This window comes from Pseudomonas sp. B21-021 (assembly GCF_024749205.1).
Taxonomy (GTDB): Bacteria; Pseudomonadota; Gammaproteobacteria; order Pseudomonadales; family Pseudomonadaceae; genus Aquipseudomonas; species Aquipseudomonas paraglycinae.
Window position 1 is genome coordinate 5,196,931 of the sequence record NZ_CP087192.1, and the last position, 230,686, is coordinate 5,427,616.

Annotated in this window: 211 protein-coding genes, 2 tRNA genes, 1 other RNA gene, 2 pseudogenes and 1 riboswitch (1 of these 217 cut by a window edge); of the genes and pseudogenes, 95 read left to right on the forward strand and 121 right to left on the reverse strand. The window is 60.5% G+C overall.

The features are described from left to right. Positions 1–230: 230 nt before the first annotated feature. From glpD to LOY31_RS23340, 8 genes are all read left to right on the forward strand, one after another. Entirely contained in the window at positions 231–1,769 is a 1,539-nt protein-coding gene (gene glpD, locus LOY31_RS23305; RefSeq protein WP_085745277.1) for a glycerol-3-phosphate dehydrogenase, read from the forward strand. Between the two features lie 339 nt (positions 1,770–2,108). Further along, positions 2,109–3,023, forward strand: a complete 915-nt coding sequence (locus LOY31_RS23310; protein WP_011335750.1) for a glutamate/aspartate ABC transporter substrate-binding protein — start codon at positions 2,109–2,111, stop codon at positions 3,021–3,023. Positions 3,024–3,217: 194 nt separating this feature from the next. Next, entirely contained in the window at positions 3,218–3,964 is a 747-nt protein-coding gene (locus LOY31_RS23315; protein ID WP_007953174.1) for an amino acid ABC transporter permease, read from the forward strand. Next, complete coding sequence (locus tag LOY31_RS23320; RefSeq protein ID WP_007953172.1) at positions 3,964–4,635, forward strand: amino acid ABC transporter permease; 672 nt, start codon at positions 3,964–3,966, stop codon at positions 4,633–4,635. Before LOY31_RS23315 ends, LOY31_RS23320 begins: the two co-directional genes overlap by 1 nt. Continuing rightward, on the forward strand, positions 4,632–5,366 hold the full coding sequence (locus LOY31_RS23325; RefSeq protein ID WP_007953170.1) for an amino acid ABC transporter ATP-binding protein: 735 nt from the start codon (positions 4,632–4,634) through the stop codon (positions 5,364–5,366). The genes LOY31_RS23320 and LOY31_RS23325 overlap by 4 nt, the downstream gene beginning before the upstream one ends. Positions 5,367–5,430: 64 nt before the next feature. After that, positions 5,431–7,344, forward strand: coding sequence for a sensor histidine kinase (locus LOY31_RS23330; RefSeq protein WP_258712261.1), 1,914 nt, complete (start codon positions 5,431–5,433; stop codon positions 7,342–7,344). Further along, positions 7,341–8,669, forward strand: coding sequence for a sigma-54 dependent transcriptional regulator (locus LOY31_RS23335; protein WP_085606770.1), 1,329 nt, complete (start codon positions 7,341–7,343; stop codon positions 8,667–8,669). Before LOY31_RS23330 ends, LOY31_RS23335 begins: the two co-directional genes overlap by 4 nt. A 20-nt stretch (positions 8,670–8,689) precedes the next feature. Then, positions 8,690–9,019 (forward strand): GlpM family protein, encoded by a 330-nt coding sequence (locus LOY31_RS23340; RefSeq protein WP_162831789.1) that lies wholly within the window; start codon positions 8,690–8,692, stop codon positions 9,017–9,019. Position 9,020: 1 nt separating this feature from the next. Here the strand turns inward: LOY31_RS23340 and LOY31_RS23345 are convergent, their stop codons facing one another. Continuing rightward, positions 9,021–10,055 carry an alpha/beta fold hydrolase gene (locus tag LOY31_RS23345; RefSeq protein ID WP_085606772.1) on the reverse strand — a complete coding sequence of 345 codons (1,035 nt, stop codon included), beginning with the start codon at positions 10,053–10,055 and terminating at the stop codon, positions 9,021–9,023. A gap of 246 nt (positions 10,056–10,301) precedes the next feature. On the opposite strand from LOY31_RS23345, the gene LOY31_RS23350 reads away from it, so the two are divergent. Next, positions 10,302–10,802, forward strand: coding sequence for a hypothetical protein (locus LOY31_RS23350; protein WP_085606774.1), 501 nt, complete (start codon positions 10,302–10,304; stop codon positions 10,800–10,802). 64 nt (positions 10,803–10,866) lie between these two features. On the opposite strand, the gene metE is transcribed toward LOY31_RS23350, so the two are convergent. Continuing rightward, positions 10,867–13,179, reverse strand: a complete 2,313-nt coding sequence (gene metE, locus LOY31_RS23355) for a 5-methyltetrahydropteroyltriglutamate--homocysteine S-methyltransferase (protein ID WP_258712262.1) — start codon at positions 13,177–13,179, stop codon at positions 10,867–10,869. A gap of 111 nt (positions 13,180–13,290) precedes the next feature. Between metE and metR the strand changes: the two genes are divergently transcribed. Then, positions 13,291–14,208, forward strand: coding sequence for a transcriptional regulator MetR (gene metR / locus LOY31_RS23360; RefSeq protein WP_007953158.1), 918 nt, complete (start codon positions 13,291–13,293; stop codon positions 14,206–14,208). Here metR and LOY31_RS23365 read toward each other — a convergent pair. The 5 genes from LOY31_RS23365 to LOY31_RS23385 all read right to left on the reverse strand — a co-directional run bounded on the left by LOY31_RS23365 (position 14,192) and on the right by LOY31_RS23385 (position 18,233). Further along, a complete protein-coding gene (locus tag LOY31_RS23365) occupies positions 14,192–14,722 on the reverse strand; it encodes a GNAT family N-acetyltransferase (protein ID WP_221533544.1) in 531 nt (176 codons plus the stop codon). The two genes, metR and LOY31_RS23365, sit on opposite strands and share 17 nt — an antisense overlap. Position 14,723: 1 nt before the next feature. Next, complete coding sequence (locus LOY31_RS23370) at positions 14,724–15,362, reverse strand: LysE family translocator (RefSeq protein ID WP_007953155.1); 639 nt, start codon at positions 15,360–15,362, stop codon at positions 14,724–14,726. 23 nt (positions 15,363–15,385) lie between these two features. Next, a complete protein-coding gene (locus LOY31_RS23375; protein ID WP_221533543.1) occupies positions 15,386–15,811 on the reverse strand; it encodes an NUDIX domain-containing protein in 426 nt (141 codons plus the stop codon). A gap of 76 nt (positions 15,812–15,887) precedes the next feature. After that, on the reverse strand, positions 15,888–17,213 hold the full coding sequence (locus LOY31_RS23380) for an APC family permease (protein WP_221533542.1): 1,326 nt from the start codon (positions 17,211–17,213) through the stop codon (positions 15,888–15,890). Between the two features lie 204 nt (positions 17,214–17,417). Next, positions 17,418–18,233 (reverse strand): carbon-nitrogen hydrolase family protein, encoded by an 816-nt coding sequence (locus LOY31_RS23385; RefSeq protein ID WP_221533541.1) that lies wholly within the window; start codon positions 18,231–18,233, stop codon positions 17,418–17,420. 125 nt (positions 18,234–18,358) lie between these two features. Here LOY31_RS23385 and LOY31_RS23390 point away from each other — a divergent pair, with 125 nt between their 5' ends. Next, positions 18,359–19,159, forward strand: coding sequence for a LuxR C-terminal-related transcriptional regulator (locus tag LOY31_RS23390; protein WP_011335770.1), 801 nt, complete (start codon positions 18,359–18,361; stop codon positions 19,157–19,159). 36 nt (positions 19,160–19,195) lie between these two features. After that, on the forward strand, positions 19,196–20,815 hold the full coding sequence (locus tag LOY31_RS23395; RefSeq protein WP_258712263.1) for an FMN-binding glutamate synthase family protein: 1,620 nt from the start codon (positions 19,196–19,198) through the stop codon (positions 20,813–20,815). A gap of 11 nt (positions 20,816–20,826) precedes the next feature. Here LOY31_RS23395 and LOY31_RS23400 read toward each other — a convergent pair whose 3' ends face one another. Continuing rightward, entirely contained in the window at positions 20,827–22,332 is a 1,506-nt protein-coding gene (locus LOY31_RS23400; RefSeq protein ID WP_221533540.1) for a glucosyltransferase domain-containing protein, read from the reverse strand. 170 nt (positions 22,333–22,502) lie between these two features. Beyond that, positions 22,503–23,924 carry an amino acid permease gene (locus LOY31_RS23405; RefSeq protein ID WP_115079077.1) on the reverse strand — a complete coding sequence of 474 codons (1,422 nt, stop codon included), beginning with the start codon at positions 23,922–23,924 and terminating at the stop codon, positions 22,503–22,505. 498 nt (positions 23,925–24,422) lie between these two features. Between LOY31_RS23405 and LOY31_RS23410 the strand changes: the two genes are divergently transcribed. Beyond that, complete coding sequence (locus LOY31_RS23410; RefSeq protein WP_221533539.1) at positions 24,423–27,548, forward strand: transglycosylase domain-containing protein; 3,126 nt, start codon at positions 24,423–24,425, stop codon at positions 27,546–27,548. A gap of 106 nt (positions 27,549–27,654) precedes the next feature. Beyond that, positions 27,655–32,751, forward strand: a complete 5,097-nt coding sequence (locus tag LOY31_RS23415; protein WP_309475624.1) for an NEL-type E3 ubiquitin ligase domain-containing protein — start codon at positions 27,655–27,657, stop codon at positions 32,749–32,751. A gap of 62 nt (positions 32,752–32,813) precedes the next feature. Here the strand turns inward: LOY31_RS23415 and LOY31_RS23420 are convergent, their stop codons facing one another. The 7 genes from LOY31_RS23420 to LOY31_RS23450 form a co-directional block, all read right to left on the reverse strand. Further along, on the reverse strand, positions 32,814–34,064 hold the full coding sequence (locus LOY31_RS23420; RefSeq protein WP_221533537.1) for a hypothetical protein: 1,251 nt from the start codon (positions 34,062–34,064) through the stop codon (positions 32,814–32,816). Between the two features lie 51 nt (positions 34,065–34,115). Continuing rightward, on the reverse strand, positions 34,116–34,619 hold the full coding sequence (locus LOY31_RS23425) for a fimbrial protein (protein WP_258712264.1): 504 nt from the start codon (positions 34,617–34,619) through the stop codon (positions 34,116–34,118). 32 nt (positions 34,620–34,651) lie between these two features. After that, positions 34,652–35,152, reverse strand: coding sequence for a CS1 type fimbrial major subunit (locus LOY31_RS23430; protein ID WP_085606800.1), 501 nt, complete (start codon positions 35,150–35,152; stop codon positions 34,652–34,654). A 32-nt stretch (positions 35,153–35,184) separates the two neighbouring features. After that, on the reverse strand, positions 35,185–35,928 hold the full coding sequence (locus tag LOY31_RS23435) for a pilus assembly protein (RefSeq protein ID WP_085606802.1): 744 nt from the start codon (positions 35,926–35,928) through the stop codon (positions 35,185–35,187). Positions 35,929–35,972: 44 nt separating this feature from the next. Continuing rightward, a complete protein-coding gene (locus LOY31_RS23440) occupies positions 35,973–37,190 on the reverse strand; it encodes a hypothetical protein (RefSeq protein ID WP_309475625.1) in 1,218 nt (405 codons plus the stop codon). Positions 37,191–37,192: 2 nt separating this feature from the next. Then, a complete protein-coding gene (locus LOY31_RS23445; RefSeq protein ID WP_258712265.1) occupies positions 37,193–39,715 on the reverse strand; it encodes a CS1-pili formation C-terminal domain-containing protein in 2,523 nt (840 codons plus the stop codon). A gap of 109 nt (positions 39,716–39,824) precedes the next feature. Next, the gene (locus LOY31_RS23450) at positions 39,825–40,319 is read right to left on the reverse strand and encodes a CS1 type fimbrial major subunit (RefSeq protein WP_127799732.1); all 495 of its coding nucleotides are present in this window, start codon (positions 40,317–40,319) and stop codon (positions 39,825–39,827) included. A 492-nt stretch (positions 40,320–40,811) separates the two neighbouring features. On the opposite strand from LOY31_RS23450, the gene LOY31_RS23455 reads away from it, so the two are divergent. Next, positions 40,812–41,387 carry a PadR family transcriptional regulator gene (locus tag LOY31_RS23455; protein ID WP_011335784.1) on the forward strand — a complete coding sequence of 192 codons (576 nt, stop codon included), beginning with the start codon at positions 40,812–40,814 and terminating at the stop codon, positions 41,385–41,387. Next, positions 41,384–42,169, forward strand: coding sequence for a siderophore-interacting protein (locus LOY31_RS23460; protein WP_221533534.1), 786 nt, complete (start codon positions 41,384–41,386; stop codon positions 42,167–42,169). Before LOY31_RS23455 ends, LOY31_RS23460 begins: the two co-directional genes overlap by 4 nt. A 17-nt stretch (positions 42,170–42,186) precedes the next feature. Here LOY31_RS23460 and LOY31_RS23465 read toward each other — a convergent pair whose 3' ends face one another. Beyond that, positions 42,187–42,825 (reverse strand): Pr6Pr family membrane protein, encoded by a 639-nt coding sequence (locus LOY31_RS23465; RefSeq protein ID WP_085606810.1) that lies wholly within the window; start codon positions 42,823–42,825, stop codon positions 42,187–42,189. A gap of 1 nt (position 42,826) precedes the next feature. Then, positions 42,827–43,057, reverse strand: a complete 231-nt coding sequence (locus LOY31_RS23470) for a VF530 family DNA-binding protein (protein ID WP_007956650.1) — start codon at positions 43,055–43,057, stop codon at positions 42,827–42,829. A 300-nt stretch (positions 43,058–43,357) separates the two neighbouring features. Here LOY31_RS23470 and LOY31_RS23475 point away from each other — a divergent pair, with 300 nt between their 5' ends. From LOY31_RS23475 to cmoB, 9 genes are all read left to right on the forward strand, one after another. Next, positions 43,358–44,719, forward strand: coding sequence for a carbohydrate porin (locus LOY31_RS23475; protein ID WP_258712266.1), 1,362 nt, complete (start codon positions 43,358–43,360; stop codon positions 44,717–44,719). A gap of 136 nt (positions 44,720–44,855) precedes the next feature. Further along, positions 44,856–47,267 (forward strand): glucose/quinate/shikimate family membrane-bound PQQ-dependent dehydrogenase, encoded by a 2,412-nt coding sequence (locus LOY31_RS23480; protein ID WP_258712267.1) that lies wholly within the window; start codon positions 44,856–44,858, stop codon positions 47,265–47,267. A 394-nt stretch (positions 47,268–47,661) separates the two neighbouring features. Next, positions 47,662–48,036, forward strand: a complete 375-nt coding sequence (locus tag LOY31_RS23485; protein ID WP_258712268.1) for a DUF6124 family protein — start codon at positions 47,662–47,664, stop codon at positions 48,034–48,036. A gap of 781 nt (positions 48,037–48,817) precedes the next feature. Next, positions 48,818–51,241, forward strand: a complete 2,424-nt coding sequence (gene lon, locus LOY31_RS23490) for an endopeptidase La (protein WP_258712269.1) — start codon at positions 48,818–48,820, stop codon at positions 51,239–51,241. Between the two features lie 220 nt (positions 51,242–51,461). After that, the gene (locus LOY31_RS23495) at positions 51,462–51,854 is read left to right on the forward strand and encodes a protease inhibitor I42 family protein (RefSeq protein ID WP_258712270.1); all 393 of its coding nucleotides are present in this window, start codon (positions 51,462–51,464) and stop codon (positions 51,852–51,854) included. Between the two features lie 2 nt (positions 51,855–51,856). After that, positions 51,857–52,504 carry a lysoplasmalogenase gene (locus tag LOY31_RS23500; protein ID WP_258712271.1) on the forward strand — a complete coding sequence of 216 codons (648 nt, stop codon included), beginning with the start codon at positions 51,857–51,859 and terminating at the stop codon, positions 52,502–52,504. A gap of 131 nt (positions 52,505–52,635) precedes the next feature. Then, positions 52,636–53,043, forward strand: a complete 408-nt coding sequence (locus tag LOY31_RS23505) for a hypothetical protein (RefSeq protein ID WP_258712272.1) — start codon at positions 52,636–52,638, stop codon at positions 53,041–53,043. A 128-nt stretch (positions 53,044–53,171) separates the two neighbouring features. After that, positions 53,172–53,879 (forward strand): carboxy-S-adenosyl-L-methionine synthase CmoA, encoded by a 708-nt coding sequence (gene cmoA / locus LOY31_RS23510; RefSeq protein WP_218888027.1) that lies wholly within the window; start codon positions 53,172–53,174, stop codon positions 53,877–53,879. Further along, positions 53,876–54,832, forward strand: a complete 957-nt coding sequence (gene cmoB / locus LOY31_RS23515) for a tRNA 5-methoxyuridine(34)/uridine 5-oxyacetic acid(34) synthase CmoB (protein ID WP_007956659.1) — start codon at positions 53,876–53,878, stop codon at positions 54,830–54,832. Before cmoA ends, cmoB begins: the two co-directional genes overlap by 4 nt. Positions 54,833–54,954: 122 nt before the next feature. On the opposite strand, the gene tadA is transcribed toward cmoB, so the two are convergent. The 3 genes from tadA to LOY31_RS23530 all read right to left on the reverse strand — a co-directional run bounded on the left by tadA (position 54,955) and on the right by LOY31_RS23530 (position 59,700). Beyond that, positions 54,955–55,452, reverse strand: coding sequence for a tRNA adenosine(34) deaminase TadA (gene tadA, locus LOY31_RS23520; RefSeq protein ID WP_258712273.1), 498 nt, complete (start codon positions 55,450–55,452; stop codon positions 54,955–54,957). After that, positions 55,452–56,828 carry a multicopper oxidase family protein gene (locus LOY31_RS23525; RefSeq protein WP_258712274.1) on the reverse strand — a complete coding sequence of 459 codons (1,377 nt, stop codon included), beginning with the start codon at positions 56,826–56,828 and terminating at the stop codon, positions 55,452–55,454. The genes tadA and LOY31_RS23525 overlap by 1 nt, the downstream gene beginning before the upstream one ends. Before the next feature lie 148 nt (positions 56,829–56,976). Beyond that, positions 56,977–59,700: an AAA domain-containing protein gene (locus LOY31_RS23530; protein WP_258712275.1), complete on the reverse strand. Its 2,724-nt coding sequence runs from the start codon at positions 59,698–59,700 to the stop codon at positions 56,977–56,979. A gap of 525 nt (positions 59,701–60,225) precedes the next feature. Here LOY31_RS23530 and LOY31_RS23535 point away from each other — a divergent pair. Continuing rightward, the gene (locus tag LOY31_RS23535; RefSeq protein ID WP_258712276.1) at positions 60,226–62,298 is read left to right on the forward strand and encodes a TerD family protein; all 2,073 of its coding nucleotides are present in this window, start codon (positions 60,226–60,228) and stop codon (positions 62,296–62,298) included. 129 nt (positions 62,299–62,427) lie between these two features. Here the strand turns inward: LOY31_RS23535 and guaA are convergent, their stop codons facing one another. The 4 genes from guaA to LOY31_RS23555 all read right to left on the reverse strand — a co-directional run bounded on the left by guaA (position 62,428) and on the right by LOY31_RS23555 (position 67,170). Continuing rightward, a complete protein-coding gene (guaA, locus tag LOY31_RS23540; RefSeq protein ID WP_108590389.1) occupies positions 62,428–64,005 on the reverse strand; it encodes a glutamine-hydrolyzing GMP synthase in 1,578 nt (525 codons plus the stop codon). 100 nt (positions 64,006–64,105) lie between these two features. Beyond that, positions 64,106–65,575: an IMP dehydrogenase gene (gene guaB / locus LOY31_RS23545; protein ID WP_011335798.1), complete on the reverse strand. Its 1,470-nt coding sequence runs from the start codon at positions 65,573–65,575 to the stop codon at positions 64,106–64,108. A gap of 115 nt (positions 65,576–65,690) precedes the next feature. Further along, positions 65,691–66,239: a sugar ABC transporter ATPase gene (locus LOY31_RS23550; RefSeq protein WP_085606832.1), complete on the reverse strand. Its 549-nt coding sequence runs from the start codon at positions 66,237–66,239 to the stop codon at positions 65,691–65,693. A 163-nt stretch (positions 66,240–66,402) separates the two neighbouring features. Further along, a complete protein-coding gene (locus LOY31_RS23555) occupies positions 66,403–67,170 on the reverse strand; it encodes a sulfite exporter TauE/SafE family protein (RefSeq protein ID WP_258712277.1) in 768 nt (255 codons plus the stop codon). A gap of 100 nt (positions 67,171–67,270) precedes the next feature. Here LOY31_RS23555 and LOY31_RS23560 point away from each other — a divergent pair, with 100 nt between their 5' ends. From LOY31_RS23560 to leuA, 4 genes are all read left to right on the forward strand, one after another. Next, positions 67,271–68,158: a LysR family transcriptional regulator gene (locus LOY31_RS23560; RefSeq protein WP_258712278.1), complete on the forward strand. Its 888-nt coding sequence runs from the start codon at positions 67,271–67,273 to the stop codon at positions 68,156–68,158. 10 nt (positions 68,159–68,168) lie between these two features. After that, positions 68,169–69,548 (forward strand): exodeoxyribonuclease VII large subunit, encoded by a 1,380-nt coding sequence (gene xseA / locus LOY31_RS23565; protein WP_007956669.1) that lies wholly within the window; start codon positions 68,169–68,171, stop codon positions 69,546–69,548. 3 nt (positions 69,549–69,551) lie between these two features. Then, a complete protein-coding gene (locus LOY31_RS23570; RefSeq protein WP_039765736.1) occupies positions 69,552–70,373 on the forward strand; it encodes a peptidoglycan DD-metalloendopeptidase family protein in 822 nt (273 codons plus the stop codon). A gap of 367 nt (positions 70,374–70,740) precedes the next feature. Beyond that, complete coding sequence (gene leuA, locus LOY31_RS23575; protein WP_258712279.1) at positions 70,741–72,420, forward strand: 2-isopropylmalate synthase; 1,680 nt, start codon at positions 70,741–70,743, stop codon at positions 72,418–72,420. A gap of 181 nt (positions 72,421–72,601) precedes the next feature. Here leuA and LOY31_RS23580 read toward each other — a convergent pair whose 3' ends face one another. From LOY31_RS23580 to trmJ, 21 genes are all read right to left on the reverse strand, one after another. Next, on the reverse strand, positions 72,602–73,393 hold the full coding sequence (locus tag LOY31_RS23580) for an amidohydrolase (RefSeq protein WP_007956673.1): 792 nt from the start codon (positions 73,391–73,393) through the stop codon (positions 72,602–72,604). Next, positions 73,381–74,529, reverse strand: coding sequence for a pyridoxal phosphate-dependent aminotransferase (locus LOY31_RS23585; RefSeq protein ID WP_074691028.1), 1,149 nt, complete (start codon positions 74,527–74,529; stop codon positions 73,381–73,383). The genes LOY31_RS23580 and LOY31_RS23585 overlap by 13 nt, the downstream gene beginning before the upstream one ends. A gap of 119 nt (positions 74,530–74,648) precedes the next feature. Next, the gene (der, locus tag LOY31_RS23590; RefSeq protein ID WP_007956675.1) at positions 74,649–76,121 is read right to left on the reverse strand and encodes a ribosome biogenesis GTPase Der; all 1,473 of its coding nucleotides are present in this window, start codon (positions 76,119–76,121) and stop codon (positions 74,649–74,651) included. A 136-nt stretch (positions 76,122–76,257) separates the two neighbouring features. Further along, positions 76,258–77,409: an outer membrane protein assembly factor BamB gene (gene bamB, locus LOY31_RS23595; RefSeq protein WP_039765728.1), complete on the reverse strand. Its 1,152-nt coding sequence runs from the start codon at positions 77,407–77,409 to the stop codon at positions 76,258–76,260. After that, positions 77,402–78,043 carry a tetratricopeptide repeat protein gene (locus LOY31_RS23600; RefSeq protein WP_007956678.1) on the reverse strand — a complete coding sequence of 214 codons (642 nt, stop codon included), beginning with the start codon at positions 78,041–78,043 and terminating at the stop codon, positions 77,402–77,404. The genes bamB and LOY31_RS23600 overlap by 8 nt, the downstream gene beginning before the upstream one ends. 41 nt (positions 78,044–78,084) lie before the next feature. After that, positions 78,085–79,374, reverse strand: a complete 1,290-nt coding sequence (gene hisS / locus LOY31_RS23605) for a histidine--tRNA ligase (RefSeq protein ID WP_085606838.1) — start codon at positions 79,372–79,374, stop codon at positions 78,085–78,087. A gap of 22 nt (positions 79,375–79,396) precedes the next feature. After that, positions 79,397–80,506, reverse strand: coding sequence for a flavodoxin-dependent (E)-4-hydroxy-3-methylbut-2-enyl-diphosphate synthase (ispG, locus tag LOY31_RS23610; RefSeq protein WP_007956680.1), 1,110 nt, complete (start codon positions 80,504–80,506; stop codon positions 79,397–79,399). Positions 80,507–80,509: 3 nt separating this feature from the next. Further along, complete coding sequence (locus LOY31_RS23615; RefSeq protein WP_085606840.1) at positions 80,510–81,568, reverse strand: RodZ domain-containing protein; 1,059 nt, start codon at positions 81,566–81,568, stop codon at positions 80,510–80,512. Further along, positions 81,568–82,326: a type IV pilus biogenesis/stability protein PilW gene (pilW, locus tag LOY31_RS23620; protein ID WP_007956682.1), complete on the reverse strand. Its 759-nt coding sequence runs from the start codon at positions 82,324–82,326 to the stop codon at positions 81,568–81,570. Before pilW ends, LOY31_RS23615 begins: the two co-directional genes overlap by 1 nt. Positions 82,327–82,338: 12 nt before the next feature. Next, on the reverse strand, positions 82,339–83,487 hold the full coding sequence (gene rlmN / locus LOY31_RS23625) for a 23S rRNA (adenine(2503)-C(2))-methyltransferase RlmN (protein WP_007956683.1): 1,149 nt from the start codon (positions 83,485–83,487) through the stop codon (positions 82,339–82,341). A gap of 28 nt (positions 83,488–83,515) precedes the next feature. Continuing rightward, positions 83,516–83,941 carry a nucleoside-diphosphate kinase gene (gene ndk, locus LOY31_RS23630; RefSeq protein WP_007916882.1) on the reverse strand — a complete coding sequence of 142 codons (426 nt, stop codon included), beginning with the start codon at positions 83,939–83,941 and terminating at the stop codon, positions 83,516–83,518. Positions 83,942–84,029: 88 nt separating this feature from the next. Next, a complete protein-coding gene (gene iscX / locus LOY31_RS23635) occupies positions 84,030–84,230 on the reverse strand; it encodes a Fe-S cluster assembly protein IscX (protein ID WP_027619659.1) in 201 nt (66 codons plus the stop codon). A 14-nt stretch (positions 84,231–84,244) separates the two neighbouring features. Continuing rightward, positions 84,245–84,586: an ISC system 2Fe-2S type ferredoxin gene (gene fdx, locus LOY31_RS23640; RefSeq protein ID WP_007956685.1), complete on the reverse strand. Its 342-nt coding sequence runs from the start codon at positions 84,584–84,586 to the stop codon at positions 84,245–84,247. Further along, entirely contained in the window at positions 84,586–86,451 is a 1,866-nt protein-coding gene (hscA, locus tag LOY31_RS23645; protein WP_085606842.1) for a Fe-S protein assembly chaperone HscA, read from the reverse strand. The genes fdx and hscA overlap by 1 nt, the downstream gene beginning before the upstream one ends. A 51-nt stretch (positions 86,452–86,502) precedes the next feature. Further along, the gene (hscB, locus tag LOY31_RS23650) at positions 86,503–87,024 is read right to left on the reverse strand and encodes a co-chaperone HscB (protein ID WP_007956687.1); all 522 of its coding nucleotides are present in this window, start codon (positions 87,022–87,024) and stop codon (positions 86,503–86,505) included. 8 nt (positions 87,025–87,032) lie between these two features. Continuing rightward, positions 87,033–87,356 carry an iron-sulfur cluster assembly protein IscA gene (iscA, locus tag LOY31_RS23655; protein WP_003227904.1) on the reverse strand — a complete coding sequence of 108 codons (324 nt, stop codon included), beginning with the start codon at positions 87,354–87,356 and terminating at the stop codon, positions 87,033–87,035. Between the two features lie 28 nt (positions 87,357–87,384). Beyond that, on the reverse strand, positions 87,385–87,771 hold the full coding sequence (iscU, locus tag LOY31_RS23660) for a Fe-S cluster assembly scaffold IscU (RefSeq protein ID WP_003227907.1): 387 nt from the start codon (positions 87,769–87,771) through the stop codon (positions 87,385–87,387). Between the two features lie 101 nt (positions 87,772–87,872). Continuing rightward, a complete protein-coding gene (locus tag LOY31_RS23665) occupies positions 87,873–89,087 on the reverse strand; it encodes an IscS subfamily cysteine desulfurase (RefSeq protein WP_007956689.1) in 1,215 nt (404 codons plus the stop codon). A 50-nt stretch (positions 89,088–89,137) separates the two neighbouring features. Beyond that, entirely contained in the window at positions 89,138–89,629 is a 492-nt protein-coding gene (gene iscR, locus LOY31_RS23670) for a Fe-S cluster assembly transcriptional regulator IscR (RefSeq protein ID WP_007956690.1), read from the reverse strand. 168 nt (positions 89,630–89,797) lie between these two features. After that, the gene (gene cysE / locus LOY31_RS23675) at positions 89,798–90,574 is read right to left on the reverse strand and encodes a serine O-acetyltransferase (RefSeq protein ID WP_007956691.1); all 777 of its coding nucleotides are present in this window, start codon (positions 90,572–90,574) and stop codon (positions 89,798–89,800) included. Between the two features lie 2 nt (positions 90,575–90,576). Then, positions 90,577–91,347, reverse strand: a complete 771-nt coding sequence (gene trmJ, locus LOY31_RS23680) for a tRNA (cytosine(32)/uridine(32)-2'-O)-methyltransferase TrmJ (RefSeq protein ID WP_007956692.1) — start codon at positions 91,345–91,347, stop codon at positions 90,577–90,579. A gap of 145 nt (positions 91,348–91,492) precedes the next feature. Between trmJ and suhB the strand changes: the two genes are divergently transcribed. Next, positions 91,493–92,311 (forward strand): inositol-phosphate phosphatase, encoded by an 819-nt coding sequence (suhB, locus tag LOY31_RS23685; RefSeq protein ID WP_007941397.1) that lies wholly within the window; start codon positions 91,493–91,495, stop codon positions 92,309–92,311. A gap of 97 nt (positions 92,312–92,408) precedes the next feature. Here suhB and LOY31_RS23690 read toward each other — a convergent pair whose 3' ends face one another. The 6 genes from LOY31_RS23690 to queA form a co-directional block, all read right to left on the reverse strand. Continuing rightward, positions 92,409–92,957, reverse strand: coding sequence for a glycine zipper 2TM domain-containing protein (locus LOY31_RS23690; RefSeq protein WP_007956693.1), 549 nt, complete (start codon positions 92,955–92,957; stop codon positions 92,409–92,411). A gap of 120 nt (positions 92,958–93,077) precedes the next feature. Further along, complete coding sequence (secF, locus tag LOY31_RS23695) at positions 93,078–93,992, reverse strand: protein translocase subunit SecF (protein WP_007956694.1); 915 nt, start codon at positions 93,990–93,992, stop codon at positions 93,078–93,080. A 9-nt stretch (positions 93,993–94,001) separates the two neighbouring features. After that, positions 94,002–95,870 (reverse strand): protein translocase subunit SecD, encoded by a 1,869-nt coding sequence (gene secD, locus LOY31_RS23700; RefSeq protein WP_039765691.1) that lies wholly within the window; start codon positions 95,868–95,870, stop codon positions 94,002–94,004. A 64-nt stretch (positions 95,871–95,934) separates the two neighbouring features. Further along, a complete protein-coding gene (gene yajC / locus LOY31_RS23705) occupies positions 95,935–96,270 on the reverse strand; it encodes a preprotein translocase subunit YajC (protein ID WP_007956696.1) in 336 nt (111 codons plus the stop codon). Between the two features lie 43 nt (positions 96,271–96,313). Then, positions 96,314–97,429 (reverse strand): tRNA guanosine(34) transglycosylase Tgt, encoded by a 1,116-nt coding sequence (gene tgt, locus LOY31_RS23710; protein ID WP_161794909.1) that lies wholly within the window; start codon positions 97,427–97,429, stop codon positions 96,314–96,316. Positions 97,430–97,443: 14 nt separating this feature from the next. Then, positions 97,444–98,493, reverse strand: coding sequence for a tRNA preQ1(34) S-adenosylmethionine ribosyltransferase-isomerase QueA (queA, locus tag LOY31_RS23715; protein WP_258712280.1), 1,050 nt, complete (start codon positions 98,491–98,493; stop codon positions 97,444–97,446). A 108-nt stretch (positions 98,494–98,601) separates the two neighbouring features. On the opposite strand from queA, the gene LOY31_RS23720 reads away from it, so the two are divergent. The 3 genes from LOY31_RS23720 (at position 98,602) to LOY31_RS23730 (ending at position 99,584) form a co-directional block, all read left to right on the forward strand. After that, positions 98,602–98,686: transfer RNA gene (locus LOY31_RS23720), tRNA-Leu, on the forward strand. Positions 98,687–98,779: 93 nt separating this feature from the next. Continuing rightward, a complete protein-coding gene (locus tag LOY31_RS23725) occupies positions 98,780–99,109 on the forward strand; it encodes a hypothetical protein (protein WP_007956700.1) in 330 nt (109 codons plus the stop codon). A 109-nt stretch (positions 99,110–99,218) separates the two neighbouring features. Further along, complete coding sequence (locus LOY31_RS23730) at positions 99,219–99,584, forward strand: hypothetical protein (RefSeq protein ID WP_085606877.1); 366 nt, start codon at positions 99,219–99,221, stop codon at positions 99,582–99,584. A 24-nt stretch (positions 99,585–99,608) separates the two neighbouring features. On the opposite strand, the gene LOY31_RS23735 is transcribed toward LOY31_RS23730, so the two are convergent. Beyond that, positions 99,609–100,355 (reverse strand): hypothetical protein, encoded by a 747-nt coding sequence (locus tag LOY31_RS23735; RefSeq protein WP_258712281.1) that lies wholly within the window; start codon positions 100,353–100,355, stop codon positions 99,609–99,611. A 119-nt stretch (positions 100,356–100,474) separates the two neighbouring features. Here LOY31_RS23735 and LOY31_RS23740 point away from each other — a divergent pair, with 119 nt between their 5' ends. The 3 genes from LOY31_RS23740 (at position 100,475) to LOY31_RS23750 (ending at position 103,686) form a co-directional block, all read left to right on the forward strand. Then, positions 100,475–100,828, forward strand: coding sequence for a hypothetical protein (locus LOY31_RS23740; RefSeq protein WP_221535347.1), 354 nt, complete (start codon positions 100,475–100,477; stop codon positions 100,826–100,828). Positions 100,829–100,948: 120 nt separating this feature from the next. After that, complete coding sequence (locus LOY31_RS23745) at positions 100,949–101,695, forward strand: hypothetical protein (protein ID WP_258712282.1); 747 nt, start codon at positions 100,949–100,951, stop codon at positions 101,693–101,695. 71 nt (positions 101,696–101,766) lie between these two features. Continuing rightward, a complete protein-coding gene (locus tag LOY31_RS23750; protein WP_258712283.1) occupies positions 101,767–103,686 on the forward strand; it encodes an alkaline phosphatase D family protein in 1,920 nt (639 codons plus the stop codon). Positions 103,687–103,738: 52 nt separating this feature from the next. On the opposite strand, the gene LOY31_RS23755 is transcribed toward LOY31_RS23750, so the two are convergent. Next, a complete protein-coding gene (locus LOY31_RS23755) occupies positions 103,739–104,911 on the reverse strand; it encodes an aspartate aminotransferase family protein (protein WP_221535350.1) in 1,173 nt (390 codons plus the stop codon). Positions 104,912–105,013: 102 nt separating this feature from the next. Between LOY31_RS23755 and LOY31_RS23760 the strand changes: the two genes are divergently transcribed. The 4 genes from LOY31_RS23760 (at position 105,014) to LOY31_RS23775 (ending at position 107,836) form a co-directional block, all read left to right on the forward strand. Further along, the gene (locus LOY31_RS23760) at positions 105,014–105,919 is read left to right on the forward strand and encodes a LysR family transcriptional regulator (RefSeq protein WP_221535351.1); all 906 of its coding nucleotides are present in this window, start codon (positions 105,014–105,016) and stop codon (positions 105,917–105,919) included. Between the two features lie 45 nt (positions 105,920–105,964). Next, positions 105,965–106,369 carry a GNAT family N-acetyltransferase gene (locus tag LOY31_RS23765; protein ID WP_221535352.1) on the forward strand — a complete coding sequence of 135 codons (405 nt, stop codon included), beginning with the start codon at positions 105,965–105,967 and terminating at the stop codon, positions 106,367–106,369. A 64-nt stretch (positions 106,370–106,433) separates the two neighbouring features. Continuing rightward, the gene (locus LOY31_RS23770; protein WP_221535353.1) at positions 106,434–106,958 is read left to right on the forward strand and encodes a DUF6622 family protein; all 525 of its coding nucleotides are present in this window, start codon (positions 106,434–106,436) and stop codon (positions 106,956–106,958) included. A 173-nt stretch (positions 106,959–107,131) separates the two neighbouring features. Next, positions 107,132–107,836 carry a hypothetical protein gene (locus LOY31_RS23775; protein WP_127799796.1) on the forward strand — a complete coding sequence of 235 codons (705 nt, stop codon included), beginning with the start codon at positions 107,132–107,134 and terminating at the stop codon, positions 107,834–107,836. Between the two features lie 69 nt (positions 107,837–107,905). On the opposite strand, the gene LOY31_RS23780 is transcribed toward LOY31_RS23775, so the two are convergent. The 9 genes from LOY31_RS23780 to hmpA form a co-directional block, all read right to left on the reverse strand. Beyond that, positions 107,906–108,397 (reverse strand): RidA family protein, encoded by a 492-nt coding sequence (locus tag LOY31_RS23780; protein ID WP_007956714.1) that lies wholly within the window; start codon positions 108,395–108,397, stop codon positions 107,906–107,908. A gap of 230 nt (positions 108,398–108,627) precedes the next feature. Then, on the reverse strand, positions 108,628–109,515 hold the full coding sequence (cyoE, locus tag LOY31_RS23785; RefSeq protein ID WP_007956716.1) for a heme o synthase: 888 nt from the start codon (positions 109,513–109,515) through the stop codon (positions 108,628–108,630). 10 nt (positions 109,516–109,525) lie between these two features. Then, entirely contained in the window at positions 109,526–109,861 is a 336-nt protein-coding gene (cyoD, locus tag LOY31_RS23790) for a cytochrome o ubiquinol oxidase subunit IV (protein WP_007956718.1), read from the reverse strand. Beyond that, complete coding sequence (locus LOY31_RS23795; RefSeq protein ID WP_007956720.1) at positions 109,861–110,487, reverse strand: cytochrome o ubiquinol oxidase subunit III; 627 nt, start codon at positions 110,485–110,487, stop codon at positions 109,861–109,863. Before LOY31_RS23795 ends, cyoD begins: the two co-directional genes overlap by 1 nt. A 3-nt stretch (positions 110,488–110,490) precedes the next feature. Further along, entirely contained in the window at positions 110,491–112,521 is a 2,031-nt protein-coding gene (gene cyoB, locus LOY31_RS23800) for a cytochrome o ubiquinol oxidase subunit I (protein ID WP_007956721.1), read from the reverse strand. 3 nt (positions 112,522–112,524) lie between these two features. Further along, positions 112,525–113,466, reverse strand: coding sequence for a ubiquinol oxidase subunit II (cyoA, locus tag LOY31_RS23805; protein WP_085606895.1), 942 nt, complete (start codon positions 113,464–113,466; stop codon positions 112,525–112,527). An 824-nt stretch (positions 113,467–114,290) separates the two neighbouring features. After that, positions 114,291–114,800, reverse strand: a complete 510-nt coding sequence (locus LOY31_RS23810; RefSeq protein ID WP_085606897.1) for a disulfide bond formation protein B — start codon at positions 114,798–114,800, stop codon at positions 114,291–114,293. Between the two features lie 25 nt (positions 114,801–114,825). Continuing rightward, on the reverse strand, positions 114,826–115,386 hold the full coding sequence (locus LOY31_RS23815; protein WP_011335845.1) for an ester cyclase: 561 nt from the start codon (positions 115,384–115,386) through the stop codon (positions 114,826–114,828). A 223-nt stretch (positions 115,387–115,609) separates the two neighbouring features. Beyond that, positions 115,610–116,791 (reverse strand): NO-inducible flavohemoprotein, encoded by a 1,182-nt coding sequence (gene hmpA, locus LOY31_RS23820; protein WP_007956728.1) that lies wholly within the window; start codon positions 116,789–116,791, stop codon positions 115,610–115,612. A 163-nt stretch (positions 116,792–116,954) separates the two neighbouring features. Between hmpA and norR the strand changes: the two genes are divergently transcribed. From norR to LOY31_RS23845, 5 genes are all read left to right on the forward strand, one after another. After that, the gene (gene norR / locus LOY31_RS23825; RefSeq protein ID WP_258712284.1) at positions 116,955–118,508 is read left to right on the forward strand and encodes a nitric oxide reductase transcriptional regulator NorR; all 1,554 of its coding nucleotides are present in this window, start codon (positions 116,955–116,957) and stop codon (positions 118,506–118,508) included. 124 nt (positions 118,509–118,632) lie between these two features. Further along, the gene (locus LOY31_RS23830; RefSeq protein ID WP_007956731.1) at positions 118,633–119,535 is read left to right on the forward strand and encodes a chemotaxis protein CheV; all 903 of its coding nucleotides are present in this window, start codon (positions 118,633–118,635) and stop codon (positions 119,533–119,535) included. 27 nt (positions 119,536–119,562) lie between these two features. Next, a complete protein-coding gene (locus LOY31_RS23835; protein ID WP_085606903.1) occupies positions 119,563–120,021 on the forward strand; it encodes a GNAT family N-acetyltransferase in 459 nt (152 codons plus the stop codon). A 62-nt stretch (positions 120,022–120,083) separates the two neighbouring features. Then, positions 120,084–120,401: a hypothetical protein gene (locus LOY31_RS23840; RefSeq protein ID WP_007956738.1), complete on the forward strand. Its 318-nt coding sequence runs from the start codon at positions 120,084–120,086 to the stop codon at positions 120,399–120,401. Positions 120,402–120,488: 87 nt separating this feature from the next. Continuing rightward, the gene (locus LOY31_RS23845; protein WP_221535356.1) at positions 120,489–121,238 is read left to right on the forward strand and encodes a YkgJ family cysteine cluster protein; all 750 of its coding nucleotides are present in this window, start codon (positions 120,489–120,491) and stop codon (positions 121,236–121,238) included. On the opposite strand, the gene LOY31_RS23850 is transcribed toward LOY31_RS23845, so the two are convergent. The 3 genes and pseudogenes from LOY31_RS23850 to LOY31_RS23855 form a co-directional block, all read right to left on the reverse strand. Beyond that, positions 121,235–122,299, reverse strand: coding sequence for a methyl-accepting chemotaxis protein (locus LOY31_RS23850; RefSeq protein WP_408980480.1), 1,065 nt, complete (start codon positions 122,297–122,299; stop codon positions 121,235–121,237). The genes LOY31_RS23845 and LOY31_RS23850 overlap by 4 nt on opposite strands. Positions 122,300–122,542: 243 nt before the next feature. Beyond that, a pseudogene (locus LOY31_RS29565) lies at positions 122,543–122,824 on the reverse strand (PAS domain-containing protein); the annotation flags it as partial. A gap of 147 nt (positions 122,825–122,971) precedes the next feature. After that, positions 122,972–123,199 carry a hypothetical protein gene (locus LOY31_RS23855; protein WP_039765632.1) on the reverse strand — a complete coding sequence of 76 codons (228 nt, stop codon included), beginning with the start codon at positions 123,197–123,199 and terminating at the stop codon, positions 122,972–122,974. Positions 123,200–123,973: 774 nt separating this feature from the next. On the opposite strand from LOY31_RS23855, the gene LOY31_RS23860 reads away from it, so the two are divergent. From LOY31_RS23860 to LOY31_RS23895, 8 genes are all read left to right on the forward strand, one after another. Next, complete coding sequence (locus LOY31_RS23860) at positions 123,974–125,134, forward strand: efflux RND transporter periplasmic adaptor subunit (protein WP_085606909.1); 1,161 nt, start codon at positions 123,974–123,976, stop codon at positions 125,132–125,134. After that, positions 125,131–128,232 carry a multidrug efflux RND transporter permease subunit gene (locus LOY31_RS23865; RefSeq protein WP_258712286.1) on the forward strand — a complete coding sequence of 1,034 codons (3,102 nt, stop codon included), beginning with the start codon at positions 125,131–125,133 and terminating at the stop codon, positions 128,230–128,232. The genes LOY31_RS23860 and LOY31_RS23865 overlap by 4 nt, the downstream gene beginning before the upstream one ends. A gap of 8 nt (positions 128,233–128,240) precedes the next feature. Continuing rightward, positions 128,241–128,918, forward strand: coding sequence for a heavy metal response regulator transcription factor (locus tag LOY31_RS23870; RefSeq protein ID WP_003228008.1), 678 nt, complete (start codon positions 128,241–128,243; stop codon positions 128,916–128,918). Beyond that, positions 128,908–130,272, forward strand: coding sequence for a heavy metal sensor histidine kinase (locus LOY31_RS23875; RefSeq protein ID WP_007956745.1), 1,365 nt, complete (start codon positions 128,908–128,910; stop codon positions 130,270–130,272). The genes LOY31_RS23870 and LOY31_RS23875 overlap by 11 nt, the downstream gene beginning before the upstream one ends. Positions 130,273–130,430: 158 nt before the next feature. Further along, complete coding sequence (locus LOY31_RS23880; RefSeq protein WP_221535359.1) at positions 130,431–130,901, forward strand: hypothetical protein; 471 nt, start codon at positions 130,431–130,433, stop codon at positions 130,899–130,901. Positions 130,902–131,086: 185 nt separating this feature from the next. After that, complete coding sequence (locus tag LOY31_RS23885; RefSeq protein WP_085607035.1) at positions 131,087–131,308, forward strand: hypothetical protein; 222 nt, start codon at positions 131,087–131,089, stop codon at positions 131,306–131,308. Between the two features lie 197 nt (positions 131,309–131,505). Beyond that, positions 131,506–132,822 carry an OprD family porin gene (locus LOY31_RS23890; protein WP_258712287.1) on the forward strand — a complete coding sequence of 439 codons (1,317 nt, stop codon included), beginning with the start codon at positions 131,506–131,508 and terminating at the stop codon, positions 132,820–132,822. A gap of 108 nt (positions 132,823–132,930) precedes the next feature. Beyond that, on the forward strand, positions 132,931–134,436 hold the full coding sequence (locus LOY31_RS23895) for a sensor domain-containing diguanylate cyclase (RefSeq protein WP_258712288.1): 1,506 nt from the start codon (positions 132,931–132,933) through the stop codon (positions 134,434–134,436). Positions 134,437–134,497: 61 nt separating this feature from the next. Here the strand turns inward: LOY31_RS23895 and lpxC are convergent, their stop codons facing one another. The 18 genes from lpxC to rsmI form a co-directional block, all read right to left on the reverse strand. Continuing rightward, the gene (gene lpxC / locus LOY31_RS23900) at positions 134,498–135,409 is read right to left on the reverse strand and encodes a UDP-3-O-acyl-N-acetylglucosamine deacetylase (protein ID WP_007956752.1); all 912 of its coding nucleotides are present in this window, start codon (positions 135,407–135,409) and stop codon (positions 134,498–134,500) included. 112 nt (positions 135,410–135,521) lie between these two features. After that, positions 135,522–136,718 carry a cell division protein FtsZ gene (gene ftsZ / locus LOY31_RS23905; RefSeq protein ID WP_085606919.1) on the reverse strand — a complete coding sequence of 399 codons (1,197 nt, stop codon included), beginning with the start codon at positions 136,716–136,718 and terminating at the stop codon, positions 135,522–135,524. 67 nt (positions 136,719–136,785) lie between these two features. Beyond that, the gene (gene ftsA / locus LOY31_RS23910; protein WP_007956755.1) at positions 136,786–138,045 is read right to left on the reverse strand and encodes a cell division protein FtsA; all 1,260 of its coding nucleotides are present in this window, start codon (positions 138,043–138,045) and stop codon (positions 136,786–136,788) included. Between the two features lie 15 nt (positions 138,046–138,060). Continuing rightward, the gene (locus LOY31_RS23915; RefSeq protein WP_007956757.1) at positions 138,061–138,927 is read right to left on the reverse strand and encodes a cell division protein FtsQ/DivIB; all 867 of its coding nucleotides are present in this window, start codon (positions 138,925–138,927) and stop codon (positions 138,061–138,063) included. 4 nt (positions 138,928–138,931) lie between these two features. After that, positions 138,932–139,906 carry a D-alanine--D-alanine ligase gene (locus LOY31_RS23920; protein ID WP_039766243.1) on the reverse strand — a complete coding sequence of 325 codons (975 nt, stop codon included), beginning with the start codon at positions 139,904–139,906 and terminating at the stop codon, positions 138,932–138,934. Next, positions 139,903–141,363: a UDP-N-acetylmuramate--L-alanine ligase gene (gene murC, locus LOY31_RS23925; RefSeq protein ID WP_221534738.1), complete on the reverse strand. Its 1,461-nt coding sequence runs from the start codon at positions 141,361–141,363 to the stop codon at positions 139,903–139,905. The genes LOY31_RS23920 and murC overlap by 4 nt, the downstream gene beginning before the upstream one ends. Beyond that, positions 141,356–142,426, reverse strand: a complete 1,071-nt coding sequence (gene murG, locus LOY31_RS23930) for an undecaprenyldiphospho-muramoylpentapeptide beta-N-acetylglucosaminyltransferase (RefSeq protein WP_011335863.1) — start codon at positions 142,424–142,426, stop codon at positions 141,356–141,358. Before murG ends, murC begins: the two co-directional genes overlap by 8 nt. After that, entirely contained in the window at positions 142,416–143,633 is a 1,218-nt protein-coding gene (ftsW, locus tag LOY31_RS23935) for a putative lipid II flippase FtsW (RefSeq protein WP_039766247.1), read from the reverse strand. The genes murG and ftsW overlap by 11 nt, the downstream gene beginning before the upstream one ends. Next, complete coding sequence (gene murD / locus LOY31_RS23940) at positions 143,630–144,976, reverse strand: UDP-N-acetylmuramoyl-L-alanine--D-glutamate ligase (RefSeq protein ID WP_258712289.1); 1,347 nt, start codon at positions 144,974–144,976, stop codon at positions 143,630–143,632. The genes ftsW and murD overlap by 4 nt, the downstream gene beginning before the upstream one ends. A 5-nt stretch (positions 144,977–144,981) precedes the next feature. Further along, complete coding sequence (gene mraY, locus LOY31_RS23945) at positions 144,982–146,064, reverse strand: phospho-N-acetylmuramoyl-pentapeptide-transferase (protein WP_007956769.1); 1,083 nt, start codon at positions 146,062–146,064, stop codon at positions 144,982–144,984. Further along, positions 146,064–147,431, reverse strand: coding sequence for a UDP-N-acetylmuramoyl-tripeptide--D-alanyl-D-alanine ligase (gene murF, locus LOY31_RS23950; RefSeq protein ID WP_007956771.1), 1,368 nt, complete (start codon positions 147,429–147,431; stop codon positions 146,064–146,066). Before murF ends, mraY begins: the two co-directional genes overlap by 1 nt. Next, positions 147,424–148,887 (reverse strand): UDP-N-acetylmuramoyl-L-alanyl-D-glutamate--2,6-diaminopimelate ligase, encoded by a 1,464-nt coding sequence (locus LOY31_RS23955; protein WP_258712290.1) that lies wholly within the window; start codon positions 148,885–148,887, stop codon positions 147,424–147,426. Before LOY31_RS23955 ends, murF begins: the two co-directional genes overlap by 8 nt. Further along, positions 148,887–150,626: a penicillin-binding protein 2 gene (locus tag LOY31_RS23960; protein WP_170929382.1), complete on the reverse strand. Its 1,740-nt coding sequence runs from the start codon at positions 150,624–150,626 to the stop codon at positions 148,887–148,889. Before LOY31_RS23960 ends, LOY31_RS23955 begins: the two co-directional genes overlap by 1 nt. Beyond that, complete coding sequence (gene ftsL, locus LOY31_RS23965) at positions 150,626–150,919, reverse strand: cell division protein FtsL (RefSeq protein WP_007956777.1); 294 nt, start codon at positions 150,917–150,919, stop codon at positions 150,626–150,628. Before ftsL ends, LOY31_RS23960 begins: the two co-directional genes overlap by 1 nt. Further along, positions 150,916–151,863, reverse strand: a complete 948-nt coding sequence (rsmH, locus tag LOY31_RS23970) for a 16S rRNA (cytosine(1402)-N(4))-methyltransferase RsmH (protein WP_039766256.1) — start codon at positions 151,861–151,863, stop codon at positions 150,916–150,918. Before rsmH ends, ftsL begins: the two co-directional genes overlap by 4 nt. Next, on the reverse strand, positions 151,860–152,315 hold the full coding sequence (mraZ, locus tag LOY31_RS23975) for a division/cell wall cluster transcriptional repressor MraZ (RefSeq protein ID WP_007917012.1): 456 nt from the start codon (positions 152,313–152,315) through the stop codon (positions 151,860–151,862). Before mraZ ends, rsmH begins: the two co-directional genes overlap by 4 nt. 403 nt (positions 152,316–152,718) lie before the next feature. Beyond that, positions 152,719–153,072: RNase P RNA component class A (gene rnpB, locus LOY31_RS23980), an RNA gene on the reverse strand. 73 nt (positions 153,073–153,145) lie between these two features. Next, a complete protein-coding gene (gene rsmI, locus LOY31_RS23985) occupies positions 153,146–154,051 on the reverse strand; it encodes a 16S rRNA (cytidine(1402)-2'-O)-methyltransferase (protein ID WP_074690999.1) in 906 nt (301 codons plus the stop codon). A gap of 177 nt (positions 154,052–154,228) precedes the next feature. Here rsmI and LOY31_RS23990 point away from each other — a divergent pair, with 177 nt between their 5' ends. The 4 genes from LOY31_RS23990 (at position 154,229) to LOY31_RS24005 (ending at position 157,673) form a co-directional block, all read left to right on the forward strand. Further along, entirely contained in the window at positions 154,229–156,040 is a 1,812-nt protein-coding gene (locus LOY31_RS23990) for a penicillin-binding protein activator (RefSeq protein WP_258712291.1), read from the forward strand. Then, a complete protein-coding gene (locus tag LOY31_RS23995; RefSeq protein ID WP_007956783.1) occupies positions 156,040–156,402 on the forward strand; it encodes a YraN family protein in 363 nt (120 codons plus the stop codon). Before LOY31_RS23990 ends, LOY31_RS23995 begins: the two co-directional genes overlap by 1 nt. Before the next feature lie 102 nt (positions 156,403–156,504). Further along, positions 156,505–157,098 carry a phosphoheptose isomerase gene (locus LOY31_RS24000; protein WP_007928463.1) on the forward strand — a complete coding sequence of 198 codons (594 nt, stop codon included), beginning with the start codon at positions 156,505–156,507 and terminating at the stop codon, positions 157,096–157,098. After that, positions 157,095–157,673 carry a BON domain-containing protein gene (locus tag LOY31_RS24005; RefSeq protein ID WP_085606924.1) on the forward strand — a complete coding sequence of 193 codons (579 nt, stop codon included), beginning with the start codon at positions 157,095–157,097 and terminating at the stop codon, positions 157,671–157,673. Before LOY31_RS24000 ends, LOY31_RS24005 begins: the two co-directional genes overlap by 4 nt. A 51-nt stretch (positions 157,674–157,724) precedes the next feature. Here the strand turns inward: LOY31_RS24005 and LOY31_RS24010 are convergent, their stop codons facing one another. The 7 genes from LOY31_RS24010 to rplM form a co-directional block, all read right to left on the reverse strand. Beyond that, positions 157,725–158,138 carry a ClpXP protease specificity-enhancing factor gene (locus LOY31_RS24010; protein ID WP_007956787.1) on the reverse strand — a complete coding sequence of 138 codons (414 nt, stop codon included), beginning with the start codon at positions 158,136–158,138 and terminating at the stop codon, positions 157,725–157,727. A 16-nt stretch (positions 158,139–158,154) separates the two neighbouring features. Next, positions 158,155–158,772 (reverse strand): glutathione S-transferase N-terminal domain-containing protein, encoded by a 618-nt coding sequence (locus LOY31_RS24015; protein WP_011335872.1) that lies wholly within the window; start codon positions 158,770–158,772, stop codon positions 158,155–158,157. Positions 158,773–158,920: 148 nt separating this feature from the next. Next, complete coding sequence (locus tag LOY31_RS24020) at positions 158,921–159,703, reverse strand: cytochrome c1 (RefSeq protein WP_007956790.1); 783 nt, start codon at positions 159,701–159,703, stop codon at positions 158,921–158,923. Next, complete coding sequence (locus tag LOY31_RS24025) at positions 159,703–160,914, reverse strand: cytochrome bc complex cytochrome b subunit (RefSeq protein WP_007956792.1); 1,212 nt, start codon at positions 160,912–160,914, stop codon at positions 159,703–159,705. Before LOY31_RS24025 ends, LOY31_RS24020 begins: the two co-directional genes overlap by 1 nt. Further along, positions 160,914–161,507 (reverse strand): ubiquinol-cytochrome c reductase iron-sulfur subunit, encoded by a 594-nt coding sequence (petA, locus tag LOY31_RS24030; protein WP_007917031.1) that lies wholly within the window; start codon positions 161,505–161,507, stop codon positions 160,914–160,916. The genes LOY31_RS24025 and petA overlap by 1 nt, the downstream gene beginning before the upstream one ends. A gap of 268 nt (positions 161,508–161,775) precedes the next feature. Further along, complete coding sequence (gene rpsI / locus LOY31_RS24035; protein ID WP_007956794.1) at positions 161,776–162,168, reverse strand: 30S ribosomal protein S9; 393 nt, start codon at positions 162,166–162,168, stop codon at positions 161,776–161,778. 14 nt (positions 162,169–162,182) lie between these two features. Then, positions 162,183–162,611, reverse strand: a complete 429-nt coding sequence (gene rplM / locus LOY31_RS24040) for a 50S ribosomal protein L13 (protein WP_003228062.1) — start codon at positions 162,609–162,611, stop codon at positions 162,183–162,185. A gap of 244 nt (positions 162,612–162,855) precedes the next feature. Here rplM and LOY31_RS24045 point away from each other — a divergent pair, with 244 nt between their 5' ends. Continuing rightward, entirely contained in the window at positions 162,856–163,896 is a 1,041-nt protein-coding gene (locus LOY31_RS24045) for an NADP(H)-dependent aldo-keto reductase (protein WP_085606928.1), read from the forward strand. A gap of 122 nt (positions 163,897–164,018) precedes the next feature. Here the strand turns inward: LOY31_RS24045 and LOY31_RS24050 are convergent, their stop codons facing one another. Next, positions 164,019–165,155 (reverse strand): acyl-CoA dehydrogenase family protein, encoded by a 1,137-nt coding sequence (locus LOY31_RS24050; protein ID WP_085606930.1) that lies wholly within the window; start codon positions 165,153–165,155, stop codon positions 164,019–164,021. A gap of 246 nt (positions 165,156–165,401) precedes the next feature. On the opposite strand from LOY31_RS24050, the gene LOY31_RS24055 reads away from it, so the two are divergent. Next, the gene (locus LOY31_RS24055; protein WP_170929381.1) at positions 165,402–166,298 is read left to right on the forward strand and encodes a GlxA family transcriptional regulator; all 897 of its coding nucleotides are present in this window, start codon (positions 165,402–165,404) and stop codon (positions 166,296–166,298) included. A 62-nt stretch (positions 166,299–166,360) separates the two neighbouring features. Here LOY31_RS24055 and zapE read toward each other — a convergent pair whose 3' ends face one another. The 3 genes from zapE to LOY31_RS24070 form a co-directional block, all read right to left on the reverse strand. Next, the gene (zapE, locus tag LOY31_RS24060; RefSeq protein ID WP_085606932.1) at positions 166,361–167,455 is read right to left on the reverse strand and encodes a cell division protein ZapE; all 1,095 of its coding nucleotides are present in this window, start codon (positions 167,453–167,455) and stop codon (positions 166,361–166,363) included. 90 nt (positions 167,456–167,545) lie between these two features. After that, entirely contained in the window at positions 167,546–168,901 is a 1,356-nt protein-coding gene (locus tag LOY31_RS24065) for a tryptophan--tRNA ligase (protein WP_258712293.1), read from the reverse strand. A gap of 24 nt (positions 168,902–168,925) precedes the next feature. Beyond that, positions 168,926–169,555 carry an alpha/beta hydrolase gene (locus tag LOY31_RS24070; RefSeq protein WP_085607037.1) on the reverse strand — a complete coding sequence of 210 codons (630 nt, stop codon included), beginning with the start codon at positions 169,553–169,555 and terminating at the stop codon, positions 168,926–168,928. Between the two features lie 144 nt (positions 169,556–169,699). On the opposite strand from LOY31_RS24070, the gene LOY31_RS24075 reads away from it, so the two are divergent. Beyond that, entirely contained in the window at positions 169,700–170,134 is a 435-nt protein-coding gene (locus LOY31_RS24075) for a YhcB family protein (protein WP_007956803.1), read from the forward strand. 67 nt (positions 170,135–170,201) lie between these two features. Here the strand turns inward: LOY31_RS24075 and LOY31_RS24080 are convergent, their stop codons facing one another. Together LOY31_RS24080 and LOY31_RS24085 are read right to left on the reverse strand one after the other, a co-directional pair. Then, on the reverse strand, positions 170,202–170,933 hold the full coding sequence (locus LOY31_RS24080; protein ID WP_007956806.1) for an OmpA family lipoprotein: 732 nt from the start codon (positions 170,931–170,933) through the stop codon (positions 170,202–170,204). Between the two features lie 114 nt (positions 170,934–171,047). Continuing rightward, positions 171,048–171,689: an MBL fold metallo-hydrolase gene (locus LOY31_RS24085; protein ID WP_221534747.1), complete on the reverse strand. Its 642-nt coding sequence runs from the start codon at positions 171,687–171,689 to the stop codon at positions 171,048–171,050. A 200-nt stretch (positions 171,690–171,889) separates the two neighbouring features. On the opposite strand from LOY31_RS24085, the gene LOY31_RS24090 reads away from it, so the two are divergent. Further along, positions 171,890–176,707 (forward strand): M10 family metallopeptidase C-terminal domain-containing protein, encoded by a 4,818-nt coding sequence (locus LOY31_RS24090; protein WP_258712294.1) that lies wholly within the window; start codon positions 171,890–171,892, stop codon positions 176,705–176,707. 107 nt (positions 176,708–176,814) lie between these two features. On the opposite strand, the gene LOY31_RS24095 is transcribed toward LOY31_RS24090, so the two are convergent. The 5 genes from LOY31_RS24095 to LOY31_RS24115 all read right to left on the reverse strand — a co-directional run bounded on the left by LOY31_RS24095 (position 176,815) and on the right by LOY31_RS24115 (position 186,371). Beyond that, entirely contained in the window at positions 176,815–179,550 is a 2,736-nt protein-coding gene (locus LOY31_RS24095) for a LuxR C-terminal-related transcriptional regulator (RefSeq protein WP_085606940.1), read from the reverse strand. A 187-nt stretch (positions 179,551–179,737) separates the two neighbouring features. Then, entirely contained in the window at positions 179,738–181,102 is a 1,365-nt protein-coding gene (locus tag LOY31_RS24100; protein ID WP_221534753.1) for a DUF1329 domain-containing protein, read from the reverse strand. Positions 181,103–181,130: 28 nt separating this feature from the next. Then, positions 181,131–183,020: a DUF1302 domain-containing protein gene (locus LOY31_RS24105; RefSeq protein WP_221534755.1), complete on the reverse strand. Its 1,890-nt coding sequence runs from the start codon at positions 183,018–183,020 to the stop codon at positions 181,131–181,133. Between the two features lie 336 nt (positions 183,021–183,356). After that, positions 183,357–185,039 (reverse strand): fatty acid--CoA ligase, encoded by a 1,683-nt coding sequence (locus tag LOY31_RS24110; protein ID WP_221534757.1) that lies wholly within the window; start codon positions 185,037–185,039, stop codon positions 183,357–183,359. Positions 185,040–185,186: 147 nt separating this feature from the next. Further along, positions 185,187–186,371 (reverse strand): MFS transporter, encoded by a 1,185-nt coding sequence (locus LOY31_RS24115; RefSeq protein ID WP_221534758.1) that lies wholly within the window; start codon positions 186,369–186,371, stop codon positions 185,187–185,189. A gap of 84 nt (positions 186,372–186,455) precedes the next feature. On the opposite strand from LOY31_RS24115, the gene LOY31_RS24120 reads away from it, so the two are divergent. Beyond that, positions 186,456–187,229 carry a helix-turn-helix domain-containing protein gene (locus LOY31_RS24120; RefSeq protein ID WP_221534760.1) on the forward strand — a complete coding sequence of 258 codons (774 nt, stop codon included), beginning with the start codon at positions 186,456–186,458 and terminating at the stop codon, positions 187,227–187,229. Here LOY31_RS24120 and LOY31_RS24125 read toward each other — a convergent pair. Next, the gene (locus LOY31_RS24125; RefSeq protein ID WP_007956831.1) at positions 187,213–187,842 is read right to left on the reverse strand and encodes a LysE family translocator; all 630 of its coding nucleotides are present in this window, start codon (positions 187,840–187,842) and stop codon (positions 187,213–187,215) included. The two genes, LOY31_RS24120 and LOY31_RS24125, sit on opposite strands and share 17 nt — an antisense overlap. Positions 187,843–187,933: 91 nt before the next feature. On the opposite strand from LOY31_RS24125, the gene LOY31_RS24130 reads away from it, so the two are divergent. The 3 genes from LOY31_RS24130 to LOY31_RS24140 all read left to right on the forward strand — a co-directional run bounded on the left by LOY31_RS24130 (position 187,934) and on the right by LOY31_RS24140 (position 190,767). Beyond that, positions 187,934–188,899 (forward strand): 2-hydroxyacid dehydrogenase, encoded by a 966-nt coding sequence (locus LOY31_RS24130; protein ID WP_258712295.1) that lies wholly within the window; start codon positions 187,934–187,936, stop codon positions 188,897–188,899. 33 nt (positions 188,900–188,932) lie between these two features. Next, positions 188,933–189,931 carry a class I SAM-dependent methyltransferase gene (locus LOY31_RS24135; protein WP_127799861.1) on the forward strand — a complete coding sequence of 333 codons (999 nt, stop codon included), beginning with the start codon at positions 188,933–188,935 and terminating at the stop codon, positions 189,929–189,931. A gap of 40 nt (positions 189,932–189,971) precedes the next feature. Further along, positions 189,972–190,094: riboswitch (yybP-ykoY riboswitch) on the forward strand. An 88-nt stretch (positions 190,095–190,182) separates the two neighbouring features. Then, positions 190,183–190,767, forward strand: coding sequence for a TMEM165/GDT1 family protein (locus LOY31_RS24140; RefSeq protein ID WP_007956837.1), 585 nt, complete (start codon positions 190,183–190,185; stop codon positions 190,765–190,767). Positions 190,768–190,811: 44 nt separating this feature from the next. Here LOY31_RS24140 and LOY31_RS24145 read toward each other — a convergent pair whose 3' ends face one another. Next, positions 190,812–191,630: a M48 family metallopeptidase gene (locus tag LOY31_RS24145; protein ID WP_258712296.1), complete on the reverse strand. Its 819-nt coding sequence runs from the start codon at positions 191,628–191,630 to the stop codon at positions 190,812–190,814. Positions 191,631–192,982: 1,352 nt separating this feature from the next. On the opposite strand from LOY31_RS24145, the pseudogene LOY31_RS29570 reads away from it, so the two are divergent. Further along, positions 192,983–193,177 (forward strand): annotated as a pseudogene (locus LOY31_RS29570) (HAMP domain-containing protein); the annotation flags it as partial. 114 nt (positions 193,178–193,291) lie between these two features. Then, on the forward strand, positions 193,292–194,035 hold the full coding sequence (locus LOY31_RS29575) for a methyl-accepting chemotaxis protein (protein ID WP_371857322.1): 744 nt from the start codon (positions 193,292–193,294) through the stop codon (positions 194,033–194,035). A 4-nt stretch (positions 194,036–194,039) separates the two neighbouring features. Here LOY31_RS29575 and LOY31_RS24155 read toward each other — a convergent pair whose 3' ends face one another. From LOY31_RS24155 to LOY31_RS24165, 3 genes are read right to left on the reverse strand one after another with little or no spacing between them, the layout of a single operon-like run. Further along, on the reverse strand, positions 194,040–194,663 hold the full coding sequence (locus LOY31_RS24155) for an SOS response-associated peptidase (RefSeq protein WP_085606958.1): 624 nt from the start codon (positions 194,661–194,663) through the stop codon (positions 194,040–194,042). A gap of 36 nt (positions 194,664–194,699) precedes the next feature. Next, positions 194,700–194,960, reverse strand: coding sequence for a putative signal transducing protein (locus LOY31_RS24160; protein WP_011335895.1), 261 nt, complete (start codon positions 194,958–194,960; stop codon positions 194,700–194,702). Positions 194,961–194,969: 9 nt separating this feature from the next. Next, positions 194,970–195,152 (reverse strand): CPXCG motif-containing cysteine-rich protein, encoded by a 183-nt coding sequence (locus LOY31_RS24165; RefSeq protein ID WP_011335896.1) that lies wholly within the window; start codon positions 195,150–195,152, stop codon positions 194,970–194,972. Positions 195,153–195,294: 142 nt separating this feature from the next. Between LOY31_RS24165 and LOY31_RS24170 the strand changes: the two genes are divergently transcribed. Further along, positions 195,295–196,458 (forward strand): 1-acyl-sn-glycerol-3-phosphate acyltransferase, encoded by a 1,164-nt coding sequence (locus tag LOY31_RS24170; RefSeq protein WP_007951672.1) that lies wholly within the window; start codon positions 195,295–195,297, stop codon positions 196,456–196,458. 49 nt (positions 196,459–196,507) lie between these two features. On the opposite strand, the gene LOY31_RS24175 is transcribed toward LOY31_RS24170, so the two are convergent. Continuing rightward, entirely contained in the window at positions 196,508–196,786 is a 279-nt protein-coding gene (locus LOY31_RS24175) for a hypothetical protein (RefSeq protein WP_007951673.1), read from the reverse strand. A 194-nt stretch (positions 196,787–196,980) separates the two neighbouring features. Here LOY31_RS24175 and LOY31_RS24180 point away from each other — a divergent pair, with 194 nt between their 5' ends. Then, positions 196,981–197,187, forward strand: coding sequence for a hypothetical protein (locus tag LOY31_RS24180; RefSeq protein ID WP_085606961.1), 207 nt, complete (start codon positions 196,981–196,983; stop codon positions 197,185–197,187). Positions 197,188–197,243: 56 nt separating this feature from the next. Here the strand turns inward: LOY31_RS24180 and LOY31_RS24185 are convergent, their stop codons facing one another. Continuing rightward, positions 197,244–197,828 (reverse strand): YajG family lipoprotein, encoded by a 585-nt coding sequence (locus LOY31_RS24185; protein ID WP_007951676.1) that lies wholly within the window; start codon positions 197,826–197,828, stop codon positions 197,244–197,246. Between the two features lie 189 nt (positions 197,829–198,017). On the opposite strand from LOY31_RS24185, the gene LOY31_RS24190 reads away from it, so the two are divergent. Further along, entirely contained in the window at positions 198,018–198,251 is a 234-nt protein-coding gene (locus LOY31_RS24190; protein ID WP_007951677.1) for a hypothetical protein, read from the forward strand. A gap of 701 nt (positions 198,252–198,952) precedes the next feature. Further along, the gene (gene mqo, locus LOY31_RS24195; RefSeq protein WP_221534767.1) at positions 198,953–200,461 is read left to right on the forward strand and encodes a malate dehydrogenase (quinone); all 1,509 of its coding nucleotides are present in this window, start codon (positions 198,953–198,955) and stop codon (positions 200,459–200,461) included. A 75-nt stretch (positions 200,462–200,536) separates the two neighbouring features. Here the strand turns inward: mqo and LOY31_RS24200 are convergent, their stop codons facing one another. The 3 genes from LOY31_RS24200 to LOY31_RS24210 all read right to left on the reverse strand — a co-directional run bounded on the left by LOY31_RS24200 (position 200,537) and on the right by LOY31_RS24210 (position 202,012). Next, positions 200,537–200,824: a PA4642 family protein gene (locus tag LOY31_RS24200; protein WP_007951679.1), complete on the reverse strand. Its 288-nt coding sequence runs from the start codon at positions 200,822–200,824 to the stop codon at positions 200,537–200,539. Between the two features lie 63 nt (positions 200,825–200,887). After that, a complete protein-coding gene (locus LOY31_RS24205; RefSeq protein ID WP_007951680.1) occupies positions 200,888–201,367 on the reverse strand; it encodes a hypothetical protein in 480 nt (159 codons plus the stop codon). A gap of 87 nt (positions 201,368–201,454) precedes the next feature. After that, positions 201,455–202,012 (reverse strand): hypoxanthine-guanine phosphoribosyltransferase, encoded by a 558-nt coding sequence (locus LOY31_RS24210; RefSeq protein WP_007951681.1) that lies wholly within the window; start codon positions 202,010–202,012, stop codon positions 201,455–201,457. 165 nt (positions 202,013–202,177) lie between these two features. On the opposite strand from LOY31_RS24210, the gene upp reads away from it, so the two are divergent. Beyond that, a complete protein-coding gene (upp, locus tag LOY31_RS24215) occupies positions 202,178–202,816 on the forward strand; it encodes a uracil phosphoribosyltransferase (RefSeq protein ID WP_007951682.1) in 639 nt (212 codons plus the stop codon). Between the two features lie 2 nt (positions 202,817–202,818). Then, positions 202,819–204,093: a uracil-xanthine permease family protein gene (locus LOY31_RS24220; protein WP_007951684.1), complete on the forward strand. Its 1,275-nt coding sequence runs from the start codon at positions 202,819–202,821 to the stop codon at positions 204,091–204,093. Between the two features lie 88 nt (positions 204,094–204,181). Here LOY31_RS24220 and hemH read toward each other — a convergent pair whose 3' ends face one another. Together hemH and LOY31_RS24230 are read right to left on the reverse strand one after the other, a co-directional pair. Continuing rightward, a complete protein-coding gene (gene hemH / locus LOY31_RS24225) occupies positions 204,182–205,207 on the reverse strand; it encodes a ferrochelatase (protein WP_127799869.1) in 1,026 nt (341 codons plus the stop codon). Between the two features lie 13 nt (positions 205,208–205,220). Further along, on the reverse strand, positions 205,221–206,123 hold the full coding sequence (locus LOY31_RS24230) for a TIGR01777 family oxidoreductase (RefSeq protein ID WP_258712297.1): 903 nt from the start codon (positions 206,121–206,123) through the stop codon (positions 205,221–205,223). Between the two features lie 197 nt (positions 206,124–206,320). Between LOY31_RS24230 and LOY31_RS24235 the strand changes: the two genes are divergently transcribed. From LOY31_RS24235 to LOY31_RS24290, 12 genes are all read left to right on the forward strand, one after another. Further along, complete coding sequence (locus LOY31_RS24235) at positions 206,321–207,307, forward strand: NAD(P)/FAD-dependent oxidoreductase (RefSeq protein ID WP_007951687.1); 987 nt, start codon at positions 206,321–206,323, stop codon at positions 207,305–207,307. Next, positions 207,304–207,519 (forward strand): TIGR02450 family Trp-rich protein, encoded by a 216-nt coding sequence (locus LOY31_RS24240; protein WP_127799873.1) that lies wholly within the window; start codon positions 207,304–207,306, stop codon positions 207,517–207,519. Before LOY31_RS24235 ends, LOY31_RS24240 begins: the two co-directional genes overlap by 4 nt. Before the next feature lie 111 nt (positions 207,520–207,630). Further along, entirely contained in the window at positions 207,631–208,593 is a 963-nt protein-coding gene (locus LOY31_RS24245) for a DUF523 and DUF1722 domain-containing protein (protein ID WP_258712298.1), read from the forward strand. Then, entirely contained in the window at positions 208,593–209,534 is a 942-nt protein-coding gene (locus LOY31_RS24250; protein ID WP_258712299.1) for a MerR family transcriptional regulator, read from the forward strand. Before LOY31_RS24245 ends, LOY31_RS24250 begins: the two co-directional genes overlap by 1 nt. 20 nt (positions 209,535–209,554) lie before the next feature. After that, positions 209,555–211,000, forward strand: coding sequence for a deoxyribodipyrimidine photo-lyase (phrB, locus tag LOY31_RS24255; RefSeq protein ID WP_258712301.1), 1,446 nt, complete (start codon positions 209,555–209,557; stop codon positions 210,998–211,000). Then, a complete protein-coding gene (locus LOY31_RS24260; protein WP_258712302.1) occupies positions 210,993–211,415 on the forward strand; it encodes a nuclear transport factor 2 family protein in 423 nt (140 codons plus the stop codon). Before phrB ends, LOY31_RS24260 begins: the two co-directional genes overlap by 8 nt. Further along, positions 211,412–212,194 (forward strand): SDR family oxidoreductase, encoded by a 783-nt coding sequence (locus LOY31_RS24265; RefSeq protein ID WP_085606979.1) that lies wholly within the window; start codon positions 211,412–211,414, stop codon positions 212,192–212,194. Before LOY31_RS24260 ends, LOY31_RS24265 begins: the two co-directional genes overlap by 4 nt. Continuing rightward, positions 212,191–213,438, forward strand: coding sequence for an NAD(P)/FAD-dependent oxidoreductase (locus tag LOY31_RS24270; protein ID WP_258712303.1), 1,248 nt, complete (start codon positions 212,191–212,193; stop codon positions 213,436–213,438). Before LOY31_RS24265 ends, LOY31_RS24270 begins: the two co-directional genes overlap by 4 nt. Continuing rightward, positions 213,435–214,250 (forward strand): DUF1365 domain-containing protein, encoded by an 816-nt coding sequence (locus LOY31_RS24275; protein WP_221534779.1) that lies wholly within the window; start codon positions 213,435–213,437, stop codon positions 214,248–214,250. The genes LOY31_RS24270 and LOY31_RS24275 overlap by 4 nt, the downstream gene beginning before the upstream one ends. Further along, positions 214,237–215,508 (forward strand): cyclopropane-fatty-acyl-phospholipid synthase family protein, encoded by a 1,272-nt coding sequence (locus LOY31_RS24280; RefSeq protein ID WP_258712304.1) that lies wholly within the window; start codon positions 214,237–214,239, stop codon positions 215,506–215,508. The genes LOY31_RS24275 and LOY31_RS24280 overlap by 14 nt, the downstream gene beginning before the upstream one ends. Continuing rightward, positions 215,501–215,992 (forward strand): DUF2878 domain-containing protein, encoded by a 492-nt coding sequence (locus tag LOY31_RS24285; protein ID WP_258712305.1) that lies wholly within the window; start codon positions 215,501–215,503, stop codon positions 215,990–215,992. Before LOY31_RS24280 ends, LOY31_RS24285 begins: the two co-directional genes overlap by 8 nt. 52 nt (positions 215,993–216,044) lie before the next feature. Beyond that, entirely contained in the window at positions 216,045–216,350 is a 306-nt protein-coding gene (locus tag LOY31_RS24290) for a YkgJ family cysteine cluster protein (RefSeq protein ID WP_007951707.1), read from the forward strand. Positions 216,351–216,404: 54 nt separating this feature from the next. Here LOY31_RS24290 and LOY31_RS24295 read toward each other — a convergent pair whose 3' ends face one another. From LOY31_RS24295 to hemA, 6 genes are all read right to left on the reverse strand, one after another. Then, positions 216,405–216,923, reverse strand: coding sequence for an acyloxyacyl hydrolase (locus LOY31_RS24295; protein ID WP_039766327.1), 519 nt, complete (start codon positions 216,921–216,923; stop codon positions 216,405–216,407). A 113-nt stretch (positions 216,924–217,036) separates the two neighbouring features. Continuing rightward, on the reverse strand, positions 217,037–217,828 hold the full coding sequence (gene murI, locus LOY31_RS24300; RefSeq protein WP_085606991.1) for a glutamate racemase: 792 nt from the start codon (positions 217,826–217,828) through the stop codon (positions 217,037–217,039). Then, a complete protein-coding gene (locus LOY31_RS24305) occupies positions 217,821–218,576 on the reverse strand; it encodes a molybdopterin-synthase adenylyltransferase MoeB (protein WP_258712306.1) in 756 nt (251 codons plus the stop codon). Before LOY31_RS24305 ends, murI begins: the two co-directional genes overlap by 8 nt. Then, positions 218,570–219,400, reverse strand: coding sequence for a peptide chain release factor N(5)-glutamine methyltransferase (gene prmC / locus LOY31_RS24310; RefSeq protein ID WP_007951712.1), 831 nt, complete (start codon positions 219,398–219,400; stop codon positions 218,570–218,572). The genes LOY31_RS24305 and prmC overlap by 7 nt, the downstream gene beginning before the upstream one ends. Then, positions 219,401–220,483 (reverse strand): peptide chain release factor 1, encoded by a 1,083-nt coding sequence (gene prfA, locus LOY31_RS24315; protein ID WP_007951714.1) that lies wholly within the window; start codon positions 220,481–220,483, stop codon positions 219,401–219,403. Next, positions 220,480–221,766 carry a glutamyl-tRNA reductase gene (gene hemA / locus LOY31_RS24320; protein WP_007951716.1) on the reverse strand — a complete coding sequence of 429 codons (1,287 nt, stop codon included), beginning with the start codon at positions 221,764–221,766 and terminating at the stop codon, positions 220,480–220,482. The genes prfA and hemA overlap by 4 nt, the downstream gene beginning before the upstream one ends. A 182-nt stretch (positions 221,767–221,948) precedes the next feature. Between hemA and LOY31_RS24325 the strand changes: the two genes are divergently transcribed. The 8 genes from LOY31_RS24325 to ychF all read left to right on the forward strand — a co-directional run bounded on the left by LOY31_RS24325 (position 221,949) and on the right by ychF (position 228,873). Continuing rightward, positions 221,949–223,673: a tetratricopeptide repeat protein gene (locus LOY31_RS24325; RefSeq protein ID WP_085606997.1), complete on the forward strand. Its 1,725-nt coding sequence runs from the start codon at positions 221,949–221,951 to the stop codon at positions 223,671–223,673. A gap of 3 nt (positions 223,674–223,676) precedes the next feature. Further along, the gene (gene lolB, locus LOY31_RS24330; RefSeq protein WP_007951721.1) at positions 223,677–224,294 is read left to right on the forward strand and encodes a lipoprotein insertase outer membrane protein LolB; all 618 of its coding nucleotides are present in this window, start codon (positions 223,677–223,679) and stop codon (positions 224,292–224,294) included. Positions 224,295–224,297: 3 nt separating this feature from the next. Further along, on the forward strand, positions 224,298–225,149 hold the full coding sequence (gene ispE / locus LOY31_RS24335; protein ID WP_258712307.1) for a 4-(cytidine 5'-diphospho)-2-C-methyl-D-erythritol kinase: 852 nt from the start codon (positions 224,298–224,300) through the stop codon (positions 225,147–225,149). Between the two features lie 37 nt (positions 225,150–225,186). Beyond that, a tRNA-Gln gene (locus LOY31_RS24340) sits at positions 225,187–225,261 on the forward strand. 47 nt (positions 225,262–225,308) lie between these two features. Further along, positions 225,309–226,250 carry a ribose-phosphate pyrophosphokinase gene (locus LOY31_RS24345; RefSeq protein WP_003171603.1) on the forward strand — a complete coding sequence of 314 codons (942 nt, stop codon included), beginning with the start codon at positions 225,309–225,311 and terminating at the stop codon, positions 226,248–226,250. A 141-nt stretch (positions 226,251–226,391) separates the two neighbouring features. Next, the gene (locus tag LOY31_RS24350; protein ID WP_007951725.1) at positions 226,392–226,994 is read left to right on the forward strand and encodes a 50S ribosomal protein L25/general stress protein Ctc; all 603 of its coding nucleotides are present in this window, start codon (positions 226,392–226,394) and stop codon (positions 226,992–226,994) included. A 171-nt stretch (positions 226,995–227,165) separates the two neighbouring features. Next, positions 227,166–227,750 carry an aminoacyl-tRNA hydrolase gene (pth, locus tag LOY31_RS24355; RefSeq protein WP_007951726.1) on the forward strand — a complete coding sequence of 195 codons (585 nt, stop codon included), beginning with the start codon at positions 227,166–227,168 and terminating at the stop codon, positions 227,748–227,750. A gap of 22 nt (positions 227,751–227,772) precedes the next feature. Continuing rightward, on the forward strand, positions 227,773–228,873 hold the full coding sequence (gene ychF, locus LOY31_RS24360; protein WP_085607001.1) for a redox-regulated ATPase YchF: 1,101 nt from the start codon (positions 227,773–227,775) through the stop codon (positions 228,871–228,873). Between the two features lie 63 nt (positions 228,874–228,936). On the opposite strand, the gene LOY31_RS24365 is transcribed toward ychF, so the two are convergent. After that, complete coding sequence (locus tag LOY31_RS24365) at positions 228,937–230,154, reverse strand: MFS transporter (protein WP_221534783.1); 1,218 nt, start codon at positions 230,152–230,154, stop codon at positions 228,937–228,939. A 333-nt stretch (positions 230,155–230,487) separates the two neighbouring features. On the opposite strand from LOY31_RS24365, the gene LOY31_RS24370 reads away from it, so the two are divergent. Further along, positions 230,488–230,686 carry the 5' portion of a methyl-accepting chemotaxis protein gene (locus LOY31_RS24370; RefSeq protein ID WP_258712308.1) on the forward strand. The gene runs 1,859 nt beyond the window's last position, so the window shows 199 of its 2,058 coding nt (coding positions 1–199); the start codon lies at positions 230,488–230,490; its stop codon lies beyond the right edge, outside the window.

A 230,686-nucleotide genomic window follows, 5' to 3' on the forward strand; every position in this document is an offset into this window, starting at 1 on the left:
TGAGTTCTCGTTCCCACGCTCTGCGTGGGAACGATCAGTCCGCTCTGCGTGCAACGATCAGTGCTCTAACGCGCATCTTATGTTCGAAAATTTTCTTTTACCCGTCCTTCGATGAGTTTTTTCAATCGAAGTCGACTGGCTGCGCGCGTCTTTATGGGCTACCATTTTCGCAAATGAACATTCATGTTCGATTTCCAAGACAGAAAATCAAAAGAGCCCGAGGCCAGCCGATGTCCACATCTACCTTGCGTACGCCCCCTATCTCCGAGATCTACGACATCGCCGTCATCGGCGGCGGGATCAATGGCGTGGGGATCGCAGCGGATGCCGCCGGTCGCGGTCTTTCGGTGTTCCTTTGCGAAAAGGACGACCTGGCCAGCCACACCTCGTCGGCCAGCAGCAAGCTGATCCACGGTGGCCTGCGCTACCTCGAACATTACGAATTCCGTCTGGTGCGCGAAGCCCTGGCCGAACGCGAAGTGCTGCTGGCCAAGGCCCCGCACATCGTCAAACCAATGCGCTTCGTGCTGCCGCACCGTCCGCACCTGCGTCCGGCGTGGATGATCCGTGCAGGCCTGTTCCTTTATGACCACCTCGGCAAGCGCGAAAAACTCGCAGGCTCGAAAAGCCTGAAGTTCGGCGCCGACAGCGCACTGAAAAGCGAAATCAGCAAAGGCTTCGAATACTCCGATTGCTGGGTCGACGACGCCCGCCTCGTGGTTCTGAACGCCATGGCCGCCCGTGAAAAAGGCGCGCACATCCACACCCAGACCCGTTGTGTCAGCGCCCGCCGCGCCAAGGGCTTGTGGCACCTGAACCTGGAACGCGCCGACGGCAGCCTGTTTTCGATCACCGCCAAAGCGCTGGTGAACGCCGCTGGCCCGTGGGTTGCCAAGTTCATTCGTGACGACCTGAAGATGGAATCGCCGTACGGCATCCGTCTGATCCAGGGCAGCCACATCATCGTGCCGAAGCTGTACGAAGGCGATCACGCGCACATCCTGCAAAACGAAGATCAGCGCATCGTTTTCACCATTCCGTACCTGAACAACCTGACCCTGATCGGCACCACCGACCGCGAGTACACCGGCGATCCGGCCAAAGTGGCGATCACCGACGGCGAAACCGATTACCTGCTGAAAGTGGTCAACGCCCACTTCAAGAAGCAGATCAGCCGTGACGACATCCTGCACACCTACTCGGGCGTACGTCCGCTGTGCAACGACGAGTCCGACAACCCTTCGGCCGTGACCCGCGACTACACCCTGGCGCTGTCCGGCAGCACCGAAGAAGCCCCGCTGCTGTCGGTGTTCGGCGGCAAGCTGACCACCTATCGCAAGCTCGCCGAGTCAGCGATGGCGCAGCTGATGCCGTACTTCACCCAGATGCGCCCGAGCTGGACGGCCACTGCCACCCTGCCCGGCGGCGAGGACATGACCACGCCACAGGCCCTGAGCGCGCTGATCCGCGACAAGTTTGACTTCGTGCCGACCGAAATTGCACGCCGCTGGGCCACCACCTACGGCAGCCGCACCTGGCGCATGCTCGAAGGCGTCGACACCCTGGCCGACATGGGCGAACACATCGGTGGCGGGCTCTACACCCGTGAAGTCGATTACCTGTGCACTGAAGAGTGGGCCACCACCGCGCATGACATCCTGTGGCGTCGCAGCAAACTGGGCCTGTTCACCACGTCGAACGAGCAAGAGCGACTGGCGGCATACCTGAACAAGGTCGAGCAGAACCGCAGCAAGATCGAAGCGGCCTGATCCGTTCGTCGCCGAATAAAAAGCCCCTGAATCGAAAGATTCAGGGGCTTTTTGCATTCAGGCTGAAACAAGGCGCAATGAGGACGTTCGGTTTTCCGAACGCGACCTGACGGTCAATTCGGTTAACCGGATCAGATTCACGGAAAAAAACCATCACAAATCTTTAATAACGTTATAAATCAATGAATTAACCTGTACTGACTGGTCTGGCACGACTCATGCTCTACACTCCTTCGACGAATGCCTGTTGCGCCAACACAACAGGAGCCGTCAGGCATTCGAAGTACAAAGGGCCCGCTCAACCGGCTCCATAAAAAAAACAATGTCGAGGAAAATTTGATGCGCATCGTTCCCCATATCCTGGGCGCAGCCATTGCTGCCGCTCTGATCAGCACACCAGTTTTCGCTGCCGAACTCACCGGCACCCTTAAGAAGATCAAAGAGTCCGGCGTCATCACCCTGGGCCACCGTGACGCTTCCATTCCTTTCTCCTACATCGCTGACGCTTCCGGCAAGCCGGTCGGCTACTCCCACGATATCCAGCTGGCCATCGTCGAAGCGATCAAGAAAGACCTGGACCTGCCAAACCTGCAGGTCAAATACAACCTCGTGACTTCGCAAACCCGTATCCCGCTGGTGCAGAACGGCACCGTGGACGTCGAGTGCGGCTCCACCACCAACAACGTCGAGCGTCAGCAACAGGTCGACTTCTCCGTCGGCATCTTCGAAATCGGTACCCGTCTGCTGTCCAAGGCTGACTCCAAGTACAAGGATTTCGACGATCTGAAAGGCAAGAACGTCGTGACCACCGCCGGCACCACTTCCGAGCGCATCCTCAAGGCGATGAACGCCGACAAGCAGATGGGCATGAACGTGATCTCCGCCAAGGACCACGGTGAATCCTTCCAGATGCTGGAATCGGGTCGTGCCGTTGCGTTCATGATGGACGACGCCCTGCTGGCCGGCGAAGCCGCCAAAGCCAAGAAAGCCTCTGACTGGGCCGTGACCGGCACTCCGCAGTCGTACGAAATCTATGGCTGCATGATGCGCAAAGGCGACGAGCCGTTCAAAAAGGCTGTCGACGACGCCATCAAGGCGACCTACGCCTCGGGTGAGATCAACAAGATCTACGAAAAATGGTTCATGCAGCCGATTCCGCCAAAAGGCCTGAACCTGAACTTCCCGATGAGCGACGAGCTCAAGGCCCTGATCGCCAATCCGACCGACAAAGCGGCTGACGACAAGAAATCCTGATTTCTGACTAACCTTATCCCCTGAGGAGGCGCCTGCCTTTTCAGGGGATGGTCACTCCCTGCTGGCATTTTCTGGAAACACTCGAACCGGTGGCTGTCGAGCCGATCGCGTGTGCCTGATTTTCACAATCAGGGTGGGAACGGAGCTTCCCCAGGCGGGCACTTGTACATCGATCGAATCGAGGGGAGACCCTAATGAATTACAACTGGGACTGGGGCGTGTTCTTCAAGTCCACCGGCGTGGGCAGCGAGACGTATCTCGACTGGTTCATTTCCGGTCTGGGCTGGACCATCGCCATCGCCATCGTGGCCTGGATCATCGCCCTGCTGCTCGGCTCGCTGCTGGGCATCATGCGCACCGTGCCAAACCGCATCGTGTCGGGCATCGCGACCTGCTACGTCGAACTGTTCCGTAACGTGCCGCTGCTGGTTCAGCTGTTCATCTGGTACTTCCTGGTGCCCGATCTGCTGCCGCCGGATCTGCAGGAGTGGTACAAGCAGGACCTGAACCCGACCACCTCGGCTTACCTGAGCGTCGTCGTGTGCCTGGGCCTGTTCACCGCCGCCCGTGTCTGCGAACAGGTTCGCACCGGTATCCAGGCGCTGCCACGCGGCCAGGAATCCGCCGCTCGCGCCATGGGTTTCAAGCTGCCGCAGATCTACTGGAACGTGCTGCTGCCCCAGGCCTACCGGATCATCATTCCGCCGCTCACCTCGGAATTCCTGAACGTGTTCAAGAACTCCTCCGTGGCGTCCCTGATCGGTCTGATGGAGCTGCTGGCGCAAACCAAACAGACCGCCGAATTCTCGGCCAACCTGTTTGAAGCCTTCACCCTGGCGACCCTGATCTATTTCACCCTGAACATGAGCCTGATGCTGCTGATGCGCATGGTCGAGAAGAAAGTCGCCGTGCCCGGCCTGATCTCCGTGGGGGGTAAATAATGGAATTCGATTTCAGTGGCATCGTTCCGGCCATTCCCGGCCTGTGGAACGGCATGCTGATGACTCTCAAGCTGATGGCGCTGGGCGTGGTCGGCGGGATCATCCTCGGCACCATCCTCGCGCTGATGCGCCTGTCCCACAGCAAACTGCTGTCGAGCATCGCCGGCGCGTACGTCAACTATTTCCGTTCGATCCCGTTGCTGCTTGTGATCACCTGGTTCTACCTGGCAGTGCCGTTCGTGCTGCGCTGGATCACCGGCGAAGACACCCCGATCGGCGCGTTCACCTCGTGCATCGTGGCGTTCATGATGTTCGAAGCGGCGTACTTCTGCGAAATCGTCCGGGCCGGCGTGCAGTCGATCCCCAAAGGCCAGATGGGCGCGGCGCAGGCACTGGGCATGACCTACGGCCAGATGATGCGCCTGATCATCCTGCCTCAGGCGTTCCGCAAGATGACCCCGCTGCTCCTGCAGCAGAGCATCATCCTGTTCCAGGACACCTCGCTGGTCTACACCGTGGGTCTGGTGGACTTCCTCAACGCCTCGCGCGCCAGTGGCGACATCATTGGCCGCTCGAATGAGTTCCTGATCTTCGCAGGTCTCGTGTACTTCACCATCAGCTTTGCCGCCTCGGTGCTGGTCAAGCGTCTGCAAAAAAGGTTCGCCGTATGATCTCTATCAAGAACATCAACAAGTGGTATGGGGACTTCCAGGTGCTGACCGATTGCAGCACCGAGGTCAAAAAGGGTGAAGTGATCGTGGTCTGCGGTCCGTCCGGTTCGGGCAAGTCGACCCTGATCAAGTGCGTCAACGCGCTGGAGCCGTTCCAGAAAGGCGACATCGTGGTCGACGGCACGTCGATTGCCGATCCGAAGACCAACCTGCCGAAACTGCGCTCGCGCGTCGGCATGGTGTTCCAGCATTTCGAACTGTTCCCGCACCTGACCATCACCGAAAACCTGACCATCGCGCAGATCAAGGTGCTGGGCCGCAGCAAGGAAGAGGCGACCAAGAAGGGCCTGCAACTGCTCGAGCGCGTCGGCCTGTCGGCTCATGCCCACAAACATCCGGGCCAGTTGTCCGGCGGTCAGCAACAGCGTGTGGCGATCGCCCGAGCGCTGGCGATGGACCCGATCGTCATGCTGTTCGACGAACCGACCTCGGCGCTGGACCCGGAAATGGTCAACGAAGTGCTCGACGTGATGGTGCAACTGGCCCACGAAGGCATGACCATGATGTGCGTGACCCACGAAATGGGCTTCGCCCGTAAAGTGGCCGACCGTGTGATCTTCATGGACGCCGGCAAGATCATCGAAGACTGCAAGAAAGAAGAGTTCTTTGGCGACATCAGCCAACGCTCCGAACGCGCGCAGCATTTCCTCGAGAAAATCCTGCAGCACTAAAAACGGCTGCATTCCCCGACATCCTCTGTCGGGGAATGCAGGTGGTTGACCCAAGGCATCTGTGATGAAATGCGACCCCACTCTCTATCGCGCCACGCCGCCATCACTTGCCGTGAAACCCCGTCTGATCCGCCACCTGTTCCTGCCGCCGCTGGTCATCGCCCTGATGATCGGACTGGGTTACATCGGCTTCTGGACCAGCGAACATTTCGGCATCCGCAGCCTCGGCGAAAACGGCCAGCGCCAGCTGGAACTGCACGCCCGCGCGGTCGAAAGCGAGATCAGCAAATACACCTACCTGCCCAGCCTGCTGGAACTCGAATCGAGCGTTTCGCAGTTGCTGGACGACCCTACTCCGGAACACCGGCAAACGGTCAACGATTACCTTGAAGGCCTGAACCGACGCAGTCGCAGTCGGGCCATCTACGTCATGGACACCACCGGCCGCGTCATGGCCACCAGCAACTGGCGCGACGTCGACAGCTACCTCGGTGAAGACCTGTCGTTCCGCGCCTACTTCCAGAATGCCATTCGCGGCCAGCCCGGACGTTTCTACGGGATCGGCAGCACCAACGGCGAACCCGGTTATTACCTGGCCCACGGCCTCGAAGAACACGGCAAGATCATCGGCGTCGCGGTGGTCAAGGTGCGCCTGGAAGCCTTGGAAGAACGCTGGCAACGGGCGCGCCTCGAAGCCTTCGTCAGCGATGAAAACGGCATCATCATTCTCTCCAGCGATCCGGCCCGGCGCCTGAAATCGGTGATACCGCTGAGCGACGAGACCAAGGAAAAACTCGCCCGCAGCCTGCAGTACTACTGGTTCCCGTTGAACGAGCTGCAACCGCTGGCCCGCGAAACCCTGTCCGAAGGCGTGGAAAAACTCACTTTCCCGGCCAACAGCGAAGTGCCGAGCCAACAGGATGGCGATGAGGAAAACATCAGCTATCTGGCGCAAACCCGACCGCTGAGCGATACCCCGTGGAATTTCACTCTGCTCACGCCGTTGCAGGATCTGCGGCGCGAGGCGATCAATCAGGGAATTCTGGTGGCAGTCGCCTTTGCGCTCGTGGCATTCCTGCTGATCGCCTGGAACGAACGGCGCAAGGTCATCGCCACCCGCCTCGCCGCCCGTGAAGCCCTGCAGGAAGCCAACAACCAGCTGGAGCGTCGGATTACCGAACGCACCGCCGACCTGCGCGCCAGCAACGACCGGCTCAAGAGCCAGATCCGCGAACGGCGTCAGGCCGAAGAGACCTTGCGCCGCGCCCAGGACGAACTGGTGCAGGCCGGCAAACTCGCGGCCATCGGCCAGATGTCCACCAGCATCGCCCACGAATTGAACCAGCCGCTGGCGGCGATGCGCACGCTGTCGGGCAACACCATTCGCTTCCTTGAGCGAGGCCAGCTGGATGTCGCCAGCACCAATCTCAAGACCATCAACGACCTGATCGACCGCATGGGCCGGATCACCGCCAGCCTGCGCTCCTTCGCCCGGCGCGGCGACGACAAGGGCCGCGCCAGCCTCGGCAAAGCGGTGGATGCCGCGCTGCAAGTACTCGGCGCCCGTGTCGAAAGTGCCTCCCTGCAACTGCATCGCCAGTTCGACGATGTGCAGGTGCAGATCGACCAGACGCGCCTGGAACAGATTCTGGTCAACCTGATCGGCAACGCCCTCGACGCCATGCAGGCGCAACCGCTGCCGGAGCTGTGGCTGGAGGGCGAAGAATTCAACGGCAAATATCGCCTGCGAGTGCGCGACAACGGGCACGGCATCGACGCCGAAGCGCGCAAGCACCTGTTCGAACCGTTCTTCACCACCAAGCCCGGCGAACAGGGCCTGGGCCTCGGCCTGACCCTGTCGGCCAGCCTCGCCGCCGCCACCGGCGGCCATTTGGGTGTCGAGCACCCGGCCAGCGGTGGTACCACCTTCGTCCTCAGTTTACCGTTGGTAAGCCCTATTCCTGCCGAGCCAATATGAACAACGACCTTAGTGTGCTGATCGTCGAAGACGATCCCCATGTGCTGCTCGGCTGCCAGCAGGCGCTGACCCTCGAAGACATCCCGTGCATCGGTGTGGGCAGTGCCGAAGAGGCGCTGGAACAGGTCGGCGACAACTTCGCCGGAATCGTCATCAGCGACATTCGCCTGCCCGGCATCGACGGTCTGGAACTGCTGACCCGGCTCAAGCAACGCGACCGCAGCCTGCCGGTGGTGCTGATCACCGGACACGGCGACATCTCCATGGCCGTCGGCGCGATGCAGAAAGGCGCCTACGACTTCATGGAAAAACCGTTCTCCCCCGAACGCCTGGTCGATGTGGCCCGCCGCGCGCTGGAGCAACGCAGCCTGAATCGCGAAGTCTCGTCCCTGCGCCGGCAACTGGCCGAACGCGATTCCCTTGAAGGACGGATCATCGGCCGTTCGCCGGCCATGCAGAACCTGCGCGAGCTGATCGCCAATGTCGCCGACACCTCGGCCAACGTGCTGATCGAAGGCGAGACCGGCACTGGCAAGGAACTGGTCGCCCGCTGCCTGCACGATTTCAGCCGCCGCCACACCAAACAGTTCGTTGCGCTGAACTGCGGCGGTCTGCCGGAAAACCTGTTCGAAAGCGAAATCTTCGGTCACGAAGCCAACGCCTTCACCGGCGCCGGCAAGCGGCGGATCGGCAAGATCGAACACGCCGACGGCGGCACGCTGTTCCTCGACGAAGTGGAAAGCATGCCGCTGCCATTGCAGATCAAACTGCTGCGGGTATTGCAGGAACGCACCCTCGAACGCCTCGGCTCGAACCAGAGCGTGGCGGTGGATTGCCGGGTGATCGCGGCGACCAAATCCGACCTCGACGAATCGAGCAAGGCCGGTGAATTCCGCAGCGACTTGTACTACCGCCTCAACGTGGTGACGCTGGAACTGCCGCCGCTGCGCGAACGCCGCGAAGACATCCTGCAACTGTTCGAACACTTCACCCAGCAATCGGCCCTGCGTTTCGACCGCGCGCTGCCGGAGCTGGACAACCAGACCCTGTCGAGCCTGATGAGCCACGACTGGCCGGGCAACGTGCGCGAACTGCGCAACGTCGCCGAACGTTTTGCCCTCGGTCTGCCGGCGTTCAAGAAAACCGGCGCGGGTAGTGCAGGCCAGGGCCTGGCCTTCGCCGAAGCGGTGGAAGCGTTCGAACGCAACCTGCTCAGCGACGCCCTGCAACGCAGCGGCGGCAACCTGACTCAGGCCAGCCTGGAACTGGGCATGGCCAAGACCACGCTGTTCGACAAAGTGAAAAAATACGGCCTGAGCCATTAAGCGAGAACGACGTGGATCTGATTTTCAAGGCAATGCTCGGTGCGGCAGTGGTGGTGATCCTCGCCATGCTGGCCAAGACCAAAAACTACTACATCGCAGGTCTGGTGCCGCTGTTCCCGACCTTCGCCCTGATTGCCCATTACATCGTCGGCAAGGGCCGTTCGATCGACGACCTGAAGACCACTATCGTTTTCGGCATGTGGTCAATCATTCCGTACTTCGTTTATCTGGCGACGCTGTACGTGATGGTCGACCGCATGCGCCTCGAAGCTTCGCTGGCGGTCGCGGCAGTTGCGTGGCTGATGGCCGCGACGGTGCTGGTGTCGGTGTGGGTGCGGCTTCACGCCTGAGTCAGAGCAGGTTGTGTTCCGCCACCGGTTCGATCTGCGCCCAGTGCGACGTGTCTTCGCGATGCTCGCGCAGGTACGGCAACACCGCCGCCAGCAACGGCTCCTTGAATGCCTCCTGAAAGCGGTGCGCCAGCCCCGGAATCAGCCGCAGCTGACTGCCGCGAATGTGCGCCGCCAGGTGCACGCCGTGCATCACCGGCAATAACGGATCGGCCGTGCCATGCACCACCAGCGTCGGGACGCGCAGTTGATTGAGCAACGCCACCCGGCTCGGTTCGGCGAGGATCGCCATGATCTGGCGCTTCACGCCTTCGGGATTGAACGCCCGGTCATAGGACAGCGCCGCTTGATGCAGCAATGCCTGCCGATCATCGCTGACTGAAGGGCTGCCCAACGCTGCAAGCAGATCAGCCTGTTGCTCCAGCGCGATCTGGCGATTGGGAGCGCCACGCCGTGACAACAATTGCACCAACGCCGCACTCGGCGCCGGCAGGCCTTCGGCGCCGGAGCTGGTCATGATCAGCGTCAGGCTCTCGACCCGTTGCGGCGCCATCGCCGCCATGTGCTGGGCGATCATCCCGCCCATGCTCGCGCCGAGCACGTGGAATTGCTCGACGTGCAACGCGTCCATCAGGCCCAGCGCATCGTCGGCCATGTCGGTCAGGCTGTAAGGCGCCGCCACCGGCAGGCCGAGTTTGTAGCGCAGCACCTCAAAGGTCAGGTTGGCTTCCACCGGCGTCTGGCGCCAGGTCGACAGACCGACATCGCGGTTGTCATAACGGATCACCCGAAAACCCTGCTGACACAGCGCAACCACCACTTCGTCCGGCCAGTGGATCAACTGCCCGCCCAGGCCCATCACCAGCAACAGCGCCGGATCCGACGCACGGCCGATGCTCTGGTACGCCAGGCTCACCTGCTCCAGATCGACCCGCTCGGTCGGTACATTGACGTCGCAACGCGACGCCGCATAAGACGCCGGAACGAAAAAAACCGCGGCCAACAGCGCCGCGATTGCAAAAAATCCCTTGAACATGAAAAACACCGAAACGCAGAACCCCAGTAGAGCGCGAGTCTGATGAAGTTTGTTCAAGCGCGCTGCCACAGTTCGATGACAGTTTGATGAAGAGTGCCGAGCGGTCGAATCGGCGAAAGTACAGCAGTTGCTTGCGCCACCTGCCATTTGTCGGGACTGTCAGATCTGACAGTCGTTAAAAAGCTGCCTTCAGCACAGCATGCATTGACGGCCGACAGGCGGCCATCAATGCATCAGGGAGGCAATATGAGCACTAACCTCGTGCCAAACGGCGATTTCGAATCAGGTAAATTTGCGCCATGGATCGCACAGACTCTTCAGGGCAAAGCCAACGTAGTCAATCACAACTTCAGTTTCCAGGCGCAACTGCAGCCTGGAGTGGATAACGGCATCTTGCTCTATACCCAGTTCAATGCTCCCTCCGGGTCATTTGTCCTGAGTTTCACTGCGTCCGCTCCCACCGCTCAGTACTTCCTGCCTCCATTTGATTACGTTACGCACGCGTTTTTTGTTTTCATCATCTCGGGCTTCGACAATGGCGGCGAAATAGTCCAGACGGATTTTGGTCTGGCGCCACTGCAACCCACGGAGAAAGTCTTTAACTACAGCGGCAACATGCCGGCCAGCACTGCAAGGGTCGAAGTTCGATTCTCGGGCCCCTCCGATCCTTACAAGAACAAGGGTTCGCTTTACATCGACAATGTGAATTACGCACCGGGGCAGACTCTCCCCCAACGCTGGAGTTGAACGAAAAAAACCGCTGAATGCAGAGCCTCAGCGGTTTTTTCGGTGTATGCCGGTTTTCGACGTATTACGCCAACTGACTGCGCAACTGCCGCGCCGCCGCGACCATGTTCACCAGCGCCGCCTCGGTCTCCGGCCACGCGCGGGTCTTCAGGCCGCAATCGGGGTTGACCCACAGGCGCTGCGCCGGGATGCGCTTCACGGCTTTGCTCATCAACTTGACCATCTCGGCGGTGTCCGGCACGCGCGGCGAGTGGATGTCGTAGACGCCCGGGCCGATGTCGTTCGGGTAGTCGAACGCTTCGAAGGCTTCGAGCAATTCCATGTCCGAGCGCGAGGTTTCGATGGTGATGACGTCGGCGTCCATGTCGGCGATCGCCTTGATCACGTCATTGAATTCGCTGTAGCACATGTGGGTGTGGATCTGGGTTTCATCTTTCACGCCCGAGGCTGTCAGGCGGAACGCTTCCACCGCCCAGTCGAGGTATTCCTGCCATTGTTCACGGCGCAATGGCAGGCCTTCGCGGAACGCCGCCTCGTCGATCTGCACGATCTTGATTCCGGCGTTTTCCAGATCCACCACTTCGTCACGCAGGGCCAGCGCCAGTTGTTGCGCCTGGACTTTGCGCGACACGTCTTCACGGGGGAACGACCACATCAGCATGGTCACCGGACCGGTCAGCATGCCTTTCATGACCTTGTCGGTCAGGCTCTGAGCGTAGGTGATCCAGTCCACGGTCATGGCGTTCGGACGGGACAGATCGCCATAAATCACCGCCGGTTTCACGCAGCGGGAGCCGTAGCTCTGCACCCAGCCGAAACGGGTAAACAGATAACCGTCGAGCTGTTCGGCGAAGTACTCGACCATGTCGTTGCGCTCGGCTTCACCGTGCACCAGCACATCGAGGCCCAGACGTTCCTGGACTTGCACCGCGTGGCGGATTTCGCTGCGCATGGCGTCGTGGTAATCGTTGGCCGACAGTTTGCCCTGCTTGAACGCCTGACGGGCCAGACGAATCGAGCCGGTCTGCGGGAACGAACCGATGGTGGTGGTCGGGAACGTCGGCAATTTCAGACGCGCCTGCTGTGCGGCGATGCGTTTGGCGAACGGCGAATGGCGCTGGCTGTCGCTGGCGTTGATCGCCTCGATCCGCGCCTGCACCTCGGCTTTGTGAATGCGTGGCGAACGAGTGCGGCTCTCTTGAATCGCGCGGCTTTCGGCCAGTGCGCTTTGCACTTTTGGCGCTTGCGGATCGTTCAGCGCATCACGCAGCACGGAGATTTCGGCACACTTCTGCACGGCGAATGCCAGCCAGCTTTTCAGTTCCGGATCGAGCTTGTCTTCACGCTCGACATCCACCGGGCTGTGCAGCAACGAGCAGGAACTGCTGACCCACAGGTTGTCGCCAAAACGCTCCTGGGCCGGTTGCAGTTGTGCCAGCGCCTGCTCCAGTTCGCAGCGCCAGACATTGCGCCCGTTGACCAGACCGACCGACAGAATCTTGTAGGTCGGCAAGCGATCAAGTACCTGACCGAGCTGATCCGGCGCACGCACCGCATCGATGTGCAGGCCTTGCACCGGCAGGCCGACGGCCAGACCGAGGTTATCTTGCAGACCGCTGAAATAGGTCGCCACCAGTTTCTTCAGCGGCGAGTACTGAAGGATGTGATAGGCGCGTTCGAAGGCGCTTTTCCAGGCTTGCGGGAGGTCGAGGGTGAGGATCGGTTCGTCGATCTGCACCCACTCCACACCCTGTGCGGCGAGGCGACCAAGGATTTCGTTGTACACCGGCAGCAGGCGCTCAAGCAGATCAAGCTTGTCGAAGTCGTTGCCTTTCGCCTTGCCCAGCCACAGGTAAGTCAGCGGGCCGATGATCACCGGTTTGACGTTGTGACCGAGGGCTTTGGCTTCTTCGACTTCATCGAACAACTGCTCCCAGCTCAGCTTGAATTGCTGGTCTGCGCTGAATTCCGGGACCAGGTAGTGGTAGTTGGTATCGAACCACTTGGTCAGCTCTTGTGCGTACTGAGTCTTGCCGTGCTCGCCGCCACAGCAGGACGACGTGGCGCCACGGGCCATGGCGAACAGGGTGTCGAGGGTCGGCAGGCCGCGCTCGTCACGCACACCGTCGAAGCGCTCGGGGATCACACCGAAGGTCAGCGAGTGGGTCAGCACCTGGTCGTACCAGGCGAAGTCGCCGACCGGCAGCAGGTCGATGCCGGCATCCTTCTGCAGTTGCCAGTGCTTGGCGCGCAGCTCGCGGCCGACCTGATTCAGAGCGGCCTGATCGAGATCGCCTTTCCAACAGGCTTCGAGGGCTTTTTTCAGTTCACGGTCGGCGCCGATGCGCGGGAAACCAAGGGTGTGGGCCACGGCCATGTCGAGTGTTCTCCATTGCGTAAAAGATGGCGCCATTGTCGACAGCCAGGGCAACATGAGACAAACTCAACCTTTTCGTGTTGATCACAAATTTTCCTCATGGAGCCTGCAGTGCTTGAAATCCGTCACCTGAAAACCCTGCATGCCCTGCGCGAAGCCGACAGCCTGGTCGATGCAGCCGACCGCCTGCATCTGACCCAGTCGGCGCTGTCCCACCAGTTCAAGGAACTGGAAGAGCGCATGGGCATGCCGTTGTTCGTGCGCAAGACCAAACCGGTGCGCTTCACCAGCGCCGGCCTGCGCCTGCTGCAACTGGCCGACGCGACCCTGCCGCTGCTGCGCGCCGCCGAGCGTGATATCGGGCGTCTGGCCGGTGGCACCGCCGGGCGTCTGCACATGGCCATCGAATGCCACAGCTGCTTCCAGTGGCTGATGCCGACCATCGACCAATTCCGCGATGCGTGGCCGGAAGTCGAACTCGACCTCGCTTCGGGTTTCTCGTTTGCCCCGCTGCCGGCGCTGGCCCGGGGTGATCTGGATCTGGTGGTGACGTCCGACCCGCTGGAAATCGCCGGCATCACCTACGTGCCGCTGTTCACCTACGAAGCCATGCTCGCGGTCGCCAATCAGCACGCGCTGGCAAGCAAACCGTACATCGTTCCCGAAGACCTGCTGACCGAAACCCTGATCACCTACCCGGTCGAACGCGATCGGCTGGACATCTTCACCCGCTTCCTCGAACCGGCCGACATCGAACCGGCGCAGGTACGCACCTCAGAGCTGACGGTGATGATGATGCAACTGGTGGCCAGCGGCCGTGGCGTGTGCGGCATGCCGCACTGGGCGCTGCATGAATACAGCTCGCGCGGTTACGTGAAGGGCAAGCGGCTGGGTGAGAAAGGTCTGTTTGCGACGCTGTACGCGGCAATCCGCGCCGACATGCTGGACGCGCCGTACATGCGCGACTTCCTGCTGACGGCCAAGGACACTTCGTTCTCGACGCTGGATGGGGTCAGCGCGGTTCGTTGAGGCTGGCGGTTGGCACGAAAGGCGGGCACCACATATGGATCTTGTCGAAATAGTCCTCGCCGACCCGCACCGCCATCGGCTCCAGGCCGAACTGAATGAAGCCGCAGCGCTGGTACAGATGAAACGCCGCGTCATTGCCGGCGGTGACGGTCAATTGAATGACTTTCAGCGCCGGATGCTGCTGCGCTTCACCCAGCACCGCCTCCATCAATTTCAGCCCCAGCCCGCGCTGGCGAAACTCCGCCGACACATACATGCCGAATACCGTTGCCTTGTGCTGGGCCTTTTCCCGAGGCTCGAACGCCAGGCCGACGATGCCCGCCAGCCGGCCGTCTTCGAACGCGCCGAACACCGCGTCGAGCTTGCTGGTCAGGCGTGACTCCCACCAGCTCAGCGGCATCACTGCGCGCTCGCGCACGCTGGAGGTGAACGCCTGCGGATGCCGGTCATAGGCTTCCAGCATCAATTCGCGATAGGCCAGCGCATGACTGGCGTCCAGCCGTTCGATCCACATGTCAGGCAGCCTTGCGTTGTTCAAGCATCAGCCGCACGGCCAGACCGCCCAGCACGAAGCCCATGAAATAACGCTGCGCTGCCAGCCAGGTGGGGTTGTTGACGAACCACGACGCGATGCCAGCGGCGAACAGCGCGATCAACAGGTTGACGCAGAAGCTGACGCTGATCTGGGTCAGGCCCAGGATGATGCTCTGGGTGAACACCGAGCCGTGCTCTGGCGAAATGAATTGCGGAAATACCGAGAGGTAAAACACCGCGATTTTCGGGTTCAGCGCGCTGGTGAGAAAACCCATGGTGACCAGTTTGCGCGAAGAATCCGCCGGCAATTGTTGCGCCTCGAACGGCGAACGGGCGCCGGGTTTCACCGCCTGCCAGGCCAGCCAGAGCAGGTACAGCGCACCGGCCCACTTCAACACTTCATAGGCCATCGGCACCGCGAGAAACACCGCGGTCAAACCGGCGGCCGCCGCGAACAGGTGCACGAAGAACCCCGCCACCACGCCGAGCAGCGAGGTCACCCCGGCGCGGCGTCCCTGGCAGATCGACCGCGAGATCAGGTAGATCATGTTCGGCCCCGGCGTCAGCACCATCAGCAGTGCGGCGGCGGCAAAAATCAGCAGGTCTGGAAGCGGGATCATGACGAAGTCCTTTGCACGAATGATCAGGCGAACGCGGTCAGCGAGGCTCGATAAAACGGCAGGATCAGGTCGCGTGTCAATGGGGCGAGAACCACATCGCCGTCGGTAGCCGGGTCGATCCAGATCACCTCCTCGATCTCGGCAGCCGGGGATACTTCGGTGTCGATGGTCAGCTGAAAGATCTCGGCCTGCACGACGAATCCCGGCTCGTTGGCGGCGGGTGCCGAGAACTGGCCGAGAAAGCTCGCCTGCGCCGGATCGATCACCAGCCCCAGCTCTTCTTCCAGCTCACGGGCCAATGCATGCACCGGCAGTTCATGAGGTTCGATCTTGCCGCCCGGTTGCATGAACGCCGTAGTGCCGCGCTTGCGCACCAGCAGGGTCTGGCCGTCGGGGTTGAGCAGCAGCGCGGCGGCGATGCGGATCGTGGAGTTATTTGCGGTCGACATGAACGGAAAGCCTTTGACTCAAAAAACGGCAAGCATCACACGCCTGCCATTTGTGAGCAAAGACTCTGCCGGAACCTCAGGTCGCTTCCTGGAAATCCATCTCCGGCGGCTGCCGGCGGAAACCACCCGTGAGCACCGCCAGGTACACCACGCCAATCGCCAGCCAGCTCAGGCCCAGATACACCGCCAGGTGATCGAGGCTGACCATCAGCCACAAGTCCGCTGCCAGGCCGATGAACGGAAAGATCAGGAACAGGATCAACTCGCGCAGGCCCTTTTTCTCGCCGCCGATCCAGTAGTGAAAAATCACCGACAGGTTGACCAGGCTGAACGCCAGGAATGCGCCGAAGTTGATGAACGAGGTCGAGGTGGTCACGTCGAGTTTCAGCGCCAGCAAAGCCACCACTGCACACAGCAGGATGCTGTTGACCGGCGTACCGAAGCGCTCGTGCAAGGTGCCGAAAAACGACTTGGGCAGCACACCGTCACGGCCCATCGCAAACAACAGCCGCGAACCGCTGGCCTGCGCCGACAGGCCCGAGGCGAACTGACCGACGATCAGGCCGATCAGGAAGATCGACACGAACAGATCGCCGCCGATGTTGCGCGCAATTTCGTAGGCCGCCGAATCGACGCTGTCGAACTGGAACGACGGATGGGCGATCTGCACGAAGTACGAGACACCGACAAAAATCAGCCCGCCGATCAGGGTGATCAGCATGATTGCCCGAGGGATGGTGCGACGTGGATCGCGGGTTTCTTCGGTGAGGGTGCTGACCGCATCGAAACCGAGGAACGAGTAGCAGGCAATCGCGGCGCCGCTCATGATCAGCGGCATCTGCATGTCGCCGTTGAAGAACGGTTTGATCGACCACAACGGCGTGCTGGCGTCACCGCCAACGTAATGCACGCACAGTGCGACGAAGGCGATCAGCACCAGAAACTGCACCAGCATCAGCAAGGCGTTGATGCCGTTGGCCAGTTTCAGGCCGATGATGTTGATCGCGCTGGTGATACCGATGAACGCCAGCACCCAGATCCACTGCGGGATCGACGGGAAGGCCGAAGCCAGATACGCGGCGCCGATCAGCCAGATCGCCATCGGCAGAAACAGATAATCGAGCAGCACCGCCCAACCGGCGATGAAGCCAAGTTTCGGGCTGATGGCCTTGCGCACGTAGCTGTAGGCCGAGCCGGCTACCGGGAACGCGGCGGCCATGCGCCCGTAGCTCATGGCGGTGAAGAACATCGCCACCAATGCCGCCAGATACGCGGCGGGCACCATGCCGGCGGTGGACTGGGCGAGGATGCCGAACGTGCCGAGGACAATGATCGGCGTCATGTAGGCGATGCCGAACAGCACCACCGACCCTAGCGAAAGGGTGCGTTGCAAACGAGCCATGGGCGACTTACTCCGGATTTTATTGGATTTATGGCAGAGGCCGAGTTCGGCGAATGTTTCGGGTGTTGCTGATCGTTCCCACGTCGAGGCGTCGAACCGTCCGCGTGGGAATGCCTCAATGGACGCTCTGCGTCCGCTCTTGGGACGCAGAGCGTCCCGGGCTGCATTCCCACGCAGAGCGTGGGAACGATCGGGTACAACGGGTCAAGGGATCAGCAGCTCACGTACTCCCGAGGCGTGTTCAACCACCTCCCCCGGCAACCTCAACCGCTGATCATCCAGATACCGATAATCCTTGCGCGCCAGCTCCAGCTGAGCGAAATCCAGCTCGACGCTGAACCGTCCTTCCTCACGCCCGGCCTCGAACAGCACCGTGCCCAGCGGATCCACCAGCGCACTGCCACCGGCAAACATCAACCCGTCATCCCCGGCTTCCACACGGTTGACCATCAGCGCAAACGCCTGGTTTTCCTGGGCCCGGGCCATGATCGCGGTGCGGTGGGTCGGCCCGTACGGGTCCATGTTGCCGTTGGTGACGATCAGCAATTCAGCACCCAGTTGCGCCAGGGCGCGGGCCGATTCCGGGAACTCGATGTCGTAGCAGATCAGCAGACCGACCCGCACACCGTTCCACAAACAGGTGGCGTAACGGTCACCGGCCTCGAACACACCGCGATCCGAGGCCCAGAGATGGGTCTTGCGGTATTTCAGGGCGATGCCTTCGGGAGTGATCAGTAGCGTGGTGTTGTAGAAGCGGCCGTTGTCGTTCTCGGCCATGCCGATCACCACGGCGAGGTTGCGTTCGCGGGCGGCGGCCTGCACGGCGCTGACGGTGGGGCCGTCCAGCGGTTCGGCGATCTGCGCCACGGTGTCGGCGGTCGGGAAGCCCATCAGGTGGGTCTCGGGGAACACGATCAATTGCGTGTCGGCGGCGCAGGCCGCAATCGCCGCGAGGGCGCGTTCGAGGTTGTACGCCGTGTCTTTGTCACGGCCCGCCAGTTGGGCGAGTTCGACTTTCATGGGTATTCCTTGTTATGAGCACCGGGCGCCGAAAGATTGCCCGGCGGCTGTCTGTGGGCCAGTATGCTTCGCATTCGACCGGCCAGGGAATTACGCGGCCGGGGTAACCCAATAGGGGTAGAGGCATGACTCTTTCGTTTGACGACATCACCTGGCACCGCGCCGTCGGCCAGTTGATCGACGCCCTCGACAAGCCGAATTTCTGGGCGCAACTGGTGCGCCTGCTCGACCAGTACGTGCCGTTCGATAGCTGGGTGGCGTTGCTGTTCAGCGCCGACCGCCACCCGCAGGTGTTCGCCGAATGCCCCGGCGCCGACGGCAGTCCCGATCAGCTGTTTCAGGATTATCTGCGCGGTCTGTACCTGCTCGACCCGTTCTATATCGCCTGCCGCGAGCAGTCGCGCACCGGGTTGTATCGCCTGTCGGAGGTCGCGCCGGAGCACTTCGAACTGACCGAGTATTACCAGCGATACTTTCGTCTGAATGTGGTGGCCGACGAAATCCAGTTCAATTGCCAGCTCGAAGGCGACCGCACGCTGTGCCTGTCGCTGGGCAGCCAGCAACGCTTCACCGGCGAGCAGATTGCCCTGCTGTCGCTGATCCAGCCGTGGGTGCTCGGCCTGTTGCGCCAGCGCCTGCCCTATGAAATCAACGAAACCGTGGCCCTCGCCCCGGCGCCTGCGCAACCGGACTGGCGGGTGCAGCTCGAAGCGTCGGTGCAGCAGCTCAAGGGCGCACAACTGACCGCCCGGGAACTGGACGTCGGGCGCCTGATGCTCAGCGGTTGCTCCAGTAAAGAAATCGCCCGTAAGCTGGAAATCTCTGTTGAAACCGTGAAAGTCCATAAGAAACACATGTACAGCAAGCTGGGGATCAAATCCCAGTCGGAGCTGTTTTCGATCTTTCTGCAGGCGCAGAACGCCTGACTGCCGCAAAAAAACCGTCCGAACCAAGGAAACCGTATGAGCCTGTCACTCCTGAGCCGCTACGCCTTCTTTGCCGTCTGCGTGATTTTCACCCTCGCCAGCCTGCCCTTTCTCGAACACGACTGGCTGTGGCCGATCACCGCCGTTACCGGCGTATTGAGCCTGATCGGCCTGTTCGACCTGATGCAGAGCCCGCACGCGGTGCGTCGCAATTATCCGATCCTGGGCAACATCCGTTATCTGGTGGAGGGCATCCGCCCGGAAATCCGCCAGTACCTGCTGGAATCCGACAGCGACGCCCTGCCCTTCTCCCGCGCTCAGCGTTCGCTGGTGTACTCGCGGGCCAAGAACGAAACCGCCGACAAGCCGTTCGGCACCCTGATCGACGTCTATCAATCCGGCTTCGAATTCATCGGCCACTCGATGCGCCCGGCGCCGCTAAGCGACCCGAACAGTTTTCGTGTCACCGTCGGTGGCCCGCAGTGCACCCAGCCGTATTCGGCGTCGGTGTTCAACATCTCGGCCATGAGTTTTGGCTCGCTCAGCGCCAACGCGATCCGCGCACTCAACCAGGGCGCCAAACTCGGCAACTTCGCCCACGACACCGGCGAAGGCAGCATCAGCCCCTATCACCGCGAACACGGCGGCGACCTGACCTGGGAACTGGGCAGCGGCTATTTCGGCTGCCGCACCAGCGACGGCCGTTTCGACCCGGAACGCTTCGCCGCCCAGGCGCAGACCCCGCAAGTGCGGATGATCGAAATCAAGATGAGCCAGGGCGCCAAACCCGGCCACGGCGGGATTCTGCCCAAGCACAAGGTCACCCAGGAAATCGCCGATACGCGTGGAATTCTGATGGGCGAAGACTGCATCTCGCCGTCGCGCCACAGCGCGTTCTCCACGCCGATCGAGATGATGCATTTCATCCAGCAACTGCGTGAACTGTCCGGCGGCAAACCGGTGGGCTTCAAGTTCTGCCTCGGCCATCCGTGGGAGTTCATGGGCATCGCCAAGGCCATGCTGGAAACCGGCATCCTGCCGGACTTCATCGTGGTTGACGGCAAGGAAGGCGGGACCGGCGCCGCACCGGTGGAGTTCACCGACCACATCGGCGTGCCGATGCGCGAAGGTCTGCTGTTCGTGCACAACACCCTGGTCGGCCTGAATCTGCGGGACAAGATCAAGCTCGGCGCCAGCGGCAAGATCGTCAGCGCTTTCGACATCGCCAGCGTGCTGGCCATCGGCGCCGACTGGGCCAACTCGGCGCGCGGCTTCATGTTCGCCATCGGCTGCATCCAGTCGCAAAGCTGCCACACCAACAAATGCCCGACCGGCGTCGCCACCCAGGACACCCTGCGCCAGCGCGCGCTGGTGGTGCCGGACAAGGCCCAGCGGGTCTACAACTTCCAGCGCAATACGCTCAAGGCCCTGGCGGAAATGCTCGCCGCCGCCGGCCTCGATCATCCGTCGCAACTGTCGGCCAAGCATCTGGTGCGGCGCATGTCGGCGACCGAGATCAAACTGTTCTCGCAGTTGCACGTGTTCCTGAAGCCAGGGGAATTGCTCACCGGGGAAGTGAACGGCGAGTTCTATTCGCGGATGTGGCAGATGGCGAGGGCGGACAGTTTCGAGCCGCAGGAAATCGCGGCGGCCTAGACTCTGAACGGTCACCATTGCAGCAAGCGACCGTGGGGCGGCTCCTTCATCACGATGAAGCCGTAGTCGCCAATTAGGTAGAGGCGGTAATAGAGGCTGTCCACCAAGGGTGGATAGCCCATCAGACCGACATGGGTCGCGTTGCGCCGTTCGCGCTCGGCGACCACGTTGGTGATGCCGGCCGAGGGCAGATTTTCGGCGAGCATGAAGTAATCGATGTTGAGTAGATATTGCAGCACCGGCAACTGCTTGAACGTACCCACCGCCCCCGCCAGCCAGCGGTCGGAGTACGTCACCGAGATATAAATCCGTTTGGCTTCGCGCAGTTCGCGATGAGATGAAATGTCGTGGCTCAGGCTGTAGAGCGCATTGCTGGCGAAGGTTTTTTCCATCGTCAGCACCCGGCCATAAGCGAAGGACAACGACAGCGTGGCCAGAAGCGGAATCGCCAACACCAAAGGCAACCGTTGATGCAGCGGCATCAACCCCAACCAGGCCAGATAGAACAGCAACATCAGCAGTACGCCGAACCCCATCAGGGTGCGCGCGCCTTCGTTGAAATCGCGAAACAGCAGCGTCATGCCCGGCACCAGCAGCACAATCAGCGGCAATGCCAGCAGGCTGGTGAAGCTCAGGAGCAAGCCCTTGGCGCGGGACATTTTGCGCTCGCGAATCTGCCGCCCCAATTGCACGGCGCCGAACACGGCGCACAGCACCAAAACAATAAAAACCATCGTGTAGCCGCCGTGAAACAGCAGCGCAACCTTCTCCATCACCCGACCGATATTGATGCCGATCTGCAGCAACGGATCAGCGCTTGCATTCAGCAATTGCGTGCGCCCGTGGTCAGTGAACGGATAGGCCGTGACGCTGTAAATCAGCACCGCCAGCAGCAGTTGCGCCAGCCGCCAGCCTGACAGGTGCCAGAGTTCCTCCCACGGTACTCGCCGATGAACATTCCTGAGCAATTCAAGGCAACACAGCCCGAGAAACACATTGAGGCTGATCTGATACAGCCCGATCGCCAGCGCCAGCAACACCGACGGCACCAGCCATCGCTGAATGCGTGAAGCGCCGCAAAAAGTGATCGCGTAAATCACTGCGACCAGACTCAGGGCCATGCCGGCCCCGTCGTATTGATAGGACAGGTTCTGCAGCAGAAACGGGTTGTACCAGAGCGGCAACACCACCAGACAACAGGCCAGCGTCGGTTCGGGAAAATAGTGGAAGGTCAGCCGGGTCAACGCGAACGACATGGCCACCGTGGCGAGTAACAGCGGCAGTGGGAAAATATTCGGCGCAGCGCCGGTGAAGGTCAGCGCCTGATACAGCCAGTCCATGAACAATCGCCCCTGCCCGGCCCAGGCGTTGCCGGCGGCCAGCGTGCGCCAGTTGTCGTCGATGTAGGGGAAGTCGGCGAGGATCAGCGGCAGGATATACAGCAGCGTGGCGAGCAGGAAGAACAGCACGACCTGACGACGGCCGAGTTCTTGTACGAGAAAATCGCTGGTCCTCATACCTGCGCCTCTGTTCACGGCTGCGCTGGAAACAACGTAGATAAACCTTCGAACATGACTCTGAATCAGAAGTCGATTTTTGCGGCGCTTTCAGACCAGCGGCATCAACCTCGCACCCACGAAAAAGCCCCGGACTTTCGACCGGGGCTTCAGGTTTCAGCGACAACGAATTACGAAGCCGAACGCACCGCGCCCTGGGACGCATCGCTTGGTTGCAGCTTGAACACGTAGAACAACACGGTCAGCAGCACCAGGAACGCCGGGCCTACATAAAGGGCCACGCGAGTGTCCGGGAAGTACGCCATCAGGCCGACCACCAGCACCAGGAACGCCAGCGCCAGATACGAGCTGACCGGGAACAGCCACATCTTGTATTTCAGGCCGGCCCGCTCGCTGGCGCTCAGGCCTTTGCGGAATTTCAGCTGGGCCAGCAGGATCATCACCCAGGTCCAGATCGCGCCGAAGGTGGCAATCGAGGTCACCCAGACGAAGACTTTTTCCGGCACCAGATAGTTGAGCAGCACGCCCAGCAGCAGCGCGAAGATCGACAGCAGCAATGCGCGACGCGGTACGCCGTTGCTCGACGTGCGAGCGAAACCGGCCGGCGCCTGGCCGTTCTGCGCCAGGCTGTAAAGCATGCGCCCGGTGCTGAAGATGCCACCGTTGCACGACGACAGCGCCGCAGTGATCACCACGAAGTTGATGATGCCGGCGGCGGTCTTGATGCCCAGACGTTCAAAGGTCATCACGAACGGGCTGCCCTGAGTGCCGATTTCATTCCACGGGTAGATCGACAGGATCACGAACAGCGCGCCGACGTAAAACAGCAGGATCCGCCAGAACACCGAGCCGATCGCATTCGGGATGGTCTTCTGCGGGTTCTTCGCTTCACCGGCGGTCAGGCCGATCATTTCCACGCCGAGGTAGGCGAACATCACCATTTGCAGGGACATGAGCACGCCCGTCACACCGTTGGGCATGAAGCCGCCGTGGGCCCACAGGTTGGAAATCCCCAGTGCCACACCGTCGTTGCCGAAACCGAAGGCGATGATGCCGATGCCGCCGAGCACCATGGCGATGATGGTGACGATCTTGATCAGGGCGAACCAGAACTCGAATTCACCGAACGCCTTCACCGCGATCAGGTTGATCGAGCCCATGCTGACCAGCGCCGCCAGCGCCCAGATCCAGCGCGGGACATCGGGGAACCAGATGCCCATGTACACCGCCACCGCCGTGATTTCGGCGACGCAGGTCACCAGCCACAGGAACCAGTAGTTCCAGCCGGTCAGAAAGCCCGCCAGCGGGCCGAGGTAATCCTGTGCATAACGGCTGAAGGAGCCGGCGACCGGGTTGTGTACGGCCATTTCGCCGAGGGCGCGCATGATCACCAGGATCGCCAGACCGCCGATGATGTAAGACAGCATGATCGCCGGGCCGGCCATTTCGATGGCCTTGGCCGAACCGAGAAACAGACCGACACCGATGCAGGCGCCGAGCGCCATCAGGCGAATATGCCGTTCACCGAGTTCGCGTTTGAGCGGACCGCCTTGAGCGGTTTCGCCATGGGGCGGGTGATTGCCGACTGGCATGGGGGACTTCCTCGTCTTGTTATTGGATGTGACCACCGAGTGTTCAAGCGTCGGCCGATAAGCCTGCGCCTGGGTAAAACCGGCCCTGCTTCGTGGGCAGGACCGTCGCGCAGAAGCAACCTGCGGGATCAGCGGGGCATGCAGTATAAAAAGCTTGCGACAGGTTTTTTCACTCTATAAGGCATCTGATTCAGACGTAAACCTCGCCAATCACAAGGTTTACGAGACAAACCATCCTGCATTTCGAGGATTATTCACCGCACAAATGGGCGCCGAGTATTGCACAGCAATGGTGCAACGTCATGCCGCGACCAAAGTCGCAGCGGCCTGAAGACCTCTCTGTTCCGGCCTTTTCAGGCTTTCGATCACTTGCCGGAAGGCAGCAGCCAGATTTGCAGATTTGTTCAGGGTCCCGCCTTCACAATTTTTTCACCCGCGCCAACCACCGACTAAGCTTCAGTCAAGTCCGATCAATCTGCGTGAATGGATCAATCGACTATGGGCGCTTTGTGGCAAACCGATTCGAGTGAAAAAGTGGTTCCGACTGAACGTGTGGATGAAGCGCCTGTACCTGAAAAACCCCGTCGTAACCGGCATGGGTGGAAGGCTTTCTGGCTCCTGTTGGTGATCATTGCGATTGTCGTGGGCCTGGCTGCGATGAAGGAAATGCGCACCTCGCGTTTTCAGTCCCGCGAGGTCAGCCAGTACGCCGCCAAGCTCAAGTACGAGTTGCAACCGGGACCCAGTGAAGCGATCCGCTATCCAGGCAACGGGCCGTTCGATCTGCGTCTGGGCTACAGCTCGCTGGACGAGTTCCTGCCGCGGCTGATCAAGCGCAATTATGTGATCACCGAGCAGACGCGCTTCTCCCCGGCGCTGCTCAACTACACCGACAAGGGCCTGTTCGTGCCCTACTCCGAAAAGATCCAGGCCGGGCTGTCGATCACAGATTGCCGTGCCGCGCCGCTGTATCAGTACAACTATCCGCAGCAGCTGTACGCGAGTTTCGACTCGATCCCACCGGTGGTGGTCAACAGCCTGCTGTTCATCGAAAACCGCTTTTTGCTCGACCCCAAGCAACCGATGGCCAACCCGGCGGTGGACTGGCCCCGCTTCGGCATGGCCGCGTGGTCGCAGGTCGCCAAGCTGCTGCACTTGCCGGGGCAGTCGGCCGGTGGCAGTACTTTGGCCACCCAGCTTGAGAAATACCGCCACTCGCCCGACGGGCTGACGGTGTCCGGCGCGGAGAAAATCCGCCAGATGATTTCCGCCAGCGTGCGCGCCTATCAGGGCGGCCCGGACACCTTGCCGGCGCGGCAGAACATCATTCGTGACTACCTCAACAGCGTGCCGCTGTCGGCGGTGCCGGGGCATGGCGAAGTGCACGGCATGGCCGAGGGGCTGCGGGTCTGGTATGGCGCCGATTTCAACGAGGCCAACCGCAAGCTCGCGAGTACCGCCACCGATCCGAAGACCATGGCGGACAAAGGCCTGGCCCTGCGCGAAATGCTTTCGCTGATGATCGCCCAGCGCCGTCCTTCGCATTACCTGACCAAGGGCCGCGAAGAACTGGTCGAACTGACCAACAGCCACCTGCGCCTGCTGAAACAGAACGGTGTGATCGACGCCGCCCTGGCCGATGCCGCGCTGGCCAGCACCATCAGCTATCGCGACTGGCAGACCCAACCGACCATTCAGCCGATCGAAACCAACAAGGGCATCAGTGTCGCCCGCAGCCGGTTGGCATCGATGCTCAACCGTCCGCTGTACGACCTCGACCGCCTCGACCTGTCCGCCACCAGCACCTTGCAGGGCGAGCTGCAAACCCAGGCCACCGCCTACCTGAAAAAACTGGCCGACCCGGCCTACGCGACCGAAGTCGGCCTGATGGGCGAACGCCTGCTGACGCCCACCAGCACCACTCAGGTGCGCTACAGCTTCACCTTGTTCGAGCTGACCCCGGACGGTTCGCGCGTGCGGGTGCAGACCGACAGCACCGATCAGCCGTTCGACATCAACGAAGGCAGCAAGCTGGAACTGGGCTCCACGGCGAAGATGCGGGTGCTGACCACCTACCTGCAAATCATCGCGGAGCTGCATGACAAGTACGGCGCCATGACCGTGCCGGAACTGAAGAAAGTCGACGTGCCGGATCAGGATCGCCTGAGCCAGTGGGTGATCGATTACCTGATCCAGAACAAGGATCACGACCTGTCGAAAATGCTCTCCGCCGCCCTCGACCGCAAATACTCGGCCAGCCCCGGCGAGGCGTTTTTCACCGGTGGCGGCCTGCATGTGTTCCATAACTTTCGCAAGGAAGACAACGGCCGCCTGCCGACCCTGCGCGATGCCCTGCGCGAGTCGATCAACCTGCCGTTCATTCGCCTGATGCGCGATCTGGTGCGCTACACCACCTACTCAGGCCCGAACAACAGCGCCGAGCTGCTCAAGGACGACCGCGACCCGCGCCGTCAGGAATACCTCGCCTCGTTCGCCGACCGCGAAGGCACCTCGTTCCTGCTCAAGTTCTGGAAGAAGTACCGGAACAAGGACACCCAGGCCCGGCTCGATACCTTCCTCGACAGCATGCGCCCGACCCCGATCCGCATGGCCGCCGTGCACCGTTACCTGCTGCCCAACGCCAGTCAGGAAGACTTCAATACCTTTGTGCGCTCGCACCTCAAGGGCGTAAAAATCACCGAAAAACTCACCGACGAACGCCTGGAGCGGCTCTATCTGGCCTACGGCCCCGGCACCTACGACCTGCCGGATCAGGGTTTCATCGCCAAGGTTCACCCGCTGGACCTGTGGATGATCGGCTACCTGCTCAACCACCCCGACGCGACCTTCAAGGACATCGTCAAGGCCAGCCAGTTCGAGCGTCAGGAAGTCTACAGCTGGCTGTTCAAGAGCAAGCACAAGGGCGCCCGCGACAGCCGCATTCGCACGATGCTGGAGATCGAGGCATTCCTGGAGATCCATCAGCGCTGGCAGAAAGTCGGCTATCCGTTCGATCACCTGGTGCCCTCGCTGGCCACCGCCATCGGCAGTTCCGGCGACCGCCCCGCCGCGCTGGCCGAGTTGATCGGCACCATCCTCAACGACGGTGTGCGCATGCCGACCCTGCGTATCGACAGCCTGCACTTCGCCGCCGGCACGCCTTACGAAACCAAACTGGTCAATGACCCTCACGTCGGCAAACGGGTGATGCCGTCCGAAGTCGCCACGGCGATGCGCGAAGCACTGTCGCAAGTGGTGGACTCGGGGACGGCGAAACGTGTTTCCGGCAGTTTCAAACTGAACGATGGAACACCGCTGACCATGGGCGGCAAGACCGGTACCGGCGACAACCGGATCGAGGCGATCGGCTCCGGCGGACGGATTCTCAGCTCGAAGTCGATCAACCGCACGGCGACTTTCGTGTTCTACATCGGCGACCACCATTTCGGCACGCTCACCGCGTTCGTGCCGGGGCGCTCGGCGGAGAACTTCAAGTTCACTTCCGCCCTGCCGGTACAGGTGCTCAAAGGCATGGCGCCGATTCTGATGCCGTACCTGCAACCGGGCAGTGATTCGCAGTGTCTGGCGCCGCAAGTGGCGACGGTGGCATCCGCAGCGGACTGAATTGATCCGAGGTAGTAGTTATGTGTTTTATGCATTCCAATATTCAATAAATCAGGTATTAACCCGACACTTCGGCAGCAGGCTTTTAAACTAATTAATCCGCTCATTGAACGTTAGGCTGAGAATTCTTTACTTATTCAAGGCCTGCACCATGACTGCAACATCCATATATAAAGGGCAACATTACGACTTAATTAAATCGCGCATTGATCCGGTGTTCAGCGATATGCAGTTACATCGGGCCCAGGCGCTGAGCAACACGCCTCTGCAGCTTGAATCATGGATGATCGAGACTTCGGCCAACGAGCTGGAACGAATGTCCGCCGATAACCGAAAGGCGTGGGGCGCACAGAACCGTATCGATCGCCTGCTCGGACGACTTCAGGATGTGTACGCATTCGCCGAACCCTTGCTCAAGGCAAAGCTGCTCGAACAGTTCCAGATCGATATCGACGTCAAGAACACCTACCTGAGACTGTATGCCTCGGCTCAAACGCCCTGGTATGTCCACAACTTCAGCAAAGGCTCCAAGGCCAGAACCGTTTCGATGCTTGATGCGGCATTGCATAACTTCGCACGCGACGAGCGCTATCAACACTATTCGACCTTCATTATCAAAACCGATGTCGCACGCGACTTGTTCGACCCCTCGCCGATCAACCAGAAAATAAGCGTGAGCCAGTTTCAAGCGTTGTGCCGGGAGCTGGACATTGGCGCGCTCTACAAGCGCCATCTCGAGAGCATTCTGCTGGACAAGGAACCGGTGGCCGAAACGTACCTGCGCACCCGGGTCGAGCAAAGCCTGCAAGCGACGCTCAAGGCTGCCGCGCAAATGGCCCGGCTCAAAAAAGACATTGGTCACAGTGCCCATGGGCTGATCCGCGAAGTGCTGCTTGGCCGTCAGAATCTGCTGCTGGACGGCCAGGCGATGCGGGTCTGCGACCTGGGCATGATGGACCTGACGTTCACCGGCATCCTGATCATTCGGCCGGATCCGGAACAGCCGCAACACTCGCAAAAAATGATTGCCTATGTCCCCCATGACCCGGAGCACCCGCTCAAGGAATACGCCTCGACCCTGGACTTCATGCAAGAGCTGACCCGCCAGCTGCGGACCAACCAGACATCACCTTCCTCCGGACTCAGCTACCGGCAATTCTTCAGTCAGTTTGTCGATCATGAACAGCGCGGGCATTTTTTCGCCGGGCTCGAACAACGCCTGAGCTACGTGAAATGGTATCCGCGGGAACGGGGAGATTCGCGTCCCTCCTGGCGGGAAACACCGGTGGAGAAACCGCAACTGCAATTCAGCGCACCGCCGATCAGCTCGCCGCTGTGGACGTACCTTTTTCAGCAACGACTCAACAAGATCCTCAATGACGCCCGCCAGATTGCGGTGCCGACCGCCGACGCCGACGACAATGCGCGCTGGGCGTGGTGGGAAAACGTTCTGAAGATTGCCGGCGACATTTTCAACGCCGCGTTGTTCGTCGTGATGCCGTTCGTGCCGTATGTCGGTGTTGTGATGCTGGTCTACACGGCTTTTCAGCTGACCAATGAAGTCGTCGAAGGCGCAGTGGAGCTTGGTTATAAACACTGGACCGAGGCTGCGCAGCATGTCGTCGGTGTCGTCAACGATGTGGTGCAACTGGCGGCATTTGTCGTCGGTGGCCTGGCCGCGCAAAAAATCCTCAAACTGTCGCCACGGGTCGAAAGCATGAAACCGGTGACGGGACACGACGGAAAAATCCGCTTGTGGCACACCGACCTCACGCCCTACGCACAAACAGACATTGCCCCACCGCCCGCATCGAAACCGTCCGCATCCGGGCTGTATCGCCACGCGGACAAAGTGCTGCTGCCCCTCGACGGTCGGTACTACGCGGTGAAATATGACCGCAGCAACGGTCGCCATCGTGTCCAGCATCCGACCCGCCCACAAGCTTACTCGCCACAATTGCGCCACAACGGACAGGGTGCGTGGGTGCACGAGGGGGAAACACCGCAGGACTGGCAGGGCTCGATCCTGATGCGCCGGTTGGGCCCCGGCGTTGACGGCTACAACGATAGCGAACTGGAACACCTGCGCAGCATCAGCGGCACCGCGCCAGAATCACTGCGCCGGATGTACGTGGAAAACACGCCACCCCCGGCGCTCCTGTCCGATACCCTGACGCGTTTCCGGATCTGGGACGAAACCCGCAACGTGGGCCAGTTGATTCGTTCCGGACAACCGCTGGCCCCGACTGCCTACTGGTTCAGCCGAATGGTGCCGGACATGCCCGGCTGGCCTGCCGACAAGGCGCTGAAAGTATTTGAAACCGCTGATTCGAGCGACAACTTTCACCTGTACGGCAATCCACAAGCGACAGCCGAACAGACGATGAGCATCGGCATTCCTGACCTGTTGGCCGGCGAGCTGCCGGAACGGCTGGTGGACTTTCTCGACGATGCAGACATGCAGTCCCTGCTCGGCCATCAATACCCCAAAAGCCAGCGGGCACAGGTGTTGCGCAACCAGCTGGGGGATATCGTGGAAACCCGTACGCCCGACATTTTCGATTACCAGTATCGGGCCGCAGATCATAGTGGCGATGCCCAGGTGCAACTGCTGCAACAGCAATTTCCACCATTGCCTTCACGGGTCGCCGAGGCGCTGCTGAAGAAAGCGACGCCGGCCGAACAGACCATCATCCGCGAAGAACAGCGCATCCCCCTGCGCCTGAAAGATCAGGCCCGGGAAAGCGCCTTTGAAATCAGTGCGGCGCGTGCCATTGAAGGTTTGTATGAACCGGCATTGCGACTGCCCGATACCGAGCGCTTGATTCTCAACGTCCTGAGACAACGCACCGATACCTTCGCCGATCTGCGCATTGAAGTACGCGAGCACTTCTATGACGGCGCGCTTCGCTGCAGTGTGGGCGACGAGCAGGCCAGTATCGTGCGCGTGCTGGTCCGGGATCAGCGTGGCCGCTATGAAGTGCGCGATGAGCGCAACGACAGTCTGCATCCTGCCGCAGACTTGTATGAAGCCATCCTGCTGGCCATGCCCGCCGATAAGCGTACCGCGCTGGGTTACCGCGCCGGCCAGGGACAATTGTTCAGACAATGGGTGCTGGTCATGACCGAGCGCCCCGCCGAGCGCAGGACGCTGCTTGCGCGTCCACCGATTCGCGCGCAGGTTCCGTTGCAAACCGAACTGCTGCTGCGCGGGCCGGGGCAATCGAAAAAAGCGTTGAGCGTGGAAGAGAAAGTCCAGAACCTCTACCCGCATTTCGACCAGGCCGAGGCGTTGGCTTTCAGTCGATCCCTGCAAGCGAACGGTGCCCCTCACTCACAGATCAAGATGCTTGAGCAGGAGATTCAACAGCTCAAGCAGACCCTGGAAACCTGGCGTCAGCGCTACCTGGCTGATTGGGATCCTGAAAACCCGGACAGCAACGTGCCACGTGCCTATTGGGACTACCAGCAAAAGGGCGGGCAGTTTCTCGCCGAACGCTTGCTGGACTGTTTCGAACGCAAGTCCGAGGTGTTCGGCGAGCGCAGTCTCAGCGTGCAGGAAGGCTATCGACTGGACCTGTCCAGCGAGTGGTTGCCCAAGGACATCGAGCGTTGGTGGCGGCAGTTGCCGGAAGAGCTGAAGCCCTGGATCGATCAGGTCACAACCCTGAACCTGGACGGATCGGTATTTTCTCAATCGCCGAACGGCCTGTTGAAAGACCTTCCCCACCTGCGCCATTTCAGCGCCCGCAACTGCGGGCTGACAGTTCTGCCGGAGCCTGTCGGCAAGATGCATTTGCTGGAAACCCTGCGCCTGAACGACAACCAGATCCGCCTGACGCCGACCACTGTCGAGCAACTGCGCAACATGACGCGCATGGAAACTCTCAGGCTCGATCACAACCCGTTGAGCCTTGCGCCGAATGTCGAACGCATGCCACGGCTCAAGGTGTTGAGCCTGATCGGCACCGGCCTCGAGAGCTGGCCACCGGGATTGTTCGAAAAATCCCGGCCACGCGGCTTCTTTCTTGATCTGGGCGCGAATGCGCTCAAGCGCATCCCGGATGTGCCGCCGGGCTCCGATAACGCGCGGCTGATCGCCCGTACCCGGGTCTACGCCAACAGGCTCTCGGACCCGGTTCGGGTCAAGTACGAACATTACCGGACTTCGGTGGGGATCCATCCACGCCTGACGTATAACAGGGCGGCGGAAGATCTGCTCGAGCGCTGGCCCGCATTCGTCGACACCTCGCTGCGCAACGAAACGGCCGGGCTCGGCACCTATCGCCCCGAGGCCTGGCACGACCTTGCCGGGGAGCCAAACGCCGACGGTTTCTTCTCGGTGATCGAAGACTTGACCCATTCGGCCGATTACATCGCTGGCGGCAAAGCCAATGATCAACTGACCGACCGCGTCTGGCGGATGATTGGCGCCATGGACATCGACACGCCGCTGCGCGAGGAGCTGTTTTTGATGTCGACCGATCCTGAAGGTTGCGAGGATGCCGGCGCGCAACTGTTCAACAACATGGGGGTCAAGGTGCTGGCTTCGGAAGCCTACTCGTACTCGACCAACCAGGCCGAGCTTGAGCGCAAGCTGGTGACACTGGCCAAAGGATCGGCGCGTCTCGGTCAGGTCACTGAAATCGCCCGGGCCGATATCAGGAACCGCACGGGCAATCCCGATGAAGTCGAAGTGCATCTGGCCTACGAAACAGGCATGGCGGCCAGACTGGAGCTGCCCTGGCAATCCGAAGGCATGAGGTATCGCCTGATCGCCGGGGTCGATGATCAGACCATTGCCAAGGCTATCGAGTCTTTGCTCAAGGCAGAAGAAGGCGATGGCCTGGTCAATCAGATGATCGAGCTACCGTTCTGGGAAAGCTATTTGCGCAAGAACTGGCCAGGAGAAATGGAAACCAACAAACAGCTGCACATGGAAAAGCTCGACGTGCTGGAAGCGCTGAAATCCGCGCAACGGGACTGGGCGCAATCAACCGACTCGTTACCTGCCGAGCGCGCATTGCGCAGGCGCACCCTCAGCGACCTGGCAAAGCGCTTGCCGATTGCCGAACAGGAGGTTTTCACCGGAATGGAAATGAGCACCGAAACCTATGACCGCCTGCTTCGTGACATCGGTTATCAGGAGAAGGAACTGCGCCGCCAGCTCACCCGGGAGGCCATCAGCAGGGCCGGAATCTGAATATCGCCCGCATGACGATCACGCCCTGAAGCCTCGCTGCAAAAGTCTTCAGGGCCCAAGCGCTAAACCTCCGAATCCCAGATCACCGTGACGTTGCCGACATAGCGTTTGCCTTTTCCCGGCTGGAGCATCTGTTCGACATACACGCCCGGAATCTCGAAGTGCAGCGTCGCGGGTGCTCGCTGCATGAAACTGGAAGGTTGAAACGCCACGCCATCAGGATTGTTGCTCAAGGGGCGGCGCTTCACCGGTTGGCCTGCGATATCGGAAATGCTGTCGGGCAGGCTCACACTCAGAAAAACCTGCGCATCGGTGGCGCCGCTGAGCGTATCGCGCAATGCGCAGGCACCGACGGCGGCGTGCTCGCATTCGAAGTGCATCTTGAAACGCGAGGACGCGGAAATATTGAAAGTCTGATCGCGAAACAGCCGGGTCGGTTTGCTGCCCTGCTGCAACCAGGCCTGCCAGCCGCCTTGCGGCACCAGCGCAACCTTGTTGCCGCCGGGCGGGATGTCGACCTTGAGCACATGCTGCACGTCGAGAAGAACCCTGAACGTCAGGCTGGAGGTGTCAGGCAACAGGTTGTTGCCCGTGTCGATGTCCTGACCGGAACCCACGCCATAGGTCAGTTCACCCGCATAGATTCCCGCCGACATGCCCAGCGGGTTGGGTGTACGCAGCTCATAGGCCACGTCCAGATAGTCGTAGGACATCCACGGAATGACGAATGCAGACTGTTTGCTGCACAGGTTTTCGGCGGGGGTAAACCAGAAAAAACGAAAGAAGTTCGGACCATAAGAGGACATTGCACCGGGTTCGCACGGCCTGGGCGGTACGTGCCATCCCGACCTTGCCCAAAGCGCGTTATGCGCTTCGTATTCTCCGGAAACGCCAGTCAGATTACTTGCCGTATCACTGAGCACATAACGTGTACCGAAGCCACCGATACGCATTTCCACGGTTTGCGTCTCACCGGTAACGATATTGCGCACCGTCAGGCTGCGCCATTGCGCCGGCATCTTGAATGTCGCACCGTCGCGCTCAGCGCTTTCTGGCCGTATTGCCTGTACCGACGAGAAACGCATTGGCAACGAAACCCCCATAAGGTTGTAGCGTCGACAATCATTCGGGTACTGGCCGCAGTAACCGCTCTGCGGCGTCTGGTTGATGAACCCATTGTTCTGCGGGTTGGCGGGATCGGGGACGTAGGTCGCGCGAAGTTCCTGAGTGATGGCAGCCGCCGACGTTGAAAGCAGGCCACCGCAGAAGCAAAACACGCTGTTCTTCAAGCACTTGCGCACAGCTGAAACCATTGGCTATTTCCTTGCCTGTCAGGTCGTTTTTCCTTGTTCGGCATGCGCTGTTCATCCTGCCGGCGCCGCCACGTTGAACACGATATTGACCGTGCCGTTGTACTCGCCCGGCTTGTAGCCATCGGCCTGCTCGCGAGGCACGATCTCCAGTTGCACACGACGGCCCGCCGTCGCTTCCTCTGCGGACACCACTTGCCGGGGCGTCGGATCCTGGGCCAGTTCCTTGCCGTTGAAGCTGACGCGCAACACGATGTTGTCACGCGAATCGCCGCCGGCGGTCAGGTAAGGGAAATTCTCGAGACGCGCTTCAATGGCACTGCCGTCGGTTTTCACATCAAAGCTCTTGCGCAGCCCGAGCAACGTCGAGGTGTGGATATCCCACGGCAGGGTCTGCTCACGATGGATCCAGTCGGCTTCGCTGGGGAGCACGTAAAAACCCAGTGTCGGAATGTCCACCGAGACTTCGAAGGTGTGCTTTTCCTGGGCGGCAAACACCGCCGGATGGATCGATGTCGGGACGCTCAGACAGAGTACGATGGCGACTCGCTTGATCATGGCTGGGATCTCTGCGTGGGTGATGGTGACAATCAACTTCCCGGTGCCTTTGCGTTGAACAACAGCATGACCGTGCCGTCGTAATCCCCTGGCTTGAAACCGCCGAGCGGCTTGATCGGATCGATTTCCAGCAGCACACGCTTCCCGACGGCCGCTTCGGCCTGCGACAGGACTTCGCGCGGACGAACGTCTGCGCTCAGCACCACGCCGTTGAATTTCACATGCAGCAGGATCTCTTCGCCCAGCCTGCCATTGGAGAGGCGTCCGGTGCTTTCCAGCCGCGCTTCGATTGCACTGCTGTCATGGCGCACGTCAAACGATTTACGCAAGCCGCGCAGGGTCGAGGTGTTGTAATCCCAGAGCAGGCGCTGCGGGCGGTGAATCCAGTCCGACTCTGCGGGGATGACGTAGAACGCCCGACTGGGAATGGTCAGGAACACTTCGAAGTTGAGCTCTTCGCGAACCGCCCAAGCGGGGATACTCATCAGGGCGGTGAAAGCCATCAGTGCCGCAGCGGCGCATTGCTTGTTCATGATCGATACCTGGCGCGTCGTGGATAGAGGCCTTAGCGGCGCGCGACCCTGAGGTCTTTCCTGTTGTCGCCTTCCACCAGTTTGAAGCGGTATTCGCGGCCGGCTTCTTTTTCAAAGGCGAAGCTTTTGCCAGCCATCACGTGGTGTTTGGTGGTCGCGCCGCAATCGGCTTCATTGCTCACCGAACAGCTTTTGAATTCGTCGACCACCATCACCGTGTTGCCGTTGTTGCGGATCTCGTAGCGTTCGGGCGTGTCGCTGATCACCGTGTCGAAACGCGCATCTTTGGGGCGCACGAAAAACACGATGCCAAATCCGGTCATCACGTTGACCCCGGCCGACAACGACTTTTTGTAGTCTTCGCGCTCCTCTTGGGAGACCACGAATTCGTCTTCCTTTTCCGGCACGACCGGCACGAAACGCACGCGGAAGTAGCGTTCGCGATCCCGCTCGCCCATGTACAGCAAGCGCGTGCCCTGCATGCCCTGCGCCGGCACGATCAGGCGCGCGGGGCTGGCCATGATGCCGTTGCGCGAAGCGCCGTCGGCCGCATTGACCACGGGAATCTCCTGCGGTTTGCCGTCGGCGTCATAGACGATTTCCAGCACATTGATCTTGACGAAAGCGGTGCTGTCACCGCTGTTGAAAACACGCTTCAGGTACGTACTTTTGTCGCCGTCGAGATAGTCGTACACGGTGCCGACATTGATCTGCGGCCCGGCATGGGCAGTCAGGCAACACAGGCCGGACAGCATCAGCAAAAACATTCGAGTCATGGAATTCAACCTCGTGAAAATGAAAATTGGCCAGCCCCGGAGGTTCATACTTCCGAGTCGAAAATGATGGTGACGTTGCCCCACAGCGTTCCGTTCATGCCGGGTTTGAGCAGCGATTCGATCCACCGCCGAGGGATCTGGAAACGCAAGGTGCCGGGTTTTCGATCAACGTAACGAGTAGGCTCGAACGGCCCCAGCCAGGTGTTGTGCGACAACGTGCCGGACCAGCCATCGCTGTTGCCGGGGCCTGTGATACCTCGGGGCAGGGTCAGCTTGACCTCGAACTTGGAAAAGCCCACTTCGTTGTTGCCGATGCCGCACTCAGTGCCGCCCAGCGAGTTGCAGATCATCATCACCTTGAAGGGTGACGAGGCCGACAGGTAAAACTGCTGGTCGCGATAGATCTCGGTCGGCATGCGCCCCGTGTCGATCCAGCGTTGCCATCCGCCAACCGGTTCCATCGTCACCTTGTCGCCGCCGGGTGGCAGATCGACTTTCAGGGCGTGATGAACGTCGAGCACGAAGTCCAGGGTCAGGCTGGAGTCATCCGCACGAAAAAAGGGCCCCATGTTGAAGTCCGCGCCACCCGCTCCGACGCTATAGGTCAATGCGCCGGTGTACGTACCGGTCGGCATGGTCAACGGATCGGGAGTGCGCAACTCGTAGGCGATATCGAGATACTCGAAATCCATATGCCCGACATCCATCGCGGCAGTCTTGATACAGCTGCCTTGCACGGGCGTCTTCCAGAAAAACTGATAAGTCGTCGGTGAAGGAAGACCCCATCCGCTATAGAGGCAGGGGGGCGCGGCGTAGACCCAGGAACTGCCCTCCCAGAGTTTGCGATGCGCCTCCCCCACATCAGACTCGCCTGTCAACTCGGTGACGGGCTTGCTCAAGCGAAAGCGCGAGCCGATTCCGCTGATTCGGACCTCCACCGCACGCGTCTGCTGGGTCTGCTGATTGGTTACGTTCAGGACTTGCCAGGCGGCGGGCACTTTCACCCAGACACCATTGGCCGAAAACAGCGGGGTAAACGTACTGAAGCGAATCGGTACCCGGATGCTGAACATGCCGTTGCTGGCGCACTCACTCGGGAAATCCGCGCAATAACCACTGTTTGGCGTCTTGTTGACGAACACATTCTTGTTCGGCTGCGAGGAGTCGGGTTGGAACAATGCCCTGATTTCCTGATTCGCCGCCTCGACCGAAGGCAGGCTCAGTGCCGCGATCAAGGCCATGAATACGGTTAGCTTTTTCACGCTCAACCCGCCTTCTGATCGGTAGAGGTCGCATCGGCCAGGGTGTCCGGTGTGCAACGCAGATCCCCGATCATCAACACATTGTTTTCGCTGCGGTGCTGATCCGCCTCGAGGCGGAACTGGCACAGCAGGCGGTTATCCTGGCGCACCTCGAGGGTCGGCGATCCGGCGTTCATTTCCATCGAGAAGAAGCCGTCGACCTCGGTCACCCCGCGACTGGCGTGGTTGATCACGTGATGCCCCTTGAGCGGCTGGCCCTGTTCGTTGACCAGCCGTCCGAGCACGGTCAGGGTTTTCATCACACGGATCTTGCGGTAGTCGACCCCGCCCTTGTTCAGGTGATAACGGGTGCGCGCCGGTTCGATGGTCGCCGCCGGCACGTTGTTGCCTTCGAAGTCGAAGCTCACCGAGCTGTTCTGATACGCCGTGATAGGAATGAAATTGCGCCCCGGTTTCAACGCTGCGCTGCCGCCGCTGAAGTCGTCGGCGCGCAAGGCAATGCCCTCGATGTCCGACTCGACGTCGACAATCATCCCGGCCCCGCGCATTTCGTATTCGCTGGTCATGAGCATCTGCTGGCCGCCGACCACCAGCGTGCTGTCGAGGTTGAGACCGCCGGTGAAATTGCCGTTGTAGGACGAGCGCTGGATGAAGCCGTCGCCATTGATCGTGTCGGTGCGAAAGTTGGCCAGGCCGGAAGCGCCGATGCCGTAGGTGTCGGTCAGCGCCGTCACCGAGACGTTCTGCAGGACGTGGCCTTTGAGGTCCTTGCGCCAGCCGATCGAAGCGTTGTTGTCACGCCCGCCGTCGCGATCGGTACGCGAACCGATGCTGCCGGTGATCTGCTCGCCGGGCGCGCCCAGCGCCATGTTCAGGCTCAAGTCGACCCCGCGATTACGCGCATCGCCACTGCTGTAGCTGCCCGGTCGATCGAACAGCGACAAGCGCCAGTTGGCGTCATTGCCGAACAGTTCGCTGCGCCGGGTCCAGCCCAGATCCACGCCGACGCCTTCGACATTGCCTTCGCTGTGGGAGACCCGTGCGTTCAACGAATTACGGCTGTTGAGCCGGTGATTGAGCGCCAGCGACGAGTTGCTGGTTTCACCGATGAACACATTTCGCTGACGCACCCGGGTGCCGTCCGGCAGGGTTTCGTACTGGTCGGTGGTGTCGAGCCAGCTGCGGTTGTGGCTGATCACCAGACTGCCGGAACCGTAGTTATACAGGCTCTGCAGATCGAGGCCGGTGCCGTGATCCTCGGTCTTGTAGACGTTGGCATACAGGCTGATGTGATTGGCCAGGGTCCAGTCGATGGACGTGCCGTATTGCAGCTTTTCGCGAATCTGCCGCGCCGACAGGCCGAGGATGACTCGCGGGTGCAGCAGGTAGTTGAGCGAGGCGCCCGCCGTAGGACTGCCGCTGGACTGTTGATCCCAGTTGCTCAGCAGTTTCTGTTCTTCGCCGGCAAACAGGTTGTAACGCCAGCGCTCGTCGAGGTTGCGCCAGTTGCTAGGCTTGTACACCAGCTCCTGGGTACTGGACGTGATCTGGCCGTCTTCGATCAGCCGCACTTCCACCTCGTAAATGCCACCGGGCAGTGGTCGGGTGTCGAGGGTCTGCAAACCGGCGGGTATCGATTGAGTGTTGATCAGCAGACCGTCGCGCCAGATCTCCACCGAGCCCTGACGATTGGCGGTGACGTAAATCGGGTAGACGCTGGGCGCTGCGTTGTTGATTGCCAGGCTGTCGGAGCTGCCGTACATCACGCCGACCGCCGTGTCAGGGCTGGTGCCGAACGTGCGCGGCTGGCGGGTCAGCCCTTCGGAGTTGGGGGTGAAATAGCCCAGGCGAAAGAAATTGCCTTGCAGTTCGCGCTGGGTGTAGAGCTCGTGGACCGCGTGATAGAGCTTGTCGTCCGGGCCGCCGAGGCGAGCCATTTGCATGTTGAAGGTCTGGCTCCAGTTGCCCAGGCTGCCGCTGGCTTCGAGGCCAAAACGTCCACCCAGATCCTGATCCTGGCCGCCATTGAGGTTGAGCTGGTTGCGCACCATCAGGCCGCTGCTGCCGTCTTCGGGTTGGTCATAGAAACGCTTGGTTTCCAGGTCACGCTCAGCGTTCTCGGTGAGAACCGAGAGCAACGAATTTTCCAGGTTGTAATGCACCGCCAGCACCTGATCGGGGCAGGAGCCGGTGCACGCGCCCAGCGGCACGCCAGGTTTGAGATAGGCCGCCCACTTCTCGCGTTCGGCGGGTGTGTAGCGGTTTTCACTGGTGTCAGTGAATTCCAGCAACGTGACGCGATCATCGCGGGACAACACCACCATGGCTTCCCCCAGCGGTTGCTGGTCGAGTTCGACCCGCACCGCCAGCGGCACATCGAAAAAGTGCTCTTCGAAATCTGCCGGCAAACCTTTGGCCTGCGCCAGCAGACTGCGCGGAGTCGTGCCGGCGGGTTCGGAAGCGGCCGCTGCGTTGGCACAAAACAACAGCGCAAGCGCAGCCGCGACGGGTGTCATCGGGAACATGAACTCGTACTCTGATTTACAAAAGTTGAAGTCCGGCGGAACAGACACTGCTGCTTATCCCGCCGGGGAACGCGACTCTGGCAAGCTGCGTTGAGTGCAGATCAACCGATTACTTGCCACCACCGATCGGCGGCACGGCATCGAAAGTCATGGCGACAACACCGGTGTAATCACCCGGCTGGAAAGTGCTGCCTTTGGCACTGATTTTCAGCGGCGCGCGATAGTTGACGTCAGACTCCGACTCACCCACGACCATTTGCGGGGTCAGGGTCAGTTCCTTGTTGTTGAACAGCACTTGCAGATCGATCGCCTGGGCGCCGGAGATCAGTTTCGGCACGCTTTCCAGGCTGGCATGCACAGAACCGTTGTTATTGCGCACATCGAAGAAGCCATTGACTTCACGCATCTTGCCGGTGCTTGGCTGGAAGCTCATGTCCTGGTCTTTGTTGACCAGGTCGGAGTCGGTCGGCACCACGTAGAAACCGTTGGTCGGTACGTGGGCGATCAGGCTGATGGAGTGACGGGCTTCACCGGCAGCGAAGGTCACGGACGAGCTCAGGGCCAGGGCAGCGAGAGAAGCGGTGATTGCGATTTTCTTGAACATCGGTCAGTACCTGTTTTCTTTTTAAGGAATCGGAACATTGAAGTTCATGTCACACCGGTCGATAAGTACCGAAACATGGAAGTTCAACGCCGGGGCATGATCGACGCTTGTCTCAAGAATGTAAGCAGGCAACTTCCCACGAGCTTGTAGTTCAACAACCTCGCGACACGAAAGAAAAAACATCAAAAAATCAAAATATATAAAAGTAGCTGTAAGACATTCCCTACCTACAGTTATTCATGAAAAAAGTTACAGCAGCTTCGACAATACCGGTCAGCACTTTCTAATCTTTTTAGAATATAAGCTCAAGCATTAATAGAGTGATAGCTTTAACTTTCCGGTTATTCCTGTCTCGATCAACAAGCCATGGCGGTCCTCCGTCGGAGCGCCTTTCTCGCCGTCGACCACTCGTCAGCTCTGCGGCAAAAAGCCCTTGCCCAGTCGTAAAGATATATCTTAAGTTGTATCTAAACACGACGAGAGAAGACTGAAATGAGAGACCATCATTCCCCCCACCGCGACCACGGCGACAGCCGTGACGGCTTCGAAAAACGCCACGGCCGCGAGCGCGGCGGTCGCGGCCCGCGGGTCTTTGCCCCGGGCGATCTGAAATTGCTGCTGTTGGCGCTGATCGCCGAGCAGCCGTGCCACGGCTACGACCTGATCCGCCAGATCGAAACCATGTTCGACGGCGCGTACAGCCCCAGTCCCGGCGTGATCTACCCGACCCTGACATTCCTCGAAGAAAGCGAAATGATCACCGGCGACGCCGAAGGCGGCAAAAAGCGCTACGCGGTGACCGATGCCGGCCGCCAATCCCTCAGCGAACAGGCGGTGGCGCTGGACGGCGTGCGCATGCGCATCGACGTCAGCAAGCGCTCGCTGCGCGGCCACGACCGGCCGCCGGAAATCCATGAAGCGGTGCACAACCTGCGTCATGCCCTGCAGATGCACCACGGGCGCTGGAGCCCGGAAGAAATCCTGCGGGTGCGCGACCTGCTCAACGACACCGCCAAAGCCATCGTCGACGGCCCCGCCGTTCAATCTGCCCCGGAGAAAGCCGAATGACTGAAGTACAGACTCAAGGCATCCATCGTGTGATGCACGAAATCAAACGTCGCCGCCTGGAAGTGTTGCGCGTCGTCGACCTGACCCCGCGCATGCGCCGCATCACCCTCGGCGGACCGGAACTGGCCGGGTTCATCAGCCTCGGTACCGACGACCACGTCAAACTGCTGTTCCCGCAGAACGCCGAACAGGCCGCCGCACTGGAAACCCTGGTGCTCGGCGGCGGCAAGAGCGATGTACCAATGCCCGAGATGCGCGACTACACCCCGCGTCGTTATGACCTCGACAAGCTTGAACTGGACATCGACTTCGTCCTGCACGGCGACGGCCCTGCCTCGACCTGGGCCGAACAGGCCAAGCCCGGGCAATTCCTGCACATCGGCGGCCCGCGTGGCTCGATGATCGTGCCGGACATCTTCGACAGCTACCTGCTGATCGGCGACGAAACCGCCCTGCCCGCCATCGCCCGCCGCCTCGAAGGCCTGGCAGCCAATCGCAAGGCGCTGGTGGTGATCGAAGTGGAAAACGGCAAGGAACAGCAGACACTGGAGAGTGCCGCACAGGTCAATGTGATCTGGGTATTGCGCGAAGGCGGCAAGGACAATCTGCTGGCCACCGTCAAACAATTGCAGGTGCCCAAGGGCAATCTGTACGCGTGGGTGGCGACGGAAACGAAAGTCTCGCGGCAGATCCGCCGAGTGCTGCTCGATGAGCACGGGCTGGATGAACAGTTCGTCAAAGCCGTCGGGTACTGGCGTGCCGAGGGCTCCGAAGAAGAGTGAAGCGAGCGGCGGCGCTGCTAAAGGCGCCGCCCCTGCCAACGATCAATCCCGATCACCAGCGACGAAATCAGCACAAACCCCAGCAAAATCCCCCCGGCATTGATGAACACCTGTGGATAACCCAGCAGTGCCACGTCAATGAACGGATAGGCGTAAGCCCCCAGCAAATGCCCGCGCAGCAGCGCATAGGCGAAGTACACCAGCGGATAGATCAGCCACAGCGGCAGGTGCTTCAGACGCAAAGTGCCCTTCGGCACACTCAGCCACCAATAAGCCAGGAACAGCAGCGGCATCACGTCGTGGAGCAATTCGTCGGCTATAAACTGCCAGCCCTGCGGATGCCACAAATGCCGCAGAAGAATGCTGTATGCCAGGCCCACCACCGCAATGCTCACGGCAATCCCGCTACTGACCCAGGGTTGCAGAAACCAGCGCCGTGCAGCGGATTCGCGATCGGTCACCGCGCAGGTCAGCACCACCGCCACCAAAGTGTTGGTGATCACGGTGAAGTAGCTGAAGAAACTCACCAGCCCGCCCAGCAGACTGGCGCCGACGCTCAGGCGTGCGAAAAAAATCAGGTACAGCTGAATTCCCAGCCCGGCCCAGCCCAGCACCGCAGCCGAAGTGATCAGACGTCGCCGCAGTACGGCGTTCATCTCAGAGTGGTCGCTTGGTGCGCATCAGTTTCACGTACAGACGCTCGACCTTTTCCCGCGCCCATGGGGTTTTGCGCAAAAAGGTCAGGCTCGACTTGATGGTCGGATCGCTCTTGAAGCAACGGATGTCGATGCGCTCGGCCAGGCCCGACCATTCGTAGTGGGTCACCAGTGCATTGAGGATCTGTTCGAGGGTCACGCCGTGCAGCGGATCGGGATTGTGGTCGTTCATGCCGGGCCTTTGGGCGAAGTGAAAATGCAGAAGCCGCGCACCTTAGCCGAGGGCATGGGCGGGTGGAAGGCCTTGGGTTAAATGTAGGCCAACCGGAGAAGATCGCAGCCTGCGCCATCGCCCGCAATGCGCTGTATTGCCGCACTGTTACCGAATCCGAAAGGGTTCATGTCTGCAAAAGCACTTTGTGTTTTTGTAACAGGACATTATCCTGCCGCCCTTCTGCTGAATCGCTTCACTGCCTGCGTCAAATCGTAGCGGCCAGCTTATCCCCCAAAAAGATCAAGAAAGACCCTATTCATGCCCGATTTTCCGTTCTCCCGAGACAGCGCTATCTCAACCCTGCGCCTGATCGGCGGCTGCACCGCCCTTGGCCTCGCCACCTGCACCCAGGCCGCCCCGGCCTTCGACAGTGAATCACCGTGGATGCTCGGTGACTGGAACGGCACCCGCAGCGAACTCGCGGCAAAAGGTATCGACTTCAAGCTCGACTACACCGGCGAAATGGGCAGCAACCTGCACGGCGGCTACGACCACGACCGCACCGCGCGCTACAGCGACCAATGGGGCCTCGGCACTCATCTGGACCTGCAAAAACTGCTGGGCTGGAACGACGCTGAATTCCAGCTGACCGTGACCAAGCGCAGCGGCAACAACATCAGCAACGACCGCATCAACGACCCGCGCGTCGGTGGCTTCACGTCCGCTCAGGAAGTCTGGGGCCGTGGCCAGACCACCCGCCTGACGCAGATGTGGTATCAGCAGAAATTCTTCGACCAGAAGCTCGACATCAAGGTCGGCCGTTTTGGCGAAGGCGAAGACTTCAACACCTTCCCGTGCGACTTCCAGAACCTGGCGTTCTGCGGCTCGCAGGTCGGCAACTGGGTCGGCGGCATCTGGTACAACTGGCCGGTCAGCCAATGGGCGCTGCGCGTCAAATATCACCTGACGCCGGAGCTGTACGCGCAAGTCGGCGCCTATGAGCAGAACCCGTCGAACCTCGATCGCGGCAACGGCTTCAAGCTCAGCGGCAGCGGCACCCAGGGCGCGATCCTGCCAATCGAACTGGTGTGGAAGCCGAAGCTCAACGGCCTGCCGGGCGAATACCGCGCCGGTTACTACTACAGCAACGCCAAGGCCACCGACGCCTATAAAGACAGCAATGGCCAGCCTGCCGCCCTGAGCGGCGAAGCCTATCGCAGCGCTTCGAGCAAACACGGCGTGTGGCTCGGCGTGCAGCAGCAGGTCACCAGCGTCGCCAGCGACAACTCCCGTGGTCTGAGCGTGTTCGCCAACGGCACGATGCACGACAAGAAGACCAACGCCATCGACAACTACGTCCAGGCCGGCGTGGTCTACAAAGGCCTGTTCGACGCCCGCGCCAAGGACGACATCGGTTTCGCCCTGGCCCGCGTCCACGTCAACCCGGCCTACCGCAAGAACGCCGAAGCGACCAACCAGGCCCGCGCCGTCTACGACTATGACGATCCGTCGTTCCTGCCGCCGCAGGACACCGAATACAGCGCCGAGCTTTATTACGGCGTGCACGTCACCAACTGGCTGACCGTGCGCCCGAACCTGCAATACATCCGCCATCCCGGCGGTGTGGACAAGGTCGACAACGCGCTGATCGGCGGGATCAAGATCCAGTCGTCGTTCTGACCCAATGCAGGCCGCTCAGGCCTGCAGATGAAATTCGATAGCAAGACAAGTTTTTATCTGAACCATGCCCGCGCCCGATCGTCATCTACAGTGACTACAGCGCGGGACTACTTGAAACGTCACGGAGAACCACACTATGAGCACTGAAGGTGCTTCGAGTCGAAGCCGTCTTCTGCCGAACCTGCTCGGCATTCTGCTTCTGCTGATGGGCCTGGCCATGCTGGCCGGGGGAATCAAGCTGAGTACGCTCGGCGGCTCGCTGTATTACCTGCTGGCCGGTATCGGCATCACGCTGACCGGCATTCTGATGCTGATGCGCCGTCGCGCAGCATTGGGCCTGTACGCCATCGTGCTGTTCGCCAGCACCGTCTGGGCGCTGTGGGAAGTCGGCCTGGACTGGTGGCAACTGGTGCCACGTCTGGCGCTGTGGTTTGTCCTCGGTTTCGTGATGCTGCTGCCGTGGTTCCGTCGTCCACTGCTGCTCAACGGTCCTGCGCCGATGGGCACCGGCGGTCTGACCGTGGCCGTGATTCTGGCCGGCGTCACCGCCCTGGCCAGCCTGTTCACCCACCCGGGCGAAACCTTCGGCGAACTGGGTCGCGACACCGCCGACACCACCAGCACCGCCCCGCAAATGCCGGACGGCGACTGGCAGGCCTACGGCCGCACCGAGTTCGGTGACCGCTACTCGCCACTGAAACAGATCACCCCGGCCAACGTCGGCAAATTGCAAGAAGCCTGGCGCATCCAGACTGGCGACCTGCCGACTGCCGATGATCCGGTCGAGCTGACCAACGAAAACACCCCGCTGAAAGCCAACGGCATGCTCTACGCCTGCACCGCGCACAGCAAAGTGCTGGCGCTGGACCCGGACACCGGCAAGGAACTGTGGCGTTTCGACCCGCAGATCAAGAGCCCGGTCGGCTTCAAGGGCTTCGCCCACATGACCTGCCGTGGCGTGTCGTACTACGACGAAGCCGCCTACGCCAAGTCTGCAACCGCAGCGTCCGCCGTCATCTCCGAGGCCGGCAAAGCCGTCGCCCAGGCCTGCCCGCGTCGCCTGTACCTGCCGACCGCCGATGCCCGCCTGATCGCACTGAACGCCGACACCGGCAAGATCTGCGAAGGCTTCGGCACCAACGGTGTGGTTGACCTGACCCAAGGCATCGGCCCGTTCACCGCCGGTGGCTACTACTCCACTTCGCCAGCCGCGATTACTCGCGATCTGGTGATCATGGGCGGTCACGTCACCGACAACGAATCGACCAACGAGCCGTCCGGCGTGATCCGCGCCTACGACGTGCGCGACGGTCATCTGGTGTGGAACTGGGACAGCAACAACCCGGACGCCACCGAACCCTTGGCCCCGGGCCAGACCTACAGCCGCAACTCGGCCAACATGTGGTCGCTGGCCAGCGTCGATGAAAAACTCGGCATGGTCTATCTGCCATTGGGTAACCAGACGCCTGACCAGTGGGGCGGCGATCGCACCCCCGGTGCCGAGAAATTCAGCGCCGGCCTGGTCGCGCTGGACCTGGCCACCGGCAAGGTGCGCTGGAACTACCAGTTCACCCACCACGACCTGTGGGACATGGACGTCGGCAGCCAGCCAACCCTGCTGGACATGAAAACCGCCGACGGCATCAAACCTGCGCTGATCGCTCCGACCAAGCAAGGCAGCCTGTACGTCCTCGACCGTCGTGACGGCACGCCGATCATTCCGATCAAGGAAATCCCGGTTCCGCAAGGCGCCGTGAAAGGCGACCACACCGCCCCGACCCAGGCCCGTTCGGACCTGAACCTGCTGGCCCCGGAACTGACCGAAAAAGCCATGTGGGGCGCCAGCCCGTTCGACCAGATGCTGTGCCGCATCCAGTTCAAGGAACTGCGCTACGAAGGCCAATACACGCCTCCGTCGGAACAGGGCAGCCTGATCTACCCGGGTAACGTCGGCGTGTTCAACTGGGGCGGCGTCTCGGTCGACCCGGTTCGCCAGATGCTGTTCACCAGCCCGAACTACATGGCTTTCGTCTCGAAAATGGTGCCACGCGAAAAAGTTGCCGCCGGCAGCAAACGCGAGAGCGAAACCGCCGGCGTGCAACCGAACACCGGCGCGCCATACGCGGTGATCATGCACCCGTTCATGTCGCCACTGGGCGTACCGTGCCAAGCCCCGGCCTGGGGCTACGTCGCCGGTATCGACCTGACCACCGGCAAAGTCGTCTGGAAACGCAAAAACGGCACCAGCCGCGACAGCTCGCCAATCCCGATCGGCTTCACCCTGGGCGTACCAAGCATGGGCGGCTCGATCGTCACTGCCGGCGGCGTCGGCTTCCTCAGCGGCACGCTGGACCAGTACCTGCGCGCCTATGACGTGAACACCGGTAAAGAACTGTGGAAATCGCGCCTGCCTGCTGGCGGCCAAGCGACCCCGATGACCTACACCGGCAAGGACGGCAAGCAATACGTCCTGCTCGTGGTGGGTGGTCACGGCTCGCTGGGCACCAAGATGGGTGACTATGTGATTGCTTACAAACTGCCGGAATAAGCTTTAGCGGCGGTAAGAAAAAAGGCGATGCCCTGTGAGGGGTGTCGCCTTTTTTTGTGGGCTGCGGTTTTTAAACGGGGTGTTTATGTCCTACAGACGGGGTGTTTGCGGGGGATGTTTCTGACATGTCGCGTCGGTTGTGGGTCGGAAATGGGGTGGATAGGCTTTGGGGGTCGCTGCAAATTCAGCGAACGGGCGTCGCGGCCCGACTTCTGAGGCATAATTGCCGCCGCTTAACAGCAGCACCTCAAGTGCTTGTTTATGGTGGCTGTGCGCGGGATACCTTCGGGTATGCCGAATGCCTCAGGTCGGTCCGCGAACCCGCGTACAGCTGCCACCCCTCTTTTTGCGTCGCGGCAATTAGAGGAATGGACCCATTCCTGAGGAGTAAAAAATGAAAAAACCAACACCCAATCCCCCCGAATCAAACGACACCTCGCCGTACGAATCCGCCGACTCAAAGAAACTCCACGACGCCGCCGAACGCGCGCTCGACCACCATTTCAATCCCATCCCCAAAAAATGCCCTGGCCGCCGACCGAGCCAGATGTTCCAGATATCCCCGGAAATGGACGACGAAACCCTCCTGGCTCATGCGTGTGAGTCTTTGGCCACAGCCAGTGTCATGGCCAGTGATGTGGCAGCTTTTGTCGATACGCCGCAGCGGCATCGGATCCTGGGGATTCAGCAGGTGATCATGCTGGCGGAACTGGCGGTGAATCGGGTGCTGGATAACGTCGAAGTACAATGTTACCCGACACCCAGCTAGGCCACCCTGACGAAATCGACTGCCAGCCACAGACCGCATTCGCTGGCAGCTCGATTGGGACGCAGAGCGTCCCGGGCTGCATTCCCACGCGGAGCGTGGGAACGATCAAAGCCACCCTGACGAAATCGACTGCCAGCCACAAACCGCATTCGCTGGCAGCTCGATTGGGACGCAGAGCGTCCCGGGCTGCATTCCCACGCGGAGCGTGGGAACGATCAAGTTACAGCCATGCGCGGGTGGGCCTACGCCCTGCCAGGTTCCATTCCCCGGTCGACCAACCCGCGCATGGCTCCCCCAAAAAACAGGATGAGCGTTAGCTCGACAAAGCTCTTGATCTTGATCCACAGGTCCCGTCGGCAGGCTGAGTGGAGGGGTTCATTCGGGGGTAGGCGCGCAGCGCCGTTCGACGCAGTCGAACACATCGAGAGGAGGTGCAGCGAAGCAAACCGGAGGCGATGCCCCCGGATGAATCCCGGAGCGAAGGAACCCCGAGCCTCAGCGAGCGGGCCGAACGTTGGGACAAGCCTTTTTTGCTTACTTTTTTGAGGCGTTTGTCAAAAAAGTGAGTCGCCGTAAGGGCGAAACCGCCAGCGGCAACCCCCGCAGAAACGGATATTCACCCCAAACATCCAGAGCATGGCCGGCCCAAAGGCCGCCAAGCCCAAGCCCAACCCCAAAACCCTGTCAAAATCCTGAACACACAAGCAGAAACATCCCGACCCATTGAAACCACCCAACCCCTGCCCCATCTAACAGCCATACCCAATTGCGCAGGTGCCCCATGAGCGACCAGCAAGAATTCCCCGAGAACCCCGACGACATCACCGAAACCGACGCCGAACACATCGAACACCACGTCCCCGGCAAAGGCCTCGCCCTGCCCGGCCAGAACCTGCCGGACAAGGTCTACATCATCCCGATCCACAACCGCCCGTTCTTCCCGGCCCAGGTCCTGCCGGTCATCGTCAACGAAGAACCCTGGGCCGAAACCCTCGAACTGGTCAGCAAATCCGAACACCACTCCCTTGCCCTGTTCTTCATGGACACACCCCAGGAAGACCCGCGCCACTTCGACACCAAGGCGTTGCCGCAATACGGCACCCTGGTCAAGGTGCACCACGCCAGCCGCGAAAACGGCAAACTGCAATTCGTCGCCCAGGGCCTGAGCCGCGTCCGCATCAAGACCTGGCTCAAGCACCATCGTCCGCCGTATCTCGTTGAAGTCGAATACCCGCACCAGCCCACCGAGCCAACCGACGAGGTCAAGGCCTACGGCATGGCGCTGATCAACGCGATCAAGGAACTGCTGCCGCTCAACCCGCTGTACAGCGAAGAACTGAAGAACTACCTCAACCGCTTCAGCCCCAACGATCCGTCGCCGCTGACCGACTTCGCCGCCGCCCTGACCTCCGCCACCGGCCCCGAGCTGCAAGAAGTGCTCGACTGCGTGCCGATGCTCAAGCGCATGGAAAAAGTCCTGCCGATGCTGCGCAAGGAAGTCGAAGTCGCGCGCCTGCAAAAAGAAATCTCCGCCGAAGTGAACCGCAAGATCGGCGAGCATCAGCGCGAGTTCTTCCTTAAAGAACAGCTCAAGGTCATCCAGCAGGAACTCGGCCTGACCAAGGACGACCGCAGCGCCGACCTCGAACAGTTCGAGCAGCGCCTGGAAGGCAAAGTCCTGCCGACGCAAGTGCAGAAGCGCCTCGAAGAAGAGATGAACAAGCTGTCGATCCTCGAAACCGGATCGCCGGAGTACGCGGTCACCCGCAACTACCTCGACTGGGCGACCTCGGTGCCGTGGGGCGTGTACGGCGAAGACAAACTCGACCTCAAGCACGCGCGCAAGGTGCTCGACAAACACCACGCCGGCCTCGACGACATCAAGGACCGGATCCTCGAATTTCTCGCGGTCGGTGCCTATAAAGGCGAGATCAGCGGTTCCATCGTGCTGCTGGTCGGCCCGCCGGGCGTGGGTAAAACCAGCGTCGGCAAGTCCATCGCCGAATCCCTTGGCCGGCCGTTCTACCGCTTCAGCCTCGGCGGCATGCGCGACGAAGCCGAGATCAAGGGCCACCGCCGCACCTACATCGGCGCGCAGCCGGGCAAACTCGTGCAGGCGTTGAAAGACGTCGAAGTGATGAACCCGGTGATCATGCTCGACGAGATCGACAAGATGGGCCAGAGCTACCAGGGCGACCCGGCCTCGGCGCTGCTGGAAACCCTCGACCCGGAACAGAACGTCGAATTCCTCGACCACTATCTGGACCTGCGGATGGACCTGTCGAAAGTCCTGTTCGTCTGCACCGCCAATACCCTGGATTCGATTCCCGGCCCGTTGCTGGACCGGATGGAAGTGATTCGCCTGTCCGGCTACATCACCGAAGAAAAAGTCGCCATCGCCAAACGCCACCTGTGGCCGAAACTGCTGGAAAAGGCCGGCGTGTCCAAGGGCAGCCTGAGCATCAGCGATACGGCGCTCAAAGCCTTGATCGACGGCTACGCCCGTGAAGCCGGCGTGCGCCAGCTGGAAAAACAGATGGGCAAACTGGTGCGCAAAGCGGTGATGAAGCTGATCGACGATCCGAAAGCGGTAATCAAGATCGGCCCGAAAGACCTCGAAGCGTCCCTCGGCCATCCGGTGTTCCGCAACGAGCAAGTGTTGTCTGGAACCGGTGTGATTACTGGTCTGGCGTGGACCAGCATGGGTGGCGCGACTCTGCCGATTGAAGCCACGCGGATTCACACGTTCAATCGCGGTTTCAAACTCACCGGGCAACTGGGCGATGTGATGAAGGAGTCGGCGGAGATCGCCTACAGCTACGTCAGTTCGCACCTGAAGTCGTTCGGTGGCGATCCGAAGTTCTTCGACGAAGCCTTCGTCCACCTGCACGTGCCGGAAGGCGCAACACCGAAGGACGGCCCGAGCGCCGGCGTGACCATGGCCAGCGCCTTGCTCTCCCTCGCTCGTAATCAGGCGCCGAAAAAGGGCGTTGCCATGACTGGCGAGCTGACGCTGACCGGGCATGTGCTGCCGATTGGCGGGGTGCGCGAGAAGGTGATTGCGGCGCGGCGGCAGAAGATTTTCGAGTTGATTTTGCCGGAGGCGAATCGCGGCAACTTCGAAGAGCTGCCGGATTACCTGAAAGAAGGCATCAACGTGCATTTCGCCAAGAAGTTTGCGGATGTGGCGAAGGTGCTTTTCTAACGCTCCCCTGCTGATCGTTCCCACGCTCTGCGTGGGAATGCCGCCCGGGACGCTCTGCGTCCCTTCACAAGCGTGACGCGGAGCGTCACAGGATGCATTCCCACGCGGACGGTTCGACGCCTCGACGTGGGAACGATCACGCCAAGCCTGGCGTTGTCACACTTTGTCTCATCTTCAGTTATGCTCGCCGTTCGTCGCCAACGCCGGAGCCACTGAATCCATGTCCCCCCTTCGCCTGTTTTTACCCCTGCCCCTCGCCCTGCTGGCCGCCTGCGCCACGCAACCGAAAACCAACGTGACCGTGGAAAAACAGAGCGAATGCCCGGTGCGGCTGACCAACGGGCAAAACCTGATCGTCATGCTCCCGAGCAACCCCACCACGGGCTACCGCTGGGCCATCCAGGATTCCGCCGGCGGCGTATTGCGCGCCCTCAGCCCCGAGGTCTACAGCAACCCGGAAGATGCCGGCGTGGTCGGCGCGGCCGGTCTCTCGACCTGGCGCTTCCAGGCTTTCGCCACCGGCACCGGTCGCCTGCGTCTGACTTCGCAGCAACCGTGGGCGCCGGAAGTGTTGCCGGTGGAAACCTTTGACTGCGCCATTTCGGTGAACTGATCGTGGGCTGGCTGATCCTCGCGCTGATGGGCGCCGTGACCTTTCTCTACGGCGTCAGCACCCATGCGGCGCTGCTTTGCCTGCTGGTCAAACCGCTGCCGGTGTTGGCGTTGCTGGGCTGGTTGCACGATGCGCCGCCCAGCGACTATCGGCGCTGGATCAGCCTCGGTCTGATTTTCTCGTTGATCGGCGATGTGCTGCTGGCGTGGCCGGGGGATTTGTTTGTCTTCGGTCTCGGCGCGTTTCTGGTCGCGCATCTGGCGTATCTCAAGGCCTATCTCAGCGATTGCCGGCGCCTGGCCCTGCTGCCGCTGATCCTGGCCCTTAGCGTGGGCGCCGTGCTGTTGGGCATATTGATCGGCAGCGGACTCGGCCCGTTGACCGTGCCGGTGATCGTCTACGGCACCGCCATCAGCGCCATGCTCTGGCGCGCACTGGCCCGACTCGGCAGCGGCGTACCGCAACGTTCGGCGCTGCTGGCGGCGGGCGGCGCGGTGGCGTTCGTGTTCTCCGACAGCGTGATCGGCATCAACCGGTTTGTCTCACCGTTCAATGCGGCGCCTTACATCATCATCCTGAGCTACTGGCTGGGCCAGTGGGGGATTGCGGCGTCGGCGTTTCACGTAGAAAAAGCCGAAAAAACGCTATAACCGTTTCGAAATCGATTACCAAATCAAATCAACGACTGTCATTTCTGACAGTTAGATTGCAAGCCTGAAAAACATACAGTTGCTCGAAGCGGCAGACCATGGTGGTTTGTCGCACTATCGAGAGACTCAGCATGAGTAACCCAACTCCCAAGTCCGCCGGCACTTTCAGCCTCGCCATTGATAACAACAACCCTGTTGCCTTCCAACTTGTCGTTGCGTTCGAAGAACCGAACCACATCAGAATTACGGGTGAACGAGAAGAGTGGGGAGAACAAGTCAAACGCATGGAATTCCATCTCGCGAAGACCATCACCGGCGGCCGCTATGACTTGAATTCGCCGGAAGTGAAGCTCGTGGAAGCCGTATCGGACTGGGTCAATACCAAGTACCTGGTGAAAACACTGACTCTCGATATCAATGCGAATCACACGACCCGCCACATTGTTGGTCAGTTTCAATTCACGGCAGATGAAATTGATTCCCAAGGTTCCGGTATCGGCATCACGGGTAAAGGAGATTTCAATATCCACTACTCCTGAGTCCGCCTGCCCACGGTTTATCAGACAACCCGCGCATCTGCGCGCCAGTTTGGCTAAAATGCCGGCCTTTAATCGACACCGCCGGAACTGCCGTGAGCAAAGAACCCGATCGCATTTTCGCCCAGCCGATGGCCCAGGTGCCTGACTTCGCCTTCAACGAAGACGTGGTGCGGGTGTTCCCGGACATGATCAAGCGTTCGGTCCCGGGTTACCCGACCATCGTCGAGAACCTCGGCGTGCTCGCGGCGCAGTTCGCCCAGCCGAACAGCGTGCTCTACGACCTCGGCGCCTCCCTCGGCGCCGTGACCCAGGCCCTGCGCCGCCATGTGCGCACCGACGGTTGCCGGGTGATCGCGGTGGATAACTCGGCGGCGATGGTCGAGCGCTGCCGCGAGTACCTCAACGGTCAGGATTCGATGTTCCAGGAGTTGCTGCCGGTCGAGGTGATCGAAGGCGACATCCTCGCCCTCGATTTCAAACCGGCCTCGGTGGTGGCGCTGAACTTCACCCTGCAATTCATCGCTCCGGATCAGCGCACGGCGTTGCTGTCGCGCATTCGCCAATCGTTGTTGCCGGGCGGTGCGCTGATTCTGTCGGAGAAGCTGCGCTTCAACGATGCCGAAGAACACGCGCTGCTGACCGATCTGCACGTCGCGTTCAAACGCGCTAACGGCTACAGCGAACTGGAAATTGCCCAGAAGCGCAGCGCCATCGAAAACGTCATGAAGCCCGACAGCCTCGAAGAACACCGCGAGCGCCTGCTGGCCGCCGGGTTCTCGAAAGTCGTGCCGTGGTTCCAGTGTCTTAACTTTGCCTCGTTGATTGCCTTGCCATGATTGATCTGTCCCCCCTCGCCCGCCGTCTGGCCGGCACGCCGCTGGCCGAATGGGCCAACACCCTGCAAGTGCAGCTCGACAAGAAAATGGAGAAAGGTCACGGTGATCTGGAGCGCTGGCAAAGTGCGCTGGACGCCCTGCCGAAGATCCAGCCGACTGAAGTCGACCTGCTCGACGGTCTCAAGCTCGACACCGATTGCGACGACGAAACCCGCGCGCAAATGCGTACTGCGCTGATGGGTCTGTCGCCGTGGCGCAAGGGGCCGTTCGATCTGTTCGGCGTGCACGTCGACACCGAGTGGCGTTCGGACTGGAAGTGGTCGCGGGTCGCCCCGCATCTGGATCTGAAGGGCAAACGCATCCTCGATGTCGGTTGCGGCAACGGCTACTACATGTGGCGCATGCTCGGCGCCGGCGCCGACAGCGTGATCGGCGTCGATCCGAACTGGCTGTTTTTCTGCCAGTTCCAGGCGGTGCAGCGTTATCTGTCAGAGCCGAATGCCTGGCACCTGCCGTTCCCGTTCGAAGACCTGCCGCCGAATCTGGAAGGCTTCGACACGGTGTTTTCCATGGGTGTGTTCTATCACCGTCGCTCGCCGATCGAGCATTTACTGGCGCTGAAGGATTGCCTGGTGAAAGGTGGTGAACTGGTGCTGGAGACGCTGGTGGTCGAAGGCGACAAACATCAGGTGCTGGTGCCGGAAGACCGTTATGCGCAGATGCGTAATGTGTGGTTCCTGCCGTCGGTGCCGGCGCTGGAACTGTGGCTGCGTCGTGCGGGGTTCACGGATGTGAAATGCGTGGATGTGAGCACCACCACTGTTGAAGAACAGCGCGGGACTGAATGGATGAAGTATCAGTCGTTGAGTGATTTCCTTGATCCGGAAGATCACAGCAAGACGATTGAAGGGTTGCCGGCGCCGATGCGGGCGGTGATTGTCGCGAAGAAGTAACTCTTCCAAACACCAAAAAACCTGTGGGAGCGAGCCTGCTCGCGATTGGATCTGACAGCCACCGAAGTATTGAATGTCAGACCGCTATCGCGAGCAGGCTCGCTCCCACATTGGTTTTGTGTTCAGTCTGCCGGTTTCGCGCGCCGCGCCCTGAAGAACTCAGTCAACACCGCGCCACACTCCTCCGCCAACACCCCGCCTTCATACAACACTCGATGGTTGAGAAAGCCCTGAGTGAAGAACTGCCCCTGACTCTGCACAATCCCGGCCTTGGGCTCCAGCGCGCCGTACACCACACGGGTGATCCGCGAGTGCACGATCAGCCCGGCGCACATGCTGCACGGTTCCAGCGTCACGTAGAGCGTACTGCCTGGCAGTCGATAGTTATCCACCGCTTGCGCGGCGGCGCGGATCGCGACCATTTCTGCGTGTGCGCTGGGATCACTGGTGCTGATCGGGCAGTTGAAGCCACGACCGATAATCTCGCCATCCTGCACCAGCACCGCGCCTACCGGCACTTCACCGAGGGCTGCGCCTTGGGCTGCCAGCTCCAGCGCCTCGCGCATGTAGTCGCGATCACGGCTGCGGTCGATGATCGCAGCGGGGCGAATCTGGCGCATCACTTCACCTCGATGGCGGCCATCAGGCCGGTTTCCATGTGGTCGATCACGTGGCAGTGGAACATCCACACCCCCGGGTTATCTGCCACCAGCGCCACTTGCGCGCGCTCGTTCTTGCCCAGCAGGTAGGTGTCGGTGAAGTACGGAATGATCTTGTGCCGGTTCGACGCAATCACCTTGAAGCTCATGCCGTGCAGGTGGATCGGGTGCTGGTACTGGGTCATGTTCTTCAGTTCGAAAATATAGCTCTGGCCCAGTTTCAGGCTGGCAATCGGCCGATCGGCGCAGGTCTTGTCGGTGATGTCCCAGGCCTTGCCGTTGATCTGCCACAGGCTCGGCGGCTTGCCGTTGTCGACATTCACAGACACCGAACCGACCCATTCGAAATTGAAGTTGAGTTTCTCCGCATTGGCCAGGTCCGGCTCGGCCACCGGGTTGGCCGGCAATTGTTTCGGCCACTCGGTCGGCGCGTCATTATTGGCCACCGAACGTAAAGTCCCGAGGCGAACCGGGCCGTTGCGCAGCGACAGTTCCTCACCGGCCGCCGGCGACTTGATCGCCAGGCAGATGCGCATGCCCGGGCCCAGCCAGTATTCCTTGCCCAACGGGCGCGGCTCGACCGGGTTGCCGTCCAGCGCATAGATCTGCGCTTCGACGCCGGGAATGTTGATGCGATAGGTCAGGGTGTTGTCGAGGTTGAGCAGGCGTACGCGGGTGATCTGCCCGGCTGGCAACTCGATTACCGGCGAAGGCACGCCGTTGATGGTCGAAAGCCGCCCCGCCGTACCCCCACGGGCCGCTTCGCGCGGGATGCTGAATTCGACGAAGTTGCCCTCGTCGTCGATGTGCCAGTTCTTCAGGCTCAGGGTCTTTTCGTACTTGAACCCGGTCGGCTCGCGCTCCTCAACGATCAACGGCCCGACCAGCCCGCGACCGAGTTCTTCGCTGCTGCTGACGTGCGGGTGATACCAGTAGCTGCCGGCATCCGGCACACGGAATTTGTAATCGAAGTATTCGCCCGGCAGCACCGGCAATTGCGAAACGTACGGCACGCCATCCATCTCCAGCGGCAGGCGAATACCGTGCCAGTGAATGGTCGTCGCCACCGGCAGATGGTTGATGAACCGCACCCGCAACCATTCGCCCTGACGCACGCGCAACTCGGTACCCGGTGCCGACGGGCCAAACGCCCAGGCTTCGGTCTTGTGCCCCGGCACCAGCTCGACGTCCAGTGGTGCGGCGATCAGCTCATAGTCATGTCCCGCATCGGCATCGGCCATCTTGCCCAGCCAGTAACGCGACGCGCCCCCCGCTCCCACGCCAACGACAACAAGACCGGCCAGGCCACCGAGGATTTGGCGACGGGTAAAGGACATGAACTCAACTACCTCACGTATCTGCGGCGGGCCCGCAGGCCCGTAAAGGGCGAATACGATACACCTGCAATTGAGAAAGATTAAGTGAAGTGTTGTCGCATCCAATCCGGTATTGACGACAAAAAGAACCTCACTGTGCTCTTGAGCCTCAAGCGGGCGCGGTATTTCCTCCAGTGGTTGTACTTGCCCACTGCGCCATAAACTCGGCTACCCGGTCCTCGATGCGACTCTCGACGGTGCGTAGACGTAATAGCGAAATACCCGCCTTTTGCAGGATGCTGTCTTTCAAGGCATCCCGTTCGATTTGCATCGGTGTCGCGTGACTTCCTCCGTCGACCTCTATCACTCCGAGTGGTCTTTTACCGACTTTGAAATAGATCACGAAATCACAACTGGCGCGGTTGTCCATGAACTCCCTTTCTCTCGGGGTCAGCCACTCGTTGGCCGTCGAGACCAACTGGTTCAATTCGATCTGGCCGTGGGCCGCAATCCCCCGGTAGAGCTCCTGATCAAGGGTCTCTCGCAGTATCTGCGCCATGATCTGCTCGGACTTGTAGTCGGAATCGCTCCTTCGCAACTTGCTATTGAGCCGCTCCAGCGACTTGTCGTATTCCGTGTAGAGCAGATCGAAAGCCGATATCACGGGTGCGCGATGAAGTTGCGCTTCATCAGCGTAGTACTCCATATAACGCACCAACGCTGCGATGTGCCCATTGTTGGCCGTGAAAACGTCTTCGCCGGTGACCAGGGTGAAGCGCTTTTTGGCCCGCGATACCGCCACATTGATCATCCGGGGGTCGTCCACGAACGCTAGAAGTTTCGGTGTCGTACTCTTTTTGTCCAGCACAGTGGAAAAGACGATCTCGTCGCACTCCCGCCCCTGGAATTTGTGAACGGTGTCTTTGACGAAATCCTCTGGCAAAAGAGTGCCAGACAACCTGGCCTGGTTCCTGAACGGGGCGATGAATCCTCTGCCGTCTTCGTCCTCCCAAGTACTTTCGCCCTCACCATCAAGCACTGCCAACAGTGAATCCAGTTCCCGGAGATTGGTTTTGTGCCGCGTGTGATTACCCTTTGCGGTCACCAGCATTGACAACGGCTTTTCCCCGCGATCTTCAGTCATCGGAACCAGTTGATCGTCGTAGAACTGCTGATTGCAGAACTTGATGATCTGCGGGTGACAGCGATAGTGCTCCTTCAATAGGGTCATCGGGATCGCACCTTCGAACACGCTGACACACGAATCCAGCAAACTGTACTTCTCGCAATCGTAGTGAGCCGCTGGTGCTGCCATGTCCAGCGTCGCCGGAATGTGTGCCAACTGCTTTCTGTCACCGACAACGATCAGATTCTTCGCACAGCCCAGAGCCAATACTCCAGGAACGATGTCTTGCTGCGAAGCCTCGTCAATGATGACGTAGTCGAGCACTGTGCCGGTTTTCAAGGAATTGACGATGGAATGCGTACCGCTTGAAATGATCGGATAGCGCTTTATGAATTCATCGAATCTGGCTTTCCGATAACTCTTGGCATCGAAGGGCTCAGTTTGCGGTACATGTCGGTGGAGATGCTGCTTCAAGTACTTCATCGAGGTACTCGTAAGTTCTTCAAGCAACACCTGATAATTACCCAGCCGCAACTTTTCCTGAAGCCCTGCCAGCGTCGCTTTTCTTTCCTGAAGCGCTTTGTCGTAGTAGTGAAGCTGCAGACCGTAGAAGACCGATTTGCGCTTGGCCCAGTCATCGAATGGTTTCATGCGCAGGATCTTGAAGTTGAACAGCATTTCTATCCTGTCCTTGATTCGCACGCGGTTGCCAGCGAGGTGCGTCAGGAATGCCATCAGGTCGGTGGACTTTTGCGGGGTCAGGTTATATTTGCCCAGGGGAATGGGATCCAGCACGCCACTTTCTTGCTGCCACTGCCGCAAATAACTGCGCTCGATCTCCAGCTCACTGACTTCAGTCTGCAGCCTGGCCATCGTGTTGCGGTCAGCCAGGTAGCCTTTGAGTTTCTGAAAGACACTCTGAATGTTCGCCATCTCAGGCGCCGCTTCAGGAGCAATTGTGGGTCGGGGACGAGGATTGGCAAAAAACGCTTCACGGTTTTCATTGCTGCCCAACTCGGCAACCAGATAACCGAGGCCTGACTTACCTAGCTTTTCACATACGTTGGACACTGCCGCATTGTTGTTCGATACCACCGCCACGGTTTTTCCACGCAACAGAATGTTGGCGACAATGTTCAGAATGGTTTGTGTCTTGCCGGTGCCGGGGGGCCCTTCGATCAAACTGATCTGAGAAGTGAAAGCCTGCTCCACTGCTTCAAGCTGACTCTCATTGAGACCAAATGGAAAAACAAGGTCTGCTACAGGCTCCTGACTTCCATTACGACCGGTGCAATAAGCGTGCAATGCGGTGCTCGCGCATGCAGAAATTGAATCGAACTGGCGCTGCACATTCTCGGCGATCACCTTATCCTTTTCCGATTCGGCCTGAATGACTCTCGCATCAGCTACAGAGCGGAAATACTGGAAAACCGAATCGTCTTTCATCTTCGTCGGTGTGGTGAATTCGATATCGGCGAGCTTGTAAGCGTACTTTTTGCCACCTGCGGAATACTGAACGACGGCATATTTCTCGCCGTAAATCACTGCACTCTCGACAGCACTTATCACTGAGCTGGATTTTTTCCTCAGTAGCAGGTGTTTCACTTCTCGAGTCGGAACAACCTCGCACTCGGCAAGCGGACTGGGCCAACTCTTGCCAGATGGATAGTGACAAGTCAGCGAGACGCCACCGCGCCCATCACCTTTTATCGTCCAGTCGCTGATCTGACGGGTCTTGTCTATTCCGTTCACGTAGATGGAAACCATATATCCCTTACGCAGCAGCGCTCACAGCCTGCCCACATCCTTGTCGTTGAAACCCGAATCCACCGATCCGGAGCAATTGACACTATTTTGCCACCACCCTTCATCCGTATACCAGCTTCCCGCCAGCGCACGCACCAAACAGAAATAAGCGTGTCCTGCTGAATTACAAGAGCGCCTTTCGGCGCCCTTGTAATTCAGCATATTTCCACTTGGTAGTCGCCAGATGGAACACTGCGAATACCTGAAAGACTTTGCGGCCCCTGAAAGGACGAGCGACCTATCACTCATAAACACCTTGTTTTTTCGGTGACGCAGCTTGTTACCGTTGGAATGCCAAGCAACCTGACAACCGGGGAGAACTTTCCGTAGAATGCCGGCGTGGCTATGGAACACCTTCCTTCTAAACCCTATGAACTAGGGGTTCCGCTCTCCACACCGCGCCTGCTCCCAGCAGGCGTTTTCATATCGGCTGTAGACACGATGCTGCAGCTCGCTCACGACGGCGACCCAGGGAGAAAATCAAGCATGAATCAGGAGCTGTTCCTGCGTCGCCGCAGTAAAGTTCACGTCCCGATGGGCACTGGTGGTGCCACGCGCGCTCAGGTCGCGTCGGCTATTCGGGAAATCGCGGCGTTCCGGTGCGTACTGTCAGAGCCCCTGATTGAGCAAATCGGCCTGTTGTCGGCGACAGAGCTCAAGTACTGGTTGCGTGACATTGTCAGAGTGCTTCGGCGCAGGAGTGGCGCTCATGTGCACCACCGGCCGTTTTACCCTGACTTTCCTGAGCAGGTTCTGACGGCCTCGGAGGCCGAGCTGTACCTCAACGCCGTCATGCATTACCACACGCTTCGACGTTTACCCGCGACTGAAGACTCTCGACCTCCAATGCTTGAAGGCAACTTCATTCCCTGGGTTATCGAACCGGGAAGCATCCCTGAGTTCGAGTCACTGCTCGAGCCGCTGGTTTCATCACGCACCTCGCTCTCCGAAGAGGAAGCGGCCGACGTCGTCTGGTTTATCCGCGAGTACAAAAGTGAAGTGTTCCGTCTGCTGCCTGAGGTCGTCCCGTTCCGGGAGATCCGGGCACAGGTTGGCGGCGCACTGATCCTGCATGTAGCTGGCGATGCACGGGTGGATGCATTTCTGGAGCAAAACGTCGAAACGGCGACTGACGTGCTACGACTGGCGATCGCGTTGAATGGAGGAGACGTGTCACTGGCAACCGCTACAACACGTTTCAAAGCGATGAAGCGCTCGATGCGCCGTCTGCTGTTGAGCCTGCTCGACCGAATACCCAACGCTACGGAAGACGTGATGCGGCATGCCGAGCGATGGAAACGCCTGGCTGAAGTACTTCATCCGGGCGATTACGCCGATAAATACCCAAGAGCGCTGGCCGCAATCACCGCAGCGCGTCGCAACGAAGCGCCTGCCTCATTTGGTTCACGCGTCGAAACATTGTTCGCCCAGCGCGATATTGCCGAGCTTGTGTCCGTGCTACTGAGCCGTCCCGGTGAGTTCGCACGACGGCTGGACGCGACCCTGCGGCGCGCGACGGAACCAGAGCCGGTTCTCGATGCGTTCGAGGCTGTTGCCCCACAAGTGTCCTCGCCTGTCCTGCTGCAGTTGCTGGCCCAGTCACGTGCGCCGCGCCCCCTGCCACTTCGGGCGTTCACACCGAAGGGTTCATTCGCCAAAGTCTATGGCATCAAGGATAACCGAGAGCTTCTCGCACCCGAGGTGCTGGCTCGTGCAGCGCGAATCTGCGAGGACGCTCTGGTATCGCGTTTTGCGGCACTAGCGCCATTGGGTCGCTGTTACATTGATCCAGAATTACGCGAGTACAGGGTACCGCTGGCACAACGCGCTTCTTCGAAATCGCTGCGTACACTGGTGCGGGGCAGCCGATTGCCGATGCCTGACACACGTTTCATTCGCCTTTTTCTTTGGTGGAAGAACGGTCGTGCACGCACGGACATCGACTTGTCCGCCGCATTTTTCGATGCCAACTTCGTGTTCAGAGAAACGGTTGCGTACTACAACCTGAGAGATTACGGCGGCTGCCACAGCGGCGACATCGTCGACGCACCCGAAGGGGCTTCGGAGTTCATCGACCTCGACCTTGAAGTCCTCGTCGAGAAGGGCATTCGCTACGTCGTCACGTCTATCAACTCATTCACCCAGCAGCCGTACTGCGATCTTCCAGAATGCTTCGCTGGCTGGATGGCACGCGCCGATACTGCATCGGGTGAAGTATTCGAGCCGCGAACCGTGTTCGATCGTATCGATATCGCCTCCGACACACAGATCTGTCTGCCATTTGTGATGGACTTGCAGGAGCGGCGCGTGATCTGGGCCGACCTGGGACTGACCTCATCTCCTCGGTGGAACAATGTCGGGAACAACCTCAGTGGGATTTCGTTGATGCTGCGGGCTTTGGTACATACACCACGGCCTGATCTGGAGACATTGTTCGATTTGCATGTACGAGCACGAGGCGAACGAGTGGCTTCGCCGCAGCAGGCACAAGCGGTGTTCGCACCTGATCAGGGGATAACACCGTTCGATACGGATTTGATTCGGTCACAGTTCCTCTAATACCTGCGCCCTCCTCCGCACTTTCCGCCAAAAACAAAAATGCCAGTCAGATTAACTGACTGGCATTTTTTATAACCCTTCTGCGCCCCTGCGAATCCAACCTTGAATTCTAGAGGGCGCGACGCAGGATCACTCCCACTCAATGGTCGCCGGCGGCTTGCTCGACACGTCGTAAGTAACGCGCGAGATGCCTTCGATTTCATTGATGATGCGGCCGGACACGGTTTCCAGCAGTTCGTAAGGCAGGTGTGCCCAACGTGCGGTCATGAAGTCGATGGTTTCCACGGCACGCAGGGCCACGACCCAGGCGTAACGACGGCCATCGCCGACCACGCCAACCGACTTCACTGGCTGGAACACGACGAAGGCCTGGCTGACCTTGTGGTACCAGTCGGCCTTGCGCAGTTCTTCGATGAAGATGTGGTCGGCGCGACGCAGCAGGTCGGCGTATTCCTTCTTCACTTCGCCGAGGATGCGCACGCCCAGGCCCGGGCCCGGGAACGGGTGACGGTAGACCATGTCGTACGGCAGGCCCAGTTCCAGGCCCAAACGACGAACTTCGTCCTTGAACAGTTCGCGCAGTGGCTCGACCAGTTTCAGGTTCATCTCTTCCGGCAGGCCGCCCACGTTGTGGTGCGACTTGATCACGTGGGCCTTGCCGCTTTTCGCGCCAGCCGACTCGATCACGTCCGGGTAGATGGTGCCCTGAGCCAGGTACTTGATGTTGTCCAGCTTGCAGGATTCGGCATCGAACACGTCGATGAAGGTACGACCGATGATCTTGCGCTTCTTCTCTGGATCGGCTTCGCCGGCCAGGTTGTTCAGGAACTGGTCTTCAGCGTTGGCGCGGATCACCTTGACGCCCATGTTCTCGGCGAACATGGCCATCACCTGCTCGCCTTCGTGCAGACGCAGCAGGCCATTGTCAACGAAAACGCAGGTCAGCTGGTCGCCGATGGCCTTGTGCAGCAGCGCCGCAACCACCGAGGAGTCCACACCGCCGGACAGACCCAGCAGCACGTTGTCGGTACCGACCTGTGCGCGGATGTTGGCGATGGCGTCTTCGGCGATCTTCGACGGAGTCCACAGGGCTTCACAGCCGCAGATGTCGAGAACGAAACGCGACAGGATGCGACCGCCCTGCTTGGTGTGGGTCACTTCCGGGTGGAACTGCACGCCGTAGTAGGCGCGCTCGTCGTTGAACATGCCGGCGATCGGGCAGCTCGGGGTGCTGGCCAGGATGTGGAAGTCTTCCGGCATTTTGGTGACCTTGTCACCGTGGCTCATCCACACGTCGAGGCCGAACAGGCCGTCGGCGTCGATGTGGTCTTCGATGCCGTCGAGCAGACGGCTCTTGCCGACCACGTCAACGCGGGCATAACCGAACTCACGCAGTTCGGAGCCTTCAACCTTGCCGCCCAGTTGCTCGGCCATGGTCTGCATGCCGTAGCAGATACCGAAGACCGGTACGCCCAGGTCGAACACCGCTTGCGGGCAGCGCGGGCTGTTGGCTTCGTGCACGGACTCGGGACCGCCGGCGAGGATCACGCCTTTTGGCGCAAATTCGCGGATCGCATCTTCGTCCATGTCGAACGGGTGCAGTTCGCAGTACACACCAATCTCGCGCACGCGGCGGGCGATCAGTTGGGTGTATTGCGAACCGAAGTCGAGGATCAGGATGCGGTGAGCGTGAATGTCGAGGGCCATGATTCAGTCTCGTCTAAGTAATTCAGAAACAGTCTTTGATTCAGAAACGACTCGGGGCTGAATAAAACAGCCCCGGTCATTTAACGTTTTGCTTGAAGCCTCAACCTACGCGGTAGTTTGGCGCTTCCTTGGTGATCTGCACGTCGTGAACGTGGGATTCGGCCATGCCGGCACCGGTGATCCGCACGAACTCAGGCTTGGTGCGCATTTCTTCGATGTTGGCGCTGCCGGTGTAACCCATCGAGGAACGCAGACCGCCCATCAACTGGTGAATGATCGCGCTCAGGGTGCCCTTGTAAGGAACACGCCCTTCGATGCCTTCCGGAACCAGTTTCTCGGCGCCTGCCGAGGAGTCCTGGAAGTAACGGTCGGAGGAACCTTGAGCCTGGGACATGGCGCCCAGCGAACCCATGCCGCGATAAGCCTTGTACGAACGGCCCTGGAACAGTTCGATCTCGCCCGGCGCTTCTTCGGTACCTGCGAACATCGAGCCCATCATCACGCAGGACGCACCGGCCACGATGGCCTTGGACAGGTCACCGGAGAAACGGATGCCGCCGTCGGCGATCAACGGAACGCCGGTGCCTTCGAGGGCAGCGGCAACGTTGGCGATGGCACTGATTTGCGGAACGCCGACACCGGCGACGATACGGGTGGTGCAGATCGAGCCAGGGCCGATACCGACCTTGACGGCATCGGCGCCAGCTTCGGCCAGAGCCTTGGCGGCTGCGCCGGTGGCGATGTTGCCGCCGATCACCTGCACTTCAGGGAAGTTCTCTTTGACCCAGCGAACGCGGTCGATCACGCCTTTGGAGTGACCGTGTGCGGTGTCGACCACCACCACGTCCACACCGGCATTGACCAGGGCGGCAACGCGGTCACCGGTATCTTTACCGGTACCGACCGCAGCGCCGACGCGCAGACGACCTTGATCGTCCTTGCTGGCCAGCGGGTAGGCCTTGGCTTTTTCGATGTCTTTGACGGTCATCATGCCTTTGAGGGCAAACTTGTCGTCGACGATCAGGACTTTTTCCAGGCGGTGCTTGTGCAGCAGCTCGCGGACTTCGTTCTTGTCGGCGCCTTCGCGAACGGTGACCAGACGCTCTTTCGGCGTCATCACTTCACGAACGGTGGCGTCCAGACGGGTTTCGAAACGCACGTCACGGGAAGTGACGATGCCGACCAGGTCGCCATCGTGCAAAACCGGAACGCCGGAAATGTTGTGCATGCGGGTCAGTTCGAACAGATCACGAACCGTGGCGTCAGCCTCGATGGTGATGGGGTCCTTGACCACACCGGCTTCGAACTTCTTGACCTTGCGAACTTCGGCAGCTTGCTGCTCGATGGTCATGTTCTTGTGGATAATGCCGATGCCACCTTCCTGAGCCATGGCAATTGCCAGACGGGCTTCGGTGACGGTGTCCATGGCGGCAGAAACCAGAGGAATGTTCAGCTCGATGCCACGGGTAAGGCGGGTCTTCAGACTGACTTCGTTAGGAAGCACCTCGGAATAACCAGGCACTAAAAGAATGTCGTCGAAGGTCAGAGCTTCTTGGCTGATACGCAGCATCGCGGGGGCTCCCGAGCGGGAAAATGGAAGCGCGCCATTATACTCAGACACCCTACCGGGCTCAATGTAAAACTTGTCTTATATCAATGTTGCTGATGTACGGGAAAAACGCCCCTTACAACTCGACCTTGACCCAGCTCACCGGTTGATCCAGCCAGTCGGCGAATTCGTCGATGAAACTCTGCTTGAAGCCCGCCTCCAGCCAGTTGTTGAAGATGAACCCGAGGTTGGAAAACCCGCACTCCTGCAAATACAGGAAACCGTTGATGTCGTCTTCATGCCCGCATTCAGGACAGGTGAAGTTGTCGGTGCGGCCCGGCATCCAGTCTTCCAGGCTTTCGAACAGCGCTTCGCCGATCTCCTGGCGGCACTCGGCACAACCGGCTTCTTCGAGAAAACCTTTGGCCGGGGTGTAGATGCAGCGCTTGGTGATGACTTCCAGCCCATTGATCGGCTCACCGAACGGCAGCGCCTCGGGATGCAGCACCACCGCGCGGGCACCATCGGCGATGGCGTAGGCCATGCGATTGCCGGTACGTCCGCAGGTGCTCAGCTCTTCCTTGATGATGTTCTTGCGCACCAGCCAGCGCAGGATCGCCCGGGCCCGGGGCTCGTGCACCGGCAGGTTGGAGATTTTCGGGACGATGATGCTTTGGGAATTCATGGTGCAAGCCTGCTGCAAAAACCGAAGGTTACCCCTGTGGGAGCGAGCCTGCTCGCGATGGCGGTGAGTCAGTCACGTCAATACTGGCTGATACGGCACTATCGCGAGCAGGCTCGCTCCCACAGAAACTGCGGCCGGCAGCTTAATCCCTGACAAAATCCGGTCAAGTGCTTAAATAGCGGCCGATCAGCGCAATCCCGCTCGCCAGCACCAGCCAGGTCACCAGCCGCACGAAGGCCTCGCGGGACAGGCGCATGGTCAAGCGCCGTCCGACCCACAAGCCCAGCGCCATCGCCGGCAACAGGCACAGTGCAAGCATCAACAAGGGTAGCTCGGCATACACCCCGGCGATGGCGAACAGGCTCAAACGCACGACTGTGCTGCAACTGATCAGCGCACTTTGCGTGGCCCGGGCTGCGTCCTTGGGCAGTCGGCTGTTGAGATAGATTGCATAAAGAAAGCCGCCACTGCCGAACAACGCCCCGAACAGCCCGCCCACGGTGCCCATCGGTAACGCCCACCCGGCAGACAACTGCGCCGGCCGCGCCTTGATCCACAAGCTGTAGATCGCATAGGCACTGATGAACAACCCCATCAACAGCAGCAAAAGATCGGACTTGAGATTAAGCAGGAAAATCACCCCCAGCGTGCAACCCACCGCCATGCACGGCAACAGCCGCAGCAACTCCGGTTTCGCCACGTCGCGCCGCGACGGCAGCAGGTTGCCGAACGCCGCGACGAAATCCAGCAGCACCAGCAACGGCACGATCTTCGACAGTGGCATGAACAGAATCAGAATCGGCCCCGCCACCAGCGCCGTACCGAAACCGGCAATCCCGAACACGATGTACGCCAGCGCGATGGCCAGCCCGATCACCAACCAGCCCTGCGCGCCCCACGACCATTCGCTCAACAACCCCGCCACACTCATTCGCTCGCTTCCTTTATAAGCCTGCGATGACTTTAGCCAGCGCCGAGGGTTGCGACTAATATCTTCGAAACCGCCAAGTCATCTCGAAAAGGCATGCCTCGTGCTTTCAACCCGTCAATTGCGCTACTTCGTGGAAATCGCCGAGAGCGGCAGCTTCAGTGCCGCAGCCGAACGGCTGTTCATCGCTCAATCGGCGCTGAGCCGGCAGATCAAGGACATGGAAACCCGCCTGCAAACGCCGCTGTTCGAACGCACCGCACGCCAGCCCCGGCTCACCGCCGCTGGTGAAGCGTTTTTGCCCCGGGCGAGAAACCTGCTCAATGAACTGAACAAGGCCAGCACCCTGGCCACGGAAATCGGCCAGGGCCAGCGCGGTACTTTGCGCGTGTGCCACTCGAGTACCGTGCCGATCAGTGGCCGGTTGTTGCGCGACATGAGCACTTATCTGGAGCAGCAACCCGGCGTTTCGCTGGACATCGGCACGCTCTCCTCGGAAGCACAACTTGAAGAACTGGCCGAGGGCCGGCTCGATATCGGTCTTCTGCGCCTGCCGGTGCTGCGCCAGCGCGAGGGCGTTCAGATTGTGCCGCTCTATACCGAACACTTGCTGCTTGCCGTGCCGGCGGATCATCGACTGGCTTTGATGGAGGCAGTCGATCTGGCACAACTGAAAGACGAAGCCTTCATCTCCATCCCGCATCCGCAGCGCGGCGGGCTGAGTTATTTGTGCGCCGACCTGTGCATGCGTCATGGCTTCTTTCCCCAGGCTGCACGAGTGATGTCGCGCAAGACCACGCAACTGCAGTTGATCCAGGCCGGATTCGGCATCGCTCTACTGCCGGAATCAATGCAGGACATCGCGCCGGCCGGTGTGAGATTTCTGCCGCTGACCGGCGATTGCCAGAGCACCGTCGCCCTTGCTTCTCGGCAAAATCCCACACCTCTGGTGCAACACTTCCTCCAGACATTCACCGGCGAATGCCTTTAAACTGCGCCCCATGATTAAAGATCCCTTTGCAAGACTCGGCCTCGACCGCGAAGTACTGACCGTCAGCCAGCTCAACGGCCGCGCGCGGGTGTTGCTCGAAGACGTGTTCAGCAACATCTGGGTCGAAGGCGAAATCTCCAACCTCGCCCGCCCGGCGTCCGGCCACGTGTATTTCACGCTCAAGGACAGCGGCGCGCAGGTGCGTTGCGCGCTGTTCCGCCAGAACGCCGCGCGGGTGCGTCAGGCGCTGAAGGACGGTCTGGCGGTCAAGGTGCGCGGCAAGGTCTCGCTGTTCGAAGGGCGTGGCGACTATCAGTTGATCCTCGACACCGTGGAGCCGGCCGGTGATGGCGCCCTGCGTCTGGCCTTCGATGCCTTGAAGGAAAAGCTCAGCGCCGAAGGCTTGTTCAGTGCCGAGCGCAAGGTGCCGCTGCCGGCACATCCGCAGCGCATCGGCATCATCAGTTCGCCGACCGGCGCGGTGATCCGCGACATCATCAGCGTGTTCCGCCGCCGCGCGCCGCAGGTTCAGCTGACGCTGATTCCCACCGCCGTTCAGGGCCGCGAAGCCACCGCGCAGATCGTCCGCGCCCTGAAACTGGCGGATGCCCGTGGTTTCGACGCGCTGATCCTGGCTCGCGGCGGCGGCTCGCTGGAAGACCTCTGGTGCTTCAACGAAGAGGCGGTGGCCCGGGCGGTGGATGCCTGCGTCACGCCGATCGTCAGCGCGGTCGGCCATGAAACCGATGTGTCGATCAGTGACTTCGTGGCTGACGTGCGCGCTCCGACGCCGTCCGCTGCCGCTGAACTGCTTGCCCCGGATTCCAGCCACCTGATCCGGCAGGTCGAAAGCCTGCATCGCCGGTTGGTGATGCGCATGCGTGATCGCCTGATGCGCGATCGATTGCGCCTTGAAGGCATGACCCGCCGGTTGCGCCATCCCGGCGAGCGTCTGCGCCAGCAGGCACAGCGTCTGGATGATCTGGACATGCGCATGCGCCGCGCCTTCGAGCGCCAGCTCAATACCCGCCGCGAACGCCTGATTCGTCTGGAAACCCGCCTCGCCGGGCAACATCCGGGACGCCAGCTGGCCTTGTTGCGCCAGCGCCTCGACAGCCTCGCCGAGCGCCTGCCACGCGCCATGAACGAAGGCCTGAAACGCCGCCGTTTACAGCTGCAAAGCCAGATGCAGACCCTGCACGTGGTCAGCCCGCTGGCGACTCTCGGCCGTGGCTACAGCATTCTGCTGGATGAGCGCGGCAACGCGATTCGCAACGCCGCGCAGACTCACACCGGCCAGCGCCTCAAGGCCAGACTGGGCGAAGGCGAACTGCAAGTGCGCGTCGAGGACAATCACCTCACGCCTGTCACCCTTTCTTTACTGGACTGATCCATGCCGCGTTTTCTCGCTCCGCTGCTGTTGCTGTGCCTGACCTTCAACGCCCACGCCGACAGTTACATCACCCGCCTGCTGAACAAACCGGTGCCGGGCGGCGTGGCTGTCGTCGATCTGGGCACCGCTGCGCAAGCGCCGAAAGCCACGTATCAGGGCAAACCGGTGCTGGTGGTCAAGGAACAGAACAACTGGCTGGCGATTGTCGGCGTTCCGTTGACCGTCAAACCCGGCGTTCAGCAGATCAGCAGTGGCGGCCGTAACCTCAACTTCAATGTCGGCAACAAGAAATACCCGGAACAGCACATCACCCTGAAGAACACCCAGCAGGTCAATCCGAACCCGGCCAACCTCAAGCGCATCGAGGGCGAACTGGCCGAACAGATCAAGGCCTACCGCAGTTTCAGTCCGAATACGCCGAGCAATCTGCTGCTGGACAAACCGGTCAACGGGCCGCTGTCGAGCAAGTTCGGCGTGCGCCGTTTCTTCAACGGTGAAGAGCGCAATCCGCACGCAGGTCTGGACTTCGCGGTGCCGGCCGGCACGCCGATCAAGACCCCGGCAGCAGGCAAGGTGATCCTGATCGGCAACTACTTCTTCAATGGCAACACGGTGTTCGTCGACCACGGCCAGGGCTTCATCAGCATGTTCTGCCACATGTCGAAGATCGATGTGCAGAACGGCCAGCAACTGGCCCGCGGTGCGGTGGTGGGCAAGGTGGGCGCTACAGGTCGGGCGACCGGGCCGCACATGCACTGGAACGTCAGCCTGAACGATGCGCGGGTCGATCCGGCGATTTTCATTGGGGCTTTCCAGCCTTGATTTGCGGGTGAGGCGACTGGCCTCATTGCGAGCAGGCTCGCTCCCACAGGGATTGCGCACGACGAACGGACTGCGCAATCTCTGCAAACATTCACGTTGATTCAGAGAATAAAATCTCGGAAAAAACCGCTTTCCGGGTATTCCTCTCAATTTTTTTCGACTGCTTGCCATCCTTATCCCCCGCGGTTAGGGTTGAAGGCATGAAAACCTCTCACACCCTCATTCAGCTTCGCCAGCACCGCAGCCTGTGCCTCGTCAGCGCACGACTGCCGGGCTGAATCGCTGCGCCTCGTCCCACGCTTTTCCAAGAACGTTCGTTCCACCGGCAGGCCGCCTCTTTTCGGCCCAGACAATAAGGAATTTCCCGATGAGCATGCTCAAAGACCCGTCTTCGAAATACCGCGCGTTTCCTGTGATCAACCTGCCGGACCGCACCTGGCCGTCGAAAACCATCGATGCCGCGCCGATCTGGTGCAGCTCCGACCTGCGTGACGGCAACCAGTCGTTAATCGAGCCAATGGACGCGGTGAAAAAGCTGCGCTTCTGGAAAACCCTGGTGCAGGTGGGCGTGAAGGAAATCGAAGCCTCGTTCCCGGCCGCTTCGCAAACCGACTTCGACTTCGTACGTACCCTGATCGAAGACGGCCACATCCCGGACGACACCACCATTCAGGTGCTGACCCAAGGCCGTGAAGACCTGATCGAGCGCACCTTCGAATCCCTGCGCGGGGCGAAGAAAGCCATCGTTCACCTGTACAACGCCACCTCCCCTTCTTTCCGTCGCATCGTGTTCAACCAGGACAAGGACGGGATCAAGGCCATCGCCGTGAACGCCGCCAAGCTGTTCGTCAAATACGCAGCCATGCAGCCGGACACCGAGTGGACCTTCGAGTACTCGCCGGAAACCTTCAGCGCCACCGAGCTGGAATTCGCCAAGGAAGTCTGTGACGCGGTGATCGAGGTCTGGAACCCGACGCCTGAGCAAAAGATCATCCTCAACCTCCCGGCCACCGTTGAATGCGCGACGCCGAACGTCTACGCCGACCAGATCGAGTGGTTCCACCGCAACATCAATCGTCGTGACAGCGTGATCATCAGCCTGCACACCCACAACGACCGTGGCACCGGCGTGGCCGCCACCGAGTTGGGCCTGATGGCCGGCGCCGACCGCGTCGAAGGCTGCCTGTTCGGCAACGGCGAGCGTACCGGCAACGTCGACCTCGTGACCGTGGCACTGAACATGTACACCCAAGGCCTCGACCCACAACTGGACTTCTCCGACATCGACGGCGTGCGCAAAGTCGTCGAAGAGTGCAACCAGATCCAGGTTCACCCGCGTCACCCGTACGTCGGCGACCTGGTGCACACCGCGTTCTCCGGCTCCCACCAGGACGCAATCCGCAAGGGCTTCTCGCAGCAGAAACCGGACACTCTGTGGGAAGTGCCGTACCTGCCGATCGATCCGGCCGACATCGGCCGCAGCTACGAGGCGGTGATCCGCGTCAACAGCCAGTCGGGCAAAGGCGGCATCGCCTACTTGCTGGAGCAGGAATACGGCATCAGTCTGCCACGTCGCATGCAGATCGAATTCAGCCAGGTCGTGCAGCGTGAAACCGATCGCCTGGGCCTGGAGATGACTGCGCAGCAAATCCACGCGCTGCTGCACAGCGAGTACCTGCAAGCCAACACCCCGTACGCGCTGGTCAGCCATCGCCTGCAGGAAGAAAACGGCAACAGCGCCGTTGAAGTGGAAGTGGCGAGCAAGGGTCAGGGCGAAACCAACCTGCACTGGCGCGGCAAGGGCAACGGCGCGCTGGAAGCGCTGGTGGCCGGTCTGCCGATTCCGGTGGAGATCATGGACTACAACGAACACGCCATCGGCGCGGGCACCAACGCCAAAGCGGCGGCCTACATCGAACTGCGTGTGAACGGCGAACGTGCGGTGCACGGCGTGGGCATCGATGAAAACATCACCACTGCCAGCTTCAAGGCCCTGTTCAGCGCGCTGAACCGCTCGCTGAGCCAGCCGGAAGCGAAAGCGGCGTAACTGACCGCTGCAATGCAAAAGGCCCCGGAGTGCGAACTCCGGGGCCTTTTTATTTTTTATCTGATCGTTCCCACGCTCTGCGTGGGAATGCCTCAAGGGACGCTCCGCGTCCCAGTGACGCAGAGCGTCACGAACTGCATTCCCACGCGGAACGTGGGAACGATCTAGGTGACTTGGGCTATTAAGTGAACTCGAAGGTGTCCGCGTCAAGATTCGCCGGGAACCGCTCGCGGTAAGCGGCCAGCGAAGCCGCTTCCAGAACCACCTTGAATACCCCGTCAGCCTCCCCCGCCGCCAGCAAACTCTCGCCCTGGAAATCCAGCACCTGACTGTCGCCGGTATACGCGAAACCCTTGCCATCAGTGCCAACGCGGTTGACCGCCGCCACATAGCACAGGTTTTCGATCGCCCGGGCCGGCAGCAAGCGGTTCCAGTGCTGACGCCGCGCGCCCGGCCAGTTGGCCGTGTACAGCAGCAGATCGGTGTCCTGAGCGTCGCGGCTCCACACCGGGAAGCGCAAGTCGTAGCAGATCAGCGGGCGAACACGCCAGCCCTTGAGCTCGAACTGCACCTGGCGCTCGCCGGGGGTGTAGTGGTTGTGCTCGCCGGCCATGCGGAACAGGTGGCGCTTGTCGTAATGCAGCACTTCGCCGTCCGGGCGCGCCCACAGTAGCCGGTTGCGATGACTGCCGTCGGCGGCCTGGATGATCACGCTGCCCGTGACGACAGCATTCAGCTTCGCCGCCTGGGCTCGCAGCCATTTGCTGGTCGGGCCGTTTTCGGCTTCGGCCAGGGTTTCGGACTCCATGGAGAATCCGGTGGTGAACATTTCCGGCAGGATGATCAGATCCGCACCGCGCGCCTGCTCCAGCAAAGCGTCGAAATGCTCGAGATTGGCCTGACGATCATGCCAGGCCAGGCTGGTCTGGATCAGCGCAAGATTGAGATCGGGCAACGCACTCAGATCACGCATAGTTTGGCCGCCGCTTCCCGCAGCGTCTCCTCACGTTTGGCAAAGCACAGGCGCACCAGGCGCTGGCCTTCGGGTGGATTCTGGTAGAACACCGACACCGGAATACTCGCCACGCCATGCTCACGGGTCATCCACATCGCCATCTCGACATCGTTCAAGTCAGGGCGAATTTGCGAGTAATCGACCAGCTGGAAATAGGTGCCGGTGACACGGGTGAAGCTGAATCGCGACGGCGCCAGCAGATCACAGAACAGATCGCGCTTGGCCTGATAGAAACCCGGCAGTTCTTCGACGTGCTCCGGATGCTCGGCCATGTAATCGGCCAAAGCGAACTGCAAAGGCGTCACGCCGCAGAAACTGACGTACTGGTGCACCTTGCGCAGCTCCGCCGTCAGGGCCGGCGGCGCCACCACGTAGCCAGTTTTCCAGCCGGTGACGTGATAGGTCTTGCCGAACGAGCTGACCACGAAGGCGCGCTGATACAGCTCTTCATGGGCCAGCACGCTGACGTGCGGCACGCCGTCGAACACCAGGTGTTCGTAGACTTCGTCGCTGATCACGTAGATGTCGCGGTCGCGAATCAACGCAGCCAACTGATCCAGCTCGGCGCGGCTGATCAGCGCACCGCTCGGGTTGTGCGGGGTGTTGAGGATGATCATCCGCGTGCGCGGGCTCAGGGCTGCGCTGAGTTTGTCGAAGTCGATGGAGAAATCTTTCAGCCCAAGTTGCACATGCACGCAGCGTCCGCCGGCCAGCTCCACTGCTGGCTCGTAGCTGTCGTAAGCCGGGTCGAACACGATGACTTCGTCGCCGCTGTGGATAACCGCCTGGATGGCGCAGAAGATGGCTTGGGTCGCGCCCGGTGTGACGGTTACTTCGGTATCGGCATCGACGTTGGCGCCATAACTGCGGGCGATTTTCGCCGCGATCTGCTGACGCAGCGCCGGCAGGCCGGTCATGGGCGAATACTGGTTATGGCCGCTGGCGATGTGTCGACCGACCGCGTCGCGCAGTGCCTGCGGGCCGTCGAAATCGGGAAAACCCTGGGAAAGGTTGATCGCTCCGGTCTGCGCCGCGAGCTGAGACATCTGCGTGAAAATAGTGATGCCGACATTCGGCAGCTTACTGGTGATCATCGGGGTTCCCTGCTCTGCCCCGGCTCTGACGACGGCGCGGGAGAGCCCGAGGATAGCCCATCCGGCGCCCATAAAAAAAGGGCGCCAAACGGCGCCCCTTCTCTCTGTTCGCAACGACCTTACTTCTTGTCGCGGCGCTTCTTGCTGGCCTTCTTGTTGTGCGACATCAAGCGACGCTTCTTGTTGACCTGGCGGTCGGTCAGCGTGTTCTTGTTGCCTTCGTACGGGTTCTCGCCGCCCTTGAACTCGATACGGATCGGCGTACCGACCAGTTTGAGTACACGGCGGTAAGTGTTTTCCAGATAGCGCACGTACGACTTCGGCACTTTCTCGATCTGGTTGCCGTGGATCACGATGATCGGCGGGTTCGCACCACCCAGGTGAGCGTAACGCAGCTTGATCCGGCGGCTGTTGACCATCGGCGGCTGGTGCTCGCTGACCGCGTCTTCGAGAATCTGCGTCAGGCGGCTGGTCGGCCAGCGGGTGACCGCGGACTTGAACGAGTTCTGCACCGAGGCGTAAAGGTTGCCCACGCCAGTACCGTGCAGTGCCGAGATGAAGTGGATATCGGCGAAGTCAACGAAGAACAACCGACGTTGCAGCTCGACCTTCACGAAGTCACGCTCGCTCGGGGTCATGCCGTCCCATTTGTTGATAGCGATCACCAACGCACGACCTGCCTCAAGGGCGAAGCCCAGCAGGTTGAGGTCGTGATCGACCACGCCTTCGCGGGCGTCCATCACGAAGATCACCACGTTGGCGTCTTTGATCGCCTGCAGGGTTTTGACCACGGAGAATTTTTCGACTTCTTCGTGGATCTTGCCGCGCTTGCGCACACCGGCGGTGTCGATCAGCGTGTACTTCTCGTCGTTACGCTCGAACGGGATGTAGATACTGTCGCGGGTGGTGCCGGGCTGGTCATAGACGATTACCCGGTCTTCACCGAGCATGCGGTTGACCAGGGTCGACTTGCCGACGTTCGGACGGCCGATGATGGCGATCTTGATCCCGTCTTTTTCGCTCGGGCCAGGAATGCGCTTGGCTTCCTCGCCTTCGGCGACCACTTCTTCCTCTTCACCTTCGGCCGGCTCGTCATCATCGCGCGGGAAATCACTCAGGGCGGCTTCCAGCAATTGCGTGATGCCGCGACCGTGGGCGCCGGCGATCGGGATCGCGTGGCCCATGCCCAGCGGGGCGAATTCGGCGCGGGCCATTTCCGGGTCGATGTTGTCGACCTTGTTGGCCACTACGTGGGAACGCTTGTTACGTTTGCGCAAGTGTTCGGCGATCATCTGGTCGGCGGCGGTGAAACCGGCCTTGGCATCTACCAGGAACAGAACGACATCCGCTTCTTCGATGGCCAGCAGCGACTGCTCGGCCATTTTTTCGTCCATACCATGTTCGTCACCGGAGATACCGCCGGTGTCGATCAGAATGTAGGAACGCCCTTGCCACTTGGCCTCACCGTACTGGCGATCACGGGTCAGACCGGACAAGTCGCCGACGATGGCGTCGCGAGTCCTGGTCAGGCGGTTGAACAAGGTGGATTTGCCGACGTTCGGTCGGCCCACCAGGGCGATTACGGGAACCATGCGGCTCTCCACTTCGTTATTTCAGAAAATACAAAAGCCGCTGCGAGGCAGCGGCTGGTGCTCGGGGCAACACCCGTGGGTGCTGCAAACCCTGCAGAAGCAAGGCCGCCTGGGGAGTTAACCCCAAGCATAGTTGTTACTTGATGGTCAGGGCTTCCAGTTTGCCGCTGTTGCCATACACATAAATCGTGTCGCCCACCACCAGCGGACGGGCACGCAGGCCGTCGCTGTCGATGCGCTCGCGGCCGACGAAACGACCGTCCACCTGACTCAGCAGGTGCAGGTAACCTTCCAGGTCACCGACTGCAACGTAGCTGGAGAACACTTCCGGCGCCGACAGTTGACGACGGGCCAGCGAGTCGTTGCTCCACAGTGCTGTGGTGGAACGCTCGTCGACGCCTTCAACCGTGCCCGACGACAGGCTTACGTAGACGTTGCCGAAACCCTGGGCAACACCGGCGTAGCTCGACGCGTCGCGCTGCCAGAGTTGACGGCCGCTTTCCAGATCCAGTGCCGCAACGCGACCCTGATAGCTGGCAACGTACAGGGTACCGCCGGACAGCAGCAGACCGCCGTCGATGTCGACCACGCGCTCCAGTTCCGAACGACCTTGTGGAATCGCGATCCGCTGTTCCCAGACCGGCACGCCGTTGGAAATGTCGAGAGCGACCACTTTACCGGTCGACAGACCAGCCACCGCGAGGCGGTTGGTGACGATCGGTGCGCTGGTGCCGCGCAGGGTCAGTACGGCCGGAGTGCTGTCATACACCCAACGCTGGTTGCCGGTGGACGCGTCCAGACCGATCAGACGATCGTCCTGGGTCTGTACCACCACCACGTCACCGTTGTTGGCCGGTGGCGCGAGGACTTCGCTGTTGACGCGCGAGCGCCACTTCTCTTCGCCGTTGATGGCGTCGAGGGCAACGACTTCACCGCGCAGGGTGCCGACCATGACCAGACCGTAACCCACGCCAACGGCGCCGGACACAGGCAGTTCTAGGTCTTTCTTCCATTTCACGTCGCCGTTGCCGCGATCCAGGCCCATCACGATACCGGTCACGTCGGCCGCGTAGATGGTGTCACCGTCGATCGCCGGCACCAGCATGTTGTACGTTTCGCCCTGACCGTCACCGATCGAGCGGCTCCACTGCTTGTGCAGGACCACTTCTTCTTTGAAGTCGGTCAGCTCGGCCGGTGGCAGTTCTTTTTTGCTGTTGCTGCTGCAACCCGCGGCCAGAATGGCCAGAGCCAGCAATGCTGCATGCTTCCAACGGATCACGTCACGCATCCCCTTTGGCCAGGTCGTCCAGCTTGATTTGAAGGCCACCGACCGCCGCTTCATCCGACAGTGCCGCCTTGGCTTTTTGATACGCCGCGTTCGCTTCGTCGGTACGGCCCAGCTGTACCAGCAGGTCGCCCTTGAGTTCTTCGCGAGTGGCCAGGAACGACTTGTCGGCATCGCCTTCGAGCAGTTTCAGGGCTTCATCGGCCTTGTTCTGCGCGCCCAGTACCTGCGCCAGACGCTGACGGGCGATTTCGCCCAGCGCCGGGTTGGCCGGTTTGGCAACGATGGCCTTGAGTTCGGTCGCCGCGTCGTCCAGCTTGCCGCTGTCGACCGCTACCTTGGCCACGAACAGGCTGCCGTACTGCGCGTAGGCAGAACCGCCGAATTCGCTGTTGAGCTTGCCGGCCAGATCCGCAACGCGCGCGGCGTCAGGCTTGCCGTCCGGGGTCAGCGTGGTTTCCAGCAATTGCTGATAGAGCACCGAGGCGCCTTGCGACTGGTTGCTCTGATACTTGTGAAAAGCCTGCCAGCCGAACACGATGACCAGCGCCAACAGGCCGCCGGTGACCAGAGGTTTGCCGTTGCGTGTCCACCAGTCCTTCAAATCCGCCAACTGTTCGTCTTCGGTACTCGACACCCCAATACTCCTTAATCGCTAAATCGGCTGTTTAGACAGCTTCAACCCTGCACGACGCAGGTGGCCAGGTGTGCAGCGAGCGCATCCCAGGCAATGCTTTGTTGTTCGCCCTGGCCACGCAGGGGTTTGAAACCTACCACTTGCTGGGCCATTTCGTCGTCACCGAGGATCAGTGCGTACAGCGCACCGCTCTTGTCGGCTTTCTTGAACTGGCTCTTGAAGCTGCCGGCGCCGGCATTGACTTGCAGGCGCAGGTTGGGCAGTTGGTCGCGTACACGCTCGGCCAGGGCCAGACCGGCCAGCTCTGCTTCTTCGCCGAAGGCGCAGAGATAGACGTCGACCTGACGGGAGATTTCTTCCGGAATCTGCTCCAGGGTTTCCAGCAGCAGCACCAGACGCTCGATGCCCATGGCGAAACCGACGCCCGGGGTCGGCTTGCCGCCCATCTGCTCGACCAGACCGTCATAGCGCCCACCCGCGCAGACAGTGCCCTGGGCGCCGAGCTTGTCGGTGACCCATTCGAATACGGTTTTGCTGTAGTAATCCAGACCACGCACCAGCTTCGGGTTCAGCACGTAAGGAATGCCGACGGCATCCAGACGGGCCTTCAGGCCTTCGAAGTGGGCACGGGATTCGTCATCCAGGTAATCCGCCATTTTCGGCGCATCGACCAGCACCGCTTGAGTGTCGGCATTTTTGGTGTCGAGCACGCGCAGCGGGTTGGTTTTCAGGCGACGCTGGCTGTCTTCGTCCAGTTTGTCGTGGTGCGCCGAGAGGTACTCGACCAGCGCTTCACGATAACGGCCGCGGGACTCGCTGGTACCGAGGCTGTTGAGTTCGAGCTTGACCGCATCACGGATGCCCAGCTCGCCCCACAGGCGCCAGGTCAGCACGATCAGCTCGGCGTCGATGTCCGGACCGTCGAGGTTGAACACTTCCAGACCGATCTGGTGGAACTGGCGATAACGGCCTTTCTGTGGACGCTCGTGACGGAACATCGGGCCGATGTACCAGAGCTTCTGCACCTGGCCACCGCCGGTGATGCCGTGCTCGAGCACCGCACGCACGCACGCGGCCGTGCCTTCCGGACGCAGGGTCAGGGAGTCGCCGTTGCGGTCTTCGAAGGTGTACATCTCTTTTTCGACGATGTCGGTCACTTCACCGATCGAGCGCTTGAACAGCTCGGTGAACTCGACGATCGGCATGCGGATCTGCTTGTAACCGTAGTTATCCAGCAGACGCGAAACGGTGCCTTCGAAATAACGCCATACCGGCGTCTGTTCCGGCAGGATGTCGTTCATGCCACGAATGGCTTGCAGAGACTTGCTCACAGAAATTCCTTAATTCGTTCGATCAGCCGCGCGCGATAACCGCTGCGTCAGCTTCGACCTTCTCGGCCGCTTTCTCGCGGATCAGCTTTTCCAGCTCGTCCACCAGATTGTCATTCGTCAGTTTCTGCGACGGCTTGCCGTCGATGTAAATCAGGTTTGGCGTGCCGCCGGTCAAGCCGATATGGGCTTCCTTGGCTTCGCCGGGGCCGTTGACCACGCAACCGATCACCGCGACATCCAGCGGCACCAGCAGGTCTTCAAGGCGCCCTTCCAGCTCGTTCATGGTCTTGACCACATCGAAGTTCTGCCGCGAGCAGCTCGGGCAGGCGATGAAGTTGATGCCACGGGAACGCAGATGCAAAGACTTGAGAATGTCGTAACCGACCTTCACTTCCTCGACCGGGTCGGCCGCCAGCGAGATGCGGATAGTATCGCCAATTCCCTCGGCGAGCAGCATACCTAGGCCCACGGCGGATTTCACTGTACCGGAGCGCAATCCACCGGCTTCGGTGATGCCCAGGTGCAGCGGCTGAACGATTTCCTTGGCCAGCAGACGGTAGGCTTCAACGGCCATGAACACGTCGGAAGCCTTCACGCTGACCTTGAAGTCCTGGAAATTCAGGCGTTCGAGGTGTTCGACGTGACGCAGGGCGGACTCGACCAGCGCGGCCGGCGTCGGCTCGCCGTATTTCTTTTGCAGGTCTTTTTCCAGGGAACCGGCGTTGACGCCGATGCGGATCGGGATGCCGCGGTCACGGGCGGCATCGACCACCGCACGCACGCGGTCTTCGCGACCGATGTTGCCCGGGTTGATGCGCAGGCAGTCCACACCCAGTTCGGCCACGCGCAGAGCGATCTTGTAGTCGAAATGGATGTCGGCAACCAACGGCACCTTGACCAGTTGCTTGATCTTGCCGAACGCCTCGGCGGCGTCCATGTCCGGTACCGAAACGCGGACGATGTCGACGCCGGCGGCTTCAAGACGGTTGATCTGCGCGACGGTGGCAGCGACGTCATTGGTGTCGCTGTTGGTCATGCTCTGCACAGCGATAGGGGCATCGCCGCCCACGGGCACGTTACCGACCCAGATCTTGCGCGATTCGCGACGTTTGATTGGAGATTCGCCGTGCATGACTTATTGACCCAACTTCAGGCGAGCGGTCTCGCCACTGGTGAACGGAGCGACATCGACCGGCTGGCCGTTGTAGCTGACCTGCGCGCCACGGGCAACGCCCAGACGCACGGCAAACGGAGGCTTGCCGACGACAGACAGGCTGTCGCCCTTACGCTTGAGGCCGCTGTACAGCACTTTGCCGCTGCCATCGGTCACTTGAGTCCAGCAATCGGCGATGAACTGCACCTGAACCTGGCCCTGACCTGCAGCCGGAGTAACTGGCGCTGTTGGCGCGGCTGCAGCGACGGCCGGGGCTGCCGGGGCAGTGACGGTCGGAGCAGGCGTGGCCGGAGCGGCAGGCGCTGGAGTTGCTGGAGCAGCCACCACTGGCGCTGGCGTATGAGCCGGTGCAGCCGGAGTAGCGGCTGGCGCAGCAGGTGCTGGAGCAACCGGTGCGGTCGCAGGCGCTGCGGCCTCGGTCTCGGCGCCGGTCGATTCAGCCGTGGTTTCCGATTGAGGCAGCGCCAGAGCGGTCGAGCCCTCGGCTTCGCCTTCCGCGACGGCCTGGTCTTCCGGCTCGTCCAGCGGATGAATCTGGGTGGTGCCGTCGGCGCCTTCGACTTCGACGTGCTCCGGTGCCAGGCCGATCAGGTCCTTGGTGCGCAGCGACGTCTGATCCTGCCACCAGACGAAACCGCCGCCGATGACCGCGATCAGCAGCAACAGGCTGACGATACGCAAAATGGTGTGGGAAACCCGTACCGGCTCTTCGATGCGGCCCAGTGCGTGGACGTTGCTGCCCTGGGAGTCGGTGCCGGTGGACTGGTCGAATTGCTGGACCAGAACGGTCTGATCCATACCGAGCAATTTGGCATAGGCGCGAATGTAGCCGCGAGCGAAGGTATGCCCGGGCAACTTGTCGAATGCGCCGGCTTCAAGATTGCTCAGGGAAGTCACGGTGAGGTTGAGCTTGAGGGCCACTTCGGCCAGCGACCAGCCATTGCTTTCGCGGGCCTGGCGCAGGGTCTCACCGGGGTTAACGCGATTCGCTGCTACAACTTCGGGATGCGCCGCTTTCATCATTGCTCCGACAGGTATTGCTGATATTCCGGCGTACCGGGATAGAGTCGTTTTAATTGCAGGCCCGCACTGGCGGCCTTGTCGCGATCTTCAAATACTTTTGCCAACCGAACGGCGAGCAACAGACTACGTGCATTTTGCTCGGAGAGCTGGCTGAAACGGTCGTAATAGTCACGCGCGGGCACATAATGCCTGTCTTCGAATGACAACTCAGCCATTTCCAGCAATGCCCGTGGCTGCTGACGGTTCAAACGCAGCGCCTTTTCCAGCTGCTGCTGCGCCAGATCACGCTGCCCGAGCTTCGCCGCCGTCATGCCGAGGTTCTCGAACACCCGCGAACGCTCAGGATACAGGGTATCGGCGGCCGCCTGTTCAAAACGCTCGTAGGCTTCCTTGTAACGCTGTTCTTCGTAGAGAAAACTGCCGTAGTTGTTGAGGATGCGCGCATCGGCGGGACGGGAGGACAAGGCTTTGCGGAAGTGTTCGTCAGCAAGCGCAGGTTCCATTTCGGCCTGGAATACCAGCCCCAGCGCGGCATTGGCGTCGGGATCCGAACCGTCCAGTTCCAGCGCCTTCTTCAGTGGAACCTTGGCCCGCTCGGTCATGCCCTGCTGCAAGTATCCCAGCCCCAGCTGCACGTAGGCAGCCCGCGCTTCGTCACGGCCCTTGCTGGTCTTCATCGGGTTGTAATCGCCCGACAGGACACAACCAGCACACAGGCTGGCCAACAGCAACAGCAGCGCAAAGCGCAGGGACATAGAGATCCTCTCTTAGTTAGTGTTCGCGGCGTTCTGTGCCAGATCGCTGTCGGCGCTCAACTCACGCACGGCGATGTAACGTTCGCTGCGACGGGTGCGATCCAGCACCTGCCCTACCAATTGACCACAAGCCGCGTCGATGTCTTCACCACGGGTGGTGCGCACGGTGACGTTGAAACCGGCCTGGTGAAGCTGATCCTGGAACCGGCGGATGGCGTTGTTGCTCGGCCGCTCGTACCCGGAATGCGGGAACGGGTTGAACGGAATCAGGTTGATCTTGCACGGAATGTTCTTCAGCAACTCGATCATTTCCACAGCGTGCTCAAGCTTGTCGTTGACGTCCTTGAGCAAGGTGTACTCGATGGTCAGCACGCGCTTCTCGCCCAGTTCGGACATGTAGCGCTGGCACGACTCGAGCAGCATCTTAAGCGGATATTTCTTGTTGATCGGCACCAATTGGTTACGCAATGCGTCATTCGGTGCGTGCAGGGACAACGCCAGGGATACGTCGATGTGCTTGGCCAGCTCATCGATCATCGGCACCACACCCGACGTGGACAGGGTCACGCGGCGCTTGGAGATCCCGTAGCCCAGGTCATCCATCATCAGATGCATGGCGGCAACGACGTTGTCGAAGTTCAGCAGCGGTTCGCCCATGCCCATCATCACCACGTTGGTGATGGCGCGGTCGATGGTAGCCGGAACACTGCCGAAGGATTTGTTGGCAATCCACACTTGGCCGATGACTTCGGCGGCGGTGAGGTTGCTATTGAAGCCTTGCTTGCCGGTGGAGCAGAAACTGCAGTCCAGGGCACAGCCTGCCTGGGACGAAACGCACAGAGTGCCGCGTTTGCCCTGGGGAATGTAAACGGTCTCGACGCAGCTGCCGGACGCCACGCGCACCACCCATTTGCGGGTGCCGTCGCTGGAAATGTCCTCGCTGACCACTTCGGGACCACGGACCTCAGCAACAGCCTTGAGCTTTTCGCGCAAGGCCTTGCTGACGTTCGTCATGGCGTCGAAATCATCGACGCCAAAGTGGTGAATCCATTTCATTACCTGACCGGCACGGAAACGCTTCTCCCCGATTGAGTCGAAGAATTTTTCCATTTCCGGCTGGGTCAGACCCAGCAGGTTGGTTTTAACAGTCGATGTAGTCATGGATTCACCTTCACTCTTAAGCCAATGCTTAGCGAGTGGTTACTTCAGTAGCTGCGAAGAAGTACGAGATTTCACGAGCAGCAGCGGCTTCGGAGTCCGAACCGTGTACAGCGTTGGCGTCGATGGAATCAGCGAAGTCAGCACGGATGGTGCCGGCAGCAGCTTCTTTAGGGTTGGTAGCGCCCATCAGCTCACGGTTCAGAGCAATAGCGTTTTCGCCTTCCAGAACCTGAACAACAACAGGACCGGAGATCATGAAGGCAACCAGGTCGCCGAAGAAGCCACGAGCGCTGTGCTCAGCGTAGAAGCCTTCGGCTTCGGCTTTGGACAGTTGCTTCAGTTTCGAAGCTACAACGCGCAGGCCGGCTTTTTCGAAACGAGTGGTGATCTCGCCGATCACGTTTTTAGCAACGGCGTCAGGCTTGATGATGGAGAAAGTACGTTGAACAGCCATGGTGTAACTCCAGAAACAGTAATTTGCGAAAAATTAAACCCGCGAATTATACGCGGGTTCTTGGGTATTGCCTAACCTGCGAGGACGATCAGTCTACTTCTTCGATCCAGAGGGCCTGAACCGCTTCCAACACCTTCTCGCCAACACGGCCAGAGGTGTTATCAAAGTCGGGAAGTTCCATGATCCATCGCTGCAAGTCGACGAAATTGACAGAAAGCGGATCGACATCCGGCTTGGCTTCGGCCAGCTCTTCTGCAATACGTTGAACATCATTCCAACCGTAGCTCATGACAGTCTTACCAGTCAGTGCGGCGCTTCGGCCGCATGGTTAAGCGAATATTTCGGAATTTCGACGGTGATGTCTTCTTCACCGACGATCGCCTGACAAGCCAGGCGCGACTGGGCTTCCAGACCCCAGGCACGATCAAGGAAATCTTCCTCCAACTCGTCGGCTTCTTCCAGCGAGTCAAAACCCTCGCGAATGATGCAGTGACAAGTGGTGCAGGCGCAGACGCCGCCGCAGGCGCTTTCCATCTCGATGTGGTGTTCGTGAGCCAGTTCGAGGATCGACGTGCCAGGCGCAGCGTCAACGACCATGCCTTCAGGGCAGAACTTCTCGTGGGGCAGAAAAATGACCTGCGGCATCAGATATCCTCGATTTCATTCAGATTGCGCCCCGACAGAGCGGCTTTCACCGTCTGATCCATACGACGGGCTGCAAAAGCATCGGTCACTTGCGACAGACGCTTGGTCTGCTGCTCGATGGCGTAACCATCGGTGCCTTTCATCAGTTCGGTCAGTTCCTGCACCTGCAGATCGATGACCATGCGCTCTTCGGCGTCGAGCAAACGCTCGCCATCCGCCTCGAGAGCGCCCTGCACCGCTTCGATCAGGCGCTGCGCATCGACTTGCTGCTCGCGAAGAACACGGGCGACCTTGTCGTCATTGGCGTGCTGGAACGAATCTTTCAGCATCTTGGCGATTTCGCCATCGGTCAGGCCATAGGACGGCTTGACCTGGATGCTCGCTTCAACGCCCGAACCCAGTTCACGGGCAGAGACGCTGAGCAAGCCGTCGGCATCGACCTGGAAGGTCACGCGAATTTTCGCCGCACCGGCCACCATTGCCGGGATGCCGCGCAATTCGAAGCGAGCCAGAGAGCGGCAATCGCTGATCAGCTCACGCTCGCCCTGCAACACGTGGATCGCCATGGCCGACTGGCCGTCTTTATAAGTGGTAAAGTCTTGAGCGCGAGCGACGGGGATGGTGGTGTTGCGCGGAATCACCTTCTCCATCAGGCCGCCCATGGTTTCCAGCCCCAGGGACAGCGGGATCACGTCGAGCAGCAGCAGTTCGCCGCCATCGCGCTTGTTGCCGGCCAGCGTATCGGCCTGGATCGCGGCACCAATGGCCACGACTTGATCCGGGTCGATTTCGGTCAGCGGCTGACGGCCGAAGGCTTCGGCGACGGCTTCGCGAACACGTGGAACGCGGGTCGAACCACCAACCATGACCACGGCGTGCACGTCTTCCAGCTCAACGCCGGAATCGCGGACGGCGCGGCGGCAGGCTTTCAGGCTGCGGGCGACCATTGGCTCGATCAGCGCATCGAAGGCTTCGCGGGTCAGCTGTGCTTTCCAGTCGCCGTAGGCAACTTCAACACTGTCTGCATCTGTAAGGGCTTCTTTGGCTGCGCAGGCGGTTTGCAGCAGGCTGCGCTGTGCGCCCGGATCGAGGTCGGCGGACAAACCGGCGCTCTCGATAATCCAGCCGGCAATCGCGTGATCGAAGTCATCGCCGCCCAGCGCGCTGTCGCCGCCAGTGGCCAGCACTTCGAAGACACCGCCAGTGAGGCGCAGAATCGAAATATCGAAGGTGCCGCCACCCAAATCATAAATCGCGACCAGGCCTTCGGCATGTTGATCCAGACCGTATGCCACCGCTGCGGCGGTCGGCTCGTTGAGCAGACGCAACACGTTCAGACCGGCGAGTTTCGCCGCGTCCTTGGTAGCCTGGCGCTGAGCATCGTCGAAATACGCCGGAACGGTGATCACCGCGCCCACCAGCTCACCGCCAAGAGTGGCTTCAGCGCGCTGACGCAATACTTTCAGGATATCGGCGGAGACTTCGACCGGGCTTTTCGGGCCCTGCACGGTGTCGATGAACGGCATGTGCGATTCGCCGCCGACAAAGCGGTACGGCAACTGATCGCCCAATTGCTTGACGTCGGACAGACCACGACCCATCAGGCGCTTGACCGACAGCACGGTGTTCAAGGGATCGGAGGACGCAGCCAGTTTGGCTGACTCGCCGACTTCGACGCGATCGGCGTGATAACGCACGGCGGAAGGCAGGATGACCCGCCCTTCGGCGTCGGCCAGCGGCTCGGAAAGACCACTGCGCAACGCAGCGACCAGCGAATTGGTAGTGCCCAAGTCGATCCCCACAGCCAGACGACGCTGGTGCGGTTGAGGACTTTGGCCGGGTTCGGCGATCTGCAGTAGGGCCATCGTGATCAGGACTTATCTGTATATCAGGCGTGCGACCGGAGCGGCACTGGGTTAATCGTCGAGGCGCTCTTCTAACTGGCGCACTTCGTAGGTGAGCTTGTCGAGGAACTGCATGCGCCGCATCAGGCGTTCGGCCTGTTCGCGCTGCGCTGCATCATCCCAACAGGCTGCGAAGCTTTCGTTGAGCTCTTCCTGGGCGGTTTTCAGGCGACGCTTGAAGGCCGCGACACCGTCCAGATCGGCACTGTCCTGCAGATCTTCGAGCTCTTCGCGCCATTGCATCTGCTGCAAAAGAAACTCGGGATCGTGGACGGTAACTTCCATCGGCACTTCATGCCCGCTGATGGTCAGCAGGTAACGTGCACGCTGGGCCGGACTCTTGAGCGTCTGGTAGGCATCGTTGAGCCGCGCAGACTGCTCGAGCGCCGACCGCTGCTCGCGCTCGGAAGCATCGGCAAAGCGGTCAGGATGAACGCCGCGCGCCAGCTCGCGATAGCGCGTGGCCAACTGCTCGAGATCCAGACGAAAGCCCGGTTGCAGCTCGAATAAAGCGAAATGACAAGGAATACCCACGACAAGCCTCAGATGTTGAAGCTTTCGCCGCAGCCACATTCACCGCGTACGTTGGGGTTGTTGAACTTGAAGCCTTCGTTCAACCCTTCCTTGACGAAATCGAGCTCGGTGCCGTCGAGGTAGGCCAGGCTCTTCGGGTCGATGATCACTTTCTCGCCGTGACTCTCGAACACCTGATCTTCTGCAACCACCTCGTCGACAAACTCCAGCACGTAGGCAAGGCCGGAACAGCCCGTGGTGCGAACACCCAGACGAATCCCTTCACCCTTGCCGCGCCCGTCGAGGGAGCGTCGCACGTGTCGAGCAGCCGCTTCTGTCATGCTGATAGCCATCGTTGACTCCTTACTCGTCGCCCAATGCTTAGATCAAGCCTTTCTTCTGCTTGTAATCGCGAACGGCAGCCTTGATGGCGTCTTCAGCGAGAACCGAGCAGTGGATTTTCACCGGCGGCAGGGCCAGTTCTTCGGCCAGCTGAGTGTTCTTGATGGTTTCAGCTTCGTCCAGGGTCTTGCCCTTCATCCACTCGGTAGCGAGGGAGCTGGAGGCGATAGCCGAACCGCAGCCGTAGGTCTTGAACTTGGCGTCTTCGATAACGCCCTGATCGTTGACCTTGATTTGCAGACGCATCACGTCGCCGCACGCCGGAGCGCCGACCATGCCGGTGCCGACATCAGGATCTTCCGCGTTCATCTTGCCGACGTTGCGCGGGTTTTCGTAGTGGTCGATGACCTTTTCGCTGTAAGCCATGATTCTCAATCCTCACTCATCAGGGCCGCTCTTGAGACCCTGCAACTGCGCTGCGTAAACCGCCGCGTCGCTACAGGATCTGTATCCGGCGGCTTCTATATTTAGTGTGCCGCCCACTCGATCTTCGAGATATCGACGCCGTCTTTGTACATGTCCCACAGCGGCGACAGAGCGCGCAGCTTGGTAACGGCCTCGCAGACTTTCTGCGCGGCGTAGTCGATTTCTTCTTCGGTGGTGAAACGGCCGAAGGTGAAACGGATCGAGCTGTGTGCCAGTTCGTCGTTGCGGCCCAGGGCGCGCAGTACGTACGAAGGCTCAAGCGACGCCGAGGTGCAGGCCGAACCGGACGAAACCGCCAGATCCTTGAGCGCCATGATCAGCGACTCGCCTTCAACGTAGTTGAAGCTCAGGTTCAGGTTGTGCGGAACGCGGGCGGTCAGGCTGCCGTTGACGTACAGCTCTTCCAGGTGCTCGACCTGCTTGTAGAAACGGTCGCTCAAGGCCTTGATGCGTACGTTTTCGGCAGCCATGTCTTCCTTGGCCACACGGAACGCTTCGCCCATGCCGACGATCTGGTGAGTCGCCAGGGTGCCGGAACGCATGCCGCGCTCGTGACCGCCGCCGTGCATGGTCGCTTCGATGCGCACACGCGGCTTGCGGCTGACGTACAGCGCGCCGATGCCTTTAGGGCCGTAGGTCTTGTGAGCGGAGAACGACATCATGTCGACTTTCAGTTTCTGCAGGTCGATTTCGACCTTGCCGGTGGACTGAGCGGCGTCGACGTGGAACAGAATGCCCTTCGAACGAAGCAGCTCGCCGATGGCGGCGATGTCGTTGACGGTACCGATTTCGTTGTTCACGTGCATTACCGACACCAGGATGGTGTCTTCGCGCAGCGCGGCTTCGATCATGGCCGGGGTGATCAGGCCATCTTCGGTCGGATCGAGGTAGGTGACTTCGAAACCTTCACGCTCCAGCTGGCGCATGGTGTCGAGGACAGCCTTGTGTTCGATCTTGGAGGTGATCAGGTGCTTGCCCTTGGAGGCGTAGAAATGTGCCGCACCCTTGATTGCCAGGTTGTCGGACTCGGTGGCACCGGAGGTCCAGACGATTTCACGCGGGTCGGCGTTGACCAGATCGGCCACCTGACGACGGGCGTTTTCGACGGACTCTTCGGCTTTCCAGCCGAACACGTGGGAACGGGACGCCGGGTTACCGAAGTTTCCGTCGACCAGCAGGCATTCACTCATTTTTTGCGCAACGCGCGGATCGACCGGGGTGGTCGCAGAGTAATCAAGGTAAATCGGCAATTTCATGGACTATCTCCTAAATCAGGCTGGCTGGCGTGCCGCTAGCTCTCTGGCTGTCATTCGACGGCGGACGCTTCAATCTTGTCCAGGCGCGGCGCCTTGCCATTGCAACGACGCTGATCCTGACGCTGGGCCACTTCCTGCACCTCACGGCGAGTTACGAGGTCGGCCAAGCTGATACCGCTGAGAAATTCGTGAATCTGCAGGCTCAGGTCGCACCACAGGTGATGGGTCAGGCAGGTGTCACCGGAGTGGCAGTCGCCCTGGCCCTGGCATTTTGTTGCATCGACCGATTCGTTCACCGCATCGATCACCTGAGCCACCTGGATGCCCTGCATGTCGCGGGACAACTGGTAGCCACCGCCCGGACCGCGAACACTGGAAACCAGGTTACTGCGGCGCAGCTTGGCGAAAAGCTGTTCGAGATAGGACAGGGAGATGCCTTGGCGCTCGGAGATATCGGCCAGGGACACCGGCCCGTGTTGCGCGTGCAACGCCAGGTCAAGCATGGCGGTCACGGCGTATCGGCCTTTTGTAGTCAGTCGCATGGACAATTACCACGGAGTTCGGAATGGGCGGGAGTATGCAATTCCCGAGCATTTAAGTCAACTATAAGACCTAGTGCTTTAGTCGGGTTTACCCGCAAAAGAGCGCGCGAATGATAGCAGGGTCTGCGGCCTAATGGCACACCGGTCGGCAGCAGCCCTGCAAGTGCGTCAGTGGAGCTTGGATTCGTCCTTGCCCTTGACGCAGGCAAAGTCTTCTTCACGCAGCTCGGGCAGGTCTTTCGCACAGTAATTACTGCCCAGATCCTTCAGCGCGCCGCACATCCCCTCCAGACGTCCGTCCACCGCTTGCAGGTGATCGAGCAACTGGCCGATGGCGCGCGCCACCGGATCGGGCATGTCTTCGCTGACGCCGTAGGCATCGAAGCCGATCTTCTCGGCCATCGCCTTGCGCTTGGCGTCCGCCTCATCATCGGACTTGACGATGATACGCCCCGGAATCCCCACCACAGTGGCGCCCGGAGGCACTTCCTTGGTGACCACGGCATTGGACCCGACCTTGGCGCCAGCACCCACAGTGAACGGACCGAGCACCTTCGCACCCGCCCCCACCACAACGCCATCGCCGAGGGTCGGGTGACGCTTGCCTTTGTTCCAGCTGGTACCACCCAGGGTCACGCCCTGATAGATCGTCACGTCATCGCCGATTTCAGCGGTTTCGCCGATCACGATGCCCATGCCATGGTCGATGAAGAAGCGTCGACCGACCTTGGCACCCGGATGGATCTCGATCCCGGTGAGCCAGCGACCGAAGTTCGACACCAGCCGTGCCAGCCATTTCAGATCGTTGCGCCAGAGCATGCCGGCCAGTCGATGAATCCAGATTGCATGCATGCCGGGGTAGCAGGTCAGGACTTCAAAAGCGTTACGCGCCGCCGGGTCTCGGTGGAATACGCTCTGGATATCTTCACGCAAACGCTCGAACATCATTAATCCTTCCGCTTAAGGAGCTCGCCACGGGCCGCTTTCTGGGTTTCCGTGAGGATGCCACGCAAAATATTCATTTCCGCCCGGCTGACCGAGCTGCGTCCGTACAACCGGCGCAGGCGCGCCATCAAGTGTCGCGGCTTTTCCGGATCGAGGAATTCGATGGCCACCAGAGTCTGCTCCAGGTGTTCATAGAACCGCTCCAGCTCATCCATGGTCGCAAGCTCTGCGCTTTTCACGGAGGCGACTTCTTCCTTCTCGATCTTGGTCGGCTGACCTTGTGCAGCCAGCCACGCCATGCGCACTTCATAACTCAACACCTGCACCGCCGCCCCGAGGTTCAGCGAGCTGAATTCAGGATCGGAGGGGATGTGCACGTGATAGTGACATCGCTGCAGCTCGTCGTTGGTCAGGCCGGAATCTTCACGACCGAACACCAGCGCAATTTCCGCGCCCTGCCCGGCCTCCTCGACCACTTTGGTCCCGCACTCGCGCGGATCCAGCAATGGCCAGGGAATGCGCCGATCACGAGCACTGGTGCCGAGCACCAGATTGCAACCGACCAGGGCGTCTTCCAAGGTGGCGACGACTTGCGCGTTTTCAAGGATGTCACCGGCACCGGAAGCACGGGCATCGGCTTCGTGATGCGGAAAGACTCGCGGATCAACCAGTACCAGGCGCGACAGGCCCATGTTTTTCATGGCGCGCGCGGTCCCGCCGATGTTTCCCGGATGGCTGGTGTTGACCAGGACGACACGAATATTTTGCAGCACGGCGGGCGCTCTCGGACTCGGCAAAGGGGTGCAAATCTTACAGAACAGCCTACCGTTAAGCTATGAAAGCGAACAGCGACCTTCACCTGAAGAAAAGTTCTGATAGAATGCGCGGCTTTCTTTAACAACCTTAGGTGACACATCCATGCAGCCCATGCTGAATATCGCGCTGCGCGCCGCCCGCAGCGCCAGTGAACTGATCTTCCGCTCCATCGAGCGCCTGGATACCATCAAGGTCGACGAAAAAGACGCCAAGGATTACGTATCCGAGGTCGATCGCGCCGCCGAACAGAAAATCATCGACGCCCTGCGCAAGGCTTACCCGAATCACTCGATCATGGGTGAAGAGACCGGTCTGCACGCCGGCACCGGCATCGAAGGCGAAGAATACCTGTGGATCATCGATCCGCTGGACGGCACCACCAACTTCCTGCGCGGCATTCCTCACTTCGCTGTCAGCATTGCCTGCAAATACCGTGGTCGCCTGGAACACGCCGTTGTTCTGGATCCGGTTCGCCAGGAAGAATTCACCGCCAGCCGTGGTCGCGGCGCTCAACTGAACGGTCGTCGCCTGCGTGTCAGCGGTCGTACCAGCCTGGACGGCGCTCTGCTCGGTACAGGTTTCCCGTTCCGTGACGACCAGATGGACAACCTCGACAACTACCTGGGCATGTTCCGCGCCCTGGTTGGCCAGACTGCCGGCATCCGCCGCGCCGGTTCGGCGAGCCTGGACCTGGCTTACGTTGCTGCTGGTCGTTTCGACGCGTTCTGGGAATCAGGCCTGTCCGAGTGGGACATGGCCGCTGGCGCCCTGCTGATTCAGGAAGCAGGCGGCCTGGTGAGCGACTTCACCGGCGGTCACGACTTCCTTGAGAAAGGCCACGTTGTTGCCGGCAACACCAAATGCTTCAAGGCAGTTCTGACGGCGATCCAGCCGCACCTGCCGGCCTCGCTGAAGCGCTAAGCGTTTCGCGAAACCAAAAAAAACACCCTTCGGGGTGTTTTTTTATGGGCATGAAAAAGCACCCCGAAGGGTGCTTTTCCTATAAGCCATCAGCCAGTTACTGGCCCGGCTCGTTCTGCGACAGGATCAGCTTGCCTTCCTTGTCGACCGGGATCTGGTTGCCCGGATCACGATCCATCCGCACCTTGCCTTCCTTGCCGTCCAGCGAATACCGGACGTCATAGCCCACGACCTTGTCGCTGATGTCATTCACCGTGTTACAGCGAGTCTGGGTCGTGGTGTAGGTATCACGCTCCTGCATACCCTCCTGAACCTTGTTACCGGCGTAACCACCACCGACCGCACCGGCCACCGTGGCAATCTTCTTGCCGGTGCCGCCGCCGATCTGGTTACCCAGCAGACCACCTGCCAGCGCACCGACCACGGTGCCGGCGATCTGGTGTTGATCTTTCACCGGCGCCTGCCGGGTCACCGTCACATCCTTGCACACTTCACGTGGAGTCTTGATCTGTGTTTTGACCGGTTCTACGGCCAGCACTTGCGCATACTCAGGGCCGCTTTTAACCAGGCTGTAGGTGGCAACAGCACCCCCGGCAGTCACACCGACAGCACCCAATACCGCACCAACCAGCAACGACTTGTTCACATGAACCTCCTGACCATCACATGCGGGACGCGCCCGCGCTTCTCCCAGCCTTGGAGCAAAAAAAAAGACGCGAGTTCAACTCGCGTCTTTTTTGACTGACAGCCGGGAAAACGATGGCCGTTATGGACGGTCGTCGACTTCCTTCTCGGTGTTGACCGGCGGAATCAGGTCTTCGGTCGACAGGTTCAGCCAGATCAGCACCACGTTGGCGATGTAGATCGACGAGTAGGTACCCGCCAGAACACCCACCAGCAGCGCCAGGGAGAAGCCGTACAGGTTGTCACCGCCGAAGAACAGCAGCGCCGCAATCGCCAGCAAGGTCGAAACCGAGGTCGCGATAGTCCGCAGCAGGGTCTGGGTGGTCGAGATGTTGATGTTCTCGATCAGCGTGGCCTTGCGCAGAACACGGAAGTTCTCACGCACCCGGTCGAACACGACGATGGTGTCGTTGAGCGAGTAACCGATGATCGCCAGTACCGCCGCCAGCACCGTCAGGTCGAAGGTGATCTGGAAGAACGACAGGATACCCACGGTCACGATCACGTCGTGGATCAGCGACACGATGGCGCCGACCGCAAACTTCCACTGAAAGCGGAAAGCCAGGTAGATCAGGATGCCGCCGAGCGCCAGCAGCATGCCCATGCCGCCCTGGTCGCGCAGTTCTTCACCGACCTGCGGGCCGACGAACTCGACGCGCTTGACGGTCGCCGGGTTGTCGCCGCCGACCTTCTGCAGCGCTTCCGCCACCTGATGGCCCAGCTGCGGGTCTTCACCCGGCATGCGCACCAGCAGATCGGTGGTCGCGCCGAAGTTCTGCACCACGGCTTCGTGATAACCGGAAGAAACCAGCTGCTCGCGCACTTTGGTGACATCGGCCGGACGCTCGTAGGTCAGCTCGATGAGCGTACCGCCGGTGAAGTCCAGACCCCAGTTCATGCCCTTGTGGAACACACTAAAGATTGCCAGCAAGGTCAGAAATACAGTGACGCCGAACGCAAAGTTGCGGACGCCCATGAAGTTGATTGTACGTAACATGGCAGCCCCTTAAATCCACAACTTCTTGAAGTCACGACCGCCGAAGATCAGGTTGACCATCGCGCGGGTGACCATGATGGCCGTGAACATCGAAGTCAGAACCCCGAGGGACATGGTTACTGCGAAGCCCTTCACCGGGCCGGTGCCCATGGCGAACAGGATGCCGCCGACCAGCAAGGTGGTCAGGTTGGCGTCGAGAATCGCAGTGAATGCCCGACCGAAGCCTTCGTTGATTGCACGCTGCACGGTCATGCCGGCGGCGATCTCTTCACGAATCCGCGAGAAGATCAGTACGTTGGCGTCGACTGCCATACCCATGGTCAACACGATACCGGCGATACCCGGCAGGGTCAGCGTGGCGCCCAGCAGCGACATCAAGGCCAGCAGCAGCACCATGTTCACCGCCAGTGCAACGGTGGCGATCAGACCGAAGAAACGGTAGATGGCGATGATGAACAGCGAGACGAACAACATGCCCCACAGCGATGCATCGATACCCTTGGTGATGTTGTCTGCACCCAGGCTCGGGCCGATGGTGCGTTCTTCAGCGAAGTACATCGGAGCAGCCAGACCACCGGCACGCAGCAGCAGCGCCAGCTCGGACGACTCGCCCTGGCCGTTCAGGCCGGTGATACGGAACTGAGCACCCAGCGGCGACTGAATGGTCGCCAGGCTGATGATCTTCTTCTCTTCCTTGAAGGTCTGCACCGCGACGTCTTTCTCGACGCCATCGACCACTTGCTTGGTGTAAGTGGTGACCGGGCGCTGCTCGATGAAGATCACCGCCATGCTGCGACCGACGTTGCTGCGGGTCGCGCGGCTCATCAGCTCGCCACCGTGACCATCCAGACGGATGTTCACTTCAGGCGTGCCGTGCTCGCCGAAACCGGCCTTGGCGTCAGTCACCTGGTCACCGGTGATGATCAGGCCACGCTCGATCTGGGCAGGAGGACGATTGCCTTCGCGGAATTCGAAAGTTTCGGAAGTGGCTTTCGAAGCACCCGGCTCTGCAGCCAGACGGAACTCCAGGTTGGCCGTCTTGCCGAGGATGCGCTTGGCTTCGGCAGTGTCCTGCACGCCCGGCAGCTCAACCACGATACGGTTGGCGCCCTGACGCTGGACGATCGGCTCGGCAACACCCAGCTCGTTGACGCGGTTACGTACCGTGGTCAAGTTCTGCTTGATGGAGTATTCACGGATTTCCGCCAGCTTGGCCGGGGTCATCGCCAGACGCAGCACCGGTTGACCGTTGAGGTCGGCCGGAACAATGTCGAAATCGTTGAAATTCTTGCGGATCAGCGCGCGGGCCTGTTCGCGGGAATCAGCATCGCTGAAGCCCAGCTGAATGGCGCCATTGAGTTGCGGCAGGCTGCGATAACGCAGTTTCTCTTTGCGCAACAGGCTCTTGACGTCGCCTTCGTAGACTTTCAGGCGGGCGTCGAGGGCTTTGTCCATGTCCACTTCCAGCAGGAAGTGCACACCACCGGACAAGTCCAGACCCAGCTTCATCGGGTGCGCGGCCACACTGCGCAGCCATTGCGGGGTGGTTTGTGCCAGGTTCAGCGCGACGACGTAGTCATCACCCAATGCCTTGCGGACAACGTCCTTGGCCGGCAGCTGGTCTTCAGCCTTGGTCAGACGGATCAGACCGCCCTTGCCGTTCGCAGCCAGGCTCGAAGCCTTGACGTTGATCCCGGATTCCTTGAGCGCGGTGCTCACGCGATCCAGATCGGCCTGATTGACCTGCAGGGCCGTGCTGGCGCCGCTGATCTGAATGGCCGGGTCATCGGGGTATAGATTCGGAGCGGAATAAATCAGACCGATCGCCAGCACCGCCAGGATCAGAATGTATTTCCACAGAGGATATTTGTTCAGCATCACGCCGCCCGTTATGAACGCGGGGCGCCTTGCGCGCCCCGTCGATTGAGTAGAAGTTGGAACCTTAGATCGCTTTCAGCGTGCCTTTTGGCAGCGTGGCGGCGATGGCGCCCTTCTGGAACTTCATTTCCACGGTGTCGGAAACTTCCAGAACCACGAAGTCATCGGCCACTTTGGTGATCTTGCCGGCGATGCCGCCGGTGGTGACCACTTCGTCGCCCTTCTGCAGGCTGCTCAGCAGGTTCTTCTGCTCTTTGGCGCGCTTGGCCTGTGGACGCCAGATCATCAGGTAGAAGATGACCAGGAAGCCGACCAGGAAAATCCACTCGAAGCCGCCGCCCATAGGCGCTGCAGCCGGTGCAGCCGCGTCAGCCATGGCATTAGAGATAAAAAAGCTCATTTAGCACTCCAGTTGCAAATGTTGAATCTTGGGGTCAGAAATCTCAGTCCAAAGGCGGAACGGGAAGCCCGCGTTTGGCGTAGAAGGCATCGACAAAGGCGGCCAATGTACCCTGTTGAATAGCCTCGCGCAAACCAGCCATCAGCACCTGATAATGGCGCAAATTGTGGATGGTATTGAGCATGCTGCCGAGCATTTCGCCGCACTTGTCCAGATGATGCAGATAAGCGCGGGAGAAGTTCTGGCAGGTATAGCAATCGCAGGTCGGATCCAGCGGCGAATCATCATGGCGATGGAACGCGTTACGGATCTTCAGCACGCCTGTATCAATGAACAGATGCCCGTTGCGGGCATTACGGGTTGGCATCACGCAATCGAACATGTCCACACCGCGGCGCACACCCTCAACCAGATCTTCCGGTTTGCCAACGCCCATAAGGTAACGAGGTTTGTCAGCCGGCATCATGCCCGGCAGGTAGTCCAGCACCTTGATCATCTCGTGCTTGGGCTCGCCCACCGACAGACCGCCGATGGCCAGGCCATCGAAGCCGATCTTGTCCAGGCCTTCCAGCGAGCGCATGCGCAGGTCCTGGTGCATGCCGCCCTGGACGATGCCGAACAGCGCCGCCGTGTTGTCGCCATGGGCATTCTTCGAACGCTGGGCCCAGCGCAGCGACAGCTCCATGGACACACGGGCCACGTCTTCGTCAGCCGGGTACGGGGTGCATTCGTCGAAGATCATCACGATGTCCGAGCCCAGATCGCGCTGGACCTGCATCGACTCTTCCGGGCCCATGAACACTTTCGAGCCGTCGACCGGAGAGGCGAAGGTCACGCCCTCCTCCTTGATCTTGCGCATGGCGCCGAGGCTGAACACCTGGAAACCGCCGGAGTCGGTCAGGATCGGGCCTTTCCACTGCATGAAATCGTGCAGGTCGCCGTGCTCCTTGATCACTTCAGTACCCGGGCGCAGCCACAGGTGGAAGGTGTTGCCCAGAATGATCTCCGCGCCGGTGGCGACGATGTCACGCGGCAACATGCCCTTGACCGTGCCGTAGGTGCCCACCGGCATGAAGGCCGGGGTCTCGACGGTGCCACGAGGGAAGGTCAGACGACCACGACGAGCCTTGCCATCGGTGGCAAGCAACTCGAAAGACATACGACAGGTGCGACTCATACGGATTCCTCTGGGCCGCGGGGGGCGGGATTACGGGTGATGAACATCGCATCACCGTAGCTGAAAAAGCGGTATCCGTTATCGACCGCGGCTTTGTAGGCAGCCATGGTTTCCGGATAACCGGCGAAGGCCGAGACCAGCATCAACAGCGTGGATTCGGGCAAATGGAAATTGGTGACCAGCGCATCGACCACATGGAACGGCCGCCCCGGGAAGATAAAGATGTCGGTGTCGCCGCTGAACGGCTTGAGCACGCCATCGCGGGCGGCGCTTTCCAGCGAACGCACGCTGGTGGTGCCGACAGCGATGACTCGACCGCCGCGCTCACGGCAAGCGGCGACTGCATCAACTACGTCCTGACCGACTTCCAGCCACTCGCTGTGCATGTGGTGATCTTCGATCTTCTCGACGCGCACCGGCTGAAACGTGCCGGCGCCGACGTGCAGTGTGACGAACGCAGTCTCGACGCCCTTGGCGGCGATCGCTTCCATCAACGTCTGATCGAAATGCAGCCCGGCGGTCGGTGCCGCCACCGCGCCGAGTTTCTCGGCATACACGGTCTGATAGCGCTCGCGATCCGAACCTTCGTCCGGGCGGTCTATATAAGGAGGCAACGGCATGTGGCCGACGCGATCGAGCAGCGGCAGCACTTCTTCGGCAAACCCCAGCTCGAACAGCGCATCGTGACGCGACAGCATCTCGGCTTCGCCGCCGCCGTCGATCAGGATCTTCGAACCCGGCTTCGGCGACTTGCTGGAACGCACATGGGCCAGCACGCGATGGGTATCGAGCACGCGTTCGATGAGGATTTCCAGCTTGCCGCCGGACTCCTTCTGCCCGAACAGGCGCGCCGGAATCACCCGGGTATTGTTGAACACCATCAGATCGCCCGGGCGCAAATGCTCCAGCAGATCAGTGAATTGACGGTGTGCCAGGGCGCCGCTGACCCCATCCAGGGTCAACAGGCGACTACCGCGACGCTCGGCCAAAGGATGGCGGGCAATCAGCGAATCAGGAAGCTCGAAGGTAAAGTCAGCAACGCGCATGATGGGGTTCGTCTAGCAGGGCCGGAAAGTCTAGCGGAAATATCGAAAATTGACCATGAAACGTGATTGACCAACGGTAGGCACCTCTCTATACTTCGCCGCCATTGAGCCCTGATGGCGGAATTGGTAGACGCGGCGGATTCAAAATCCGTTTTCGAAAGGAGTGGGAGTTCGAGTCTCCCTCGGGGCACCAAAATCAAGAAAGGTCTTGCTTAGCAAGGCCTTTTTTTTCGTCTGTCGGAAAGTGCCGCTGGCCCTCCGGCGAGATCTCACACAGGTTCACCCCATGGAAACGTCACTGGAAACCGTCGCCCTGTTCTCCCTGAAACTCGCGTACGAGGAAGAAGGCCTGAGCCCGATTCTGCGGGATGACATGGTCATGGGCGACTATCAGAAAGACGTGTTCGAATTGCTGGTGCGCCGAGGTGATGTCGAGACGATCCAGTTCAAGATGAACGAATGCCTGGCGCTGGCGATGGATGCGTTGGGTGGCGTCGAGAAACCGTTGGGGCGGGAACTGCACAAGTTGTCGACGGACTTCAGTCAGGCGCAGTCGCTGGAGCAGCTGGATCAGCCGCTGCTCGCGCTCAAGGGTTATTTGAAGGACATTCTTTAAGCTACGCAGATGAAGAAAGTGGCGCGAAGCTTCTATTTTGATATCTTGCCGTCCACTCGCTAGAGGCCTGTCTCCGCCTCTGTTATCGCGCACTCGGGAATAGACCAAAATGGATGCTGTGTTGTGTTTGCTGGTGATGGCTGGAACCTGGCTGTGGGTGGTGAAGCAACGGGGTGAGTGGAACCTGTTGCTGGCCAACCTTGCCGGCGCCGGAAGTGGCGTGGTTACCGGCATTGTGTTCACGCTGATTTACGACGCAGTCATTGGTACGTCGATGGCGACACCCAACCTGCATCGCAGTCTGGTGGTGTTCATCACCAGCGCGGGCGTTCTGGCGGGGGTATGGCTGTGGATTGCCAATCGCCGTCAACCCGAACACCCGATTGCACGCCAGTTGCTCGGCGCGGTGTGTGGCCTGGCCGCGGGCATGGCGACCCTGCTGTTTCTGGCGGTGAATTATTTCCCCCAGACGTGACTGGACGGCGTGACTGTTTTGCGGTCAGCGCCGAGCCTTCAACACCCGAATCTCAGTAGGAAACCCATCCGCCCCCACCAGTTTCTTCCAGCCCACATACTGAAACTCGCCCCGCTCATCGATGTAATCACCCTTCTCAACCGACCTGCCACCGACAATCGCCACGCGCTTTTCCTCACCACACCCGCCATCCGACGGCCGAACGGTGTAGATCACATACGGCTTCACATATTGCGTGGCACGAAAGTATTGGCCGCAGACTTCATCGACGGTAATCAACATGGTTTTCAGGCGTGCTTCGCCGTCCATGTCTTCGTGGAGTTTGAGGAAGGAGATTTCGCCGACATCGCTGTAGCCGAGTGAACGGGCACGTTGGTATTCGGGGGAGTTCTGGTGGGCGATCCGGCCTTGCTCGGCAGCCTGGTTCATTCTGTCGGCGAACTCGGCTTTGCCACGGGCAATCATCGCATCGGCCTCGGCCGCCACGTTTTCGCATTGAGCGAATTCCCCGGAGGCGAGGTACTGGGGAGGCAGGTTTGGGCGGTGCTCATTCATGCTCCCCAGGCTGTTCTCCAGATCGCCCGTCACCTCAAAGGCGCCGGGCACGCGACCGCTTTGGACGTCGGCCATTTTTTCCTGCATGCGCTGACAGTTGGCGAGGTAATACTTCCAGCTGTTTTCCGGGTGCTCTTTCCAGGCAGCGAATGCCGGAGTCAGCGTGGTAGCAAGGACGAACGCACAAAACAGACGGCAGGTTTTGAGAGCAGGCATGAGTAGTCCATTACGGAGATGAAGTCAGTGGCGCGACGCTACTATTTTGCTATCTTGCCGTCCACTGTCGAGCAAGCTGCCAAGGGCCTGATCAACACCGATTCCGAAGGAAGAATGCGATGGAAATAGCCGTTATGTTTTTTGCCTGGGCGGCCATGTGGGTATGGGTCGTCAGGCAACGTGGTGCCTGGAATCTGATCCTCGCCAATGTGCTCGGTGCCGCCAGCGGCATGATGGTAGGCGTGGTGGTCTCGGAGTTTTACATTCGCCTGTTCGGGGCGGACCGGCCGCCCATACCCGGGCTAATGGGCACAGTGCTGCAGATGCTGACAACCGCTGCGGCGCTGGTGGGTGTATGGATGCTGGTATCCCATCGATCGCGGGTCGAACATCCTGTTGCGCGTCAGCTACTGGCAGGCCTTTGCGGCACCGTGGCCGGCCTGACAACATTCATGTTTTTTGCACTCAAATAATTTTGCCGGCGTTGAATGCGATGGTTGCTGTAGCAGCGGATGTCTATTTTGCTATCTTGCCGCCCATCTCAGCACTGCGAGCGCTGAATTCAGGTTTTGCAGGTTTAAGGAAAGGATCGAATGGAGTTTTTGCGTTTTCTGGCATTTGTCGCGGCCTGGGGTTTCATGTGGCGCTGGGTGGTGAAAAACCGCGGCAGCTGGAATCTGTTTTACGCCAACCTGGTCGGTGTCGCGGGCGGTTTCATTGTTTCGATGGTGGTGCTGGCGATCACTTTTTCATTGTTCCCGTCGGCGCATCGCTACGAAGCCGCGCAGACTGAAAACGTCGTGGCACAGCAGCAAGCCGAACCGACCTCGTTGCTGCCGGAAGCCGAGGCAGTTGCAAGTCCTGCTGCGCTGAAAGATGCGCCGGTGTTTGCCGCTATCGAGCCGGACAACAAGCCCTCTCCAGCGGATTCCGCGCTGCTGCCGAACTACGCCAGTCGCGCGCCGAAGACGATGTCGGTGCAAACCGTGATCGACCAGAGTGACGATGAGGGACGCAAGGCCCTGACGGCACTGAGCAAAAAACTGCGCGCCGATGCGCAGGGCGACAAGTCAATGCTCGCGTATGTCATGTGCAGCCCGTTCGTGACCAGCACCTTGCGCTTCCCTGCGTCTGCCCGGTTTGCCGACAGCAAAAGCCTGACGCCGCAACGCTTCAAGGATCAGGTCTACACCTTCAGCAACACCGTCACCGCGCGGAACATGAATGGCGACGATGTGACGTACCGCTTCGACTGCTCCGTACAGGAACAGCCACGAGTCGACGCGACACCTGCCGAATGGCGCCTGCTGGCGCTGAAGCTGGAAAAAACGGGCTCTTAAGCCTGGTTTAAGGGTTCGAGGCGCCGGCTGCGCTATCATCGCCGGCCTGTGCGCCTTGAGCTTTTCCCCCGATGCCTCCGACACCTGATGACCTGAGCCCGTTGCCTGCTGTTCTGGCCGGGCCACTGCTGCGCCGACTGGAACCAACGCGCTTAGTGTTTTGGCTGGTCGGCAGCCGCGAACTGTCGTTGACCTTGCGCCTGCAAGGCGTAGGAGACATTCCACTGGGTGCCGGGAAATGCACGGTCATTCCGGTAGGCACCCGGGCGTTTGTTCACCTGATCGACGTTCCGCTGGAAACCGCCCTGCCCTGTGACACCCGCATCGACTACGACCTGTTGATCGATGGCCAGCAGCCCATCGCCGACTGGGCGCCGCACCTGCTCTACGACAACGCCACCAGCCCGAACTTCGTCCTGCGTTCTCGCATCGACCAGTTGCTGCACGGTTCCTGCCGCAAGCCCCATCACCCGGCCGCCGACGGCCTGCTCTGCGTTGACCGGTTGCTGGCCGCCGAAACCGATCCGCAGCAACGTCCCGCCCTGTTGATGATGAGCGGCGATCAGGTTTACGCCGACGACGTTGCCGGCCCGATGTTGCGGGCAATTCATGCCCTGATCGAGCGCCTCGGTCTGTTCGGTGAGCACCTCGAAGGCGCGGTGGTCAGCGACAGCGCGAAGCTCTATGAACATCCGGCCAGCTACTACCATCGTGCGGATTTGCTGCCGGCACTCGAGAGCAACGAGACATTGCGCGAGCGTTTCTTCGGCGGTGCACGCAAGCCGATTTTCACCAGCAGCAGCGCCGACAATCACCTCGTGACGTTTGCCGAAGTCATGGCGATGTATTTGCTGGTGTGGTCGCCAACCCCTTGGACACTGGTCAATCCGCAGCCGCCAGCACTGACGCCTGAACGCCTCAAGCGCTATGCCCTCGAACAGACTCGCATCGACGGATTCAAGGCCGGCCTCGGCCAGGTGGCCCGGGCATTGGCGCACTTGCCGAGCCTGATGATCTTCGATGACCACGACATCACCGATGACTGGAACCTGTCCGCGCAATGGGAGGAAACGGCCTACGGCCACCCGTTCTCCAAACGCATCATCGGCAACGCGCTGATCGCCTACATGTTGTGTCAGGGCTGGGGCAACAACCCGGATGCATTCAGCGCTGTACTGGAGAAAACCCGAGGCCTGAGCGCCAGCGGTGACGACCTCTATCTCGACGCTCCCGTGCAGGACGCATTGATTGAGGAACTGCTGCGCTTTCAGCAATGGCATTTCGTATTGCCGACCAGCCCGGCGCTGGTGGTGCTCGACACTCGCACCCGACGCTGGCGCAGCGAAATGGCGCTCAAGCAACCGTCGGGTTTGCTGGACTGGGAAGCCTTGAGCGAACTGCAGCAGGAACTGCTCGACCATTCTTCGGCGATCATCGTTTCGCCGGCACCGATCTTCGGCGTGAAGCTGATCGAAACCGTGCAGCGAGTATTCAGCTGGTGCGGTTATCCACTGCTGGTGGACGCAGAAAACTGGATGGCCCATCGCGGCGCAGCCCAGGTGATCCTGAACATTTTCCGACACTCGCGTACACCGGGCAGTTACGTGGTGCTGTCAGGCGACGTGCATTATTCCTTCGTCTACGAAGTCCTGATCCGACACCGCAAGGCCGGCCCGCGCATCTGGCAAATCACCAGCAGCGGTATCAAGAACGAGTTCCCGCCTACCCTGCTGGAATGGTTCGACCGCCTCAACCGCTGGCTCTACTCACCACGCTCCCCCCTCAACTGGCTGACCAAACGCCGCCGCATGCGCATCGTCCCATACGTGCCGGAACACGCCGAAGCGGGTGAGCGGCTGTGGAATTCGGCGGGGATTGGTCAGGTGTTTTTCAACCAACAGGGGCAGCCGAACGACATCATCCAGCACAACGCGAACGGCGCACCGAAGACCCGGATGCTGGCGCCGGATTTGTCGGACTATCCTGATTAAATAAAAATGGCTGCCGATAAAACGGCAGCCATTTCAGACGCAACCGGGACAATCAGCTTTCGCCCAGCGCCCGAGCCACCCCTCTGACAATCATCCCCACCTCCCGCTCATCAATCGTCAGCGGCGGCAGCAGCCGGATCGTCTTGCCGCGAGTGACGTTGATCAGCAGTCCATGATCCCGCGCGGCAATCAGTGTCAGGTCGCGAATCGGCTGTTTGAGTTCGATGCCGATCATCAGCCCTTGTCCACGAATCGCCAGCACATTCGGATTGTCCGCCAGCTCTGCACGCAAGCGGGTCAGCAGGCACTCGCCCTGGACCCTGGCATTTTCCAGCAGGCCCTGTTCCTCGATGATCTCGAGCACGGTGCAACCTACCCGACACGCCAGTGGATTGCCGCCGAAGGTGCTGCCGTGGCTGCCGGGGGTGAACAGATCCGCCGCCCGGCCCCGTGCCAGGCAGGCGCCGATCGGCACGCCGTTGCCCAGGCCTTTGGCGAGGGTCATGACGTCGGGAACGATGCCTTCGTGCTGAAACGCAAACCAGCGGCCGGTACGGCCGATGCCGGTCTGGATTTCGTCGAGCATCAGCAGCCAGGCGTGACGGTTGCACAATTCACGCAGGGCCTTGAGGTAGCCAGGCGGCGCCGGTTGCACGCCGCTTTCACCCTGGATCGGCTCGACCAGAATCGCCACGATCCGCTGACCATATTTGCGCTGCACCTGCTCCAGCGCCTGAAGATCGCCGAATGGCACTTTGATGAAATCCCCGGGCAGGTCATTGAAACCCAGACGCACCGCCGGGCCATCGCTGGCGGACAAGGTGCCGAGGGTACGGCCATGAAACGCGTTGGCCATCACCACCACCAGCGGCTGTTCGATGCCTTTGCGCCAGCCGCACAGACGCGCCAGTTTCAGCGCGGTTTCGTTGGCCTCGGCACCGGAGTTATTGAAGAACGCCCGCTCCATCCCCGCCAGCCGTGTCAGCTTCTGCGCCAGCGATTGTTGCCAGTCGATGCTGTAGAGATTGGAGGTGTGCAGCAACAATCCCGCCTGCTCACTGATCGCCGACACGATGCGCGGGTGCGAATGGCCGACATTGGTCACCGCCACGCCCGCCACCGCGTCCAGATATTCGCGGCCCGCCTGATCCCAGAGTCGGGTGCCCAGGCCTTTGATGAAGCTCAAATCCAGAGGTTGATAGGTGTTCATCAGGGCGGCGGTCATGTCGGCAAACTCCAGCGAGGTGAGAGGTGCTGGCAGTATGGTTATCCACCTGAACTGGATAAACTCGGCAAAACTTCAATCATTTAAAAGCCGGGCTTGATAATGGATTTATTCCAGTCGATGAGCGTGTACGTCAAGGTTGTGGAGTCCGGCAGCATGACGGCGGCCGCGCTGCAGTGCGAAATGTCCACGACCATGGTGGGCAATCACCTGCGGGCGCTGGAGCAAAGGCTCGGCGTGCAACTGTTGCAACGCACCACCCGCCGTCAGCGACTGACTGAGTTCGGCAGCGTTTACTACCAGCGCTGCCTGGAGGTATTAGGTCTAGTCGCCGACTCCGAACGCCTCGCCGAGCAGACGCTGGATGAACCGCGCGGCATTCTGCGGGTTACTGCGCCGCTGACCTTTGGCGTTGAACGCCTGGCCCCGGCGCTCAGTGAATTTTCCCTGCAATGTCCGCAGGTCAAACTCGACGTGATCCTGACCAACCGCCGTCCGGATCTGCTGGAAAGCGGTCTCGACGTGGCCTTCCGACTGGGCCACTTCGACCAGTCCAACCTGATCGCCCGCCCGCTGATCGACTACACCCTGACGGTCTGCGCCTCCCCGGAATACGTGGCCCGACGCGGCATGCCACTCACGCCTGAAGAGCTGCGTCAGCACGACTGCCTGTCCTTTGCCTATCCCGCCGGTGACGACTGGCAATCGGTGGAAAAGCAGTGGCGCCTCAGCGGCCCGGAGGGAGAAATCATGGTCGACGTCAAAGGCCCGATGCTGATCAACAGCTCCGCCGGCCTGCATCAAGCCGCGCGCACCGGCATGGGCATCGTGATGCTGCCGGACGCGCTGGTGGAACAGGACCTGCGCGACGGCAGACTGGTCGTGGTGATGCCGGACTATCAGCCGCCGAACCGCCCGATGCATCTGCTTTACGCGCCGGATCGCTATCGGTTGCCTAAACTGCGTCGCTTCGTCGAGTTCGCCATGCAGATGTGGGGCAGACCGTAGGCAACGCGACTACTGTTGGAAATACACCAGGGACGGAATCAACGAATGAACAAAGGCATTTCAATACGCGACCTCCTGCCCACGGAAGTGGAGGCAGCAAGGCAGTTTCTAGAACGGCACGGCTGGGGCCATCGCACCGGCACCGCCGAACATTTCGCACAGCTTGTTCAGAACTCTCAGCGCACGGCCGTTGCATTGAGCGGCCAGCAGATTGTCGGTTTCGCCCGTGGCATCACCGATGGCTTGTCCAACGGCTACCTGTCGATGGTCGTGGTCGACGGGCAACACCGGCGCGCGGGCATCGGGCGGGCGCTGGTCGAACATGTGATGGGCGATAACAGCGACATTACCTGGGTTCTGCGTGCCGGGCGCGAAGGTGCGGAAGCGTTTTTTGCCAGCCTGGGGTTTGAAACGTCGGTGATCGCGATGGAGCGTTTGCGGCTGAAATAGCCGACGGTTACTGTGACCCCGGCTATGCTCCACCCTCCTCCTTTTCCAGCATGGATGCTGCGCAATGCTCACGATTCTGCAAAACACTCCGATACGGGTTTACCTGATTTTTCTGCTGCTGGTTTATTTCGGCATCAAGGCGTTCTCTCCCCGCCGCGAAAGCCGTGCCTCGATGCTGATAACGCCCCCGGCGTTTTTGGCGTGGTCGCTGTATTCCCTGAATTTGACGATCAGCCCGGCGCTGTTTTTGAGCATATGGTTCGCCGCGCTGTTGCTGGGCGGTCTCTCGGCCTGGCTGGTGTTCTCTCGGCGGGGCGTGGTGCTAGACGACTCTGCGAAAGGGCTGATCATGCCGGGCACGGTAAAAATCCTGATCATGTACCTGATGTTCTTTTCCGCGAACTACTACTTCGGTTACCAGAATGATGTGAATCCGGAGCGTTCCGCGTCCCCGGACATGCTGCTGCTCAAGGCCGGCATTTCGGGGTTCATGTGCGGCCTGATCAGCACCCGCTCTCTGAAACTCTACTGGACGCTGCGTGGCCTGACGTCCCGGCGGCTACCGGAGAACGCTGTCGCCAATGAATGAGCCAAGGCACGCGCGGTGTCTGGTTGCCCCTCACAAATCATCCGGATAAAAAATCGGCACCGCCGGCCCCTTGCTCCGTGACAACGCCGCCGCGCTCCCCTAAATTAGTCGGCCTGAAAAAGCCCCCCGCGCTTTCTCGTCTCATCTCAAGTTAAAAAAGTAGTGAAATTTCAATGTCCGATTTCAACACCGCTGAATCCGTAGTCACTCTGTCGTCCAAAGCGGAATACGAAAACTCCATCAATCTTTCACAACACATCCCACAGGCGAAGATCATCAGCGAGATGGTGCTGGACGCGTTCCAGTCGAGCCGCGAGAGCGATCAGATCCGCGAACTGCGCGCCGCGATCCGTCAGGCCCACGACCGCTTCGATGACGACCAGGCCTACGAGCTGATGGGCGAACTCAAGCGCCTGAAGGACGCCGAAGCCGCCGACATCGCCGCCCTCGAAGACCTCAGCAGCAAGTTCCCGATCAGCCGCATCCTGTCGAGCTTCAAGGACGATCCGGCGTTCCAGGAAATCGTCTACGGCCTGGCCCTCAAGGTTCTGAACCAGACTCACCAAGCGATCAGCAGCCCGAGCGGCGGCAAGAGCAAGGCCGCACGCGCCAAGAAAGACGTCGAAGTGTTCAGCATCAGCAAGGACGGCATCAGCGTGACCCTGCCAATGCGCACACCGCGTTCGCGCCTGAGCGTGGATCGCGAGGCACTGGAGTTCCTCGGCTTCACCTTCGTCGGTGAAGGCGAAGAGGCGGAAATCGAAGGCGAAACCTTCGTCGACAACGCCGGCACCGAGCACGCGATCAACCGCAAAAACATCATCACCGCGCTGCAACAGCAGACCGCGTTTGATGGCTACAGCATCGCCGCCCAGTAATACCGGCGCTGACGAAAAAGCCCCGCTCTGAAATTCAGGCGGGGCTTTTTGTTGTCCGCAGATTGGCGGTTATGCCGATGGGTGCACGGCGGCAATCATGTCGACTTCGATGGCTGCGTTTTTCGGCAACTGATAGACGCCGACGGTGGTGCGGGTGTGCCGCCCGACATCGCCCAACACATAACTGAATACATCCGATGCACCGTTGGCGACTTCGCTGAGGTCAACGAAATCCGGCGTGGACTTCACGTACACCGTGACCCGCAACAACGACCTGACCTTGTCCAGCGAACCGACTGCATCGACGATAAAGGCCAGACAACGCATCGCGCTGATACTCGCCGCGGCCTGCGCATCCTTGAGCGTCAGCTCCTGCCCCACCCGCCCCGGATACTGAATCTTGCCCTCGGTGCGCGGCACCATGCCGCTGATGTAAATCTCGTCGTGATGACGGATCAACGGCGCGTAATTGCCACCCACCGTGTTCTCACCGTTGATGTCGTAGTTCAGCTCTTTTGCCAGGGCAATGAAGCGCTCGTCGCAGGTCATCCTCTCAGTCATTTCGCCCAGCCTCTTGATCGATGCATGTAGTTGGATCCGAATCTAGGGCTTTTGCCTATCGACCGCAACCTGTCGATTTCTAGCTAGTCGTTTCGAGGGAATGGCTGATTACCCCACCCTTTTGGGAGAGAGTCTGTTCGCGACAAAGGACGTCGTTTATCCATCATCCGAGCAACAAAAAACCCCGCTCATCTCTCGATGAACGGGGTTTCTCGTACAACGTTCGAACCTTACGGCGCGTACGTCAGCAGCAGCTCGGTCGGCACCTTGAAGTCCAGGGACATCATGACGCTCAGCGCGGTGATTGTGAAGATCGAGAACACGAACAGCTTGCGTGCCCAGACCGTGTCATCCACCGCCTTGTAGCCGGTCCAGGCCATGTACAGCCAGTACATGCCCATGGCCGCGGCGACGGCGAGGTAGCTCATGCCGGCGTAACCGCTGAAGGTCAGCATCAAGGTCGCCACGAGGAAGGCCAGGATGTAGATCAGGATGTGCTTCTTGGCCACCTGGATTCCGCGCTTCACTGGCAACACCGGAATCGATGCGGCCAGGTAATCGTTGAAGCGGAAGATCGCGATGGCGTAGGAATGCGGCATCTGCCACAGGCTGAACATCACCAGCAGGGTCAGCGCGGCCATGTCGAAGCTGTTGGTCACGGCCACGTAACCGATCACCGGCGGCATGGCGCCCGACAGACTGCCCACCAGCGTGCCGTGAACCGACTTGCGCTTGAGGTACAGGCTGTAGAAGCCGACGTAGATGATGAAGCCGATCACGGCGAACAGGGCAGCCAACGGGTTGGCCACCTTGTACAGCAACGCAACGCCGGCGACACCCAGGACGGTCGCATAGACCAGGGCCAGTTTCAGGGAGATCAAGCCCTGGACCAGCACCCGGTTCTTGGTGCGTTCCATCTTCAGGTCGATGTCGCGGTCGATGCAGTTGTTGAACACGCAACCGGAGGCCACAACCAGGGAAGTGCCGATCATGGCTGCCAGAAACACGGCCAGATCGACATGCCCTTTCGAGGCCAGGAAGAACCCGCCTGCCACAGAAAGCACGTTACCGAAAATGATCCCCGGTTTGGTGATTTGGATAAAGTGCTTGAGCGACATCGGGTTTACCTCACTTCGCCATCATGTAGGTGTGGATGCTGAACATGATCCACAGCGACAGACCGACCAGCAGCACGATCACGATGGCCGTAAAGACGAACGCAATCACGTTGTTACGTTGAGCGATGGAACGGTCCAGGTGCAGGAAGTAATACAGGTGAACGATCACCTGGATCACGGCGAACAGCAGGACGATTGCCAGCGTCGTCGACTTCGGCAGGGTCGGGAACATCACCAGACCGAACGGGATGACGGTCAGGATTACCGACAGGATGAAGCCAATGGCGTACGACTTTACGCTGCCGTGGCCAGCATCATGGCTGTCATGGGAGTGTGCATTAGCCATTACAGGGTCCCCATCAGGTAAACAACGGTGAATACGCAGATCCACACCACGTCCAGGAAGTGCCAGAACAGGCTCAGGCAGCTCAGACGGGTCTTGTTGGTCGCCGTCAGGCCGTGCTTGTTGACCTGGTACATCATGATGCCCATCCAGATCAGACCGGCGGACACGTGCAGACCGTGGGTACCGACCAGCGTGAAGAACGCCGACAGGAAGCCCGAACGGCTAGGACCGAAGCCCTCGGAGATCAGCAGGTGGAACTCGTTGATCTCCATGGCGATAAAGCCTGCGCCGAGCAGGAAGGTCATGAACAACCAGCCCAGAACCTGCTGCTTTTTACCTTTGTACAACGCCAGCATGGCGAAGCCGTAGGTGATCGAACTGAACAACAGCAGAGCGGTTTCGCCCAGCACGTATGGCAGTTCGAAGATGTCGTGGCCCGACGGGCCACCGGCGACGTTGTTTACCAGCACCGCGTACACCGCGAAGATCGACGCAAACAGAATGCAGTCGGTCATCAGGTAGAGCCAGAAACCGTATACGGTCATCTCGCCCGAGTCGTGGTGATGGTCATCGTGCCCATGGTCATGACCATGGGCGTGTCCAGCATTGGTCACTAAGTTCGACATTGTTTAAGCCTGTTCCAACTTGGTTTCAACACGGGTTGCGGAAGCAGGGATCTTCCCGGCCGCTACCAGACGCTTGTGCTGCTCGGCTTCGATGCGCTCGATTGTTTCAACCGGCACCATGTAGCCCTGATCGTCACGTGCTGCGTGGATCACGAAGTAGATGACAGTGCCGGCCAGGCTGGCGATCGCCAACCACCAGATGTGCCAGATCATCGCGAAACCGAACACGGTCAGCAGTGCGCCCATCACCACGCCAGTGGCGGTGTTGTTCGGCATGTGGATCGGTTCGTACTTGGCTGGTGCCTTGTACGCAGTACCGTTTTCCTTGGCCTCGGTGAACGGATCGATGCAGTCTGCTTTTGGCAGTACAGCGAAGTTGTAGAACGGAGGTGGCGACGAGGTCGACCATTCCAGGGTATGGGCATTCCACGGGTCACCGTGTTCGCACATGTTTTCCGGCTTGTTGCGGTCACGCACCGACACGTACAGCTGGATCAGCTGGCAGGCGATACCCACAGCGATCATCACCGCACCAAACATGGCAACGTACAGGTACGGTACCCACTCAGGGTTGGTGGTAGCGTTCAGACGACGGGTCATGCCCATGAAGCCCAGAGCGTAGAGCGGCATGAACGCGACGAAGAAGCCCGAGATCCAGAACCAGAACGCTGCTTTACCCCAGCCTTCGTGCAGCTTGAAGCCGAACGCTTTCGGGAAGTAGAAGCCGAAGCCTGCGATGTAGCCGAATACCGCGCCGCCGATGATCACGTTGTGGAAGTGAGCGATCACGAACAGGCTGTTGTGCAGAACGAAGTCAGCACCCGGGATGGCCAGCAGTACGCCGGTCATGCCGCCGATGGCGAAGGTCACCATGAAGCCCAGGGTCCACAGAACCTGGCTGGTGAAGCGCAGACGGCCCTGGTAGATGGTGAACAGCCAGTTGAACAGTTTCACACCCGTCGGGATGGAAATCAGCATCGTCGCCAGACCGAAGAAGGCGTTGACGCTGGCACCCGAACCCATGGTGAAGAAGTGGTGCAGCCAAACCATGAAGCCCAGTACCGAGATCGCGCCCGAGGCGTAGATCATCGAGTGGTGGCCGAACAGTTTCTTGCCGGTGAAGGCCGAGATGACTTCCGAGAAAATGCCGAACGCCGGCAGGATCAGGATGTAAACCTCAGGGTGGCCCCATGCCCAGAACAGGTTGACGTACATCATTGGATTGCCACCAAGTTCATTGGTGAAAATGTGGAAATCCATGTAACGGTCAAGGGTCAGCAGTGCCAGGGTAGCGGTCAGGATCGGGAACGAAGCCACGATCAGAACGTTTGCCCAGGTGCAGGTCCAGGTGAAGATCGGCATGTCCATCAGTTTCATGCCAGGGGTACGCATTTTCAGCACGGTCGCGAGGAAGTTAACCCCCGTTAACGTTGTACCCAGACCCGATAGCTGTAGCGCCCAGATGTAGTAGTCCATCCCCACGCCAGGGCTGTATTGCAGACCCGACAGCGGTGGATAGGCAACCCAGCCGGTCTTGGCGAATTCGCCGACGCCCAGGGACAGGTTGATCAGCACGACGCCGGACACCAGCAGCCAGAAGCTCAGGGAGTTCAGGAACGGGAACGCAACGTCACGCGCGCCGATCTGCAGCGGCACTGCAAGGTTCATCAGGCCGGTGAAGAATGGCATCGCCATGAAGATGATCATGATCACACCGTGAGCGGTGAAGATCTGGTCATAGTGTTCAGGTGGCAGGTAGCCAGGCGAACCCTCGGTGGCCATGGCCAGCTGGGTACGCATCATGATGGCGTCGGCAAAACCGCGCAGCAGCATGACCATGGCGACGATGATGTACATCACGCCGATTTTCTTGTGGTCGACCGACGTCAGCCACTCGGTCCACAGGTAAGTCCACTTCTTGAAGTAGGTGATTGCAGCGAACAACGCCAGACCACCGAGCGCGATCATCGAGATGGTGACCATCACGATCGGCTCGTGGAAAGGGATCGCTTCCCAACTTAATTTACCAAACATCGTTTACTCCTCTGCCCCGGCAGCTGAATGCGAATTCGAGTCCATATCCGTTGCCGCCACTTCTTTCTCTTTCTTCTCGTGCTTCAGCGGCTTGCCCGGTTTCATGCCTTCGTACTTGTCGACGATGGTCTGGAACAGGTTCGGCGTGACCGAGGAGTAGAGCTCGACTGGATTGTTCTGGCTTGGCTTGGCAAGGGCTGCGTATTCAGCTGGTTCAAGCTGTTTAGGTGCCTTTTTGACTTCACTTACCCAGGCGTCGAAATCTTCCTGAGAAGTTGCGATCGCTTTGAATTTCATACCGGTGAAACCAGCGCCGCTGTAGTTGGCGGAGATACCGTCCATTTCAGCGTTGCGGTCAGCGATCAGGTGCAGCTTGGTGGTCATGCCCGCCATCGCGTAGATCTGGCCGCCCAGGCCCGGAATGAAGAACGAGTTCATCACCGCGTCCGAAGTGATCCGGAAGTTAACTGGCGTGTGCGCCGGGAACACGATCTTGTTGACCGTGGCGATGCCTTGTTCCGGGTAGATGAACAGCCACTTCCAGTCCAGCGCGACCACTTCGATGGTCACAGGCTTGACGTCGGATTCGATCGGACGATACGGATCCAGCGAGTGGGTCGACTTGTAGGTGATGTAACCCAGGGCAATGATGATCAGGACCGGGATGGTCCAGACTGCCACTTCGATCTTGGTCGAGTGCGACCATTTCGGGGTGTAGACGGCGTTCTTGTTGGAGGCGCGGTACTTCCAGGCGAACAGGAAGGTCATGACGATGACCGGCACAACGACCAACAGCATCAGCAGCGTGGCGGTGATGATCAGGTTGCGCTGTTCCAGGCCGACCTGGCCCGTTGGATTGAGCAAGGTCATGTTGCAGCCTCCCAGCAACAACGTGCCGAGCAGCGGCACTAGGCCTAGTAATCTGGGGTACCTGTTTTTACTCATCTCACGACCTCTAAAGCAGCTTGCGCAATGCAGTTGGGTTTTGATCGCCAACACTTCACCCTGCCAAGGGTTGGCATTTTCTTTGGATTGAATAAGGGCCGCCCGTCGCGCGTCAGACGCTCGACAAAACCTGGGACAGCGGTCAGTTCTTATTCGAATTCGTGGTCAAAGGCCTTGTTACAGACCAATTCCATTTGGTGCGGAAAGTTGGAAGGCACCGACACCTGGGTGTCTCGCAAGCCTCTCGGCTGCTCGACACCCGACTTCCTGCTCGCCTCCTTAATAAAGGCTGAACAGTGCCGGGAATTCAGTGCGGGCGATTGTAGATAGGTAGCGCCCTATACACCATGTCTTATCCCGAAATAATTTTTATCGCTCTGAGCAACAATCCATCACCGTTTTTGCAAAAGTTCCGCATGTTATCGAAATCGATTCTCAACAAAAACACCAAAAAATGTAGGTCTATCGGCCTCAGTTCAGACAGCTCCGAGGGCTTTTTCCCACGGCGCGATCCGCGCAAAGCCCGATATGCCAAGGCTTTTGGCCATCTGCCGGAGTCTGTTAAAACTGCCTGATCCGGCACACGCGTGCAAAAACCGACAAACGCTGAAACAGACCAATCCTTTTTTGTAACAGCACTCCAATCCGGGCCTGTGAAACGAGCTGCGACACGGCCTGTGTGACAACATGTCGCACACCTGTCGCACCCTTCCTTGCCGTTCGTCACGGTGTTTTCACACAGACCCTGAAATGCAAAACGCCTCGAGTTGCGTCACCGCAAATCGAGGCGTTTGTTTTATCGGCGCAGGCGCCGAAAAGTTGATTCAGCGCAACGCTTTTCGGTTACGCGAGGTCAGCAGCGGCACCAGGATCACCACCAGCACGAAAGCCACCAGCGCCCATTGCGCCAGCGACAGGCCGAGGATCGGCGGGTACGGCGTCGAGCAGAAACCGTCGACCTGGAAGCCCAGCGGGAAGATCTTCGCCAGCGGCAGGTCATCGACGATCGGCTGCAACACATCGATGCCGCAGCTCACCGCCGGATAGAACTGGGTGTACACGTGATGCCCGGCGACAGCGGCCCCGGCGATGGCACAAATCACCACCAGAACCTCGAACACCGTGATGCTGCGTCGGGTGCGCATGGCCGCGCCGATGAACGCGAACAGCGCGATCAGCAGCAACGCATAACGCTGCAGGATGCACAGCGGGCACGGCGCCTCGCCCAGCACGATCTGCATGTACAGCGCGCCGCCGATCAGCGCCAGGCAGATGATGCCCAGCAACACCAGATAGCGCCGCTCACGTCCCAATCGAATCGTTTCCTCGCTCATCGCGTTTCCCTTTCATGTCCATGGTTCAGCTGGCCGGCGGCTGCGCTTGCAGTTGCGCCATCAGGCTGATGTTGTCTTCGATATGCCAATTGGCCGCGATGCGACCGTTGTCGATCTGATAGATATCGGTTGCCCGGAAGTCTACACGCTGGCCCTGCCCTTTGAGAGCCTTGAACGTGCCGGTGAAATGCCCGCGAAAGTGCAGATGCACCACCACGCGATCCCCGGCGACGATCATTTGCTCGATCTCGCAACTCAAGTCCGGCACCGCCGTACGAAAGAACTTCGACGCCAGCAACGGCCCTGTCGGCCCTTGCACCCGGCCTTCCGGCGGGGTCTTGTCGACGAACTGCGGCGACAGGGCGGCGGTGGCCAACGCCTCTTCGCCCGTGTTCCAGAAACTGCCGTAACGCCGCGCCGCCAGTTCCATCGCATCACGCTGGGCCTTGGGCAGGCTCTGATCGACGATCAGGGTCTGGGGTTCGATCAAGGCGGATTCGGCGAACGCGAACGGACTGGACAACAAGGCAACCGACAGGCCCAAAGTGGCCAGGCTGAAACGACGGGAAGAGGCGAAGTGCGACATGGGGGCGATCCTGATCATGTAAACGAACGAGCGCCTATCATCAGCATCGGGGAATAAACGATAAACCGGTTAAGAAACGATTAACCTTTAAACAGAATTTAAGAATCAGGGCCGTGTAACGGCCAATCGTCGGATCGCCGCCCGGAGCAGGCTCGCTCCCACATTTGAATGCATTTCAATGTGGGAGCGAGCCTGCTCGCGATGAAGGCGACTCGGTTCCGGATTATTCCAGAGCAGCAGCCGGCCCGAAGAACTCATACCGGCTCTGCTTCTCCGGCACACCCAACGCCTTCAGGTGACGCTTGATCGCTCCCATGAAACCTTTCGGCCCAAGGAAGTAAGCGTCCACATCACGCTCCGCCGGCAGCCACTCGCCCAGTTGCTCTTCACTTAACAACCCGACCTTGTCCGCCGCCGGGCTCACGCCGTCATCTTCGGCATAGCAATAGAAGCGCTTGAGCTGCGGATGACGTGCAGCCAGACCATCGATCCAGTCACGGAACGCATGCACGCTGCCGTTGCGCGCACTGTGGATGAAGTACACCGGACGCTCGGTTTCCAGCGCCGCTTCCAGCATCGCCAGCGTCGGAGTGATGCCGACGCCGCCGCTGATCAGCACCAGCGGTTTGTCGCTGGCAGTCAGGGTGAACTCGCCCGATGGCGGGAACAGCTGAATGCTGGCGCCGACATGCAGTTGATCGTGCAGGTAATTGGAGGCACGGCCGCCCGGTTCGCGTTTGACGCTGATACGGTACTGGCCTTTGTTGGCCAGAGCCGACAGCGAGTAGTTGCGGCGAATTTCTTCGCCGTCGAGGATCAACTTCATGCCGATGTATTGGCCTGGTTCGGCTGCGAGGATCGGGCCCTTGTCCGCCGGCTCGAAGTAGAACGAAATGATTTCCGCGCTCTCCTCGACCTTGGCCGCGACGATGAACTCCCGCGCCCCGCGCCAGCCGCCGACGGCTTGCTCTTTCTGGTCATAAATGGCGGTTTCGGCGCCGATCAGGATCTCGGCCAGTTGACCGTAGGCAGCGCCCCATGCGCTCATCACTTCTGGCGTGGCGATTTCTTCGCCGAGCACTTCGGAGATCGCGCGCAGCAGGCAGGTGCCAACGATCGGGTAATGTTCCGGCAGGATCTGCAACGCCACGTGCTTGTTGATGATCTTCGCCACCAGATCGCCCAACTGGTCGAGTTGATCGATGTGACGGGCGTACATCAACACGCCGTTTGCCAGGGCGCGGGGCTGATCACCGCTGGCCTGGTGGGCCTGGTTGAACAGCGGGCGGACTTCCGGGTACTCGGAGAGCATCATGCGGTAGAAATGGGTGATCAGCGCTTCACCGCCGCTTTCCAGCAGAGGCACAGTGGATTTGACGATGGCACGATCCTGGACGCTAAGCATAAGGGTAACTCCTGAGCTTTCTCTAAAAGTGCCTTATCCATTCCAGTATTCGTGCCAACTATTTTTTCTATATAAATCAATAGCTTGAAAATTATGTAGTCAGATCGACACAAGCCACTCTATAGTCGCTTGGACTACAACGTGTCTCTTTGACTACAAGCCTATGTCCGCCAAATCATTGCTCACCGCCCTGCTACCACTGGTCTCCGACCTGTCCCGCGAACTGCCCGAAGGCGAGCGCTATCGACGCCTGCTCGAAGCCATGCGCGCCTTGCTGCCCTGCGATGCCGCCGCACTGTTGCGCCTCGACGGTGAATGGCTGGTGCCGCTGGCTGTCGACGGGCTGAGCACCGATACCCTTGGCCGCCGCTTCAAGGTCAGCGAACACCCGCGTTTTGAAGTGCTGCTGGCCGGCGAAGGGCCGACCCGTTTCGCCGCCGACAGCGATCTGCCCGATCCGTATGACGGACTGGTCGACGGCCTCGACGATCATCTAGAAGTTCACGATTGCCTCGGTTGTCCGTTGTTCGTCGATGAAAAACTCTGGGGCCTGATCACCCTCGACGCCCTCGATCCGGAGCGTTTCGAGCCGATCGAACTCGACGCCTTGCAAGCCTTCGCCAGCCTCGCTTCGGCCACGGTGAACGCCGCCGAACGCATCGAACGCCTGGCCATCCGTGCCGAGGACGAACACCAGCGCGCCGAGGTCTATCGTCAGGCCAGCGGCCAGCAGAATCGCGAAATGATCGGCCAGAGCAAGGCGCATAAGCGGCTGGTGGAAGAAATCAATCTGGTCGGCGGCAGCGACCTGACCGTGCTGATCACCGGGGAAACCGGGGTCGGCAAGGAACTGGTGGCCCAGGCCATTCACGCCGCTTCCAAGCGCGCCGACAAACCGATCATCAGCCTCAACTGCGCGGCCCTGCCGGACACGCTGGTGGAAAGCGAACTGTTCGGCCACGTGCGCGGCGCCTTCACCGGCGCCACCAGCGACCGGCGCGGCAAGTTCGAACTGGCCAACGGCGGCACGCTGTTTCTCGATGAAGTCGGCGAGTTGTCGCTGACCGTCCAGGCCAAGCTGTTGCGGGTTTTGCAGAGCGGCCAGTTGCAGCGTCTGGGTTCGGACAAGGAACATCAGGTCGACGTGCGCCTGATCGCCGCGACCAACCGCGACCTGGCCGAAGAAGTGCGCAGCGGCCGCTACCGCGCCGACTTTTACCATCGCCTCAGCGTGTACCCGTTGCGGGTGCCGGCGCTGCGTGACCGGGGTCGCGATGTGTTGTTGCTCAGCGGCTATTTCCTGGAACAGAACCGCTCGCGCATGGGCCTCAACAGCCTGCGCCTGAACAGCGACGCCCAGGAGGCGCTGCTGGCCTACACCTGGCCGGGCAACGTGCGGGAACTGGAGCATTTGATTGGGCGCAGCGCACTGAAGGCGCTGGGCAACTGCAAGGTGCGGCCGAAGATTCTCAGTCTGAGCGCCATGGATCTCGATCTGCCGCGCGAGGTCGTGGATAACTCGCCGGCGCCGTCCGAAGCGACTGCCGCCCCGCCATTGATCAGCGGCGATCTGCGTGCAGCCACCGAGCAATATCAGCGGCAGTTGATCAGTGCAGCGCTTGAACGCAATCAGGACAACTGGGCCAGTGCCGCGCGTGAATTGGGACTGGATCGGGCGAATCTGGGGCGGATGGCGAAGCGCTTGGGGATGAAATAAAAGTCCCGCCGTCGGATTGGCGCCAGAATCTCTAAAGCCTGCCGGTTACAAGTCGATAACCCGGCATCGATACCTGCTGGCGATCCGTGCGATTGCCGCTCACCTTTTTCCACAGAAGGTTTTTATGTCTTCCAACAAAGCCCGCGCAGATTCACTTTCGCTTCTGCTGTTTACCTTGCGCAGCGGCAAGCTGATGGCGATCAACCTGCTGAAGGTCAGTGAAATCATCCCCTGCCCGCCGCTGACCAAACTGCCGGAGTCGCACCCGCACGTCAAAGGCATCGCCACTTTGCGCGGTGCTTCGCTGTCGGTGATCGACTTGAGCCGCGCCATCGGCGAGCGTCCGCTGGAAGACCCGAACGGCGGTTGCCTGATCGTCACTGACGTCAGCCGCTCGAAACAGGGCCTGCACGTGCAGGCGGTGAGCAAGATCGTGCATTGCCTGACCACCGACATCAAACCGCCGCCGTTCGGTTCCGGCGGTTCGCGCGCCTACATCACCGGCGTGACCTCGGTGGACGGCACGCTGGTGCAGGTGCTGGACATCGAAAAAGTCATCCACGGCATCGCCCCGGCGCAGATCGAAATGGCCCCGACCGAGCTGAGCATGGAAGACGCCGAAGTGCTGGGCAACGCACGGATTCTGGTGGTCGACGACAGTCAGGTGGCGCTGCAGCAATCGGTGCACACCCTGCGCAACCTCGGCCTGCAATGCCACACCGCCCGCAGCGCCAAGGAAGCCATTGACTGCCTGCTGGACCTGCAAGGCACGGCGCAGCAGATCAACCTGATCGTCTCCGACATCGAAATGTCCGAGATGGACGGCTACGCCTTCACCCGCACCCTGCGCGAGACGCCGGACTTCGCCCACCTCTACGTGCTGCTGCACACCTCGCTGGACAGCGCGATGAACAGCGAAAAGGCCCGCCTCGCCGGCGCCAACGGCGTGCTGACCAAGTTCTCCTCGCCAGAGCTGACCCATTGCCTGATCGAAGCGGCCAAATTCGTCGCGGCCCAGGGCCACTGAGTCTTGAGCGAGACGTTTTGCTTCCTGATGCGGCGCGACCTGAGCCAGGACGTGCCGGCCATCGAATGGCCGAACGGCATCGAACTCACCACCTACAGCGCCGAACGCGCGTCCGACGTGCATGAACTGATGCAAATCGGTTACCGCGAAGGCGGTGGTCGGGTGCCGGCGCTGGACGTCTGGCAACAGCAGTTTGAAAACGATCCGGAATACGATCCGGCACTGTGTTTCATCGCCAGCGATGCCGACGGCGTCATCGGCGTGGCGCAATGCTGGACCAGTTCCTACATCAAGAACCTGGTGGTGCATCCTCGCGCCCAAGGACGTGGATTGGGTCGGGCTTTGCTGCTTCATGCATTCAAGGCGTTTCAGGATCGACGCGAAGGATTTGTCGACCTGAAGGTGCTGGAGAGCAATCAGCGAGCGCAGCGCTTGTACGAAATGTCTGGAATGTATGTGGTTCGCCGGGAACTGGTGCCGGACTGACAAACTAAAATCCTGCGGCATACTCCAAACTTGGCGATCAAACCTCCAAGGATGCCCGAACCATGAAACGCCTCGCCCTCTCCGTGCTTTGCCTCATCGCCCCGCTGGCCCACGCCTCCAGCCCCGATGCCTGGGCAGCCTACGACAAAACCGTGCTCGCCAGCTGCACCAAGGCCAGCGGCCTGAAAAACGCCAAACCGGTCGGCAACGCCGCGCAATTCGATGACCGCGTCGGCTACACCGCGCTGTTGCTGCAAGGCCAATACCCGCAAAAACACATGAAGGGCCAGCAAGGCACCGAGCTGTGCCTGTACAACAAAAAGTCGAAAACCGCGTTCGTCACCGAATGGGACTCGATCCGCCCGACCGCCAAACCCTGAGCGAATGGCGCACAACTTGCTTCACTCCGGGCCTGTACGGCGGCTTTATGTCGCCGATTCATACCCTGATTGAAGATTGCCCGCTCAATGAATACGACCTTTTCCTGCGTAGGTTGCGGCAAATGCTGCACCGATCACCATGTGCCCCTGACCCTGGCCGAAGCCCGCATGTGGGCGGCCGACGGCGGTCAGGTGATCGTGCTGGTGGAGGCGTTTCTCGCCAACGGCCTGGGTCTGCCGGAACAGCAGCGCGAACATGCACAACGGCGTTCGGCGGTGGTGCGCAGCGGATTGTCCGACGCCCATGTGGCAATCACCTTCGCCGCCTACAACGTCGGCCCCTGCCGGAATCTTGACGAAGACAAGCTGTGCCGCATCTACGAACGCCGGCCGCTGGTGTGCCGCATCTATCCCGCCGAAATCAATCCACACATCCCGCTCAACCCTGCGGCCAAGGACTGCCCGCCGGAGTCGTGGGAGCAAGGGCCGGACCTGATCGTCGGCGGTGAACTGGTGGATCAGGAACTGGTGACGCTGATCCAGCGCTCGCGTCAAGCGGATCGCGATGACATCCGGATCAAGGATGCGATCTGCGGCTTGCTCGGCATCCGCACCACCGCGCTCAAGGGCGACGGATTCACCGCGTACCTGCCGGACATGGGCGCGTTTGCCTCGGTGATCGATCAGGTCACGGCGCAGCCATTGAGCGAAGTTTCCAGCGAATGGCTGTTCCATGTCTCCGGCGACGACATCGCCGGACAAGTGCGGGCGGCCGGGGCACAAGTGGTGTCCGAGCCGCCGCAGACCTACGCATTCATCTCACTGCGGGCGGCCTAAGCGCCCTGCCGCCGCCCCCAGAACTCCCGCGCCAGCGAACGCAAATCCCCCGCCAGCCCCGCCACATCCTGTGAGTTGAGCTGGCTCTGGCGCCCCTCATCCACCGTCAATTCACACGCTGTGCGAATACTGACGATGTTGCGGTTGATGTCCTCGCTCACCGCGCTCTGTTCTTCAACCGCTGCCGCAATCTGCAGACTCATCTCGGTGATCTGCTCGACCCGCCCGCTGATCCCGTCCAATGCCCGGGCCGCAAGCTGCGCCTGTTCGACGCTGTTATCCACATGCTCGCTGCTCTGCTGCATCACCAGCACCGCATCCCGCGCGCCGTTTTGAAGGGTGCTGATCATCCGTTGAATCTCGTTGGTCGACTGCTGAGTGCGCTGGGCCAGGCCACGCACCTCATCGGCGACCACCGCAAACCCGCGCCCGGCATCCCCGGCCCGCGCCGCTTCGATCGCCGCGTTGAGCGCCAGCAGATTGGTCTGTTCGGCGATGCTGCGAATCACCTCCAGCACCCCGGAAATCTCGCTGCTGTGGCCTTCGAGCTGATGAATCACCTCGGTCGCCCGCCCCAACTCCTCGGCCAGCCGCAACACCGCACTGCGACTCTCACCCACCAGCAGATGCCCCTCACGGGTCTCCGTCCCCGCCATATCGGCCGCCACCGACGCCTGCTGCGCATGGCTGGCGACCTCGGCCACACTGGCCGCCATCTGATGAATCGCCGCCGCCACCTGATCGGTTTCCGCCTGCTGCGCCAACGTACTGGTGTGACTGCTGTGCAAATGATCCACAAGCTGCGCCGCATGTCCGGCCAATCGCTGCGAGGCATCACCGATACGCCCCACCACCGCACCGACCTGCGCTTCGAGCATCTGCAAGGCAAACTCGATCTGCCCAAACTGATCCCGCCGCCCGGTATAAATGCCCTGACTCAACGGGTTGTCGGCAATCAGCCGCGCACGCTCGGTCAGACGTTCCAGCGGCCGCAATAACCAACCCACGCCCAGCGCACACGCACCACTGCCGGCCACCAGCACAGCAGCTTCGATACCCATGGACTCAGGCCGCAGCCAGGCCTCAATCCCCAGCATCACCGCCAGCACCGAACTGGTCAACGCCATGATCTTCGCCTGCAAACTCAGGGTCGGCAGCCGCTGCCACCGCGCCACCCGCCCCTCGCGCAACTGCGCATACGCCCCCTCCGCCGCCGCAATCTGCCGCGCATCCGGCCGCGTGCGCACCGACTGATACTCCACCGCCGCACCGTTCTGCGTGACCGGCGTGACATAGGCACTGACCCAGTAGTGATCACCGTTTTTGCAACGATTCTTCACCAGCCCCATCCACGACCGCCCGCGCTTGAGCGTCTGCCACATATGGGCAAACGCCTGCGCCGGCATGTCCGGATGGCGCAGCAAATTGTGCGGCGCACCCAGCAGCTCGTCGCGGCTGTAACCGCTGATCTTGATGAAGTCGTCGTTGGCGTAGGTGATCGCGCTGGTCAGATCGGTGGTCGAGAGAATGTTCGCATCCGGCGCAACATCGACATTGCGCCCGGTCACCGGGAGATTGATCTTCATGGAAAGCGCGCTCGTTTTATTGGAAAGAGTCGGCAGGGCTGCTGACTCTAAGCGCACTAACTGGTTAAACGTTGATCTGGCTCAGGAACTGAGCAATTAGCCATCACTGTGACCGAAAATCACAGCGACGGCCGAGGCGGGAATGAATCAGCGCTTGCCCATCGAACGGCGAGTGCCCGACGGCGCCACACCCGGAATCTTGGCGTGACGATCACCGTCCTTGCCCTTGAACTGCGGCTGCTTCGCCGCTTTGGCAGCCGCCAGCTCACCTGGCTTGAACGGAAACTTGAACGCAGGAATGGTCGGCTTGGATTCGCCGGCCTCGGCCAGCTCTGCCGGGACATCGCTCACAGCGTTGTCGATTGGGGAAGTCATGAAAGCTCCGCGAAGCAAAAAGTCCGGCCCGGTGGACGAGCCGCGAAAGCGCGCAGTATACCTGCGTGCGTGGAGTTTAAAGAGTCCCCAAAAGGATACGACCAGGGCCTTTTTGGGATAGGTCGACTAACGGACCACCTCTCCCGATCAACCCAAAAGCACTACAGCAACAAACGGTACACCCAACACATTTCCAAACATCCGAAAATGGAACGCGGAGCGTCCCGGGCTGCATTCCCACGCGGAGCGTGGGAACGATCAAGCAGTAAGCAGTCGCTTTCCGCTTTCCGCTTTCCGCTTTCCGCTTTCCGCTTTCCGCTTTCCGCTTCTCGCTTCTCGCTTCTCGCTTCCCACCACTCAACACAATGAGCGTTAGCTCGAGTACCGCTCTTGACGTGCCGGCCCCATCGGAAGGCTGAGTGGAGGGATTTATCCGGGGGTGGGAGCGCAGCGACCGTGCGGCGCAGCCGCATGCATCGAGAGGAGGTGCAGCGAAGCAAACCGTAGGCGATGCCCCCGGATGAATCCCGCAACGAAGGAACGCCGAGCCACAGCGAGGCGCCGAACGCAGGGGCCCAGACCTTTGGTTACTTTGGGGCGTTTGCCAAAGTGACCCGCCGTAAGGGCGGAACCATAAGCGGCCGTTACCGCAGCAACGGATATACACCCAAGAAAACTGACAGCCGCGACAGCTAGCCGTCACCCTCCTGACCCCCAAACAAGTTTATAAAGGCAAAACCTGCCCAAACCCCGTCCCCCTGGCGCCCCACAAGCATGCAAACCCAGAAGAAAAAAGCCCTGCTCGCTATCCTGCTGATCGCCGTCGCAGCCGGGGCCCTGTGGTTCACCCTGAAACCCGCCCCGGCCAAACTCGCAGCCCCCACCGCCATCCCGGTGCGGGTCGTCGCCGTCAGCGAAAAAGACGTCCCCCGCTACACCAGCGGCATCGGCTCGGTCCTCTCACTGCACAGCGTAGTGGTGCGCCCACAAATCGATGGCATCCTCACCAAGCTCCTGGTCAAGGAGGGCCAACTGGTGAAACAAGGCGACCTGCTCGCCACCATCGACGACCGCTCGATCCGCGCCAGCCTCGACCAGGCCCGGGCGCAACTGGGCGAAAGCCAGGCACAACTGCAAGTGGCGCTGGTCAACCTCAAGCGCTACAAACTGCTCAGCGTCGACGACGGCGTCTCCAAGCAGACCTACGACCAGCAACAGGCACTGGTCAACCAACTCAAGGCCACCGCCCAGGGCAATCAGGCCTCGATTGACGCAGCACAGGTACAACTTTCCTACACCCAGATTCGCTCCCCGGTCACCGGTCGCGTCGGGATTCGCACGGTCGACGAAGGCAACTTCCTGCGCATGACCGACACCCAGGGTCTGTTCACCGTGACCCAGATCGACCCGATCGCCGTCGAGTTTTCCCTGCCCCAGCAAATGCTGCCGACCCTGCAAGGCCTGATCAGCGATCCACAGCGCGCACAGGTCAAGGCCTACATCGGCGCCGACACCGACGGCGAAACCGGCAATCTGCTCGGCGAAGGTCACCTGACCCTGATCGACAACCAGATCAACGCCAACACCGGCACCATCCGCGCCAAGGCCGAATTCGACAACCCGAACCAGAAGCTCTGGCCCGGCCTGCTGGTGACGGTAAAGATTCAGACGGCGCTGGATAAAGATGCGCTGGTGGTTCCGCCCACCGTCGTACAACGCGGCCTCGATCAACACTTCGTGTACCGCGTCAACGGCGACAAGGTTGAAGCGGTGCAGGTGCAGATGGTTTATCAGGGCAGCGGCCAGGACATCATCAAGGGCGTGAAACCCGGCGATGTGCTGGTCAGTGATGGCCAGTCACGGCTCAAGCCCGGTTCGACCGTGCAAGTCATGAGCGAGCCGCCGCAGGTGGTGCAAGCGGAGCCCAAGCCATGAAGCAGCACAAAGGCGTTTCGACCTGGTGCATCGATCACCCGGTGGCGACGATTCTGCTGACCATCGCGCTGGTACTGGTCGGGGTGATTGCCTTCCCGCGCCTGCCGATTGCCCCACTGCCGGAAGCGGAATTTCCTACGATCCAGGTCTCCGCGCAGTTGCCCGGTGCCAGCCCGGACACCATGGCTTCGTCCGTGGCCACGCCGCTGGAGGTGCAATTCAGCGCCATCCCCGGCATGACCCAGATGACCTCCAGCAGTGCGCTGGGCTCCAGCCTGCTGACCCTGCAATTCACCCTCGACAAGAGCATCGACACCGCCGCCCAGGAAGTGCAGGCCGCGATCAACACCGCCGCCGGCAAACTGCCGAAAGACATGCCGACCCTGCCGACCTGGAAGAAGGTCAACCCGGCCGACAGCCCGGTGCTGATCCTCAGCGTCAGCTCAACGCAGATGCCCGGCACCGAGCTCAGCGACCTTGTGGAAACCCTGCTCGCACGTCAGATCAGTCAGATCGACGGCGTAGGCCAGATCAACATCACCGGTCAGCAACGTCCGGCAATCCGCGTGCAAGCTTCGGCGGACAAACTGGCGGCCATCGGCCTGACCCTCGCCGATATTCGTGTGGCAATCCAGCAGACCAGCCTCAACCTCGCCAAAGGTGCGTTATACGGCGATTCGAGCATTTCCACGCTGTCGACCAACGACCAGTTGTTCCACCCCGAGGAATACAGCCAGCTCATCGTTTCCTACAAGGACGGCGCCCCGGTTCACCTCAAGGATGTCGCGAAAGTCGTCAACGGTTCGGAAGATGCCTACGTGCAAGCCTGGGCAGGTGATCGGCCGGGCGTGAACCTGGTGATCTCCCGCCAGCCGGGCGCCAACATCGTCGAAACCGTGGACCGGATTCAGGCCACCCTGCCCGGTCTCGAAGCCATGCTGCCGGCCTCGGTGCAGGTCAAGACCCTGATCGACCGCACCCAGACTATCCGCGCCTCTCTGCATGAAGTGGAAATCACCCTGCTGATCGCGATCCTGCTGGTGGTGGCGGTGATGGCGCTGTTCCTGCGCCAGCTGTCGGCAACGATGATTGTCTCGGCGGTGCTGGGCGTGTCGCTGACCGCCAGTTTCGCGCTGATGTATTTACTCGGCTTCAGTCTGAACAACCTGACGCTGGTGGCCATCGTCGTGGCGGTAGGTTTCGTGGTCGACGATGCGATCGTGGTGGTGGAAAACATCCACCGCCATCTGGAGGCCGGCGACAGTATGCGCGACGCCGCGATCAAGGGCGCCGGCGAGATCGGCTTCACCGTGGTCTCGATCAGTTTCTCGCTGGTGGCGGCGTTCATTCCGCTGCTGTTCATGGGCGGCGTGGTCGGGCGTTTGTTCAAGGAATTCGCCCTGACGGCCACCTCGACCATCATGATTTCCGTGGTGGTGTCGCTGACGTTGGCGCCGACACTGGCGGCGCTGTTCATGCGCAAACCGGTGCATCACGCCCATGACAAACCGGGCTTCAGCGAACGCCTGCTCGGCTGGTACGAAAAAGGACTGCGCCGCGCCCTCGCCCACCAGAAACTGATGATCGGCGTATTCGGCATTTCCGTCGCGCTGGCGATTGGCGGCTACGTGTTTATCCCCAAGGGTTTCTTCCCGGTACAGGACACCGGTTTCGTCCTCGGCACCACCGAAGCCGCCGCCGATATCTCCTACAGCGACATGGTGAAAAAACACCTGGCAATGGCCGAAATCGTCGCCGCCGACCCGGCTGTCCAGGCGTTTTCCCATTCGGTCGGAGTATCCGGCAGCAACCAGACCATCGCCAACGGCCGCTTCTGGATCGCCCTGAAAAAACGCGGTGACCGCGATGTTTCGGCCAGCCAGTTCATCGACCGCATTCGTCCGCAACTGATGAAAGTCCCCGGCATCGTGCTTTACCTGCGCGCCGGCCAGGACATCAACCTCAGCTCCGGCCCGAGCCGTGCGCAGTATCAATACGTGCTCAAGAGCAACGACGGGCCGACCCTCGCCACCTGGACCCAGAAACTCACCGAAAAACTGCGCAGCATTCCGGCGTTCCGTGACATTTCCAACGACCTGCAACTGGGCGGCAGCATCACTCACATCAGCATCGACCGCAGCGCCGCCGCGCGTTTCGGCCTGACAGCGAGTGATGTCGACGAGGCGCTGTACGATGCCTTCGGCCAGCGGCAGATCAACGAGTTCCAGACGCAGGTCAACCAGTACAACGTGATCCTGGAGCTGGACACCAAACAGCGTGGCAAGGCCGAAAGCCTCAACTATTTCTACCTGCGCTCGCCGCTCAGCGGAGAAATGGTGCCGCTGTCGGCGCTGGCCCGATTCGACGCGCCGACCATCGGCCCGTTGTCCATCGCCCACGACGGCATGTTCCCGGCCGCCAACCTGTCGTTCAACCTTGCGCCCGGTGTGGCACTGGGCGACGCGGTGATCCTGCTCAATCAGGCCAAGGCCGAAATCGGCATGCCGACCGCCATCAGCGGCAACTTCCAGGGCGCGGCCCAGGCGTTCCAGAGCTCGCTGAAAAGTCAGCCGTGGCTGATTCTCGCGGCGCTGGTGGCGGTGTACATCATTCTCGGCGTGCTCTACGAGAGCTTCGTCCATCCGCTGACGATCATCTCGACTTTGCCGGCGGCGGGTCTCGGCGCGGTGATCATGCTGTGGATCTGCGGTCAGGACTTTTCGATCATGGCGCTGATCGGGCTGGTGCTGCTGATCGGTATCGTGAAGAAGAACGGCATCCTGATGATCGACTTCGCGCTTGAAGCGCAGCGTCATCGCGGGTTGTCGCCGCAGGATGCGATTTTCGAAGCGTGTATCACGCGGTTCCGGCCGATCATCATGACCACCCTCGCCGCCCTGCTCGGCGCACTGCCGCTGATGCTCGGTTACGGCACCGGTGCCGAACTGCGCCAGCCATTGGGGATGGCGGTCGTGGGTGGCCTGCTGGTCAGCCAGATGCTGACGCTGTTCACCACGCCGGTCATATACTTGTGGCTTGAGCGGCTGTTCCACAAGCCCAAACCTGCGCCCATCGCGGCGCTGGCAACGACAGACTGAGGCGGGTCATGCGCGTTCTGATTATCGAAGACGAAGAGAAAACCGCGGACTACCTGCACCGCGGCCTGACGGAACAGGGTTACACCGTGGATCTGGCCCGCGACGGCGTCGAGGGCCTGCACCTGGCGCTGGAAAGCGACTACGCGGTGATCGTCCTCGACGTGATGCTGCCGGGCCTTGATGGCTTCGGTGTGCTGCGCGCGTTGCGTGCGCGCAAGCAGACGCCGGTGATCATGCTCACCGCCCGCGAGCGGGTTGAAGACCGGATCCGGGGCCTGCGCGACGGCGCCGACGATTACCTCGGCAAACCGTTCTCCTTCCTCGAACTGGTGGCGCGCCTGCAAGCGCTGACCCGGCGCAGTGGCGGCCATGAGCCGGTGCAGGTGAGCATCGCCGACCTGTGGATCGACCTTATCAGCCGCAAGGCTACCCGCGCCGGCACCCGGCTGGATCTGACCGCGAAGGAGTTTTCGCTGCTCAGCGTTTTGGCCCGACGTCAGGGCGAAATCCTCTCGAAAACCGCGATTGCCGAGATGGTCTGGGACATCAATTTCGACAGCGACGCCAACGTGGTCGAAGTCGCGATCAAGCGCCTGCGAGCCAAGCTCGACGGGCCGTTCGACGAGAAACTGCTGCACACCATCCGTGGGATGGGTTATGTGCTGGAGAGCCGTGGTGTCCAGTAATTCCATCGCGCTGCGCCTGAGCGGGATGTTCACGCTGGTGGCGCTGCTGGTGTTCCTGTTGATCGGCGGCGCGCTGTATCAACAAGTGGACAAAGGCCTGGGCCTGCTGCCGGAAGCAGAACTGGATGCGCGTTACAGCGTGCTGGAATCCGCGCTCAACCGCTATGGCACCCCCGAGCATTGGGTGAAGATCAACGCCAAGCTCAAGCTGCTCGGCGAAGAAGACAAACGCATCCGTTTCTGGGTGGTCAGCGGCAATCCGGGGTACGAATTTGGCGAGCCGGATGCCTTGATCCGCGCGTTTGCCCAAGGCCCGCTGGGCATGCGCGATCTGCAACTGCCCGACCATCCCTACCCGCTGAAAGTGTTGCTGACCGAACTGCCGGCCAAGGATCAACGCCCCCCGCTGCGCTTCATGATCGGCATCGACACCGAGACCTTTCACCAGACCCAGCATCAGTTGCTGATCGCGCTGGTGAGTCTGGCGGTGATCGGCGTGCTGCTGGCATCGGCCTTGGGTTACTGGGTGGCGCGGATTGGCCTCAAGCCGTTGATCAAACTGTCCCACGAAGCCCAGCGTCTGGCGCCGCCGTTGCGTGCCGGGCGACTGCGTCTGTCGCCGTTGCCGCCGGAACTGGAGCAGTTCGTCGACTCGTTCAACTCGACGCTGGAGCGGGTTGAACAAGCGTACTCACGGCTGGAATCCTTCAACGCCGACGTCGCCCATGAGCTGCGCTCGCCGTTGACCAACCTGATCGGCCAGACCCAGGTCGCCCTCACTCGCGGACGCTCTGCCGAGCATTATTTCGAAGTGCTGCAATCCAACCTCGAAGAACTGGAACGCCTGCGTTCGATCATCAACGACATGCTGTTCCTGGCCAGCGCCGATCAGGGCAGCAAGGCCACCAAACTGACCTCGACCTCGCTGGCCGATGAGGTGGCGACCACCCTCGAATACCTCGACTTCATCCTCGAAGACGCGCAGGTCCAGGTGCGGGTAAGCGGCGATGCACAGGTGCAGATCGAAATCGCCCATCTGCGCCGGGCTTTGATCAATCTGCTGAGCAACGCGGTGCAGCACACGGCGCCGGGACAGGTGATCGAAGTGCAGATCGCGGTCGAGGACCATCAGGTCAGCATCGGCGTGGCCAACCCCGGTTCGCCGATTGCCAGTGAGCATTTGCCGCGCTTGTTCGAGCGCTTCTACCGGGTGGATGCTTCACGCAGCAACAGCGGCAACAATCACGGATTGGGGCTGGCGATCGTCAAGGCGATTGCGCTGATGCATGGGGGGGATGTGTTTGTGCGCAGTGATCGCGGGATGAACACTTTCGGGATCCATTTGCCGGTCTGATGCCACTGACCCGGCGTTACCACCGGTCAGTTTAAAGCCCAAAAGTGGTCCCACCTGTAATTTCTGACAGTAGACGGTGCTCCGCTCACCTCATCAAATGAACAGACGAATACCACGCCGGTATTTGCCGCGTTTCATTGAATGACCTGGAGGTCAGGATGAGCAGCAATGCTACAGACAACTCAAACGTGAGCTCGATAGGCTTTCTAAGAACAACGGAAGACTACGATGGAAAAATTGATACGGCCGACGTCACCTATCGACAGTCCCCTACAGGTAACAAAGGTATTACCCTTGATGCCAAGTTAGAGCTCAAAAATCCTGACCCAAGTGACGGTCGTGCTTATTTTATCGGTATGCAAATTGATTTCCCCCCGACGTTAACGACAGGTACTCATTCACTCACTGAAACGTGGCCGGACATCATCCGGGTCGGACGCTTCACTCAACTGGACAGTCAACGAACATCTATTCCCGCTGACAGCGGATCGCTCACCTTGAAACTGTTCGATGCGAACCTAGGCCATGCTCAAGGATCGTTAGAGGCCCATATCCCAATGGATGGAGCCTCACGCAAGTTCACTGCAGAATTCGACATCCGAGATGAGACAGAGAAGTCAATTTATTGAGCTTCGATAGGCGCCACGACTAGTCGTTGAGTTCGTGGCGTTCTCTGCAGCTATTCCTTGTTTTTCGTCCTGACTGTTACCAATCAAACAAAAGTCCTTTCATGAATTGGCTCTGTTTCCCCATGGCCAGGATCCTTATCTTTGCCCGCACCAAACAGCACTTGCCAAGCAAGAAGGTTTTCAAGATGTCCAACAGTATGGGTATTGCCAGCGCTTTCGTTTTGTCCTCATTGATCCTGTCGCCAATGGCGATGGCTGAAGAATCCCAGACGTTCGTAGCGCAAAACGCCGCTCGCGCTCACGCATTCGAACAGCATCAGGCAGAAGTGATGGCCAAGGCTCAAGACGCCACGCAAGCCCCTCAGGCCGCCACTTCCCAGACTCAGGCTTCAGAGAAAGACAGCTGAGTCGCGCACCGCGCAACGTTTCCCTCGACGCGGTTGTTTGGCTCTTCCCGTTCAACCGTCGTCCTTGCAGGCCGCTGATTTTCAGCGGCCTTTTTTCGTTGTGGTCTGTAAGCTGTCCGGTTCGTCTTTAACAATTAGAAACATCCCGCACCTCAAGACATTGAAGTGTCAGTTGACCCCAAGGAGCTTTACCGCACGTGCGTTACCCAGTTCGCTTCACCCCGCTGTTCATTGCAATTGCCGCAACGATTGCCCCCGCCGCCCACGCTGCCGAAGCCGAGCAACAAGGTTTCGTCGAAGGCGCGAGTCTCAACCTCAACGCCCGCAACTACTACATGAACCGTAACCGTCTGCAGCAGACGGATGACAACATCGAGTGGGGCCAGGGTTTCCTCGGCAAATTCGAGTCGGGCTACACCGAAGGCACGGTCGGCTTCGGCATCGATGCCCACGCCATGCTCGGTCTGAAACTCGACGGCGGTGGCGGCACCGACAACTCCAGCATCCTGCCGGTCAGTGACGGCAGCGGCAAAGCGCCGGGCTCGTTCTCCACGGCGGGCGGCACCTTGAAGATGCGTGCGTTCGATACCGAGCTAAAGGCCGGCGACCTGTTCCTCGCCAACCCGGTGATCGCCGGTGGCGAGACGCGCATGCTGCCGCAGACCTTTCGCGGCATCAGCCTGACCAATCACAGCTTCGACGGCTGGATGATTGAAGGCGGCCAGGCCAGCTTCACCAAACCCTACAACCAGAGCGGTCACAAACGCATCGGCACCTCTTACGGCACCCTCGCCGACGGCGACAAGAGCCAGCACCTGAACTGGGCCGGCGTGGCCTGGAGCGGCGTCGAAGGCCTGACCAGCAGCCTGTATGCCTCCGAGTTGAAGGACATCTGGAACCAGTACTACTACGACCTCGACTACACCTGGGCGTTGAACGATCGGGTGACCCTCAACCCGGGTCTGCACTTCTATCACACGCAGGACACCGGCGACGCGCTGCTGGGCAATATCGACAACAACACCTACAGCCTGCATCTCACCGTCGGCATCGGCAGCCACAGCGTCACCGCCGCGTATCAGCGGGTCAACGGCAACACGCCGTTCGATTACATCAGCCAGGGTGACAGCGTTTACCTCGACAACTCCCAGCAGTACTCGGACTTCAACGGCCCGAACGAGCGCTCGTGGAAACTCAAGTACGCCTACGACTTCGCCGGCATCGGCCTGCCGGGCCTGACTTCGTCGCTGTCCTACTCGCGCGGCACACTGGACCTGACCAAGGCCGATCCGGACAGCAAGGGTTACGCCTCGTGGTACAGCGCCGAAGGCCGCAACGCCAAGCACTGGGAGCGCGACATCGACCTCAAGTACGTGGTGCAGGGCGGCCAGGCCAAAGACCTCGCGGTACGCCTGCAATGGGCAACCAATCGTGGCAGCAACGGTTACGGCGCGCTGGATACGGACACAGATGAATACCGTGTGATCATCGACTACCCGATCAACGTCTTCTAAGATCGGCGCTACAGTAAAAGGCCAGCCTGATGCGCTGGCCTTTTTCTTGCCTGTGGCAGCGAAGCGGGTACAACTACGCTTACAAGAATCCCTTACCGAAACCGAACCATGATCGCGAGCCGCACCCCTACCGTTTCCGGCACGACCGGACGCTCCGAGCTGCTGCTGATCCTCGGCAGCCTGCTGAGCGTGATCGCGATTGTGTGCATCGTCACGTTCCTGCTGATCCGCGAACACGCCAACGCGCAGGAATCGGCCACCCGGGGCGCCACCACCATCGCCCAGTTGATCGACGCCGACGTGCTGCGCACCGTCGAGCTGTACGACCTGACGCTGCAAGGGCTGATCGCCGCCGCCCAGCGTGACGACCTGAAAGACGTGTCGCCACAGATCCGTCATCTGGCGCTGTTCGACCGCTCCACCACGGCGCGCTTCAAGGGCGACATCCTGTTGCTCGACAAGTATGGCGACGTGATTGCCGACTCCTCGCGGGTCGATCCGCTGCCGGGCAATTTCGCCGACCGCGACTACTTCCTCGCCCACGCCTTCAACCGCGACACCGGCATGTTCATCAGCCGTCCGTTCAAACCCCGCTGCGACTGCGATGACGCCAACCAGTGGCGAATCAGTTTCAGCCGGCGCATCTCTTCGGACACCGGCGAGTTTCTGGGCGTGGCCGTGGCGTCGATGAAACTGGATTACTTCGATCAGCTGTTCAACAGCCTCGACATCGGCATCGACAGCACCCTCAACATCATCAACAACGACGGCATCCTGCTGGCACAGAAGCCTTATCTGCAAAGCGATTCGATCGGCAAGAGCTTTGCCGCTCGGCCCAATGTGGTGCGGATCCTGCGCGACAGCAACGGCAATGGCAGTTTCAACAGCATTTCGAGCATGGATTATCAGCAACGGCTGTACACCTATTCGCGGGTCGGCAATCTGCCGCTGACGGTGATCGTTGCCCTGTCCAGCGAAGAAGTGTTCGGCGCGTGGCGACGCACGGCGATCCTGATCAGCGGCGCCACCGGCGTGCTGTGTGCCGGGCTGCTGTGGCTGACCTGGCTGCTGGCCCGGGAGCTGCGCCTGCGCCAGCGGGCCGAACGCGAACTGGCGCAACTGGCGGCGACCGATGCCCTGACCGGCGTCGCCAATCGGCGGATGCTCGATCAGTCGCTGCGTCACGAGTGGTTTCGCGCACAACGCTCGGGCAAGCCACTGTCATTGCTGATGATCGATGCCGACCATTTCAAGGCTTTCAACGACCGACACGGACACCAGGCCGGGGATCAGGCGTTGCGTGAACTCGCGAAGGTAATCACCTCCAATGTGCGGCGTCCGGCGGATCTGGTGGCCCGTTATGGCGGTGAGGAGTTTTCGGTGATCCTCGCGGAAACCGACAGCGTCGGGGCGCAACAGATCGCCGAGCACATTCGCGCAGCGGTGGAACAACTGCCAAGCGTCAATGAAGACCGGTCACCGATGACCGTAAGCATCGGCATCAGCACCTGGACGGCGACGAGCGAGATCAGCCTGGAGCAGCTGTTGTTCGCGGCGGACAAGGCGTTGTATCAGGCCAAGGAAGGTGGGCGAAACCGGGTCGTGGTGGCCTGAAAACAGGCATAAAAAAAGGCCACCCAAAGGTGGCCTTCAAAAAACTAGAGAGGTTTTTTACTTACACCGCCGCAACCGGGCGCATGTAAGAGATTGGTGCAGTGCTGGCGTCTTCGAACGTCACGACTTCCCAGGCATCTTTCTGCTCAATCAACTTGCGCAGCAGCTGGTTGTTCAGTGCGTGGCCGGACTTGAAGCCCTTGAACTCACCAATCAGGCTGTTGCCCAGCAGGTACAGGTCGCCAATCGCATCGAGGATCTTGTGCTTCACGAATTCGTCTTCATAGCGAAGGCCGTCTTCGTTCAGTACGCCATCGGCATCGACCACGATCGCGTTTTCCACGCTGCCGCCGAGTGCGAGGTTGTGCTTGCGCAGGTACTCGATGTCACTCATGAAACCGAAAGTACGGGCGCGGCTGACTTCTTTTACGAACGAAGTGCTGGAAAAATCCACGCTTGCACTTTGGGTGCGGTCCCGGAAAACCGGGTGATCGAAATCGATCTCGAAGCTCACCTTGAACCCTTCGAAAGGGACGAAAGTGGCGCGCTTGTCGCCGTCTTCCACTGTCACTTCACGCAGGATGCGGATGAATTTCTTGGCGGCGTCCTGTTCTTCCAGGCCAGCCGATTGAATCAGGAATACGAAAGGTCCTGCGCTGCCATCCATGATCGGGACTTCAGACGCGGAGAGCTCGACGTAGGCGTTATCGATGCCCAGGCCAGCCATGGCCGAGAGCAAGTGCTCCACCGTGTCTACCTTCACGTCACCGTTGACCAGCGTCGTCGACATGGTTGTCTCGCCGACGTTGGCCGCACGAGCCGGTATCTCGACAACCGGATCGAGATCGGCACGACGAAAGACGATCCCGGTGTCGACAGGTGCAGGCTTGAGGGTCAGGTAAACCTTCTCCCCGGAGTGCAGACCTACACCGGTGGCACGGATAATATTTTTCAGTGTGCGTTGTTTAATCATGGCATGGGCCGCTTCAGCGCAAATTGCGAACTGGTATCAACAAAGGCTGGCGATGATAGCAGACCGAGCCTTTGCTGAACACCAATCACCTGAATACCCCTGATACATTTCATCAATCGGCCTGACGACGCAGGAAAGCCGGGATGTCCAGGTAGTCCAGGTCATCTTGCGGATTCATCTTCGCGGCAGTCGCAGCACCGGCCTGAGCCTGGTTGCGCATGACGGTCGGACGGTCCAGGTCACGGTAGTTCACCGCTGGCTGTTCCTGACGAGCGGGTGCCGGTTGCTGCACTTGAGCAGCCGCCATCGAAGTGTGAACGGTGTTGTCGATGACCTTCACAGGCTTCTCGATTTTGGCGCCCAGACCTGTGGCAACCACGGTCACGTGCAGTTCGTCGCGCATGTCCGGATCGATAACGGTACCGACCTTGACCATCGCGTGCTCGGAAGCGAAGGCTTCGATGATCGAACCCACGTCGGAGTACTCACCCAGGGACAGGTCAGGACCGGCAGTGATGTTCACCAGGATGCCGCGTGCGCCTTGCAGGTTCACGTCTTCCAGCAGCGGGTTGCGGATGGCCGCTTCGGTCGCTTCACGTGCACGGTTCGGACCGCTGGCGCAGCCAGTGCCCATCATCGCCATGCCCATTTCGCTCATCACGGTGCGTACGTCGGCGAAGTCGACGTTGATCATGCCCGGACGCTTGATGATGTCGGAGATACCGCGAACGGCACCGGCCAGTACGTCGTCAGCCTTGGCGAAAGCCGACAGCAGGCTTGCGTCCTTGCCGAGGATGGTCAGCAGTTTTTCGTTCGGAATGGTGATCAGCGAGTCGACGCTTTCCGAGAGCATGCGGATGCCTTCGTCGGCGATCTGCATACGCTTGCGGCCTTCGAACGGGAACGGACGGGTCACGACCGCAACGGTCAGGATGCCCATTTCCTTGGCCACTTCGGCGATGATCGGCGCAGCACCGGTACCGGTACCACCACCCATGCCGGTGGTGATGAACACCATGTTGGTGCCCTGCAGGACTTCGGCAATGCGCTCACGGTCTTCGAGAGCGGCCTGACGACCTACTTCAGGGTTGGCGCCGGCGCCCAGGCCTTTGGTCACGCCGGTGCCCAGTTGCAGAATGGTGCGCGCGCCGATGTTTTTCAGCGCTTGAGCATCGGTGTTGGCGCAGATGAATTCCACGCCTTCGATGTTGCTCTTGACCATGTGGTTGACAGCGTTGCCGCCGCCACCGCCAACACCGATAACTTTGATTACCGGGCTTGCGGGGATGTTGTCTACGAGTTCGAACATTTTCCCTCTCCTTACATTCTCTAGTTTTTTCGCCTACTGCTGTTTGTTGCGGTGCTGCGGTAAAGCGTTAGAAGTTGCCTTGAACCCACTTCTTCAAACGGTCCAGCAACGGCGCCTGCGGCTCATCGTTGCTGTAGCTGTCGCGGCTGCCGATGCCCGAGAACGAGATCCCGTCGGACTGCTTCTGCAGGCCGTACATCAACAAGCCAACGCCAGTGGAATAAATCGGGTTGCGTACCACGTCATCCAGACCTTTCACGCCATGCGGCACGCCCAGGCGGACCGGCATGTGGAAGATCTCTTCGGCAAGTTCAGTGGCGCCTTCCATCTTCGAAGTACCACCGGTCAGCACGATGCCGGCCGGGATCAGGTCTTCGTAGCCGCTGCGACGCAGCTCGGCCTGGATCAGGGTGAACAGTTCGTCGTAACGCGGCTCGACCACTTCGGCCAGGGCCTGACGGGACAGTTCGCGCGGCGGACGGTCGCCGACGCTCGGCACCTTGATGGTCTCGCCGGCACCGGCCAGTTTGGCCAGGGCGCAGGCGTAGCGGATCTTGATCTCTTCGGCGTACTGGGTCGGGGTGCGCAACGCCATGGCGATGTCGTTGGTCACCTGGTCACCGGCAATCGGGATCACGGCCGTGTGGCGGATCGCGCCTTCGGTGAAGATCGCGATGTCGGTGGTGCCGCCGCCGATGTCGACCAGGCACACACCCAGCTCTTTTTCGTCGTCGGTCAGTACCGAGTAGGCCGAGGCCAGTTGCTCGAGAATGATGTCGTCGATTTCCAGACCGCAGCGGCGCACGCATTTTTCAATGTTCTGTGCGGCGTTGACGGCGCAGGTGACCACGTGAACCTTGGCTTCCAGACGCACGCCGGACATGCCCAGCGGCTCGCGCACGCCTTCCTGGTTATCGATCACGTAATCCTGCGGCAGGGTGTGCAGCACACGCTGGTCGGCCGGGATCGCCACGGCCTGGGCGGCGTCGAGTACGCGCTCCAGGTCCGCCGAGCTGACTTCGCGATCACGGATCGCGACGATGCCGTGGGAGTTCAGGCTGCGAATGTGATTGCCCGCCACGCCGACGAATGCCGAGTGAATGCGGCAGCCCGCCATCAGTTGGGCTTCTTCGATCGCGCGCTGGATCGATTGCACGGTGGACTCGATGTTGACCACCACGCCTTTTTTCAGGCCGCGGGACGGATGAGTGCCGATCCCGACGATTTCCAGCGAGCCGTCGTCCGCAACCTCGCCGACCAGCGCCACCACCTTGGAGGTGCCGATATCGAGACCGACGATCATTTTGCCGCTTTGCACGTTTGCCATGGGTCCTGCCTCTTCTTAATTCTTTGCGACAGCGGGTTGGGCTGTCGTCGGCGCTACTGGTTCCCGCCAGCCAACAGCGAGGCCGTTGGCATAGCGCAGATCGATGCGCGCAATGTTCGTAATCTGTTCTTTGAGCGTCTTGTCATAGATGGCAATGAAGCGGCGCATCTTTTCCACCAGGTTGCCGCGTCCCAGCAGCAGCTCGATCCCGGGGCCGGAACTGCCGGCACCGGTGGTCAGGAACCAGCTGCCACGTTCACGCAGCTCGAGCCGCGCAATCGAGAAGCCCAATGGCCGGAGCATCTGGCTCAGCACCTGGTATTGCTGCATCACTTGCTGCTGGGCCCGCTGCGGACCGAACAGCTGTGGCAGGTGTTCGTAATTCGCCAGTTCCTTGGGCGTGAACGCCTGGCCCTGGTTGTTGAGCAACGACTCGTCACCCCAGCGGGCCACCGGCAGTTGCTCTTCGAGGCGGATCACCACCTGGTCCGGCCACACCCGGCGCACTTCGGCGTGGGCGATCCACGGCATCTGCTCAAGCTCGGTGCGCATGCTCGCCAGGTCGATGGTGAAGAAGCTCGACGCCACGTACGGGGCGATCCGCTGCTGCACCGCCTGCTGGCTGATGTAACTCAGGTCGCCCTGCACCGCGATTTTGGTGATCGGCCGGTCGGCGTACGGCAGCAAACGCTGTGCGCCTTCGTAAGTGCCGAACCCCAGGGCCACCAGCAGCACCGGCCAGAACAGACCTTTCAAAAAGCCGAAGTTGGCTTTTGGCAGGCGCGCGGACATCGGCTCTTTGGCCACCATTCGGCTGGCACCCCGCGGCACCGGCTTGCGGCCGGGTGCGGGTGGCTGATGTCTGAGCTGTGCGCCTTGCATGGTCTTAACCTCGCGCCTCTTTCTTGCCATCGGCATCGACACTGGCGGCCAGAATGGCCAGGACCAGTTGCTGGAAATCCAGACCGGCCGCTTTCGCCGCCATCGGTACCAGGCTGTGATCGGTCATGCCGGGAGCGGTGTTGACTTCCAGGAACCAGAACTTGCCGTCGGCGTCCTGCATCACGTCCGCCCTGCCCCAACCGGCAATACCCAGCGCCTCGCAGGCTTGCGCCGTGAGGTCCATGAGTTCTTTTTCCTTGGCGGCATCGAGCCCGCACGGAATCCGATACTGGGTATCGTTGGCGATGTACTTGGCGTCGTAGTCGTAGAACGTGTGTGGCGTACCCAGGGCGATAGGAGGCAACACCTGGTCACGCAGGGTGGCGATGGTGAACTCCGGACCGTGGATCCATTGCTCGACCAACACTTGCGAATCGTAGGTACTGGCCGCTTTCCATGCGTCGATCAACTCGGACGCGGAAGTCACTTTGGCCATCCCGATACTTGAACCTTCATGCGCCGGTTTGACGATCAAAGGGAAGCCCAGTTCCGTCGCTGCCGAAATACAATCGGCCTCGCTGCGCAGCACAGCGTGACGCGGCGTCGGAATCCCTAGCGTGTGCCAGACCTGCTTGGTGCGCAGTTTGTCCATCGCCAGTGCCGAAGCCAGGATGCCGCTGCCGGTGTACGGAATGCCGGCCACTTCGAGCAGGCCCTGCATGCTGCCGTCTTCACCGCCACGACCGTGGAGGATGATGAACGCACGGTCGATCTTTTCGCTCAGCAGGCGCTGCAGGATATCGGCGCCGACGTCGATCCCGAACGCGTCCACTCCCGCGCTTTGCAGCGCACTGAGCACGGCATTGCCGGACTTCAGCGAGACTTCACGCTCGGCACTCAGGCCACCGAACAGCACGGCCACACGGCCGAAATCCTTCGGGGCGATGGTGGAAAACAGATTGGCGTAGGCAGCAGTCATTTCAACTTCCCCTCGACCGATGCCGCCACGGCACCGGCGAACAACTCGCTTTTCAACAGTTTCGGTGCGAGACCGCCGATATCACCGGCGCCCTGGCACAGCAGAATGTCGCCGGCACGCAGCAGCGGCTTGACCACCGGCGCCAGGTCGACGCCGCGCTCGATGTAGATCGGGTCGAGCTGACCGCGCTGGCGAATGCTGTTGCACAGCTTGCGGCTGTCGGCACCCGGGATCGGCTCTTCGCCGGCCGGATAGACTTCCATCAGCAACAGCACGTTGGCGTCGGCCAGTACATTGACGAAATCGTCGTACAGGTCGCGGGTGCGGCTGTAGCGGTGCGGCTGGTAGACCATCACCAGACGGCGCTCTGGCCAGCCACCGCGCACGGCCTTGATCACGGCTGCGACTTCGGTCGGGTGGTGACCGTAGTCGTCGACCAGCATCACGCTGCCGCCGTCCACCGGCAGTTCGCCGTAGACCTGGAAGCGTCGGCCGACACCCTGGAACCCGGACAGGCCCTGGACGATGGCTTCATCGCTGACGCCTTCGTCGGTGGCGATGCAGATGGTGGCCAGCGCGTTGAGCACGTTGTGGTTGCCCGGCATGTTCACGGACACATCCAATGGCTCACGCTCAGGGCGCAGAACGGTGAAGAAGGTCTGCATGCCCTGCTGGCGCACATTGATCGCGCGCACGTCGGCTTCTTCGCTGAAGCCATAGGTGACGACCGGGCGTTTGACCTGCGGCAGGATTTCACGCACCACCGGGTCGTCCAGGCACACCACCGCCAGACCGTAGAACGGCAGGTTGTGCAGGAACTCGACGAAGGTTTTCTTCAGTTTGTTGAAGTCGCCGTCGTAGGTCGCCATGTGGTCGGCGTCGATGTTGGTGACCACGGCCACCAGCGGTTGCAGGTGCAGGAAGCTCGCGTCGCTTTCATCGGCTTCGGCGATCAGGTAACGGCTGGTGCCGAGCTGGGCATTGGTGCCCGCGGCATTCAGACGGCCACCGATGACGAAGGTCGGATCCAGGCCACCGGCCGCGAACACCGAAGCGATCAGGCTGGTGGTGGTGGTCTTGCCGTGGGTACCGGCGACGGCGATGCCGTGACGGTAGCGCATCAGTTCGGCGAGCATCTCGGCACGCGGCACCACCGGGATGCGGCGTTCCAAAGCGGTCGCCACTTCCGGGTTGGAAGTGTTGACGGCGCTCGACACCACCAGCACATCGGCGGCCGCGGCGTTCTCGGCACGGTGGCCGATGAAGATCTGTGCACCGAAGGATTCCAGGCGCTCGGTCACCGGCGAAGCTTTCAGGTCCGAACCGGACACATCATAGCCCAGGTTCAGCAGCACTTCGGCAATACCGCACATGCCCACGCCGCCGATCCCGACGAAGTGGATGCGACGGATGCGGCGCATTTCCGGTTGCGGCATGGCTTTCTGATTCTCAACCATGGGCCACCTCCAGACAGGTATCGACCACGCTTCGGGTGGCTTCGGGTTTCGCCAGACGGCGGGCCGCTTGGGCCATTTGTTCGAGTCGTTGCGGTTGCATCAAGACCTCTGTCAGGCGCGCGGCAAGGTCCGCGGCGCCAGTCGTTCTTTGCGGCATCAGGAAGGCAGCGCCTTCGCGGGCCAAATAATCGGCGTTGCGGGTCTGGTGATCGTCGATCGCGTGGGGCAAGGGCACCAGCATCGAGGGCAGACCGGCGGCGGCCAGTTCGCTGATGGTCAATGCGCCGGCGCGGCACACCACCAGGTCAGCCCAGCCATAGGCCTGGGCCATGTCTTTGATGAACGGCTGCACCTGCGCATCCACGCCGGCGGCGCGGTAGCGCTCTGCAGTCACTTCATCGTGGTTTCTGCCAGCCTGATGGAACACTTCCGGACGCAAGTCGGCAGCGACTTGTGCCAGGGCTTCAGGCAGCAACTTGTTCAACGGCTCTGCGCCCAGGCTTCCGCCCAGGATCAGCAAACGCGCCTTGCGTCCGGCCAGGGCCGGGCGCGGTGTTTCGAGGAACAGCTCGCTGCGCACCGGGTTACCGGTGGTACGGCGGCTGTCCGACAGGGTAAAGGTGTCGGGGAAGGCTTCACACACCCGGGCGGCGAACGGCACCAGCAACCGATTGGCGGTGCCGGCCACGGCGTTCTGCTCATGAACGATCACCGGCACGCCGGCCAGTTTGGCGGCAAGACCACCGGGGCCGGTCACATAGCCGCCGAATCCGACCACGCACACCGGACGCAAGCGGCGAATGATCGCCCGCGCCTGCCACACCGATTTCAGCAGCATGAACGGCGCCTTGAGCAACGACAGCTTGCCCTTGCCGCGCAGGCCAGTGGCGTTGATGCGGTGCAGTTCAAGACCCGCCGCCGGCACCAGATCGTTTTCGATCCCGCGCGGCGTGCCGAGCCAGTGCACGGTGTAGCCGCGCGCCTGGAATTCGCGGGCACAGGCCAGCGCCGGGAACACGTGGCCACCGGTGCCGCCGGCCATGATCAATACGTTAGCGCCCATGGTTCGGCTCCTCGGCGAAGTCGCTCTCATGGAATTCCATCTCTTCACTGCCCAGGTGGGTCCGGCTCTCCCACTCGATCCTCAGCAACAAGCCAAGGCAGGCGCAGCAGATCACCAGGGAACTGCCGCCATAACTGAGGAACGGCAAGGTCAGGCCCTTGGTCGGCAGCAGGCCGACGTTCACGCCGATGTTGATCAGGAACTGGCCGATCCACAGGAACGACAGACCGTAGGCCACATAAGCGGCAAAAAACTGTTTGGCTTTCTCGGCCCACAGACCGATGTACATGCCGCGAATACACACGAACACGAACAGTGCCACGGTGCACAGCGAACCCACGGCACCGAGCTCTTCGGCCAGGACCGAGAACACGAAGTCGGTGTGCGCTTCCGGCAGGTAGAACTGCTTCTGCACGCTGTTGCCCAGGCCAACGCCCAGCCATTCACCGCGACCGAATGCGATCAAGGCTTGGGACAACTGATAACCGGCGCCGAACTGGTCGGCCCACGGGTCGGCGAAGTTGGTCAGACGCGCCATCCGGTACGGCTGCATCTGAATCAGCAACACCACCGCACCGACGGCCAGCACCACCATCAGCGAGAAGCGGAACAGCCCGACCCCGCCGAGGAACAGCATCGCCGCCGCAGCGCCCATCATCACGACGGTGGCTCCGAAGTCCGGCTCCATCAGCAACAGGCCCGCCATCGGCAGCAGCACGATGAACGGTTTGAAGAAGCCCATCCAGCTCTCGCGCACTTCTTTCTGACGACGCACCAGATAACCGGCCAGGTAGATCACCACGAACACCTTGGCAATCTCGGAGGGCTGAACGTTGAAGAAGCTGAAACCGATCCAGCGCATCGAGCCGTTCACCTCACGGCCGATCCCCGGGATGATCACCATCACCAACAGGCCGAACGCACCGATCAGCATCATCCAGCCGAGGCGCTGCCAGGTGGCGATCGGGATCATCATCGTGACGATGCACGCGCCCAGGCCCAGCACCACGTAGATCAGGTGACGGGTCATGTAATAAAGAGCACTGCCCGACTGCGCCGCGCCGACTTCCGTCGATGCAGAAGCGATCATGATCAGGCCCAGACCGAGCAGCGCCAGGCAACCGGCGAGCATCGGGAAGTCGAGGTCGATCCCGCGTCCGGTGATCAGCGGCGACGGGTATGGCTTGATGATGTTTCTCAAGCTCATGCCAGATCCTCCACGGCGCGGACGAACTGGTGACCACGGTCTTCGTAGTTCTTGAACATGTCGAAACTGGCGCAGGCCGGCGACAGCAGCACCACGTCACCCGGCTGGGCGGCGGCGCGGCATTGGGCGACCGCGTCGACCAGCGTGGTCGCGCGAATCAGCGGCACGGCATCGCCGATCGCTTCGCCGATCTTGTCGGAGTCGCGGCCCATCAGGATCACGACGCGGCAGTGGGCCGCCGCCGGATCGCGCAGGTCCTTGAATTCGGCACCCTTGCCGTCGCCACCGGCGATCAGCACGACCTTGCCGTCGATGTCCGCGCCCAGGCCTTCGATGGCCGCCAGTGCGGCGCCCACGTTGGTGGCCTTGGAATCGTTGTAGTAACCGACGCCGTCCAGATCACGCACCCACTGGCAACGGTGTTCGAGACCGGCGAAGGTGCGCAGCGCTGCCAGCATGGCGTCGAACGGCAGCCCGACCGCGTGGCCGAGCGCCAGCGCCGCCAAGGCGTTGGACTGGTTGTGGGCGCCGCGAATCTTCAGTTCACGCACCGGCATCAGGTTCTGGAATTCGAAGGCCAGGTATTTCTCGCCATTCTCTTCGCGCAGGCCAAATGCCTTGAAATCGGGTTTGGTCAAGCCGAAGGTCCAGCACGGCTGGCCCTCGCCCATCAGCGGACGAGTCAGGGCATCCTGACGGTTGACCACGAACTGCTTCGCACCACGGAAGATCCGGTGCTTGGCCAGGTGATAGGCCGGCAGACCGCTGTAACGGTCCATGTGGTCTTCGCTGATGTTGAGCACGGTCGCCACTTCGGCGTTGAGCTGGTCGGTGGTTTCCAGCTGGAAGCTCGACAGTTCCATCACGTACAGCTCGACGTCATCGCTGAGCAGATCCAGCGCCGGCGTACCGAGGTTGCCGCCCACGGCCACGCGTTTGCCGGCTGCAGCCGCCATCTCGCCGACCAGGGTGGTGACGGTGCTTTTCGCGTTGGAACCGCTGATGGCCACGATCGGCGCCTTCGCGTTACGCGCGAACAGCTCGATGTCGCCGGACAGCTTCACGCCACGGGCCGCGGCGGCTTGCAGGGCCGGGGTCGCCAGCGCCAGGCCGGGGCTCACGTAGAGCTCATCGGCACGGCACAGGAATTCGACGTCCAGCTCGCCACAACGCACTTCCACGTGCGGATAGTCACGCTGGAGCGTGGCCAGTTCCGGTGGATTTTCCCGCGTATCGGCCACAGCAAACGCCACGCCCCGGTTCGCCAGGAAGCGAACCAGGGACATGCCGCTCTTGCCGAGGCCGACAACGATGCGGAAGTGGTCAGAAGCGATCAGAGACACTCGTTCTACCTCAGCTTCAGGGTGGCAAGGCCGATCAGCACGAGAATCACGGTGATGATCCAGAAACGGACGATCACGCGCGGCTCGGGCCAGCCCTTGAGTTCAAAGTGGTGGTGAATCGGTGCCATGCGGAACACACGGCGACCGGTCAGCTTAAAGGACGCAACCTGAATGACGACTGACAGGGTTTCCATCACGAACACGCCGCCCATGATGAACAGGACGATTTCCTGACGGACGATCACCGCGATGGTGCCCAGGGCCGCGCCCAGTGCCAGTGCGCCGACGTCACCCATGAAGACTTGCGCCGGGTAGGTGTTGAACCACAGGAAGCCCAGGCCGGCACCGATCAGCGCACCGCAGAACACGATCAGCTCGCCTGCGCCGGGTACGTAAGGGATCAGCAGGTATTCAGCGAATTTCACGTTACCCGACAGGTAGCAGAAGATGCCCAGGCCACCGCCGACCATCACTGTCGGCATGATCGCCAGACCGTCGAGGCCGTCGGTGAGGTTGACCGCGTTGCTCGAACCGACGATCACGAAGTACGTCAGCACGATGAAGCCTGCGCCCAGCGGAATGCTGTAGTCCTTGAGCATCGGCAGGATCAGGGTGGTTTCCACCGGAGTGCTGGCAGTCATATAAAGGAAGATCGCCGCACCGAGGCCGAACACCGATTGCCAGAAATACTTCCAGCGACTCGGCAGACCACGGGAGTTCTTCTCGATCACCTTGCGGTAGTCGTCGACCCAGCCGATGGCGCCGAACAGCAGGGTCACCAGCAACACGACCCACACGTAGCGGTTGCTCAGGTCAGCCCACAGCAGGGTGCTGACGCCGATCGAAGACAGAATCAGCGCGCCACCCATGGTCGGCGTACCGGATTTGGACAGGTGCGATTGCGGGCCGTCATTACGAACCGACTGACCGATCTGACGGTTCTGCAGGGTGCGGATCATCCACGGGCCGTAGCACAGCGACAAGACCAGCGCGGTCAGCACACCGAGAATCCCGCGCAGGGTCAGGTACTGGAAGACCGCGAAGCCTTTGTAGAACTGTTGCAGATACTCCGCTAGCAGCAGCAGCATTAATGTTTCTCCAGACTGGACCCGCACAGGGCCGCAACGATGTTTTCCATCGCTGCGCTGCGCGAACCCTTGATCAAAATGGTGGTGTTTGTGTCCTGCTCGGCGCCGAGGGCCTGGATCAGTTCGGCCTGTGTGCCGAAGTGATGCGCCTCGTTACCGAATGCGTTCACGGCGTGGACCATGTTCGGCCCGACGGCGTAAAGCGCGGAAACCTTGCCCCGGGCGTATTCGCCCACGTCGCGGTGCCCCTGCTCCGCCCAGTCGCCCAACTCGCCGATATCCCCGAGCACCAGGACGGTGCGACCGGAAAAGCCGGCGAGTATATCAACGGCCGCGCACATCGAGGTGGGGTTCGCGTTGTAAGTGTCATCGATCACGCGCATGCCGTTTTTCGCCAGTTGCGCGACGGTGCGACCCTTGACCGGTTGTACCGCGCCAAGCCCGGTGGCAATGCCGAACAGCGACACGCCCAAAGCGTGAGCGGCAGCGGCGGCAGCCATGGCGTTGGCAACGTTATGGGTGCCGAGCAGGTTCAGTTGAACCCGTTCCACACCTTCAGGACTGTGCAGGTTGAACGCCGGGCAGCCACGGGCATCGGTGGCCAGGTCGCTGGCGTAAAAATCCGCCTGAGTGTTGCTCAGGGCAAACGTCAGCACCTTGCGCGCGCCGGCGCGGGTTTTCCAGATGCCAAACGCCTTGTCATCGAGGTTCAGCACGGCGACGCCGTCGGCCGCCAGCCCTTCGATGATTTCGCCCTTGGCTTCGACGATTTTCTCCGGCCCGCCGAACTCGCCGACATGGGCGGTCCCGGCGTTGTTGAGGATCGCCACGTGCGGCTTGGTCAGCCCTACGGTGTAAGCGATTTCACCCAGACGCGAGGCGCCCAGTTCGATCACTGCCGCGCTGTGTTCCGGGGCGAGTTCGAGCAGGGTCAGCGGTACGCCGAGGTCGTTGTTCAGGTTGCCACGGGTCGCGTGCACCGAACCGCGCGTGCGCAGGATGCTCGCGAGCATTTCCTTGACCGTGGTCTTGCCGCTGGAACCGGTAACGGCCGCGACCGGTTTGGTGAATGCGGCACGGTTCAACGCACCCAACTGGCCGAGGGCCTGGCGGGTGTCCTTGACCAGCAATTGCGGCAGCGTGCTGTCGGCGACTTCGCGCTCGACCAATGCCGCAACGGCACCTTTGGCGGCGACTTCATTCAGATAGTCATGACCGTCGAAACGCGGGCCGGTCAGGGCAATAAACAGTTGGCCAGCCTTGATCGCGCGGCTGTCGATGCTCACGCCGTCAAAACTGGCGTCGGCGCTGATCAGACGGGCGTCGAGCGCGTTGGTCAGTTCGCTGAGTTTCAGGGCCTTAAGCATGGGCCACCTCCCACGCGGTCAGGGCGTGATCCGCCTCGACCAGATCGGAAAACGCATGGCGCTCGCCGTTGATTTCCTGATAGTCCTCATGACCTTTGCCGGCCAGAACAATCACGTCATCCGCCGAAGCGCCGGCAATCAGTTGCGCGATGGCCTGGCCACGGCCAGCCACGAACGTTACGTTATCCACAGCCGTGAAACCGGCGCGGATGTCATCGAAAATTACCGCCGGGTCTTCGGTGCGCGGATTGTCGTCGGTGACCAGCACGCGGTCGGCCAGACGCTCGACCACTTCAGCCATCAGCGGACGCTTGCCGCGATCGCGATCACCGCCGCAGCCGAACAGGCACAGCAGCTGGCCTTTGACGTGCGGGCGCAACGCGGTCAGTACTTTTTCCAGCGCGTCCGGGGTGTGGGCGTAATCGACCACCACCAGCGGCTGGGTGCCGCCGCCGAGACGCTGCATGCGTCCGGCCGGGCCTTCGAGTTTCGGCAACACCTTGAGAATTTCGTCGAGCGCGTAGTCGAGACCGAGCAAGGCGCCGACGGCGGCGAGTACGTTGCTCAGGTTGAAACGGCCCAGCAATGTGCTGCGCAGATGATGCTCGCCTTGCGGCGTGACCAGCGTGGCACGCACGCCATGGTCGTCGAACTGCGCTTCACGCACATACAGATAGGCGCTGCTGTCGAGCAGGCTGTAAGTGATCAGACGCGACTCACGTTTTTCAGCGGCCAGTTGCCGGCCGAAATCGTCGTCGAGGTTGACCACGCGGCACTTCAGGTCATTCCAGGCGAACAGCCGGGCCTTGGCCTCAGCGTACGCTTCCATGGTGCCGTGGTAATCCAGGTGATCGCGGGACAGGTTGGTCATCACCGCCACATCGAATGCCAGCGCGGTAACCCGGCCCTGATCCAGACCGTGGGACGAGACTTCCATGGCCACGGCTTTGGCGCCGGCCTTTTTCAGGTCGCCCAGGGTCGCCTGCATGGCAATCGGATTCGGCGTGGTGTGCAAGCCGCTTTGCAGCGCGCCATGGAAACCGGAGCCCAGGGTGCCAACGATGCCGCAATGCTGGCCGAGCAGGTCCAGCGCCTGCGCTACCAGTTGGGTCACGCTGGTCTTGCCGTTGGTGCCGGTCACGCCGATCAGGTTCAGGTGATGACTCGGCTCACCGTAAAAACGCCCGGCGATGTCCGACAGCTGCGCCGCCAGGCCCTTGACCGGAATCAGCGGCACTTCGGTGATTGGCAGCACGGTGGCGCCTTCCACTTCATAAGCTACGGCAGCAGCACCGCGCTGCAAGGCGTCGGCGATGTGCGCACGCCCGTCGAACTTGCCGCCCGGCACCGCGAGGAACAGGTCACCCGCGCGTACGTTGCGACTGTCGAGCGCCAGTTCACGGATCAACAGATCGTGGCCGGCGTGGGGGAAAATCTTGTTCAGACTCAGAGACATCAGCCGCGCCCTCCATTGGCTTTCAGCGGAACGGCCGGGGTGGCGTTGGCCTGCTGTGTGGTCGGCAGGTTGTCCGGGGTGACGTTCATCAGGCGCAGAGTGCCCGACATCACGCGACTGAACACCGGCGCCGAGACCAGACCACCGAAGTAACCGGCCTTGGTCGGTTCATCGATCACCACGACGATTGCATAACGTGGATCGCTCATCGGGCCGAAGCCGGCGAACAGCGAGCGATAAGAGTTTTCGGCGTAGCCCTTGGTGCCGACCGATGTTTTACGCGCGGTACCGGACTTGCCGCCCACGTGATACGCCGGCACCTGCGCACGGAACACGCCGCGCGGGGCTTCGATCACTTGTTGCAGCATGCCTTGCATGGTTTTGGCGACGGCTTCCGGCAGCACCTGGGTGGTCTGCGGCGCCTTGTCGGTTTTGATCAGGGTCAGCGGTGCGAGGCGACCGTTGTTGGCCAGCGCCGAGAACGCATGCACCAGCTGGATCGCAGTCACCGAAATACCGTAGCCGTACGACAGCGTCGCGGTCTCTGCCTTGCGCCATTCGCGGTAGTTCGGCAGGTTGCCGACACGTTCGCCCGGGAAGCCGAGGCCGGTATCCTGGCCGAGGCCGACTTTCTGTGCGAGGCGGAAAATGGTTTCGCCGCCGATATCGAACGCGACCTTACTCATGCCGACGTTACTGGAATTGATCAGAATGCCGGTCAGGTCGAGTACCGGACCTTCGGTCTTCGATACGTCCTTGATCGTGTATTTGCCGATCTGCAGGGAGCCCGGATACACCTCGACGGTGTCGCTCGGTTTCCAGCGGCCGGTTTCGATCGCGGCGCTCATCGAGATCGCTTTCATGGTCGAACCGGGTTCGAACACGTCGATCATCGCGCGGTTACGCATCATCGCCGGCTGCAGGTTGCGACGGTTGTTCGGGTTGTAGGTCGGCTGGTTGACCATCGCGAGAATCTCGCCGGTCTTCACGTCCATGATCACCAGACTGCCGGCCTTGGCGCCGTTCTCGATGATCGCGTTGCGCAGCTCGCGGTTGGCCAGATATTGCAGGCGCAGGTCAATCGACAACGCCAAGGGCTTGCCGGCCTTGGCGTTTTTGGTGACCTGGACATCCTTGATCAGCCGTCCGCGCCGATCCTTGATGACTTGCCGCTTGCCGGGCACGCCGGCCAGCCATTCATCGTAGGCCAGTTCGACGCCTTCACGACCGTGGTCATCGATGTCGGTGAAGCCGACCATGTGCGCCGTCACTTCACCGGCCGGATAGAACCGGCGGAATTCTTCGATGCCGTAGACACCTGGCACTTTCAGGTCGAGCACGGCCTGGCCCTGCTCGGGGGTCAACCCGCGCACCAGATAAATGAATTCTTTGTTGGCCTGGGCTTCGAGACGTTCGGCCAGGGCTTTCGGATCCTGCCCCAGCGCGGCAGCCAGTGCCGGCCACTTCTCTTTGGCGGTCTGCATTTCCTTGGCGTTCGCCCACAACGTGGTCACCGGGGTACTCACGGCCAGAGGCTCGCCGTTACGGTCGGTGATCAGACCACGGTGAGCCGGAATCGGAATATGCCGAAGACTGCGCGCGTCGCCCTGACCTTTGAGGAAGTCACGGTCAACCACTTGCAAGTCAATGATGCGCCAGCAGATCGCCGCAACCATAACGCCGAGCAGTGCCACCATCAGACGGAAACGCCACGGGAAGAGAGCCCCTTCGAGTTTCATCATGGCGCCACCATCTTCACGTCAGCCGCGCCAGGGATGTGCATCTTCAGTTGTTCGGTGGCCAGCACTTCGATCCGGCTGTGGGCGGTCCAGGTGCTTTGCTCCAGAATCAGGCGCCCCCACTCGGCCTGCGCCTTGTCGCGCACGCTCAATTCGTTGTATAGGGTGTTGAGCAACTGCCGGTTCCAGTGGGCGCTGTAAGACACGCCGATGGCCGACACGAGCACGCCGATGAACAGCAGCAGCATGAAAAAGCTGCCGCCGGGCAGTGGCTTGGCGAAAAGCTTGCTCACCGCAGCTTCTCCGCGACACGCATGACGGCGCTACGGGAACGTGGGTTGGCTTTGAGTTCGGCGTCGGAGGCCGTCTGCGCTTTGCCATGGACTTTGATTTTCGGTTCGAACGCAACGTGGCGAACCGGCAGGTTGCGCGGCAGGTTGTCGGCTTCGCCTTTCACCAGTTTGCGCATGAACAGTTTGACGATACGGTCTTCCAGCGAGTGGAAGCTGATCACGACCAGACGGCCGCCCACTTCCAGGCATTCGAGCGCGGCTTCAAGGCCCGCTTCCAGATCGCCCAGTTCGTTATTGACGTGAATGCGCAGGCCCTGGAAAGCGCGGGTTGCCGGGTTCTTGCCCTTTTCCCACGCCGGGTTGGCGACTTTCAGGACTTCGGCCAGATCGGCGGTGCGCTCGAACGGCGTGATGTCACGACGCTCGGCCACGGCACGGGCCATGCGACCGGAGAAGCGTTCTTCGCCGTATTCCTTGAAGACACGGGCGATTTCTTCCACCGGCGCGGTGTTGACGAACTCGGCTGCGCTGATGCCGCGGGACGGATCCATGCGCATATCCAGCGGGCCGTCGTTGAGGAAACTGAAGCCGCGCTCGGCATCATCGAGCTGCGGCGAAGACACGCCCAGATCCAGCAGAATGCCACTGACCTTGCCGGCCAGCCCCTGTTCGGCAACCACCGAACCGAGCTCGGCAAAGCTGCGCTGCACAACGACAAAGCGGCCGTCTTCGGCCGCTAGCGTTTGCCCGGTGGCAATCGCTTGAGGATCCTTGTCGAATCCGATGAGCCGACCATCCGGCCCGAGCTTGCTCAGGATCAACCGGCTGTGCCCGCCGCGCCCGAACGTGCCGTCCAGATAGCAGCCATCAGGACGTACGGCGAGAGCCTCGACGGCTTCGTCAAGCAGTACGGTGATGTGGTTAAAGCCGCTATCAATAGTCACAGGATCAGATCACGCAGTTCGTCAGGCATGGCGCCCGGTTGTTGTATGGCAGCCAGGTCAGCGGCAGAAACCGCATTCCAGGCATCTTCGTCCCACAGTTGGAACTTGTTCAGTTGGCCTACCAGCATCGCGCGCTTGTCGAGCTTCGCGTATTCGCGCAGGCGCGGCGGCACCAGGAAACGACCACTGCCGTCGAGCTCGAGGTCAACGGCATTACCAATCAATAAACGTTGCAGACGACGGTTCTCTTCGCGAAGCGAAGGAAGCGCGCGCAACTTGGTTTCAATAATTTCCCACTCATCGAGCGGGTAGACACACAAACATGGATCAACGGCATCAATGGTCACGATCAACTGGCCGGAACTGCGCGAATCGAGCTCGTCACGGTACCGGCTCGGCATGGCGAGACGGCCCTTTGCGTCGAGACTGATAGCGTTAGCTCCGCGAAACACGTCTGCGTTTCTCCAATTTTTATCGTTTTGAGCTCAAAAAACCCACTTCATGCCACTTTCCGCCACTTGCGCACACTATAGGAATGCGCCCACCACACCGTCAAGGCGCGGATTAAAGGAAAACCCTTACAGAACGGAGATTTAGGAGCATAAAAGGAGGAGCAACGAGAATCTGGCGGATGCTTTTATCCAATAACTTGAAGCAGCACTGAAAGCTGCGCTCGAAAGTTAAAGTAATTTGTTAAGAGTAAGATTTTTTCGGTATTACAAAAGCGCTTCTGCTGTTGATTGAAGCAAGGTGGGAAATGGCTATTACTGCGTTTGCCGCTGCCGGATTTCCAGCGCAGGCCTGCTGATAATAAACAGCCCTGTCGCCTTTAATTCAAGCAGGGAAAAGAAAAAGATGGAGAGTCGATCTGTAAGCCGGGTTCTGTCTTGAACAGTCATTCGTCTACGATGGCCATCACTGGACATCTTTAGCAACCTACCCGGTCCCAGCGCGGGCCACGCCTTGGGACCCTATTTGGTCTTGCTCCAAGTGGGGTTTACCTAGCCACGAACTGTTGCCAGACGTGCGGTGCGCTCTTACCGCACCTTTTCACCCTTACCGGCGCCGAAGCGCTTAGGCGGTTATTTTCTGTGGCACTTTCCGTAGGCTCACGCCTCCCAGGCATTACCTGGCACTTCGCCCTATGGAGCCCGGACTTTCCTCCCCCCCCTAATTTTCATAGAGGGCAGCGACTGTCCGATCGACTCTCCGCCGCGCAGGTTAACGGCAGAGCGGCCGAAGAACAAGCGCTAATAGCCCGCAAACCGGTCTGCGCGACGGGTTACGCGTCTTTTTGCTGATCCAGTGCTACCTGATACAGCACGTTTTTGCGCTCACCGGTGATTTGCGCTGCCAGAGCCGCCGCGCGCTTGAGCGGCATCTCTTCGAGCAACAGATTGAGGATGCGCATCGCCTCGCTGCTGACGGCGTCTTCGGATTCCGGCGCGGTCCAGCCTGCCACCACCACGACGCATTCGCCACGCTGCTGATTACTGTCCGCCTCGACGAATGCCCGCAACTCGCTCAGCGGCAATCCCTTGAGCGTTTCGAAGGTCTTGGTGATTTCACGAGCGAGCAATGCAGGACGATCAGCACCGAACACCGCCTCCATATCCTGCAGGCATTCCAGAATACGGTGCGGCGCCTCGTAAAAAATCAGCGTGCGCGGTTCTTCCTTGATAGCTTCCAGACGCGCCTTGCGCCCCACGGCCTTGGCCGGCAAAAAGCCTTCGAAGATAAAGCGGTCGGACGGCAGACCGGCAGCCGATAACGCTGCGATCAATGCGCACGCACCCGGCACCGGCACCACATTGATCCCGGCGGCACGGGCCTGACGCACCAGGTGATAACCCGGGTCAGAAATCAGCGGCGTACCAGCGTCAGAAATCAGTGCGACGTTGTCGCCCGCCAACAGGCGGGTAATGAAGCGACTGCCTTCATCCCGCTCGTTGTGTTCATGACAGGCTGCCAGCGGCGTGGAGATGCCGAAGTGCTGCATCAGGCGCTGCGAGTGGCGCGTATCTTCGGCGGCGATCAGCGCCACCTCGCGCAGGATCTTCAACGCGCGGGCGCTGATGTCATCCAGGTTGCCGATGGGCGTCGCCACCACATAAAGCGAGCCCGCAGCGGAATTCAAAGGACCTGGAGCAGTCAAAGCGCACACCTCATGATCGGTAAAAGCCGCCATTGTAGCGCGTCGTGCGCCGGACGATGCGTCCGGGTCGGACACGGTTTGTCGCACCATTGTGAGGCTGCGCACTCTTTGTATCAGCTAAATTGACGGTTTCACGCCAGTAACATCGCGCCCCGGCCAGTGCTTGGGTACAATTCGACGCTAATTTGATCGAGTATCAGGAACACTTACATGATCGCTTGCCTGCGGCTGTTCACTGCCCTCTGCCTCGCTGCCTTGCTGGCGGCTTGCGCCAGCTCCCCTTCCTCCAGCCTTGGCGAACTTCCACGGACCCCGGATGCCACCATCGAGCAACTGCTCGAACAGGCTGCCCAGGCCAAATCGCCGGACAAGGCTGCGCTGCTGCGCCTGAGTGCGGCAGACATGGCGTACCGCCAGGGCAATGCCGGACAGTCCGCGCAAATCCTGCAGCAAGTGCCGATGGAACAACTTCAGCCGGGCCAGCAGGCATTCGCCAGCACCCTGTCTGCAGAACTGGCCATGACCCGCAACCAGCCGAAAGCCGCGCTGACTGCCCTGAGCCACCCAAGCCTGCAACGCCTGAGCGAAATGTCGGCACCGCTGCAAGTTCGCGCCGGCACCGTTCACGCCCGCGCCCTTGAAGCCGACGGCCAGACCCTGGCCGCCGCCCGCGAGCGCATCTTCATCGCGCCGATGCTGGAAGGTGAAGCCGCCAACAAGAACCACGAAGCGATCTGGACCCTGATTGCATCGCTGCCGGCCGATCAACTGCAAGCGAACACCACCGATGACCTCGGCGGCTGGATGAGCCTGGCCCTGGCGGTGAAAACCGCCGGCACTCTGGAACAGCAGCAAGCCGCCATCGACAACTGGCGCAACCAGCATCCAAAGCACCCAGCCGCGATCAACCTGCCGCTGCCCCTGACCAAACTCAAGGAACTGGCCAGCCAGCCTTTGAGCAAGATCGCCCTGCTGTTGCCACAGGACGGCCAACTGGCCTCGGTCGGCAAGGCCCTGCGTGACGGCTTCATGGCCGCGCACTATCAGGCTCAGCAAGCCGGCCAGAAACCACCGGCCATCGAGTTCTATGACAGCTCGAAACTGACCAACCTCGACGAGTTCTACCGCAAGGCCCAGGCCGATGGCGTGCAACTGGTCGTCGGCCCGCTGGAGAAGCCGCTGGTCAAACAGCTGAGCACTCGCCCGCAACTGCCGATCACCACCCTCGCCCTGAACTACAGCGAAGGCGATCAAGGCCCGGCGCAGCTGTTCCAGTTCGGTCTGGCCGCTGAAGACGAAGCCCGCGAAGTCTCCCGCCGCGCCCGTGCCGACGGCCTGCATCGCGCCGCCATCATGGTGCCGAAAGGCGAATGGGGCGACCGCGTCCTGCGCGCGTTCAGCCAGGACTGGCAAGCCAACGGCGGCAGCATTGTCGCCACCGAGCGCGTCGACCAGCCGGTGCAACTGGCTCAGCAGATCGCCGACATGTTCCAGCTGCGTCAGAGCGAAGCTCGCGCCAAGAGCCTGCAGAATGCTGCCGGCACCAACGTTGCGGCCCAGCCTTCGCGTCGCCAGGACATCGAGTTCATCTTCCTCGCCGCCACCCCGCAGCAGGCGCAGCAGATCAAGCCGACACTGAACTTCCAGTACGCCGGTGATGTGCCGGTTTACGCGACCTCCCACGTATTCAGCGCCAGCGGCGACGTGAACCAGTACAACGACATGAACGGCGTGCGCTTCTGCGAAACGCCATGGCTGCTGGAAACCAGCGATCCGCTGCGCCAGCAGGTCACCGCGCAATGGCCACAAGCCGCTGGTAGCCTCGGCCGCCTGTACGCGATGGGCGTCGATGCCTACCGCCTCGCGCCACGCCTGGATCAGCTCAAGGCACTGCCGGACAGCCGCATCGAAGGTCAGTCGGGCAGCCTGGGCATGACCCAGTCCCAACGCGTCGTCCGTCAGTTGCCATGGGCGCAATTCGTCAGCGGTCAGATCCAGCGCCTGCCGGACACTCCACGCTGATGCCCGACAGGTCCCACCTGCAAAGCGGCAAGGATGCCGAGCGCCAGGCGCTCGAGCATCTGCAACACCAGGGTCTGCGCCTGCTGGCGCAGAACTGGTTATGCAAACGCGGTGAGCTTGATCTGGTCATGCTTGATGGCGATACAGTAGTATTCGTCGAAGTCCGTTACCGAAAGAACACTCAATGGGGTGGCGCACTCGACAGCATCGATGGGCGCAAACGGCAGAAACTGATTTTCGCCGCACAGTATTTTCTTCAGCGCGAGTCGCGTTGGGCCAATTCCCCCTGCCGCTTCGACGTGGTGGCCATCGACAGCCACCAGGGTCAGCTGAACTGGTTGCAGAATGCGTTCGACAGTTGACCGCCTGCTCCGACCCGGACACTTTCACTCAACACTTTTGCTCTTTGCTTTGCGGGCTGCACATTCACGTGCCGGACAGCCGCGCTAATTAAGGTCACACAGATGGACATGCAATCCCGAATTCGCCAGCTTTTCCAGGCCAGCATCGACACCAAGCAACAGGCGATGGACGTACTTGCACCGCACATCGAGCAAGCCAGCCAGGTGATGGTCAACGCCCTGCTCAACGAGGGCAAAATGCTCTCGTGCGGTAACGGCGGCTCGGCCGGTGATGCCCAGCACTTCTCCTCGGAACTGCTCAACCGTTTCGAGCGTGAGCGCCCTAGCCTGCCGGCGATCGCGCTGACCACCGACAGCTCGACCATCACCTCGATCGCCAACGACTACAGCTACAACGAAGTGTTCTCCAAGCAGATCCGCGCACTCGGCCAGCCGGGTGACGTATTGCTGGCGATTTCGACCAGCGGCAACTCGGCGAACATTATTCAGGCGATCCAGGCCGCACATGATCGCGAAATGATTGTCGTAGCATTGACCGGACGCGACGGCGGCGGCATGGCTTCGCTACTGCTGCCCGAAGACGTCGAGATTCGCGTTCCGGCCAACGTCACCGCACGTATTCAGGAAGTCCACTTGCTGGCGATCCATTGCCTTTGCGATCTGATCGACAGCCAACTGTTCGGGAGTGAAGAATGACCCCTAATCGCCTTGGCCTTCTGGCCTTGACCCTGTGCCTCGGCATCAGCGGCTGCACCTCGGTGGTGAATGCCAGCCGTGAAGCGCCGATCGAAGACGACCGTGGCACCCGCACTTTCGGCAGCAAGATCGATGACTCGCTGATCGAAACCAAAGTCGGCGTCAACGTGGCCAAGGCCGACCCGGCCCTGGACAACGACTCGCACATCGTCGTCACCAGCTTCAACGGTGTCGTGTTGCTGGCCGGCCAGACCCCGCGCGCAGACCTCAAGGAGAAGGCCGAACAGGCCGCCGCCAACGTCCAGCGCGTGAAGAAGGTTCACAACGAACTGCAAGTGATCGCACCTTCAGGCTTCATTGCCCGTCAGAACGACTCCTGGCTGACCACCAAGATCAAGACCCAGATGCTCGCCGACGCCAGCATTCCCGGCTCGCGCATCAAGGTCGTGACCGAGAACGGCATCGTTTACCTGCTGGGCCTGCTGACCAAACAGGAAGCCGCCCAGGCGACCAACCTGGTTCAGGGCGTCTCCGGCGTGCAGAAGATTGTGAAGCTGTTCGAGTACATCGACTGACCCGCAAAACGCAGGCACAAAAAAGGCGATCCAACCGGATCGCCTTTTTTATTACTTCACCACTTTCAGGCTTGGCCGGCCGCTTGGGCGCGGCGGCTCGCTGTCCGGTGGCGGAACATCGTCATCCTGCTCGATCTCGTCTTCGTCATCCATCGGCGACTCCAGATCGAACACCATGCCCTGACCGTTCTCCCGGGCGTAGATCCCCAGAATTGCAGCAATCGGCACGTACAGACTGTGCGGGACGCCACCGAAGCGACCTTCGAAGGTCACAACGTCGTTGTCCATATGCAAGTGCCGCACGGCACTTGGCGAAATGTTCAGGACAATCTGCCCGTCACTGGCAAATCCCTGTGGCACCTGCACCGCCGGGTACTCGGAATTGACCAGCATGTGCGGGGTGCAATCGTTATCCACAATCCACTCGTAGAGCGCGCGGACCAGATAAGGTCGACTGGAGTTCATAGCGGCTCCTTAAGCCTTAGCGCATGTCGCGTTCGACACCAGACAGACTCGCCTGGAAAGCCTCACGCGCAAACTGACGCTCCATATAATCAAGCAGCGGCTTGGCGGGCCGCGGCAGTTCTATACCCAGAATCGGCAAACGCCAGAGTATTGGCAATAGGCAGCAATCCACCAGACTTTGTTCCTCACTGAGGAAAAACGGCTTGTCGGCAAACAGCGGCGACACGCCCGTCAGGCTTTCGCGCAATTCCTTGCGCGCCACGGCACGGGCCGCTTCCTTGGTGCGCGAATCCAGAATCAGATCCACCAGACCACACCAGTCACGCTGAATGCGGTGAATCAGCAGACGACTGTTGGCACGCGCCACCGGGTACACAGGCATCAATGGCGGATGCGGGTAACGCTCATCCAGGTATTCCATCACCACGGTCGACTCCCACAACGCCAGGTCACGATCGACCAGCGTGGGCAGACTGCCGTAAGGGTTCACTTCAATCAGTTTAGGCGGCTGACGACCAGCCTCCACAAAAATGATTTCGGCGCTGACACCCTTCTCTGCAAGCACGATGCGCACTCGGTGGGAATAGTGGTCGGCGGGGTCGGAGTAACAGGCCAACCGATTGGTCACGCCCATGGCGATCCTCCTCGCTTGTTGAAATAGTCGGAGCCGGAAAAACGCGCGCGCCCAGAGGGCGCCTCCCGCAACGGCTGGCGAACCAGGCGTTGCGTTTTCAGAGGCGCCCTTGGGCGCGCGCGATTAACAGCAATTGCTTGAAGCGTTATCAGTGCACGTCTTTCCAGTATTCACGCTTGAGCAGGTAGGCGAACACAAAGAAGAACGCCAGGTACAGCAAGACGTAAGTACCGATGCGCTGATGTTGCAGCTTAACCGGGTTAGCCGAGTAAGCCAGGAAGGTTACCAGATTCTTGACCTTCTCATCGAACTGCTCTTCGTTGAGGGTTCCGGTTTTCGGCACGATGGTCAACTGATCGCACGCTTCATGAGTCAGAGGCGTACCGGTCAGCGGGTCATATTGCTTCTTGCCGTCTTCGACGATCTGTACCTGTTTGCAACCCACGACCTGACGACCTTGCAGGCCGACCAGCACGTTAGGCATGCCGACGTTCGGGAAGACCTTGTTGTTCACGCCCCATGGACGCGCAGGATCTTCGTAGAACGACTTGAGGTAACCGTAAAGCCAGTCGGTGCCGCGAACACGAGCCACCAGCGTCAGGTCCGGTGGCGCTGCGCCGAACCAGGTCTTGGCGTCGGCCGGCTGCATGCCGATGTTCATGTGATCGCCGATCTTGGCGCCGGTGAACACCAGTTTTTCCAGCATCAGTTCGTGCGGAACGCCGAGGTCATCGGCCACACGCTCGTAACGCTGAAACTTGGCACTGTGGCAACCCATGCAATAGTTGGCGAAAGTACGCGCACCATCCTGCAAGGCAGCCTTGTCGGAAACGTCGATGTCGACCTTTTCCAGTTCCGGACCACCGTGTTCGGCCGCGAAAGACAGCACTGGCAGAGCAGCAAAAATCAGAGCAAAAAATAACTTTTTCATCAGCCAGTCACCCTTTCCGGAACCGGTTTGGTCTTCTCGAGCCTGGTGTAGAACGGCATCAGAATGAAGTAGGCGAAGTACAGGAAGGTGCAGACCTGCGACAGCAGCGTACGGCCTGGCGTCGGGGCCAGAACGCCCAGAATGCCGAGGATCACGAACGAAATGCAGAACACCACCAGCCAGATCTTGCTCATCCAGCCTTTGTAGCGCATCGACTTGACCGGGCTGCGGTCGAGCCACGGCAGGACGAACAGCACCGCAATCGCTGCACCCATGGCGATAACGCCCATGAGCTTGTCAGGGACCGCACGCAGGATTGCGTAGAACGGTGTGAAGTACCAGACCGGTGCAATGTGCTCAGGCGTCTTGAACGGGTTGGCTTGCTCGAAGTTAGGCTTTTCGAGGAAGTAACCGCCCATTTCCGGGAAGAAGAACACAATGAAGCAGAAGATGAACAGGAACACCACGACGCCGACGATATCTTTCACGGTGTAGTACGGGTGGAAGGCAATGCCGTCCAGCGGGATACCGTTTTCGTCTTTGTGCTTCTTGATGTCCACGCCGTCCGGGTTGTTCGAACCGACTTCGTGCAGCGCCAGGATGTGCAGCACCACCAGACCGAGAATCACGATCGGCAGCGCAACCACGTGCAGGGCGAAGAAGCGGTTCAGGGTGATCCCGGAAATCAGGTAGTCACCACGGATCCACTGGGTCAGGTCGTTGCCGATGACCGGGATCGCACCGAACAGCGAGATGATCACCTGGGCACCCCAGTAGGACATCTGGCCCCACGGCAGCAGGTAACCCATGAAGGCTTCAGCCATCAGCGCCAGGTAGATCAGCATGCCGAAGACCCACACCAGCTCGCGCGGTTTCTGGTACGAACCGTAGAGCAGGCCACGGAACATGTGCAGATAGACCACGATGAAGAACGCCGAAGCGCCGGTGGAGTGCAGCAGGCGCAGGATCGAACCGTACTCGACGTCGCGCATGATGTATTCGACGGAAGCGAACGCTTCTTCCGCCGACGGGGTGTAGCTCATGGTCAGCCAGACACCGGTGACGATCTGGTTGACCAGAACGAGCAGCGCCAGCGAGCCGAAGAAGTAGAAGAAGTTGAAGTTTTTTGGAGCGTAATACTTGCTGAGATGGTCTTCCCACATCTTGGTGGCGGGGAAGCGTGCATCAACCCAATCCATGAACTTGCTCATCACGCTTTCTCCGTATCGACGCCAATGACAATCAGGTCATCGGTCTCATAGGAATGCGGGGGTACTGGCAGGTTCAAAGGCGCAGGTTGCGACTTGTAGACGCGGCCAGCCAGATCGTAGTGGGAACCGTGGCAAGGGCAGAAATAGCCGCCTACCCAGTCTTTGCCCAGATCCGCGGGTGCCACTTCGGGACGGAAAGTCGGTGAGCAACCCAGGTGAGTGCAGATCCCGATCAACAGGAGGATTTCCGGCTTGATCGAACGCACTTCAGGGTCGACATAAGTGGGTTGCGTGGAGTTTTTGGAGGTCGGATCGGAGAGCTGGCCCTCGATCTTCTTGAGATTCCCCAGGATTTCCTCGGTACGGCGGACAATGAACACCGGCTGGCCGCGCCATTCAGCAATCATCTGCTGCCCTGGCTCGATTTTGCTGACATTCACTTTCACCGGTGCTCCGGCAGCCTTCGCCTTGGCACTGGGAAACCATGACCCCACGAACGGGACCGCAGCCCCCACCGCTCCTGCAGCACCCACCACGGATGTGGCTGCTACCAAGAAGCGACGCCGGCCTGCATTCACGCCGTCATTGCTCATTCAGTCCTCTCCCATCAGCTTTGTGGCCTGTTAAATCAGGCGTCTACTAAATTGAAACTATGTACTTATAAAAATTTTGCCGAATGGTAATGAAAACCCCCAATTCTGACAAGGTAATTACCCGGAGGGCTGGCCCTCAAGCCTTGTAGTATAGGGGGTCTACGAATGTGGCAAGTTGTCACAGCGCAATTATTCAAGAAATCGCACGCATAAAAAAACGCCCGGTTCCGTGAGGAATCGGGCGTTCTTTTTGAACGTGGAAGCGAAATTAACGCTTCGAGTACTGCGGACGCTTACGCGCTTTACGCAGACCAACTTTCTTACGTTCAACTTCACGGGCGTCGCGAGTAACGAAGCCAGCTTTGCGCAGAGCGCTACGCAGGGTTTCGTCGTAGTCCATCAGAGCGCGAGTGATGCCGTGGCGGATTGCGCCAGCTTGACCACTTACACCACCACCGATGACGGTGACGTAGATGTCGAACTTCTCGACAGTCTCAGTCAGTTCCAGCGGCTGACGAACTACCATGCGGGCAGTTTCGCGACCGAAGAACGTGTCCAGGGAGCGGTTGTTGATGGAGATGTTACCAGTACCCGGACGCAGGAAAACGCGTGCGGTTGCGGTCTTGCGACGGCCAGTGCCGTAATTTTGAGTCGCCGACATAATGAACTATTCCGTTAAATCTTCAGTTCTTGGGGCTGCTGAGCAGTATGAGGGTGTGCAGCGCCCGCATAGACTTTCAGCTTACGGTACATGTCGCGACCCAGTGGGTTTTTAGGCAGCATGCCTTTAACCGCGGTCTCGATCACGCGCTCAGGGGCCTTGGCGATCAGCTTTTCAAAGTTGATCGACTTGATGCCGCCCGGGAAACCGGAGTGGGAGTAGTACATTTTGTCAGTGGTTTTAGCACCGGTAACACGGATCTGCTCAGCGTTGATTACGACGATGTAGTCGCCGGTGTCAACGTGAGGAGTGTACTCAGGCTTGTGCTTGCCACGCAGACGGCTCGCGATTTCGGTGGCCAGACGACCCAGGGTCTGACCAGCAGCGTCGACGACAAACCAGTCGCGCTTTACTGTTTCCGGTTTAGCAGTAAAAGTTTTCATTCTTTATAGCCTCAGGGGCCGCCTGTAAATAAGACGGCGGATCTTACTGAATAGTGCGTACTTTGACAAGTCAAAGGCAGCCGGATACAGACGCTTTCGGGGGCTCGGGTCGGCGCGTCCGTTCAACGGCAAGATTCTTCGGCGGCGGCGCATCACTTCCACTGCAGAAAGAGGTCGGCAATTATGCAGATTGCGAAAAAAATTTCAACCTGCTTTTATGCTTGTTTTGCCCAAGGAGCACCCGATGGACTATCGCCAGCTAGGCCGTACCGACCTGAACGTGAGTGCAATCTGCCTCGGCACCATGACCTGGGGCGAGCAAAACACTGAAGCTGAAGCCTTCGCCCAGATCGAGCGGGCAAAAGAGGCCGGGATCAATTTCCTCGACACCGCCGAGATGTACCCGGTGCCGCCGAAAGCCGAAACCTACGCCACCACCGAGCGCTACATCGGCAATTACTTCAAGAGCCGTGGCGACCGCGCCGACTGGATCCTCGCCAGCAAGATCGCCGGCCCCGGCAACACCATCGACTACATCCGCGACAAGAACCTGCGCCACAACCGCCAGCACATCACCGAAGCCGTGGACGCCAGCCTCAAGCGCCTACAGACCGACTACATCGATCTGTATCAATTGCACTGGCCGGAGCGCAGCACCAACTTTTTCGGACAGCTGGGCTACAAGCACCAGACCGAAGCCAACCTGACGCCGCTCGAAGACACCCTTGAAGCGCTCGATGAGCAAGTGAAGGCCGGCAAGATCCGTCACATCGGCCTGTCCAACGAGACCCCGTGGGGCACCATGCGTTTTCTCGCCCTGGCCGAAGCCCGTGGCTGGCCGCGCGCCGTGTCAATCCAGAACCCGTACAACCTGCTCAACCGCAGCTTCGAGATCGGCCTGGCGGAAATCGCCATCCGTGAACAATGCGGTCTGCTCGCCTATTCGCCGCTCGCGTTCGGTTTCCTGTCGGGCAAGTACGAAGGTGGGGCGCGTCCGCCAAAAGGCCGCCTGAGCCTCTACAGCCGCTTCAGCCGCTATTTCAACCCGCAATCGGAAGCGGCGTGCAGCCGTTACGTGGCGCTGGCTCGTGAACACGGTCTGGATCCGGCGCAAATGGCTCTGGCCTTTGTGAACCAGCAACCGTTCGTCACCAGCAACATCATCGGGGCAACGACGCTGGAGCAACTGGACAGCAACATCGCCAGCTACGAGCTGAAACTGTCGAGGGAAGTGCTGGAAGGGATCGAAGCGATTCACAAGGATCATCCGAACCCTGCGCCGTAATCCAGGACGATGATCGTTCCCACGCTCTGCGTGGGAACGCATACCGCGACGCTCCCAAAGCGGACGCAGAGCGTCCATGGCGGCATTCCCACGCAGAGCGTGGGAACGATCACACTTTCGGATCAAAGCGACCGCGCAATGATCTCCTTCATGATTTCATTGGTGCCGGCATAGATCCGCTGCACCCGCGCATCCGCCCAGGCCCGGGCCACCGGGTATTCCCACATGAAACCGTAGCCGCCATGCAGCTGCACGCACTCGTCGAGCACCTTGCATTGCAGGTCGGTGCCCCAGTACTTGGCCATCGCCGCCGTCGGCACGTCCAGTTTGCCTTGCAGGTGCAGCTCCAGGCAGCGGTCGACGAACACCCGGCCGATCTGAATCTCGGTGGCCATTTCCGCCAGCTTGAAGCGGGTATTCTGGAAGTCGGCAATCGACTTGCCGAACGCCTTGCGGTCGCGGGTGTAATCCAGCGTCCATTGCAGCGCCGCCTCGGCTGAAGCCAGCCCGCCAATCGCCACGGTCAGACGCTCCTGCGGCAGTTCCTGCATCAGATAGGCAAACCCCGCCCCGGCCTGACCCAACAGGTTTTCCTTCGGCACGCGCACGTCCTGAAAGAACAATTCCGACGTGTCCTGAGCCTTCATTCCGACCTTCTCCAGGCGCTTGCCCTTGTCGAAGCCCGGCGTGTTCGCCTCCACCAGAAACAGGCTGGTGCCCTTGGCGCCAGCCTTGGGATCGGTCTTGGCGACGACGATCACCAGATCCGCCAGAAAGCCATTGGTGATAAAGGTTTTCGAACCGTTGATCACATATTCGTCGCCATCCAGCAGCGCCGTGGTCTTGACCCCTTGCAGGTCGGAACCGGCGCCCGGCTCGGTCATGGCGATCGCGGTGACCATCTCGCCGGAGACCAGCTTCGGCAGGTATTTCTGCTTCAGCGCCTCGCTGCCGTAATGCAGGATGTACGGCGCGACGATGTCCGAATGCAGTGAAAAACCGATACCGGTCAGCCCCAGCCGCCCTACTTCCTCGATGACCACCGCGCTGTAAAGAAAGTCCGCCCCCAACCCGCCGTATTCCTCCGGCAGGTGCGAGCAGAGCATCCCCGCCTCCCCCGCCTTGTTCCACAGTTTGCGGTCGATGTAGCCTTGTTTTTCCCATTGCCCATGGAACGGCACGGCCTCTTTTTCGAGGAATGTTCGTACGCTGTCGCGGAACAATTCGTGCTCGGAGCTGAACAAGGTTCTGGGAATCATGCGTCACCTTTTCTTTATTGTTGGAGGGATCAGACCTTCAGAGACTAAGCCGCGCTTCCGATACAGGACACTGGACACATCCGACAAAAAATAAGACGATCCAGCCGTCTGGTGACCACTTTCCCTTATAAAAACAAAAGTTGAATTATGTCCAAGCAAGTCTCCACGCCCTTGCGGCGCGTCAGCATCCTGGCGATCGACCGGGTTTTCGCTTCCACCCTCATGCAAGCCAAGGATTTCTTCCATCTGGCCAGCCTGCGTTACGGCAAACAACTGGGCCACGGCCTGACTCCGGCGTTCGAAACACGCCTGGTCAGCCCCGACGGTAAACCGGTTAACAGCTTCAGTGACGTGGTCATGCCGGTGGACGGCGGCCTGGAAAATGCCGATGTCATTATCCTCCCGGCGTTCTGGGACGATTTCGATACGCTGTGCCAACGTTATCCACAGATCCTGCCGTGGCTGCGCGAACAGCATGCCCGGGGCGCCGTGCTCTGCGGCGAGGCTACCGGGGTGTTCTGGCTGGCCGAGGCCGGTTTGCTCAACGGCAAGGAAGCGACCACCTACTGGCGCTTCTTCAACGCTTTCGCCGAGCGCTTCCCGCAGGTCTACCTCAATCAGGACAAGCACCTGACCGACGCCGACAACCTGTATTGCGCCGGCGGCACCACCTCAGCCTGCGATCTCTACATTTATCTGATCGAGCGCTTCTGCGGCGCCAATGTGGCCCAGGCGGTAGCTCGCGACATTCTCTATGAAGTGCAGCGCAGCTACGCACCGGGCCGCATCGGTTTCGGCGGCCAGAAACTGCATCAGGATGTGATCATCCTGCAGATCCAGCACTGGCTCGAAGAGCATTTCGCCGACAAGTTCCGCTTCGAAGACGTGGCCCGCGAACACGGCATGAGCATCCGCAACTTCATGCGCCGCTTCCAGACCGCCACCGGTGACAAGCCGCTGCACTATCTGCAACGGCTGCGCATCGAGACCGCCAAGGGCTTGCTCTCCGGTAGTCGCAAGAGCATCAAGACCATCAGCTACGAAGTCGGCTACGACGATGCGAGCTTCTTCGCACGGCTGTTCCGCCAGCACACCGAACTGTCGCCGAACCAGTACCGGCAGCAGTTCCAGCAAGCTGCCTGACGATTCGACCAGACACAAAAAAGGGCCTGCATCTGCAGGCCCTTTTTGTTTGCCGAATCCGCTTAAGGCTTGTGTGCCCGGGACAGGAACTCGTGGGATTGCATCTCCAGCAGACGGCTGAGGGTACGCTGGAACTCGAACGTCAGGCGTCCGCCGGTGTACAGGTCTTTCAACTCGACTTCGGCAGAAATGATCAGTTTGACGTTACGGTCGTAGAACTCGTCGACCATGTTGATGAAGCGTCGGGCGATGTCGTCGGTGGTGACGCTCATCTGCTCCACGCCACTGAGCAGCACGGCGTGGAAGATCTTGCCCAGTTCGATGTAGTCGTTCTGGCTGCGCGGGCCGTCGCAAAGTTCGCGGAAGTCGAACCAGGCCACGTCATCGCAAGTACGCAGGGCACGGATTTCGCGGTTTTCGATGATCAGCACATCGTTTTCCACCGCCGCCGTGCACTCAGGCGTCAGTGCGCGGAAGCTCTTGCGCAGGCTTTCGTGAGCGGCTTCGTCGAGCGGGAAGTGGAACAGCTCCGCTTGTTCGAGGTGACGCAGACGGTAGTCGACGCCGCTGTCGACGTTGACGATCTCGGTGTTCTGCTTGATCAGTGCGATGGCCGGCAGGAAGCGCGCGCGTTGCAGGCCGTCCTTGTACAGGCCGTCCGGCACGATGTTCGACGTGGCGACCAGGGTCACGCCGTTCTTGAACAGCTCTTCCATCAGCGTACCGAGGATCATGGCGTCGGTGATGTCGGAGACGAAGAATTCATCGAAGCAGATGACCCGTGATTCGGTCGCGAAACGCTTGGCGATGATGGTCAGCGGGTTTTTCTCGCCGCCGAGGGTTTTCATCTCTTCGTGCACGCGCTTCATGAAGCGGTGGAAGTGGGTGCGGGTCTTTTCCTTGAATGGCAGCGCTTCGAAGAAGGTGTCCACCAGGTAAGTCTTGCCGCGACCCACGCCGCCCCAGAAATACAGGCCCTTGACCGGCGTCTGATCCTTCTTGCCAAACAGCTTGCCCAGCAAACCCGGCTTGTTCTGCTCGGCCGCGATCAGATCGTCGTACAGGCGTTGCAAATGACGCACGGCAGTTTCCTGCGCCGCATCATGGAAGAAGTCCGGGCGTTTCAGATCAGCTTGATATCGTTCTAGGGGCGTCATAATTCGTTAGCAAGGCAACAAAAACGGGCCGTCACTGTAGCGATGGCCCGTGGGAATGGCAATCGGCCCTTGGTCGGGCCGGCCCGTTGATTATTCCTGAACCGGCGTCAGAGCGATCCGCAACGCCTCGACAGCCGCATCCCGCGCAGCCACGTCGGCGAACGCCGGGCTGTCGCCGACGCACTCGCCTTCCAGCCAGACGCTGAAGCTCAGGTCTTCGCTGCGTACATCCAGCGCCTGACCCGATTGCAGTTGCTTGGTCACCTGACCGGCGGTTTTACCGTCGGCGAAGTTACGCGACAGCAGCAATTGCTCGCCGTCGGCCGCCAGCAGACGGAAACGGAAGCTGCCGTCGTCTTCGCGGAAGCTGACGAAACGTGCAGCTTTCGCGGCTTTCTTCTTGGTGGTCGCGGCCACCTGAACCTGATTGACGAAGGAACGCAGGCCAACCGCTTCGCGCAGCTCGTTGAGGAACGGCGTCGCCACCGCACGGGCCTTCTTGGCGCCGTGTTGCAGGATGTCTTCCAGATCTGCCGGGCGTTCGATCAACTGGTGATAACGCTCGCGGGATTCGCCCAGCTCGTTGTCGAGCAACTGGAACAGACGGTTCTTCGCCTCGCCCCAACCCACACCGCCCAGCAGTTCGCTGCGGAATTCGTCGGCCTGCGTCGGCGTGGAGAAGGCCTGGAACAGAGTGAACAGGTGCGAGTTGTCCGGATCTTTCGCTTCGCCCGGCGCGCGGGAGTCGGTAACGATGCGCGAGATCGCGTCCTTCATTTCCTTGGCGCTGGAGAACAGCGGAATGGTGTTGTCGTAGCTCTTGGACATCTTGCGCCCGTCCAGGCCCGGCAAGGTGGCAACGCTTTCCTCGATCAGCGCCTCGGGCATGGTGAAGAACTCCTTGCCCTGGCCGAACAGATGGTTGAAACGCTGGCCGATATCGCGGGCCATTTCCACGTGCTGGATCTGGTCGCGACCGACCGGCACCTTGTGCGCGTTGAACATCAGAATGTCCGCCGCCATCAGCACCGGATAGCTGTACAAGCCCATGGTGATGCCGGCATCCGGGTCTTCGCCGGTCTCGACGTTCTTGTCCACCGAAGCCTTGTAGGCGTGGGCGCGATTGAGCAGGCCCTTGGCCGCGACGCAGGTCAGCAGCCAGGTCAGCTCGGGGATTTCCGGGATGTCGGACTGACGGTAGAAGGTCACACGATCCACATCCAGACCACCGGCCAGCCAGGTCGCGGCGATTTCCAGACGCGAGCGCTGGATGCGCAGCGGGTCATCGCACTTGATCAGGGCGTGATAGTCGGCCAGGAAGTAGAACGAGTCGGCATTGCTGTCGCGGCTGGCGAGAATCGCCGGGCGGATGGCGCCGGCGTAGTTGCCCAGGTGCGGGGTGCCGGTGGTGGTAATGCCGGTGAGGATGCGGGTACGGTTCGTCATGGGTAATCGCTTGTCAGACTGCAATCAATTCGAGAGACGCGGCAGGATCAGATCCTTGAGATCGGTCAGCTTGCCATGAAAAAAGTGTCCGCATTCTGCCACTTTCAGCAGCTCATGGGGGCGCTGGAGTTTGTCAGACCAGTCGTAGACCAGCTGCGGGTCGATCACTTCGTCGGTTTCCGGCTGGATCACGGTCAACTCGCCCTGCTGCGGCAGTTGATCCTGATCGCCCAAGCGCATCACCGCCGGCGCAACCATGAACAGGTGCTTGAGCGTGATGCCTTGGGCTTCGAGGCGGCCGCCGAGACTTGCTGCAACAAATCCACCGAAGGAGAAACCGAACAGGGTCAGCGGCAGATCCGGGTGCTTTTCCAGCAGCCAGGCGGCAGCGGCCTGGGCGTCGTCGACTTCACCGGTGCCCATGTCGTGGCTGCCTTCGCTGGCACCGACGCCGCGATAGTTGAAGCGCAAGGTGATCAGACCGGCATCGCGCGCAGTGCGCTGCAGGGTCGAGACGACCTTGTTGAGCATGGTGCCGCCCTGCACCGGGTTCGGGTGGCAGATCAGCGCGATGCCGCGCGGCTGCTCATTGTCCAGATACAAAGACTCAAGTTGCCCCACCGGGCCATCAATCACTACAGGGGTTTCACGCATCAGCAAGGAAGGAACTCCGTGACCTCGAATCGGGTCGACTCGTCTAGCAAATTGTCTGTGCCAGTCTATTGCGAGTGAATCGCGGTATACAGCGCAGGTTCGAGCCGTTAACGTAAAGCAAAGCCGTTTATAGAGGAAGGACTCGTGGAACACTCGCTCTTAGTTTGGTTGTTACCGACTCTTGCCCTGGTTGTGGGTGTCGCCATTGGTTTCCTGATCGCACGCGTTGCGCCGAACGCCGCGCCCAGCCGCACGCAGCGTCAACTGGATGATATTCAGGAACGTTTCGACAGTTATCAGAACGAAGTGGTGACCCACTTCAACAGCACAGCCAATCTGGTCAAGAAACTGACCCAGAGCTATCAGGAAGTGCAGGATCACCTCGCCGAGGGCGCCAACCGCCTGGCCCTGGACGAGCAGACCCGTCAACGCCTGCTCGCCTCGCTGCACGCCGACGCGGCACAGGCTCCACGTGAACGCCTGACACCACCACGGGATCAGGAACCGCCGCGTGACTACGCGCCGAAGACCCCGAACTCGCCGGGCATGCTCGACGAGCATTACGGCCTGAAGAAGTAATCAGCCTTCGCGCCAACAAAAAGCCCCCGGACAATCACTTGTCCGGGGGCTTTTTTGTAGCTGACGGTTACGGGTACTGCTGAACCGTACCCGGCTGTTGCTGGCCACCGTACTGCTGGCCAGGGATGGCTTTGAGGTTAACCTCGACGCGGCGGTTCTGCGCGCGGCCATTGACGTCACCGTTGCTGGCGATCGGATTATCCGGGCCGGCACCGCGGGCGCTCAGGTTGGCACCGCTGACGCCTTGCGAAGTCAGGTAGGTTGCCACGCTCTGCGCACGACGCTGGGACAGGTCCATGTTGTGCTGACGACTGCCGGTGCTGTCGGTGTAACCGACGATTTCGATCTGGTTCTGGTTGAACTCTTTGAGCGAGTTGGCCAGGTTGTTCAGCGGCTGATAGAAGCTCGAAGCGATGTTCGCCGAATCGGTGGCGAAGGTGATGTTGCCCGGCATGATCAGCTTGATCTGATCGCCCTGACGCTGCACTTCAACCCCGGTGTTGGCCATGCTGGCGCGCAGTTTTTTCTCCTGCTGGTCGGCGTAGTAGCCGTAACCGGCGGCCGAGGCACCGACGACAGCCGCGCCGATCAGCGCGCCCTTGCCGCGGTTGTTGTGGTCGATGGCGGCACCGGCCAGCGCGCCGGCCAACGCACCGAGGCCACCGTACTTGGCGGTTTTGCTCATGCCTTGGGAGCCACCGTCTGCCTGACCCTGATTGTCATACGGGTTGGGCGAGGCGCAGCCGGACAAGACGGCCACGGCAGTAGCGACAATAATCAAACGACGCGTGGTGAACATGGAGTGCTCCTACATTTTGCATTCTGTGGTGCAGCGGCCATTGGCAACTGGCCCGTGCGGGCGTTGGATCATGACAATGCACAAAAATTCCGCTGGGCACCCGTGACAAAATGTTTAGGCACGCACAAACGGGTTCTCGCGCATTTCATCCCCCAGACGCGTATCCGGACCATGCCCGGCCACAACAGTCGCGTCTTCATCCAGGGTGTACAGCCGCTGCTTGATCGATCGCACGATGGTCGCCTGATCGCCGCCCCACAAATCCGTGCGCCCTACTCCGCGACGAAACAGCGTGTCGCCGGCAATCAACAGCTTAGCCTCGGAAAACCAGAAGCTCATGGAACCTGGCGTATGCCCCGGTGTGTGCAAGGCCACGCCGCAGCCGCAGGCCAGCTCTTCATCGTCGCTCAACCAGCGATCCGGTGACGGCACCGGCGTATATGGCACGCCGAACATCTGGCATTGCATCTCGAGGTTGTCCCACAGGAACTGATCTTCTTTATGCAAGTGCAGGGTGGCGCCGGTCTTCTCTTTCATCTGACCAGAGGCGAGGAAGTGATCGAGGTGCGCGTGGGTGTGGATGATGCTGACAACCTTCAGGCCCAGGGCGTCGAGCCTGGCCATGATGAGATCAGGATTGCCGCCCGGGTCGACGACGATGGCTTTTTTGGTGATCGAATCGCCGATGATCGTGCAATTGCACTGCAAGGGGCCGACGGGGAAGGTTTCTCGAATGAACGGGCTTGGCAAGGTCATGAGTTTCCTGGACGAACGGCTGGGGTTTTGCCTAAGGATTCTACTTCACTCGCCGACACAGATCGCCAGGTCAGAGAATTGACGCCACTAATCAGAAAATAGTGGCTCAATGATGTCAAATGTACAATTTCTCATGCAAAATCATATTTTTGTAGCGGTCGCGTTCAGGAAGGACCGCAGATATCAACCAGGAACGTCCCATGCCAAGCCCTCTCCGCTATTCGTTTACCACTTTTACAAGTATGACCGGTAACAAGTCTGTCGACGCCTTGCTGGCGGATGATCATTGGACCGGCCGCTGGGACGAGAGAGGAATGCCGGTCAAACTCACCTACAGTTTCATCGACACCGGTTCGTTTTTCGCCCGTGACTACAGTCCGTCGAATGAGTATTTGAACGGTTTCACGCTGTCCAACACACAACAATCGGCTGTCATCAGCGCGTTGAGTGGCTGGAGCGCTGTCGCCAACGTGCAATTCTCCCTGGTGCCTGAATCGGCTGCCAATGTCGGAGATCTGCGCTTCGGTGGTTACATGGGCATGGATAGCAAATACGCCGCATGGGCGTACTTCCCCGACGAAACACCTGCTGGTGGCGATGTCTGGATCGGCCCATCCACCGACGATCCAAACCCGGTAAAAGGCTCGTTCGACTACCTGACGTTCGTGCATGAAATCGGCCACGCGCTGGGCCTCAAGCACCCATTCGACACCACGCCGGACAACAAGCTGCTGCTGGATCCGTCACTGGACGACGTACGCTTCACCGTCATGAGTTACAACGACTCTTACTCCTATCAACCCACGACTCCGATGCTGCTGGATATTCTCGCCATCCAGAGTCTGTATGGCGCCAATACTCAGTGGCAGGCAGGCAATAACGTCTACTCCTGGGCGCCGACAAAGTCCGTATTCGAAACTATCTGGGATGGTGGCGGCTCCGACACGATCGATGCCAGTAATCAGCTTTCAGGCGTCAGCATCAACCTCAATCCAGGCCAGTTCAGCACTATCGGCAAAGCATTCCTGGCTCCAGATGGCAGCTTGTTCAATTCAGGCCTGGCCATCGCTTACGGCACCAATATCGAAAACGCCTTCGGCTCGAATTTCAATGACACCTTGATCGGTAACGCTCTGGATAATTCGCTGGTGGGTCTGGAAGGTGCAGATACCATGGATGGTGGCGCCGGTAACGATACGTACTTTGTCGACAACGTTGGCGACGTGGTCATCGAACGCGGCACATCGCCTACGGAAATCGATAGCGTCATGAGCACAATCGATTACACCCTGGGCGCCAACGTCGAGAACCTGACCTTGCTTGGCACCGATAACTTGAACGGTACCGGTAACTCGCTCAACAACCGTATCAACGGTAATGCCGGCAACAACATCCTTGATGGCGGCATCGGTGCCGACTTCATGGCTGGCGGCACAGGCAATGACACCTACATTGTCGACAACGTAAACGACATCGTCAGTGAAACCAGCACCCTGATCGGCGAGATCGACACGGTTAACTCGTCGGTCAACTACGCACTGGGTGCCAATCTCGAAAACCTCACTCTGACCGGTACCCGAGACACTTATGCCATCGGTAATGCGCTGAACAACGTACTCATCGGTAACGACGGAAACAACACTCTTAATGGTGGCGCCGGCAGCGACACTATGAGCGGCGGCAAAGGGAACGACACCTACGCCGTCGACAGCGTCGGCGATATTATCATTGAGGCTGCAAACGAGGGTTACGACACGGTAGTGAGTTATATCGACTACACCCTCGGCGCCAACATCGAAGAAGGCCAGTTGATCGGCAACGCCATCAGCCTGACCGGCAATGAACTGGACAACGTGTTGATCGGCAATGCCCTGGCCAACAACCTGTTCGGCGGCGCTGGCAATGATGTGATCAACGGTGGCGCAGGAGGCGATCGCATGGTCGGCGGCCTGGGTGACGACACCTACATCGTCGACAATACCGGCGACATCATCGTTGAAGCCGCGAACGAGGGCCGTGACACAGTACAGGCCAGCGTCAACTACACCTTGAGCGCCAATATCGAAGAAGGCCAGTTGATCGGCAACGCCGCCAGCCTGACCGGCAACGATCTGGACAACATGCTCATCGGCAACGCCCAGGACAACACCCTGAACGGAATGGCAGGCGCCGACACCATGGACGGCGGCGCGGGGAACGACAGCTACTTCGTCGACAATGTCGGCGATGTCGTCATCGAGCGCGATGCCTCGCCAACCCAGATCGACGCCGTCAACTCGGTGATCGATTACACCCTGGGCGCCAATGTCGAGTGGCTCAACCTGCTGGGCAGCGACAACCTCAACGGCACCGGCAACGCATTGAACAACCGCATCACCGGCAACAGCGGAAACAACATCCTCGACGGCGGCCTGGGTGCCGACTTCATGGCTGGCGGTACCGGCAATGACACCTACATCGTCGACAACGTCAATGACGTCATCAGTGAAACCAGTATCCTGGCGAACGAAATTGACACGGTCAAATCATCGATCAGCTGGAAACTGGGTGCCAACCTGGAAAACCTGACGCTGACCGGCACCGCAAATACCTATGCAGTCGGTAACGAATTGAACAACGTTCTGATCGGCAACGACGGCAACAATGAAATCAACGGGGGTGCCGGCGTCGACACGATGAGTGGCGGCAAGGGTAACGACACGTACGCCGTCGACAACGCGGGCGATATCGTCATCGAAGCGGCGAACGAAGGTTACGATACGGTGCTCAGCTTCGTTAACTACACCTTGAGTGCCAACATCGAAGAAGGCCAGTTGATCGGCAACGCCATCAGCCTGGCCGGCAATGAACTGGACAACGTGTTGATCGGCAATGCCCTGGCCAACAACCTGTTCGGCGGCGCTGGCAATGATGTGATCAACGGTGGTGCAGGAGGCGACCGCATGGTCGGCGGCCTGGGTGACGACACCTACATCGTCGACAATACCGGCGACATCATCGTTGAAGCCGCGAACGAGGGCAGTGACACAGTACAGGCCAGCGTCAACTACACCTTGAGCGCCAATATCGAAGAAGGCCAGTTGATCGGCAACGCAGCCAGTCTGACCGGCAACAGTCTGGACAACGTGCTCATCGGTAACGCCCAGGACAACACCCTGAACGGAATGGCAGGCGCCGACACCATGGACGGCGGCGCGGGCAACGACAGCTACTTCGTCGACAATGTCGGCGATGTCGTCATCGAGCGCGATGCCTCGCCAACCCAGATCGACGCCGTCAACTCGGTGATCGATTACACCCTGGGCGCCAATGTCGAGTGGCTCAACCTGCTGGGCAGCGACAACCTCAACGGCACCGGCAACGCATTGAACAACCGCATCACCGGCAACAGCGGAAACAACATCCTCGACGGCGGCCTGGGTGCCGACTTCATGGCTGGCGGTACCGGCAATGACACCTACATCGTCGACAACGTCAATGACGTCATCAGTGAAACCAGTACCCTGGCGAACGAGATCGATACCGTTCTGTCCTCGATCAACTGGCGACTGGGCGCCAACCTGGAAAACCTGACACTGACCGGCACCAGCGACACCTATGCAATCGGCAATGCCTTGAACAACGTTCTGATCGGCAACGACGGCAACAATGAAATCAACGGGGGTGCCGGCGTCGACACGATGAGTGGTGGCAAGGGTAACGACACCTACGCCGTCGACAATGCGGGCGATATCGTCATCGAAGCGGCGAACGAAGGTTACGATACGGTGCTCAGCTTCGTTAACTACACCTTGAGCGCCAACATCGAAGAAGGCCAGTTGATCGGCAACGCAGCCAGTCTGACCGGCAACAGTCTGGACAACGTGCTCATCGGTAACGCCCAGGACAACACCCTGAACGGAATGGCAGGCGCCGACACCATGGACGGCGGCGCGGGCAACGACAGCTACTTCGTCGACAATGTCGGCGATGTCGTCATCGAGCGCGATGCCTCGCCAACCCAGATCGATGCCGTCAACTCGGTGATCGATTACACCCTGGGCGCCAATGTCGAGTGGCTCAACCTGCTGGGCAGCGACAACCTCAACGGCACCGGCAACGCATTGAACAACCGCATCACCGGCAACAGCGGAAACAACATCCTCGACGGCGGCCTGGGTGCCGACTTCATGGCTGGCGGTACCGGCAATGACACCTACATCGTCGACAACGTCAATGACGTCATCAGTGAAACCAGTACCCTGGCGAACGAAATTGACACGGTCAAATCATCGATCAGCTGGAAACTGGGTGCCAACCTGGAAAACCTGACGCTGACCGGCACCGCGAATACCTATGCAGTCGGTAACGCCTTGAACAACGTTCTGACTGGCAACGACGGTAACAACGAGCTCAATGGCGGCGCGGGTATCGATACAATGATTGGTGGCAAGGGCGACGACTCTTACGCCCTCGATCAAGCAGCCGAACTGACGTTGATTCAGGAAAATGCAGCTGAAGGAAATGACACCCTGATCCTGCTATATCCTTCGACCGCGCAGACAAATGTCGTCGATCTCGGCATAAGCAATCTGCAGAACGTCGAAAATGTCACCCTCTCGGGGGCTGGGACATTCACCCTGCTCGGTAACAGCTTGAACAACACATTAATCGGTAACGACCAGGCCAACATTCTTGACGGTGGCGCCGGTGCCGACACCCTGACCGGTGGGGGCGGAGCGGATACATTTGTATTCAATGCCGTGAATGAAATGGGCTTGGGCGCAAATCGTGACGTCATTACCGACTTCAATCGTTTGCAGGGTGACAAGATTGACCTGACTCACTTCGATGCCAATTTGCTGAGTGCCGGCTTCAATGGCTTCACTTTCATTGGCGCGGACAACTTCACCGGTGCAGGTCAAGTTCGCTTCGTCGATCATGTCCTGTCAGGTAATGTCAGCGGCAACGCCGGTGCGGATTTTGAAATCCAGCTGGTAGGGGTAAACAGTTTCAGCGCGAATGACCTGGTGGCCTGATGCATTCTGTGCCGGCCAGTAACATAAGCCGAACGTAAAAAACACAACGCCCCGACTTGTTCGGGGCGTTGTGTTTTCTGATGTACATCGAAGGGAAATACAAAAAACTAGCCTATCAAACCCAACTCCTTGGCCCGGGCGACGGCTTGAGTCCGCCGTTCCACCCCGAGCTTGCTGTTGATATGACTGGCATGGGTTTTCACGGTATGCAGAGAGATGAACAGTTGCTCGCTGATTTCCTGATTCGAGCAGCCTTGGGCGATCAGACGCAGAACCGCCAGTTCGCGGCTGCTCAACTGTTCAGTGACCGGAGAATCCTGCGCCGTGCGCAAAACTGGCCGCGGGAAATGCTCCAGCAGTTGCTGACCGACAAGGCCCGGCGCATTCAGCGACAATTGCCCGCGCAACCAATCGGCGTGGTCTTTGACCAGAATGTCGAATGGCTGCAACACCCCGCCATTGGCAGCTTCCAATGCCTGGGCCAGGGATTTGCGGGCCTCGGGTTCGCGACCGTTTACCAACAGCAGCGCCACTTTCTGCGTCAACGCCATCACACTCAATAACTGGCGCCCGGTCTGCTGGCCGTTTTCCAGCAACACGTTCAAGCGCCCTTCGGCGAGCATTGGCTGCCCCTGAATGACATCCAGCAGCGCCTGCTGCAATTCGACATGCAACGGCAGCTGCGGATGAAACTCCGGCGGAGCCGCCGCGCGTTCACCGGTGTAGGTCTGGCCCAGTCGTGCCAGCCAGGCTTCGGCCAGATCGATACGCCCCTGAGCCAGCCACAGCTCACATTTGACCAGGGTGATCATCGCCAGGTAGTAGATCGGCGGGACGTCCCAGATGTGCATCAGGCGTTCGGCTTCGGCCAGTTCGGCGAAGGCCTTGGCGAAATCGTCGCTGCTGCCGTCGAGTCGTGCAATCACACAGTGGCCGATCAACACACTGATGTCACGGCAGGCCCGCGCTTCCGTCAGGCCTGCCTGCAATCGCGCCCTTGCCGCCTGCGGCTGCAATCGCATGGCCAGCAGAAACCCCTCATACAGCGTCAGGCGCGCACGCACGGCGTACAAACGCTGTGCGGACAATCCGCGCAAGCGCTCCAGCCCCTGGCGCACTTCATCGAGCGCACGCAGGATTTCGCCGCGCGCCTGCAGGACCCGCGCACGATCGTAATGCGCCAGTGCCTCGAACAAGGGATTGCCGACCCGCTGCGCCAGCTCAAGCGACTCGCGGTTCAGACCTCGTGCGCGCCACAGATCACCGTCGGCGATCGCCAGGTTGGACAAGGTCGACAGGCACATCAGGCGCTGGCCGTAGCGCTTGGCCGGCAGGCTTTCCAGTGCCTCGCTGCAATACTCGATGGTCTGCTCGCGATGGCCTCGCCCACGGGCGATGATGCCCTTGAGCGCCAGCCATTGGGCCAGCATGGATTTCTGTGCGGTGGCCGATGGTGCCGGCAGAAACCGACTCAGATGACTGGCGAGTTCCTCTGCCGCATCGAGCTGACAGGCCAGGCCCAGCGCCCAGCTGTACAACACGATCAGGCGCGGAGTGCTGATCAGCAGGCTGTCGGGCAAGTCCATCTTCCAGCGCAGCAGCATGCCGACGTTCTGCTCGGCCAGCAGTTGCTCCTCGGAGAGGTTCTGTACCAGGTTTGCCGCCACGTCCAGATGCCCAGCCCGCAAAGCCTGTTCCACCGCTTCATCCAGCAACCCCTGCGCATTGAACCAGCGGCAGGCGCGCAGATGCAGCGTCGCGGCCGGCACCAGTGCCCGGGTGATAGGCCGGCTGCGCAACAGGTCGGAAAACAGGTGATGATAACGATACCAGTGCCCGTGCTCGTCCAGCGGCACCAGGAACACCTGATGCGCCAGCAGGAAACGCAGGATTTCCGCGCTGTCATGGGCTTCGCGCACCGCGTCGCACAGTTCGCTGCAAAAGCGCTCCTGCGGTGCGGTGTCATAAAGAAACGCCTGAACCTCGGCAGGCAGGCAATCGATGACTTCTTCCAGCAGGTATTCGCGGATCAGCCCTTCCCCGCCGTTCAACGCTTGCGGCAGGGCCGATTCGGTACCGGCTTCAGCAATCGCCAGCAGCCAGAAACGCAGCCCGGCCACCCAGCCTTCGCTGCGCTGGATCAGGTTTTCCAGCGCTTCACCACGCAGGGAACTGCTGTGACGATCGAGCAGTGCCAGGGCTTCATCGTGGGTCAGGCGCAGATCCTGTTCGTTCAGTTCCAGCAACTGGCGCGACAGCCGCAGACGGGCCAGATGCCAGTCCGGCCTCTGCCGACTGGTGACCATGACCACCAGGCCATCCGGTAAATGATTGAGGAAAAATTGCAGGCAACGGTCGAGCACCGGCCCCTGGGCAAGATGGTAATCATCCAGTACCAACAGCAGCGGAGCCGTCGGTTGCAGATGCAGCGCCAGTTCATCCAGCAGGCCGTCGAGCCATTCTTCGAAGGCAAAGGGCTGGTGGCGCTGACGCATTTTCAGCAGCCCCAATGCCCGGCTGCCCAATTGCGGAAAGTAATCCTGCAAACCTTCGAGAAGACGTTCGAGAAACCGCCCCGGATCGTTGTCCCGCGGGCTCAGCCCCAGCCACAGGCTTTGCCAGTGTGCCGGCAGACTCTGGCAGAACTCCACCGCCAGCGAACTCTTGCCGAACCCGGCCGGGGCGCTGACCAGCAACAGGCGCCCTCCGAGCCCGGCACTCAAGCGCTCGCACAAACGGGGTCGCAGCACGTAGCCGTCGGGCAGCGGCGGACGGAAAAAACGTCCGTCCAGTGCCGCGACGGCAACGCTTGCAGGGCCCGGAAGTGGGGACAGATCAGTCATGGCCGGCTCTTGTTTGTATGGCTGTTGGCGGCGTAGCAGATGCCCGCAGACTAGCCTTAAACGGAGCGGTTATGAAGGTCGTTGCTACAAATGGCTACAAAAAGGCTACGGAAAAAGCGAAAGGCAAAAAAACGCCCCGAACCTGTCGGGGCGTTTTCACGAGGATGCGGCCTCGGTTTACAGGAGCTTAGCGAACACCATCCTGACGCAGGGCGGCTGGAGTGAAGTCGCTGGTGGTGGCGGTGAAGCCGAAGTCATACGCCTGCTTTTCTTCGTTCTTCATGCCCAGTGCCAGATAACGACCGGACTGCAGGTCGTAGAGGGTTTCCAGGGCGTACCACGGCACTTGCTTGTCGTAGTAGTTCTCCGCATGCGCCTCGGCCACTCGCCACAGTTGGCCACGGCCGTCGTAATGGTCAATGACTGCGGCCTGCCAAGTGTCTTCGTCGATGTAGAAATCACGCTTGGCGTAGATGTGACGCTGACCTTCTTTCAACGTCGCCACGACGTGCCAGACGCGGCGCAACTCGTAACGGGCCAGATCCTGGTTGATATGACCGGCCTTGATGATGTCGGCATACTTCAGCTTCGGATCGTCGAGCTTGTAGCTGTCGGAGGCGATGTACATCTCTTTCTTGCCTTCAAGCTTCCAGTCGTAACGGTCCGGTGCACCGTTGAACATGTCCAGGTTGTCGGAGGTACGCAGGCCGTCCGCCGCAGTACCCGGGCCATCATAGGATACTTGCGGAGCGCGACGTACACGACGCTGACCAGCGTTGTAGACCCACGCCGAACGCGGTTCCTTCACCTGGTCGAGGGTTTCGTGCACCAGCAGCACACCACCGGCCAGTCGCGCCGGCGCGGTCACTTTCTGCTTGAAGTAGAACAGGATGTTGCCCGGGTTCGCCGGATCGTAATCCTTCATCTTGTCGCGGAACACGAACTGGTCCTGGAAATACACCAGACTGTAGGAGCCGTTCGGTTGCGGCGTGGCCTGGGTTACCAGACGGGTCACGCTGCCGCCGCGATAGCGGGTGATGTGGTTCCAGATCACTTCGACGCCGGTTTTCGGAATCGGGAACGGCACTGCGGTCTCGAACTTTTCCAGACCGTTGCCGCCGGATACCAAGGTGGTGGTGGTGGCGTTTTTCTTGATGGAAGCAAACACTTCATCCGGCACAGTCGCGCCGCGATGCGACGGATAAACCGGCATCTTGAAGGTTTCCGGATAACGCTTGAACATCGCGTACTGACCCGGCGCGAGCTTGTCCTTGTACTTGTCTACATCCTTTGCAGTGATGGTAAACAGTGGTTGTTCGCTGGCGTACGGATTAGACAGGAAACCACGGGCGTCGACGCTGCCGGCATTCTTCGGCATCGGTTTCCAGGCCGGGATCGAGCCGTCGGCGTTACCGGCCATTTCGGCGCCCATCGGGGTCAGGCTCTTGCCCAGCTTGTCCGCTTCGGCGGCGGGCACCGCCGCCATGACACCGGTCGCCAGCAGCGACAGGCCCAGAACACCGGCGTGGAACAGACTTTTTGTTATTTTCATAAATTCGTTCGTCCTGAAAATGCAGTGCTTAGAAGTTCACGCCGAAGCTGAGCGCCACGAAGTCGCGGTCATCCACGGTGGTGTACTTGCCGTCGAAGAAGTTGGTGTAGGCCAGGCTCGCGGTGTAGGTGTTCTGGTACTCGGCATCGACGCCCAGGCTCACCGCCTTGCGACCTTCTTCGAAGTTGCCGCCAGGGCCTGGCGAGTAGCCGCTGACGTCGTGGGACCACGCCACGTTCGGCTTGAGGTTCACGCCGGCGAACACGTCGTTGTATTCCCAGATGGCGCGACCGCGATAACCCCACGAAGTCGATGTGGTGAAGCCACCATTGGTGCAGTTGCGGCTACGGTTGTTCTGTGGCGAACCAGGGCCTGCACCGTTGATGGTGCTGGCGTTGAGAATGTTGGCACAGGTATTGGTCGTGCCAGTGGCCGGTAACTCGCCAGGCCCGTAGACCGGGTCACGGCCGTAACGGACGTCGGAGGTGCTTTCCAGACCGCCGACATGAGTCACGCCCACTTCACCCACCAGGGTAAGACGGCTGGCGCCCATGACCTGATCGAAGAAGTGCGTAAGCGTGGTCTGGAACTGGGTGATTTCCTTGCGACGATAGCCATGCAGGTCCTGGCCCGGAACACCTGTCAGCAGCGAAGCATTAGTCAGCGCACCGCCCAGTGGACGCACACCGGCGAACAGGATGTCAGTGGAGTTCAACTGCACCGGCGCGTTCGGCCGGTAGCTGAGTTCGCCACTCCACGCCGTACCGGTAGGCAGGGTGGTGGAAAAGCTCAGGCCATAGAGACGGATGTCTTCAGGGTATTCGACAAAGTACTTCGAGTTGCCCGCCACCAGCAGCGGTGCGAGCGCGGCAAACGGCCCTGGCAGCGCGCGCGCTGTGTTGTAGACCGATTGCGGCGCACCGGTGGCGCTGAAGATCGGCGCGCGGCTGTGATAATTCATGAAGTAAGCGCCGAACTCAGTGTCGAGCGGTTCGAACATGTACTTGAGGGAAGCGCCCCACTGGCCGCTGTCGCGTGCATCGCGATCACCGCCACGCTGGACCAGAACGCCCTCCTCATTGACGTTGACGCCGTTGGCCGCCAATGGCCCCAAAGCGATGGCAGGAATGGTCGAACGCTTGTTCAGCACCCGCAGGTTGCTGTCACAGCCGTCGGCAATGATGTCCGGCTGGGAGAAGAAGGTGCCGCAGTTGTCGACGACGGTCTGGTCCCACTCGAGCTGGTAGAAGGCTTCGGCCGACAGGTTGTCGGTCAGGCTCTGGGACACGTAGAACATGTTGACCGGGATCAGGCCTTCCTTGATCTCGGCGCCCGGACGACGGAACGCGGATACGTCGATCGGGTTGATCGAGTTGATGCCGCCGCCGATGAAGGTACTTTCACCCCAGCTCACCACCTGCTTGCCCAGACGCACGGAGCCAGGCTGATCGGCAATCGCGTAGTTGTGGTAGACGAAGGCGTCGAGGATCTGACCGCCGGCGGACTTGGCGCCTTCCTTGCGGTTGCTGTCGCTGATGTCCTTGAACTCGCGGCTCTCGTCTTTCAGTTCGAAGTCGTACCAGTACTTGCCACGGACGAACACGCCGGTGTCGCCGTATTTCAGTTCAAGGTCATGGATGCCCTTGAAGATCTTCGAGAAGGTTTCGCCGCTCTTGAAGTTGGCATGGCCGTCGTCGGAAGTCTGGGACAGACCGTGACCGCCGTTGTTGACGCCGATGAGGTTCTTGTTCGGGCTCTGGGTGGACCAACTGGCACCGATCGACAGGGAGGAGTCGAACTGGCCTTCGATTTCACCGACGTTGAAACTGACGCCGAATGCGGGCCCGGCGAGCGAAGAAGCAAGACTGACGGCCAGAGGCAGCTTTGCCCGGCGCCAGAACTGGTTTACTGAGGTCATCGACGCTACTCCATGTGCATTATTGTTATGGCAGTGAGTACTTTTAAAAACGCCTGAAGGACCGGGCGCCAGAGGCTTCCCGAAATCGCTTCAATGTTGCATCGCCCCGTTTGTGCGTGTGCCCCGTTCTTAAAAATCCTTGAGCGGACTATAGCCAGCAGGTGGTACTGCTTGATCCCTCTAAAGTGTGATTTGCAGCTGCCAACCACTCTGGAACAGTCCTTTCGCCAGTCCGACACATGTCGGCACGGCAAGGATGGCTGAAAATTCGGATTTCACAAGCCAAGCGCTTGCTTGGTGGGTCTGGCGCGCCGTTTTCGGCGCGCCAGAGGACGCTCAGAGCGTCGAGAGGAAGGTGCTGTTGTTGGCCTGCCATTCGGTGATGTCGAGGCGGATGCGCTTCTTGTCGAGCTTGCCGACACTGGTCTTGGGAATTTCAGTAACAAGCGCGATCTGGCTCGGAATCGCCCACTTGCTCAAGTGCCCCAGTTCAACGAACGGCTTGAGATGTTCCTTGAGCTCGCGCGCCCCGATTGCATGCCCTTCGCGGACCACCAGCAAGGCAAACGGACGCTCGCCCCACTGCGGATCGGCGATGCCCACCACTGCTACTTCACGTACCGCCACGTGACGACTGATCAGGTCTTCGAGGTCCAGCGAAGAGATCCACTCGCCGCCGGTCTTGATCACGTCCTTGATCCGGTCGCGGATGTCGATCACGCCCATGCTGTCCAGCGTGGCGACGTCGCCGGTGTGCAGCCAGCCGCCGGCCCACAACTCGGCGCCCTTCTGCGGCTCGTTGAAGTAACCCTCGGTCAGCCATGGAGCGCGCAGCACCAGTTCGCCCTGGGTTTCACCGTCGGCCGGGAGGAAATTGCCCTCGGTATCGACGATGGCCGCTTCGACCAGTGGCCCCGGCACGCCGGCCTTGATCCGGTAGGTGGTGCGCTCGTCTTCGGTGCCCGCCATCAATTCGTCGTTCAGATGCGCGCACGAAACCAGTGGCCCGGTTTCCGACATGCCATACGCGGCCGTCAGTTGAATGCCCTTGCTCTTGGCCGTTTCATACAGCGTGCGATTGAGCGCACTGCCGCCGATGACGATTTTCCAGCCGCCGAAATCGGTGCCTTGCGCGCCCTTGGCGTTGAGCACCATCTGCAGGATGGTCGGCACGCAATGGGAGAACGTGACCTTCTCCTTGCGCCACAGCTCGACCAGGAACTCCGGGTCGTAACGCCCCGGATAAACCTGCTTGAGCCCAAGCATGGTCGCCACGTACGGCAGACCCCACGCATGCACGTGGAACATCGGGGTGATCGGCATGTACACGTCGTTGGTGCCCAGCAGCCGCACGCTGTCGATGGCGCCCATGATGGTCGACACGCCCATGGTGTGCAGCACCAGTTGCCGATGGGTGAAATACACGCCTTTCGGGTTGCCGGTGGTGCCCGTGGTGTAGAACGTGGTGGCAACCGAGTTTTCGTCGAAATCCTGGAAGTCGTACTGCGGACTCGCGGCCGCCAGCAGTTGCTCGTACTCACCCACCAGGTTCGGCAGGTCGGCGGTTTTTACCGGCAGATCGGTCAGCAGCAGGGTTTTCTCCACCGTGGTCAGGTGCGGCGCGATGGCCTGGTACAGCCCGACGAACTCGCTGTTGACCAGCACGAAGCGGTCCTCGGCGTGATTCATGGTGTAGAGAATCTGTTCCGGCGACAGGCGCACGTTGATGGTGTGAATCACCGCGCCGATCATCGGAATCGCAAACATGCACTCCAGGTAGCGATGGCTGTCCCAGTCCATTACCGCCACGGTGTCACCGGCCTTGACCCCGGCCGCCGTCAGCACGTTGGCCAGTCGCGCGACACGTTCGATCAGCGTCGGGTAGCTGTAGCGCAGCTGGTCACGGTAGATGATCTCGCGGGTTTTCTCGTAACGGGCGCCCGACATCAGCAGCCGTTTGATCAGCAGTGGATACTGGTACGCCCCTTCGGCGGGCGGAATAACGCGAGTCTGCAACATAAGAATCCCTTTTCTGACTGCACGGTGTTGGCTTTGGAGTTTCGTACTCTAGAACCCTTATACGTCAGCCAAATCAGCCAAAGGAATGATTTGCAGAGCCGTACAAATGCTAGCTTTGCGCCAGCATTTGCCGGTATTCGTCACCGATCAGGCCGTTTGCCCTACAGCCGCTTCGGAAGGCGTACGTGGGAAAACCACCGCAGCGAGGAAAGTCAAAGCGCCAAAACCCGCGAGAATCAGGTAAAGCCCCACAAAACCATGGCGCGGTTCGACATAAGAAATCAGCGGAATCGCCGTCGCACTGGCACCGAACGATAAACAGTAACGCAAGGCAAACACCCGCGACTGCCATTGCGGCGCAACGAAGTTGGCGACCATCGAATCGTTCACCGTCACCTGGCCAAACACCACGAACATGAACGCCGCCCCGACGGCGATCACCGCCCACCCATCGACATAAGCCAGGGCGAACAGCAACGGCGCCTGGCACAACGTCAGCGCGATAAACGGCCACTTCAGGCTGACGCGATGCAACACCCGGCCGATGCTCAACTGGGCAATCGCACCAAAGGCATAGGCCAGGCTGACCACCACACCGAGGGTTTGCGGCGAAGCGAACAGGTCATGCAAGCGATCCTGAAACAGTTTCGGATAAGTCATGGTGGTGGCGTTGAACACCACCCCGCCGGTGGCCGTGGCCAGGGCCTGCACGCCAAACACCATGAACATCGAAATGCGCTGGCCGCCGGCGCCCTTGAGCGCGGTGTGCGAGCGCTTGGGAATCGGTTCTTCGCGCACCTGCAAAGCAAAACCGATCCCCAGCACAATCGCCACCGCACCCGGGATCAGGAATGCCGAACGCCAGCCGAACTGCGCCACCAGCAGCCCGGTGATCAGTGCCGAGAACGCCACCCCGAGGTTGCCCCACATGCCGTTGATACCGATCTCGCGCCCGCGATTCTGCGCATAGGCCACCAGCATCGCCGTGCCGACCGGGTGATAGATCGCGGCAAAAATGCCGATCAGGGTCAGGCCGATGACCAGCATCGTCGGGCTGTTACTGAGACCGGTGAAGATCGCCGAGGCACCGATGCCGAAGAAAAACACCAGCATCATCTGCCGCCGGCTCCAGTGGTCCCCCAGCCAGCCGGCCGGTAGCGAACACGCGCCGAACGCGATGAAGCCGCCCAGCGACAGGCCGATCAGCGCGGCATAGTCGAGGGCGAAGGCCTGGGTCATGCCGAGCACGGCGGCGGGGAAAATCAGCATGAACATGTGATCGATCACATGGGCGGCGTTGATGTAGCGAATGACGTTTCTGGACTGGTTCATGACGGCACGCTTTACGTTGTAGTGAGCGCTCATGCTAAGTTGGCCGGAAAGCGCATTCCTGCCAACCAAGTCATCGAATCCGACATGTTGATCAGCCATTTCGAACACGGACCGGTCAGTGCCTATCCCCGGGACTATCTGGACGGCTCGCACCAGCCGCTGCACCTGCACCGCGAGGCGCAATTGCTTTATGCAGTGAGCGGGGTGATGCGGGTGGTGACGGCGCAAGGTGCCTGGGTGCTTCCGCCGAGTCGCGCGGTGTGGATTCCGCCCGAAGTCGCCCACGAGATTTTCATGTCCGGCGATGTGCAGATGCGTTCATTGTTCATCGCCCCCGAACTGGCGCCGGCCAGCCTGCACAACTGTTGTGTGCTGGCGGTCACGCCATTGCTGCGCGAGCTGATCCTGCGTGCGGTGCAGGGCCCGCCGCATGCCGACAATCCGCTGATCCAGCAACTGATGCTGGAAGAACTCGCCAGCCTCGAAAACCTGCCACTGCACATCCCGATGCCCACTGACCGGCGCCTGCAAGGCATTTGCCTGGCACTGTTACGCACGCCGGATCATCCCAACACCCTGGAAGACTGGGCGCAGCAGGTCGGCGCCAGCTCACGCACGTTGGCGCGGCTGTTCCAGCAACAACTGAAGATGAATTTCAATGCCTGGCGCCAGCAACTGCGCCTGATGGAAGCCCTGCCCCGCCTGCTCGCCGGGGACAGCGTGCAGAGCGTGGCGCGGGATCTGGGTTACGGCAGCGCGCGGGCGTTCAGCGCGATGTTTCGCCGCTTGCTCGGGGACAATCCCCGGGAATACCTCAACGCCCTGAATCAGCTTCGCTCGATCAATGCATCTCGGTGAACGCGAGTTTCACGCCGATGGCGATCAGCACCGCGCCCATGGTGCGGTCGAACCAGTGGCCCATGCGGGCGAAACCGGCGCGCACGCGCTGCTGGCTGAACAGCATGGCCACCAGACAGAACCAGGTGGCGGTCGCGACGGCGAGATAAATGCCGTAACCGGCCTGAACTGTCAGCGGGGTGTGCGGGTTGATCACCACGGTGAACAGCGACAGGAAGAACAGCGTGGCTTTCGGGTTCAGGCCATTGGTCACGAAACCCGAGGTGAAGGCGCCACGTGCGGTGCGCTCACCGGCCTCTTTGTGCAGATCATCGGTCACGGTTTTCGCCGGTTGCGCACGCAGGGCCTTGAAGCCGATGTACAGCAGGTACGCGGCGGCCGCCCATTTCAGGGCGTTGAACAGCACAATCGATTGGGAAACGATCAGCCCGATCCCCAGCAGCGAATAACCGACGTGCAGGAAAATCGCCGTGCCCACGCCCAACGCGGTCCAAGTCCCGGCGCGTCGACCATGTGTCACGCTTTCGCGTACCACCACGGCGAAATCAGGACCGGGGCTGGCGACGGCCAACAGGTGGATCAGGGCAACGGTCAAGAATTCGGTCCAGTACATGGGGGCTCCTTTCGGCCAAGCGTAACGAGTTGTTTCATCTGGTAGGCTCGGCAGATTACGCCTTCCCTTCAAAGCACAACAGGTACAGTTGATGACGAACGCCCACCGCGCCGTATTCCTCGATCACCCGTCGCTGGATCTTGGCGATCTCGATCTGAGCCCTTTGCGTGACTGCTTCAGCGATCTGCAACTGTTCGCCCAGACGTTGCCTGCGCAAGTGAGCGAGCGCCTGCAAGGGGCGACCGTGGCGATCAGCAACAAGATCCTGATCGACGCCGCCGCCATGGCCGCCAACCCACAGCTGAAGCTGATCCTGATCACCGCCACCGGCACCAACAACGTCGATCTGGCCGCCGCCCGCGCCCACGGCATCACGGTGTGCAACTGCCAGGGTTACGGCACGCCGTCAGTGGCGCAGCACACGATCATGCTGCTGCTCAATCTCGCCACGCGTCTGGCCGACTATCAAAAAGCCGTTGGTGAAGGCCGCTGGCAGCAGGCGAAACAGTTCTGCCTGCTGGATTACCCGATTGTCGAACTGGAAGGCAAAACCCTTGGTTTGCTCGGTCATGGCGAACTCGGCGGGGCAGTCGCGCGACTGGCCGAAGCCTTTGGCATGCGCGTGTTGCTGGGGCAGATTCCGGGGCGCCCGGCCCGTCCGGATCGTCTGCCGCTGGAGGATCTGTTGCCGCAGATCGACGCCCTCACCCTGCACTGCCCGCTCAACGAACACACCCGGCATTTCATCGGCGCCCGCGAACTCGCCTCGATGAAACCCGGCGCGTTTGTGGTCAACACCGCCCGGGGCGGGCTGATTGACGAACAGGCCCTGGCCGACGCCTTGCGCAGCGGTCATCTGGGCGGCGCGGCCACCGATGTGCTGAGCGTCGAGCCGCCGACCAACGGCAATCCGCTGCTGGCTGCCGACATCCCGCGCCTGATCGTCACCCCGCACAACGCCTGGGGCAGCCGCGAAGCGCGGCAGCGAATCGTCGGCCAACTGGTGGAAAACACTCAGGCGTTCTACAGCGGTAAGGCGCTGCGAGTCGTCAGTTGATAAACTGCGGCACTTTTTTTCACAGGAGCAGTTATGGATCCGCGCAGTGAAGTACTGCTTCGTCAGGCCGAGTTATTCCAGGGGTCGGTGTTGCTGGCCGGTTTGCCTGCCGATGATCTGCTGGGGCGCCTGCCCGATGCGTTTGGCTGGTGCTGGCACGCCGGCGATCAGGCCGCACTCGAAGCGCGTTTCGAAGGCCGCAGCCATTTTGGCGTGAACGTGCCGGAACGCGAATTCACCAACGCCGTGGTGTTCCTGCCCAAGGCCAAGGACCTGACCGATTACATCCTCAATGCCGTGGCTTCGCGCCTGGCCGGACGTGAAGTCTATCTGGTCGGGGAAAAACGCAGCGGTATCGAAGGCGCGTCCAAACAGCTCAACCCGTTCGGTAAGCCGCGCAAGCTCGACAGCGCGCGCCATTGCCAGCTGTGGCAAGTAACCGTGGCCAACGCTCCCGAAGCCAAACCGCTGGAAAGCCTGGCGCAGACTTACGAACTGCCGCTGGCCGAAGGCCCGTTGAAAGTCATCAGCCTGCCGGGCGTGTTCAGCCATGGCCGACTGGACCGTGGCAGCGCCCTGCTGCTGGAACACCTGGACAAACTGCCGAGCGGTCATTTGCTGGACTTCGGTTGCGGCGCCGGCGTGCTCGGCGCGGCGGTCAAGCGTCGTTACCCGCACAACCAAGTCACGTTGCTCGACGTTGATGCCTTCGCTGCCGCCAGCAGCCGTTTGACCCTGGCGGCCAATGGTCTGGAAGCCGAGGTACTGACCGGTGACGGAATCGATGCGGCGCCGATGGGTTTGAACGCGATTTTGAGCAACCCGCCGTTCCATGTCGGCGTACACACCGATTATTTCGCTACAGAGAACTTGCTGCGAAAAGCAGCCAAACATCTAAAAAACGGCGGCGAACTTCGCCTGGTTGCCAACAGCTTCCTGAAGTACCAACCGTTGATCGAAGAGCATCTCGGGGTCTGCGCGATCAAGGCCGAAGGCAACGGTTTCCGGATTTACCGGGCCAAGCGCGGCTGAAAATTAGCACTTGCCGAATGGATTCTGCCTAGGCAGAATCCGCTCCGTCCTAGGGGAGTAGTCTCCCACGAGCGCCAAGCTCGTCCGGCATACGTCAACATACTTGATCCTCAGATCATGGCGTATGCGACCCAAGCGTCCGCACCAGACGGATCGCAGGGTTTGACAAGACCTATGACACGCACACCTTACCCGGGGCGGGAAGGCTGTACGTGTCATAGCCGTGTCGACCCGCCCCTTAGGAAATCCTGATGCTGGACTCGTTACTCGTTCCCACCGCAATCGTTGCCTTGGCCGAAATCGGCGACAAGACGCAACTGCTCGCGCTGATTCTCGCCGCTCGCTTTCGCAAACCCTGGCCGATCATCGCCGGTATCGTCGCTGCGACCCTGGCCAACCACGCGGCAGCCGGTGCGGTCGGCGCCTGGTTCGGCAGCTTCTTCTCCGATTCGGTCCTGCACTGGATTCTCGCCGCGAGCTTCGCCGCCACCGCCCTGTGGACGCTGGTGCCGGACAAGATGGACGACGATGAAGCCAGCACCGCCCGCAAGTTCGGGCCGTTCCTGACCACGCTGATTGCGTTCTTCCTGGCGGAAATCGGCGACAAGACCCAGATCGCTACCGTAATGCTGGCAGCCCAATACCCGGAGCTGTGGCTGGTGATCATCGGTACGACGGCGGGCATGCTGATCGCCAACGTGCCGGTGGTACTGGCGGGTAATTTTGCGGCGGAGAAACTGCCGCTGACCCTGATCCGTCGACTGGCTGCCTCCGCGTTCCTGATCCTGGCGATCGTCGCGGTGTACAAGGCGATGCAGAGCAGCGGCTGGGTTTGATCCGGCAGATCGCTCCCGCATTGAGTGCGGGAGCGATCATGGTTTTAGGACTTGGGCGCTTTCTCGTAAAGCGGCATGACCTTCGGAATCGCCGCCTGCAAGGCAGCCGTGCGGCTGCTGGAAGACGGGTGAGTGCTCATGAACTCCGGCGGCGCGCCTTCAGAGGCCTTGCTCATCTTCTCCCACAGAGTGATGGCGGCGTTCGGGTTGTACCCGGCACGCGCGGCGAGTTCCAGACCGATCAGGTCGGCCTCGTTCTCGTTGGCGCGGCTGTTGGGCAGCGTCATGCCGTAGTTGGCCACGGTGTCGGCCAGCGCCAGGCTGTCCTGCCCCAGGCCGAGCAACGCACCGGCGCCCTGCTTGGCCATTTCGATGCCATAGGCCTTGGACATGGCTTCACGTCCGTGCTCGCGCAAGGCGTGGGCGATTTCATGGCCCATGACCGCGGCGATTTCATCGTCGGTGAGTTTCAGGCTGTCGATCAGCCCGGTGTAGAAAATGATCTTGCCGCCAGGACCGCAGTTGGCGTTGAGCTCGTCGCTCTTGATCAAGTTCACTTCCCACTCCCACTGCGCCGAATCCGGACGGAAATTCGGTGCCTGGGCGATCAGCCGGTTGGCGATGGCCTGAATCCGTTTGGCATCGTTGCTGGTCTTGTCCAGCACGCCTTTGCTGGACGCTTCGCCCACGGTCTTCTGATAGGACTGGGCATACATCTGGTCGACCTCTTGCGAGGACAGCATGCTGAACATGTACTGCTTGCGCTCCACGCCCACGGCACCGCCGCTGGTGGTGTTGACCGACTGACAACCGGCCAGCAACAGCGCCGCGCTCAGTGCACTTACAACCAATGTCTTGTTCATTCAAAAGCTCCCTGAAAACCTGCCGCGTATCCTAGGCGGGTAATTGTATCGACGCCAGATACAACGGACGTGTTGCACCTGTTTTCAGAACACGCCCGCCAGCCCTGCAGGAAAAAATTCACATCCACCGCCGCGCCCGCTGCAACTGCGTCGCGCACTGATCCATTTGCGACATCCGACTGCAATTACTTGCTCCGCACCTCATGGCGCAATAGTGGCTGCCGATACAGCAGCGCAGACGTCCTCTCGCGTGCGGAGCTCCCATGAAGTTCAAGTCGATCCAGTTTTCCGTGGCCGCCCTGGCCGGCGCCATCGTACTCAGCGTAGTCGCCGCGCTGGTGCTGTACGCGCTGTTCTCCGGTGCCCGCACCCAGGAGATGGTCCAGCAACGGACCCAGGCCCAGTTCGAGCAAGTCATCGAACAGCGCCTGACATCGCTGGCGCAGACCCAGGTCAGCCAGATCCAGCGCGAACTGGAAGCACCGTTGCTGATTGCCGGCGGCCTGGTACGCGTCAACGCCCTGCTCGGCACGCCGGGCGCCGATGGCCAGCCGCGACTGACCGTCAGCCGTGAGCAACTGATCAGCCTGATCAAGGAAAACGTCGAGAAGAACCCGAAGATTCTCGGCACCTACATCGGCTGGGAAAAGAACGCACTGGACCACAACGATTCGGCCTACGTCGGCACCAGTGTGGTCGGCATCGACGCCGCCAACGGGCGTTTCCTGCCGTGGTGGTTCCGCAACGACGACGGCACCCTCGGTCTGGACAAACTGGTAGACGTCGACGACCAGAAAGTCCTGTCCACCGGCGTGCGCGCCAGCGAGTACTACCTGTGCTCGAAAGAAACCAAAAAATCCTGCGTGATCGATCCCGCCCCGTACAAGGTCGGCGACAAGATCGTCATGCTCGCCTCCTTTATCGAACCGATCATGCTCAACGGCGCCTTCCAGGGCATCGTCGGCGCCGACCTGTCGGTGAACTTCATCCAGGACATGCTTCTGGGCGCCAACCAGAAGCTGTACAGCGGCGCCGGGCAAATGGCGCTGATCGGCGGCAACGGTCGGATCGTCGCCTACACCAAGGATCCGAGCAAATTCGGCGAGAAGGTCAGCGATATCCTCGACGCCCAGCAGATTGCCAACATGGCCAATCTCAAGCGCGGCGAAGTGACCTACACCGTCAATAAAGAGCAAGGCCGGATCGAGTTGTACCTGCCGTTCGGCATCGGCCAGACCGACGCGCGCTGGACACTGATGCTGCAACTGCCGCTCGACGCGGTGATGGCCGACCTGCAAAAGCTCCAGGGCGACCTCGACGCCCAGCGCAAATCCGACACCTTCGGCATGGCCATGGTCGGCCTGATCATTGCCGGCCTCGGCCTGCTGGTGATCTGGCTGGTGGGCCACGGCATCGCCCGCCCGCTCAAACAGATGGTGACCATGCTCGATGACATCGCCCAGGGCGAAGGTGACCTGACCCGTCGTTTGACCAGTGATCGCAAAGACGAACTCGGTTCAATCGCCAAAGGTTTCAATACCTTCCTCGCCAAATTGCAGGGGATGATCACGCAGGTGGTGTCGTCGGTACAAAGCGTCAGCGACTCCTCGGAGCACACGGCGGACATCGCGATCCGTACCAATATCGGCATTCAGAAGCAGATGGCCGAGATTGATCAGGTGGCAACCGCCGTGCAGGAAATGACCGCCACCGCGCAAGACGTGGCGCGTAACGCGACCCAGGCAGCACAAGCGGCCAGCCACGCCGATCAGGCGGCTAGTCAGGGCATGCAAATCGTGCGCGATACGTCGAATTCGATCGGCGTGCTGGCCGTGGAAATCGGCAAGGCCGTGGACGTTGTTCAGACCCTGGCCAAGGACAGCGAAAACATCAACGCGATCCTCATCGCCATTCGCGGGATCGCCGAGCAGACCAACCTGCTGGCCCTCAACGCGGCGATTGAAGCTGCCCGCGCTGGTGAACAAGGACGTGGTTTTGCGGTGGTGGCCGACGAGGTGCGCAACCTGGCGCAGAAAACCCAGAAGGCCACCGAAGAAATCCAGAGCATGATCCAGCAACTGCAACAGGGCACCCGCGACGTGGTGCGGGTCATGGAGGACAGCCAGAATCGTACCGACGAAAGCGTGCAGCACGCGGCCAAGGCAGCGGAGGCGCTGGAGACCATTACTCAGGCGGTATCGGTGATCAACGACATGAACACCCAGATCGCCAGCGCCGCCGAAGAACAGAGCGCGGTGGCCGACGACATCAACCGCAACGTGATCAACATTGGTCAGGTGGCGAATGAAGTGGCCGGTGGTGCGGATGAGTCGAGTTCGGCGAGTGCGGATCTGACCAAACTGGCGGAGCAACAGCGGCGGTTGATCAATCAGTTCAAGGTCTGACCGATCAGGCCGGAGTCAAGCACTCCGGCCCGTTGAGCTTCGGATCATTGACCAGGTTCGCCAGCACCCGCTCGCGCAAGGCGGCGGGTTCGCTGGCGAGCAGGCCTTGCAGAACATGCATCGGCGTTTCAGGATCAAGCCACGCCGCCTGCCCCGCCTCATCGAGAATCAAAGGCCGGCGCTGACTGGCCGCCGACTGAGTGATCACCGCCGTGCTTAGCCACACCTGTTCCTGCACCGGATACGCTTCCCAGATCGCCGCAAAAAACAACGAAGCACCTTCCCCCGGTGTCAGCCAGTACGGCCGCTTGCGCACGTTGCCGCGCCACTCGTAGAAACCGTTGGCCGGCAGCAGGCAACGGCGCAGGCGCAGGGCTTCGCGAAACATCGGCTGTTCGGCGACGGTTTCAGCCCGGGCGTGGGCCGGCGTGCGCGACATGTCGGTCAGCCATGGCGGTGTCAGCCCCCAACGGGCACGAGCCAGCGTGCGCTGGCCGTCGGGTTCGGCGCGCAGCATCAACACCGAATCGTTGGGGGAAATGTTCCACTGCGCCTGCTGATCGGCAGGAAAACCGGGCAGGTTCGCGAAATCGCGGTTCCAGCGAAACAGGGCATAACGTCCACACATGGGGCAGCACGACTCACAAATAAAACGAACGCCAGCCTAACAGACCAGCGTCCCGGGATAACTGTCCGGTTCATCGCCGGGCAGCGGCAGCGCGGCATTGTACGCACTGATCAGCTCGCGGGCGTATTCGGCCTGGTCGTTATCGACCGACAAGCCCAGCAGACCGAAGATCGGCAACTCGCCCGTGCCGCCCAGCAGATCGCGCCCGACCAGATGCGCCTCGATGCCTTCGCTGGCGAGCATGCCCTTGAGCATCTCGCCTTCCATCAGGTTTTCCGGCTCGTAGATTCGCTGCATGGGCGCGCCTCACTCGTTTTCGCTGAAGACTTCCAGAAACCAGTCCTCTCCATGGACCTGCAACACAAAGGTGATCGGCCGACAGCACACCTGACAGTCTTCGATATAGGTCTGGTCGCCAGCGGAGAGATCCACGGTCGTCTCGACCTCTTCACCACAATACGGACATTCATATACTGCGCTTTCCAGCATCGCGGTCTCCCGGGTGACTTGTGCGTATAATCGCCGGTCTATTTGCAGGGCTATTTTTGTCTGGCTACTTTTTCAGACCGTGCCCCGTTGGTTTTCGATCAAAACCTTTACTTACCCTAGCCGTTTCCAACAAGAGAGCATGATGGGCGAATTCGATGCCATCCGACCTTACGACGACAGCGAAGTACCTGCGGTACTGGCGCGACTGCTCGGCGACAAGGCGTTTCTAGATATCCTCACCCACTTCCGCTTCCCGCGTTTTGCCGGTGCCTTCGGCTGGATGCTCAAACCACTTATAGCCCATCGGCTGCGTCGTGAGTTCGCCGACGTGACCTCCGTGGCCACTTTGCAGGACAAGGTCGAGTTCTACGTCGACCACACCATCGAGCGCGCCACCGACGGCGTGACCTACACCGGTGTCGAGCAATTCAAGTCTGGCAGCGCTTATCTGTTCATCGCCAACCACCGCGACATCGTGATGGACCCGGCCTTCGTCAACTACGCCGTGTACCACGCCGGCCTGCCGACGCCGCGCATCGCGATTGGCGACAACCTGCTGCAAAAGCCGTTCGTCAGCGACCTGATGCGTTTGAACAAGAGCTTCATCGTGCACCGCTCGATCACCGGGCGCCGCGAGAAAATGGCCGCTTACCAACTGCTGTCGGCGTACATCAACCACTCGATCCGCAATGACTGCGCCTCGATCTGGATCGCCCAGGCCGAAGGCCGCGCGAAGGACGGCGACGACCGTACCGAGTCGGCGATCCTCAAGATGTTCCACATGAGCCGCAAGGACGAGCCGTTCGGCGAAGTCATTCAGTCGCTGAACCTGACCCCGGTGTCGATCAGCTACGAATACGACCCGTGCGACCAGGCCAAGGCCCGCGAGCTGTACATCCGCGCCACCACCGGCACCTACAGCAAAGCGCCGGGCGAGGATGACGTGAGCATCGCCAAGGGCATCACCGGCTACAAGGGCCGGGTGCACGTGAACTTCGCCGCGCCGATCACCGAGCTGTTCGAGGACACCAAGCAATTGGCGGTCGAGATGGACAAGCAGATTCTCGGTGGCTACCGGTTGTTCCCGGTGCATTACCTGGCGTACGCGCAGTGGGCCGATGCCGATCCGCAATTGAACGTGCCGAAGGCTGCCGACGTGTTCGGTGCCGAGGAACTGGCCAAGGCCCAGGAAGAGTGGCAGAACCGTCTGGACGCCTGCCCCGAGGAGCATCGTCCGTATCTGGTGCTGCAATATGCGACGCCGGTGCGCAATCAGTACCGGGTCAAGGCTGGACTGCCGCTGTAAGCGGTTTCAGCCAGATACAAGAACGGCGCCTTCGGGCGCCGTTTTTCGTTCAGAAGCGGGTACTGATCCAGGACACCAGCAGCGCCAGGCCCAGGCAGGCAAAACCGAAGCGGTAGAAGAAGCGGTTCATGCGCAGGGTCGCCCAATCGAGCACCGGCTCCTGATTCGGCTGACTCTGACGCTGGGCCGCGATACTGGCCATCGCCCGTTGTTCACGGCGACGGGTCGCGTGCAGCAGCCAACTGCCGGGGAAGGCCAACAGCAGGGCCAGCAGGTTGATCAATTTGGCGGGATGGGCGGTAAACAGCGTCATCAAGTGCAGCGACATCACAGACCTCAATCTAAACCGGGCATGGCGAACGCCAGACCGACGACCGCGGCGCGGATTCTACCGAAACCCTCCCCCACTGCCCTAGCCTTTGCGACAAATAACCCATCAATCGACCGATGGCTGTCCTGTGTCACGGCATCGTCATTTGTTTCAGTCACCCTGCGCGCCTCGAAACCGACACGGAACGCGACATGCTTCACGCTGAAAACCAGGATCGCCTGTACCTCATCTCCCCGTCCGACGAACAGCAGAACCTCGTCGGCAGCCTGGCCTTCAATGTTCAGGACCGTCACTGGCTGGTGTATTGCGCCCTCGGCGGGCACCAGCATGCGGACTTGCCCGAGACCGATCTGCTGACCGGTGTCAGCGTCCTCGACTTCTATTCCCAGGCCGCCTGAACGAAAAAAGCCCGGAGCCATCACTGGCCCCGGGCTTTTTCACATCAACCGAATACTTACTCGGCGAGGACCTGACCCACGGTCGGATCCTTGAACAGACGGGTCAGCGCATCGCTCAGCACGTCGCTGACCAGTTTGGTGTTGGTTTCCTGGTTCGGCGCCATGCCGAAACGCTGGTCCAGCGAGGCACCGTAACGACCGCTGTAGCGACGGTTAGCGTTCTGCACGTCGGAGCGGAAGGTCGCGCCGATGGTGGCCTCGGTCACGTACATGCCTTCTTTGGGCGACTGGTATTTCAGTTCGGCCAACGTCACGGTCAACTGCGGTGCATTGGGGGCGTTGTTGGTCGGGGTGAACCCGAGCAGACGCACGGCCGCTTCGGCCTGGGCCTGCAACTTCGGCAGGATCTGCTCGCGCTGCACGGTGATGGCGCTGGTTTCCGGGTACAGGCCGCCACGGGTGCCGAGGGTTGGCGACGGACGACCGTCAACCACGCGGACCACGACAGGCTGGCCATGGCCGACCGGTGCCAGCTGAGTGGTCAGCTTCGGTTCCGGGCTCAGTTGTTGCGGGCTGTGGGCGCAGCCAACCAGGGTCAAACTGGTCACAGTGATCAAACCGAACAACAGGCGTTGCAACATGCTCTTCTCTCCAGAATCAGGCACAGACAGGCCGGCAGTATAGCGGTGGGCCACTGTGGGTCACCAGCACTGAAATCTCAGACAAAACCCGCCGCCAGCGGTTCCTGTCACACATTCTTCACCCCCCATACACGTTCAGTTCACGTTCCTTTGACAATCTCGCCACAGATCCCAAAAAGGAACACCGCCATGCGCTATCTGATCTCGTTGTTCGCCCCACGCCCGCTGCACCGCAGCTTCGCCCTGCTCGACCGCAACGGCCATTGCCAGGCCTTCAAGCAATGCAGCCTGCAACCGATGGGTGACGGCTGGGTCGAAATCGAGGAAATCCGCCTCAACTGGTTGCACCAGCCTCTGCCAGTCAGCGCCCGGGTCGAACAGCAGCGCCCACGCGCACGTGCTCAGGCAATGTTGAGCATCTGACCGGATGCCTAATAAAAGTCATTAAACTCGACCAACTCCCCGCATTTCTTCGATACAATCTCCCCCCGATTATAAGGACGTCTCCTGATCGGGCCCCGCAACAGCGTCAATGCGCTTGCATTGGCATCCAAATCGCCCACAGAGAGCCGCCCACACAGATCGAGTGAAGCTGGCGTGCTTGCTGTTTCCCTGGCAAATCCCGCTTTTCGCGAATCTGCAGAGCTGTCATGACGCTCGGCCACTGAGTTGTTTGCCCCTTCGGGCACGGTGCCAGCCCCGGACAGCCCTTTTTGAGGTTCACGTCTTCAAAAGAGCGTGAAAAAAACGGGTTTTCACAACTTCACAAGAGTGTGGCGAGCAAATGAATAGTTTTGCGTCTGAACATGCACCATTAGCGTCTGAAACAGCCCAACGACACAGGAACGGGAACGCCTCGAATACCGGAGCCTGAAGCCTGTCCGCTACGGATTTGGTTGCACAAACGGATGTCTCGACCATAAGTCGAATTGCCAGCCCCGTGCCGAAATGAGTTCATGGGACTCTTGAAAGCCAGGCCGCACGCATCCGTCGAAGTTGCGAAAAATTGCGAAGATTCGGACATGGCACACCTGACCAAGGATACCCGGGGCTCAACTGACCTGCCCTGGACGCCTGGCAGCCATGCCGACAATTTGGTGCTGCAGATTTTGGAGACGCGTTAAATGGCGCATAACGAAGCAGTCGACGTAGTTCTGGTTGGGGCCGGCATCATGAGTGCCACCCTCGCAGTACTGCTCAAAGAGCTCGACCCGGCGATCAAGCTGGAAGTCGTCGAGCTGATGGATTCCGGTGCCGCGGAGAGTTCCAACCCATGGAACAACGCCGGTACCGGCCACGCCGGCCTGTGCGAGCTGAACTACACGCCGCAGGCTGCCGACGGCACCGTCGACATCAAGAAAGCCGTGCACATCAACACCCAGTTCGAGGTGTCGAAGCAGTTCTGGTCGTACCTGACCAAGAAGGGCACGTTCGGCTCGTGCAAATCCTTCATCAGCCCGGTGCCGCACCTGAGCTACGTCGAAGGCGAAAAAGGCGTTTCATTCCTCAAGGAACGCTTCAACGTGCTGCACAAGCACCACGCCTTCGCCGACATGGAATACACCGAAGACAAGGCGAAGATGGCCGAGTGGATGCCATTGATGATGCCGGGTCGTCCGAAAGACCAGGTGCTCGCCGCCACCCGCGTGATCAACGGCACCGACGTCAACTTCGGCGCCCTGACCAATCAGTTGCTCAAGCACCTGACCAGCGCACCCGATGCCCAGGTCAAGTACTGCAAGCGCGTGACCGGCCTCAAGCGTAATGGCAACGGCTGGACCGTCAGCATCAAGGACGTCAACAGCGGCAGCAGCCGTGAAGTCGACGCCAAATTCGTGTTCCTCGGCGCCGGTGGCGCGGCCCTGCCGCTGCTGCAAGCCTCGGGCATCGAAGAGAGCAAAGGCTTTGGCGGCTTCCCGATCAGTGGCCAGTGGCTGCGTTGCGACAACCCGGAAGTGGTCAAGCATCACCAGGCCAAGGTTTACAGCCAGGCCGCCGTGGGTTCACCTCCGATGTCCGTGCCGCACCTGGACACCCGCGTGGTCGATGGCAAGAAATCCCTGCTGTTCGGGCCATACGCCGGTTTCACCACCAAGTTCCTCAAGCACGGCTCCTTCATGGACCTGCCGATGTCGGTTCGCGCCGGCAACATCGGCCCGATGCTGGCCGTGGCGAAAAACAACATGGACCTGACCAAGTACCTGGTCAGCGAAGTGATGCAGTCGATGGAACAGCGTCTGGAATCCCTGCGCCGTTTCTACCCCGAGGCGAAAGCCGAAGACTGGCGCCTGGAAGTGGCCGGCCAACGGGTACAGATCATCAAGAAAGACCCGAAAAAAGGCGGCATCCTGCAGTTCGGTACCGAACTGGTCGCTGCGAAGGACGGCTCCCTCGCCGCCCTGCTCGGCGCTTCGCCAGGCGCTTCGGTGACCGTTTCGATCATGCTGGAACTGATCGAGAAGTGCTTCCCGACCAAGGCCAAGGGTGAGTGGGCTGCCAAACTGGCGGAAATCTTCCCGGCCCGTGAAAAGGTCCTGGAAACCGACGCTGCGCTGTATCGCAAGATCAACACGCAGAACAACGTCGCGCTGGAACTGGTTGAAGCCAGCAACGAGACCGAAAGCTACGCCTGATTCGGCTCCATGAAAAACGCCCCGCACTCGGTGAGTGCGGGGCGTTTTTTTATGCCTGTGGAAAACTTCGGGCGATCAGCCGCGTGCTTTCTCGATCAACTCGATGTATTCCGGGGCGTTGCGCTGATCGCGGATCTGGTCGACGAAGGTCTTGCCGTGCTCGTCCTTGCCGTCCACGTCATAACCGGCTGCAACGAAGAACGTCAGGAAACGCTCGAAATCGTCGATGCGCAGGCCACGGTAGGCCTTGACCAGTTTGTGCAGCGACGGCGAGGTGGCGTCGACCGGCTCAAAATCGAGGAACAGCTTGATCTGCTCATCGCCGATCTCGTCACCAATCACTTGCTTCTTATCTTTACGCATTGCCGACTCCAGCTCGCAGACATTTCACGGGGCGGGCAGTTTACCCCTGCGCAGGCACAAGGCTCAACGCGAGCGCGTGCTGCCGGTGTGCAAATCGGCCCAGATGTGGCCGTTGGCGTAGGTCAGGAACTGGCAATACACGGTGTCGTTGCGCAACAGATCGATCACCACCCGGTACTGGGCCAGCGGGTAGAACAGCGTCAGGGTCTTGCTCTTGTCGTCATACACCGGTTTTTTCAGGCTTTTGCTTTCGCCATCGAAGTTGACCAGCACCTGATTGATCGTCGCGCCCTTGTTCAGGGACTTGCCCTTGAGGCGGATCATCAATGGCGAGGTGACCGGGATCGGCTGCTGATTGGACTGGCGCTGGGCCCCCACCACCACTGAATAATCGGTGACCTGCAACAGTTGCTGCTGCTCGGGTTCGGCATCGCGCAGGGTCAGATCGTCGGGCGGCAGGAATTGACTGTGCATCGGGGCGGCGGCCAGGGGCAGGCTGAGGGTCAGCAACAGGGCGGCGCAGCTGCGGATCAAGAGGCTCATGACAGGCTCCGGGGGGCGGGGCCGAGCACTTTAGCAGTCTTTAAAAGCAAAAGATCGCAGCCTGGGGCTGCGATCTTTCAGGGGTTCTTACATGCCTTTGACGGCGAAGATCCCGTTGGCGTTGCGCCAGTAGCCTTTGTAGTCCATGCCGTAACCGAAGATGTAACGGTCAATGCACGGCAGACCGACGAAGTCGGCTTTCAGGTCAGGACGGGCCTTGCGGTCGTGATCCTTGTCGATCAGCACGGCGGTGTGCACTTTACGTGCGCCGGCGTGACGGCAGAAGTCGATGATCGCGCCCAGGGTGTGACCTTCGTCGAGGATGTCGTCGATGATCAGCACGTCGCGGTCGATGAACGAGACTTCCGGCTTGGCTTTCCAGAACAGGTCGCCGCCGCTGGTTTCGTTGCGATAGCGGGTGGCGTGCAGGTAGGACGCTTCCAGCGGGAACTGCAGATGAGTCAGCAGTTTGCCGGAGAAGATCAGGCCGCCGTTCATCACGCAGAACACCACCGGGTTGCTGTCGGCCAGTTGTTCGTTGATTTGTGCACCGACGCGGGCAATGGCAGCCTCGACTTCAGCTTCGGTGTACAGGCAGTCAGCCTCTCGCATGATTTGACGGATATGCTCGAGATCAGCGGACATGGCGCTCTCCAAGGGGGGTCTGTTTCGGAAAAGCGGGCAAAGGTACGCATCCCGCACGGCCGAATCAAGCATTTGTGGACTAACGTACTGTATGTCCTATAGGACATCACCCTCGGATAGATTAATCTAGGCCGGTTTTTTTGCCCGCCGCCGGAGCCTTTCCCCATGTCCATCCAAGAGATCCGCCATCCGCTGATCCGTCACAAACTTGGCCTTATGCGCCGTGCAGACATCAGCACCAAGAATTTCCGCGAGCTCGCTCAGGAAGTCGGTGCCCTGTTGACCTATGAAGCTACCAAAGACCTGCCGCTGGAAACCTACGATATCGAAGGTTGGTGCGGCACTGTGTCGGTCGAGAAAATCGCCGGCAAGAAAATTACCGTCGTGCCGATCCTGCGCGCCGGCATCGGCATGCTCGAAGGCGTGCTGAGCCTGATCCCGGGCGCCAAGGTCAGCGCCGTCGGCGTTGCCCGTAACGAAGAAACCCTGCAGGCCCACACCTATCTGGAAAAACTGGTTCCGGAAATCGACGAACGCCTGGCGATGATCATCGACCCGATGCTCGCCACTGGCAGCTCCATGGTTGCGACCATCGACCTGCTGAAGAAGGCCGGTTGCAAGGACATCCGCGCGATGGTGCTGGTTGCCGCGCCGGAAGGCATTGCCGCTGTCGAGAAAGCTCACCCGGACGTGATCATCTACACCGCGTCCATCGATCAGAAACTCAATGAGCACGGTTACATCATTCCTGGGCTTGGCGATGCCGGTGACAAGATCTTCGGCACCAAGCAGAAGGACGCGTAAGCATGCAGCAAGAGTTCAACGATCCGCTCTGGCGCACGGTGCTGTCCGGCGCACAGATGCTGTTCGTGGCTTTCGGCGCCCTGGTGCTGATGCCACTGATCACGGGCCTGGACCCGAACGTGGCACTGTTTACCGCAGGTCTTGGGACGATTCTGTTCCAGATCGTCACCGGGCGTCAGGTGCCGGTGTTCCTGGCATCGAGCTTCGCCTTCATCACCCCGATCATTCTCGCCAAGGGACAGTTCGGCCTTGCCGCGACCATGGGCGGCGTGATGGCGGCCGGTTTCGTCTACACCTTCCTCGGCCTGGCCGTGAAGATCAAAGGCACCGGCTTCATTGACCGTCTGCTGCCGCCAGTCGTCATTGGCCCGGTGATCATCTCCATCGGCCTGGCCATGGCGCCGATTGCCGCGAACATGGCGATGGGCAAGGCCGGTGACGGTTCCGAGCTGATCCATTACCAGACCGCGATGATGATCTCGATGCCGGCGCTGTTGACCACGTTGATCGTGGCGGTGTTCGGCAAAGGCATTTTCCGTCTGGTGCCGATCATTTCCGGCGTGCTGGTGGGTTTCGCCATGTCCTTCTATTTCGGTGTCGTCGACACCGCGAAGATTGCGGCAGCCCCATGGTTTGCACTTCCTCATTTCACCGCGCCGGAGTTCAACTGGCAGGCGATTTTGTTCATCGTCCCGGTGGCGCTGGCCCCGGCGATCGAACACATCGGCGGCGTGATTGCGGTCGGCAGCGTGACCGGTCGCGACTACCTGAAGAAGCCTGGCCTGCATCGCACCCTGCTCGGTGACGGCATCGCCACCACCGCAGCCGGCCTGTTCGGCGGCCCGCCCAACACCACCTACGCCGAAGTGACTGGCGCGGTGATGCTGACCAAGAACTACAACCCGAAAATCATGACCTGGGCGGCGATTTTCGCCATCACCCTGGCGTTCATCGGCAAGTTCGGCGCCCTGCTGCAAAGCATTCCGGTGCCGGTGATGGGCGGTATTCTGTGCCTGCTGTTCGGTTCGATCGCGGCGGTGGGGATGAACACCCTGATCCGTCACAAGATCGACCTGGGCGAAGCGCGCAATCTGGTGATCGTGTCGGTGACCCTGGTGTTTGGTATCGGTGGCGTGCTGGTCGGCACCGGCACCGGTCCCGACGACTTCGGCCTCAAAGGCATCGCGCTGTGCGCGGTGGTGGCGATTGCGCTGAACCTGATCCTGCCGGGCAATGACAGCTGGAAACACAAGAAGGCGGATGAGCCGCTGATCTAAGCCTTGGCTTCAAGATCGTTCCCACGCGGATCACCCCACACTGATCGCTCCCACGCTCTGCGTGGGAACGATCAATCATCGACGATCATCAAAGGGCCAGTGGCGCCCGTTCACACAGCGTTGCCAACGCCTTCGCCCATTGCGGGTCATCATTCAGGCACGGCACCAGCACCAGCTCCTCTCCCCCCGCTTCGCAGAACTGTTCCTTGCCGCGATCGCCGATCTCTTCCAGGGTCTCGATGCAATCGGCAACAAACGCCGGGCACATCACCAGAATCTTCTTCACGCCGCTTTTGGCCAGTTCATCCAGCCGCGCTTCGGTGTAGGGTTCGATCCACTTCGCCCGGCCCAGTCGCGACTGAAACGACACAGACCATTTACCGTCTGGCAAACCCATGCGTTCTGCGAACAGCGCCGCTGTGCGCAGGCATTGGGCGCGATAACAGGTCGCCAATACGGCCGCCGAGGCGTTCTTGCAGCAATCTTCATTTTTGAAGCAATGATTGCCGGTCGGGTCGAGCTTGGTCAGATGCCGTTCCGGCAAACCGTGGAAGCTCAGCAACAGGTGATCGTAATCCTGCTGCAAGTGCGGCTTGGCGCTCGCCACCAGCGCGTCGAGGTATTCCGGCTGATCGTAGAACGGCTGCAACACCGACAGCTGCACATCGAGCTTTTTCTCACGCAGCACCCGCTTGGCTTCTTCAATCACCGTGGTGGTGGTGCTGTCGGCGAACTGTGGATAAAGCGGTGCGAGGGTGATGCGTTTATGCCCCGCCGCAACCAGTTTCAGCAGGCTTGTCTCGATGGACGGCTCGCCGTAACGCATGGCCAGCTCAACCGGGCCGTGAGTCCACTGCGCCTTCATCTGCTGTTGCAGGCGACGACTGAGCACCACCAGTGGCGAACCTTCTTCCCACCAGATCGAGGCGTAGGCATGGGCCGACTGCTCCGGGCGCTTGATCAGGATCAGCGACACCAGCAGGCGCCGCACCGGCCACGGCAGGTCGATCACGTACGGGTCCATCAGGAATTGATTGAGGTAGCTGCGCACGTCGGCCACCGAAGTGGAGGCCGGCGAACCCAGGTTGACCAGAAGCAAGGCGTGATCGGTCATGCAACGTCCTATTTCAGAGGCGGCCGGAAAGATCGTCCAGGGCCGCGCGTAAATCCGAGAACCGGAAAGTGAATCCCGCTTCCAGCAAGCGTTTCGGCGTGGCCCGTTGGCCACCCAGCAACAGCAATGACATCTCGCCGAGCCCGACCTTCAACGCGAGGGCCGGCATCGGCATGAACGCCGGACGGTGCAGCACGCTGCCCAGCGTCTTGGCGAATTCGCGATTGCGCACAGGTTTCGGCGCGCACGCATTATAAGGACCGCTCGCCTGATTGCGGTGCAGAAGAAAATCAATCAGGGCGATTTGGTCATCGATATGAATCCACGGCATCCACTGCCGACCATTGCCCAAAGGCCCACCCAGCCCGAGCTTGAACGGCAGCAGCAGGCGCGACAAAAAGCCGCCCTCGGCCGACAGCACCAGCCCGGTGCGCACCAGCACCACACGAATATCCATCGCTTCGGCGCGTTGCGCGGTTTCCTCCCAGGCGATGCATAACTGGCTGGCGAAATCGTCGATCACCGGCGGCGAATCTTCGGTCAACTCACGCTCGCCGCCGTCACCGTACCAACCCACCGCCGAGCCCGAGATCAGCAGCGACGGTTTCTGCCCGCGATGTTCCAGCCACGCCAGCAACGATTCGGTCAGCGTGATCCGGCTGCTCCACAACAGCGCCTTGCGCCGATGGGTCCACGGCCGGTCGGCAATCGGCGCGCCGGCAAGGTTGACGATCACGTCGACCGGCTCGTCGCCAAGGTCCTCCAGACGCGCGATTCCACGCACCTGGGCGCCACAGATTTTCGCGACTTTTTCCGGACGACGACTCCAGACCGTCAGGCGATGCCCCTGCCCGGACCAGTGCCGGCAAAGCTGACGTCCGATCAATCCAGTACCGCCGGTCAGCAATATGTGCATGACTTCTACCTCGCGTGGCGTTTTACCCCGATCACTAGTCTATTTTTATAAACAGGGATCTTTTCTATCGGGCAGGCTCTATTGTTTAACCATAGGCCAAGCTGTCAGAACGAGAACGCTGGAAGTTATACCAAAAAACAAAATTGTACAGGTTTCATCCACGGCGTAGTCTGTACAGAAAGGTAAACGAGGCCCCTATGACTGTACCTATCGCAATCATTGGCACCGGCATCGCCGGACTCTCCGCCGCCCAGGCCCTGACGGATGCCGGGCATACCGTTCAGTTGTTCGATAAAAGCCGCGGCAGCGGCGGGCGCATGTCGAGCAAGCGCAGCGACGCCGGCTCGCTGGACATGGGCGCGCAATATTTCACCGCCCGTGACCGACGCTTCGTGACCGAAGTCCAGCGCTGGCAAAGCAAAGGCTGGGTCGCCGAATGGGCACCGCAGCTCTACACCTTTCATGGCGGGCAACTGAACCTGTCGCCGGACGAACAGACCCGCTGGGTCGGCACGCCGCGCATGAGCGCCATCACCAGGGGCCTGCTCGACGGGTTGGAAGTGCACTTCGCCTGCCGGATCACCGAGGTCTATCGCGGCGAAGAACACTGGCACCTGCAAGACGCTGAAGGCTTCACTCACGGGCCGTTCAGCCACGTCGTAATCGCCACGCCGGCGCCTCAGGCCACCGCCCTGCTGGCCGCCGCGCCGAAACTCGCCGGTGCCGCCGCCGGGGTGAAAATGGACCCGACCTGGGCCGTCGCCCTCGCCTTCGACACGCCGCTGGATACGCCAATCGAAGGCTGTTTCGTCCAGGACAGTGCCCTCGACTGGCTGGCCCGCAACCGCAGCAAACCGGGACGCGACACCACGTGCGACACCTGGGTCCTGCACGCCACCAGCGCCTGGAGCCGGCAGCACATCGACTTGCCCAAGGAAGCGGTGATCGAACAATTGCACGGCGCCTTCGCCGAATTGCTGCACAGCGCCATGCCGGCCCCGACTTTCAGCCTCGCCCACCGCTGGCTCTATGCCCGGCCGGCCAGCAGTCATGAATGGGGCACCCTGGCCGATGCCGATCTGGGCCTGTATGCCTGTGGCGACTGGTGCCTGTCGGGTCGGGTCGAAGGGGCGTGGCTCAGTGGTCAGGAGGCTGCAAGACGCTTGCACGAACACCTGCAGTGAACCGCATCAATCCGCGCAAATTGCTGCTGTCGAAATGGACAGCAGCCCACCCGCAAAACCGTGAAAAGCATTTTCTGGTGACCGAACTGTTCCGCGACGAAGAAGGTACGGTGCTGACGATCGAATTGCAGGCGGTGCTGACCCGGCGTACCGAGCAATGCGACTGGCAGGTCCTGCAGGATGACTCACGCTGGAAAATGGGCTGGCGCTGAAAACCTCAAAAAACTTATACAAACAATTTGACTTGTACACCCATGAATCTATGCTGAAGTCATGTTGTACAGATCAGTTTGTCTGTACAGGTTTAGATTCGAGGTTGCTGCATGTCCGACTCATCGACGTCCCTACCGAAAATCGCCATCAGCGCCTGCCTGATGGGCGCCGAGGTCCGCTACAACGGCGGACACAAGGAATCGCGGCTGTGCAGCCGCACCCTGGCCGAGTATTTTGAATTCGTTCCCGTCTGTCCTGAAGTAGCGATCGGTCTGGGAATTCCCCGCGAGCCGATTCGACTTGTGGGCGACCCGGCCAAGCCTGAAGCGGTCGGCACCGTCAATCCGTCGATTAACGTCACCCAGCCACTGGCCGCTTACGGCGAGAAAATGGCGGGGGAACTCAGTGACATCTGCGGCTACATCTTCATGCAGCAATCGCCCTCCTGCGGTCTGGAGCGCGTCAAGGTCTACCACGCCAACGGTGCACCGGTGAATGGTGGCGGGCGTGGCATTTACGCCGAGGCGTTCTGTGCGCAGCATCCGAATCTGCCGGTGGAGGAAGCCGGGCGCCTGAACGATCCGGTGCTGCGGGAAAACTTCATCACCCGCGTGCTCGCCTACCGCGAATGGCAGCAGGTGCTCGAGCAGGGCTTGAGCCGCCGTGCACTGACCGAATTTCACTCGCGCTACAAATACCTGCTGATGGCCCACAACCCGGTGCAATACAAGGCACTGGGCAGTCTGCTGGGCAACATGGGCCAGACAGCGCCGGACGAGCTCGGCCCGCGCTATTTCAGTGAACTGATGGCGGCGCTGAAAAAATGCGCCACCCGCCGCACCCACAGCAATGTCCTGCAGCACATCAGTGGCTACCTGAAACAGGTCATCACCCCCGAAGACAAACAGGAAGTGCAACACATCATTGGCCAGTACCGGCACGGCATCGTGCCGCTGGTAGTGCCGCTGACGCTGCTCAAGCATCACTTTCGCCTCCACCCGGATCCCTACATTGCGCAGCAGGTGTACCTGCAACCGCATCCGGAAAACCTCAGCCTGCGAAACGCCATTTGATGAACGACTCACCCGACACCAGCGCCCGTGAAGACCTCGGCGCCGACTTCAAGAAAGCCCTCGACGAAGGCTGGCTGCCGATTCGCGAAGTTGCGCGCCAGACCGGCGTGAATGCCGTCACCCTGCGCGCCTGGGAAAGACGCTACGGGCTGATCGTTCCGCAGCGCACGCCCAAGGGCCATCGTCTTTACAGCGCCGAACATGTGCAGCGCATCCAGAACATCCTCACCTGGCTCAATCGGGGCGTTGCGGTCAGCCAGGTCAAACCGCTGCTCGACACGGCGCAGGCGCTCAACGAACCGGTGGAAGACGAATGGCATCCGCTGCGCCAGGCCGCCCTGCTGGCGGTCACTCACCTGAACGAGCGCAGCCTCGACGACAGCATCAACCAGGCGATGGCGCTGTATCCGCCACGCACACTCTGCGAGCAATTGCTGCTGCCACTGCTGAGCGATCTCGAACAACGCTGGCAGGGCCAGTTCGGCGCGCAGATGGAGCGCGTGTTCTTTTTTGCCTGGTTGCGCAGCAAATTCGGCGCACGGATCTACCATAACAATCGTCAGTTGCGCACCGCGCCGCTGCTGCTGATCAATCAGTCGGATTTGCCACTGGAGCCGCACCTGTGGCTCTGCGCCTGGCTGATCAGCAGCGCCGACTGCCCGGTGCAGGTGTTCGACTGGCCGCTGCCGGCCGGAGAGCTGGCGCTGGCAACCGATACCCTGCAAGCCCGTGGCGTACTGCTGTATTCCAGCAAAGCCCTGAACCTTGCGCAGCTACCGAAACTGTTGAATGGCGTCAGCTGCCCAAAACTGATTGCCGGACCCACGGTGTGCATTCACCACGCCGAGTTGTCCGCAAAGACTTCCGATTTCGCTGATCTGCTCCTGGCCGAAGACCCTCTTTCGGCGCATCGGGTGCTCATTGAGCGTGGATTGATTTAATGATTCAGACAGAGACCGACATGCAATTGATCTGGCTGCGCAGCGACCTGCGCCAACACGACAACACCGCCCTCGCGGCCGCCGCCGAGCGTGGCACGACCGTGGCTGTGTACCTGTTGAGCCCGCTGCAATGGCAGGAACATGACGACGCGCCGTGCAAGATCGATTTCTGGCTGCGCAATTTGCGCGAGTTGAGCAAAAGCCTGGGTGCCCTGAACATCCCGCTCCTGATCCGCACCGCGCCTCACTGGGATCAGGCGCCCGCCGTGCTGCTCGAACTGTGCCGACAACTGAAGATCGAGGCCGTGCACGTCAACGAGGAATACGGCATCAACGAATGCCGTCGCGACGAGGCCGTTGCCGAGGCGTTGCAAGCCGAAGGCATCACCTTCCACAGCTACCTCGACCAATTGCTGTTCAAACCCGGCAGCGTACTGACCAAAACCGGCACTTACTTTCAGGTGTTCAGCCAGTTCCGCAAGGTCTGCTACGAACGCCTGCACCGTTCGATGCCGTCGCTGAAACAGGCACCGGGCAAACAATCGGCGCTGAACATCGCCAGCGATCCCGTTCCAGAAGCCATCGAAGGGTTCCCGACACCCGGCGAATCCCTGCGCGCCCTGTGGCCCGCCGGTGAAGCCGAGGCCCGGCGCCGTCTCGACACGTTCGCCGATGCGCAGATCGACTACTACAAGAGCGAACGCGACTTCCCGGCCAAACCCGGCACCAGCCAGCTCTCGGCCTATCTGGCCGCCGGCGTGATCTCGCCGCGCCAATGCCTGCACGCCGCCCTGCAAAGCAATCAGGGTGAATTCGAAAGCGGCAAGGTCGGCGCTGTCACCTGGATCAACGAACTGCTGTGGCGCGAGTTCTACAAACACATCCTCGTCGGGTATCCGCGGGTTTCACGCCATCGCGCATTCCGCCCGGAAACCGAAGCCCTGGCCTGGCGCGATGCGCCTGCGGATCTGGCCGCCTGGCAGGAAGCCCGCACCGGCTTGCCGATCATCGACGCGGCCATGCGCCAATTGCTGGAAACCGGCTGGATGCACAACCGCCTGCGGATGGTGGTGGCGATGTTTCTGACCAAGAACCTGCTGATCGACTGGCGCGAAGGCGAGCGTTTCTTCATGCGCCACCTGATCGACGGCGACCTGGCCGCCAACAACGGCGGCTGGCAGTGGAGTTCCTCGACCGGCACCGATTCGGCGCCGTACTTCCGTATCTTCAACCCGCTCAGCCAGTCGGAAAAATTCGACAGCGAAGGCCTGTTCATCAAGCACTGGTTGCCGGAACTGGCCGGCCTGAACAAGAAAGAAGTCCACAACCCGGCCAATGCCGGCGGGCTGTTCGGCGTGGCGGACTATCCGGCGCCGATCGTCAATCTGAGCGCATCACGGGAACGGGCGCTGACAGCATTCAAGAACCTGCCGTCACGCGCGTCTCAAGGAGTGAGCGATGAGTGAATTTCTGCGCGGTTTCGCCCAGCGGTTCGCACAGTTGAACAAGGACAACTTGCGCACCCTGGATGAGCTGTACAGCGAGGACATTCATTTCACCGACCCGCTACACGAAGTGCAGGGGCTGACGAACCTGCGCGCTTACTTCAGTGAGTTGTACGCCAACGTCAACGAACTGCGCTTCGATTTCCACGGCTTCGACCAGATCAGCGACGGCGAAGGCTATCTGCGTTGGGTCATGAGCTACCGCCACCCGCGTCTGAGCGGTGGGCAACTGATCCGCGTCGCGGGCTGCTCGCACCTGCTCTGGAGCGACAAGGTTTACCGCCACCGGGATTACTTCGATGCCGGAGCGCTGCTTTATGAACATTTACCCGTATTGGGCCGAGTGATTGCCTGGCTGAAAAGGAGATTGGGATGAGTCGTACAGCTCCACGGCGTTATTGGCTGACCGGTGCCAGTAGTGGCATCGGTGCAGCATTGGCAGAAGAAATCCTCAAGACCGGTGCACATCTGGCGGTCAGTTCCCGCCAGGTCGCGCCGCTCAAAGTGCTGTCGCAACGTTATCCGGGACAGGTACTGGTGGTGCCCGGCGATCTGACCAACAGTCAGACCGTGCGTGAGATCGGCGAACAGATCGCTGCGGACTGGGGATCGCTCGATACGGTAATCCTCAACGCGGGCACCTGCGAATACGTCGACGCCCGTCAATTCGACGCGTCGATCATCGAACACGTAGTACGCACCAACCTGCTCGCCAGCAGCTATTGCATCGAAGCCGCCCTGCCCTTGTTGCGCAAAGGCACGGCACCGCATCTGGTGGGCATGGCCAGCTCGGTGACCTATGTGCCGTTGCCTCGCGCCGAAGCTTATGGTGCGTCGAAGGCCGGGCTGCGTTATCTGTTCGAATCCCTGCGCATCGACCTGGCGGACGAAGGCATTGAAGTCACGGTGATCAGCCCCGGTTTCGTCGACACGCCGCTGACCGCCAAAAATGATTTTCCGATGCCGCTCAGCTGGCCTGTGGATAAAGCCGCGCGGCATATCTTCGCCAAGCTGAAAGACCGGCCGCTGGAGATCGCCTTTCCGGCGCTGTTCATGGCGGTCCTGTGGCCCTTGTCGAAAATGCCCGCGCGCGTACAACTGGCGATTGGCAAACGCATGGTGCGCAGCAATCCGCCGCTCAGGGATGCAACATGAAAATCGCCATCGTAGGCAGCGGCATCGCCGGTTTGACCTGCGCGTATCTGCTCGCTCGCCGACATGACATCACCGTGTTCGAAGCCGACGCCCGGGTCGGCGGTCATACGCACACGGTACCGGTCACCGTGGAAGGGCGCGACTACGCAGTGGACACCGGTTTCATCGTGTTCAACGACTGGACGTATCCGAACTTCATTCGTTTGCTCGGCCAATTGGGCGTGGCCTTCAAACCCACCGAGATGAGTTTTTCGGTCAACGATCCGGACACCGGTCTGGAATACAACGGCAATAATCTGAACAGCCTGTTCGCCCAGCGCAGCAACCTGTTGTCCCCCGGATTCTGGGGCATGTTGCGCGACATCCTGCGGTTCAACAAAGAAGCCCGGCGCGACCTTGCCGAACAGCGAATCCCCGCCGACACCACCCTCGACGATTACCTCCAGGCCGGCGGCTACGGCGAGCGTTTCATCCTGCATTACATCGTGCCGATGGGCGCGGCGATCTGGTCGATGCCGATGGCCGAGATGCTCAATTTTCCATTGCAGTTCTTCGTGCGCTTTTTCGAGAACCACGGGTTGCTGTCGATCAGCAATCGCCCGCAGTGGCAGGTCATCAAGGGTGGCTCCAGCGCCTACATCGCGCCGCTGACGACGTCGTTCAAGGAGCGCATCCGCCTGAACTGCCCGGTGGGGCGGATCGATCGCGACGCACACGGCGTGGTTATCCACAGCCCGGCCGGCATCGAACGTTTCGATAAAGTGGTGCTGGCCTGCCATAGCGATCAGGCGTTGCGACTGCTGGGAAATCCTGACGATAAAGAACGGGAAATCCTCGGCGCTCTGCCCTACGCCGACAACGAAGTGGTGCTGCACACCGACACCCGCCTGCTGCCCACACGCAAACGGGCCTGGGCCAGCTGGAATTATCGCCTCGGCGGCGCCGGTCATACCCAGGCCGCCGTGACCTACGACATGAACATCCTGCAAGGGATCCAGAGCGATACCACGTTCTGCGTCAGCCTCAACCAGAGCGCCGGCATCAGCCCGTCCAAAGTGCTCGCGCGCTTCACCTACGCTCACCCGCAATTCAGCCTCGCGGCGGTGGCGGCGCAACAGCGCTGGGCCGAAATCGACGGCGAGCAGCACACGCATTATTGCGGCGCCTATTGGGCCAACGGTTTCCATGAGGACGGGGTGGTCAGCGCTTTGCGCGTGGCCGCGTCCTTCGGAGAAAGCCTGTGAACAGCGCACTCTACAGTGGCTGGATCGCCCATCGGCGATTCGCCCCGCGCCGTCATGAGTTCCGTTACCGGATCGGCATGCTGTACCTCGATCTGGCTGAACAGGAGGCGGTGCTGGGCCTGTCCCGACTGGCAGGCGCCGGCCGCTTTGCGCCGTTTTCATTTCGCGAAACCGACTACCTGAAAACCTTCACCGGCAGCGGCGTGCGCCTGAGCGATGCGGTGCGCCAGTTGGTTGGCGAAGCTCTGGGCCATGCGCCGCAAGGCTCGATCTGCCTGCTGACCCAGCCGCGCAGTTGGGGCCTGTCGTTCAACCCGGTGAGTTTTTTCTATTGCCACGAGGCCGACGGCCAACTGGCGGCGATTCTCTGCGAAGTCAGCAATACCCCGTGGCGCGAGCGTTTTCACTACGTGTTGCCGGCCAGAGCGCCCAGCAATCTGCAGGACTTTCACCAGCACTTTGCCGTGGCCAAGGCGTTTCATGTCTCGCCATTCCTGCCGCCGGACCTGGAATACCGCATGAGCTTCAGCCCTGCCGCGCAGGTCCTGGGTGTGCACATGGCCGACTGGCAAGGCGAGCAAAAACTGTTCGACGCCACCCTCGACCTGCGACGTGAACCCCTTGATCGACACCACTTGCACCGGCACCTGTGGCGCTTTCCCTGGATGACCGCCAAGACCGCGCTGGCGATCTATTGGCAGGCGTTGCGCCTGTTGCTCAAGCGCACCCCGATATTTGCCCACCAGCGCGCCGACGACCGTTTTCGAACCGCCACCGTACCGACCGAGGAACGCCACCATGAAATCCACTAGCGTCTCGGCCAAAGCCAGCCTGCTTAGCCCCCACGGCCTGAGCGGCTCGCTGCTGCGCCGGGGAGTACTGCGCCAGCTGGAGCAGCTCAAACAGGGTCAACTGATCGTCATCGAGGACGGCGAACGCCACGTCTTCGGCACACCGGGCAGCGCGTTGGTGGGGGAAATTCAGGTCATGGATCCGGCTGCCTGGGGGCTGGTCGCCGGCAATGGTTCGATCGGTGCCGGTGAGGCTTTCATTCATGGTTACTGGCGCTCGCCGGATCTGACGGCGGTGGTGCGGGTTTTCGTCAGCAACCTTGAAGTGCTCGACGGAATGGAAGGTGGCCTGGCCAGGCTCGGTCGCCCGCTGGTGCGCGGGCTGCACTGGCTCAACCGCAATACGCGCAAGGGCTCGCAGAAAAACATCGCCGCCCACTACGACCTCGGCAATGACCTGTTCGAACAGTTTCTCGACCCGACCATGATGTATTCCGCCGCGCAGTTTCTCAGCCCCGACGACAGCCTGGAGCAGGCGCAACTGAACAAGCTGGAGCGGATCTGCCAGAAACTCGCGCTCAAGCCCGGCGACCACCTGCTGGAAATCGGCACTGGCTGGGGCAGCATGGCGCTTTACGCGGCGCAGCACTACGGCTGCAAAGTCACCACCACCACGCTGTCGAAGGAGCAGTTCGCCTTCACCGCCGCGCGCATCGAACGCCTCGGCCTGCAGGATCAGGTGACGCTGTTGCTCAAGGATTACCGCGACCTCACCGGCCAGTACGACAAACTGGTGTCGATCGAGATGATCGAAGCGGTCGGCCACCGCTTCCTGCCGACCTACTTCAAACAGTGCGCGCACCTGCTCAAGAGCAACGGCCTGATGCTGCTGCAAGCGATCACCATCCGCGAACAACGCTACGAGCAGGCGCGCCGCGGAGTGGACTTCATCCAGCGTTACATTTTCCCCGGCGGCGCCCTGCCCTGCGTGCAGAAAATGCTCGAGATCGTCAGCCGCGACACCGACATGAACCTGTTGCACATGGAAGATTTCGGCCTGCACTACGCTCGCACCCTGCGTCTGTGGCACGAGAACTTTCGCCATGCTCACGGCCGTCTGACCGAGCTGGGCTATGACGATTACTTCCTCAGGCTGTGGGAGTTCTACCTGTGTTATTGCGAGGGTGGATTCCTCGAGCGCACCATCGGCACCGCACAACTGGTGCTGGCCAAACCGGCGGCGATGACCGCGCCTTTGCTGGGCCGTTTCGATGCTTGAGCGGTTGGCCAACGCGGTGCTGTTCCAGATCGGCTGGTTGGCCTGCGTACTCGGCGGTAACAGTTTGTGGTTGTTGCTGGCGCTGGCGGTGCTGGTGATTCATCTGCGCTGGATCAGCAGTTGGGCGCAGGAAGGCCGGTTGATCCTCAGTGTGGTGATCATCGGCACGGCGGTGGACAGCCTGTTGCGCGGCCTCGGGGTTTTCGAGTTCAAGGATCTGTCGCCGCTGATTCCGCTGTGGCTGATGTTGTTGTGGGCGTTATTTGCCACGACATTGCGTCATTGCCTGCAATGGAGCGCGAGTCCGTGGTGGCTGGCCAGCCTGTTTGGTGCGGCAGGTGGCGCGCTGTCCTATGGCGCCGGCGGACGACTGGCCGGCGTGCAGTTTCCTCTCGGTGAGCTCCCTACCCTGATCGGCATCGCGCTGCTGTGGGCGTTGCTGTTTCCGCTGCTGCACCAATTGTCCCGGAGGCTGGCGCGCTAAACGTCTGTCAGGCCTTTCACACGCTCACCGGCCACTGCCGTACACTGGCGCCATGAAAACCATTCCCCATCGGCAAATCGCCGAACCCGAGGTCACCTGCTCGACCTGTGCGGCCTGCTGCTGCCAGCTCGAAGTGATGCTGATCACCGACACCGGCGTACCCGAGCGTTTTATCGATACCGACGATTGGGGTGGTGAGGTGATGCTGCGTCTGGACGACGGCTGGTGCGCGGCGCTGGATCGCGACACGATGATGTGCACGATCTACGAGAAGCGTCCGCTGATCTGCCGCGAGTTCGAAATGGGCGCACCGGAATGCATCGACGAACGCCAGGGGATTGCCACGGCGTATCGCTGAATAAAAAAAGGAGCGCCAAGCGCTCCTTTTTTACGGGGCTGACTTTCTGGGGGCTTATAGCGGCATCGTGTAATGCAACGCGTAGCTTTCGACCCCATCGTTGTCGCTGCTCAGACCGGCGTTGGAATAGTGCGTCGCACGGATTCCCACCTCATGCCCGCCATTGAAGCGCAGGCCGAAACCGATACGGTCTTCGAACTGGAAAGAACCGCCGAGCTTGTTGTCTTCGTACTCGGTGTTGGAGAACAGCGCCACGCCGATCCCCGCCTCGACATACGGTTTGACCGACTGACCGGCAAACTCGTAAACAAACACCGGCGAGAACGACAGGCTGTTGTTGCTCGACGTCTTGTCGCCTTCCCAATAAGTGTAAGCCCCGCTCCAGTAACCGGTCAGACGACCGACGTCGCTTTGCAGCCAGCTCTTGTCCCAATCGAAATTCATGCCCAGGCGATAAGTCATCGTCGAATCGCTGGTGGCACCCACTGCAAACTCGACGCCAGCAGCTTGTGCGGTAAAACTTTGCCCCATCAGTGCAGCCGCAATCGCGGCCAAGCAGAATAGTCGCTTCACGTTGAAACTTCCTTTTCCGGAACGATCGTTTGGTTTTTCTAGGTCACTCTGCGCTATAGAAATCCGCGCTTGGTCAGAAGTTCAGCTGAATTTTTAGTTATTTCACATTTTTTTTACAAGGTGAATTTTTCGACGTCGCCATCGACTTGACCCAGCAGGGCGAGGGTCTTGCGCAAAGACGCGGGATCGGCGCTGGTCCAGAATCTGACCGGCCGGTTCGGCCCTTCGGCGAGCAGATCACGCTCGGCCAGCAGCCGCTGCAATTGACGTGCTACCGCCGCGCCCGTATCGATCAGGCTGATGCTCTCGGGGATCATCGACTTCAGCATCGGCTTGAGAAACGGGTAGTGGGTGCAGCCCAGAATGATCGTGTCGCAACCGTTGGCCAGCAGCGGATCGACGTAGTGCTTGAGCAATGCACGCAGCTCGGCGCTATGCAGATCGCCGCTTTCAATCCGCTCGACCAGTCCGGGGCACGGTTGAGTGATGACCCGTACATCCGTGGCAAAACGATCGAGCAGCGCTGCAAACTTTGCACTCTGCAAGGTGCCGGTGGTGGCGAGTACCCCCACCACGCCGCTGCGGGTGGCGGCGGCGGCCGGTTTGACCGCCGGCTCCATGCCGACAATCGGCCATTCGGGAAAGTCCCGGCGCAGATCGGCGACGCCGGCCACGGTCGCGGTGTTGCACGCGATCACCAGCGCCTTGGCGCCCTGCTCGCGGAAGAAACCGGCCATCACGCTGCAACGCTGGCGGATGAATTCCGGGGTTTTCTCGCCATAAGGAATGTGGCCGCAATCGCCGAGGTACAGCAGCGATTCATTCGGTAGCAGTTGCTGGATTTCCGCCAGCACCGACAGACCGCCGACGCCGGAATCGAAGACGGCAATCGGCGCTTCACGCATGCTGCGAACCACAGACACTGCAACCGGGGTCGCGCTTGACCCGCAGCTCACGGAAACGCGAGCCCAGCGCATCGATCAACAGCAGACGCCCCACCAGCGGTTCGCCGAAACCCGCCAGCAACTTCAGGGCTTCCAGCGCTTGCAGGCTGCCGACCAGACCGACCAGCGGCCCGACCACGCCGGCTTCGCTGCAAGTCAATTCGGCTTCGCTGCCGTGACCGTACAGGCAGTGGTAACACGGGCTCTCGGCACGACGCGGGTCGAACACCGAAAGCTGTCCTTCGAGGCGGATCGCGGCGCCGCTGACCAAGGGCTTGCGCGCCGCCACGCACGCGGCATTGACCGCTTCGCGGGTGGAGAAATTGTCCGAGCAGTCGAGCACCAGATCCACCGCCGCCACGGCTGCGGCGAGAGAATCCTCGTCCAGTGCCTGACGATGGGGCACCAGCTTGATTTCAGGATTGATCGTGCTCAGGCGCTTGAGCGCCGAGTCGACCTTGGTCATGCCGACGCTGTCGGTGTCGTGGATGATCTGGCGTTGCAGGTTGGTCAGGTCGACCGTGTCGAAATCCGCCAGGTGCAATTCACCGACACCCGCCGCCGCCAGATACAACGCCACCGGCGCACCGAGACCACCGAGGCCGACGATCAATACCCGGCTGTCCTTGAGCTTCAACTGGCCATCGATGTCGATGTGTTGCAGCAGGATCTGCCGACTGTAGCGCAACAATTCCTGATCATTCAGCACGGCAGGCGCCCCAGGCTGATCCGTTGATGGCCGCCCAGATCGGTGCGGCTGTGGACTTCTTCGAAACCTTGCGTCAGCAGCAGATCGCGCACGGCTTCGGCTTGATCATAGCCGTGTTCGAGCATCAGCCAGCCACCGGCTTCCAGATGGGCCGGCGCCTGGGCGATGATCAGGCGCAGATCGTCGAGCCCGTCGATGCCGGCCACCAAGGCGCTTTCCGGCTCGAAACGCACATCGCCTTCCACCAGATGCGGATCGGCAGCGCGAATGTACGGCGGGTTGCTGATGATCAGCTCGAAACGCTTGCCTTCGAGGGCGCTGAACCAGTGACTGCTCAGCACCGTGGCGTTGTTCAAGTGCAGGCGCTGGCGATTGCGTTCGGCCAGGGCCACGGCTTCCAGCACGCGATCCACGGCGGTGACTTTCCACGCCGGGCGCTCGCTGGCCAGGGCCAGGGCAATCGCCCCGCTGCCGGTGCCGAGGTCGAGAACTTTGGCCGGGGTCGCCGGCAACAATTCCAGTGCGGCTTCCACCAGCAGTTCGGTGTCCGGGCGCGGGATTAGCGTGTGCGGCGCGACTTCCAGATCCAGCTTCCAGAAACCCTGCTGACCCAGAATGTAGGCCACCGGCTCGCCGCTGCGACGACGTTGCAGGTACTCGGCGAAGACCAGTGCGGCTTCGCTGGGCACGATGCGCTCGGGCCAGGTGTGGAGAAAACTGCGCGACTTGCCCAGCGCGGCGGCCAGAAGCAATTCGGCGTCCAGACGCGCGGTGGGCGAATCCGGCAATTCGGCGGCGCGCAACAGGCTGGCGATGATGGTCATTTACTCACCTATCGCTGCGAGCTGGTCGGCCTGGTATTCGGCCAGCAACGGCTCGATCACCGCTTCGACGCCACCGGCGAGGATTTCGTCGAGGGAATACAGGGTCAGGTTGACGCGGTGGTCGGTGACCCGGCCCTGGGCAAAGTTGTAGGTACGGATGCGCTCGGAGCGGTCACCGGAACCCACCAGCAATTTACGTTCGCTGGCGATGGCGTTGGCCGCCGCCGCCGTCTGCTGGTCGTTGAGTTTGGCCGCCAGCCAGGCCATCGCACGGGCACGGTTCTTGTGCTGGGAACGTTCTTCCTGGCACTCGACAACGGTGCCGGTCGGTATGTGGGTGATGCGGATCGCCGAATCGGTGGTGTTGACGTGCTGACCACCGGCCCCGGAGGAGCGGTAAGTGTCGACGCGCAAATCCGCCGGGTTGATCTCGATGGCTTCACGCTCGTCCGGCTCGGGCAATACCGCCACGGTGCAGGCCGAGGTGTGGATACGGCCCTGGGATTCGGTGGCGGGTACACGCTGTACGCGGTGCGCGCCGGATTCGAATTTCAGCTTGCCGTAAACGTTGTCGCCTTCGATGCGGGCGATGACTTCTTTATAGCCACCGTGTTCGCCTTCGTTTTCCGAAAGGATCTCCACGCGCCAGCCACGCCGTTCGGCGTAACGCGAGTACATGCGGAACAGGTCGCCAGAGAAGATCGCCGCCTCGTCGCCACCGGTGCCGGCGCGGATTTCGAGAAACACGTTGCGCCCGTCGTTGGGATCCTTGGGCAGCAACATGCGCTGCAGGTCGGATTCCAGCGTGATCAGCAACTCCTTGGCTTCGCGGACTTCTTCCACGGCCATTTCACGCATGTCCGGGTCGCTGTCCTTGAGCAGCGCCTGCGCGCCTTCAAGATCACTTTGTACGCCGAGCAGCTTTTTATAGCCTTGTACCACCGGCTCAAGTTCGGCGTATTCCTTGGAATAGGCGCGGAATTTGGTCTGGTCGGAAATGACTTCGCCGTCGCCGAGCAGCGCGGTCAGTTCCTCGAAACGGTCCTGGAGAATGTCCAGCTTATTGAGCAGTGACGCTTTCATTGCGGTTTTTTATCCGAAAAGCTATCCGGTGAGCCCTCGAGGGCAAAGAGTTCCTGAGCCATGGCCAGCGCATCGAGGCGGCCTTCGGCAGAAAGCTTTTTCAACTGCACGCTCGGAGCGTGCAGGAGTTTGTTGGTCAGGCCACGGGCCAGTTGCCCGAGCACGTCTTCGGCGTTGCCGCCGTTGGCCAGCAGGCGCAGGGCCTTTTGCAGTTCTTCGTCGCGCAGGCGTTCGCTCTGTTGACGATAGGCCTTGAGCACATCGACCGCCGCCAGCTCGCGCAGGCGCACCATGAAATCGTCGGCGCCGACCGAAACCATCTCTTCGGCCGCCTGCGCTGCACCCTGACGGCTCTTGAGGTTTTCGGCGACCACTTCGTGCAGATCGTCGACGCTATAGAGGTAAACGTCGTCGAGTTCGCCGACTTCTGGCTCGATGTCACGGGGAACGGCGATGTCGACCATGAAGATCGGCTTGTGCTTGCGCAGCTTCAGCGCGCTTTCCACTGCGCCCTTGCCGAGGATCGGCAACTGACTGGCGGTAGAACTGATGACGATGTCGCTGCGTACCAGTTCGGCAGGAATATCCGAGAGCAACACTGCGTGGGCACCGAACTGCTCGGCCAGCAGGCTGGCGCGCTCCAGCGTCCGGTTGGCGACCACGATTCTCTTGACCCCGAGTTCATGCAAATGACGGGCGACCAGAGTGATGGTCTCGCCGGCACCGATCAGCAGGGCCTGGCTGCGTTGCAGGTCACTGAAAATCTGTTTGGCCAGGCTGACGGCGGCAAATGCCACGGACACCGGGTTTTCGCCGATGGCGGTGTCGGTACGGACTTGCTTGGCGGCATTGAAGGTCGCCTGGAACAGTCGCCCGAGCAGCGGCCCGATGGTGCCGGCCTCGCGGGCCACGGCGTAGGCCGATTTCATCTGGCCGAGAATCTGCGGTTCGCCCAACACCAGCGAGTCGAGCCCGGAGGCGACGCGCATCATGTGACGAACTGCCGCATCATCTTCATGCACATAAGCGCTCGCGCGCAGCTCATCGAGGCTTAAATGGTGATAGTCGGCCAGCCAGCGCAGCACGATATCGGCCGAAAGCTGATCCTGTTCTATATACAGCTCACTGCGATTGCAGGTGGAGAGGATCGCAGCTTCGCGGCTGTCGGTGAGTCGGCAGAGCTGCTGCAAGGCCTCCACCAGCTGCTCAGGGGTAAAGGCCACGCGCTCGCGGACGTCTACTGAAGCAGTCTTGTGGTTGATACCGAGTGCAAGGAAGGCCATTCAAGGTCGCTGATGGTGACGTGAAGCCGGCAATTGTCCTACTTCGTCAGATTCAGAACAACTACCGCTGACTATTGTCCCAATTGTCGGCCCCTATAATGGCCACAATCGAGACTCGGTTATGTTTGGCCGAAGGCTTGTGTCATGATGATCCGACCGCAGGTTAGTCGTCCTCTTCCTATATGAATAGATCTTCCGCGTTGCTCCTCGCTTTTGTCTTCCTCAGCGGCTGCCAGGCCTTGGCCCCCGTTTCGCAGGACGGTGCCTCACCGGTCGAAGACACCACGCCGGCTCCTGAAAAGCCCAAGGTTTACAGCTCGTTCAGCCAGGAAACGGTGTTCAGCCTGCTGAGCGCCGAACTCGCCGGCCAGCGCAATCGTTTCGACATTGCCCTGGACAACTACGTGACCCAGGCCATCAACACCCAGGATCCGGGCGTTTCCGAGCGCGCCTTCCGCATCGCCGAGTACCTGGGCGCCGACCAGCCGGCCCTCGATACCGCGCTGATCTGGGCGAAAAACGCCCCGGACGACCTCGAAGCGCAACGCGCCGCCGCCGTGCAACTGGCTCGCGCCGGGCGCTATGACGACTCGATGGTCTACATGGAGAAAGTCCTGCAGGGCAAGGGCGACACCCATTTCGACTTCCTCGCGCTGTCGGCCGCCGACACCGACCAGGAAACCCGCAACGGCCTGATGAAAAGCTTCGACCGCCTGTTGCAGCGTCACCCGAACAACAATCAGCTGATTTTCGGCAAGGCCCTGCTGATGCAGCAGGATGGCGACACCAAGGGTGCGCTGACCCTGCTCGAAGACAATCCGCCGGAAGACGGCGAGATCGCCCCGATTCTGCTGCGTGCACGCCTGCTGCAAGGACTGAATCGCGGCGACGAAGCGCTGCCGCTGCTGCAGAAAAGCATCAAAAAGTATCCGGACGACAAGCGCCTGCGCCTGACTTACGCGCGGATGCTGGTGGAACAGGACCGGATGGACGACGCCAAGGTCGAGTTCTCCACCCTGGTTCAGCAATACCCGGAAGACGACGAACTGCGTTACTCGCTGGCGCTGGTCTGCCTGGAAGCCAAGGCCTGGGACGAGGCCAAGGGCTATCTGGAAGACCTGATCGCCCGGGAAAGCCACGTCGATTCGGCGCACCTGAACCTGGGCCGTATCGCCGAAGAACGCAACGACCCGCAAGGCGCGCTCATCGAGTACGCCCAGGTCGGCCCCGGCAACGACTATCTGCCGGCGCAACTGCGTCAGGCCGATATTCTGATGAACAACGGCAAGACCGCCGAAGCCCAGAGCAAACTGGCCGCCGAGCGTGACGAACAACCGGATTACGCGATCCAGCTGTACCTGATCGAAGCCGAAACCCTGTCCGCCAACAATCAGGGCGACAAGGCCTGGAAAGTCCTGCAACAAGCGTTGCAGCAGTACCCGGACGATCTGAATCTGCTTTATACCCGCGCGATGCAGGCGGAAAAACGCAATGACCTGGCGCAGATGGAAAAAGACCTGCGTCTGATCATCAAGCGCGATCCGGACAACGCCATGGCCCTCAACGCCCTCGGCTATACCTTGTCCGACCGCACTACTCGCTACGCGGAAGCCAAGGCGCTGATCGAGCAGGCGCACCAGATCAACCCGGAAGACCCGGCGGTGCTCGACAGCCTCGGCTGGGTGAACTTTCGCATGGGCAATCTGGAAGACGCCGAGAAATACCTGCGTCAGGCCCTCGAGCGCTTCCCCGACCACGAAGTCGCCGCGCATCTGGGCGAAGTGCTGTGGGCCAAGGGCAAGCAGCGCGAAGCGAAACAAATCTGGGGCAAGTTCCTCAAGGACCAGCCTGACAGCACCATCCTGCGCAGCACCATCAAGCGCCTGACCGGATCCGAGACTCTTTAACTCATGTTTTTGCGCCACGTCATAGTTTTCAGCTTCATCGCCCTGCTCGCCGGTTGCGCGGGTTTCGGCGCCCGTGAATCGGTCGAAGGCCACGGCAATCCGGCACAGTGGGCCGCGAACAAACAACACCTGACCGGCCTCGACGGCTGGCAGATCGACGGCAAGATCGGCATTCGCGCCCCGAAAGACTCGGGCAGCGGCACGCTGTTCTGGCTGCAACGTCAGGACTACTACGACATCCGTCTGTCCGGCCCGCTGGGTCGTGGCGCGGCGCGACTGACCGGTCGCCCGGGTGCGGTGTCGCTGGAAGTGGCGAATCAGGGCCGGTATGAAGCGCCGACTCCGGAAGCACTGGTCGAAGAGCAACTGGGCTGGAAATTGCCGGTCTCGCATCTGGCCTGGTGGGTTCGCGGCCTCCCGGCACCCGATAGCAAAAGCCGTCTGACCCTGGACGGCAACAGCCGTTTGGCCAATCTGGATCAGGATGGCTGGCAGGTCGAATACCTCAGCTATGCCGAACAGAACGGTTACTGGCTGCCCGAGCGGATCAAACTGCACGGCACCGATCTGGACGTGACGCTGGTCATCAAGACCTGGCAACCGCGCAAATTGGGGCAATAACGCATGACCGCTCCACGCCTGACGCTGCCATCGCCGGCCAAACTCAACCTGATGCTGCATATTCTCGGTCGCCGTGAAGACGGTTATCACGAGTTGCAGACGCTTTTTCAGTTCCTCGACTACGGCGACGAAATCACTTTCGCCGTGCGTGGCGATGGCGTGATCCACCTGCACACCGAATTCGACGGCGTGCCCCACGACAGCAACCTGATCGTGCGCGCGGCGAAGAAACTGCAGGAACAATCCGGCTGCTCGCTCGGCATCGATATCTGGATCGACAAGATCCTGCCGATGGGCGGCGGCATCGGTGGCGGCAGTTCGAACGCGGCCACCACCCTGCTCGGCCTCAATCACTTGTGGCAACTGGGTTGGGATGAAGATCGACTGGCTGCACTGGGCCTGACACTGGGCGCCGACGTGCCGGTGTTCGTGCGTGGCCATGCGGCTTTCGCCGAGGGTGTCGGCGAGAAACTGACCCCGGTCGAGCCCGCCGAACCGTGGTATGTCGTGCTCGTTCCGCAAGTCTCTGTTAGTACGGCAGAAATTTTTTCAGATCCATTGTTGACACGTAACACGCCGCCCATTAAAGTGCGCCCCGTTCCCGAGGGAAACAGTCGAAATGACTGCTTGCCGGTGGTATCAAGGCGTTATCCAGAAGTACGTAACGCATTGAATTTGTTAGGTAATTTTACCGAAGCAAAACTCACCGGAACTGGAAGTTGTGTGTTTGGGGGCTTCCCAAGCAAAGCTGAAGCTGATAAAGTCTCGGCCCTTCTGACAGAGACCCTTACAGGGTTTGTAGCGAAAGGAAGCAACGTTTCGATGTTGCATCGCAAGCTGCAAAGTCTGCTCTAAAGGAACCAAGTGCCCGGCACTTGCAAGCAACAGATACAGGGGCGTCGCCAAGCGGTAAGGCAGCAGGTTTTGATCCTGCCATGCGTTGGTTCGAATCCAGCCGCCCCTGCCATTTTCCTATACTCATCCAGGTATACCCTCAGCCTTCAGGTACTGCGCGTGTCCAAGATGATGGTCTTTACGGGGAACGCTAACCCCGATCTGGCTCGGCGTGTCGTACGTCAGCTGCATATCCCTCTCGGTGACATCTCTGTCGGTAAATTCTCCGACGGCGAAATTACAGCCGAGATCAATGAAAACGTTCGTGGTAAAGACGTCTTCATTATTCAGCCGACTTGCGCTCCGACCAACGATAACCTGATGGAACTGGTAGTGATGGCTGATGCCTTCCGCCGCTCCTCGGCTACTCGTATCACTGCTGTTATTCCTTATTTTGGTTATGCCCGTCAGGATCGCCGTCCGCGTTCCGCACGTGTGGCTATCAGCGCGAAAGTCGTTGCTGACATGCTCACCGTAGTCGGCATCGACCGTGTTCTCACGGTTGATCTGCATGCTGACCAGATTCAGGGTTTCTTCGATATTCCGGTAGATAACATCTACGGCTCCCCTGTTCTGGTGGATGACATCGAAGATCAGCGCTTCGAGAACCTGATGATCGTGTCCCCGGACATTGGTGGCGTCGTGCGTGCACGTGCCGTTGCCAAATCCCTGGGCGTGGATCTCGGGATCATCGACAAACGCCGTGAGAAAGCCAATCACTCTGAAGTGATGCATATCATCGGTGATGTCGAAGGGCGTACCTGCATCCTGGTCGATGACATGGTCGATACCGCCGGCACTCTGTGCCATGCGGCCAAGGCCCTGAAAGAGCATGGCGCAGCCAAGGTCTTTGCCTACTGCACACACCCTGTGCTGTCGGGTCGGGCCATCGAGAATATCGAAAATTCCGTGCTGGACGAGCTGGTGGTCACTAACACCATCCCGCTGTCCGCTGCAGCACAAGCCTGTGCACGTATCCGTCAACTGGATATCGCACCGGTTGTTGCCGAAGCGGTTCGCCGCATCAGCAATGAAGAATCGATCAGCGCGATGTTCCGTTAAGGGCCCTGCCCTTCTCGAAATGTCTCGTTGACGAAAAGCGCCCCGCCCCGGCATTCCTGCCGGGGCGGGGCTTTTTTGCCCATACCGTGTTCGGCGCTGGTCGCAAACGCCACTCGGTCATGGCTATTTTGGAGATACAAAATGAACGATTTTACTCTGAATGCTGAAGCGCGTTCCGACCTGGGGAAAGGTGCGAGCCGCCGCCTGCGTCGTCTCGCCGCCCTGGTTCCAGCTGTTGTTTACGGTGGCGACAAAGCCCCTGAATCCATCAGCATGCTGGCCAAAGAAGTTGCCAAACTGCTCGAAAACGAAGCTGCCTACAGCCACGTTATCGAACTGAACGTTGGTGGCACCAAGCAGAACGTGATCATCAAGGCTCTGCAACGTCACCCGGCCAAAGGCCACGTGATGCACGCTGACTTCGTACGCGTTGTAGCTGGCCAGAAACTGACCGCCATCGTTCCTGTGCACTTCATCAACGAAGCTGCTCCAGTGAAGAAAGGCGGCGAAATCTCGCACGTTGTTGCCGAGATCGAAGTTTCCTGCCTGCCAAAAGATCTGCCTGAGTTCATCGAAGTCGACCTGGCTAACGCTGAAATCGGCACCATCGTTCACCTGTCGGACCTCAAAGCTCCTAAAGGTGTCGAGTTCGTGGCTCTGGCACACGGCGATGACAAGGCTGTTGCCAACGTCCACGCTCCACGTGTTGCTCCAGAAGCTACCGAAGAAGGCGCAGCAGAGTAATTCACTCTGTCATGCCTGAGTGAGCAGGTAACATCGCGGACTGGAACGTAGCGAGAAAGCGGGCGGGAACGCGGAGTTTACATCCATGGTAAATGAGCATTTTTCGTCCACTTTCGCCGCCTTCCCTGATCGCGGCGATGTTATCCACCACTCAAAGGAAGGGCCCCTATCGTGACTGCCATCAAACTGATCGTTGGCCTGGGAAATCCAGGCGCTGAATACGAGCAGACCCGGCATAACGCAGGGGCCCTTTTTGTTGAGCGCATCGCCCACGCACAGAACGTGAATCTCGTGGCCGATCGCAAGTATTTCGGCCTGACCGGGCGCTTCTCGCATCAGGGTCAGGATGTTCGTCTGCTGATTCCCACCACCTACATGAACCGCAGCGGCCAGGCCGTGGCGGCACTCGCCGGTTTCTTCCGCATCAAGCCTGAAGAAATCCTGGTGGCGCACGACGAACTCGATCTGCCTCCGGGCGTCGCCAAACTCAAAGTCGGCGGCGGCCATGGCGGTCACAACGGGTTGCGCGACATCATTGCGCAATTGGGCAATCAGAATACGTTCCACCGCCTGCGGCTCGGCATCGGCCACCCGGGTGTCGCCAGTATGGTTTCAAATTTCGTCCTGGGTCGTGCGCCACGCGCCGAACAGGAAAAACTCGATGCCAGCATCGACTTTGCCCTCGGCGTGCTGCCGGATATCCTCGCCGGTGAATGGAACCGCGCGATGAAAAACCTGCACAGCCAGAAGGCCTGACTCTAATCCGAGGGGAAACACCATGGGATTCAATTGCGGCATCGTCGGCCTGCCTAACGTCGGCAAGTCCACCCTGTTCAACGCCCTGACCAAATCCGGGATCGCGGCCGAGAACTTCCCCTTCTGCACCATCGAGCCGAACAGCGGCATCGTGCCGATGCCGGATCCGCGTCTGGACGCTCTGGCGGCCATCGTCAATCCGAAGCGCATCCTGCCGACCACCATGGAATTCGTCGACATCGCGGGCCTGGTTGCCGGCGCCTCGAAAGGTGAAGGCCTGGGCAACAAGTTCCTGGCCAACATCCGCGAAACCGACGCGATCGCTCACGTCGTGCGCTGCTTCGAAGACGAGAACGTGATCCACGTTTCCAACAGCGTCGACCCGAAGCGCGACATCGAAATCATCGACCTGGAACTGATTTTCGCCGACCTCGACAGCTGCGAGAAGCAACTGCAGAAAGTCGCGCGCAACGCCAAGGGCGGTGACAAGGACGCAGTGGCCCAGAAGGCCCTGCTCGAACAACTGATCCCGCACTTCACTGAAGGCAAGCCTGCACGCAGCCTGATGAAGAACATGAGCGCCGACGAAAAAGCGATCATCAAGGGCTTCCACCTGCTGACCACCAAGCCGGTCATGTACATCGCCAACGTCGCTGAAGACGGTTTCGAGAACAACCCGCACCTGGACGTGGTCAAGGCCATCGCCGAAGAAGAAGGCGCGATGGTTGTTCCGGTCTGCAACAAGATCGAAGCGGAAATCGCCGAGCTGGACGACGGTGAAGAGAAAGACATGTTCCTTGAGGCCCTGGGCCTGGAAGAGCCTGGCCTGAACCGCGTGATCCGCGCCGGCTACGAAATGCTGCACCTGCAGACCTACTTCACCGCCGGTGTCGAAGAAGTCCGCGCCTGGACCGTCCGCGTCGGTGCCACCGCACCACAAGCCGCCGGCGTGATCCACACCGACTTCGAGAAAGGCTTCATCCGCGCCGAAGTGATCGCCTACAACGACTTCATCCAGTACAAGGGCGAAGCGGGCACCAAGGAAGCCGGCAAATGGCGTCTGGAAGGCAAGGATTACATCGTCAAAGATGGCGACGTGATGCACTTCCGCTTCAACGTGTAAAAGCTGCACCCAAGAAAAAGCCGCGTTTGATACGCGGCTTTTTTGTGCCTGAAATTCGGCCCGTCAGGCCTTTTGGGTTCTCGGCAGGAAGATCGCCAGCACCCCGAACAGCGGCAGGAACGAGCACAGGAAGTACACGTACTCAATGCCGTGAATGTCCGCCAGATGCCCGAGCAACGCCGCACCGATCCCGCCAAATCCGAACATCAGACCGAAAAACACCCCGGCAATCATTCCGACATTGCCCGGCACCAGTTCCTGCGCGTACACCACGATCGCCGAGAACGCCGAAGCGAGGATGAAACCGATCACCACGCTCAGAACGCTGGTCCAGAACAGGTCGACATGCGGCATCAGCAGCGTGAACGGCGCCACGCCAAGGATCGAGAACCAGATCACCGCCTTGCGCCCGATCTTATCGCCAATCGGCCCGCCGAAGAACGTGCCCGCCGCCACCGCGCCGAGGAACAGGAACAGATGCAGCTGTGAACTGGCCACCGACAGGTCGAACTTCTCGATCAGGTAGAACGTGAAGTAGCTGGTCAGGCTGGCCATGTAGAAGTACTTGGAGAACACCAGCAACCCGAGCACCACCAGCGCGCTGATCACCCTGCTCTTCGACAGTCCGTGAGTGGCGGCCTGGCCGGCCTTGAGCTTGAACAGGTTCAGGTGATGGGCGTACCAGCGGCTGATGCGATAGAGCACGAACAGCGCAAACACCGCGAACAGTCCGAACCAGGCCACATTGCCCTGCCCGAAAGGAATGATGATCGCCGCCGCCAGCAACGGGCCGAACGCCGAACCGGCGTTACCACCGACCTGAAACGTCGATTGCGCCAGACCGAAGCGCCCGCCCGACGCCAGACGCGCGATACGAGAAGCTTCAGGGTGGAAAGTCGAAGAGCCGATACCGATCAGCGCCGCTGCCAACAGAATCAACGGGAAACTGCCAACCATCGACATCATCACAATGCCGATCAGCGTGCACACGGAACCTGCCGGCAGCAGCCACGGTTTCGGATGCCGGTCGGTGTGATAACCGACCCACGGCTGCAACAGCGAAGCGGTCAATTGGAAGGTCAAAGTGATCAGGCCGACCTGGGTGAAACTCAGGCCATAGTTGGCCTTGAGCATCGGATAGATCGACGGCAGCACTGACTGGATCAGGTCATTGATCAAATGCGCCAGCGCCACCGCGCCGATGATGCGCATCACCAGTGGACTGTTCTGGGGAGGAGCGGACGCCGAGGCAGCGGCGGTCTGAACGTTGCTGATAGCCATGGGAGTTTCCGGACTGCAGATGGGTGCACGCGGGCAGGTGCGTCAATGTGCCATTTTTCGGTGCGCCAGCGCCATCCCCTTAGCCAGCTAACGAACTATTCAGTCGTCGCGCCACAAGTGATAGCGCAACGCCATGGTCTGAATCTTGCCTTGCTTATCCGCTTGAACGCGGCGCCCTTACAAAGGGCATCGAGAATGGGAAGTTTCGCTACAGAGCCGGCCTACAGAGCGGGCAAGGGTGAACTTTCGAGGCCTTTTAGCAGGGCACCAATCCCGGTCGCAACGACCGCGATGCACGCCGATGGTGCGTGGTGTCCAGAGGAGTCATGGGGCATGCAGGCTTTTTTATCACCGGGGATCAGGTTGCTGGGGCGGTTTGGCTTCGCGCGTAAATTCCAGTTGTTGTTTCTGCTGTTTATCCTGCCATTGGCCGGCAGCCTGTTGATGATCGGCCAGGACTATCGCGAAAAACTCAACCTGATTGCCGGCGAACGTGCCGGTGTGCGGCAGTTGCTCGCCCTCGATGCACTCG

Coding starts and splice junctions, on each gene's coding strand:
- glpD (WP_085745277.1), top strand. CDS start 231: ATGTCCACATCTACCTTGCGTACGCCCCCTATCTCCGAGATCTACGAC.
- LOY31_RS23310 (WP_011335750.1), top strand. CDS start 2,109: ATGCGCATCGTTCCCCATATCCTGGGCGCAGCCATTGCTGCCGCTCTG.
- LOY31_RS23315 (WP_007953174.1), top strand. CDS start 3,218: ATGAATTACAACTGGGACTGGGGCGTGTTCTTCAAGTCCACCGGCGTG.
- LOY31_RS23320 (WP_007953172.1), top strand. CDS start 3,964: ATGGAATTCGATTTCAGTGGCATCGTTCCGGCCATTCCCGGCCTGTGG.
- LOY31_RS23325 (WP_007953170.1), top strand. CDS start 4,632: ATGATCTCTATCAAGAACATCAACAAGTGGTATGGGGACTTCCAGGTG.
- LOY31_RS23330 (WP_258712261.1), top strand. CDS start 5,431: ATGAAATGCGACCCCACTCTCTATCGCGCCACGCCGCCATCACTTGCC.
- LOY31_RS23335 (WP_085606770.1), top strand. CDS start 7,341: ATGAACAACGACCTTAGTGTGCTGATCGTCGAAGACGATCCCCATGTG.
- LOY31_RS23345 (WP_085606772.1), bottom strand. CDS start 10,055: ATGTTCAAGGGATTTTTTGCAATCGCGGCGCTGTTGGCCGCGGTTTTT.
- LOY31_RS23350 (WP_085606774.1), top strand. CDS start 10,302: ATGAGCACTAACCTCGTGCCAAACGGCGATTTCGAATCAGGTAAATTT.
- metE (WP_258712262.1), bottom strand. CDS start 13,179: ATGGCCGTGGCCCACACCCTTGGTTTCCCGCGCATCGGCGCCGACCGT.
- LOY31_RS23365 (WP_221533544.1), bottom strand. CDS start 14,722: ATGTGGATCGAACGGCTGGACGCCAGTCATGCGCTGGCCTATCGCGAA.
- LOY31_RS23370 (WP_007953155.1), bottom strand. CDS start 15,362: ATGATCCCGCTTCCAGACCTGCTGATTTTTGCCGCCGCCGCACTGCTG.
- LOY31_RS23375 (WP_221533543.1), bottom strand. CDS start 15,811: ATGTCGACCGCAAATAACTCCACGATCCGCATCGCCGCCGCGCTGCTG.
- LOY31_RS23380 (WP_221533542.1), bottom strand. CDS start 17,213: ATGGCTCGTTTGCAACGCACCCTTTCGCTAGGGTCGGTGGTGCTGTTC.
- LOY31_RS23385 (WP_221533541.1), bottom strand. CDS start 18,233: ATGAAAGTCGAACTCGCCCAACTGGCGGGCCGTGACAAAGACACGGCG.
- LOY31_RS23390 (WP_011335770.1), top strand. CDS start 18,359: ATGACTCTTTCGTTTGACGACATCACCTGGCACCGCGCCGTCGGCCAG.
- LOY31_RS23395 (WP_258712263.1), top strand. CDS start 19,196: ATGAGCCTGTCACTCCTGAGCCGCTACGCCTTCTTTGCCGTCTGCGTG.
- LOY31_RS23400 (WP_221533540.1), bottom strand. CDS start 22,332: ATGAGGACCAGCGATTTTCTCGTACAAGAACTCGGCCGTCGTCAGGTC.
- LOY31_RS23405 (WP_115079077.1), bottom strand. CDS start 23,924: ATGCCAGTCGGCAATCACCCGCCCCATGGCGAAACCGCTCAAGGCGGT.
- LOY31_RS23410 (WP_221533539.1), top strand. CDS start 24,423: ATGGGCGCTTTGTGGCAAACCGATTCGAGTGAAAAAGTGGTTCCGACT.
- LOY31_RS23420 (WP_221533537.1), bottom strand. CDS start 34,064: ATGGTTTCAGCTGTGCGCAAGTGCTTGAAGAACAGCGTGTTTTGCTTC.
- LOY31_RS23425 (WP_258712264.1), bottom strand. CDS start 34,619: ATGATCAAGCGAGTCGCCATCGTACTCTGTCTGAGCGTCCCGACATCG.
- LOY31_RS23430 (WP_085606800.1), bottom strand. CDS start 35,152: ATGAACAAGCAATGCGCCGCTGCGGCACTGATGGCTTTCACCGCCCTG.
- LOY31_RS23435 (WP_085606802.1), bottom strand. CDS start 35,928: ATGACTCGAATGTTTTTGCTGATGCTGTCCGGCCTGTGTTGCCTGACT.
- LOY31_RS23445 (WP_258712265.1), bottom strand. CDS start 39,715: ATGTTCCCGATGACACCCGTCGCGGCTGCGCTTGCGCTGTTGTTTTGT.
- LOY31_RS23450 (WP_127799732.1), bottom strand. CDS start 40,319: ATGTTCAAGAAAATCGCAATCACCGCTTCTCTCGCTGCCCTGGCCCTG.
- LOY31_RS23455 (WP_011335784.1), top strand. CDS start 40,812: ATGAGAGACCATCATTCCCCCCACCGCGACCACGGCGACAGCCGTGAC.
- LOY31_RS23460 (WP_221533534.1), top strand. CDS start 41,384: ATGACTGAAGTACAGACTCAAGGCATCCATCGTGTGATGCACGAAATC.
- LOY31_RS23465 (WP_085606810.1), bottom strand. CDS start 42,825: ATGAACGCCGTACTGCGGCGACGTCTGATCACTTCGGCTGCGGTGCTG.
- LOY31_RS23470 (WP_007956650.1), bottom strand. CDS start 43,057: ATGAACGACCACAATCCCGATCCGCTGCACGGCGTGACCCTCGAACAG.
- LOY31_RS23475 (WP_258712266.1), top strand. CDS start 43,358: ATGCCCGATTTTCCGTTCTCCCGAGACAGCGCTATCTCAACCCTGCGC.
- LOY31_RS23480 (WP_258712267.1), top strand. CDS start 44,856: ATGAGCACTGAAGGTGCTTCGAGTCGAAGCCGTCTTCTGCCGAACCTG.
- LOY31_RS23485 (WP_258712268.1), top strand. CDS start 47,662: ATGAAAAAACCAACACCCAATCCCCCCGAATCAAACGACACCTCGCCG.
- lon (WP_258712269.1), top strand. CDS start 48,818: ATGAGCGACCAGCAAGAATTCCCCGAGAACCCCGACGACATCACCGAA.
- LOY31_RS23495 (WP_258712270.1), top strand. CDS start 51,462: ATGTCCCCCCTTCGCCTGTTTTTACCCCTGCCCCTCGCCCTGCTGGCC.
- LOY31_RS23505 (WP_258712272.1), top strand. CDS start 52,636: ATGAGTAACCCAACTCCCAAGTCCGCCGGCACTTTCAGCCTCGCCATT.
- cmoA (WP_218888027.1), top strand. CDS start 53,172: ATGGCCCAGGTGCCTGACTTCGCCTTCAACGAAGACGTGGTGCGGGTG.
- cmoB (WP_007956659.1), top strand. CDS start 53,876: ATGATTGATCTGTCCCCCCTCGCCCGCCGTCTGGCCGGCACGCCGCTG.
- tadA (WP_258712273.1), bottom strand. CDS start 55,452: ATGCGCCAGATTCGCCCCGCTGCGATCATCGACCGCAGCCGTGATCGC.
- LOY31_RS23525 (WP_258712274.1), bottom strand. CDS start 56,828: ATGTCCTTTACCCGTCGCCAAATCCTCGGTGGCCTGGCCGGTCTTGTT.
- LOY31_RS23530 (WP_258712275.1), bottom strand. CDS start 59,700: ATGGTTTCCATCTACGTGAACGGAATAGACAAGACCCGTCAGATCAGC.
- LOY31_RS23535 (WP_258712276.1), top strand. CDS start 60,226: ATGAATCAGGAGCTGTTCCTGCGTCGCCGCAGTAAAGTTCACGTCCCG.
- guaA (WP_108590389.1), bottom strand. CDS start 64,005: ATGGCCCTCGACATTCACGCTCACCGCATCCTGATCCTCGACTTCGGT.
- guaB (WP_011335798.1), bottom strand. CDS start 65,575: ATGCTGCGTATCAGCCAAGAAGCTCTGACCTTCGACGACATTCTTTTA.
- LOY31_RS23550 (WP_085606832.1), bottom strand. CDS start 66,239: ATGAATTCCCAAAGCATCATCGTCCCGAAAATCTCCAACCTGCCGGTG.
- LOY31_RS23555 (WP_258712277.1), bottom strand. CDS start 67,170: ATGAGTGTGGCGGGGTTGTTGAGCGAATGGTCGTGGGGCGCGCAGGGC.
- xseA (WP_007956669.1), top strand. CDS start 68,169: ATGATTAAAGATCCCTTTGCAAGACTCGGCCTCGACCGCGAAGTACTG.
- LOY31_RS23570 (WP_039765736.1), top strand. CDS start 69,552: ATGCCGCGTTTTCTCGCTCCGCTGCTGTTGCTGTGCCTGACCTTCAAC.
- leuA (WP_258712279.1), top strand. CDS start 70,741: ATGAGCATGCTCAAAGACCCGTCTTCGAAATACCGCGCGTTTCCTGTG.
- LOY31_RS23580 (WP_007956673.1), bottom strand. CDS start 73,393: ATGCGTGATCTGAGTGCGTTGCCCGATCTCAATCTTGCGCTGATCCAG.
- LOY31_RS23585 (WP_074691028.1), bottom strand. CDS start 74,529: ATGATCACCAGTAAGCTGCCGAATGTCGGCATCACTATTTTCACGCAG.
- der (WP_007956675.1), bottom strand. CDS start 76,121: ATGGTTCCCGTAATCGCCCTGGTGGGCCGACCGAACGTCGGCAAATCC.
- bamB (WP_039765728.1), bottom strand. CDS start 77,409: ATGCGTGACGTGATCCGTTGGAAGCATGCAGCATTGCTGGCTCTGGCC.
- ispG (WP_007956680.1), bottom strand. CDS start 80,506: ATGCACGGCGAATCTCCAATCAAACGTCGCGAATCGCGCAAGATCTGG.
- LOY31_RS23615 (WP_085606840.1), bottom strand. CDS start 81,568: ATGAAAGCGGCGCATCCCGAAGTTGTAGCAGCGAATCGCGTTAACCCC.
- pilW (WP_007956682.1), bottom strand. CDS start 82,326: ATGTCCCTGCGCTTTGCGCTGCTGTTGCTGTTGGCCAGCCTGTGTGCT.
- rlmN (WP_007956683.1), bottom strand. CDS start 83,487: ATGACTACATCGACTGTTAAAACCAACCTGCTGGGTCTGACCCAGCCG.
- ndk (WP_007916882.1), bottom strand. CDS start 83,941: ATGGCTGTTCAACGTACTTTCTCCATCATCAAGCCTGACGCCGTTGCT.
- iscX (WP_027619659.1), bottom strand. CDS start 84,230: ATGAGCTACGGTTGGAATGATGTTCAACGTATTGCAGAAGAGCTGGCC.
- fdx (WP_007956685.1), bottom strand. CDS start 84,586: ATGCCGCAGGTCATTTTTCTGCCCCACGAGAAGTTCTGCCCTGAAGGC.
- hscA (WP_085606842.1), bottom strand. CDS start 86,451: ATGGCCCTACTGCAGATCGCCGAACCCGGCCAAAGTCCTCAACCGCAC.
- iscA (WP_003227904.1), bottom strand. CDS start 87,356: ATGGCTATCAGCATGACAGAAGCGGCTGCTCGACACGTGCGACGCTCC.
- iscU (WP_003227907.1), bottom strand. CDS start 87,771: ATGGCTTACAGCGAAAAGGTCATCGACCACTACGAAAACCCGCGCAAC.
- LOY31_RS23665 (WP_007956689.1), bottom strand. CDS start 89,087: ATGAAATTGCCGATTTACCTTGATTACTCTGCGACCACCCCGGTCGAT.
- iscR (WP_007956690.1), bottom strand. CDS start 89,629: ATGCGACTGACTACAAAAGGCCGATACGCCGTGACCGCCATGCTTGAC.
- cysE (WP_007956691.1), bottom strand. CDS start 90,574: ATGTTCGAGCGTTTGCGTGAAGATATCCAGAGCGTATTCCACCGAGAC.
- suhB (WP_007941397.1), top strand. CDS start 91,493: ATGCAGCCCATGCTGAATATCGCGCTGCGCGCCGCCCGCAGCGCCAGT.
- secF (WP_007956694.1), bottom strand. CDS start 93,992: ATGTTACGTACAATCAACTTCATGGGCGTCCGCAACTTTGCGTTCGGC.
- secD (WP_039765691.1), bottom strand. CDS start 95,870: ATGCTGAACAAATATCCTCTGTGGAAATACATTCTGATCCTGGCGGTG.
- yajC (WP_007956696.1), bottom strand. CDS start 96,270: ATGAGCTTTTTTATCTCTAATGCCATGGCTGACGCGGCTGCACCGGCT.
- tgt (WP_161794909.1), bottom strand. CDS start 97,429: ATGTCTTTCGAGTTGCTTGCCACCGATGGCAAGGCTCGTCGTGGTCGT.
- queA (WP_258712280.1), bottom strand. CDS start 98,493: ATGCGCGTTGCTGACTTTACCTTCGAGCTTCCTGATTCGCTGATTGCC.
- LOY31_RS23725 (WP_007956700.1), top strand. CDS start 98,780: ATGGAAACGTCACTGGAAACCGTCGCCCTGTTCTCCCTGAAACTCGCG.
- LOY31_RS23730 (WP_085606877.1), top strand. CDS start 99,219: ATGGATGCTGTGTTGTGTTTGCTGGTGATGGCTGGAACCTGGCTGTGG.
- LOY31_RS23735 (WP_258712281.1), bottom strand. CDS start 100,355: ATGCCTGCTCTCAAAACCTGCCGTCTGTTTTGTGCGTTCGTCCTTGCT.
- LOY31_RS23740 (WP_221535347.1), top strand. CDS start 100,475: ATGGAAATAGCCGTTATGTTTTTTGCCTGGGCGGCCATGTGGGTATGG.
- LOY31_RS23745 (WP_258712282.1), top strand. CDS start 100,949: ATGGAGTTTTTGCGTTTTCTGGCATTTGTCGCGGCCTGGGGTTTCATG.
- LOY31_RS23750 (WP_258712283.1), top strand. CDS start 101,767: ATGCCTCCGACACCTGATGACCTGAGCCCGTTGCCTGCTGTTCTGGCC.
- LOY31_RS23755 (WP_221535350.1), bottom strand. CDS start 104,911: ATGACCGCCGCCCTGATGAACACCTATCAACCTCTGGATTTGAGCTTC.
- LOY31_RS23760 (WP_221535351.1), top strand. CDS start 105,014: ATGGATTTATTCCAGTCGATGAGCGTGTACGTCAAGGTTGTGGAGTCC.
- LOY31_RS23765 (WP_221535352.1), top strand. CDS start 105,965: ATGAACAAAGGCATTTCAATACGCGACCTCCTGCCCACGGAAGTGGAG.
- LOY31_RS23770 (WP_221535353.1), top strand. CDS start 106,434: ATGCTCACGATTCTGCAAAACACTCCGATACGGGTTTACCTGATTTTT.
- LOY31_RS23775 (WP_127799796.1), top strand. CDS start 107,132: ATGTCCGATTTCAACACCGCTGAATCCGTAGTCACTCTGTCGTCCAAA.
- LOY31_RS23780 (WP_007956714.1), bottom strand. CDS start 108,397: ATGACTGAGAGGATGACCTGCGACGAGCGCTTCATTGCCCTGGCAAAA.
- cyoE (WP_007956716.1), bottom strand. CDS start 109,515: ATGTCGCTCAAGCACTTTATCCAAATCACCAAACCGGGGATCATTTTC.
- cyoD (WP_007956718.1), bottom strand. CDS start 109,861: ATGGCTAATGCACACTCCCATGACAGCCATGATGCTGGCCACGGCAGC.
- LOY31_RS23795 (WP_007956720.1), bottom strand. CDS start 110,487: ATGTCGAACTTAGTGACCAATGCTGGACACGCCCATGGTCATGACCAT.
- cyoB (WP_007956721.1), bottom strand. CDS start 112,521: ATGTTTGGTAAATTAAGTTGGGAAGCGATCCCTTTCCACGAGCCGATC.
- cyoA (WP_085606895.1), bottom strand. CDS start 113,466: ATGAGTAAAAACAGGTACCCCAGATTACTAGGCCTAGTGCCGCTGCTC.
- LOY31_RS23810 (WP_085606897.1), bottom strand. CDS start 114,800: ATGAGCGAGGAAACGATTCGATTGGGACGTGAGCGGCGCTATCTGGTG.
- LOY31_RS23815 (WP_011335845.1), bottom strand. CDS start 115,386: ATGTCGCACTTCGCCTCTTCCCGTCGTTTCAGCCTGGCCACTTTGGGC.
- hmpA (WP_007956728.1), bottom strand. CDS start 116,791: ATGCTTAGCGTCCAGGATCGTGCCATCGTCAAATCCACTGTGCCTCTG.
- norR (WP_258712284.1), top strand. CDS start 116,955: ATGTCCGCCAAATCATTGCTCACCGCCCTGCTACCACTGGTCTCCGAC.
- LOY31_RS23830 (WP_007956731.1), top strand. CDS start 118,633: ATGTCTTCCAACAAAGCCCGCGCAGATTCACTTTCGCTTCTGCTGTTT.
- LOY31_RS23835 (WP_085606903.1), top strand. CDS start 119,563: ATGCGGCGCGACCTGAGCCAGGACGTGCCGGCCATCGAATGGCCGAAC.
- LOY31_RS23840 (WP_007956738.1), top strand. CDS start 120,084: ATGAAACGCCTCGCCCTCTCCGTGCTTTGCCTCATCGCCCCGCTGGCC.
- LOY31_RS23845 (WP_221535356.1), top strand. CDS start 120,489: ATGAATACGACCTTTTCCTGCGTAGGTTGCGGCAAATGCTGCACCGAT.
- LOY31_RS23850 (WP_408980480.1), bottom strand. CDS start 122,299: ATGGGTATCGAAGCTGCTGTGCTGGTGGCCGGCAGTGGTGCGTGTGCG.
- LOY31_RS23855 (WP_039765632.1), bottom strand. CDS start 123,199: ATGACTTCCCCAATCGACAACGCTGTGAGCGATGTCCCGGCAGAGCTG.
- LOY31_RS23860 (WP_085606909.1), top strand. CDS start 123,974: ATGCAAACCCAGAAGAAAAAAGCCCTGCTCGCTATCCTGCTGATCGCC.
- LOY31_RS23865 (WP_258712286.1), top strand. CDS start 125,131: ATGAAGCAGCACAAAGGCGTTTCGACCTGGTGCATCGATCACCCGGTG.
- LOY31_RS23870 (WP_003228008.1), top strand. CDS start 128,241: ATGCGCGTTCTGATTATCGAAGACGAAGAGAAAACCGCGGACTACCTG.
- LOY31_RS23880 (WP_221535359.1), top strand. CDS start 130,431: ATGAGCAGCAATGCTACAGACAACTCAAACGTGAGCTCGATAGGCTTT.
- LOY31_RS23885 (WP_085607035.1), top strand. CDS start 131,087: ATGTCCAACAGTATGGGTATTGCCAGCGCTTTCGTTTTGTCCTCATTG.
- LOY31_RS23895 (WP_258712288.1), top strand. CDS start 132,931: ATGATCGCGAGCCGCACCCCTACCGTTTCCGGCACGACCGGACGCTCC.
- lpxC (WP_007956752.1), bottom strand. CDS start 135,409: ATGATTAAACAACGCACACTGAAAAATATTATCCGTGCCACCGGTGTA.
- ftsZ (WP_085606919.1), bottom strand. CDS start 136,718: ATGTTCGAACTCGTAGACAACATCCCCGCAAGCCCGGTAATCAAAGTT.
- ftsA (WP_007956755.1), bottom strand. CDS start 138,045: ATGGCAAACGTGCAAAGCGGCAAAATGATCGTCGGTCTCGATATCGGC.
- LOY31_RS23915 (WP_007956757.1), bottom strand. CDS start 138,927: ATGCAAGGCGCACAGCTCAGACATCAGCCACCCGCACCCGGCCGCAAG.
- LOY31_RS23920 (WP_039766243.1), bottom strand. CDS start 139,906: ATGACTGCTGCCTACGCCAATCTGTTTTCCACCATCGCCCCGAAGGAT.
- murC (WP_221534738.1), bottom strand. CDS start 141,363: ATGGTTGAGAATCAGAAAGCCATGCCGCAACCGGAAATGCGCCGCATC.
- murG (WP_011335863.1), bottom strand. CDS start 142,426: ATGGGCGCTAACGTATTGATCATGGCCGGCGGCACCGGTGGCCACGTG.
- ftsW (WP_039766247.1), bottom strand. CDS start 143,633: ATGAGCTTGAGAAACATCATCAAGCCATACCCGTCGCCGCTGATCACC.
- mraY (WP_007956769.1), bottom strand. CDS start 146,064: ATGCTGCTGCTGCTAGCGGAGTATCTGCAACAGTTCTACAAAGGCTTC.
- murF (WP_007956771.1), bottom strand. CDS start 147,431: ATGCTTAAGGCCCTGAAACTCAGCGAACTGACCAACGCGCTCGACGCC.
- LOY31_RS23955 (WP_258712290.1), bottom strand. CDS start 148,887: ATGTCTCTGAGTCTGAACAAGATTTTCCCCCACGCCGGCCACGATCTG.
- LOY31_RS23960 (WP_170929382.1), bottom strand. CDS start 150,626: ATGAAACTCGAAGGGGCTCTCTTCCCGTGGCGTTTCCGTCTGATGGTG.
- rsmI (WP_074690999.1), bottom strand. CDS start 154,051: ATGGCGGCTTTTACCGATCATGAGGTGTGCGCTTTGACTGCTCCAGGT.
- LOY31_RS23990 (WP_258712291.1), top strand. CDS start 154,229: ATGATCGCTTGCCTGCGGCTGTTCACTGCCCTCTGCCTCGCTGCCTTG.
- LOY31_RS23995 (WP_007956783.1), top strand. CDS start 156,040: ATGCCCGACAGGTCCCACCTGCAAAGCGGCAAGGATGCCGAGCGCCAG.
- LOY31_RS24000 (WP_007928463.1), top strand. CDS start 156,505: ATGGACATGCAATCCCGAATTCGCCAGCTTTTCCAGGCCAGCATCGAC.
- LOY31_RS24005 (WP_085606924.1), top strand. CDS start 157,095: ATGACCCCTAATCGCCTTGGCCTTCTGGCCTTGACCCTGTGCCTCGGC.
- LOY31_RS24010 (WP_007956787.1), bottom strand. CDS start 158,138: ATGAACTCCAGTCGACCTTATCTGGTCCGCGCGCTCTACGAGTGGATT.
- LOY31_RS24015 (WP_011335872.1), bottom strand. CDS start 158,772: ATGGGCGTGACCAATCGGTTGGCCTGTTACTCCGACCCCGCCGACCAC.
- LOY31_RS24020 (WP_007956790.1), bottom strand. CDS start 159,703: ATGAAAAAGTTATTTTTTGCTCTGATTTTTGCTGCTCTGCCAGTGCTG.
- LOY31_RS24025 (WP_007956792.1), bottom strand. CDS start 160,914: ATGAGCAAGTTCATGGATTGGGTTGATGCACGCTTCCCCGCCACCAAG.
- petA (WP_007917031.1), bottom strand. CDS start 161,507: ATGAGCAATGACGGCGTGAATGCAGGCCGGCGTCGCTTCTTGGTAGCA.
- rpsI (WP_007956794.1), bottom strand. CDS start 162,168: ATGTCGGCGACTCAAAATTACGGCACTGGCCGTCGCAAGACCGCAACC.
- rplM (WP_003228062.1), bottom strand. CDS start 162,611: ATGAAAACTTTTACTGCTAAACCGGAAACAGTAAAGCGCGACTGGTTT.
- LOY31_RS24045 (WP_085606928.1), top strand. CDS start 162,856: ATGGACTATCGCCAGCTAGGCCGTACCGACCTGAACGTGAGTGCAATC.
- LOY31_RS24050 (WP_085606930.1), bottom strand. CDS start 165,155: ATGATTCCCAGAACCTTGTTCAGCTCCGAGCACGAATTGTTCCGCGAC.
- zapE (WP_085606932.1), bottom strand. CDS start 167,455: ATGACGCCCCTAGAACGATATCAAGCTGATCTGAAACGCCCGGACTTC.
- LOY31_RS24065 (WP_258712293.1), bottom strand. CDS start 168,901: ATGACGAACCGTACCCGCATCCTCACCGGCATTACCACCACCGGCACC.
- LOY31_RS24070 (WP_085607037.1), bottom strand. CDS start 169,555: ATGCGTGAAACCCCTGTAGTGATTGATGGCCCGGTGGGGCAACTTGAG.
- LOY31_RS24080 (WP_007956806.1), bottom strand. CDS start 170,933: ATGTTCACCACGCGTCGTTTGATTATTGTCGCTACTGCCGTGGCCGTC.
- LOY31_RS24085 (WP_221534747.1), bottom strand. CDS start 171,689: ATGACCTTGCCAAGCCCGTTCATTCGAGAAACCTTCCCCGTCGGCCCC.
- LOY31_RS24090 (WP_258712294.1), top strand. CDS start 171,890: ATGCCAAGCCCTCTCCGCTATTCGTTTACCACTTTTACAAGTATGACC.
- LOY31_RS24095 (WP_085606940.1), bottom strand. CDS start 179,550: ATGACTGATCTGTCCCCACTTCCGGGCCCTGCAAGCGTTGCCGTCGCG.
- LOY31_RS24100 (WP_221534753.1), bottom strand. CDS start 181,102: ATGAAAATAACAAAAAGTCTGTTCCACGCCGGTGTTCTGGGCCTGTCG.
- LOY31_RS24105 (WP_221534755.1), bottom strand. CDS start 183,020: ATGACCTCAGTAAACCAGTTCTGGCGCCGGGCAAAGCTGCCTCTGGCC.
- LOY31_RS24110 (WP_221534757.1), bottom strand. CDS start 185,039: ATGTTGCAGACTCGCGTTATTCCGCCCGCCGAAGGGGCGTACCAGTAT.
- LOY31_RS24115 (WP_221534758.1), bottom strand. CDS start 186,371: ATGAACCAGTCCAGAAACGTCATTCGCTACATCAACGCCGCCCATGTG.
- LOY31_RS24120 (WP_221534760.1), top strand. CDS start 186,456: ATGTTGATCAGCCATTTCGAACACGGACCGGTCAGTGCCTATCCCCGG.
- LOY31_RS24125 (WP_007956831.1), bottom strand. CDS start 187,842: ATGTACTGGACCGAATTCTTGACCGTTGCCCTGATCCACCTGTTGGCC.
- LOY31_RS24130 (WP_258712295.1), top strand. CDS start 187,934: ATGACGAACGCCCACCGCGCCGTATTCCTCGATCACCCGTCGCTGGAT.
- LOY31_RS24135 (WP_127799861.1), top strand. CDS start 188,933: ATGGATCCGCGCAGTGAAGTACTGCTTCGTCAGGCCGAGTTATTCCAG.
- LOY31_RS24140 (WP_007956837.1), top strand. CDS start 190,183: ATGCTGGACTCGTTACTCGTTCCCACCGCAATCGTTGCCTTGGCCGAA.
- LOY31_RS24145 (WP_258712296.1), bottom strand. CDS start 191,630: ATGAACAAGACATTGGTTGTAAGTGCACTGAGCGCGGCGCTGTTGCTG.
- LOY31_RS29575 (WP_371857322.1), top strand. CDS start 193,292: ATGGCCGAGATTGATCAGGTGGCAACCGCCGTGCAGGAAATGACCGCC.
- LOY31_RS24155 (WP_085606958.1), bottom strand. CDS start 194,663: ATGTGTGGACGTTATGCCCTGTTTCGCTGGAACCGCGATTTCGCGAAC.
- LOY31_RS24160 (WP_011335895.1), bottom strand. CDS start 194,960: ATGCAGCGAATCTACGAGCCGGAAAACCTGATGGAAGGCGAGATGCTC.
- LOY31_RS24165 (WP_011335896.1), bottom strand. CDS start 195,152: ATGCTGGAAAGCGCAGTATATGAATGTCCGTATTGTGGTGAAGAGGTC.
- LOY31_RS24170 (WP_007951672.1), top strand. CDS start 195,295: ATGGGCGAATTCGATGCCATCCGACCTTACGACGACAGCGAAGTACCT.
- LOY31_RS24175 (WP_007951673.1), bottom strand. CDS start 196,786: ATGTCGCTGCACTTGATGACGCTGTTTACCGCCCATCCCGCCAAATTG.
- LOY31_RS24180 (WP_085606961.1), top strand. CDS start 196,981: ATGCTTCACGCTGAAAACCAGGATCGCCTGTACCTCATCTCCCCGTCC.
- LOY31_RS24185 (WP_007951676.1), bottom strand. CDS start 197,828: ATGTTGCAACGCCTGTTGTTCGGTTTGATCACTGTGACCAGTTTGACC.
- LOY31_RS24190 (WP_007951677.1), top strand. CDS start 198,018: ATGCGCTATCTGATCTCGTTGTTCGCCCCACGCCCGCTGCACCGCAGC.
- mqo (WP_221534767.1), top strand. CDS start 198,953: ATGGCGCATAACGAAGCAGTCGACGTAGTTCTGGTTGGGGCCGGCATC.
- LOY31_RS24200 (WP_007951679.1), bottom strand. CDS start 200,824: ATGCGTAAAGATAAGAAGCAAGTGATTGGTGACGAGATCGGCGATGAG.
- LOY31_RS24205 (WP_007951680.1), bottom strand. CDS start 201,367: ATGAGCCTCTTGATCCGCAGCTGCGCCGCCCTGTTGCTGACCCTCAGC.
- LOY31_RS24210 (WP_007951681.1), bottom strand. CDS start 202,012: ATGTCCGCTGATCTCGAGCATATCCGTCAAATCATGCGAGAGGCTGAC.
- upp (WP_007951682.1), top strand. CDS start 202,178: ATGTCCATCCAAGAGATCCGCCATCCGCTGATCCGTCACAAACTTGGC.
- LOY31_RS24220 (WP_007951684.1), top strand. CDS start 202,819: ATGCAGCAAGAGTTCAACGATCCGCTCTGGCGCACGGTGCTGTCCGGC.
- hemH (WP_127799869.1), bottom strand. CDS start 205,207: ATGACCGATCACGCCTTGCTTCTGGTCAACCTGGGTTCGCCGGCCTCC.
- LOY31_RS24230 (WP_258712297.1), bottom strand. CDS start 206,123: ATGCACATATTGCTGACCGGCGGTACTGGATTGATCGGACGTCAGCTT.
- LOY31_RS24235 (WP_007951687.1), top strand. CDS start 206,321: ATGACTGTACCTATCGCAATCATTGGCACCGGCATCGCCGGACTCTCC.
- LOY31_RS24245 (WP_258712298.1), top strand. CDS start 207,631: ATGTCCGACTCATCGACGTCCCTACCGAAAATCGCCATCAGCGCCTGC.
- LOY31_RS24250 (WP_258712299.1), top strand. CDS start 208,593: ATGAACGACTCACCCGACACCAGCGCCCGTGAAGACCTCGGCGCCGAC.
- phrB (WP_258712301.1), top strand. CDS start 209,555: ATGCAATTGATCTGGCTGCGCAGCGACCTGCGCCAACACGACAACACC.
- LOY31_RS24260 (WP_258712302.1), top strand. CDS start 210,993: ATGAGTGAATTTCTGCGCGGTTTCGCCCAGCGGTTCGCACAGTTGAAC.
- LOY31_RS24265 (WP_085606979.1), top strand. CDS start 211,412: ATGAGTCGTACAGCTCCACGGCGTTATTGGCTGACCGGTGCCAGTAGT.
- LOY31_RS24270 (WP_258712303.1), top strand. CDS start 212,191: ATGAAAATCGCCATCGTAGGCAGCGGCATCGCCGGTTTGACCTGCGCG.
- LOY31_RS24280 (WP_258712304.1), top strand. CDS start 214,237: ATGAAATCCACTAGCGTCTCGGCCAAAGCCAGCCTGCTTAGCCCCCAC.
- LOY31_RS24285 (WP_258712305.1), top strand. CDS start 215,501: ATGCTTGAGCGGTTGGCCAACGCGGTGCTGTTCCAGATCGGCTGGTTG.
- LOY31_RS24290 (WP_007951707.1), top strand. CDS start 216,045: ATGAAAACCATTCCCCATCGGCAAATCGCCGAACCCGAGGTCACCTGC.
- murI (WP_085606991.1), bottom strand. CDS start 217,828: ATGCGTGAAGCGCCGATTGCCGTCTTCGATTCCGGCGTCGGCGGTCTG.
- prmC (WP_007951712.1), bottom strand. CDS start 219,400: ATGACCATCATCGCCAGCCTGTTGCGCGCCGCCGAATTGCCGGATTCG.
- prfA (WP_007951714.1), bottom strand. CDS start 220,483: ATGAAAGCGTCACTGCTCAATAAGCTGGACATTCTCCAGGACCGTTTC.
- hemA (WP_007951716.1), bottom strand. CDS start 221,766: ATGGCCTTCCTTGCACTCGGTATCAACCACAAGACTGCTTCAGTAGAC.
- LOY31_RS24325 (WP_085606997.1), top strand. CDS start 221,949: ATGAATAGATCTTCCGCGTTGCTCCTCGCTTTTGTCTTCCTCAGCGGC.
- lolB (WP_007951721.1), top strand. CDS start 223,677: ATGTTTTTGCGCCACGTCATAGTTTTCAGCTTCATCGCCCTGCTCGCC.
- ispE (WP_258712307.1), top strand. CDS start 224,298: ATGACCGCTCCACGCCTGACGCTGCCATCGCCGGCCAAACTCAACCTG.
- LOY31_RS24350 (WP_007951725.1), top strand. CDS start 226,392: ATGAACGATTTTACTCTGAATGCTGAAGCGCGTTCCGACCTGGGGAAA.
- ychF (WP_085607001.1), top strand. CDS start 227,773: ATGGGATTCAATTGCGGCATCGTCGGCCTGCCTAACGTCGGCAAGTCC.
- LOY31_RS24365 (WP_221534783.1), bottom strand. CDS start 230,154: ATGGCTATCAGCAACGTTCAGACCGCCGCTGCCTCGGCGTCCGCTCCT.